Consider the following 227,854-nt stretch of genomic DNA (forward strand, 5'->3'; position numbering starts at 1 on the left):
CGTGGGCAAGCCGGTGCGGCGGGCCACCGAGGCCGAAGCCGCGGACGCCATCGCGGGGTTCACCGTGATGAATGATGTGTCGGTGCGGGACTGGCAGTTCCGCACGATCGAATGGACGCAGGGCAAGATCTGGGATTCCTCCACCCCGGTCGGCCCCTATGTCGTCACCCCGGACGAGGTCGGCGGAGTGCGGCCGGCGCTCGAGGTGGAGACGCTGGTCGACGGGCAGGTCATGCAGCACGACGACACCGGGACGCTGCTGTTCGACCCGGTGCGCCTGGTGCAGTACGTATCGACGGTGATCCGGCTGAACCCCGGCGATCTGATCGCCACCGGCACCCCGGCCGGGGTCGGCCACGCCCGGGACCCGAAGGTCTATCTGGCCGGCGGGGAAACCGTGGTGACCCGGATCGCCGGGCTGGGGGCCTGCACGAACAAGGTCGTGAAGGCCTCGTGACCGGGCGGACACACGCCGACTCGCTGAAGTGGGCCGAGCACGGGACCGGCCTGTTCGTCACGCAGGCCGCCCTGCTCGACGACGAGTCGATGTCGGCGCCGAGCAGCCTGCCCGGGTGGACGCGTAAACATCTGGTGGCGCATGTCGCGGCCAATGCCGAGGCGCTCGGGAATCTGGTGTACTGGGCCCGCACCGGCGACCGCACGCCGATGTATTCCTCGCCCGACCAGCGCAATGCCGATATCGAGTCGGGCGCCGCGCTGGCCGCGGACGAGCTGATCACCTGGTTGAACGAGGCGGTGCGCAAACTATCCGTCGCGATGGAGGCGCTGCCCGGGGACGATTGGCACAACGAGGTCGTCACCGCGCAAGGGCGGGCCGTCCCGGCCACGGAGATCCCGTGGCTGCGGGCGCGCGAGGTGTGTATCCACGCCGTCGATCTCGGCACGGGCACCACCTTCGCCGACCTGCCCGACGCGTTCCTGTCCGCGCTCGTCACCGATATCCGGGGCAAGCGCGGACTCGACGAAATCCCCGACGGCCCGCTCCCCGAGGTCACCGCCTACCTCGCCGGTCGTTCCCATTCCCTCGCCGGCGTCCCCGACCTCGGCCCCTGGTTGTAGAGGAGGCTCCTCATGAGCACCCCTGACGTCGTCATCGTCGGCGGCGGTATCGGCGGGCTGAGTACCGCTTTCGCACTGTCCCGGCTCGGCCTGCGGGTGCGGGTCCTGGAGCAGGCGAAACAGTTCGGTGAGGTCGGCGCGGGTATTCAGCTCGCGCCCAACTGCACGCGCATCCTCGACGACTACGGTCTGCTGGACGAGGTGAAGGCCCGCGGAGTCGTGCCCGACCGGATGGTGATGCGGGACGCGGTCGACGGAAGCGAACTGACCTCACTCGACCTGCGCGATCTGGAGCGCGAGTACGGCTTCCCGTACCTGGTCATCCACCGCAGCGATCTGCACGCGCTATTCCTGGCGGCCTGCCGGGACGCGGGTGTCGAACTGCGCACCGAACAGCGCGTCGTCTCCTATTCGCAGGGCGATGGGAAAGCCAGTGCGACAACGCGGGCCGGTGCGGTCCACGAGGCGAATATCGTGATCGCGGCCGACGGATTGCATTCCGTCGCGCGCACCCTGTTCACCGACGACCGGCCGGTGTCCTCCGCCTATGTCGCCTACCGCGGTACCGTGCCGATCGCGGAGGTGGACCGGCCCGTGAACCTCTCCGAAGTCGTCGTCTACGTCGGTCCGCGCTGCCATTTCGTCCACTACGGACTGCGCGGGGGCGATCTGCTCAACCAGGTGGCGGTGTTCGAATCCCCGAAAGCCGTGGCCGGGCTCGACGACTGGGGCACCCCCGACGAACTCGATACCGCCTTCGCCACGACCTGTGATTTCGTCCAGGACCGGCTGCCACATATGTGGCGGGACAAATGGTGGCGGATGTACGACCGCGACCCGATCGGCACCTGGGTCGACGGACGGATCGCGCTACTCGGCGACGCTGCCCACCCGCCGCTGCAGTACATGGCGCAGGGCGCGATCATGGCGATCGAGGACGGGTGGGTGCTCGCCGAACACGTGCGGCGTCTGCGGGACGCCGACGGGGTCGTCGACTGGGCGGGGGCGCTCGCGGCATACGAGGCCGTCCGGCCGGAACATTGTCGGCGCGTGGTGCTGACAGCCCGGGCCTGGGGTGAACTCTGGCATCTCGACGGGATCCGGCGCGCGCAACGCAATGTGCTGCTGCGGGAGCGCGCGGTCGGCGACTACTCGTTCACCGACTGGATCTACGGTCCGACGGCACTGTTCCCCGCGGACGAGCCCCCAATGTTCGAGCCGATACCGCTCGACGCGGCCGACCGGGTGGGTGCTGGGCCCGCGTAGTCGCCCGGTATCGAGGTAGCGGGCGACTACGGTTCCGGATCACCCAGCGGCGGATATCAGCTGACCTGACGGCCGCGGCCGCTCCAGTACGGTGCGCGTAGTTTGAACTTCTGTAGTTTGCCGGTCGCGGTCCGGGCCAACTCGTTGCGGAACTCGACCGAGGTCGGCGCCTTGTAGCCGGCCAGGCGCTGTTTGCACCAGGCGACCAGTTCGGCTTCGGTCGCATTGCTCGCTTCGGCGTCGGGGGTCAGCACGACCAGCGCTTTGATCGTCTCGCCCCACTTCTCGCTCGGTACCGCGATCACCGCCACCTCGGCGACGGCGGGATGAGAGAACAGGCAGTCCTCCACTTCGATCGAGGACACGTTCTCGCCCCCGGTGATGATCACGTCTTTCTTGCGGTCGGCGATGGTCAGGTAGCCGTCGTCGCCGAGGACGCCGCCGTCGCCGGTGTGGAACCATCCGCCCGCCAGCGCGGCCGCGCTCTCCTCGGGGCGGTCCCAATAGCCCTCCATCACCACATTGGACCGGGCCAGCACTTCGCCCGAGCCCTCCTCGGGTTCCTCGGCCCGCAACCGGACGCCCAGGGCCGGGACTCCGGCGCGGGTCAGCTTCGCGGCCCTGGTCTCGGGATCGAGGTCGTCCCATTCGGCCCGGGAGCGGTTGACGGTCAGCAGCGGTGAGGTCTCGGTCAGGCCGTAGATCTGGATGAACTCCCAGCCGAGTTCCGCTTCGACGCGGGCGACGGTTTTCGTCGGCGGCGGCGCGCCGGCCATGATGATCCGTACCCGGTCGCGGCCGGGGATCTCGCCCTCCCAGCTCTGCGCGGCGTCGAGCACCGCGGCGGCGACCGCGGGCGCCGCGCACAGCACAGTGACGCCGTGATCGCGCACGCGGCGCAGAATCTCGGCGCCGTCTATCTTGCGCAGGACGATGTGGCGGGCACCGACGCCGGTCATGGCGAACGGCATGCCCCAGCCGTTCGCGTGGAACATCGGCAGAGTGTGCAGATATACGTCACGGTCGCTGATCGTGGCGTGCAGGCCGAAGGTGACGGCATTGACCCAGATACTGCGATGGGTGATCTGCACTCCCTTGGGGCGGGCGGTGGTCCCGGAGGTGTAGTTGATGGTGGCGGTGGCGGATTCGTCGGGTTGCCACGCCCGCGGTACCGCCCCCGGGGCGGCGTAGAGGTCGGTGTCGGTGCCCAGCACGAACTTGTGCTCGCAGTCGACCTCGCCGAGCGAGTCCGCGAGTTCCGGGTCCACGTACAGGGCGCGAGCCCCGGAATTCTCGACGATGTAACGCACCTCGTCCGGGCGCAGGCGGAAGTTGATCGGGACCAGCACCCGCCCCCAGCCACTCACCCCGAAGAAAGAGGTCAGCAGCCGACTCGAATTATGGCCGACCAGCGCGACCCGCTCCCCGGCCTCGATACCCAGTTCGTCGAGGCGGGCGGCCTGTCTGCGGGCAAGGTCGGCGACCCGGGAATAGGTCATCGAGCCCTGGCCGGGCGCGGGCTGGGCGGGTTCGTCGACGATACCGATCCGGTCGCCGTACACGGTTTCGGCGCGATCGAGGAAATCGGAGACACTGAGCGGGACGAACATGGTCCTCCTACGGATCCTGCGTGCGCCGGGAGGCGATTCTGCGGCCCTTCCGGCGGTCCGACGATTGTCTCGCCGAACCGGCCGTGGCGGGCCGGAATTCTTACGGCGGTCCATCTGCATGGTGGCGATCGCCCCCGAGGGGGATCAGCCGTCGCGCTGCGCGAGTGCGTGACGTGCTTCCTCATGGAGTACGTCGAGCAGTTCCTGTTCCAGGGCCACGAACTCGGGCGTCGTGATCATCGACAGCTCCCGGGGCCGCGGCAGATCGACACGCACCTCGCGGCGCACGGTGGCCGGGCGCGCCGACAGCACGATCACCCGGTCCGACAGGTACACTGCTTCCCGGATGTCGTGGGTGATCATCAGCACCATCCACCGGTACCGCTGCCAGACCTCCTGGAGCCACGACTGCATCTCGGTGCGGGTCAGCGAATCCAGTGCGCCGAAGGGCTCATCCAGCAGCAGCAGCTCGCGTTCCTGGACCACGGTCCGCAACAATGCCGCCCGCTGCCGCATACCACCGGAGAGCTGGGACGGGCGGGCGTCCTCGAATCCGGACAACCCGAAGACCGGGAACAGTTCGCGGGCCCGGCGCCGGGCCTCCCGCTTCGGGACGCCGTGCACCTGTAATCCCAGGACGGTGTTGTCCAGGACGGTGCGCCACGGGAACAGCAGATCCTTCTGCGGCATATAGGCGCAATGCGGTGCCGTCGGCTCACCGTCGCTCGTGCCGAAACGGATACTGCCCGAATCGGGGGTCTCCAGACCGGCCAGCATAGTGAAGACGGTGCTCTTGCCGCAGCCGCTCGGGCCGATGACGGAGACGAACTCGCCCGGCTGCGCGGTGAACGACACACCGCCGAGGACCTGCCGGTCGGGGCGGCGTGCGCCGGGCCGCGGAAACGATTTGGTGAGCCCATCGACGACGATCCGGTGCCCGCGCGCCTCAGTCATGCCGACTCCTGTTCTCCGCGCGGGACCACGGTGCGACGAGCCGTTCGATCGCGAAGGTCAGCAGATACAGCGCGATACTGAGCAGCGCGGTCACGAATACCGCTGCCAGCACCAGATCGGTGCGGAAAGAGTTCTTCTGCAGGTTCATATAGATGCCCAGGCCCTCGCTGGCGCCCACGTATTCGGCGAAGACCGCGCCCACGACCGCATAGGTGATCCCGATCCGCAATGCGGTGAAGAATCGCGGCACCGCGGACGGCAACCGCACATAACGGAACACTTGGACCCGGGACGCCCCCATACTGCGCAGCAGTGCACCTGCCTCGCGGTCGGCCGCGGCGAATCCCTCGATCAGCCCGATCGCCATCGGGAAGAAGGTGACGAGTGCGACAACGAGCACTTTCGGGAGCAGCCCGAAACCGAACCAGATGATCATCAACGGCGCTATCGCGATGATCGGCAGCGTCTGAGAGGCGACGAAAAGCGGCACGAACGCGCGCCGCAGCCAGGGTGAGAAGTCGACCACGACGGCCAGCAGCCAGGCCAGGCTCAGCGATACCGCGAACCCGACCAGTGTCACCTGGAGGGTGGCGGCGGCGTGGACCCCGATCTCGTCGCGGTGCGCCCACCCCTGCGTCACAACCCGCGCCGGCGACGGCAACAGTTGCGGGCGGATACCGCTGGCCTCGACATAGACCTGCCAGAGCACGACGAGTAGCGCCACCGTCACGATGGACGGGAGTGCCCAGCGGAACCCGGTCGATCGCCCCGGCGCGGTCCGGGCGGCCGGATCCGGCGGGGCCTCTCGTGCGGAGTTGTCAGGCAGCGGCGAGGTAGTCATTGGTGAAGTAGCCCGACCAGTCCGGTTCCTTCGTCAGCGGGGCGCCGTCGGGACCGGTCAGCAAGCCCTTCTCGTACAGGAAACCGGAATTCGCGGCCCACCGCTCGCGGGTCTGGCCGCCCACCCGGCCGTCGGGGCCCTTCATGAACTGCTCGGCCAGCATCCGCTGACTCTCGACCACCAGGCCCTCGTCGTTGAAGGCGCCGGGGTTGGCGGCGAGCAGGTCCGCCGCGGCGGCGTCCGGGTCGTCCGCGGCGAACTGGTAACCGCGCTGCAGGGCCTGCACGAACTTCCGCGCGCGGTCGGGGTCGGCGGCCAGCCAATCCTGGTTGGCGTCGATCACTATGGCGTACGCGTCCGGGAAACCGAAGTCGGTGTAGCGGAAGTACCGCATCGGCGTGCCGTGGTGCTCGGCCTCGATTCCCTCCCAGGCGAGGTAGGAGACGGTGAAGTCGGCTCGGCCCGAGTAGACGGCCTCATAGGCCGAAGTGCCCAGGGTGACGGTGGTGAATTCCCCACGGCCACCGTCGTTGCGGATCACCTGCTGGAGGGCTTCGACCTCACCGGGGTCGCCGAAACCGGCATAGGTTTTGCCGTCCAGATCTTTCGGCCGCGTGATGTCGGCGCGGTCGGCCTTCACTCCGATCCCGGTCGCCCAGTGTTGCAGCGGTGCGAGCACGGACAACGTATGCGCTCCCGACGCCCGCGCGAAGGTCGACGAATTATGGGTGCTGATACCGAATTCGGCATTGCCGGCATCGATGACCGTATCGACCGAGGTGTTGTTGTACGGCAGGATCTGCACATCCAGACCGGCGTCGGCGAAATAGCCCCGCTGCTGGGCGACGAACAGCCCCGTGTGGTTGGTGTTCGGCGTCCAGTCCAGGGCGAAACGGATGGTTTCACCGTCGCCGGGCCCCGCGGTGCAGGCGGTGAGCGCGGACAGCGCCGCCACGGTCGCGACCACGAGCGCGAGGACGCGGCGCAGGCGGCCGCTCATGCGGTGTCGATCGAGCATGAGCGAGGGCCCTCCGTGGTCACGCTGCGCTGCCGCCTCCGGGCCTGACTCACTCATGCGGCGGGCCAGGGCTGCGGATGCAGGGCGGTATCCCAGAACATCAGCTCGTACCGGGTGGCCACGGTGAACGCTGTCACCATCGCCGCGCGCTCCCGCTCGCTCGCTACCTCGGCTGCCGCGTCGACGAATGCCCGGGCCGCGGCCGCGGACTCCTGGAACTCCGCGGCGCCGTAGGTGGAAACCCATTGGGCGTACGGGTGGCCGGGGTCGGCCGCCAGGACCGCGGCCGCACTCACGGCCAGGTCACGACCGACCTCGGCGTAGATCCAGAAACACGGCAGCGCGGCCGCCGCGCCCACCGCGTACGACTCGGTCGCGGCGGCGGCGATGAGGTAGGAGACGTATCCCAGGCAGGCCGTCGACGGTTCCGGCTCGCCCTCCCGCGCGGGGAGGCGGCTGTCGCCGAGCAGGTCGTGGTGCAGTTCCGCCTCGACGGCGACCGCCGTGGCCGCCGAACCCGCCCAGAAGCGCGCGGCCTGCGCGTCGGGAGATTTGGCCGAGAGCAAGGCCAGCACCTTCGAATAACCGGCGAGATACAGCGAATCCTGCTCCACGTAGGTACGGAACACGTCGACCGGGAGGGTGCCGTCCCCGAGCCGGCGCAGGAATTCGAGATCGTCGATGGCACCGCGCAGATCTTTCGTCCGATCCCAGAGGTGTTCGGTGAATCTGCCGGATTCGGTGGTGTACGCGCGTGAAGCCAAGACATTCCTTCGTCAGCATTACCTGGACAGGTTCTCGGGTATGTTCTCAGCCCCGCAAGCGCGGAGCACCCCGTGTCAGAACGAATCCGACCATAACAGTTGAGCGGCCGGCAGTGGGCGCCAGGTCCGTACCGGAATCGCTCCGCGGGAACGGCCGTCCACCCGGCAGAGTTGTCCGGACGTGCACGAACGGCACGGAGCTGTGACCCATGTGCGTCAGCAACCGTGACATTTCCGCGACCATTTCGTAATCTAACAGTGATCTTGTCGTCGAGCGTTACGAGTAGTCACCATTATGCCTGGTCAACACCGCAAACCGGCCCGAGTCAGGAAGATCGCTCCGCTGGCCGGAAGCGCGATCGCGGCAACGGCGGTGATCGCACTGTCCGTAACGGCACGCCCCGGCCCGGAGGCGCAGCCCACCGCGGCCACGGTCGACGCGGCCGCCGTCCCCGCCGCCGGCCTCGACAAAGCTGCGGCGCCGACGACACACGCACCGGACGCGCCGATACCCGTAGCCGGCATCGGCCGGGTCCCGGAGATACCGACGAACACGCCCCATACGCCGGCCCCCGCGGCCACCGTCGAGCCTCCACCGGAGCCGGGCCGGTACGCGAAACGGCATGCGCCGCCCCCGCCCCCTGTCATCGCGTGCTCGACCGAACTCGCCGGTGCGCGACCGAAGGTGGCGCAGGTGGGCAACCTGATCGACAAGACATTCGGCGTCGGCGATATCGGCGGCGCCAACGGCCGCTACGACGGCGATCACGGCGCGGGCCTGGCACTCGACTTCATGACGTCCGATCCGGCCCGCGGCGCCGCGATCGCCGACTTCGTGCTGGCCAACAAGGAGCGCTTCGGCGTGACCTATGTGATCTGGCAGCAGCGATACAACGACGGCAGCGGCTGGTCGTACATGGAGGGTCGCGGCGACCCCACCGCCAATCACTACGACCACGTTCACGTCTCGTTCGACTCGACGGCCGATATCCACGTCACCTGCTGACGTACTCGGGTTCGGGTTGGTGGCGGACCGGGTGGGTATCGCGCCACCGCAAGCACAGACCGTCGAGGCGAAACAAGGAGGACGACGATGGTCACAACCGACGCGGATCGAGTCCGGGCGGCACTGTCCGCCGCTGCTTTTCCGGCCGAGAAACCGGAACTGGTGCACTGCGCGACCCGAGCGCACGCCGACCCCGACACCGTGCGCGCGCTCAAAGCGATTCCACCGGAGACCTACGGCAACCTGCAGGAGGTCCTGCAGTCGGTGAACCTCGAGCCGCGGCGGTCGCCGGCGGACCGGGCCGCCCAACGGCGCACCCACCACCATCCGGGCCTGGCGGAGCAGGAGATAGAGGTTCCCCCGAACCCGATCACCGAAGAACTCGGGTACAACCGCGACAGCTGACGGGTGCCGGCGGGCTGGGCGGCATGATCCGCGGGAACCTGGGTAGCCGCCGCAGATGACCACGACGCATCCCCTCGCTCTGGTGACCGGCGCCTCGAGCGGTATCGGTCTGGAACTCGCCACCGTGTTCGCCGAACGCGGCTATGACGTGGTCATGGCCGCAGAGGACGTGGAGATCGACGTCGCGGCCGAGACCGTCCGTCGCCCCGGGATCGAGGTGTGGGCGGTCCAGGCCGATCTGCGGACGCCGGAGGGCGTGGAACAGGTGTACTCGGCGGCGACCCAGGACGAACGGCCGCTCGACGCGGTCGCGCTCAACGCCGGGGTCGGTCGCAGCGGCAACTTCGCCGAGACAGACCTCGACGACGAACTCGATCTCATCGCACTCAATGTGCGCTCGACCGTGCACCTGGCCAAGCTCACATTGGGCGATATGGTGCGACGCGACACCGGTGGACTACTGTTCACCTCCTCCGTCGCGGCGATGATGCCCGGCGCCGGTCAGGCGGTGTACCACGCGTCGAAATCGTTCATCCAGTCGTTCGCCGAGGCGTTGCGCGAGGAAGTGCGCGATACCGGGGTGACCGTGACCGCACTGATGCCGGGGCCGACCGATACGGACTTCTTCCGCCGCGCCGGCCTGCTCGAGACACCGATGGGTCGCGGGCCCAAGGAGGATCCGGCGCGGGTGGCGCGACAAGGTGTGGACGCACTACTCCAGGACAAACAGAAGGTCGTAGGTGGGTCCCTGCGCACCCGTGCGATGGCCACGGTCGCGCACGTCCTGCCCGATTCGGTGAAGGTCACCGCGAGCCGGGTCATGAATGCCGCTCTGCCCCACCGCCCCTGACCACGCGGTGTTTCAGCGACCGGAAACGCCCTGCTCCACCGCGACCGAGGCGCCGAGCCCGACGATCAGCGCCCCGCCGGCACCCCCGACCGCCTCCAGCCGCTTCGGCGACCGGGCGAACCAGTTGCGCGCCGCGGAGGCGAGCAGGGCCCAGGCGCTGTCGCAGATCAGCGCGATCACCAGGAATACCGAGCCCAGCACCAGCAGCTGGAGTGGCAGCGACCCCGCGGCCTGATCGGCGAAATGGGGTAGCACCGCGGCGAAGAACACGATCGCCTTCGGATTGGTGACACCGACGACCACGCTCTGCCGCAGCACCCGGCGCCCACTCGCCGATGCCACGGGCGCACCCAGCACCTCGCGCAGCGCCTTCCGCTCCCGAATCGCCTGGACACCGAGGTGGATCAGGTAGAGCGCACCCGCCACCTTGACGATCGCCATGGCGGTGGCCGAGGCCGCCAGCACCGCGCCCAAGCCCACCGCGACGAACAGCAGGGCGATCTGTACGCCCAGCGCATGCCCCAGAACCGAGATCAACGCCGCGCGCCGCCCGAGGGTGAGTGCGCGCCCGATGGTGAACAGCACGCCGGGCCCGGGGACCACGACGATGAGGGTGGCGGCGGCCACGAAGGCGAACAGATTGGCAGTGGGGACCATATGCGGATTTTATGCCCGAGCGGCGGGTGCGGTGGCCCGGAATCGGCCGGCGATGGGCGCGATGACACCGGGAGAGCCGTTCCGGTCACCTGTCGGAAGGGTTCTCCGGGAGTAGTGGGCCGAGTGGGCCCAGATCGATATTGAGGTCTTCGGGGGTGAGACCGAAATGCTCACGCAGCTCGTCCATCCGCTGCTCGAGCAGCATCAAGGTGGTGCCGATGCGCTCGACCTGGTCCTCGCGCAGATCGCCGGCGTCGACGCGCCGCAGGGCCTGCCGTTCCATGAGCTGACGCAACAGTTCCACCAGGGTGAGGACCAGCGTGACCAGACCACGTTCCACCGTCTCCGGATCGGAGTCGATACGCGGTGAGAGACCGTCGAATTCGGTCATCCGGGTGCCTCCTGTCCGGGGCCGTACAAGGTGCTGACAGAAGAGATCAGCGCCCGCAGCGAGATCTGGACCAGATCGACATCGGCGATGGCGAGCTTGATATCGCCGGTGACGACGACCCCACCCGCCAGCACCCGGTCCAGCAGATCGACCAGTGCGATGCGGCGCTCGCTGTCGACGCTGTTCACTGCGGCTCGCGTTCCACGCCCGCGAACGAGTACGGCGGCCACGGGCCGGTGAGTTCGAGCCGGATACCGGGGAATTCGGCGGCGAGCGCATCGACGGCCGCGGCGAAATCCTCGGCGCGTTCGTCGTCGACCAGATAGGTCCCGTTGAGCACCATCCAATCACTGCGGCCACTCAGCGCGGGATCGGTGGTCGGCTGCCGGCGACCGGCCGCGGCGCGACGGCTCAACCGGGTATGGATGACCTCCGCACGCTGTGCCGCATCGTGTTCCACGGTCTCCTGAGCGGACAGCTGCGCGCGGCGACGCGCCAGATAGGCCGCGCCCGCGCCTCTCCCGGTGTCTTCGGCGCGGGCCTCGGCCACGGCCGCGGTGAGCGCGGCACGATCCCCGTAGACTTTCACGCCCCATTCGGTGCGACCGCTGACCAGAACCAGCGCCGCCTCCAGATCCGCCTGCCGGTCCCGCAGCAGTTCCCGCACCCGCTCGTCGTCACGGAAAACGGTGGCCAGCCGCAACGGTGCCGACGGGGCCCGGCGCACCGCCGCGGACACCACCGCATCGTGTGCCCGGGCGGTGGCGGCCAACCAGTCCAGATCCTCCAGATTCCGGCTCAGCGGTTGCTCCCCGAACACGTCGAGGGGTACCGAACCGACCAGCGCGGCGAGCGGCTCGGACAGCACGACACGGACCGGTTCGCCGGCCACCCCGGTGAGTCCGTCGAATCCCGCGGTAGCGTCGGCGGCCGCCGTCACCGCGTACAGCCAGACACCGCTCCCACCCGTCACGGCCGATCTCTCTCCCGCGATTCGCGCCGCTCTTCGACGGCTTCGCGCCGATCCCGTCCGGCCTCCAGTCGCGCTATCCGGTCGCGTAGTTCGCGGTTCTCGAGTTCGAGGTCACGATCCTGGCGTTCGAGCGTGCGGGCCTTGCTGTTGAGCCACGGGTCGGTCTCCCACCAGTCGATGCCCACGGCCTTGGCGGTTTCCAGAGACGCGACCACCAGTCGCAGTTTGATGGTCAGCAATTCGATATCGAGCAGGTTCACCTGAATATCGCCCGCGATGACCAGCCCCTTGTCCAGGACCCGTTCGAGAATATCGGCGAGGTTGGTCGATTGGTGCCCGCCGCCGTAAGGCTGCGGCTCGTAGGACCCACCACCGCCGACCACCGTCATCGCCGGCCCCTTCCGCCGATCTCGGTACTACCCCGCGCATAGCGCGCGGTTCTACGGTAGGCCAGCAGATTTCCGTCGAAATCGATCTCCACTTCGTAGAGCGCGAGCATATCCGCCGACGAAGGGATGCGGTGGTCCTCGAGCACCTCGATCTCCACCAGCCGGCCGTCGTCGAGCGGCTCCATCGAGGTCACCCCTTCCACCGATTTCGACGTCAGTTCCCTCAGGTGTTCGATCGCCGCCGCCGCGGCCTCCCGGGCAGTGAGCGGGAGCTCCGGCTCCGGATCCACCTCCGCGGCGTTCTCGGTGGTCGACCTGCGGCTCATCGCGACTCTCCCCTCTCATCCGACGGCGGCAATCCTCCGGAAGGACGCCTGATCCGGGACAGGACCTCCCGCAATGCCCGGTCCCGCTCGTCCTCGGAGATCTCGCCGGCCGCGGCGGCTTCCTCGATCTCCTCGATATCGCGCCGGACAGCGGCCGGACTGCGCCACTGCTGATCGACCTGCTCCTGGATCACTTCACCCAGCCAGATCACCCCGCGGACCGGGGCCAGCGGCAACAGGACGATCGACGACAGCAGTCCCATATCCTCACCCCGCGGCTTCGCCGGCGGTGACGAAATCGTAGGGCGCCATCGGGCCGAGCAGGTTCAGCCGGATCCGTCCGTCCCATTCCTCGCCGAGTTCATTCAGCACTTGTAGCAGTTCATCCTCTCGGGACAGGTCCAGCAGCAGGGCGAGATGGACCGCCTCCTCTTCGTGCGTGGGCTGACGCTCCCGCACGGTCGGATCGAGATCGCTCAGGGCGGCGGCCACCCGGCGGGTGTCCGCGGCGCGTTTGGCCTCGATCTCGCGGTTCACGATCTCACCCAGCCGGATTCGCTCGTTCCGGGTGGCATCTTCGGGTTTGTCGCGGATCTCCGTGCGCAGTCGGGCGGCGTCGGTGTTCTCCTCCAGGATCTCCTGGAGCACCGTGTTCTCGGTGTAGCGTCCCCGGATCACGTACTGGGCGCGGCCTTCGAGGTCATCGAGCGCGCTGCGGAACTGGTCGTGGTTGGGGGCGAGCAGCTCCTTCTCCACCGCTTCGGTATCGGTCACGACACCGCCGAATTGCAGCGGCAGCACCGGAGCGACCGCGGCCGTGCCGTCCAGCAGGCGCGCGTGCGCGGTGAGATCGTCGGGCATGCCCAGGGGACGGTCGAGCGTGACCTCGCTGACCAGGGCGGCGATATCGCCATGCCGTACGACGGTGACGTCGGCGGGTGGGTCACCGATACCCTGGGCGTGCGGTTCCGGTTCCACATCGGCGGTCACGATGCCGTAGACATACACCCCGGTGCGCTGGTCACGATCGCTCTCGGTTGCGGTACTCGCGGTGGACATCATCACTCCCCTCGTTTGGAGGCCCGGGAAGTCTGGCGCTGGTCCTGCACGTCCCCGAGAAAGTCCTGCACCTTCTTTCCCGCGGCTTCGATGGCACCTTTCGTCTTGTGTTCGGCCGCGCCCTCGGTGACATCGCCCACGAGGTCGGTGAGCCCCTTGGGCTCGTTACTGGATATCTCCAGACGGTTGACGGCCTCGGCGAAACGCAGATACGTGTCGACGCTGGCGACCACCACGCGGGCGTCGATGGTCACCAGTTCGATGCCGACCAGGGAGACCCGGACGAACGCGTCGACGACCAATCCTTTGTCGAGGATGGTGTCGACGACCTCGGCCAGGCCGGATGAATTGGGACGGGCCACTGCGCCACTACCGCCGCCACCCGCGGGTTCTATGGTCATCTCGCTCCTCGCTGTGCGCGGGAACGGCGCGGGGCGGCGGCACGGCGGGCGGTACGCGGGCGGCGCGACGGCCGGGCCTCGCGGTCCTCGTCTTCCGTGCTGTCCTCGGCCTCCTCGTCGTCGGGGCCGCCTTCCTCGTCTCCGCGCTCTTCGTCCTCGTCCTCGTCTTCGGCGGCTTCTTCTTCGTCTTCCTCTTCGTCCTCGTCCGTGGGTTCCTCGCCCTCGGCGCCTTCATCTTCGGCGCCCTCGTCCTCCGCGCCTTCGCCTTCTCCCTCCGTCTCCTCGCCTTCGGCCTCCTCCTGCTCCCGGCGTCGCGCGCTCTCGTCGTCCTCGACGACCTCGCCGTCGCGGATCTCTCCGTGCCAGCCCACGATGTCGTCGGGGCTCAGTACCGCCTCGGTCATGACGTAACGCTCGAAATGCTTGAGTTCCAGGCGGCATCGACGCCCGGCCGCACGCCAGATATTGGCAGTCTTCTCGAAAAAGCCCTGCGGGTGATATTCCAGAACCACCAGCACCCGGGTGAAGCGCGGGCCCAATTCGTGGAAGGTGACCGCGCCGTCGATATAGCCCTTGGCCCCTTTGGACCGCCAGATGATCCGCTCGAACGGCACCTGTTCGAGGATTGTGGACTCCCAGATCCGCCGCGACCAGAACACGCGCCCGGTCCAGGAGAGTTTCTCATCGGCGACCTGTTCGACCTGTTCCAATTTCTTCATGAACTTGGGGAATTCCGCGAACTGTGTCCACTGGTCGTAGACGAGCTCGACCTCGGCACCGATATCGATGTGCTCGACGATATTGGCCAGTTTGAGTTTCTTCCCCTTGCCGCCTTTACCGCCCCCGCCGGTGAGCGCGTCCTTGGCCGAGGACACCTTATCTTTGACCGACTTCCCGACTTTGCTCATTCCCGCGCTCATGGCCGCTCGCATCGGGGAAGCGCCCTCGGAGAGCTTCTCGACTCCGGTCAGTGCCGCGAGCAGGTTGCCGCCACCCTGGCCCTCGGCATATTCGTTCAGCCGACCGGCCGCATTCGACACCCCGCCGGACAGACCGGATACGGCACGCTGGGCGAGGGTTCCGGCGAGATTCTGCACCGACTGACGGAGCAGATCGCCGGGGCTCCCCTGCTCCGCGGTCTTCTTGGCCGTCGAGCCGACCGATTTCGCGGCCCCGGTCGCCTGGCCGGCGGTGCCGGTGGCCGCCTTGCCGACGCCCGAGACGGTATCACGCAGTACTTTTGCCATACCTGATCACCGCCTCGTCCGCCGCACAGGCGCCTTGTCGGTATCGGCTCCGGCGCGCCGTCGACGGGGCTCCGTCGTCCCGCTCTCACCGGAGCCGGACGATCGGGTCGACGTGCGAGTACCGGACCGGGAGGTCTTGGTCGCGCTCGTCCGGCGGGCACGCGGCCGGGGCGCGGGTTCTTCGGCTTCTTCTTCATCCCAGGATTCGTCGGGCTCTTCGTCGGCCGTCTCGTCCGCCTCGCTCGGCTCCGGTTCGGCGTCCTCCTCCGTCGCGGCGGCCCGCCGACGGCCACCGCCGTCCTCGGCCTCGGCCGGCACGGGTGGCAGCAGCCGCTCGTTCAGCGCGTCGAGGCGGTTGCTCGCCGCGGTCACGGCCGCCGACCGCACCGCCCCCAGCAGTTCACCCCGCACGGTATCGGTGATCTTGGTCAGTTCCTGGGAGCCACCCAGCGTCGATGTGCCGCGTTCGAGCAGCTCGCCGGCGAGCCCCGTGGATCGTTTGGACATCGCCGCGCCCGCCAATCCCATCGCCCAGCGCATTTTGCGCGTACGACCCAGGAAATATCCGATTCCCACCCCCAACGCGATTCTTGCTCCGCCTTTCATGCTCACTCCTCGCCGTCTCGGGTACCGCTACACCTCACGACGGGAGCGGCCGAGACAAGAGACCCCAGAAATGGGACAGACCACGTTACGGTGGACGATACCCAGCGTATTCCTGGTTACCCGCATGGTCGATAGGCTTAGAGGGCAAGAAACGAACACGGCGGCCGACCGGCGAGACCGCATAGCGACCCTTTCGCCGGCGCACGCTCGAGTGGTCGCGCACGACCGCCCCCGTCCGAACCACCGCGCTCCACGCGGGAAACCCGGATTCGCGGAAAGCGCGGGGTCGCGTCCCCGCGCGCGAGTCGCGGTGCGACGTCCGCCAGAAGCGATGCCGGACGGCCGGAATCCGGCGTTTCAGTGACGTATCAAGGTGATCGGCAGACCGTCCTTGGGGAACGGCAGCGAGTGGTAGTCCATCGGTGGCATATAGCCGGGATCGACGGTCCAGTGGTATTCGCGCAGCAGCCTGTGCATTATCGCCTTCACCTCCAGACCCCCGAAATACATTCCGATGCATTTGTGTACACCGCCGCCGAACGGTTCCCACGCGAAGCGGTGCGATTTGTCCTCGCGGCGTTCGGGGCCGAACCGATCGGGATCGAAGGACAGCGGATCGGTCCAGTAGTCCTCCATGAGGTGGGTGAATTGGATACCCACGATGACGTCGGTGCCGGCGGGGATACGAACTCCCTCGACCACGGTGTCCTTGACCGCGTATCGGACCAACACCGGTACCGGAGCCCGCAGGCGCAGTGCCTCGCGCATCACCAGATCGATCGAGACCAGCCCGTCCAGTTCGGCCATCGAGGGCGCCGGCCCGAGGGCGAGGGCTTCGGCCCGGCAACGCTGCTGCCAGTCCGGATACTGTCCGAGGTACTGCAGGATGGTGGAGGTGGTGATGGTGGAGGTGTCATGAGCCGCCATCATCAGGAAGATCATGTGGTTGACCACGTCATCGTCGCTGAACCGCTCACCGTCCTCGTTCTCGACATGACAGAGCACTGAGAAGATGTCGTCGGTCTGCCGGGCGCGTTTGGCGGGCAGGTAGTGGCGGAGGAAATCCTCGAGCACCCTGCGGCCGCGATAGGCCCGGCCCCACCGGGTGAAGGGCGCGTTGAGCCGGACGATCCCGGCCGCGGCCTGCACACAGGCGATGAACGCTTTGTTGATCCGGTCCATCTCGGCCTGTCCGGTGTCCTGCACACCGCCCATGAACAGATCCGCGGCGATATCGAGGGTGAGCTGCTTGAGTTTCCAGTACGACGGGAACTCGGTGCCCGCTTCCCAGGCCGCCACGCCCTGTTCGATGGCCGGGTGCAGGCGCTGGGTGTACGCCTCGAGGCGGGATCTCGTGAATGCCTCCTGCATGATCCGCCGGTGCGCCAGGTGCTCCTCGAAATCGATGAGCATGAGGCCGCGGTGGAAGAACGGGCCGACGAGTTCGGACCAGGCCGGTTCGTTGGCGAACGCTTTGTCCTTGTTCTGAAGTGCCGCGCCGCACGCGTCGGGCCCGAGCAGCATCACCGCGTTCTTGCCGAGCGCGCGAAACGGCGCGACCGGGCCGTAGCGCTCCCAGCGGCCGCGGCACAGCGCGACCGGATCCTTGGCGTACTCCAGCACCTGCCCGAGCAGGGGTAATCCGCGGTCGTCGCGGTGCTGGACCGGGATCGGCCGCGTGATCGCCGACCCCGTCGTAGCGGTTTCCTCGCGTGGCTCCAAGGCTTCGGCCTTCATCTGCTCACCTCATGCTGGTGTGGCGGTGGTCACGTCAAGCGTGATTCAGGAAGGACATCCTGTCAACCTTGGTGCGGCGATTCCTGTGGCATGCTGAGGATGTGGCCGTGCAATCGGGGATCTACCGGGGCGTCAGCGCGGCCGAGCGCGCCGCAGAACGCCGCGCCCGGCTGCTCGAAGCGGGCCTGACCGTATGGGCGGACCCGGACACTCGAACGACGATGACCGCCGTCTGCATCGCGGCGGGATTGAGCGAACGCTACTTCTACGAGAGCTTCTCCGGGCTCGACGCCCTACTCGAAGCGGTGATGGACGGGATCGCGGCGGAGATCGAGGAGACCAGCCGGCGAGCCGCCGAGCATGCCGGTCCGGACCCGGCCGCACGCGCCCGGGCCTCGATCCGCGCCTTCGTCCAGCAGTTGCTCGACGATCCGCGCAAAGGCCGGGTCGCCATCGTGGAGTCGGTCGCGGTGCCGAAACTACGCCGCCGCCGCACCGAACTCCTGCGCCACCTCGCCCACCAGTCGGCGCTGGAGGCGCGGGAATTCTTCGGCCCCCGCGACCGCAGCGAGAACGCCGACGAAACCGCCGGCCTGCTCTTCGTCGGCGGTATGGCCGAACTCGTCACGGCCTGGCTCGACGGCACCCTGCAGGCATCCGCGGACGAAATCGTCGATGCGGCCGCACGCGCGCTGGTGGGTCTCTACCGCTGAGCCGAACGCCGATATCGCCCGGTGTCCGTGCGGCGTCGCGCGAAGGCTCGGACAGGCGGATTTCGGCGGCGAGCGAACCGGCGTCGACTACATGCTCCCGGCACGCCGCCGCGACGCGTCAGGCCGCGGTGGTTCGGCGGTCGGGCATCTCGGCAGCGCCCCGGTGCGCGCCGAGGTATGGCAGCGCGAACTGGTAGAGCCCGGAGAAGAAGAGCAAGGCGAGCGGGATCAGCGGCAGGTAGGAGACCCAGACCACAGGCTCCGGCAGCGACAGCGCGACGACGGTCGCCAGCACGGTCAGAGCGAAAACGACGGCGGACCACCGGTGCAGTCGCCGGACGCGGTACGCGGCCGGCCGGCCCGGTGCCCCCGTGTCCGCCCGCCGCGCGGTGTCCGCGGCCGCGCCACCGCGCCGGGCTGCGACGAGAGGTCGCACGAACAGATACAGGCCGGAGAAGAACAGGAAGGCCAGTGCGGGAAGCGGTAGATAAGACACCCACTCCGGACCCTGCAATGCCAGGACGACCACGGCGATCACCAGGGTCGCCGTGAAAATGGGTACCAGGACGCGGTGCGTCCGGCGGATCGGTCCGGTCCAGTTCATAACATCCTCCTCGCGTGCCCGGCGCTCTGCCGTACGAATTTCGATGCGGAAGACGTTAATGACAGCGCTGTGACCAGCGCTTCTCGATTCCTGATCACTTGGCCCGGCTGTTATCAATCCGGAACCCGACCGTCGGATGCGGTGTGTGGTCCGGTTCGGCTGGGTATCGGCGGTGGCGGGGTGCGTAGCCGCTTTCGCCTCGCGCGGATTCCAATCGTGACAGGGCGGTCTCCACGACGCCGGTATCGCGGCCGCCCGGGACCCGCGCGGACCGCTGCTAGCATCCGCTGTGCCGTCGCCGACCGATACGCACCGGTCGCCCGCGGCGGGACGGCCCGTGAGGGCAACGGCAGAGGTGGAGACTTTTCGATGACTATGCGTGCCGAGGTGTTCACTACCGCCGCCGAGCTGGCAGCGACGCTCGCGTCCGGAACCGAGGTGACACTGCTGGATGTGCGGTGGCGCCTGGACCGGCCCGACGGGCACGCCGATTATCGGGCCGGTCACCTCCCCGGCGCCGTCTACATCGACCTGGACAACGAACTGTCCGATCACACGGTGACCGGCCGCGGTCGCCATCCGCTGCCCGACGGTGCGGCACTGCAACGGAGTCTGCGGGCCCAGGGCGTCCGCGACGGGGTCCCGGTCGTGGTCTACGACGACTGGAATCGTGCCGGTTCGGCGCGGGCCTGGTGGGTGCTCACCGCCGCCGGGCTGACCGATGTCCGCATCCTCGACGGCGGCCTGACGGCATGGCGAGAGTTCGGCGGCGCCCTCGAGAGCGGCCAGGTGATCCCGGCACCCGGTGACGTCACCGTGACCCGGCCGGATCTGTACGCCGGTACGCGCGCCGTCGTGACCGCGGCGGAACTGGCCGATTTCGCCGCCCAGGGATCGCTCGTCGATGTCCGGGCCCCGGAGCGGTACCGGGGCGAGCACGAACCGGTTGATCCCGTGGCCGGCCATATCCCGGGCGCACGCAATGTTCCCGCGACGGGCCTGCTCGACGAATCCGGCTGGTTTCTTCCGGACGAGGAGATCCTCGCCCGGTATCAGGCCGTCGATCCGGCGCGGCCGCCGGCCGTCTACTGCGGTTCGGGCGTGACGGCCGCGATCGCCGTCGCGGCGCTCACCGCGGCGGGTCGGGACGCGAGCCTGTTTCCCGGTTCCTGGTCGCAGTGGAGCGCGGACCCGTCCAATCCCGTAGAGATCGGCGCCCCGTCGGTGCCGGAGGTCTGAGCCCACGGGTGCGGTGTCGCGGTCGCGGGTCCGGCGCACCGCGCCCACCCCGCTGCGCCGTGGTGGCGAGCTCGGCGCCTCGGCGAAGGCGCGTCTGCGCCCGGCCGTCGTTCTCCGGAAGTCGGCGGTGCACGTTGCTAGGGTGACGCCATGGCCCAAACGCCACTGACCAGGTTGCGCGGACTGTGCACTGCGCTCCCCGAGACCTCCGAGCGGGTCAGTCATGGCGAACCCACCTGGTTCATCCGGGGAAGGAAGACCTTCGTCACCTACGCCGATCACCATCACAACGATCGGCCGGGTTTCTGGTGCGCCGCGCCGCCCGGTGCGCAGGAGGCCATGGTGAGCGCCGAACCCGAACGATTCTTTCGACCTCCCTATGTAGGGCACCGCGGCTGGCTCGGGGTGTACCTGGATGTCCCCCTCGACTGGGCGGAGATCGGCGAGATCGTGACCGAGGCCTACCGCACCGTCGCCCCGAAGACGCTGGTGGCCCGTTTGGACGAAACCGGTCTCCGGTAGGCGGCCGAGCACCTGCGCCCGGCCGGGGCGGCACCACCGGCGCCCCGGAGCCAACGTCGCGGCCAGGCACAGTGTGGCCGTGAACGCGTACATCACGCGGGCCGCGAAACGGGTCCTGAGGGAGGAATCCGGCCGAGCCGGCCCGGGCGCCGACGGGTTGACCGTGCCGTAGCGGCAGGGTTTCGAATGACCCGTGCAGGCCGGCCCGGGCGCCGGCGACGAGACGAGCGGATGGAGACAGTTCATGGCCGCGCAGTGGGAGTACAAGGTGCTTACCCACAAACTCCGGATGAAGGGCTTCGACTATGCCCGGATCGAGCAGGACCTCAACGAACTCGGGGGCGAGGGTTGGGAAGCGTTCAGCACACTCGCCCCGAGCTTCGATTCGGGCCAGGCGATCGAGATCAGTGCCATGCTCGAGCGCCTCGGGGCCTGACCCACCGGCGCAGCACCCTTTCGGATGCGGTTCACAGGACCGGGATATCGGGCGGCAGTTGCAGCGCCACCGTGATCAGGGAGTGCACGCGGGCACTGATCACCGTCAGCAGGCCGTGGATCTCGGCCGGAGCGCTTTCGGCGGCGGCGTGCAGGAGTTTCAGGTCGTCGTCGATACGGTCCAGCACATGTCCGATATCGCCGGGGCCGGCGGCGAGTGCGGTGGCGATCTCCTCCAAGGGCAACCCCTGCGCCTCGAGCCGGCGGATGAGGTGGACCCGGGCGATATCGGCGGCATCGTAGAGCCGGTAGTTACCGGTCGTGCGTTCGGCCGGCGCCAGTAGCCCCAGGCCGGTGTAGTAGTCGATGGTGCGCGCGCTGACCTCGGCGCGGGCAGCGAACTCACCGATCCTGAGCAGCGACTCGGGCACGGGCACCTCCTTCTGCCACGGACAACCATACAGTGGTGCGTGTTAGTGTCGGATATATGTCCGCACGAGGGGCTCGGCAAATACGCAGCGTCACCGGCACCGAACGGCCGGTGGGCCGGATACCCCGCGCGTGCTGAGGCGCGAGCGCTGTCCACGCCGGACGTCCTTCGCGCATGTATCCGCGCGACCGGTCGCGCGAACACCGGGCAATACGCAACGCCTCGCCACGACCGCCCCGACGGCCGCGGCGCCGGACAATCGATGACATCTCGAGAATCAGGAGAAGTGGAATGAGTGTCAGTCTCGCCAAGGGCGGAAATGTCTCGCTGTCGAAGCAGGCGCCGAACCTGACCGCGGTGGCGGTCGGTCTCGGCTGGGATGTGCGGTCGACCACCGGCGCCGATTTCGACCTGGACGCCAGTGCCATCGCGACGGGCCCGGAGCAGAAAGTAGTGTCCGACCAGCACTTCGTGTTCTACAACAACCTGCGTTCCCCCGAAGGCTCCATCGAGCACACCGGCGACAACCTCACCGGTGAGGGTGAAGGCGACGACGAGGTGATCAATGTCGATCTGGCGGCCACCCCGCCGACGATCACCAGTATCTTCTTCCCCGTGTCCATCCACGACGCCGACGCCCGGCAGCAGTCGTTCGGCCAGGTGCGCAATGCGTTCATCCGGGTGGTGGACCGGGCCAACGGGGCGGAGCTGGCGCGCTACGACCTGTCCGAGGACGCCTCCACCGAAACCGCGATGGTGTTCGGCGAGCTGTACCGCCACGGCACGGAGTGGAAGTTCCGCGCCATCGGACAGGGTTACGCCTCCGGACTCGCCGGGATCGCCCGCGACTACGGCGTCAACGTCTGACCTCCGCCGGCCCCGATTCCACGGTTCACCCGTAACCGTTCACTGAGCAAAGAGAGTTCATGAAACGCGCATCGCGCAAGAATCGGCGCCCCGGCGCGCGCCCGGGCGAGGAGCCTCCCCGATACCGAACCGGGACGCGACAATGCCGACCGCGCTGAACATCGCCCTCGGTATCGTCGTCGTACTGCTCATCACGGCGGCGACGGGCTATTTCGTCGCCCAGGAATTCGCGTTCATGGCCGTGGACCGGTCCCGGTTGAAAGCCGGCGCCGCGGCCGGTGACCGGGCCGCCGGCCGGGCGCTGCGGGTCACCCGGCGCACATCGTTCATGCTCTCGGGCGCCCAGCTCGGGATCACGGTGACGGGGCTGCTGGTCGGCTACGTCGCCGAACCGCTGATCGGCCGGGGACTCGGCGAGCTGTTGGGCGGTGCCGGGATACCGGCCGCCGTCGGGATCGGCATCGGGGCAGTGCTGGCCATCGCGTTCTCCACCGTGGTGCAGATGCTGTTCGGGGAGCTGGTACCGAAGAACCTCGGCATCGCCCGGCCGGAGCCGGTCGCCCGCCGGCTCGCGGCCTCGACGACGCTGTACCTGAAGGTGTTCGGATGGTTGATCCGGCTTTTCGACCAGTCGTCGAACCTGCTGTTGCGCGCGCTGCGCATCGAGCCGGTGCACGATGTGGAGCATTCGGCCACCCCGCGCGACCTGGAGCACATCGTCGCGGCATCCCGCGATTCCGGAGAACTGCCCGCCGAATTGTCGACGCTGCTCGACCGTATCCTCGATTTTCCGACCAGCACCGCCGAACACGCCATGATCCCCCGCGCGCGGGTCGACACGGTGCATATCGATGACCCGGTGCGCGAGGTCCTCACCCGGATGCGCACGGGCCATACGCGCTACCCGGTCGTCGGTGACTCCAGCGACGACCTGCGCGGGGTGATCCATCTGCACGACCTCCTCGACAGCGCGCCCGGCGGTACGGCGCAGACCCGGTTGCGCCCCGCGCTCCTGGTCCCGGCATCGCTGCCGCTGCCCGAACTGGTGGACCGCCTCGGTGCCGCGCGCGAGGAGATGGCGCTCGTCGTCGACGAATACGGTGGTTTCGCCGGCATCGTCACCGTGGAGGACATCGCCGAAGAACTCGTCGGCGAAATCGCCGACGAACACGACCCCGGCACCGCCGCCGATATCGTCGCCGAAGGCGAGGGCTGGCTCCTGCGCGGGGACATCCACCTCGACGAGGTCGAACGTCTTCTCGAATCCACCCTGCCCGAGGGTGATCACGAAACCCTCGCCGGCCTGCTGATCAGCGTCTTCGGTGGCCTACCCGAGGTCGGCGATCGGGTCCGCGTCCCCTTGCCGGCTGAGCCGGCCGACTACCTCAGCGACCCGCCACGTCCGGCCCGCATCCTGGTCGCCGAGGTGCGCCGCGTCGACAAGCATGTGCCCGCCTCGGTGTTCGTCACCGTGCGGCCCGAGTCGGAGGACACCGCAGATGAGTAACCCCTGGATCGTCGCGGCAGTGACGGTGGGGTTGATCGCGGCGAGCGCGTTCTTCGTCGCGGTCGAGTTTGCGCTCATCGCCGCCCGGCGGCACCGCCTCGAGGACGCCGCGGCGAGCAGCACGGCCGCGCGGGCGGCGCTGCGCAGTTCCGCGGAGCTGTCGGTGCTGCTGGCCGGGTCGCAGCTCGGCATCACCGTATGTACCCTGGCGCTGGGCGCGATCACCAAACCCGCGGTACACCATTGGCTGACCCCGCTGTTCGAAGACCTCGGCGCGCCGCTCTGGGTCGCCGATGTCGTCGGCTTCGTCCTCGCGCTCATCGTGGTGACATTCCTGCATCTGGTGGTCGGTGAGATGGCGCCGAAATCCTGGGCGATCGCGCATCCGGAGAAATCGGCCACGATCCTGGCCATCCCGATGCGCGTCTTCATGTGGTTCACCCGCCCGCTGCTCACCGCGCTCAACAGCACCGCCAACCGGTGCTTGCGCGCCGTCGGGGTGACACCGGTGGACGAAATCGAGGCCGGACAGGATCCCGCCGCGCTGCGCCACCTCGTGGAACATTCCGCGACCGTGGGCACTCTCGACGAGCGCTACCACGGCAATCTCATCAGTGCGCTGGAGCTGGAACAGCTCACGGTCGCCGATATCGTCCGGCCCGACGCGCACCCCAGTGCGGTCGGCCCGGACGCCGGACCGGAGACCATCCAGGCGATCTCGCGCGAGTCGGGACATCTGCGCCTGCTGGTCCGCGAGGGCCCCCGGATCGACGGTGTCCTGCACGTTCGCGACAGCCTGCAGGCCGATCCGGGCACCACCGCGCGGCGGCTGATGCGTCCGGCCCTGACCCTGACCACGACGACGAAGGTGTACGAGGCGCTGCACACCATGCGGGAAACCCGCAGTCACCTGGCCGTCGTCACCGCTGCCGACGGTGCGGTCCCGGTCGGCCTGATCACCATCACCGATGTCCTGCAACGTCTGTTGCCCCGGCCGGCCACGGAAACGCCACTGACCGCACCGCCACGGCACACGGAACGCGCACCCGGATCGCACGCGGCCGCCGCCGACACGGGAGGCGAACGGCGCGGTGGAACCCGGAATCCCCACGGCCCCAACCACACCGCGGCGGACCGTATCGAACGCCACGACCGGATATGAGATCGTGGAACCCGTCCCCGGGTGGGCACCGCTCCCACACCGCCGGGGGCGGTCGCTATCGAGGAGGAACACGATGACCACCGGAGCATACGACCCCCGATTCGCCACGGCCGCGGGGATCACCCCGGGCGGCCTGGGCAAACGCGCCGCGGCCCGATTCATCGACTGGATCGTCGCGGCGATCGTCGGCGGCATCTTCTTCTGGTTGCTGAACAAAGTCGCCCATACGCCCGGCTGGGTGTCGATCCTGCCCGGGGCCGGCTTCGCCTTCCTGTACTTCCTCGGGTTCGAGGTGACCTCCGGTTCCACCCCCGGTAAGAAGCTGCTCGGCCTGCACGTCAACGGTTCCGGCGGCGCGGAGAAGCCCAGTATCAAGGAATCCGCCCTGCGTAACTCCTATATGCTGCTCAACCTGGTGCCCTGCATCGGCGGCGTGCTCTGGTTCTTCGCCGCGCTCGGTATCGCCGTCACGGTCGGTTCCAGCTCGACCAAACAGGGCTGGCATGACCGGGTGGCGGACGGGACCCAGGTGATCGAGACGTCCTAGCGTCGGCCCCTGTCCGGGACAGGACGTAGCGTCGGCCCGGTCCCGGCGGTCCCCGCCACTCCCCCGGTCCGGTGCCCCGCGGGCCACCTCATCGCCGCTCCCCGGTGATCTCGGTGATCTTGCCGCGAAGCCGCTGATGGAGCGGTGGCGGCGGTAGTTCGCGCTCGCGAGCACAGGGGATCGCCCGGCAGCAGACCGCGCCGGGCGATCCCTGTGTCGCCGTCGGTGATCCGGGTCTACGACGGCGACGAGGCGGGAACACGCGTCCGGGCTCAGGCGGTCGGGGCGATGAACTCGGGTTGGTCGAGGACGCGCAGCCAGCTGCCGTCGGGCTGGCGCCGGACGACCTGCGCGCGGGCACCGGTGCCGTCCTTCGGCGGCGTCGAGGTGAGGGCGAGGTCGCCGCTGATCAGGGTCGGCAGCGGTTCTTCCGGCTCGAAGCGGGGTCCGGCGGCCAGCACCTTCTCCCACAGCGCGCGGATCGCTGCCCGTCCGGCGGTCCGGCTACCGGGCGGGTACGCCAGGACGGCGTCCTCTTCGTAGAGTTCGGCGACTCCCGCCGCGTCACCGGCATTGGAGCGTTCGACGAACAGACGTGTGACGTCTTCGGGCCGCATCGCCTTCTCGTACTCGGGCATCGATTTCCTCCTGTGGTTTCCGAATTCGACGTGTTCCAGCCTGACCGGAGGCTATTCAGAAGTCCAACAGATGGTTCTTCTGAAAGCTAGAATCAGAAGTTATGGAACTGAGGCAGCTGGAGTACTTCGTCGCGGTCGCGGAGGAGCAGAACTTCACCCGGGCGGCGCAGCGGGTGCACATCAGCCAGTCCGGTGTCAGCGCCCAGATCCGTGCACTGGAGAAAGAGCTCGGCGCCGAACTGTTCGACCGCTCGGCACGCACCGCCACCCTGACCGTCGCGGGAAAGGCCGCCCTCGAACACGCCCGCACCGCCCTCGACGCCGCCGAGGCCGTCACCCAGTCGGTCGGTCAGGTCACCGATCTGATCCGGGGCACACTCACCGTGGGGATGGTCGTCGGCTGCACCGTCACACCGCTGTTCGACGCACTCGCCGATTTCCACCGCGCCCACCCGGGTGTCGAGATCTCCCTGCTCGAGGACAACTCGGACCGGCTCACCGAGGCCGTACGTGCCGGTGCGCTGGATATGGCTCTCATCGGTACGGCGACCCCCGAACCCGACGGGCTGGAAGCGTTCGCCCTCATCCGGGAACAGCTCGTCGCGGCGGTCCCCACCGGACATCCGCTGGCGGCGCGGCGGCGGGTCACCCTCGCCGAGCTGTGCGCCCACCCTCTCGTGTGCATGCCCCCGGGCACCGGTGTACGCACCGTGTTCGACCGCGCCTGCGCGAGCCGGAGCCTCCGCCCGGTGGTCGCGCTCCAGGCCGGCGCCGCCGATGCCATCGCCGATCTCGCCGCGCGCGGACTCGCGGTCGCCGTCCTCAGCGAGTCCATGGCCGCGGCCTATCGCGACCGGCTGGTCACCCTCGCCCTCGAAGGCGTCGAGACACCCGCGCTCCTCGCCCTGATCTGGAAGAACACCGGCCGCCCCGCGGTCCGTGAACTGCTCGCGCACAGTCGGCGAGCATTCCGTCGGGCGGGGCTCGGCGAAGGCCACGACGGCTCTCGATAGCGGTAGCACCACGGCACCCCGGCGATAGCGGCCGATGCGCCGCCCCGGGCGGGCGACCGCCGGGCCGCGTGTCGGCCCACTGCGGCCCCGGTGCGAACTCCTATCCTGGGCTCGACGCGGCGCCCACGAGGATCGGGCACGTCGCGGGCGCAGTGCCGGGCGGGAGATCGGCAACCTCGGGACGAAAGGCGGAATGCGATGCACGCGAAGTCCGCGGCGAGCTACATCGTGGTGGGTATCGACGGATCCGACACCGCGCTGGCGGCCGCCAAATGGGCCACGAGATTCGCCGAGAAGCTCACCGTGCCCCTGCGGCTGGTGCACTCGTCCCCCGACCCCGGCCCGATGCCGGAGGTCGCGCTCGACCCCGCCGAACTGGCCGAGCGCCACCGGATCTACCGCGCCGAACTCCTGGCCACGGCCGAATCCGCGCTGCGGGAGTGGGCACCCGGTGTCGAGCTGGCCTCGATCGCGGATACCGAGCCCCCTGCCGCGGGCCTGCTCAGGGCCGCCGATGACGCCGCGTTGATCGTGCTCGGCGCCACCGGGGCCGGCATGGTGGAGCGCTGGCTGCTGGGATCGACGGCGCTGCGCGTGGTCGGCAGCGCGCGCTGCCCGGTCGCCGTATGGCGCGGCGACAGCGCGCATATCGGCCCCGACGAGCGCCCGATCGTGGTGGGCGCCGACGGGAGCCCACCGTCGGCCGGGGCGACCCGGCTGGCCTTCGAATGGGCGCGGCTGTTCTCGGTCCCGGTCACCGCGGTACGGGTGTGGTCCGACAGCACTGCGGTCGGTGACTCCGTTCCCACGGCGATGCAGCTTCTGGGCCCGACGGCGATGGTGATCGACTGGGACCAGATCGCGCGTTCCGAGGCGGAGACACTGTCGACCATCATCGCGCCGTACCGGAAGGACTTCCCCGACGTGGAAGTGGAGGAGCGGTCCCGACGCGGATCGGCAGCGCGCGAACTGCTGCACGCGCTCGACGAGGCGCAAATGGCGATCGTGGGCAGTAAGGGCTGGGGGCGATTCCGCCGCGCCCTGATGGGTTCCACCAGCCAGAATCTGCTGCACCGCGCCGACCGTCCGATCGTCGTCTACCGCGACACCGACACCTGAGCACCGGGTCCGTTCCCCGCGCCGCCACCGTGTGCGCTCCCGATACCGTGCCGGGCAGCGGACGACATCACCTGGGATCGAGAGCAACTGTGCCGGAGGGTAGTTGGACGATCTACGACCCGGCACCGGAGCACCGCGGGCCGGCGCCGAAAGCGCGTGCCACAGCTACGACTGCGTGGGCATCATGCGCCGGAGCGGGTTCATACCGCTCGATGTCGTGGCCGGCTGCTGGGGTGATCCCTGCGGACGTGCTGGAATGTGCTGCAACCCCTCGTGGAGAAGTACCGTGCGGATCGCGACGCACCGGTGCTGTGGGACGACTTCCCTTGGTCGGCCCGGCGCGCGGTGGAGATCAGGCGCCCGGTAGCCGCCGGCCGCCGACGATACGGCGGCCGGCGAATTCGTGCTCCGGGTTCAGGGGACGACAACCGGTTCGGTCAGTGGCGGCGGGTCGTCGGCCCAGCGGTGACCGGTCTCGCGCGGGGTCACGTTCTGCTCCGCCCACGCCGCCAGCAGCAGGGCGACCTTGCTGTGCATGATCGTGCGGAGCCGGTCGAACGAATTCTCCGGCGTATCGTCGACCTGACCGAGCAGCAGCCACCACGCCCAGGCCACGGCTCCGGCATTCGCGACGAAGTCCGGCAGCACCGGGACACCGCGGGCGGCGAGCATCGTCTCCGCCTCCGGCGTGGTGGCCGCGTTCGCGGCCTCGATGACGATCCGGGCCCGGACATCGAAGGAATTGTCCGGTGTGATCGCGTAGGAGATCGCCGCCGGCACCAGGATGTCGACATCGGCGGCCAGGATCGTGGTCCGCGGCTGTTGTTCGACGCCCGCCGGCAACCGGGAGCGGTCGATCTCGCCGTACGCGTTGCGCAGGGCCAGCAGCGCGGGGATGTCCAACCCGTCGGCGCAGTGCAGCGTTCCGGCGGCATCGGCCACGGTGGTGACCTTCATCCCGGCCTCGTACAGGTAGTAGGCCGCCGCCCCGCCCATGGTGCCCACCCCCTGGATCGCGACCGTGGTCTCGGCGGGCACCTGACCCCACCAGACCGCGGCGGCGAGGCAGGCGTGCGCTACACCGTAGCCACCGATCACATCGCCCAGCATGAACCCGCCTTCGACCGCCGCGTTCAGGCCGCGGCGGACCCGTTCCAGGGTCGCGGCGGGATCGGGAGCCCGACGGATCGCGGCATGGTAACTCTGGCCCAGGCCGAGCCTTTCGAAGACCTCGTCGATCAGATGCTGCGGGACGCCCAGATCCTCGGCGGTCACCCAGTGCGCATCGATCCACGGGCGCATGGCCTCGCAGAACCGTTCCAATACTTCGACGGCACGCGGATCCTTGGGGTCGAAATCGATCCCGCCCTTGGCCCCGCCGATGGGCAGATCGAATGTCGCGGTCTTGTTGGCCATACCGCGGGCCAGATCCTCGACCTCGCTCACCGTACAACCGGCCCGCATCCGGGTGCCGCCGGTGGCCAGGCCACCACGCAGGGTGTGCACCACGAGGTAACCGACCGCGCCCGTCTGCGAATCCGTCCAGTGCAAGCGCATATACGGCTCGGAACGACGGACCGCGGGGGTGAGGGCCACTGCCGCCGAGACGGCCGGAACTGTCTGCGCGGTAATCTGCGCGGCGCCCCCCGCCGGGTCCTGCATCGTCGTCACGACGAACCACCTCCTCTTCGTGTTCGTGCCGGATACACCATCACCCACGGAGAAGCGCCGGGTGCGTAATCCCCTGTCCGGACCACGTCGTCCCCGGCCGATGGCTCGATTCCGGTGTCACCAGCCTGCATTCGCCGCTGCGCGTTCGTCTATTTACGGTTCGTTCACGGCGGTGTTCAGCGTTGCTGCACAACGTTTAGGCTCGAAACCATGGACCTGTCGCTGGCCCGTCTGCGAATGTTGCGTGAATTGCATCGACGCGGCACGGTGACGGCGGCCGCGACCGCACTGCACTACACCGCGTCGGCGGTATCCCAGCAGCTCGCACAGTTGGAGCGCGATGTCGGCACCCGGCTGTTCGAGCGGCGAGGGCGCCGGCTACAACTCACCGATCTCGGGGTGCTGCTGGCCGAGCACGCCGAGGAGATCCTCGCGTCGGTCGAACGGGCGACCCAGGCGCTCGAGGACGCGGGCGAGACGGTGACGGCGAAACTCACCGCCGGGGTGTGGGCGTCGGTGGCCTCCGGCCTGCTGCCCGACGCGCTGACCGAACTCGCGCGCACCCACCCCGGTATCTCGGTCCGGACGCGCGAACTCGTTCCGGAGGCCACCGCCGCCGCCGTGCGCGACGGGGCATTGGACCTGTCGTTCGTGCTCGAATACTCCAATTACCCGATGACCTGGGACAGCGGTCTGGAACGCGCCGTTATCGCGGTCGAGCGAATCTACGCCGCCGTTCCGCCCGGGGCCGTGCCGTCGGCCAGTGTGACCCTGGCCGAGCTCGTCGACCATCCGTGGATCCTCGCGCCCGCCCGGTCGCATTTCGGGCATGCGGCCCGGCTGGCGTTCCAATCCGTTGGGCTCCAACCACGGATCGATCACGAGGTCGAAGAGCAGGCGACGGCCATGGCGATGGTGGCGGCCGGGCTGGGTGTGACGCTCGTGTCGGATCTGGGCCTGGCTCTGCGCCCGCCGGGGGTGGACATCGTCGCCCTGGGCGATGTGCTCACCCGGACCGTATCGCTGGCCTATCGCACCAACACCGCCCGGCGTGCCGCACTGCTACTCGTCGTCGACGCGGTCCGCACGACCGCCGCGGAGAAGGGCTTGGCCGCCGATTCCGTCTTGCCCACCTCGGCGAATGCGGACCCCTTCCCGCCCCCGGCGGCTACGTTGCGAACGGCCGACCGGCGCCCGGAACAGAACTGAACGGCCGGGATCCGCGCGACTCGCCTGCCGCATTCCGGTGAGTCCTGTCACAGCGGCGGGGTACGCTCGCACGCGTCGGCGTGGCGGTGACACCTGGAGGTCGGCCATGGAAGTTCTGCTCGGAATCGGGACGCGCAAGGGTTTGTTCCTGGCGCGCAGTACCGACGGCCGATCGAGTTGGGAGGTGAGCCCGCCCCGTTTCCCAGTGGCGGATGTGAAAGCGCTGGCGATCGATACCCGGCGAACGACGCCGCGAGTGCTCGCCGGAGTACTGGACAGCCATTTCGGGCCGACCATGGTGACCAGCGACGATCTCGGCCGGACGTGGAGCGAGCCGGACGACGCGCCGTTGGCGTTCCCGCCGGATACCGGGGCGGCATTGCGGGGCGTATGGCAGATCGCGCCCGCGACCGCTGCCGAACCGGAGGTGGTGTACGCCGGCGCCGAACCGTCGGCGCTGTTCCGCTCGTCCGACGCCGGTCGGACGTTCGAACTGATCCGCGGCCTGTGGGAACATCCGCACCGCTCCGAGTGGATGCCGGGTGGCGGCGGGCTGGCATTACACACGATCATTCCGCATCCGGTGGACGCGGAGCGCGTCACGGTCGCCATGTCGACCGGCGGCGTCTACCAGACAGCCGACGGCGGTAGGTCCTGGAAGCCCACCAACAAGGGGGTCACGGCCGATTTCATGCCCGGAGAGCTGCCGGAGTGGGGGCAGTGCGTGCACAAGGTCGCCATGGACGCCGGCACACCGAGCACGATGTATCTGCAGAACCACGGCGGGGTCTTCCGCACCACCGATGACGGCACGAGCTGGCAGCCGATCGACGGCGGCCTACCGGCCTCGAACTTCGGCTTCCCGATCGTCGCGCACCCGCGGCGACCGGGGGTGATCTACACCTTCCCCCTGGTCGCCGATATGGAGCGGTTCCGTTTCCCCCCGAACGCCGAATGCGCCGTGTACCGCAGCGCCGACGGCGGCGAGACCTGGTCGGCGCAGACCACCGGGCTCCCGCGGGAGCCGTTCTGGGCCGCGGTCATGCGTGATGCCATGTGCGCCGACGACGCCGATCCGGCCGGAATCTATTTCGGCACCCGCAACGGCGAGGTCTACTGCAGTCCCGACGAGGGCGAGCACTTCCAGCTGGTGGCCGACAAACTGCCCGATGTCCTGTGCGTACGCGCCCGAGTGGTCGGATAACGCGGTGGCACAGGTGCGGCTGCCGTCCGCACTGCGGACCTACGTCGGCGGCGACAAGGAGCTCACCGTCGACGGCGCGACGCTGCGCACCGTGCTGGACACGCTGCGTGAGCGGTCGCCCGCGCTGGAGCGCCGGCTCCGTGACGAGAGCGGCGAACTACGCCGCTACGTGAACTTCTATGTCGACGGCGACGAATGCCGGACACTGCGGGGCCTGGACACACCGCTCGGCGCCGGCACCGAGGTCATGATCATTCCGTCGGTCGCCGGTGGTTGAGCGCCGCGGCCGGGAACGCTACTCGGCCGCGACCGCGCGCTCCGATTCCACCCGCAGCGTTCGGAATTCGGCGGCCAGCGCGTCCAGGGTGTAGTGGGCGTTGAGGCCGCTCGGGTTGGGCAGCACCCAGACCTCGGTGGCGCCGATCATTTCGTTCTGACGCCCGACGGTGGTTCGCGGCCGGCCGAACGCGGTGCGGTAGGCCCCCAGGCCCAGCACTGCGAGGATTCGCGGCCGATTCCGCCGCACCCGCTCGACGAGCGCGGCGCCACCGTCGCGCAGTTCCTGCTTGGTCAGCTCGTCGGCCTTCGCGCTCGTCCGGGAGACGACATTGGTGATGCCCAGCCCCAGCGCGGGCAGTTCGTCCTGTTCGTCGGGACGGAACAGGCGCGGTGTGAAACCCGAGCGGAACAGTGCGGGCCAGAAGCGGTTTCCCGGCCGAGCGAAATGATGGCCGGTCGCACCGGACCACAGTCCGGGATTGATTCCGCAGAACAACACTCGCAGATCCGGTGCCACTACATCGGGAATGGTCTTCGCGGCCGCGGCCGCCAGATCGGCCGGTGTCGGACGGTTTACCGCGGAACGAGGCATTCGCCCAGTCTGCCAGCGGGCGCGGTCGCGCCGAGCCCGGCGGTCGGGCCGTGGATTCGCCACCGGACACGAACGCCGACGATCGCGGCGCCACGAAGCACCAGCTACCGGTAGCCACGTTTCAGCAGGTACGCCGCTCCCGCCTCGAAACCCGCGGGGTCGAGGAGCTCGAAACCGAAGGCGTCGGCGAGCCGATCGGTGGTATCGAAGGCGGCGCAGACCGCCAATGCATCCGCGACCTGATCGCGCGAGACACCGGCGGCCAGCACCGCACGCATACCCTCGGCCCCTATCGACCCTTCACTGGTCAACGTGCCGAGCATGCGCAGCGTGGCCCGGAGTTCGTCTCCGATCGGCGCTGTTTCGAGGTCGGTGAGCACCGCGCGCACCTTCGCCGGGTCGCGGTACGCCCGGGCGGCGGTCGCGGTATGGGCGCCGATACAGAACGCCGACCCGTTCACCTGTGAGACGAAAGCCGCCATCAGTTCCCGGTCGGCGACCGACCACGTCGCGGGCCCGCGCATCGCCGCCTGGGTGAACCTCTTGGCCGCGGCACCGTAGAAGGCAGGCCGGTAGAAGGTCAGTTTCGCGGCATCGGGTGGTGAATGCCCGGAAAACATCCGGATGAATGCAAACAGCAGCTTGGTCCGCGAACAGTACCCGTGGTCGAGGATACCGAGACGCATTACCCGGCCGTATCGGCGTCGGCAGCGGCCAAGGCGGCCAGCCCGGCCTCGTAGAGCCGGGTCAACCGGCCCACCGCGGCGCATACCACCAGTTCGAAAAGCTGGTCTTCGCTGAAACCCGCCGCCTTCGCCGCGTCGAAATCCGCATCGGTGATCTGGTCGGCTCGGGTGAGGACCTTGCCGATCAGTGTGTCCAACGGCGGCGGGAGGCCGGCGCCGGCGAAGGCGTTCGCCCGCTGTTCGAGAGATGCGCTTCCGGGGCCGTTGCGGACGCTGTCCACCAGCGCGCGATGCGCTACCCGCTTCTCGTCCTCGTCGGTCACGGCGCTCTCCGGCTCCTTCCGGTTCGGCTCGCTTTCATACAACCACGTCGGAACACCGTCCGACAGCGGTCCACGCCGCGGCGGAAGAAAGCGGCGCGGTCCCGGTGGCATCGCGCGTGGAGCGAGGGTCGCCGCCGAGGTTCCCATGCCTCACATGACGAGCCGGTAGAACGCCGCAAGCGCACTGTCGATGGGATGCGGCTGCGGCCTGCCCCGCTCGTCGAGCCGGTGCCAGCGCTGCATGTTGATCGCGGCCGAGAACTGCCGGGCACCGTCGGCGCGGGTCATCGAGACCGCTCCGGCGCCCCAGACCGAGCCGTCGTGGCCCCAGAATGTACCGTGCCCGGGTACCTCCATCCGGTGCAGGCCCAGACCGTACTCGATTGTCTTGCCCTCGAAGGAGATGACCGGGACGGTCTGCTGCATCTGTGCCAGCGACGACCGGTCCACGATCGCACCGGCGAGCAGCAGGGCGAAGAACTGGTTCAGGTCGGCGACGGTCGAGATCAGCGAAGCCGCCGGCCCCACCCATGACATATCGAAATCACTGTAATCGCGGGGGGGTTCGAGCATCCCGAACCACGCCTCGTAGATCCGCGAATGCGGCCCGTCGACATGGGTGCCCTCCGGGAGTTCGGTGTCGCGCAGACCGGCCTTGTCGATGACGTTGCCGGTGATGTACTTCTCCGCGGTCGTACCGGTCACCAGTTCCAGGAGTCGGCACAGGAGCAGGTAGTTGGTGTTGGAGTAGATACCCGGGGTGCCGCCGGGTGCTCCGACCGCGGGGGCGGAGACCCCCAACTCGATGAGTTCGAGGGCGTCGAAACGGGTGTGCCGGTTGTCGTCCAGACTGTCCGGGCGGGTATCGGCCACGGCCGGGAAGGCGGCGAGGGAGGGGTAGGCGTACGGGAGGTATTCGGCCAGGCCGCTGGTGTGGTTGATCAACATCCGGACCGTCACGGCCTTCCCGCGGGCGCCAGGGACCAGCGTCGGCAGGTAATGGCCTATCGATTTGTCCAGGTCGAGCTGCCCGCTCTCCACCTGCTGTAATACCGCCGCAGCGGTAAAGGTTTTGGTGATACTGCCGACCCGGTGCCGCATCTCGGGCGTGACCGGACGACCGGTCTCGATATCGGCGACCCCGGCGGCGCCGTGCCACATTCGCTCACCGTCGCGCACCTCGGCGAATACGCCGGGCATCCCCGCGCGGTGGATATCGTCCAGGGCGGCCTGCAACTGCGCGGGTTCGAAGGGGTTCGTCACGACGGATGTCCTCTCGTAGGAATATTTCTGCGGGTCGATCCGGGAGGGCCGTCACGTGCGATACCCGGTCGGCCACTACTATCCGCCGACCGGCCCGGCCGAGTATCGGAAGAATGTTCCCCGCCGGGCCTGTCCCGAGGCGGCCACTCCCACCGACGCGGGCCGTCGAACCCGATAGCGCGGCCCGCAGGAACCGATCGCGGGCACCGATCCACCAGGATGGACCGGAGAGCCGGTCGCCCGTACTCGCCACCGACGCAATAATCGTCGACCGGAGGCGGCGGGCGCGCGCCGTCGCGCCCGGACGTGCGCAACGGCGCAGCGATTGCCCTAGCCGGGCCGATACGTCGCGGCCGGGGCGGATTCACCGCAGTCCGAGCAGCCCATGGATCGACCGGATCGGCGGCCTCCGGATTCCGCGTAGTTCAGCCGATCCCGGCCACCGGGTCGATCGCGAGCGCGAGCGTGTCCTTGACCATCGCGAACGCCCACGCCGAGCGGGCCCGACCGGCCCCCGGATACGGTGATGTCGCCGGCGTCGCCGCACCGGAACTCGACCGCCTTCTCGGGACCGGCCAGGACACCGAAGGGCGCTACCGTCCGCGGGAACTCTCGCAGGGCGACGACCACCGGGCCCCGGCGAGCGCTTCCGCGGCGCCGTCCGGGTGCGACGGGACGGCTTGCATGACGACAGCGGGCGCGGTGCCGGCCAATAACTCCTCGATCGATGTGCGGGCCGACCAGTTGCCGATCGGGGGCATAACGCCGTCGGGTATGCGGATCTGACCGTCGCGCCCGCGGATTCCTAAACCGGGCCTGCGTCCGAAATTTCTCTCCGATCTCAGTGACCGGCATACCGAGCCCGTGACCTGCGTCTCCGCTGGATCCCGCCGATGAAGCAGCGTACCGAAGACACTTTCGCCCATTGACGTCTTAGCGCTAAGCGATTACACAGGCCTTGGCGTCGAGTTATCTCTTCCGAAGATGAGCGCCCCGCCCACATCTTCACATCCTCTGAACCGAAAGCACGCCATGGCCCTCGTCCCCAATCCGAACCCGGCCCGACCGTAACGGTCGAGGCAGAGTCTCCTTCCCCACAACCGCACTCCGGGCCCACCTATCGACCACTGCCGAGGACGCCACCACTATGAGCGGACCCCCCACAGCCGTAACCCCGAGCACCGTCACCCGCCCCAATAGGGTCGTGCTCGCGCTGACCTTCGTCGCCGTCGTACTCGACGGCTACGACACCATCGCCCTGGGCCTGTCGATACCCGCGCTGTCCGAGGAATGGGGTGTCTCCGCGTCGCGTTTCACGCCGGCGCTCTCGATCACCAGCCTGGGCGTCGCGCTGGGATATATCGCGGTCGGCCAACTGGTCGCCCGTTTCGGAAGCAGGCGGGTCATTCTCGCCGCAGTGCTGGTGTTCACCGCGGGATCGCTGGTCACCGCCGCCGCGACATCCATCTGGGAGCTGACCGCCCTGCGGCTGATCACCGGACTCGGGCTCGGCGCCGTACTCCCCGCGGCCGTCGCCCACGCCACCGCCCTCAATCCCGCCCGCTTCCGCCAGTCCATCGCGGTGTTCGTCACCATGGGGATCTCCCTCGGCGCGCTGATCGCGGGCCTGCTCGGCAGCACACTCGTGAGCAGCTACGGCTGGCAGTCGGTACTCGTCGTCGGTGCGCTCGCCTCCGCGGTACTGTTCCCCCTGCTGTGGCTGGGACTACCGGACGAGGAGGAGGTCATGGGCACGATCGAACCGGCCGCCGCCAAGCGCAGCGCCTCGGTGGGCCGGCTCTTCGACCCCGAGGTCCGCACCCGCACCGCCCTGCTGTGGGGGTTCTCCTTCCTCACCTTCTCGGTCTACTACATCTTCTCCTCGTGGCTGCCGACCCTGCTCACCAGCTACGGGTTCGACAAGGGCCTGGCCCCGCTGGGGTCGGCGGCACTGGGGATCGGCAGCATCATCGGCGCCGGGGTGCTCATGCTGGGTGCGCTGCGCCTGCCGATGACCTCGGTGCTGGCGGGCACCACCGTTGCGGCCGGCGTCTTCCTGATCGTCTCCGGTTTCCTCGGCGCGGACAAGGCACTGCTGCTCATCGTGTTCGGCGGGGTCGGCCTCGGCCTGCAGGCCGGCATGATCGGCCAGGCCGCGCTCGCGGTCTCGCTGTACCCCGACCGCACCGCGGCCACGGGTGTCGGCTGGGCGTCGTCCATGGGGCGGCTCGGTTCGGTCCTCGGGCCGATCATCGGGGGCGCTCTCATCGCCCTCGGCGCGTCGACCGGCACGATCGTGCTCCTCGCCTGCGTTCCGGTAGTCGCCGCCCTGATCCTGGTCGTGGCGTTGGGCCGGATCACCACGGCACCCGCAGCGGACCGAACACTCGTCGCGCACTGACCACGGTCCCGGCCGGTGACCCCGCCGACCGGGACCTGCGCCCGGGCGAGCCGCTCACCGGTGGCCCCCGCCGCACCGGCCGGCCGAGCCCACCGGTCCGCGCCGGCCGACGGGCGCACCGGCGGTCGCTCCCGCGGAGCCGGGGTCGGGCAGGTCACGATAGTGCGGACCCGGCCGACGAGGAGCGCACCCATGGTCAGCGAAACACGTACCGGTCGGAAAGCGATCACCCGGGGCTGGCTCGGACTGGTCCCTTCGCCTTCCGGAGTTCCGCGGCACTGGCCTACGCCTTCGGGATGGCGGTCACCGCGACCATCACCATCACGACCCTGCTCTTCTTCTACGTGGCCCGCACCAAATGGCACACCCCGCTGTGGCTGGTGCTGCTCGGCGCGGTCCCGCTGCTCACCGTCGACGCGCTGTTCGTCGCGGCGAACCTGACCGAATTGGTCCATGGGGCGTGGCTGCCACTGTCGATCGGGCTCATCGCGTTCACCGTGATGATCACCTGGGCACGGGGCCGTGTCATCGTGACCGCCGCGCGGCGGCAGGCCGAGGGGCCGCTACCGCAATTCGTCGAACGATTGCGCAGCCGCCGACCGCCCCTGATCCGGATCCCCGGTACGGCTGTGTATCTCAACCGCGGCAGCAGCACCACACCGCTGGCTCTGCGCGCCACCGTCGAACACAACCGGGTACTGCACGAGCACGTCGTGATCCTCTCCCTGGACACCGTGCCCGCCCCGCGCGTGCCCGATGCCGACCGTCTCCGTATAGATCCGCTGGGCTACACCGACGACGGCATCGTCCATGTCACCGTTTACCACGGTCACATGGAAACCCCGAAGGTGCCGCAGCTGCTCCGCCGGCTCGATCCCACGCAGACCGAGGGCACGATCTCGGTGGCGGAGGCGTCCTATTTCCTGTCGAAGATCGAACTCGAGCCGGGTCCGGCGCCCACCACGGCGCCCTGGCGCAAACGCCTGTTCATCGCCGCCTCCCACCTCACCTCGGACGCCGCCGACTATTTCGGGCTGCCCCGCGACCGGACAGTGATCATGGGCTCGCAGGTCGAAGTATGAGCGGAGTCCGCGTGCCCGGTGCCCCTGCGTGTCGTCTCGGCGATGATGGTGTGGCGTTCGTGTTGCCGCCGTCATTCGGGTATCTCGCTGGTGAGCGGTGGCGGTGGTGGCACGTCGACGCCCAGGTCGAGCAGCGAGGAGCGGACCACGATGTCCCAGCTGGCGTGCTGGGGGGCAGCGAGACGGCAGCGACGTTCCGCGTCGGCGACGACCCGCCGGTGTGCCTCGAGTTCGGCGGTCATCGCGGCGAGTTGCCGCGACAGCGGCTCGACCATCTGGGCGGCGGCCTGGGTCAGTACCTGCACGGCATCGGCCCGCCGCTTACGCCTGCCCAGGATTCCGGCCGCGCACACCCCGCCGACGCCGGTGAGCAGGCCACCGAGGACAGATGCCACTTCGCTGATCATGCTGTCCTCCCAACTGCGGCAGGGTGGTCGCGTCCTTCCTCAGGCGCGTTCGTCGGCGGCGGGATCGCGGAAACCGGGGATCTTCAGGGCCGCGCCGATGACGCCCAGCGCCTCGGCGGTGGTCCGGTCACCCAGGAAATCCCAGCCCGGAAAGTTCGCCCCGCGGGCGGTCCCGGCGCCGGAGAGCTGATCCAGCGTGAGCCCCACATGTTTGTCCAGATAGTGCAGCAGGGTCCCGACGGTGACCTGCTCACCGTGATAGTTGGTGATCTTTTCTTCCAGAAACGCCATCTGCTCGCCCTTTCCGTCGAGAAGTGCCTGGACGTCCCGGCGGAAGGCGTTCATATCCATACCCGCCGGGTCGATCTTTCCCTCACTGGAGTACTCGCGGTGCGCCACGCAATCGCCCGAGCCGCGGCCGATACGCCGGAGCAGCGCCGCGCAACCGCGCTTGTAGGCGTCGAGCTGGGCCGGCGTCCAATCCCAGGGCGGTGTGCCACGCGAGACGGCTTCGATACCGATGGTGTGAAAGTTCGCGTTGTCGGTAGGCCAGCCCGGCCAGCTCCCGCGCCCGGCATGCCAGCTCACCCCGACCGCGATCACCCGGTAGGTGCCGTCCTTCTCGAGCACCAGCTGGGCGAGCGGGCCCGGCAGATCGGGGCGACCGTCCTGAACGATGCGCCAGTCGTTCGGGCCACCTCCGCCTGTGTGATGGCACAGCACACCACGGATATCGAGAAAGTCGCCGTGGCCGCGGTCGCGCCAGCCGTCGTGTTCGATCACCCGCAGACCGGCGCCGCGCAGCACATCGGCCAGCCATACCGGGTCTCCGCTCCAGGCCATGGGACTCTCCTGTCCTCGCGCCGATCGCCGTCGGCACCCCGGGAGGCCGGCCGTGTTCACCGGTGCGGACGCGACCGGCGCTGCGGGGCGTGAACTGCGGTGATAGACAACCGCTCTCCATATCGTAGGCCCATTTCGGTCTCTTTTCAACCTGTTTATGTCACTATTGGGCCCATTTCGTACACCACGTACGTCGACACTCTGCGGCGGACCTGAGACTATCGGGCACTTGATTCAGACCCTGCCCGATCCCAGAATGGTCGACATGGATGCGACGCCCGCGGAGTCGGAGGCAGCGACCACCGAGGAAGCACGACTGGACGCGGCGTTGGGCGCGGAGGTCCGCGCGATGCGGGCGCGGCGCGGCTGGAGTCAGGAAGCGCTCGCCGAGAAGGCCGGCTACAACAAGAAGACCATCATCCGGCTCGAGCGCGGCGAACGAGCGATGACGATGGCGCAGATGTACAAGATCTGCAAGGTGTTCGGCATCCGGCCGAGCGACCTAGTCCTCGCCGCGGAGAAGGAAATCGGCATCCAGTAATGGGGCCGGATCGACCCCGCGCCGGCGTGCCTCGACGACGAACGACGAAACGGTCGTCGTGGTGGGATCAGCGTTCAGATAGTCCGCCATAGCCAGGGGGCGGTCCGGAGCTTCGTTGCCCATGAGCGTTTCCAGTTCTGCCCGATCCACGCTCGCGAGGTGTTCCCGCTTCCCCCGCGGAGCCCGACAGTTCCCACTCGATTTCCTCTCCGGGGTCGGCACGGTACGGCTGGGCGAATTCGTCGTATCGGGTCCGGCAGTGCCGCCCTACGGACCGCGGAGCCACACCGGCGGGTACCCGGACCCGGTCGCTTCCGTAACCGGCCCGGTCGGGCGAACCCCGTACTCCCGGAACAAGCTCGACACCCACACCGACACCTTCCAGCTACCCGACCCCTGCACCCAGGCTCGTAGCCAGAGCCTGACGCCGAGTGTAATTATTTTCGCCCGCTCCGCCTAGGCCCGGAAAGGATCGATGAACCAACGGGTTTGACCGCCGGGACGTGAGAACATGGACAGCGGAGCTGAGACACAACGCTTTTCGCACTACACCAGCACGGTAGCAGCGGGATACGACACCTTCGGGCACAGGTGTCGCCGCCGGCTCCGGGGCCCGATCGGCCGGGCGATCGAGAACTGCTGCACGCCAGCGACGAACACCGGAGCAGCGGATCCAGGACAGCGGCGGCGGTGGGGCCGCCGGTCGGCGAGGTGCCCGCGGCGACCGGCAAACCTTCCGACGCGCTGTCCACGCGGCGGTTCGCTCCGCGCGACAAACGGTACGAACGGCGCGGCCGGCGCGGCACGGCGCCTGCACCCAGCCCGGAGGACCGATTCGGCACGCTCGGTTTCGAGCGGCTCGGTCCGGTAATCCGCACCTCGATCAGCACACCACCACGGTGGTGGCCTATGCCGTGAAAGGCTATCTGGTGAAGGCCGCACTCCCGCATATGCGCCCGGGTGCCTCGATCGTCGGCAGCTCTTCGGTGAACTCCGATTCGCCCTCGCCCACCCTGGCGCCCTACGCGGCCACCAAGGCGGGCATAGCCAATTTCTCCGCCGGCCTCGCGCAACTCCTGGGCGAGAAAGGGATTCGGGTGAACAGCCTCGCACCCGGGCCGATCTGAACCCCCTTGATCCCCTCCACAATGCCCGACGAGAAGGTCACCGCATTCGGCGACAGCACGCCGCTCGGGCGCGCCGGGCAACCCGCCGAGCTGGCTCCGGTCCATGTCCTGCTCGCCTCCGACGAGGGCAGCTACATGTCGGGCGCGCGGGTCGCGGTGACCGGGGGAAATCCGATCCTCTGAGGCGCGCGGCCCGGCACAGGCCGCCGCGCCGCGCGATCAGGGCCGCGGGCCCCGGTCCGGTCTCACCGCCGGATGCCCCGCCCTCCGCGTGGCGAACCCCGTGCCGGGCGCACGCGGCCGGCGAGGTCGGGGGGTTTCGTGCCGGCGCTCGCGGGTATCGCGCCCGCATTCATCGGGCGGGAAGCCGCGCCCCGGTGACCGAGGTGGTCCGGAAGATCGGAGGAGCAATGGCGGCCGAACCGAGTGTGCAGATACCGGTGCCCGTGCAGGACGCGTTCGCTGTTCTCGCCGACGGCTGGCTGTACGGACTGTGGGTGGTGGGCGCCACCCATATCCGCGAAGTCGACAGCGGCTGGCCACAGGTGGGCACCCGTATCCACCACAGCGTGGGTGGCTGGCCGTTGGCCCGGCACGACACCACGAAGGTCCGCGCGGTCGACGCACCACACCGGCTCGAGCTCGAGGCCCGGCTGTGGCCGGCGGGCGCGGCCTATATCCGGCTCGATCTCACCGAGCTCGGCCCCGACCGTACCGAAGTGGCAATGGCCGAACGCGTCGTCCACGGCCCCGGGAAATTCCTCCCCGGGGCGGTACAGGATCTCGCGCTGGTACCGCGCAACCGGGAATCACTCCAGCGTTTCGCCGCCCTCGCCGTCGGGCGATCCCCCCGATCTCCGAGTTGACCCGCCGACCCGAAGCCCGGGTCCGGGGACCCGGTCGTATGGCGACCGTCCGCGCGGCGGACAGCGGCGGGCGATTCCGACCGGCGCGACATCGAACGCAGCGGCGCGGTCCCCACATTGCCGCTGGCACCGGTGATCACGATCTTCATCGGACTCGCACCCCTCGGCCGACGCCGTTCACGGCCGGAAAACCGCCCGGATGCAACCGTCCCGTTTGGTCTTGAACAGCTCGTAGCCGAGCACCGCGTCCTCCAACGGCATACCGTGGGTGATCAGATGGGCGGGGTCGAGATCGCCCTGCTGGATGTAGTCGAACATCCGCGGCATGTACCGCTGCCCGTGCTGCTGCGCGGTCCGGATGGTGAGGCTCTTGTTCGTCACCACCCCCATCGGGAATTTATCGGTCAGGCCGTAGATGCCGAGCACCGAGACAACTCCACCCTTCCGGCAGGCCAGCAGCGCCTGCCGCAGCGAGGTCGCCCGGTCGGTTTCCAGGCGTAGCAGTTGTTTGGCCCGGTCGTAGAGCTGTTGCAGACCCGTTCCGTGCCCCTCCATGCCCACCGCGTCGATACACGCGTCGGGACCCCGGCCCCCGGTCATATCGAGTAGCGCTTCCTGGACGCTGTCCACCGCGGTGTAGTCGATCGTCTCCGCGTCGTATCGGTCCCGGGCGAGGGCCAGGCGTTCCGGGATCCGGTCGATCACGACGGCGCGCTCGGCGCCGAGCAGCCGGGCGGAGTGGGCCGCCATCAGGCCGACCCCGCCACCGCCCCACACCGCGACGGTGTCGCCGGGGGCGATATCGCAGAAGTCGGCGCCCATGAGGCCCGTGGGAACCGCGTCGGAGCAGAACAGCGCCTGCTCGTCGGTGATGCCCTCCGGCACGGTGAAGCAGTTGACATCCCCGAAGGGGACGCGGATGAAGTTCGCGTGCGAACCCTGATACCCGCCGAACGGGTGGGTGTACCCGTAGATACCGCCGGTCGGCTGGCCGAAGACCGGCTGCTGCAGGGCGGCGTTGGGGTTGGTGGTGTCACAGACCGAGTACAGGTCGTGTTCGCAGTACCAGCATGCCCCGCATCCGATGAACGACGGCACCACCACCCGGTCCCCCACCTTCGTCGCGGTGACCTCCGCGCCGGTCTCCACCACCTCACCCATGAACTCGTGGCCGAACACGTCGCCCGCGCGCATACCGGGTAGATAACCGTCGATGAAATGCAGATCCGAGCCGCAGGTCGTCGTCAGCGTCACCCGCACGATCACATCGTGGGGATTGACCAGACCCGGGTCCGGTACGGTTTCGACCGCGAGATCGTTGACCCCGTTCCAGCACAACGCACGCATCATGCCTCCTGTCCGGCCGTCCGGCCGCTGGGATTACGGTCGAGAGTGGGTATTTCGCCCGTCTGCATCAGCGCACGCGCGCGGTAGAGGACCGTGAAGATCGCCGCGCCGGTGAGCTGCCGCGGCAGCGGCGTCGTCGCCGATATATGCACTTCGGTGCCCCGGTTCCGGGGCGCGTCGGTGAATTCCAGCTCGATCCGCGCGCATTCGGGATCCACCGCGTCGACGAACCGCAGTCCGTCCCGCTCCGTCAGCAGTACGCTCTCCCAGTGGATCGCGTCCGCGCCGTCCGGCGCCGCTGTCCATTCGTAGCGATCCGGAGCCGTCGACCGCACGTCGGCGAAACCGCCGAACACGCGGGACAGGTTGTCCGGGTCACGCCAGAACTCTTCCACCGCGGCCCGCGGCCGCCCGATCGTCAGGGCCCGCCGACCGGTGCCGCCGGCCACCGCACCCACGGCCCGGCCGACGAGGGTGACCACTTCGTCTTTCGCCTTCTGTAGGTAATCCACGCGCTCTCCCTTCCGAGGAGTCGGACCGGCAGCGCCGACGCGGTACCCCGGGCGCTCCGGTGCAAACCCGCGGACGCCTGCCCGATTTTCTGCTTTTCGACCACGGGAACCGGGGTAGGCCGAGGCCATAGGAAAGGAGGAGTCTTGACCGAAGCGAAACGCACGGAGCAGAACGAGAACGACGAGCCCGAAGCCGGTCGGCCGGGCCCGACCGACCGGGGTCGCGATGGCGGGATGGCCACGCGCGAGATCGCGCCCGAGGTGACCGTCGCGGATGCGGAGCAGGAACCACCGGACTGAGACCACTCGGGAGCCGCAGGGCCACCGATGGCCCGGTGCACATGTGCGCTCACATTTATGCGGCCCGCCGGACGGTAAAGACAACACCGTAATCGTTCGGTACCGGCACCGGCACCGGCGGATTCCGCCGAGACCACACCCCGGATTCACCCATCGAACTCCGCAGCGGGGCGAGAAAGCGTTGCCGTTGTCCAGTGGTCGTCCGGTATTCGGCCGGTCGGCCACCCCGGCAAGGCATCTGGACACCAGCCGGCCGGCGGGCGACCGCTGCGCGACCGATACCACGCGAATATCCTCCGCCGCCGCGATATCCGCGATCTGGTCCTCAACCAGCTCGCGGCGCCGGAGAAGGTCACTGCGGAGGCCGCGCAGCCGGGCACGGTCAGGGCCCGGCGTACACCCTGCTCCGGCGCCACGGGGATCCGCCACGGCCGCGTGCCGGACCTCGCGGCGGGCATGCGGCCGATCTCCCCCGCCCCGCACCCCCAATCGACGTCACTCAGCGAGCGGTCCGGGCCGATCCAGATGTAGATAGGTGTATGCGGTGACGACGAGACATACGCCGGTCGCGGTGACGGGCATCGCCCAGCCCGCCACGAGCAGGCTCGGCAGACCACCCGCCAGCGCCCCGAAGCCCAAACGCGCATAAAGCAGGAAGTATCCGAGCCAGTCGGCGTAATCGCCGCCACTGGCATGGCGTTCGATCCCCTGACCCATCCTCGACCTGTTGAGCGAACATCTGCGCACCGCCTGAAGACCACCGTGCCCGCCCACGGACACCGCTGCGCTCGCACCACTTCCCGATCAGAGTTCCACGGTGCGTGTCACCACGATCCGCTCGCCGTCCTCTCGGATCGAGGGAACGAGATCGTCCGGCCGGGGCCGAAAACCCGGGGCGGTGGCCAGGCCGTGGGTTTCGTCGGCCGCGGTCATCCGGACACGGTCGGCACCGGGGGTGCGCACAGTGATGTCGACTCCGTCCGGCGGCAGATCCCGGAACCGTATCTCGCCCGCCCAGGTATCGGCCCGCTCCCCCGTGACGGCCAGCTCGACCGGCACCGTACCCGCGACGGTCGCGACCACCCGGTCGATCCGGCGATCGACGCGCAGTACCAGCCCGGACGCCGCACGCCGGGATGCCACGTGCACGGTGACGGTGTCGCCGTCGCGACGGACGACCTCGAGCAGCGGACCGTCGAGCGCCATCGGCTCGGCCGGTCCGGTCCATACCGTGCCCCGCGCGTAGCCGGGCGAGAGGCGCGCGATATCGGTGCCGTCCACGAAGGTCCGAGCCCACGCGGCCGGTTCGGTATCGCCGCTCACCCAGCTCGCCGCACCGGTATCCGCGTTCAGGACATAGGCCAGGTGCGCGCGGGCGGGGTGCCGGGCGTCGAAGGTGTCGACCATGGTTCCCGCGCCGATCAGGAGTACCGAGACAACCGCCGCCGTCACCGGGACCGCGACCGTGACGCGGCGGCGGACGGTGGGCCCGGGCAGCACCAACTCGATCAGCGGGAGCACCAGCACCACGAACAGTGCCGCACCGGCCGCGGCGACCCCGCCGGATGTCAGGCCGACTCCGTCGATCAGGTTCCCGCTCAGGGGTCCCAGCAGCGCGGCGGCGACCAGCGCCCCCAGCGTGAACACCAGCACCGGCCACAGGCGCCGGCGCATCGGCAGCAGCGCCGCCAGTGTGCCCAGTGCCACGAACAGGGCCGGCAGCGTGAACAGAAACGAGGCACCGGGCGCCACGACCGCGCACCCCACCCCGAGTACGGCAGGCCAGACCAGGGCGCCGATCGCCGGTGCGGCCGGCCCCCACCGGCGGCGTGCCGGTAGATACCAGCCGACCACCGCTGTCACGGCAAGCGCCACCAGGGCCCAGTGATAGACCTGTGGGCGATGCAGCAGCCCGCCCATCTGTGCGTACTCGGGCCGCGACCACTCCAGCACCGACCACATCCCCTGCCCGAGCAGTGCCGCCGCGCCCAGAGGCAATGCCACCGACGCCGCGGCCGGCAACAGCTGCCCGGTTCCCGCCGCGCCGCGCCGGCGCGCGAGCAACACCACCGCACCGACCGCCACCGCGGCGAGCAGGGCGATCGGCAGGACCCATGCGTTCGAGTAGGTGACCATGGTGCCCGCGAGGCGGAAATAGGTGGCGTCGTGGTCGGATCGCAGCTCGGCCAGATCGGTCTCGCCCAGCGCGCGGGCGAGGTGGAGCATGTTCTCGCCGTGGTGCTGCAGACTGCCCCGATCGAGGTTGTCGATGGTGTCGCCGGCCGTGTGGTAGTAGGACGAGCGCTCGATATAGGCGAAGTTGAGCCCGGTGAAACCGGCCTTCGACAGAGCCGTGAAGTCGGTCGAGTTCGGCATCGTCCGATACACCTCGACCAGCGACGAATCACCCCGTGGATGCGGTACGGCGCCGGCGAACAGCGATACCAGGGCGGCATTGTCCACCGAGGTCTCGAACATCAGTGACGGTCCGCCGACACCGCGGGCCTCCCAGTTGAGCACCACACCGCCGGCGCGTGCGAGCCGGTGCTCCCGGGCGAACGCCTCGGCACCGAGCAGACCGTCCTCTTCACCGTCGGTGAACAGCAGCACGAGATCATTGCGCTGCCCGCCGTGCCGGGCGAGCAACCGGCCGACCTCCACCATGGCCGCGACCGCGGCGCCGTCATCGGAGGCGCCCGGGCCCGTTGCGGCCGAATCATAGTGCGCGGCAAGCATAACCGTGCCGGTGGACGCACGGCCGGGCAGGGTGGCGATCACATTGTCCACCCGGCCGAAGGTCGCGAGTCCTTTCGACGCCCGCGCTCCGACACCGCGCTGGGTTTCCACCGCGAAGCCCGCCGATTCCAGCTGCGCGGTGAGATATTCCCGGGCCCGGTCGCTCGCCGGACTGCCCAGCGGCCGCGGTTCGGTCGCGAAGCGGTTCAAGTGGGTCAGGGCCCGTTCCGCGCTGAACCGGTCGGTCACCGTCGCCGGGACCGGCCGGGGGCCGTATCCGTCGGTGACGACGGTGGCCGCCACCGCGGCCATCAGCATCAGCAGGGCCACCAGCCCCGCGGCTACCCGATGTGGAGATTCGATCAGTCCGGCGCGCACGAGGTGACAGTATGTCGCCACTCCGGGCATACTGCCGCCACCGGCCGGCCCGACCCGGCTACGACCCGCAGGGCCCGATCCCCGATATCGACCCCGATCCCGACGCGCCGCAGTTCGGCCAGGGGCGCGCGTTTCCTCCATCAGGATCGCTTCGCGGCCGCGCGGCGAATGCGCGAGGTGGCCGAGGCGAAGAAACCGACCCTGCGCGAAGTGGTGATCGACCGGTTCGAACGCGGCCCGCTGGTCGGTACACCCGCCGGGCCGATACCCGACACCGCGGGAGCGGGCGGAGCGCGGTCAGGCCGTGGACTCCGCGGAGTCGGCCTGAGCCATTGTCAGGAGGGCCCGGTGCAGCGCCTTGGCCGGCTCACCCGCCCGCTTCCCGTGTAGCTCGACCTCCACGAAACCCTCGACCAGCGCCCGCCCGGGATCCAGCAGACCCGCCCCGATATCCGGCCCGCCGCTCAGGGAACCTGCCATCAGGATCCGCCAGGCTTCCTGACGCGCCCGGTAATCCCCCGCCTCGTCGAGCGCGGCCGCGAAGGCGCGGACCACCGCGGTGTACGCCGGCCGGCCGGTGGTGCCGCCTCGGCGGAAACGCCTTCTGGTCGATCCCGGCCCGGCGGCACCCGAGCTCGTCAACTCCGCACGTTCCAGAGTGATCCATACCGGAGGCGGCTCGGCCGAACCCGACTCCGCCGCTTTTTTGCGCTCCCGGCGGATCGTATCGTCGCGTTGTTCGGTGACCTCGATGCCGTACAGGGCGACGGTGTACTTCGCGAGCAGATCGTTCAGCGCCGCGGCGATCTGGTGCACCACCTCGGTTTCCATCCCGGCGGTCCCGAAGCCGCGAATCCTCAGGCCGTGTCGGCGGGCCATCTCCTCGGCGAGCCGGATCGCGTCGGCGGGGTCGCCCCCTGTTCCCGGCACCACGGTCAGCGCCTCGGGCGGCGAGAACGCCGGCTCCGCCTCGGGCGGCGACAGCGTCTCCGGCGTGGACGGGTTCCCCACCAGATGCAACGCAGGCGCCGCATCCGGCTCGGCCGGCAGGTCCGTGTGTACCGGCTCGACCGGCGACTCCCCGCGTGCCGCCTCGGCTGAGGACTCCGAGCGAACCGGCCTCCCGGCCGGCTCCGCGGGTTCCGGCCCGCCCAACGACGCCGAAGGCACCGGTCCCACCGGCGGCCCCGAGTGGACCGGCCCCGGCGTCGCCCCCGGGGCCGGCGGATCCGAGTGAACCGACATGACCGGCGACTCCGCAGGCGCAGGCTCGACCGATGACTCCTCGCACCTCGGTTCCTCCGCACACGCCGATTCGGCCGGTGGTAATCCCGTTCGTGGCGGCTCCGTGCCCACCGCCTCCGCCGATATTTCCCTGCGTACCGGTTCGTCCGGTCCGCCCGGGCACGCCGGCTCGACCGGTGGCTCCGCGCGCACCGGCCGGGCCGGTACTTCTCCGCGCACCGGTTCGTCCGGTCGCCGTGCCGTCCGGGCCCCGGCCGAACCGGTGATCCGGGCCAGTTGCAGCGATAACTCGGGGGGCAGCTCGACCGTGCGCGGCACGGGACGGGGTTCCGGGGCCGGGGGCCGCGATGTGTCGCTCGGCACGGCCATCCGCGGCTGTTCGGCGCGCCGGCCCGCGAGCTGAGTTCGTTCCGGGGGCGCCGACACCTCGGCCCGGCCGGTGGACAGGACCGGCTGGGCGTGCGGAGCCGCCGGTTCCCGCGCCGAGATCGGCAGGGCGGGGGCCGCGGGCTCGGGCGACTCCGAGCGCTCGCGGAGCACTCGCGCACCGGCGCTCGCCGCGGCCGCGCTACTGTCCACGGCGGCGGCACGGGTGTCGAGCGGCGCATCGTCCCGGCCCGGCGGCGCCGGGACACCGGATACGGCCCGCGGTGTGCCTCCGGTTCCGGAGAGTGATGGGGGGCGCCGGGTTTCGCGCGACGGCCCCACGAGGTCGACGGCCTGCACCGGACCGGGCGAGGAATCGACCGCGCGCGGCACGTGCCGTGGTGCCGGTTCGGCGACCGGGGACAACGGCGAGGCGAGTGGCGCTACCTCTGCCGCGGCCGGCACGGGGACGACCGTGGCGGGTACGGCCGTCGAAGGTACGACCGGCGACGGCCCGGGGACCGGTACCGGCCGGTCGACCGCCGGCATTCCGGGGCGGGTCGTGGTTTCCCCGGGTACTGCCGGGCGGGCCGTGGCGCCAGCAGTAGCGGCAGGCCCGGGCCGAACCACAGCGGAGGTGGCGGCCCGTTTACGGGCCCACGGGGTCGAAGCCGGCGCGCGGACGGCTGCGGACGTCCCGGTGCCGAACCGATTCGCGACCGGTACCACGGGTTCACGAGATACCGTTACCGCCGGGGAGGCAACGACCGCCGGGCCCGGCGCCGCATTCGCCTCGGCGGAGGTTATCGCGGCCCTCAGTTCCCCGGTGACGCGGGACGCCTCGGTGATCAGCTTCTCCAGCGTCGTCACCAAGGCCCGTAGTTCGTCCGTGTCCACTTTCGGAGTCTCGTTCAACGATGTCCCCGCTTGTCGTCACCGCAGCCGGGCCGGACCGTCGGTCGGTTCGGCCGGCATCCACGATATGACGCACACAGACATGGAAACAGTGTGAAACGTCGTGGTCCGCCACGCGATGGCGACGACCCTCCCGGAATGGGAAGAGTTCGTAGGCCGGACCCGGACCCGAAGTCGGTGGCGCGGCGGGAGCGGCCTCCGGTGGCGGGTTCACCGGAACGGCGGCCCGCACGGACGGTCGCCGGCGCGCGCTCGGCGGTACGCACAGCGAAGTGCGCCACGGCGACCGTCTGGACACGGACGGATAGGGGTACTTCTGCGAGGATGAGGTTGTGGTCGATGTGCTGAGCAGAAATCGTGTGGTCGTGACAGGTCGCACCGGAGCACCGGTGGTGGTCCTCGCGCACGGATTCGGCTGCGATCAGGGCCTGTGGCGGCTGGTGACGCCCCTGTTGGCGCGGGAGTTCCGCGTCGTCCTGTTCGACCACGTGGGCTCGGGCCGGTCGGATCTGTCGGCCTGGGACCCACAGCGGTACTCGACCATGGCCGGGTACGCCGAGGACATCCGGCAGGTGTGCCGGGCGATTGATCTGGGACCGGTGGTTCTGGTCGGCCATTCGGTGGCGGCCATGATGGGCGTCCTGGCCGCCGCGGCGGAACCGGAGTTGTTCCGGGGCCTGGTACTGCTGGCGCCGAGTCCCCGCTTCATCGACGATCCGGCGAGCGGTTACCGGGGCGGCTTCAGCGCCGACGATATCGACGAGCTACTCGAATCCCTGGATGCCAATTATCTGGGCTGGTCGGGGGCCATGGCGCCGGTGATCATGGGCAATCCGGAGCGTCCGGAACTCGCGCAGGAGCTGGAGACGACGTTCTGCCGTACCGATCCGGAGATCGCCCGGACCTTCGCGCGGGTGACCTTCCTGTCCGACAACCGCGACGATCTCGCGGCCGTGCGGGTACCGACCCTGGTGGCGCAGTGCTCGAACGACGCGATCGCCCCACCGGGAGTCGGCGAGTTCATGCATTCCCGTATCCCCGGCAGCCGGTTGGTGACCCTCAACGCCACCGGGCACTGTCCGCAACTGGCGGCTCCCGAGGAGACCGCCGCCGCGATCACCGGCTTCGTGCGCGACCTATCATGATGATGTGCCGCGCGGGCGGCCCAGGACCGGAACGCGCCGGGTTCGAACCCGACGATCCGGACCAACGCGCGGAGTTCAGCGCCCTGCTGGAGGACGACGTCGAAGACCTGTACGAGAACGCCCCCTGCGGCTATCTGTCCACTTTGCTCGACGGGCGGATCGCCAAGATCAACACGACGCTACTGGACTGGCTCGGTTACCGGCGCGAAGACCTGGTGGGGCGACATCATTTCAGCGATCTGCTCACCGTCGGGGGCCGCCTTTACCACGAAACCCATTTCGCGCCGCTGCTGCGGATGCAGGGCCATCTCAGCGGTATCGCGCTCGAACTCCGGGCGGCCGACGGCTCGCGATTGCCCGTCCTGGTGACCTCCACGGTGAAGACCGGAGCGGACGGGGAGCCGCTGCTGATCCGGACCACCGTGTTCGACGCCCGCGAGCGCCGCGCCTACGAAGCCGAGCTGCTGCGCGCACGCCGCGAGGCCGAACGCGACCGCGAACGCCTGCAACGGTTGAACGCCACCCTGCAGCGCACGCTGCTGCCCGCGGTGCTCGAGCCGGTTCCGGGGGCCGATATCGCCGCGCACTACCACGCCGCCTCCCCCGATGAGGTCGGCGGCGACTTCTACGACCTGTTCCCCATCTCCCCGGGGATATGGGGTTTCTTTCTCGGTGACGTCTGCGGCAAAGGCGCCGTCGCCGCCACCATCACCTCGCTGGCCCGGTACACGCTGCGCGCCGCCGCGGTCTACGACTCGGATCCGACCGCGGTCCTGCGGCATCTGAACACCACCATGGTGCGTGACCATCGCCGCGGCCACCCCCGTTTCTGTACCGTCATCTACGGTCGGCTCACCCTGACCGACGACGCCGAGGGGCCCCGCGCCACCGTCACCCTCGCCTCCGGCGGGCACCCTCCGGCCCTGTTGCTGGGTGCCGACGGTACGGCCGACTACCTGCCCACTCCCGGCGGGCAACTGGTCGGGGTATTCCCGGATGCGGCGGTCTCGGCCGTGACCTTCACGCTGGAGGCCGGCGCAACACTCTTGCTCTACACCGACGGACTCACCGAGGCGCGGACCGCCGAGGGCTTCTACGGGGAGTCGGCGCTGCTCGACTTCGCCCGCCATCTCGCTCCCGCGTCCGCCACCGGAACCGTCTCCGCGGTCACCGCACTGCTCGATTCGCTCGGCACCGGTGTCACCGACGACACCGCGCTGCTGGCCTTGCATATGCCGGGGCCGGAACCCCTCCGCGACCGGCTCGGGTGAACGTGCGAACGCACCGCGACATCATGTCCCGCTCCACCGCGCACAGAGAGGGAAGTACCAGTGATGCCGAAGATCGTTCTGTTCGGAGCCACCGGTTACACCGGTCGGCTCATCGCCGAGATCCTGGTCGGCCGGGGCGCCGCACCCGTCCTGGCCGCACGCAATGCGACCGCCCTGCAGAAACTGGCCGCGGATGTCGGCGGCGCCGACACCGCGGTGGCCGATGTGACCGACCCGGATTCGGTCCGGGCCCTGCTGGGGCCCGGTGATGTGCTGATCAGCACGGTGGGGCCGTTCCTGCGCTACGGCAGCTCCGCGCTGGCCGCGGCTGTCGAGGCCGGGGCGCATTATTTCGACTCCACCGGTGAGGGCCCGTTCATTCGGACGGTCTTCGAGCACGACGACGCGGCCCGCGGAGCGGGCGTCGGGCTGCTTACCGCGTTCGGCTACGACTATGTGCCCGGAAATCTGGCCGCCGGTCTCGCACTGGCCGAAGCGCCGACGGCGGTCCGCGCGGATATCGGCTACTTCATCACCGACCCCGGCACCAGCGGCGGTACGCGAGCATCGATGGCGGGCATGCTCTTCGAAGAGGGTTTCGCCCTGCGCGGCGGCCGGGTCGTGCCCGAGCGTACAGCCGCGCGGGTCCGCAGTTTCGGCGTCGCGGGCCGAGAGCTCACGGGCGCGTCGGTACCCGGTTCCGAACATTTCGCGCTCACCCGTTCCTACCCGCGGCTGCGTGACGCCGATGTCTACCTCGGTATGCCCGGCGGGGCGGCGCAGGGTCTGCGGGTCGCCTCGCTGCTCACCGGCGCCCTCGGCCGGATCGACCCGGTGAAACGGCTGGCCGAGAGCGCATTGACCCGGATCGTCAAGGGCTCGACCGGGGGCCCGGCGGCCAACGCGCGGGCCCGGACCCGAACGTGGGCGGTGGCCGAGGTGGCCGACGAGTCGGGCACGGTCCTCGCCTCGGTGACCCTGGCCGGCGGTGACCCCTACGACTTCACCGCGGCGATCCTCGCCTGGGGTGCGCAGACCGCGCTCGACGGCGGTCTGCGCGGCGCCGGTGCGCTGGGCCCGGTCGAAGCGTTCGGCCTCGAGGCGCTCACCGCCGGTGCGGCCGGCGCCGGGCTGACCCGGTAACCCGCGGCGCCGCGAGGCTCCCGCCGCCACGCGGGCTCGTGCCCCTATCGCCGGATCCACCGCACCCTCGCCGACGGCCGGGGCATACGCCCGGTTCTACGAATCGACCGAGCAACGCGACACAGCCCTACCCGGCCGGCGCCACTTCTACAATCACCACCGAGCCCACTCCGCCATCGGTGGTCGGCCACCGGTCCCCCCGACTGACCAACCTCCCTGGGCATCACACCTGGACGGTGGCGTTTGCGCAGCGCACAGCGCGGGTAGCCGAGGGAACCGGAGGTGTTGCCGGGGATGGATCGGCGTTATCGCGGACTGAGCGTTCGAGTGCTGCGGCGCGGCGAGGTCCGCGTTCTGGTGCGCACACTGCGGGCGGCATGGTCGGACGAGCTGTCCGACTGGGCGGCGGCACTCACGTACTACAGCATGCTGTCGCTGTTTCCGGCACTGTTGCTCACCGTCGCCGCGCTCGGCCTGGCCGGACCCGAGCCGACCGGCGCGCTCGCCGGAGCGGCGAGCCACGTCGGCCCGCAAGGCAGCCGGACCCTGCTCGCCGATTCGGTGCGCCACCTCGAACAGGTCCGGGCCTGGTCGGCGCCGATCGCGATCGCGGGACTGGTGTCGGGGCTGTGGACGGCGTCGAGCTATGTCGGCGCGTTCATTCGGGCCGCCAACGCCCTGTACTCCGTCGCGGAGAGCCGGTCCCGGCCCCGGACGGTACTCCTGCAGCTGTCGCTCAGCGTGGTCCTGATCGCCATGATGGTGTTCACCGGCCTGGGATTCGTGATCACCAACGGTATGGCCGGACGATACGGCGGCGCCCTCGCCGACCTGCCTTTCGTGCACGGGGTCTGGGCGGTCCTCAGGTGGATCGTCCTCGCGCTGGTGGCGAGTTTCGCACTGTCACTTCTGTATTGGGTAGCGCCCAATGTGACCGGGCAACCGTTCCGCTGGTTCACCGCGGGGAGCGCGCTGGCGGTCGCGGTATGGCTGGCCGGTTCGGCCGGACTGTCGTTCTATGCCGCCCATTTCGACTCGTTCGACAAGGTCTACGGTTCGCTGGCGGCGGCGGTCGTCTTCCTCGTCTGGCTGTGGGTCGCCAATTTCGCGGTGTTGCTGGGAGCGGTGGTCGACGCCCAACGGGCCCGCCGTTCCACGCCGCCCGAGGCGGAGCGCATCGACGACGACCGGGGGCACCGGCCGATCCCGGACGGCACCGAACCGGATCACGGCGCGGTCGCCCGGTGAAGACGCGCATCGCGGGTGGCACCGGTACCGGTACCACCCACACCGCCGGGCGACGGTACGTCTCAGGCCTTCCGGCCCACGGCACCGTAGAGCGACACCTTCTTGTCATGGCTCTGCGGATGTTCGATACCCGAATTACGCCAGCGATGAATCACCTCGACACCCGGATCCACCAGTTCCAGCCGGTCGAAGAACCGAGCCACCTCCACGCGGGTGCGTGGGCGCACCGGAATCCCGCGATCCACATAGACCTGCAACAGCCGGGCCATTCCGTCGGGATCGTCGGGACCGTCGTCGAACTCCGTCGTGACATGTGACATCGCCAGGTACGAGCCCGGCGCCAGCGGCTCCATCAGGGTGTTCACGATCTCGTAGACATCACCGGGCACGAAATGCAGCAGGGCCATGAGCGAAACCGCCACCGGCTGCGACAGATCCAGCGTCGCGCGTAGTTCCGGCGCGGCGAGAATGGCCTCCGGATCTCCCGCATCGGCCTGGATGTAGGCGGTGCGGCCCTTTTCGGCGCTCACCAGCAGCGCCCGCGCGTGCGCGAGAACGATCGGGTCGTTGTCGACATAGACCACACGCGATTCCGGCGCCAGACTCTGGGCGACCTGGTGCAGATTGGGCTCGGTCGGTATACCCGTACCGATATCGAGGAACTGGCGGATCCCCTGCTCGGTGAGATAGCGGGTGGCGTGGCGCATGAACTCGCGGTTGGTGCGCGCGGTCAGCCGGACCGCCGGAAAATCGCGCAGTGCCTGTTCGGCCGCGGTCCGGTCGGCATCGTAGGAATCTTTGCCGCCCAGAAAGTAGTCGTACATGCGCGCGGGATGCGCGACATCGGTACGCAGGTCGATAGAGCCGTCGGACACGGCGGATGCTCCTTGTGGCGTCGTGAGATCGGTACCCCGCAGGTATACCCCATCCGGACAAGTCGCCCAACGCATTCCGGCAAACCGATTCGTGCCGCCGCGGAGGTGGGACGGTGCCACCGACGCCCCGCGATGCGACCGGACCTGACGTATTTGACCCTGACACTGTGACAAGGTCTTGACTGAGCGCAGGAGGTGGTCCCCATCGACCCGATATTCGATTCACCCGATACGCGCCTGCTCGAGGCACTGTCCGCCGCGGACCCGTCGACCCGGCTCCAGGCGGCGCTGGCCGCGGGTACGAACCCCGCACCCGGCCTGATCGGCGCGCTGGTCGCCCGATGCGCGGTCGAACCCGACTTCTACGTCCGCGATATGCTCACCTGGGCACTGACCCGCCATCCGGCCGAGATCACCGTGCCGGTCCTGCGCACGGAACTGCGTTCCGCGGACGCGCAGGCCCGCAGCCAGGCGCTGCACACCCTGTCCAAGATCGGTGACGGATCCGTCTGGCCCGCGATCACCCGGTCGCTGCTGCACGACGTCGACGACGAGGTCGCCCGGAGCGCGTGGCGCGCCGCCGTGGTTCTCGTACCGGCCGCTGAGCAGAAGGCGCTGGCCGCGGAGCTGGCGACGCAACTCGGCCGTGGCGACCGCTCGGTCCAGCTGAGTCTCAGCCGGGCACTGGTGGCCCTCGGCGATCACGCCGAACCGGCCGTGCGGGAAAGGCTGACCAGCTCGGACCCGGTGGTGCGCGCGCATGCCCGCGCCACCGAGTGGCTGTTGCGCGACCCGGACGCCGGGTTCGATCCGGATGTCGCCGAGGCGAAACGGATCGTCGCGCTCGGTCCGGAACACGCCGGGCCGGCCGCGTGCTGATCGGTGAGGTGGCGCGCCGTTCGGGAGTGAGTACCCGGATGCTGCGGCACTACGACGCTCTCGGGCTGGTGCGGCCCACCGGCCGCACGGTCGGCGGCTACCGCGAGTACTCCCCCGCGGATATCCGGCGGATCTTCCATGTGGAAAGCCTGCGCTCCCTGGGGCTGTCGTTACGGGAGGTCGGGCGGGCCCTGCAGGATCCCGCCTTCACCCCGGCGGAGCTGGTCGGCGCGCTCATCCAGCGGACCGAGGCGCGGGTGCGGCGGGAGCAGGAGCTCCTCGACCGGCTCCGGGCCGTCGATGCCTCGACGCCGGCCGACTGGCCGGATGCCCTGCGCATCGTCGAACTCCTGCACGGACTCGAGTCGCCGAGTGCCGCACGCCGGCAGCAGACGGCGCTGGCCTCGGCCGAGGACGTGCCGGTATCCACCGAACTACTGGCCGGAGCGGTTCTCACCGAATCCGATCCGAATGTCGCCGGGGCCCTGCGCTGGGCACTCGCCAGAGCGGGCCGGGACGGACTGGCCGGCGTGATGACCGGCCTGCGCGCCGCGGACGCCGCGATCCGGCGGCGCGCGGTACTCGCGATCGCCGAGATACCCGGCGACGACGCCAGCGCGGCGCTCACCGGTGCACTCACCGATCCGGAGGCGGCGGTGCGCCGTCCCGCCGCGCTGGCCGCCGGGGCGCGCGGCGATCCGGCGGCCGTCCCGGTACTCGTCGATATGGTGGTCGAGGGCAGCAACGATGTGGATGCCGCCGAGGTCCTGGGCTCACTGGCACTGGACGCCGCGCTCGCCGACCGGATCATGGACGCCCTGACCGGGGAGTTCGCCGCGCACGCCACCGAGCCGGCGGTGCGGATACGCCTCACCCAGGCCCTCGCCGAGATGCCGTCGGACCTGGCACTGGGTGTTATGCGGGATCTGGCCGACGATCCCGATCACGCCGTGGCACTCGTCGCGGCGGCGCTCGCCGGGGTGCTCGAGCAGCGCCCTACCGACTGACTCCGGTCGAGGCGAGGTGCGCTGTCCGCATCCGCTCGGCCGGCCGTCACGCTCCCCCGCCGCACACAGCCGCTCGGTGGGCCGGGCATCCCTTCGCGCGGTGGCCGGGGTGCGCACTCCGGTGTGGCACGTCGCAGCCGCTCTCGGCGAGCACCACCGCGGTCGCCTGCCCCCCGGAGTGCCCGGGTGGCCGGATATCGGTGTAGACGCCCTGGGAGCGCCGCGCCGGCGAGTATTTTCGGATTCGGGCTGCGCTGGCCGCTCGACGGTGTCGGCGAATCGATCACGAGCACCTGAGTTCCCGGGACCGGAAACGGGCATCGAGCTGCTCAGGTTTTCCTCGGGCCCGGCCGGGCAACCGGGGACCATGACTACCGAGAATCGCACACCGGACGATCCACCGGCCACCGGGAGCGCGCCGCGGCAACCGCACACCCGGGTCACACCCGACGACCTCCGCCGACTACTCGACGCGGAGAACACACAGGCCACTCTGGCGCTGACAGGGGGCGCGGTCCGGGTCGAGACCGATCCCGACGTCGCCGCCCAAGGGCTTCCCGTCATCACCCGGGCCGCACTCGTCGACCGCATCGGCGCGGACCCCGACGACAACGCCCTGACCGTGCAGGCCGCCGAACTCGAGACCGAGATCCGGCTGCTCGGCGCCTGAACACCGCCGCGCGGCTCGCCGGCGAATGCCGACGGGCCGCGTCTTTTGCCGGAAGCGGCTGCGCGCCGCGGCACTCGTTGCTACTTCCCGAGATGCTTGGTGGTGCGCCGGAACGCCCAGAGCACGACCAGCGCGGCCAGCACCGTGAGCGGCGTACCCATCGCGATCTTGGCGACGGCCAGCCAGGTCGTCGAGTCGGCGAGGTACAACCATTCCTTGACGACGAACCGGGCGCCGAACACGGCCGCGGCGGCCAGGGTGGCGAGATCATGCGCGCGCAGCACCGCCCGATCCGCACGCCACGCGTGCCGGCCGCCGTGCAGCGAGTTCCAGATCACGCCGGTCAGCGGCCGCCGGGCCAGCACCGAGCCGAAGGTGACGACGAAGCCCGCCAGCGCCACCCAGATGCCGAGGACGAAGAAATCCTTCGCCGAACCGGTCCACGCGACGATCCCCACGGCAACCGCCAGCCCCAGCAGCCCACCGACCGCCGACGAGAAACGCTCGCCGCGCAACAGCCGGAACCCGGTGAGCGCCAAGCCGACCGCGATGGCGACTCCGATCGTCGCCGCCAGCGGCAGTACCGCGTTGGCCGCCACGAACACCACGACCGGAATGGTCGAGTACACGAACCCCATCGGCCCGCCCATCTGATCGAGCAATGTCGGCCGTGGCTCGACGGCATCGGGCTCGGTGACCGGGCCGGCAGGCGGCAGGACCGGCGGGGCCACCGGGGCGTCACTCGTCCGGTCGCAATGCTGTTCCGTCATGGTCATTCCGTCCTCCCATATCGTTCTCGCGCTCGGAACAAGGAAAAACCATGCCGCAACGGCACACTCAACCCCTGCGCCGGAATCGGCCCCGGATACGATTCCGAGGCGCACACCGGACACACTGCGCCCGGTCATCGCGGTCCCGAGGTGGCCTCCGCTTCCAGGTTCCGTGCCGCACCGCCGCGTCGGGGCGCGCTTCTCCACGTCCACCCCGGAATTACCCGCTCGGAAGACTCCGTATCGATCCGGATTGAACCCGCGGACGCGGGGTAAGCGCTCGATGTCCACCCGAACAATCGACATCGGAGGTAGATATCGTGGCCGAGAATCGCACAGGCCCCCGGGAAGGACTGGAAGGCGCCGTCGAGGGCGTCAAGGGCAAGGCCAAGGAGGTCGCGGGCACCGTGACCGGGCACAACGACCTGCGGGACGAAGGGATCGCCCAGCAGGACAAGGCCGAATCGCAACGCGAGGTCGCGCAGAAGGAAGCCGAGGCCGAGAAGGCTCGCGCCGAGGCCGACCTGGAGGAGACGCGCCAGCGTTCGCACCAGGAGGGCCGGTAACGACCCGCACACGACACCGATACCCGCTCCGCATCTCCACACAGGGTTGCGGACGGGGTGATCGGCGGACGGGGCTGCCCCGGTGACATCCCGGGGCGGCTTCCTCTCGTCCGCAGTGGTGCGACCGCCTCGGCTGCGGCCGGTGGGGGTGCTCGGCTGAGGACCGCCACCACCACCGGTGGCACATCGTTCGACTCCGGGACTCCGCGGCTCGGGGGTCGTATTCGGCTAATCTGTGCCACGTGCGCACGCCAGAGCAGGACAGTACCCAGGTCGAGGTCGTACGGGTCTTCACCGACACCGCGGGCCGGTGGGGAAACCCCCTCGGTATCGCCCGGGCCGGTGATGTGGTAGGCGTCGACCACCAGGCCCTGGCCGCCCGGCTCGGTTACAGCGAGACGGTCGTGGTCGAGCCACCGGCCCGCGAGGTCGCCCGGTTGCGTATCTACACCCCCGCCGTCGAACTCCCCTTCGCCGGCCACCCCACGGTCGGTACGGCCTGGTGGTTGGCCGATCAGGGCACGCCGGCCGAAACACTCGAGGTGCCCGCGGGCCCGGTGGCCGTCACCGCGGACGCCGGTCTGACCTGGGTGCGGGCCCGGCCGGAATGGGCGCCCGAATTCAGCTTCCACGAATTCGACGACACCGAATTCCTCGCCACCGTGGCACCCGCCGATTTCGATAGCGGCCATCACTACGTCTGGGCCTGGACCGACCGGACTCGCGGCGCGGTGCGTGCCCGCATGTTCGCGCCCGCCATGGGCATTCCCGAGGACGAGGCCACCGGCGCCGCCGCCATCGCCCTCACCGCCCGGCTGGGTCGCGACCTGACCATCACCCAGGGACAGGGCTCACAACTGTTCACCAGGTACGCCCCCGACGGCTGGGTTCATCTGGGCGGGCGCGTGGTGGCCGATCATCCGGTCACACTCTGAGCCCATACGGTCGCCTCCCGCCGGGAGGTTCCGCCCAACATCAGGCGTTCCCAGATCCGGGAACATCCGATAATCGACATGTGTCGACGTTGTCTACCTCGGTGAGAGCCGCGCATTCATGAGCCCGGACACCAAACGCCTGGGCGATCTCCACGAGCTACCGGCCTGCGCTCCGGAGGGGTTGAAAGCACTCGTCACAATAGCCGAGGGAATGATCCAGACCCAGGTCACCCTACTGGGAGAAGGTAAGCCGTCCCAAGCGCCCGATCTGCGCGAATTGCTGCGTGACAAAGGAATCAGCAAACCCGAGGACCAGTCGACAATGGTCGACAACTACAACCAGCATCAAGAGGATGTGGACGAGGTCAAATCGGGCATCCACAGCTCAGACGACGGCATCACCGTCCGAACCGCCGGAATCGGCAAGATAATAACCGACGCCTACGACGCCGTCGACAAGGAGGTGGGAGAGCTCAACGGGTTGATCGACGCCTCTTTCACCGCAGTTCAAACCCTGAAGGATGAGCAGGGCAAGGAGTACAAAAAGCTGCCGAATCACATTGTCGACGGCTTGTTCACAGCCACCTGGGAAGCTTTGAACACGACCTTCGAAGAGGTCAGCGGTGTTTCCGATCGGGCAGCCGCGCAGGCCCTCGCGATCACCGCCGACGAGCCGAACGTTCCCGTCCCCAACGGCGGCGGTGGCGGAGGTGGGGGCGGAGGCGGTCAGCCGGTGGCCTACGGCGGCTCGGGGTCGGGCGGGGGGTCCGATCCGAGCTTCTCTCAGGTGGCGTCGACGGGCAGCGCGATAATTCCCAGCGAGGACAAGCCCACCGCGATGGAAATGATGAAGTATCTCATCGATACCCACAACTTCACCCCGGCCCAGGCCGCGGGCATCGTCGCCAACGCGAAGTACGAGTCGGGCTTCCGGGTCGGAGCGGAAGGCGATACGAATCTGAAAGACCATGCTTACGGCATCTTCCAGTGGCGCGGCGGGCGGTACGAGGGGTTGAAGGAGTTCGCGAGCCGACCCGGCGAGGACATCGGCTCCTGGAAGACCCATATTAACTATATGGTCCATGAATTGACGAGCGGCACTGACTATCAGACGGCCGAGAACCGCGTTTACGGGAACACGACCAATGCGGGTCAGGTGGCAGCGGATTTCGACCGCCACTACGAAAGGAGCGACGGGCATTCCACCACCGATCGGAGCAAGTACGCGAACGGGCTGTTGAGGGAGTACAACAGGGCCAATTCGGGTACCGTCCTTGCCTGAGATCATCTCCCCGAACACACCGCGTGGCGGTGGCCCGAACCGGCATTCTCGGCCAACGGGGGCCGCGATCGCGGCTCCTCCGCCGGTCGGCCACAGCCGACGCCGCGGTGCTCGTCGCAGGGCGGTTTCGTGGCGACAGGAGAGTGCCGGCCTCCTACCGGCCTCACCACAGAGGCGGAAACGCGAGCGTACTGTCGCGTGAGACTTCGTCGTCCGCACCCGCGGTACAGGAAAACGCCGACAGCGCTGCGAACCGGTACGCGGAGGCCGTGCGGCGACCGTCGAGATGCTACACCGGACCCATGCGGTTGCTCATCATGTCCGATACGCATGTACCGAAGCGGGCCCGGGACCTGCCCACCGTGCTCTGGGACGAGGTGGACGCGGCCGACGTTGTCGTGCACGCGGGTGACTGGGTGGAACTCGCGCTACTGAACCGGCTGGAAAAACGCAGCAGACGGCTCATCGGCGTGTACGGCAACAACGACGGACCGGAATTGCGCGCTCGCCTGCCCGAGACCGCCCGGGCGGACCTCGCCGGTCTCCGGCTGGCGGTGGTGCACGAGACCGGGCCCGCGAAAGGTCGGGAACGCCGCTGCGCCGCGGCCTTCCCCGAAACCGATGTGCTGGTCTTCGGCCACAGTCACATTCCCTGGGACAACGTCACCGATACCGGTCTGCGCCTGCTCAACCCGGGTTCACCCACCGATCGCCGCCGGCAGCCCGAACACACCTATCTCACCGCGCGGATCCGGTCCGGGGCGTTGAGCGAGGTGACTCTGCACGCCGTGGTACACCGCTGAGCCCCGGTCCACCGACCGGCGGGACGCGCGCCCGGAAGACCGCATCGAGTTACGGGCCGGTCCCCTCGAGTATGTTCGCGGCGTGTCGATCGACCCGGCGGATCCGTGACACGGCCATGCTACGGCGACGCCACGGAGACAGGTCCGCCGCTGTGCCGGCGGTTGCGGACCCGCGGGCCGGTGTGCGCGGGAAGATGTTCGTAACCGTGCAGGGTGAACAGGGGCCGCCGGGTGGGTGCATCGGTCAGCCGCAGGTCGGGGAACGTCTCGAACAGGGCGCGCAATGCGTGCGCCGCTTCCGAGCGGGCCAGGCCGGCGCCCAGGCACACGTGGATACCGTTGCTGAAGGACAGGTGATTCTTCGCGTTGTGCCGGGTGATATCGAAGCGGGCCGGATCGGCGAATACCGCGGGGTCGCGGTTCGCACCCGCCAGCGACAACACCACCGTCGATCCGGTGCGCAACCGGGTACCGCCGATCTCCAGCTCCGCGCGGGTCGTACGCGCGGTGCTCTGCACCGGCGGATCGATCCGCAGGATCTCCTCCACCGCGTTGGGCCAGAGTTCCGGCTCGGCCCGCAGCCGGTCCAGCTGGTCGGGATGGCCCAGTAACCAGACGATGCCCTTCCCGATCAGGTTGACCGTGGTCTCGAAACCCGCCGCCATCAGCAGGGTCGCCGAGGCGCACAGTTCGTCGGTGGTCAGCTCCCCCGCGGTGACCAGGCTGCTGAGGATATCGTCGCCGGGTTCGGCGCGTTGCCTTTCGATGTGCTCCAGCAGATACCGGTGCACTCGCTCCGAGGATTCCATCGCGCGCTGATGCGTCCGCCAGGAGATTCCGAGATCCAGCAACGGGCTGATGTCGTCGCCCCAGCGCAAGAACATCTCCCGATCCGCGTCCGGGAAGCCGAGCATCTCGGAGATGATGGCGATCGGCACCTGGGCGGCGTAGCGCGCCACCAGATCGGTGGGCCCGTCGTCGGGCAGTGTCGCGAGCAGTTCCTCGGTGACCGTCTCGATCCGGTCGCGCAACCGGGCGACAGCACGCGGGGTGAACGCGGCGGCTACGGGCTTGCGCATCCGGGTGTGCTCGGGCTGGTCCAGCACCAGCATCGAGGGCGGGTCCACCGGATTCGGTGGCAGGGGCCGACGCGCCAGCGCACGCCGCACCGGCCGCGGCGTGCCGAACACTGTCGGGATACCGACACCGAAACGGTTGTCGCGCAGTATCTCCCGGACCATCTCGTGATCGAAGGTGGTCCACACCGGAAGCGTCCGGTGCAATCCGCCCGGTCCGCGCATCTGCTCGATCAGCGCGTACGGGTCCTCGATACCTTCCGTGCCGCAGTTCAACCGCGCGAACAGATCCCCGCGGCGTAGCCGGATCTTCTTGAACAGGACGATCAATCCGTGATTGTTGACCCAGCGATACACGTACTGCGGTTTCATCGAGCCCCTCCATCGTCGAACCGTCGCGTCCTTGTGAGACGTAACGGATATCACAGGGTCCACCGAGCACGCCGAAGCGGATCCCGGAACCTGCCCCGAGGAGAGAGCGCCGGAGCGCAGCCACCGAACACGAAAGGCGCCGAAGCAGCACCGCCGGAACGACTTCGGCCGCCACCCTGTGGAATAGAGAAGGCCACCCGTTGCCCCGATGCGAGCGACCGCTCAGGTCAGGAGGGCGTCGGTAGTGGTGGGGAGATCGCGTACGCAGCACCGTGCAGGATCCGCATCGGCCGTGGCCGCGGCACCGGCTGTGTTGGGCGCATCGAGATCGCGCAGCCGCGCCGCGGTGCCTTCGCGGCGCCGAGCGACGGTCTCGGAGTGGTGACCGTCACTGCGATCCGGCGGCCCGCGAACGTTTCACCGCCCGGGCGTGGGTATGTCCCGGCAGGGCGGTGACGCAGTGCGGCGCACCGGCTCGCAGTTCTCGTCGCGTGCTCCAGGAGGGCCTGTGTCTTCGTTCCTCTCGTTCCTTTCGCTGATGCTCGTCCTGCCGGGCCTGGCGGCCGCCGCCGCGTACGTGGCAGTGGCGGTGAGTATGTGGCTCGAAAACTGAAGAAGTTCGTCGCCAAGCTGCCCACCCTCGATCCGGCGGAGTCGTGGTCGTTCGACGAAGTCAGCGATTGCTACGCCACCCAGCCGTCGCAGACGGTGCGGACCAAGAAGGTGCCGCGTAATCACGTACTGGCCCCGGCCACCGATAAGCACCCGGCACAGGTGGAGGTGTATCACGAGGATGTCGTGGTCGGTCGCTGGACCACCACGAAGTTCTCCGGCGCGCTGCCCGCGAAGGAAGTCGGCGATATCGACGACCGGCTCGGCAAGCTGCTCGACGCGGTGCGTGTCGCCCGGGAGACGGCGAACGCGACGCCCGTGACGGATGTCGAGCCCGGCCGGGCCGTTCTCGACTACCTCTTCGGCTAGCCGGGACCACGAACTCCCCCTGCGGGGGGGATGGAGCACAATCTGAGACTGAAATTCATACTCAACCGGCGCAGGCGCTGCCAGGGTCTGCCGAAAAACTCAGCTTCTTGCTCCAAGCTCAACAATTTCATCGATTGCTCGACGGGCGGATGTGTGCGACGCACCCCCGAGATCCGGGTTCGATTCCCGGTGGCGGCTCTCCCTGCCGCTGTGGCGTAAAGGAAACGCGCGGGGTTACTCACCATGACCCACACCCGCGTATCCCGGCGATCACAGGTGGAACGAACGATAGCTCATTCGGTAGAGCATCGGACTCTCATTCCGACGGTGGTGGGTTCGAATCCCACTCGTTTATCAGGAGGGGCCGGGAAGGGTATTCCCGGCCCCTTCGCCTGTCTCAGCCGGAAACGGCTCGATGACCGCAGCGATTCCACGTAGCCGGTACCGATGTGCCACTCCCACCTATCGGCCGAGGATCGGCTTATCGAATCGGTCGAACAAGTCCGCGGAAAGGGTGCGTGATGGGACATATCCGGATTCTGGGGGCGGGCGAATGCGGGCTCCCGTTGGCGCACCGGCTGTTACGCGCGGGGCGGCCGGCGACGTTGGTGGCGGCCCGCGAAGCGGCCGCCGTACTGAACGGCACGGTCACGAGCACCCAGGTCGAATTCCCGGCGACACTGGATCTGGAAACCGCGGCCGGGCTGGGACACTGGCGGTCCCTCGCGCCCGAGATACACGGTATCCGGCTGGCCGCGGTGATGGATGGTCAACGGATCATGGGCTGGACCGGCAGATTCGCCCGGCCGGCGCAGAGCGTCGATCAGCGCACCGTGTTCGCGCGCTGGCTCACCGACTACATCGACGCCGGCGGTGAGCTGGAGATCGGCGATCCGTCTATGGCCGAAGTCGATCGCCGAGCGGCCGAGTACGACCTGACCGTGGTCACCCGCGCCTCCGGTGAGCTGGCCGCCTGCTTCCCCGCCGATCCCGGCCGGCCGGGGCCCGACCGCCCCGCCCGGCAGCTGGCCGTGCTGTATCTCGACGGTGCGACGCCGGACCCGGACGACCTCGGGATCTATGCATCCCTACCCGGTCTGGGCGAAGTGATCTCCTATCCCGGACTCACCGGTGCGCCGGGCGCGGAGCGGCGCTGCGAGATGCTGCTCATCGAGGCCCGCCCCGGCGGCCCCCTCGAAGTCTTCGATCCGCGCGACCCGGCGTCCGAGCACCTGCGCCGGGCCCGTCGCCTGCTGGAGACCCATCTGCCGGCCGATCTCGCGGATCGTTATCGTACGGCCGAATTGACCGATGCGCGTGCCGCACTGACCGGTGCGGTGAAGCCGGCGGTGCGCCGTCCGGTGGGGACACTTCCTTCCGGCCGGCCGGTGCTCGGAGGTGGTGATGTGGTGTGCCGGATGGACCCCGGTGGCGCCCAGGGCGCGAACAACGCCGCGCACTGTGCGCATGCCTACGCCACCGCGATCCTGGAACGTCCCGCTGGGCCGTTCGATCGGTCCTGGATGGAGTCGGCCGCGACGCCCTGGCTCACCGGAACGGCACACCATGCCGCGCGGTGGACGGCGGCGGTGCTCGACCCGCCGGCCGAGATGCAGCAGTTGATGCTGGCCGCGCAGCACGACCCCGCCCTGGCGAACGCCTTCGCCGACACCTTCGCCCGGCCGGCCGATATGGCCCGCTTCACCGCCGCCAGGGACTCGGGCGCCGCCCCGCTCGGGTGATCGTGCCGGCGCCGATATACCCGGCCGGGTCCGGCGCGGGTCTCACAGCGGGTTCTGTGGCGGGCACGGAGGAAATTCCACCGGCAGATCGGCCAGGGCCCGGTGGAACGGCCCGGGCCGCCGGCCGAGCGCGTCCGCCGGTACGGCCGGCCGCAGATCGGGAAGGGCGTCCAGCAGTTGATCGATAGCGCCCTGGGCGATCAGATATGCCGCCGATCTGGCCGGACAGGAATGCGGGCCCGCGCCCCACGCGAGATGGGACCGGTTGCCGATATGGTCGCCGGTGCTGATCGCGGGGTCGTTGTTGCATCCGGCCAGACTGATCACCACGGGCTGGTTCGCGGGCAGCCAGACGTCGTCGATCAGAATCGGCTGCCGCGGGTAGGTGACACTGAAATTCGCCATCGGCGGATCCTCGAACAGCACCTCGTCCAACGCGTCGCGGGTGGCCAGCGCGCCGCCGAGCAGACTGCCCGCGAACCGGTCGTCGGTGAGGATCAGCAGCAGGGTGTTGATGATGAGGTTCTGCAGCGGCTCGATCCCGGCACCGTAGAGGATGACGATCTGATGGATGAGTTCCGCTTCGTCGAGATTCGCGGGGTGGGCGAGCACCCGCGAGGTGATGTCATCGCCGGGTTCGGCCCGCTTCAATTCGACCAGTTCGAGCACCGCGGCACTGAGCATCTGGTTGCCACGTTCGGCGTCCACACCGTCGAACACCGTCTGCGTGGCTTCCGCGACCTTCCGGCCGATTTCGGGCGGGCAGCCCAGCATCGCGTTGATCGCCTCGAACGCCAGCGGGAACGCGTATTGGGTGACGAGATCGGCGGTCCCGGTCTCACAGAAGGCATTGATCAGCGGGACGGCGATCCGTCCGACGATGCCGTGCAGGCGTGCAGATCGACGCCGTCGATACCGGCGGTATTGACCCCGCGGTAGCGGGCGTGCTCGGCGCCCGCGCTGCGGATCGCACTCGGCCGCAATTCCAGTACGGGCAGCACCGGACAATCGGCGGGGATACTGCGCTGCCAGGCGCGCGGATCGGCGGGAAAGCGCTCGGGGTCGTTGAGAATGCGCAGGGCGGTGCGATATCCGACCACCAGTGTGGCGGGTACGCCGGGCGCCGGTTTCACGGGAACCAGCGACCCGTATCGGTCGCGCATCCGGCGGTAGGCGGCGTGCGGATCGTTCGCGAACTCGGCGGAGTACAGCGGTACGCGGGGTTCGTCGCGACCGGGGGGCGAAGCGTAGGGGCCGGTGGGGGCCGAGGGTATGGGCAAGTGGATGACTCCAGCGACAGGACGGTCCTCATCGGTGCAGGACTGTGCCCGCGGCCGCCGGGCGGTCGCACGGTCGTGGGCGGTCCAAGGATCGCCCAGTAGGTAGATCGAGAACATCGGCAGGGCCGCCGTGGATTCCGCCCCGCGCCGGCCGAAACGGTTTGCGCCCCCGGCGAGTAGGCCCTGGCGCCATGGGGTACCGACCGGCACAATCCGCCCACGCCCGACTGTGGCCCCGCGACCTTTCCGGCACGCACGGCCCGCCCGGGCACGACTCATCCGGCACCGAGCAGCGTCTCGCGCTGGTCGTCGATCACGGACCGGATCGCGGCGACCACCGCGGCGACTTCCGGACGACGCAGGGTCTCGGTACGGGCCACCAGCCAGTAACCGAGGGTCACGGCCACCGAATCGCCCAGTACCCGAACCAGATCCGGGTGCCGATCGGCCATGAAACAGGGCAGCAGGCCCAGCCCGGCGGACGCGCGGGTGGCCTCCACGTGCACGAAAACATTCGTGGAGGTCACCGATTCCCGCATGGTGGGGACATGACCGGCGGCCAGGTCGAGATCGTCGACCTGGAGCATGGAATCGATGAAGTACACCAGCGGATACCGGGCGAGATCATCGAGTGTCGCCGGGGCGCCGTGTTCACGTAGGTATGCGCGCGACCCGTAGAGCCCCAGTCGGTAGTCGGCCAGATGAGTCGCGGTGGCACGACGTACCCGCGGTTCGCCGACGACGACCTCCAGATCGAGCCCGGAGCGCTGTTGCGACGCCCGCCGGGTGGTCGCCACGAGCTCGACCGCGATATCCGGATACCGCCGGCGTACCGCCGCCGCGGCGGGGGCGGCGATATAGGCACTGAAGCCGTCGGTCGCCGAGAGCCGGACCACGCCCGCCAGCACCCGGCGCCGGCCCGCGTCCGCCGCGAGTGATTTCACCGCCGATTCCACCGCCTCGGCCACGGCCAGGGCTTCTCTGCCGAGGTCGGTCAGTTCCCAGCCGCCGGTCACCCGCGTGAGTACCCGCCCGCCGAGGGTCTGTTCCAGTGCGGCGATCCGGCGGGAAATGGTGGTGTGGTTGAGACCGAGCTGCTCGGCCGCGGTCACGAATCGCCCCGAACGACCGACGGCCAGCAGTACGAGGAGGTCGTCCGCACTGGGACGGCCTGGGAAGGCCGTGCTCATATCTGCATTTTCGCACATCCGCACTGCAGTAATGGTCATTGCAGGGACTTCGGTCTGCACTAATACTCTATGCAGCCGATCAATGTGGGGCCCGTCACATCATGAGACGTGATGTGGTCCCGGGCACGAAGGAGAAGTGCGATGAGGGAGCACAGCGCCGGAGCCGATCCGGCGGCAGTGAAGGACGCCGGGTCCGGTGGAACGGCCGCCGGCCTGCGGCGGGTGGTGGCCGCGTCGATGGCGGGCACGGTCGTGGAGTGGTACGAATTCTTTCTCTACGGCACCGCCGCGACGCTGGTGTTCAGCAAGGTGTTCTTCGCGGAGGGCACCAGCGACCTGGACGCGATCCTCGCCGCGTTCGTCACCTACGCGGTCGGTTTCGCGGCCCGCCCGCTGGGCGGCGTGGTCTTCGGGCACTACGGCGACAAATACGGCCGCAAGAAACTGCTGCAGTTCAGTCTCGTCCTGGTCGGCGGTGCCACCTTCCTGATGGGTTGTCTGCCGACCTTCGGCCAGATCGGTTACTGGGCACCGGCCCTGCTGGTGGCGCTGCGTTTCATCCAGGGTTTCGCGGTCGGCGGCGAATGGGGCGGCGCGGTACTACTGGTCGCCGAGCACAGTCCGAATCGCAGCCGCGGTTTCTGGGCTAGTTGGCCGCAGGCGGGCGTGCCCGCGGGCAATCTGCTGGCCACGGTCGTGCTGCTGGTGCTGACCACGACACTGTCCGACGAGGCCTTCCTCGGCTGGGGCTGGCGGGTCGCGTTCTGGCTGTCGGCGGTGGTGGTGCTGGTCGGGTACTACATCCGCACGAAGATCACCGACGCGCCCATCTTCGTCGCCGCGCAGCAGGAGGCAGAGGAGATCAAGGCCACCTCGCTGAGTGTCGTCGAGGTGCTGCGCCGCTACCCGCGCGGTGTGTTCACCGCGATGGGGCTGCGGTTCGGCGAGAACATCATGTACTACCTGGTCGTCACGTTCACCATCACCTATCTGAAGGTCGAAGTGCACGCCGACACCTCGGTGATCCTGTGGTGGCTGCTCGCCGCGCACGCGGTGCACTTCGTGGTCGTTCCGCTGGTCGGCAGCCTGTCCGACCGCATCGGCCGCCGGCCCGTCTACATGATCGGCGCGCTGACGGCGGCCACCTGGGGCTTCTTCGCCTTCCCGATGATGGACAGCGGTAACAACCTGGTCATCGTATCCGCCATCATCATCGGACTGGTCTTCCATGCCTTCATGTACGCCGGGCAGCCCGCGATCATGGCCGAGATGTTCCCCACCCGTATGCGCTATTCCGGTGTGTCCCTGGGGTATCAGGTGACCTCGATCGTGGCGGGTTCGCTCGCACCGATCATCGCGGTCCGGCTGCTCGATACCTACGGGTCCGCGGTGCCGATCGCCTGGTATCTGGCGGGCGCGGCGGCGGTCAGCGCGATCGCCGTCCTGGCCGCACGCGAGACGAAGGGGCTCGACCTGGAGAGCATCGATCGCGCCGATGCCGAAAGCCTGGCCCCGCGTACCGCCGAGGTGCCCGCGCGATGACCGACCTCGTAGGACGCAGCGCCCTGGTCACCGGCGGCGCGAGCGGTATCGGTGCGGCCTGCGCCCGGGCGCTCGCGGCGCGCGGCGCCACGGTGACGGTAGCCGATATCGACGCCGCCGGCGCCGCGGCTGTCGCCGGGGAACTCGGCGGCGAGTCGTGGGCGGTCGATCTGCTGGACGTCGCGGCGCTGGAGGCACTGGAACTGGGCACCGACATCCTGGTGAACAATGCCGGGGTACAGCACATCTCCCCCATCGAGGAGTTCGCGCCGCAACGGTTCCGCGACCTGCTCACACTGATGGTCGAGGCACCGTTCCTGCTGGTGCGCGCGGCCCTGCCGCATATGTACCGGCAGGGCTGGGGGCGGATCGTCAATATCTCCTCGGTGCACGGTCTGCGCGCCTCCCCCTACAAGGTCGCCTATGTGACGGCCAAACACGGCCTGGAGGGATTGTCGAAGGTGACCGCGCTGGAGGGCGGTCCGCACGGTGTGACGAGCAACTGCGTCAACCCCGGCTATGTGCGCACTCCCCTGGTCGACGAACAGATCGCGGACCAGGCCGCGGCACACGGCGTCCCCGAACAGGAGGTGCTGGAAAGGGTTCTGCTCACCGAGAGCGCGATCAAACGCCTCGTCGAGCCCGACGAGGTCGCCGCACTGGTGAGCTGGCTCGCCGCCCCGAAAGCCGCAATGGTCACCGGTGCGGCGTACACGATGGACGGCGGCTGGAGCGCGCGATGAGGGCGCGCTCCGGCCCGCCGGCCCGGTAGGAGAAATAGGATGCAACCACTGTGGGTGCCGACCGAACAGGACGTCGCCGAGGCCACCCTCACCGACTTCGCGCGCTTCGTCGCGGAACGCACGGGTGCGAATACCGCCGATTACCACGCGCTGTGGCGCTGGTCGGTCGAGGACCTCGAGGGGTTCTGGCACGCGCTCTGGGACTATTTCGCCCTCGGGGATATCGCGGGCGAGATACTTGCGGACACCCGGATGCCGGGCGCACGGTGGTTCCCGGGAACCCGACTCAACTATGGCGATCAGGTGATCCGTCGGGCGAGCGCCGACCGGCCCGCGATCAGGGCGGTAGGCGAGGACACGCCGGTCCGCGATATCTCCTGGCCCGAACTGCTCGACCAGACAGCCGCTTTCGCCCGTACGCTGCGCGAACTGGGTGTGCGGGCCGGTGACCGGGTGGCCGGGTATCTGCCGAATATCCCGGAGACGATCGTCGCGTTCCTGGCCACCGCGAGTATCGGCGCGGTATGGAGCGCGTGCGGACAGGACTACTCGCCGAAAGCCGCGCTGGACCGGCTCGGTCAACTCGAACCCACCGTCCTGGTCACCGCCGACGGTTATCGATTCGGCGGCCGGACCCACGACAAACGCGCCGATATCGCCGCGTTGCGCGCGGGCCTGGACTCGGTACGCGGCACGGTCGTGATCGGGCGTCTGGGGCTCGCGGTGCCGGAGGCGATCTCCTGGAACGACGCGATCGGCGGCGCCCGGACAGCATCGCGGGAGCTCATCACGGAATCCGTGGATTTCGACCATCCGCTGTGGATCGTGTTCTCGTCCGGCACGACCGGCCCGCCCAAGGGCATCGTGCACGGACACGGAGGTGTGCTGCTGGAACACCTCAAAGCCGTGGCGCTGCAATCCGATATCGGCCCCGGCGATACATTCTTCTGGTACACCAGCCCGAGCTGGATGATGTGGAATTTCCAGGTCGCGGGCCTGCTGGCCGGGGCGACCGTCGTCACGTACGAGGGCAGTCCCACCGCGCCCGAGCCGGACGCGTTGTGGCGAATCGCCGCCGATGTCGGTGCCACCGTGCTGGGTATCAGCCCGGGCTATGCGCTGGCCTGCATCAAGGCGGGCTCGGTGCCGCGGTCCGATCACGATCTGTCGGCACTGCGCACCGTCGGTGTGACAGGCTCCGCGCTACCGGCCTCCTCGGCGCGGTGGCTGAGCGAGCACGCCGGCGACCACGTCCGGGTCTCCTCGATCAGCGGCGGCACCGACGTGGTGTCGGCGTTCCTCGGCGGCGTGCGCACCGTACCGGTGTGGCCGGGCGAACTGTCGGCGCCCTTCCTCGGTGTCGCGCTGGACGCCTACGACCCGGCCGGACGATCGGTGCGCGGTGCGGTGGGTGAACTCGTGGTCACCGCGCCGATGCCGTCGATGCCGGTCCGTTTCTGGCGCGACGGGGACGGTACGCGGTATCGCGACGCGTATTTCGACACCTTCCCCGGTGTCTGGCGGCACGGCGACTGGATCACCGTCACCGAACGCCACAGCGTCATCGTGCACGGCCGCTCCGATTCCACCCTCAATCGGCACGGTATCCGAATGGGCAGTGCCGATATCTACCAGGCGGTCGAACGGTTGCCGGATATCGCCGAGGCACTGGTGGTCGGCGTCGAACAACCCGACGGGGGCTACTGGATGCCGCTGTTCGTGGTCCCGGCACCTGGCGCCGAACTCACCGGCGAGCTCGAGGCGCTCATCGCCACCACCATCCGCACCGAGGTCTCGCCCCGGCACGTCCCGGACGAGATCATTCCCGCCCCCGGCATCCCGCACACCCGCACCGGCAAGAAACTGGAGGTACCGATCAAGAAACTGTTCCAGGGCGCCGACCCGGACGGCATCGTGGACCGCACTGCGGTGGACCGTCCGGAACTACTCGACTGGTACCGCACCATCCGGCCGGGCGGTGGCCACGCCCCGAGGTGAGCTGTCGGTTTCCCGTGTCGTTCCACGGGTAAGGCGTGCACACGGGGGCCTGGACAGGCAGGAGGCAGCCTTGAGCAGGAAATCCTTCCGCACAGGCGACAAAGTCGAATGGAACAGCCACGGCAGCACCGCCGAAGGCGAGGTGGAAGAGGTCATCACCGCCGATACGGAGGCGGCCGGCCGCACGGTGCGCGCCTCCGACGAGGACCCGCAGTACCGGGTGCGCAGCGCAAAGAGTGGCCGTGACGCCGTGCACAAACCCGACGCTCTTCGCCTCCGGGGCGACTGACACCGGAGGTGGCGGTCGTGTCGGACGACAACGAGAAAACTCGCGCGCAGTTCGGCGATGCCGTCAATATGACGGCCGCGGAACTACGGCGATGGCTCGATACCGACGAGTCGAAATCGGTCGGGCAGAAGCCGTCCGGGGGCGGCGAATCGACCGGGCATTCCAGTGGGCGTCGCATCGTGGAACTGCTGGAGAAGGAGACGAAGGATCTCACCGCCGACGACTATGCCCATATGCGCAAGGTCGTCGGATACGCGCACCGTCACCTCGAACAATGCCCCGCCGGCGACACCGGGCACAGCAGGTGGCGGTATGCACTGATGAATTGGGGCCACGATCCGGAGAAGGCCGCCGGGTAAGGACCGCGGAGCCGTCGCGGTGGCGGCGTGGATATGCCCCACCGCGCTCTGCTCGCGCCCTCCGGGCCGGCGGCGGTCAGTTCGCCGCGGTGTCCTGTTTGATCGCCGAGATCTCGAATTCCAGGACGACCTTGTCGGCGACCAGCACACCGCCGGTTTCCAGCGCCGCGTTCCAGGTGATGCCGAAATCCTTGCGATTGATGGTGGCCGACCCTTCGAAACCGACCCGGACATTGCCGAACGGATCGGTGGCCTGGCCTTCGAACGTGAAGGAGACGGTGACGGACCGGGTAATGCCCTTGACGGTGAGGTCACCGGTGACGTCGAATGCGTCCGGACCGGTCGGCGTGATCGCCGTGGAGCAGAAGGTGATCTCGGGGTATTCGTCCAGGCCCAGGAAGTCGAGCCCGCGCAGATGCTTGTCCCGGTCGGCATTGCGGGTGTCGATGCTGGCCACCTGGATCGTCACCTCTCCCGAGGAGTTGGCCGGGTTCTCGCCGTCGAAGTACGCGCTGCCGGTGAATTCGTTGAACGCACCGCGCACCTTGGTGACCATCGCATGCCTGGTGACGAAACCGACCCGGGTGTGGGTCGGGTCCAGTACGTAGGTTCCGCTCAGCTCGTTCACGTTCGTCGCGGTCGTCATCCTGTGCCTCCGAGTCCTTGTTGTTGATGTGTCATACAAAGCCTGCGCCGTGATTGGTGATATGTCAACTACTCGGTTACGCTGGACATATGACCGAGACGCGATGGCTCGACGAGCGCGAGCGCCGGGCCTGGCGGGGTTACCTGACGATGCACGCCCGGCTGGTCGCCCGCCTCCACCGGCAGCTACAGCAGGACTCGGGCCTGTCGCTGGCCGATTTCGACGTCCTGGTGCAGCTCACCGACCGGCCCGAGCCGCGGATGCGGGTGGGCGAACTGGGGCAGGCCCTGCAGTGGGAGAAGAGCCGGTTGTCCCACCACCTGGGCCGGATGCAGCGTCGCGGGCTGGTGGTGCGCGAAGACTGCCCGGACGACGCCCGCGGCGCCTACATCGCGCTCACCGAGCAGGGCCGCACCGCGATCGAACAGGCCGCGCCGAGACATGTGGATACCGTGCGCGAACTGGTCTTCGACGCACTCACCGACAACCAGGTGGACGCTCTGGCGTCGATAGCCGGCCGCATTCTCGACAAACTCGACGACACGGACCAGAGCAGATGATCACTGCGGCAGCGCGCGCTCTCCCGCGGACGATCGTCCGCCGGCGAGAAACCTTCACCATCCGACACCCGGCCGATTCACCTGCTGTGGCGCAGAATTTCGGAAGGGGTCCGTCCGTAACAGCGGCAGTAGGCAGCGGCGAAGCGTCCCGGGTGGGCGAACCCCCACGCCCGAGCGATGGAGGTGACGGTCTGCCCGTCACCGGGCACCGCCGCGAGAAGTTGATCGTGCGCGCCCGCCAGCCGTAGCCGCTGCAGGTAGCGCAGCGGGGTGGTGCCGAGGTGGCGGCGGAAGGCCAGTTGCAGGGCCCGCGGAGTGACGAAGGCCGCCGCCGCGACCGCGGCGACGGTGATGTCCTCGCGCACATGCGCTTCCAGGTAGGCGACGGCGCGGCGCACCGTCTCGGGGTGGGCGTCGCGGCGGTCGGCCGCGGTCGGCGCGGTGACCGCGGTGGTGGGTACGGTCGCCAGTACGGTCGCAGCCAGGTAGTCGGTGGCGGTGGCGATCAGCAGTGGATTTCCCGCGGTGGCGGGGTCGGCGGCGAGATGCTTCAGGTGTGCGATCGCCGCGGTGAGCCGGCGGGTGGCGGCGAGGGTGCGCGGCCCGGGTGCGGCGATCCGTACCGGCGCCCCGCCCGCGCCGACGGCCAAGCGGTCCAGCAGTGCCGATTCGAACAGTGTGAGGTCGTAGCGACCGGCGCGGATGATTCCCGAGGACGGCAGCGCGTTCACGCCGAGCACCCCGATCCGACCGGCCGTGAGATCCTCGGCTCCGCCGCCGAGACCGCTGTGTTCGATCACTCCGGCGTGCACGCTCGCCAAACACAGTGCGCCCGAACGCTCGACGCCGAAGGAGACGTCGAACCCGAGCGCGATCCGGTCCAGCGTAACGGGGCCCAGCACATCGCGGCGCAGGCCCACCGAGGTGCGCTGGGGACCGGTATTACCGATCAGCACCCCGGGGTACGCGGTGCGGAGAAATGCCTCGATCTCATCGAGGTTTTCGCTGTGGAACACCGGATAGCGCACCGCCTCGAATTCTTGGGGCCCTCGACCGCCGGTCGGCGAACCGGCCGGGACACTGCGATCTCGGCCAAGGGCCCGGGTTACGGAATCGGATGGAGCGGGTGGGCGGGATCGATCGGGCACCGACTCGTCCGGTCGCCGGCCGCCCGCGCGGTACCGGACGTCCCGGGGCGTCGACACCCGAATACCGCCGCGGCTCGCCCACCAGGAACAAGTACGGGTCAGGCGACCCTGTGGGGGCGGGGCATCGAGACGCCGTCCATGATCTCGGTCCACCAGCTCTGCAGCGGGCTGGGGTCGGGCCATCGCACGTCTACATCACCCGGCACGACCCGAGCCGGTGGCGAGTCGCCGCCGGTGGCGGTACCGGTGGTCACGAAAGCGGCAGCAGTAGTGGTCATAGCAATATTCCTGGCTGACATGCGGGTGACTCCTGGACAGCGCGGGCCCGGCACATTCACCGGGCCCGGCCACCGCAGGGAGTAGGGGAGCTCGATACACGGCACGGCCGGACCTCTCGCACTCCTCGGCACGGACGCTCCGGCCGGCCGGTCAGGCGGTGAGGGCCTGGGGCTCGCCGTCGTGGCGCGCGACCTCGATCTTGCGCGGTTTGGCCTTCTCCGAGACCGGGATCACCAACCGTAGGACACCGTCGCGGTAGTCGGCCCGGATCGCGTCGGTATCGAGGTTCTCGCCGAGGAACAATTGCCGGCCGAACACGCCGCGGGTGCGTTCGGCCGCGATCATCGACCGGTTCGAGTTCAGCTCCGGCCGCGACGCGCGCACCGTCACCACATTGCGTTCGACATCCAGGTCCAGTGAATCCGGGTCGATCCCGGGCAGATCCAGTTCCACGAAGAATTCGTCACCTTCCCGCCAAGCGTCCATCGGCATCACTACCGGTCGCGCGGGGGTCCCGAACACCTGCTGGGTCAGGCGGTCCAGGTCGCGGAAGGGGTCGGTGCGCATCAACATGGTCGCCACCTCCAGTTCACTCCATTCACTGTCGAAGGGAACTAAGATTATCTGTGTCATCTGACAAAGATAATTTTTAGCACTCTCCACAGGAGAGTGCAAGTGAAGTCCGTAGAAAATATGACGTACAGAACAGTCGAAGCAGCTCCTGTCCGGCCGGAGTGTCGGTCCGGATCGGAGGGCGCACACGGCTGGACGGCCGCTGCGTCGAACGACCGGGGCGGCGGCCACTGTACGACTCCACACGATCGGGCCCGCCCGGGGACACCGCAATGCCGCGGAAGCTACGGGATGCGATACCCCCGGAAGGTCACGGATACGCGGGTTCGGAAGCCGAGCCTCTCATAGACGTCGATCGCGGTCGTATTCCCTTCCGCGACATGCAGAAAAGGACGGTCGCCGCGGGCCACGATACGGGCGATGAGCGCACGGACCAGGTGGGCCGCATGGCCCTTGCCCCGGGCTTCAGGGGCGGTACAGACGGCGCTGATCTCGGTCCACCCCGGGGGCCGGAGCCGTTCTCCCGCCATGGCCACCAGCCGGCCGCCGTCGCGGATACCGAGATAGGTGCCGAGCTCCTGGGTGCGCGGCCGGAACGGACCGGGCCGGGTGCGCGCGACGAGGTCGAGCATTTCGGACACGCTGTCCGGCCCCAGTTCGACCATCCCGCGATCGTCGGTCGGCGCGGCCGGGGCGGCTCCGAAAAAGACCATCTGCCGACCCGCGAGGGTGAAGATCTCTTCCCAGTCCGCCGGCGGCGGCGCCGCACAGCTGAACATATCGGCGAGTTCGCCCGGCCCGAGCAACCGCGCGAGATCGGCCCAAGCCCGCGGATCCGGATCCGCACCGACCGCGGCGAAGGTCGCGATGTCGGGCAGGTAGGTGAGGGCCCGGCCGCTCCGGCGGGCCAGATGCGCATGGTGCCCACGCAGTGATTCGCCCACCGGGTCGTCCAGCACAGCGGTGTCCGGGGCCACCGCGATACCGCAGATCTCGTCGTTCGCCACCTGCCGAGTATGCCGGGCGGCGCACACCACGGCCGTGCACGCACGGAGCCGGGGCGGTCCGCGGGTGGGTCCAGCGTGGAACGAGGCGCCGGCCCGGCACAGCGAAACGCCCCTTCGACGGGAGGTAGCGGTGCCCATGGTGGTTAGGGGGCTCGGATGGATCGCGCTGTATGTGGCGGTGGCGGTGGTGCGGCGGGCCCGACCGTGCGACACACCCACACCACCCGTGCCGTATGGATGATCACCGGCGTCCTGCTTGCCCGCCTGCTCCCGGTTCGCTCTCGCTCCCGGTTGAGTCCGCACCGGCCGGCCGAATCTGTTGTCCCGGTGTGCACACCGCGATAACCTCAATCGAGTTAGCAGAGGCTAACCTCTGATGGGCGAGCGGACGAGGTCGGGTAGTGGATATCAACAGGCGCCGACTGTTCCGAGCCGGTCTCGGCATGAGCGCGATACTGGTGGTCGCGGCGTGTGGAAGCGGTTCTCCCGGTTCGGGTGACGGCACCAGCGGTCCGCCCAGACGTGGCGGAACGCTGCGCGTCGGGGCGCTGGGTAAGTTGTCCAAGATCGAGCGCGACCCCCACGCCACGCTGAGCAACGACAGTGATTTCCTGATCATGTCGCTCCTCTACGATCCGCTGACCGTGCCCGGCGCCGACCCCAATGTGGCTCCGCGACTCGCGGCTCGCTGGGAGGCGGACGCGGATCAGCGGAATTGGACGTTCACGCTCGCCGAAGGCGCGAGTTTCCACGACGGCCGGCCGGTCACCTCCGCGGACGTGGTGTGGTCGCTTCGCCGGCTGCGCGAGATCGCCGGAGAAACGAAGGTTCCGGTGTCCTCGGTGGCCGATATCCGGCCCGCGGGCCCGAACGCGGTGGTGCTGACCTGCGCCGCGCCGAACAGTCAACTGCCGCTGCTGCTGCGGATGATGACCTTCGTCGTACCCGAGGGCACCACCGATTTCGCCCGCGGCGTAGGCAGCGGACCGTTCCGGCTCGAATCCTTCGACCGCGGCAATGCCCGGCTGGTGCGTAACGAGGCCTGGCACGGCGGTCCACCGCTGCTCGACGCGATCGAGGTCACCTTGTTCGAGAGCCCGGAGTCGATGTCGAACGCGATCATGTCCGGTCAGATCGATCTGGCGTCCAGTGTCGGCGCGGTGGCCGGCCGCACCGCGGAGCGCCGGGGTGATCTGAAGGTCGTCCGGCGGCCCGACGATGTCGCGGTGGCGATCGCCATGCGTACCTCTGATGGGCCGTTCGCCGATCCGCGGGTGCGGGAAGCGCTGCGCCTCACCGTCGACCGCGAGGCGATGGTGGCACAGGCCCTGTCGGGTTACGGCACGGTCGCCAACGATGTTCTCGGTACCGCGGATCCGAGCTTCGACCGCTCCCTACCGCAGCGCGCACGCGATATCGACCGGGCGAAGGCGCTGCTCGCGGAGGCGGGATTCGACACATCGAAGACCTATCGGCTGGTGACCAAACAGGAGGCCGCCGGCGAAGTCGAGTCCGCCCGCGTTTTCGCCGCCCAGGCCGGAGATGCCGGCCTGAAGATCGAGGTCGTCGTCCAGGAGGCCAACGACTTCTACGACCGGACCTGGCTGCAGGCACCGTTCTACACGGTCAACTGGGGCACCAACGACTCGGTGGTGTTCTTCGCCAGCAAGGTCATGACCTCGCAGACCGCATGGAACGAGGCCGGCTTCGCGGATTCCGCCTTCGACAAGGCCTACACTCGGGCACTCGCCGCGCCCGTCGGTACCGAGTTCGACGAGGCGAGCAGGGAAATCCAACGGATCCAGTACGACCGCGGCGGTTACCTCGTTTGGGGCATGGCCGACGGTATCGATATCGCCGCCACCTCGGTTCAGGGGCTGCCCGCCCTCGGCGGGTACGGCCGGGTGCAGCTCGAACGCGCGTGGTTGTCGAGTTGAGGAAGGTCACCGGCCTGGTGGCGCGCCGGCTCGCGCTGCTGTTCATCCTGCTCGCCCTGGTCTTCCTGGTGGTCGATCTGCTGCCGGGCAATGCCGCACGCGCCGTGCTCGGGCGGGACGCGCCGGCGGATCGAATCGCCGCCAAGGAACACGAACTGGGTCTCGACCGCCCACTACCGGAGCGTTTCTGGTCCTGGTTCACCGGTGCGCTCACGGGCGATTTCGGGACCACCGCTCATGGGCAGCCGGTGAACGCACTGCTCGCCGAGAACTTCCCCCAGACACTGCTGTTGGCCTCGATCGCCATGCTGGTCACCGTGGCGGTCTCGCTGCTGTGCGGGATGTGGTGGGCGGCACGCCCCTCCGGTCTCGCGGCCCGGGTACTGCAACCGGGCACGGCCTTCGCCACCGCGATTCCGGAGTTCGTCGTAGCGATCACCCTGGTAATGGTGTTCTCGCTGTGGCTGGGTGTCCTTCCCTCGGTGACCTTCACCGATCGATCGGGCTATCCGGCGAGCGTGGAAATGCTGGTGCTACCGGTCCTCGCGCTCGCGGTACCGCAGGCGGCCTGGAACGCGCGCGTGGTCCGGGGCGCGGTGCTCGACGCGGCGACGGCTCCCCATGTCGACAACGCCCTCCTGAACGGACTACCGGAGCGGACCGTCCTGCTCCGGCATGTGGTTCCGTTCGCTCTCCCGGCCATCGCGGCGTCCTTCGCGACCTCCGTGGGCACCCTGTTCGGCGGCGCCCTCGTCGTGGAGACGATATTCAACTACCCGGGCGTGGGTGCGCTGATCGCCGGTTCCGTCTCCGATCGCGATACCGCACTGGTCGCCGCGATCGTGGCATTGACCGGCACGGCGATCATGTGCGTACTGCTGGCCGCCGACGGCATCCGTATCTGGGCGAACCGGGGCCGGCGATGACGCCCGTGCTCACCCGCCGCGGCGTCGTGGCGGCCGTGTCCCCCGCCGTCCTGATCACCGTGGTCGCGGTGTCCGGACCCTTCCTCGCACCGCATCCGGTCGACTATCCCGTGGGCATCGCGTTCGAGAAACCCAGCGGCAGCGCCTGGCTGGGCGGCGACCGGATCGGCCAGGACGTCACGAGCCGGCTGTTGCACGGGGGCTGGGGGTTACTGGTGCTCGCCGCGATCATCGCCGGGCTGGTCACCACCTGCGCGGCCGTCCTGGGTGCGACGGCCGCGTTGCACACCCGCGCCGGCGCGTGGATCGAACGCGCCGCGGACCTGTGCATGCTGCTGCCGCCGGTACTGGCGATCCTGCTGTTCATGCTGTCCTGGCCCGAATCCGGTACCGCCGGCCTGATCGCTGTCGCGGTCGTCGCGGGAACCCCGTATTCGGCGCGTGTATTCGCCGCGGCCGCGAGTGGAGTCGCGCGAGCGGGCTTCGTCGAGGCCGCCCGGGCCCGCGGTGAGCGACTGGGCTACCTGGTATTCCGCGAATTGCTGCCGAATCTGCGTCACACACTGCTCACCCAGCTCGGTTTGCGGTTCGTGGAGGCCATCTACATCGTCAGCACCGTGTCGTTCCTACAGTTGCCGACCTCGCTGGGCGCCGCCAACTGGGCGGTGATGGTCCGGGAGAACGCGCCGGGGATCCTGCTCAATCCGGCGGCGGTGCTGGCGCCGAGCCTGGCCATCGGGCTACTGGCCGTCAGCGTCAACAGCGCGGTGACCGCGTTCGCCGGGGAACGGCCGATATGAACGGCGGCGTAGTCGTCGACGATCTATCGATCCACGCACTGTCCGGTGCCGAACTCCTGGCACCGGTATCGCTGCGGGTGCCGCCGGGGACGGTGGCGGCGTTGACCGGGCCGTCCGGTACCGGCAAGACCACGCTCATGCGGGCTCTGCTCGGGCATCTGTCCCCGGGCGCCCACCGCACGCACGGCACCGTGCACGTCGCCGGCCAGGATGTCTTCGCCCTGAGCCCGGCTGCGCGGCAGGATTTCCGGCGACGCAATATCGCGTTCGTCGATCAGGATCCCGGCGCCGCACTCAACCCCGCACTGCGCGTACGCACCCTGCTCGAAGAAGCAGCGGTTCACCCGAGCGACAGCACGCTCCGCGCCGCCCTCGCCCGGGTGGACCTGCCCGAATCCTTCCTGCGCCGACGCCCCGGCGAATTGTCCGGCGGCGAACAGCGGCGGGTTGCGCTCGCCGTCGCCCTCGTGCGCGAGGTGGGCGTCCTGGTCGCCGACGAACCACTCGCCGGTCTGCACGGAAACCTGCGCAATACGATCGTCGACCTCCTGCGCTCGCTGGCCACCGAGGACAAGATCGCGTTGGTGATCTCCGGTCACCACACCGAGATCCTGCACCGCCTCGCCGACGAGGTCGTCGAACTGGGCGAATCACGGACCACCTTGGCCCGGCTCGCCGCACGCGCCGCGGAACCACCGCGCTCCGGGCCGCCCGCGCTGGAAGCAGCCGCGATCTCCGCGGTGGCCGGGCGCACCGGCCTGCTCCGCTCCGTGGATCTCACGGTCCCGGCCGGCGGGTCGGTGGCCCTGGCCGGGCCGTCCGGGGCCGGGAAAACCACGCTGGCGCGGGTACTCACCGGAATACACACCGAGGCCACCGGCACCCTCGTGGTCGACGGCCGTCCGCTGGCCGTCGGCCGGGCCCGCCGAGCCCGGCGCGACCGGCGCCGCGTCCAATTGATCCCGCAGAACCCGCTGTCCACGCTGAACCCGAAACACACGGTCCTGCAGTCCCTGTCACGACCGTTACGCCTGGCCGGGAACACCGCCCGGTCCGAGATCGCCGAACGCGCGGCCGACCTGCTGCGCAGTGTCGACCTCGCGCCCGATCTACTACACCGCTATCCCGGCGCACTGTCCGGTGGCCAGCGCCAGCGCGTCGCCATCGCGCGCGCACTCGGCGCCGAGCCCGACATCCTCATCTGCGACGAGATAACCTCGGCGCTCGACGACCGGACCGCGCGCTCGATCATGGACCTGATCGAGCACACCCGGCACACCCGTGGCATCGGCACACTCGTCATCAGCCACGATATGGCAGTGATCGCCGCCTACTGCCGGCAGATCGTGGTCCTCGGCGACGGCGCCGTCGTCGAACAGGGCTCCACCGCGGAGGTACTGGCCGCCCCGCACGCATTGGAGACCAAGGCCTTGCTGGCCTGACCGGTGGCTCGCGGCCGGATCAGAACGGGTACCGCTGGATCTCGGATTGCACAGTGATCCACTGGGTTTCGGTGAACGTATCGAGGTTGGCGGTCGGCCCGCCGAACCGGCCGCCGGCTCCGGAGGCCTTCAGACCGCCGAACGGAATCGGCGCCTCGTCGTCCACGGTCTGATCGTTGATGTGCACGGCACCCGAGACGATCCGGTCGGCGAGTTCGTAGGCCTTGAACGCGTCGCCGGTGAGGATACCCACGGACAGACCGTATTCGGAGGCATTGATGATATCCACGGCCTCCTCGACGGTGTCGTAGACCAGGACCGGCGCCACCGGGCCGAAGATCTCCTCGGTCCAGGCGGGATTGTCCGGGGTGAGACCGGTGAGAACGGTCGGTCGGTAGAACAGATCCGTGAACTGCCCGCCCGCGGCCACCGTAGCGCCCGCATCGACGGCCGCGGTGACCAGTCCGTGGACCCGGTCGCGCTGGCCGGCATCGATGATCGGACCCAGCATGTTGCCCGGGTCGGTGGGATCGCCCACCGGAATGTCCTGCGCCTTGTCCACCAGGGCTGCCACGTACTCCTCGGCGACGGACCGGTGCACGAGATGCCGGCCGGTGGTCATGCAGATCTGCCCCTGGTGCAGGAACGAACCCCAGGCACCCGCCGACGCGGCCGCCTGCACGTCCGCATCGGGTAGCACCAGCAGCGCATTGTTACCGCCCAGCTCGAGGTGCAGCTTCTTGAGCAGCGGCCCGGCCGCCGCGGCGATCCGGCGACCGGCGGCCGTGGAACCGGTGAACGACAGGCACGGGATCCGCGGGTGTTCGACCATCGCCGCACCCAGGTCGCCGCCGCCGGGCAGTACGTGCAGCACTCCAACAGGTAATCCCGCGTCCCGCAGCACTTCGGCCAGGGCCAGCCCGCCCGAGATCGGGGTACGCGGATCCGGTTTGAGGATTACCGCGTTACCCAGGGCGAGCGCCGGTGCCACCGAGCGCATCGACAGGATGGCGGGGAAGTTGAACGGCGAGATCACGCCCACGATTCCCACCGGAATCCGGCGGGCCATCGACAGGCGCGGTTTCCCGGACCGCAGCATCTCCCCGTACGGATGCGCGGCCAGGGCCGCGGACTCCTGGAGTTCGCTCGTCACCAGACCGACCTCGAAGGCCGCCTTACCCTGCCCCGACCCCGCTTCGGCCACCAGCCAGGAGCCGAGCCGGTCCGGATTCTCGCCCAGCAGCTGCGCGGCGCGCAGCAGGACGGCCACTCGTTCGTCATAGGTGCGCGCCGCCCAGTCCTGTTGCGCCGCCGTGGCCGAGCGCACCGCTGTCTCCAGTTCGGCGGTCCCGGCTTCGCCCACGGTGTCGAGCACCGCCCCGGTGGCCGGGGAGACCACGGGCAGGGTGCGGGAGGTCGGACGGAAGCTGCCGTCGAACAGCGCGGCGCGCCAAGCGGTGGCGGCCGAATCGGCGGTGGTGGTCATAGCGAACTCCTGAAATGCGGTGTCGTGCGTAGCAGAGGTGGCCGCGAGGACGAGTATCCTCGCCGCACCCGTCCGCTGTGTCGATCGCCCGTATCCGATGGCGCGGACCGGGCACCGGCCCTGCGCTCACGCGTAGATCCGGCAGCGGGCGACCGCAATCAGGCCGCCTGCTGCCACCCGGTATAGGCCTCCGCCAGATAGGCGGCGCCGTGCCGGGAACCGGTGACCATCGCCAGTTCGCCGCGCTGCCGGGCGATATCGAACGGAGACGCCCCCTCCACGGAGTGGAGCATGGTGGTCATCCAGTACGAGAAGTGCTGGGCCTTCCATACCCGGTCGAGAGCACGGTCGGTGTAGCGGTCCAGGGCCTCGTCTCCGGCGCCGGCCAGGAAATCGGTGATCGCCTCGTGCAGTACGCGGACATCGGCGAGCGCCAGGTTGAGCCCTTTGGCTCCGGTCGGCGGTACGGTGTGCGCGGCATCGCCGGCGAGCAACAACCGCCCGTGGCGCATCGGGGCGGTGACGAAGGAGCGGAACGGCAGCACCATCTTCGCGCTGATCGGCCCCTCCTGGATCTCGAAACCGTTCCCGTTCACCCGGCGGCGCATCTCCGCCCAGATCCGGTCGTCGTCCCAGTCCTCGGGCCGCTCGCCGGGCGAGCACTGGAAATACATCCGCTGCATCGTGGGCGTGCGCTGGCTCACCAGCGCGAAGCCGTGCTCGGACTGCGCGTAGATCAGTTCCGGATGCGAGGGCGGTGCCTCGGCGAGGAACCCGAACCAGGCGAACGGGTATTCGCGGAACCATTCACCGCGGGTCCCGGCCGGGAAGGCTTTGCGGCAGATCGACCGGGAGCCGTCGGAACCGACCACCAGCTCCGCCTCGATCCGGCCGCGGCGACCGTCGGCATCGATGAAGGACACCACTGGCCGTGCGCCGGAGGTGTCGACCACGGTATCGGCGACGCCGTAGCGCACATCGCCCCCGTCGATCTCGCGGCGGGCCGCCAGATCGATGAAGACATCGTTCTGGGGGTACAGCCAGACGGATTCACCGACCAGCTCCTGGAAGTCGATGCGGTGGTTCTCGCCACCGAACCGGAACACCACACCGTCGTGGCGGTCACCGTCGGTGATCACCCGATCGGACACCCCGGAGTCGACCAGGGTGCGCACCGACCCCGCTTCGAGGATTCCGGCGCGGATGGTGGTGGCGATATCGTGCCGGCTGCGGATATCGATGACCACCGAGTCGATTCCGGAGCGGTGCAGGAGATGGGAGAGCAGCAGCCCGGCCGGGCCCGCCCCGACAATCGCTACCTGGGTCCGAGTGGTGGTCACAGTGCGTACTCCTTCGTATCGTCGCGTCCGGTGCCGAGTGCCGAGGCCGTGGGTTCCGAGTGCCGGGCGGCCAGGCGGGGAACCGTCGCCAGCGCGAGCAACCCGATCGCGGCGACCACCGCGAAGAAGTAGAAACCCCACGGATGGGCGGAACCGGCCACGATGAGCGCCCCGGTGATACTCGGCCCGAAGATGGCGCCGAGGCGGCCGACCGCGGAAGCGAGACCGAGCGCGGTCGCGCGGACCTCGGCCGGGTAGGCCTGCGTGATATAGGCGTAGACCAACACCTGGGCCGAGAAGACGAAAATACCGGTCACCAGCACCAGGGCATTGAGCAGGAACGTGTTCGGCACTTTGATGCTCAGCAGGGCGAGCAGCACCGCGGCCGCACCGAACCAGATCAGGATGGTCGGTTTGGTGCCGCGCCGGTCGGCCAGGGTCCCCGCGACGATCAGGCCGATGATGGCGCCGATATTCAGCACCAGCAGCAGGGTCAGCGACGTGGACATGTTGTATCCGGCGTCGCGCATCAATTTCGGCAGCCAGGTGTTGAGTCCGTAGACCAGCAGCAGACCCATGAACGACCCGACCCACACGCCGAGGGTGGTGCGCAGGTATTTCGGCTGCAGGACCACAGTGGGGCCGACGCGTTCGGTCTTGCTCTGGGCCGCCAGATAGGCATCGGATTCGGGCAACTTCCACCACATGAGGGGCAGCAGCAGGAATCCGGCGATACCGCCGGCATAGAACAGGATCTCCCAGTTCGGTACGAGCCAGAGCGCGAACAGTGAGGCCAGGACCGCACCGAAGTGGTAGCCGGTCATGGTGAAGGTACTGGCGAAGGCCCGGCGCGAGGCGGGCATGTGTTCGGCCATGAAGGTGAGGGCGGTCGGCATACAGGCGCCGAGACCGAGCCCGGCGAGCAACCGGAAGGCGCCGAACACGGCTACCGATCCGGCCCACGGCACCGCGACGGTGAACACCGAGAACAGGGCGATCGAGGCCAGCAGTACCGAGCGCCGGCCGTAGCGATCGGCGAGCGGACCGACTCCGGCGGCACCGATGGCCACGCCGACCAGGGAGATGGTCGCCGCGAAGGTCGCGCCCGAGGCCGTGAACCCGGCGTGGTTCTCGTCGATCAGTGTCGGAATGACCGCACCGAGGACGACGAGGTCATACCCGTCGAGCAGCACGGTGAGCCAGCACAGCGCGGCAGGCCACGACAGCAGTTTGTTCATGATGGGGTTCTCTTCTGATCTTCGGGTCGCCACGATGCGACCCGGCTTGTGACGGCACTCACGCTAAGCTCCGCTTCCTCAGAAATCCAATAGATGATTTTCTGAAGTGGAATAGAGGAGATCTATGGCATTCGAGGTGGACCTCAACCTGGTCCGGACATTCGTCCTGCTCTACGAGACGCGCAGCGTCACAGCCGCGGCCGATCTGCTGGGCGTCACTCAGCCGACTGTCAGCTACGGCCTGGGCAAATTGCGTAGGCGGCTCGACGACGAACTGTTCGTCCGCGGGCCCGGCGGCCTGGTGCCGACCTCGGAATCCGAACGGCTGTACCCGCCACTGCGCGCCGCACTGGCGGAGGTCACCGAAACACTCGGCGCGACCACGGACTTCGATCCGGGCCGGCCCACCCGCTTCACCCTGGGACTCTCGGATCTGGGGGAGGTGACGGTACTGCCGCTGGTCCTGGCCGAACTGGCAGCCCAGGCGCCACAGGCGGGTCTGCAGGTCCAGGCCTTCGACCTCGACACCGCGACCGATCGGCTGGCCCGCGGCGAGATGGACGCCATCGTGGCCAGCCCGGTCCTCGATTCGCCCCGGCTGCGCCGGACACCCCTGTTCACCGAGGGGTACGCGGGTATGGTCGCCGCCGATCATCCCCGGCTGGGCACCGGCACACCGACGCACGGCGAGCTCGAGCGGGAGCGACACGTGGTGGTGGACGGCGGCAGCGGCCATCTGGGTCCGCGCCGGGCACTGGTCGAACACCGGCTGGAGAGCCGCATCGCGGTCCGGGTCACCCGGTTCGCGACACTCCCGTACGTGGTGCAGGACAGCGAACTGGTCGCGATCGTCCCGGAGCGAGTCGCCCGCGCGCTGGCCCGGACCCATTCGGTGCGGATCTTCGCGCTGCCCTGGCCCATCGAACCGGTCGAGGTGGCCGCCTACACCCGGCACGCACCCGGACGCAGCGCCGCCCAGCGCTTCTTCCTGGAGGTGATCCGGACGGCCATGGGCAAGCTGCCGGCCCTGTGAACCGGCCGAAATCACGACATCGCTCTCAACCGACCCGCTCGACCAGCGCGTCGTCGACCTCGACGGCCGCGCCGGTGGCCGCGCGGACGTCGGCGACGGTCACCCCGGGCGCGGTTTCCACCAGCACCAGTCCACGCTCGGTCACGTCGAGCACGGCCATATCGGTGATGATCCGGTCCACACAGCCCAGACCGGTCAGCGGCAGGGTGCATTCTTCGACGATCTTGGGCTCCCCCGACCGCGAGACATGATCCATCATCACGATCACCCGCCGGGCGCCGTGCACCAGATCCATGGCGCCGCCCATCCCCTTGACCATCTTCCCCGGAATCATCCAGTTGGCCAGATCGCCGCGCGCGCTGACCTGCATGGCGCCCAGCACCGCTACATCGACCTGACCGCCGCGGATCATGCCGAAGGACTGCGCGGAATCGAAGAACGAGGCGCCGGGCAATACGGTGATGGTTTCCTTGCCGGCATTGATCAGTTCGGGATCGAGTTCGTCCTCGATCGGGTACGGGCCCACCCCGAGGACACCGTTCTCCGAATGCAGCACGACGGTGATATCGCCGGGCAGATAGTTGGGCACCAGCGTCGGCATCCCGATGCCGAGGTTGACGTACTGGCCGTCTTCGAGTTCGGCGGCGACGCGGGCCGCCATCTGTTCGCGGGTCAGCGTCATGCGCGCACCGTCCTGTTCTCGATTCCTACTTCGACCTTGCCGACGGGTACGACCCGCTGGACCTGGATCCCCGGGGTGTGCACCTGGTCGGGGTCCAGTTCGCCCGGTTCCACCAAATGCTCGACCTGGGCGATGGTGATCCGGCCCGCCGCGGCCGCGGGCGGGTTGAAGTTGCGGGCGCTGGCGCGATAGACGAGGTTGCCGTGCCGGTCGCCCTTCCAGGCGTGAACCAGCGCGTAGTCGGTGACGATGCCCCGCTCGAGCACATAGGTGACCCCGTCGAATACCCGGGTCTCCTTCGGCGGTGAGGCCACCGCGATGCCCCCCGCGCCGTCGTAGCGCAGCGGCAATCCACCCTCGGCGACCTGGGTGCCGACACCGGCCGGGGTGAAGAAGGCCGGAATTCCGGCGCCCCCGGCCCGCATCCGCTCGGCGAGGGTGCCCTGCGGGGTGAGCTCGACCTCGAGTTCGCCGGACAGGTACTGGCGGGCGAACTCCTCGTTGGCGCCGACATAGGAGCTGATGGTCCGGCGGATCCGGTGCGCCGCGAGCAGCACCCCGAGACCGAAGCCGTTGGTGCCGCAGTTGTTGCTGACGACCTCCAGATCGGTGGCGCCCTGGTCGAGCAGCGCGTTGATCAGTATTTCCGGGATCCCGACCAGCCCGAATCCGCCGACGGCCAGGGAAGAGCCGTCGGGGATATCGGCGACCGCTTCGGCGGCTGTGGCAATGACTTTGTCCATCACGCGCTCCACAGTAACCAGAATTGTGCGGAATGTGAACTCATGTGCGTATAGTGAACCTCGCGCACGGTCATTGATCCGGTCCGAGCCGGGTCCTATGCTGTTCGCATCCCGTAGCAATGTCCACATCCCGAACGTGAGGTCGCGCATGCTCCAATTGCCCCCGCGGTACCGCGGTATCGACAAGGACGAGGAAGCACCGCTCGACTTCGCCGATTACCGCACCACCGCCCTCCGCCACCCGAAACAGCCGCTGATCCTGCTCCCCCAGCGACTCGGCGAACTCACCGGTCCGGTGCTCGGCGAAGGCCGGATCACCGAGGCGGACGCCGATCTGACACTGGCCCGTGGTGGCGAGGCGGCCGGGCAGCGTATCGTCGTCCACGGCCGCGTCCTCGACAGCGACCGCAAACCGGTACCGAACACATTGGTCGAGGTCTGGCAGGCCAATGCCGCCGGGCGCTACCGGCACCAGGGCGACCAGTGGCCGGCCCCGCTGGACCCGCATTTCGACGGCGTCGGCCGGGCACTCACCGACCGCGACGGTCACTACTCGTTCACCACGATCAAGCCGGGCATCTATCCGTGGCGCAACCACCACAATGCGTGGCGCCCCGCCCATATCCATTTCTCGCTGTTCGGGCGCGCCTTCACCCAGCGCCTGGTGACCCAGATGTACTTTCCGGACGACCCGATGTTCTTCCAGGACCCGATCTACAACTCGGTCCCCGACGGCGCCCGCCAGCGCATGGTGAGCACATTCGACTACGAGGCCACCACCGACAACTGGGCGGTGGGCTACCGGTTCGACATCGTGCTACGCGGCCGCGACGCGACCCCGTTCGAGGAGGACGACGACCACGATGAATGACACCGATTTCGCCCCCCGCTATCCGGTGACCACCGGCGATTTCACCACGGTGGAGTTCGGCCCCACCCCGTCACAGACCGTGGGCCCCTTCCTCCATATCGGACTCCCCTGGCCGGACGGCCCCGATGTGGTCGCCCCCGGCACGGACGGCGCCATCACCGTCACAGTGACGGTGAGCGACGGGGCCCGGACCCCGGTCGCGGACGCGCTCGTGGAGGTCTGGCAGGCCAATCGCGACGGCGTATTCGAGCATCCGGACGACCCGCGCCCGCAGACCGACCCCGCTTTCCGCGGTTTCGGCCGCTGCCCCGCCGACGCGACCGGTACCGTCCGGTTCACCACGGTGAAACCCGGAGCCCTCACCGGCGGCGACGGGGAAACCGAAGCGCCGCATCTGAACGTGTCGATTTTCGCGCGCGGCATGCTCAACCGGCTGGTCACCCGGCTCTACTTCGCCGACGAAGAGTCCGCCAATGCCGCCGATCCTGTTCTGGCTGCGCTGCCCGCGCCCCAGCGGAACAAGCTGATCGCCCGCGCCACCGCCGAGGGCTACCACCTCGACATCGTCGTACAGGACGCCGATCCGGACGGCGCCGAGACGCCGTTCTTCCACTTCTAGGAGGATCCGAGTGCCGCGTGGAGAGCTGTTCGATCCGCTTTTCGGGGCGGCCGAACTCGGCGCCGCCCTGTCCGACCGCGCCTGGATCACCGCACTGATCCAGGTCGAGTGCGCGCTGGCCCGCGCCCAGGCCGCCACCGGGGTGCTCGACGAGGAATACGCGAACGCCATCGACGCGGCGGGACCGGAGTTGGCCGGACGACTGGACCCGGAGCAGCTCGGCGGTGCCGCGGTGACCGGCGGTAACCCGGTCATTCCGCTCGTCGGCGAACTGCGCCGGGCCTGCGCGGCGGCGCACGTGCCCCCGGCGGCCGTCCACAAGGGCGCCACCAGCCAGGACATCCTCGACAACGCCCTGGCACTGCTGGCCCAGCAGGCCGGGACGCTGATCGTGGACGACCTGCGCGCCGCGGCGGACTCCGCCGCGACCCTGGCCCGCGGCCACCGGGACACCCCGATGGCCGCGCGCACCCTCGGTCAACAGGCACTGCCCACCACCTTCGGTGCGCTGGCGGCCGGCTGGTGCGTCGCACTCGACCGGGCGGCGGGCTCGGTCACCGCCGCGCTGGCCGACCTGCCGGTCCAGTTCGGCGGTGCCGCGGGGACCCTCGCCGCGCTGTACCCGCACGGTCCGGCGGTGGCCGACGCGCTCGCGGCGGAATTGGGGCTGGCGCCGCAGCGGGTGCCGTGGCACACCGACCGCACACCCCTCGCCGAACTCGCCACCGCCTTGGGCGTGGCCGCCGGTGCGGTGAGCAAGGTCGCCACCGATATCGTGACGCTGTCCGCTACCGAAATCAATGAGGTGAGCGAGGATTTGCCCGGTGGTTCGTCGGCGATGCCCCATAAGCGGAACTCGGTGGCCGCGATCACCGCACGCGCCGCGGCCCGGCGCGTCCCCGGGCTGGTCGCGACCGCGCTCGGCGCGATGGACCACGAAATGCAGCGTGCCGCCGGAGCCTGGCACGCCGAATGGGAAACCGTCACCGACTTGCTCCGCCTGACCGGCGGCGCCGCCCACCGGCTGGCCCAGAGCCTGGCCGGGCTGCGGGTCGATCCCACGGCGATGTCGCGCAATCTCGCCGTCACCGGCGGATTGCTGCTGGCCGAACGAGTGACCGCGGCGCTCTCCGAGCACACCGAACGGGCGCGCGAGATCGTCACCGCCGCGGCCACCGCCGACCCACCGGCATTGGACAGCGATCCCGAGATCGTCGAATTCCTGGGTGCCGACCGGGTCCGGGAACTGCTGGACCCCGCCGGATATCTGGGCCACGCAGCCGATTTCGTCACGCGGGTACTCGACGAACGCGGTGACGAGACCGGCGGGCCGGACACCGACCAAGCCACCGGGCCACAGTGACCCGCGACCGAGAACGAACCGAACGGAAAAGGTGATATGGCGTCGACCGCAGCGAAACCGACCACGAGCGTCGAACTCTCCTACCAGGCCTTCGGCCCCACCGGGGACGCGCCGACCGTCGTCCTGCTGGGCTCGCTCGGTTCGAACCGGTCGATGTGGGACCCGCAGATCGCCGCGCTGGCCGCCGGCCACGAGGTACTCGCCGTCGAGCTGCGCGGGCACGGCGAATCCCCGGTTCCGGCAGGTGATTACACCATCGCCGAACTCGCCGGTGATGTCCTCGCGCTGCTGGACCGGGTGGGCCGCGACGCGGTGCACCTGATCGGGTTATCGCTCGGCGGTGCGGTCGCCCAGCGGATCGCCGCCTACCATCCCACCCGGGTCCGCACCTTGACCCTGCTCTGCACAGCCGCGAAATTCGGCACCCCGCAGGACTGGCTCGACCGGGCGGCCGCAGTACGCGCCGCGGGCACCGGATCTCTCGCCGAGGCCGTGGTGGGCCGCTGGTTCACCACCGGTCTCACCACCCGTGACCCCGAGCTCGTCGCCCGCAGCCGGGCGATGGTCGCCGCGACACCGGACGCGGGCTATGCCGCCTGTTGTGCCGCCCTCGCGCACTGGGACGGGCGCCCCGATCTCGCCCGGATCACCGCACCCACCCTGGTGATCGCGGGCGCCCAGGACCCGGCCACCACCCCCGGCGATATGCGGAGCCTCGCCGACGGAATCGCGAATTCCGTACTGCACGTGCTCGATCCCGCCGCTCACCTGGCCAATGTCGAACAGGCCGGACAGGTCTCGGCGCTGATCACCGCGCATATCGCCGACCGGCGCGAACGTGCCGCGGCATTCGAGCAGGGGATGCGGGTGCGGCGCGCGGTGCTCGGCGACGCCCATGTCGACCGCGCCGTCGCCGGAACCACCGAATTCACCGAGCCGTTCCAGGATTTCATCACCCGCACCGCCTGGGGCGATGTCTGGAGCCGACCCGGCCTGGATCAGCACACCCGGCGGCTGCTCACCCTCGCCGTGCTCACCGCCGTGGGCAACACCCATGAGCTCGATATGCATATCCGCGCGGCACTGCGGGCCGGCATCGAGCCGGCCGAGCTCGCCGAGGTATTCCTGCACACCGCGGTCTACGCGGGTGTGCCGAACAGTAACCTCGCCTTCGGACTCGGCAAGGCGGCGCTGGCCGACGGTGTCGGGTCCCGCCCGGCCGACGACACCGCGGCCGGACCCGCCGACGAGGAAATACACCGACCATGACCGAACCCTCACCGGACTACGTGCAGTCGCTGGGCCGCGGCCTCGCCGTGATCCGCTCCTTCGACGCCGGCCATCCCCGGCGCACACTCAGCGAGGTCGCCAAGGCCACCGACCTGACCCGGGCGACCGCGCGCCGCTTCCTGCTGACCCTGGTGGAACTGGGCTATGTGCGCACCGACAGCTCGCTGTTCTGGCTCACCCCCCGCGTACTGGAACTCGGCTACAGCTATCTGTCGAGTCTGAGCCTGCCCGAGGTCGCGGGACCTCATCTGGAAAGCCTGGCCAACCAGGTGCACGAATCGACCTCGGTCTCCATCCTCGACGGCGAGGACATCGTGTATGTGGCCCGGGTACCGGTCAGTCGCATCATGACCGTCTCGATCACCATCGGCACCCGCTTCCCCGCCTACAGCACCTCGATGGGCCGGGTACTGCTGGCCGGACTCTCCGCGGCGGCGTTCGAGGAATATCTGGCGAAAGTCACCCTCACCCCGCTCACCGACCGCACCGTCCTCACCGCCGACGAACTGCGTGAACAGGTACGCCGCACCCGAGAATCCGGCTACTGCCTGGTCGACCAGGAACTCGAGCAGGGGTTGCGCTCGATGGCCGCCCCCATCCGCGACCACACCGGCACGGTGTGTGCCGCGCTGAACATCTCCACCCACGCCGCCCGCTACACCGCCGAGCGCGTACGGACCGACCTGCTGCCCCCGCTGCTCGCCACGGCCGCGGCCATCAGCACCGATCTCGCGCAGGTCCAGAACCGCGCCTGAGCACCACGAAGGAATGCCATGATCGACGCCGTCATCTGCGAACCCCTGCGCACCCCGGTGGGCCGGTTCGGTGGGGTGTTCAAGGATGTCGCCCCGGAAACCCTGGCCGCCGGCCTGATCACCGAACTCCTCCAGCGCACCGGCCTGTCCGCGGACCAGATCGACGACGTCGTCCTCGGCCAGGCCTCCCCCAACGGCGAGGCGCCCGCGATCGGCCGGGTCGCGGCACTCGACGCCGGGCTCGGGGTCGAGGTGCCCGGCCTGCAGGTGGACCGACGCTGCGGGTCTGGACTGCAGGCCGTGTTGCAGGCGTGTATGCAGGTCGCCACCGGCGGCAGCGATCTGGTGCTGGCCGGCGGTACGGAATCCATGAGCCGGGCGGAGTTCTACGCCACCGATATGCGCTGGGGCGTCAGGGGCGAGGGTATCGCCCTGAACGACCGGCTGGCCCGGGCCCGGGTCAGCGCGGGCGGCAGCAATTTCCCGGTCCCCGGCGGCATGATCGAAACCGCGGAGAATCTGCGCGCCGAATACTCCATCGGCCGCGCGGATCAGGACGCGCTGGCGGTGCAGTCACACCAGCGGGCCGTCGCGGCCCAGCGGGCCGGCCGGTTCGCCGACGAGATCGTCGGGGTGGCGGTGCCGCAGCGGAGATCGGACCCGATACTCATCGACACCGACGAACATCCCCGGGCCGACACCACTGTGGAAGCCCTGGCGAAATTGCGCCCGATCCGCGGCGGTGTCGATCCCGACGCGACCGTGACCGCCGGTAACGCCAGCGGTCAGAACGACGGGGCCGCGCTGTGTATCGTCACCACCGCCGCGCGCGCCCGCACCCTGGGCCTGCGGCCACTCGCCCGTCTCGCTTCCTGGGCCGTCGCCGGAGTACCACCACGCACCATGGGCATCGGACCGGTTCCCGCGACCGAAAAGGCATTGGCGAGAATGGATCTCTCGCTCGACGACATGTCGGTCATCGAACTCAACGAAGCCTTCGCCGCGCAGACCCTCGCGGTTCTGCGCAACTGGAAGATCGAACCCGACGACGAACGCCTCAACCCCAACGGCTCGGGTATCTCACTGGGCCACCCGGTGGGCGCTACCGGGGCCCGCATCCTCGCCACCCTGCTGCGCGAACTGGACCGCCGCGAGGGCCGCTACGCCTTGGAAACCATGTGTATCGGCGGTGGACAAGGGCTCGCAGCCGTTTTCGAACGCATCGTCTAGGCCCGGGTCGTTCAGGACGATAGCTGTCCTGAATCCACGAAACACTCGAACCATGAGCGAAACCGACTCGATCACGGGACAGCCGGAGCAGGCCGACATCACCGACTACAACGATCCGAACGCGCCGTGGAACCAGGCCTGGGACCAGGAGGGCGGTATCGCCGACTGGAACGATGATGTGATCAAGGAGTTCCGGGAGAACTCGGGCAGGGTGGGCGGCGCCTACGCGGGCGGGGACCTCATCCTGCTCACCACCACGGGAGCCAGGAGTGGCAAGCAGCACACGACTCCGCTGGGGCCCCTGTACCGGGACGACACCATGTACGTGAGCTCGTTCATCGAGGACAAGTACCCGGCCTGGTGGTACAACATCAGAGTGAATCCGCGGGTCACCATCGAGCTCCGGGACAAGACCTACCAGGCGACCGGCACGGTGCTCGAAGGGGCGGACTACGACGAGTTCGCGGCCTGGGTACTGGCCAACAACCCCCTGCTGGCAGACTTCCAGTCCAAGATCGACCGGCCCATACCGCTGGTCGTGCTGTCCCTCGACAGCGACGGCTGAGCGCTTCCAGGCACTGACCGCCGCTCCGAGCCGACACCGGGGATTTCTTGAAGGTCGAGTACGAGCCGGGGCGAATTCGAACGGCCTACACAGACCATCCTCGTCTTGCCGGCCACCCGCTCTTTTTCGCGGAGAACGGCGGGCGCGGTTATCGCCGTCGCGGGACGACTCATGGTGGTACGGCCGTACCGCGAGCCGGTACGGCAACACTCGCGGTACGGGTCACTCGTTGAGAACCACTGCGCGCAATGCCTCTTTCAAACTGTTCACGACACCGGCGGGCAGCCCGCCGAAGAGTCGTTCGTGCACTTCGTCGGCCCTGCGGTGCGCCTGTTCCAGCAGCTCACGGCCGGCGTCGGTGGCCACGATCAGTTTATTGCGCCGGTCCGCGGCGTCGGCGACCCGCTCGACGAGGCCGCGTCGTTCGAGATCGTCGATCAGCGCAACGATCTGGCTGGGGTCCAGGCCCAACGTCGCCGCGACACTTCGCTGATTGACCCCCTCGGCCTGTTCACAGGCGAGGATGAGGACCGAGTAGGGACGCACCTTGAGGTCGACGGGGGCGAGCGCTCGGTTCACCTGTCCGGCTACCAATCCGCCGGCCCGGGACAGCAGAAAACCGAGGTCTTCGGCCAGTTGCACCTGCCGTGATCGAGACATCTGCCCTCCTGTTCGCACCCTGCCCGGGAACACAGTAGCAGAAATAAATGATTGACTTTCTCAATGATGGATGTTTACTTGTGATGAGCAACTCTCTCGAAGGAGCCGAAGTGGATTTGAGCAACAAGGTGGCGGTCGTCACCGGCAGCGGACGTGGCCTCGGCCTCGCCTACGCGAAGGATCTCGCGCGCCACGGCGCTGCCGTCGTGATCAATGACGTCGACAAAGAAACCGCCGACAAGGCGGTCGCCGAGATCCGCGCACTCGGTGGCCGTACGGTCGCGGTGGTCGCCCCGGTCGGGCCCACCGAGACGGCGCAGCAATTGGTGGCGACAGCGGTCGAGGAATTCGGCCGACTCGACATCATGGTCACCAATGCCGGCATCCTCCGCGACGCCGTGGTGTGGAAGACGAGCGACGAGGCGTTCGACGCGGTGAACACCGTGCATCTGCGTGGCACCTTCACCTGTGTTCGCGAGGCGGTGCTGCGCTTCCGTGCGCAGGGCGCGGGCGGCCGCATCATCTGCATCGGCTCTCCCGCCGGCCAACGGGGCAACTTCGGCCAGACGAGCTACTCCGGCGCCAAGGCCGCCATCGTCGGTATGGTCCGCACCTGGTCGATGGAACTGCAGCGCGCCGGCATCACCGCGAACGCGGTCTGCCCGGTCGCGGCGACCGCGATGACCGAGACCATGCCGATCTTCCGACCCCATATCGAGTCGGCGAAAAAGACGGGCACGCTGCCCGCCCTGCTGCGGCGCGACATCGGCCTGGGCACCGCCGACGACGCTGCCGGGATCATCACCTTCCTGGCGAGCGACGAAGCCGCCGATATCACCGGTCAAGCCTTCGCCATCGGCGGTGACCGCGTCGCCCTCTGGACCCACCCCCAGCTCAGCGGTATCAGCTACCACGACAACGGCTGGTCCGCCGAGGACCTCGCCGCCGAATGGCCGAACCTGTCCGAACACCGCGAATCGGTCGGCGAGGAATTCCCCGCCGAACTGACCGGTGGCGGAAAGTGATGCGGCGATGACGACGCGCTACGAGTACGCCATCGACTTCGACCGTATCGAAGCGATCGATATCCACACCCATGTCGAGGTCGACGGATGTGGGCACCGTTCCCTCGACGACGAGCTCATGGCGGCATCGGAGAAATACTTCAAGTCCGGCGAGGACCGCACGCCCACCATCGACTCGATCGCCGAGCACTACCGGCGGCGGAACATGGCCGCCGTGGTGTTCACCGTCGACGCGCAGTCCGGCAGTGGGCACTCGCCCAACTCGGTCGAGGAGATCGCCGAGAAGGCCGCTGCCCACAATGACGTCCTGATCCCGTTCGGGTCCGTCGACCCGTGGCAGGGCCGGGCGGCGGTGCGCCGCGCACGCCGCCTCGTCGACGAATTCGGGGTGAAGGGGTTCAAGTTCCACCCCAGCATGCAGGCATTCGAACCCAACGATCGGGCCTTCTATCCCCTGTACGAGGCACTGACAGAGGCCGGTGTGCCCGTCCTCTTCCACACCGGCCAGACCGGTATCGGCGCCGGTCTGCCGGGCGGGCACGGCATCAAGCTGCGGTACTCCGACCCGATGCTGCTCGACGACGTGGCCGCCGACTTTCCTGACCTCACGCTGATCATGGCGCACCCCGCGGTGCCATGGGTGGATTCCCAGATCGCGATCGCCACGCACAAGGCCAATGTCTATATCGACCTGTCCGGCTGGTCACCGAAATATTTTCCGCCGCAACTCGTGCGGGCCGCGAATTCGATGCTGAAATCGAAAGTGCTCTTCGGCTCCGATTTCCCCGTGATCCAGGTGGACCGCTGGATGACCGACTTCGCGAAACTCGAGATCAAGCCGGAGGTCCGGCCGCTGATCTTCAAGGAGAACGCGCTGCGCGCACTCCATATCGAACGCTGATTCTTCCCGAACCCACAGGAGACACCATGACCACCACCCGCGTCGCCACACTGGCCGAACTCGCGGCACTCGAGGGGCAGTCGCTCGGCACGAGCTCCTGGATCGAGATCCCGCAGCAACGCATCGATACATTCGCCGACGCTACCGACGACCACCAGTGGATTCACGTCGATCCCGAGCGCGCGGAGGCGGAAAGCCCCTTCGGCGGGCCGATCGCCCACGGCTACCTGACGCTCTCGCTGATCATCCCGATGTGGGACGAGGTCTTGAAGGTCGACAGTGTCACCATGGCAGTCAATTACGGCCTGAACAAGGTGCGCTTCACCAACCCGGTACCCGCGAACGGTCGCGTGCGGCTGCAGGCCACTTTGAAGAAGGCCGAGGAGCTACCGAAAAATGGTCTGCAGGTGACCGTCGACGCCCTGATCGAACTCGAGGGCGCCGAGCGCCCGGCCGTGGTCGTCGAGGCCGTGTACCGCTTCTTCGAGTAGCCCCGCCCGCTCCCGCACACCGGAGGCGCGGGCCGCCCTGCGCCTCCGGCTTTCCATCGAAGGAGTTCCATGCGCAACGAGGGCATCGGTTCCTGGCCGCTGCGGCGCGCCCGCCTGTCCCCCGACCAGGTCGCACTCACCTTCGGCGGCCGGACCACGACCTACCGTGAACTCGACGACCGTGTCACGCGGTTGGCCCACGGCCTGCGCGGCCTGGGTGTCGGTTCGGGCAACCGGGTGGCGCTGCTCAGCGCGAACCACCCGGCCTATCTCGAAGCGCTGTTCGCCGCGGGACTGCTGGGCGCCACCTTCGTTCCGCTCAACGCCAGGCTGACCGCCGCCGAAATCGAGTACGCGCTGCGGGATTGCGGCGCGTCGGTACTGATCCACTCCACCGCGACGGCCGATATCGCGACGGGCCCGGCGCGGGCCGTCGATCTGGGCGGGCGCGTGGTCCTCGACGGGCCGGACGACCACGGCGCACCTGGTTACGAAGAACTGCTCGCCGCATCCGACGCGAGCCGCATCGACGAACCGGTCGGCCACGAAGACCCCTGCTTCATCATGTACACCTCCGGCACCACCGGGCGACCGAAGGGTGTCGTGCTCACCCACGGCAATATCGTCTTCGCGGTGATGAACGCGGTTATCGATCTGGACCTGCACAGCGACGAGATCGCCCTCGTCTGCGCCCCACTGTTCCATACCGCCGCCCTGGACATGGTCGCCCTGCCGACCCTGCTCAAGGGCGGGAACGTGCTCATCGAACCGGGCTTCGACGCCGGCCGGGTGCTCGAGGTGCTCGAACACGACCGCATCACCTACGCATTCGCCGTACCGACCATGCTCGATCAGATGACCGCACACGACCGCTGGGCAGGCACCGATCTGTCGGGGGTCCGCCGAATCCTCGTCGGTGCAGCCCCGGTACCGCCCCGGACCCTGCGCACCTACACCGAACGCGGCGTGAAGATGTGCCAGGGCTACGGGCTCACCGAGGCCGGCCCCGGAACCCTCGTGCTCATCCCCGACAATGCCGAACGCAAACTCGGCACCGCCGGAGTTCCGCACTTCTTCACCGACGTCCGGATTGTCGACGCGGACGGCCGAAACGTGGCCCCCGGCGAGCGCGGCGAAATCCAGATCTCGGGACCGAATGTCATGCGCGACTACTGGAACAACCCGCAGGCCACTACCGACGCGTTCGCCGACGGCCGATGGTTCCGCTCCGGTGATGTGGGCACGGCCGATTCGGACGGTTTCGTATCGATCGTGGACCGTCTGAAGGACATGATCATCTCCGGCGGCGAGAACATCTACCCCGCCGAGGTCGAGGCCGCGATACTCGAGATGCCCGGCGTGACGGGCTGCGCCGTGTTCGGCGTGCCCGACCGGAAATGGGGCGAGACCGGCTGCGCGGCCATCACTCTCACTCCCGGAACCGATATCGACCACGAGCGACTGGTCGAGTTCCTCACACCTCGCCTGGCCAAGTACAAGATCCCGAAGTCGACCCTGGTGCTCGACGAGATCCCCCGCAATGCGACCGGGAAGATCCGCAAGGACATCCTGCGTTCCCACTACCCACAAGGCGATGCCCGATCGCCGGCGGACGGGGCCGACGACTGAACGCACCCCGGCGACGGACAGGTCACCGACCGTGCCCACACCGTGTACGAACAGATCGAGGGAGTATCTCTCGGAGATCTGTGCGGCCCCGGGGTTTCCGTTCGACTGTTCGATCCAGGGCGACCGTGTGCTGCTGACCGGATGAACAGCTAACGGTGGCGACCTGCCGGGGGCCGAACGGCCGGATCTCGATATGAGGGAAGATCCGGCCGTTCGCATTGCCGGGGCAGCGATTCTTGGTCCGCACTGTCCAGGTGGGCCGGGTGCACAGGCCGCAGGACTCGCCCAGGGCTTCCACACCGCCACATGAGGTGCCCATCATGCCGATCTTGCCGCTATCGGCCTTACCGCCGAGCTGGGCACCACCGGTATCGGAGTCGGTGGTCGAGTCGATCGCTTCGGTCGGCCGGGCCGGGCGCGCGAGAGTGTCGTCGGGAGACAGTGTGAGATCCGCGGACCGGAACACGGCGTGCCCGTCCAGGCCCGTGGTCGGCTCGCGGACGGTGGGGTGATAGTCGTCTCGGGCATCGACGGCCGATGCGCGGGCGGGCGTCCTCTGCTCGGGTTCCGCAGGCGGTCGCAAGCCCACCGGCCATAGCGAATGCGCGCAATAGTGCGGCGCTCCGGGAGAATCTCACGGTCGATCTCCTTGGGATGGACGGGGGTGATGATCAGGGGTTCACGACAGGCAGCTGCACCAGCGACGGTTGCGCCGGGTCGGTCACGACCTCGATCGTCGACCCGTGGGCATCGGGCAGCGGGATGCTCTCCCGGTGGTCGTAGCCGGTGACCGTGAGCTGCATCCGATGTCCTTCGCGGAACACATACGACAGGGGAAGGATGTCGAACCGCAGGCGCGCGGCCACCCCGGGAGTGAGCAAACGGGCGTCCTCCCGGTAGGAGCGGTGATACGGAACCCCGGGGGGTAGCGCGTACGGCGCTTCGCTTTCCGCACGCAACGAGGCGGCGAGCCGGCCCTCAGTGACCACTGACACCGTGCCGTCCGGCGCCACATCCTCGACGTAGGCGAAGGTATGGGCGTCGGGACGGTCGACCCGGACGGTCAGATCCGCGAGCGGGGTACCGGTCACCTCGGTATCCCGGGTGAGAGGCGGACTCGTGTACGACGTTCCCTCACCACCGGTGTGACACGGCTGGATGGTCGCTCCCGAGCCGGCCTCGGGACATTCGACCGCGGTGTTCACGGTGAACGTCCGGCTGCCGGTGGCCTGCGAGCCGAGTACCCCGTCGGCGCCGAGGGAGAAATCGGTGCGGCCGGACTCGGTGGGCGGCCAGGCCTGTGTCTCCCGCCAGTCGATCGCGCCGGTGGGATTGCCGATATCGGAGACCGTGGCGTAGCGGATGGGCGGAGCTTCGTCGAGTCCCGTATCGATGCCTTTCAGATGTTCGTCGAAGAAACGGTGCGCCTCCTGGACGAGGGCGAGGCCGGGGTTCTCACAGTGCAGCCACGGTCCGATCAGCAGTTTCGATCCGGAGGTGTTGAGTGCGGTGATGATTCCCTGGTCCCGGAACTCGTCGCGCCAGCCGCCCACGATATAGAGCGGGATCTGCGATTCGCGGATCTGGGCCGCGTAGGTGCTCAGGCTGCCTTCCGCCCAGAACCGGGAGGCGACCAGCGGGGAGAAGTCGTCGCGATACGGCATCCCGGCCCACATCTTCGCCAGCGGGGTCGATTTCTGATGTTCTTCGGCGGCCTGGCGCAGCAGCGTCTTGTCCTCATCGCCGGCCACGGGCGTGACCTGCATATCATCGGCCACCGTCCGAGTGGGCCCGTAACCCCATTGGGCCGCGATCCCGCCCCGCCGCATCGCGTCGAACTTGTTCCAGGAGAAGCAGCCGGCGAAGGCCGCCTTCAGATGCGGGGGCCGCATCGAGACCGCGTGCATGGCCGCATCGCCGGTGTTCGAGCAACCGTAGATGCCGACCTGCCCGTTCGACCAGGGTTGGGTGGCCAGCCATTCGGTGACGTCGTAGGCGTCCTGTGCCTCGACGCGGTCGTGGTAACCGCGCCGGACACCGAACGATTGACCGTTACCGCGCCGCGCGACCTGGGCGATCACATAGCCGTGTTCGGTCAAGGCGGTGAGGTTCGAATAGCCGGCCTCCCGCGGTCCCACACCGTCTTTGGGGCTGGGGTAGATATCGAGCTTGTGATGCCAGATCGCCGGGAAGCGGCCTTCGGCCGCCCGCCCGTCGGTGGCGGGCCGCGACAGCAGCATCGCCAGGCGCGTGCCATCGGCCATCGGTAGATAGAAGGTTTCGGTGATCGCCTCGGTGTACTGCGTACCAGGCGTGTAATCGGCGAAACCGGCCTGCGCGGTGTCGGCTTCCTCCGTGCGGCTGACCACTGCGAACAGCGCGCCCGCGACGACCAGGAGGCCGACGAGCCCCGCGATCGCCCAGCGATATCTGGACATACTCATCTCCTTGAATTGTCATGACGACACCAGTTCTCGCCTCGAGGCGGCGGCTAGCGAAGAAGCGGAGTGTGTTCGTACGCGGCCTGCGGCTTCCGGTCGCCACCTCGCGCCAGCACGGCACCGCAGAAGAGACAGGCGACCGTCCCGACGAGCAGGGCCACCCGCGCCGACGTACTGTCGATGATCGAGCCGGCGATCAAGGCTCCGACGGGGGCGACACCGACACTGCTCATGGTGAGCAGCCCGGCGGACCGCCCGAGCAGCCCGGGAGGACTCAGCAGTTGCACCGTGCTGTTCAGCGAACTCTGGAACGCACCCAGGCCGAGGCCGATGAGCGGCGATACCAGCAGGAACACTGTCACGTCCGGTGCGAGGGCAGCCGAACCCAGCGAGATACCGAGCACCGCCGTGGCCGTCGCCACCACCCGGGTTCCCTGGTGCGCGACCGCCGAGACGATCAGTCCACCGATTACCGCGCCCACCGCGTTAAGTGTGTGCGCGGCACCCAGCTGTGCCGGATCACCGGCCAGTGTGATGGTGACCATGGCGGTGACCACGACCATGAAATTCATCGCCAGCACCGTGACGGCGATATTGGTGCCGAACAGCCTGCACAGGACCGGGTCACCCAGCAGCGTCCGCACCGACCCCTTGTCCCCGTCGCGGGAGCGAGGCCGCTTCTCCGCGAACGCTTTCGGGTCCATGACGCAGAGCGCGAGCAGTACGCCGGAGTAGGTGAGCGCATTGACCGTGAAACAGATCGGCGCGCCAGCCACGACGTAGGTCAGGCCGGCCAGTCCGGGCCCCAATGAACGGGCTGCGGACAGCGCGACGGTGTTCAACGATACCGCCGGGCCCAGTTCCCGGGCGCCCACGAGTTCGTAGAGGAACGCCTGCCCCGCGGTGCGGTCGAAGGCCTGCACGATCCCGCTCAGCGCCACGAGCCCCAGCAACGTGACGAGTTCGTCGTGGCCCGTGGCGGCGGCGCCGGCCAGCGCCGCGGCGCACAGCGCCATGAGCGGTGTGGTGACGAAGAGTATCGTGCGTGGCCGGAAGCGGTCGGCCACCACACCGGCCGGCGCCGAGAGCACCAGCATCGGGGTGAACTGGCATACGGCGACCAGCGACAGCGCCAGCGCGCTTTCGGTGGTTTGCACGATCCACAGGCTCAACGCCAGATTCTGGAACCACACACCGGTGTTGGCGAAGATCTGGCCGCCGAAGTACAGCACGAAGTTCCGCCGACGCAGCGGTGGCGGCAGGAAGCGGGGCATGAGCTCAGTCGAGTACGCGCTGCTGCAGGAAGTCGCCGATGGCGGTTTCCAGTGCCGCTGCGGCGGCGCCCCGGGAATCGGCGTTGTTGGTGCGGATCTCCAGGACGGGAATACCGGCGTGCTCCAGCGCCTCGGTGGTGAATGACGATCCTGGTACATCGTCGGCCACCAGGTGCACCACTGCGTCGACGCCGTGGTTCCGAGCTTCTTTCACGTACCACTGCGACGACCACGGTGGCGTGTACAGCTGATCGGTGAAACCTGTGAAACGGGCCGCCAGAGCGCGCATCGGATCGCCCCCGTAACGAGCGTAGCCGTCGGCCGCGATCGCGAGGTACATCGACCAGACGAACACCGCGCCGTACTTTTCCTGGAAGCGCTGATACAGGCCGAGGTCGAACCAGAGACCGCGGCCGATCCACATCAACCGCACCCGCTCCCCCGGGCATACCGCGTGACCGTCGCGCACCGCTGCCTCCACCTCGTGGTACAGCTCGCGAGCCGCGTTCCGGGCCCATTCACTCCCGCGATGCCACTGCGGGATCATCACCGCGGGAATACTGTCGTTGATGGAGACCGGGGTGGGCCGGGTGGCGGCGATCAGGTCCCGGGTCCGCTTGTTCCATTCCGCCTGTTCGTTGACCAGCGCCATCACCTCGGCGAGCCGGTCGATATCGAACTTTCGCCCAGTGCGCTCGGTGAGGAATTCGACGAGCTGCCAGTTCTCGCTGGTCATCAGATCGAGACGGTCACTGGCGTAAACCTGTTCCCAGTCGTGGCCGACGAGCTCCCACCAATTGTCCGGCGTCGTGGTGGCCGACGAGCGCTCGAAGGGGAAGAATCCGGTGTCCGGATGTTCGGCCCACAGGTCGAAAACCTTGCGGGTGGCATCGCCGCTGCATTCGGCGATGACAAAGCGAGGCCGCGGTAGGCCACCCCACGGTGCGTCCTCGGCGGACAGGTCCATGGACCCGAGACCGATCGCGTCGTATTGCAGGGAATCGTCCGGATAGCCCCGCACGGCGATATTGTGCAGGGCCGTCGGACCGAGCCGCTTGGCCGAAACCACCGAGGCCCACCACTGGTTCACCACATACGGAATCCCCATGGCACGCAATATCTCCTGTGGCGCATCGGCGTTCACCAATGCCAGCGGGGCGCCCGCAGCGACCTCCGCGCGCATCCGGGCGAACCACTGCTTCTGATACGCCGTCGCGGCCGTCGCCGCGGCCAATCGGTCCGGCAATGCGGAATGCGGTGCGTTCATCGTGCCGTAGCCTCGCAATCTTCACGGGTGAGCAACTCGACGGCGGTCTCGAGTTCGTGCGCCGACCAGGTGTGTGCGGCGACCGGCAGTGGCACCACGCGGGCGTGCGAACCCAGTTCCCGGATCAGTCCCGGCCGGTCCCACCCGGGCGCCGGATCGTGGTGGCGGCCGACCGACAGCACCACCGAGGCGCCGCAGCGGCGGACGCGGTCCGCGCTGTAGCGTGCGCGCTCGGCCAGGCCCGAGGTCTGGGCCATGGGTCCGGCGTGTAGGCGGTGGCCGGCGATCTCGGCGTAGGCGGTGTGCAGATCGGTGGCCTCGGCGGGCGTATCCCAGAGATCGGCCACCGGGTCACCCCAGTTGTGGTCCTCACCGGCTACGAACAGTCCGGCGGCTTCCAGGCTGTCGTACACCGAAACCTGGTCGACCGTGCTTCCGGTGAGGAAGACCCGGCGCCGCCTCTCGGTCATCCACCCGTGCGCGGGATCCGAATCCGGCTGTGACCGGGCCTCGTCGAGTACCGCGCTCACTGCCGTCAGGCAGTCGGCAGGTGCTCGGGTCTGAGCGAGTGTGTACACGCGCAGCGCGGTCGCACCGGTCACGACGCCCGCGGCCCGGCGGTCGCGCACCCTTCGCAGCACCGCCGCGAGTTCGGCACGGAGCTTCCGTGCGGTGTACAGGTTCTCCGGCGTGAGGCCGGTACCGGTCCAGTCGGCGACGGTATCGGCCAGTTTCGCGAGCTGACCGGTGTTGTAGTCGCGCGTCGATGCCCGCGGTAGGTGCAGCAGGTCGACGAGGTGTACCTCCGGCACCGCGCGGCCCTGCTGGGCGAGCATCCGAAGCACGTAGAACAGGCGCAGTGCGGCCTGTGAATCCCGGGAGACGAGCAATCCGCGCAGGGAGCCCGCTTCGCCGGTGAGGATATCGTCGAGAATCGAATGGGCGACGGAATCCACTGCGACGCCGAGTAATCGGACGGCCTCGGCGCCGGCCGGCCGGTCGCCGCCGGACAGCCGGTAGGCCTGCCCGCCGGCCGCCTCGATGATCTCGGGCGGCACGTCACCGCCGACTACACCGATCACCGGCCGATCGGAATCGGTGGCGCCGGCTACCCGCGAACCCAGGGCACCGGCAGCGCGTTGCTCAGGATTCGCCGGCCCCGGCGGTTCCGGGCTCATAGAACCTTGCCTTCCGACAAGGCGGCGATACGCGCGGAGTCGTACCCGAGCAGTCCGGCGAGTACCTCGTGATTGTGCGCACCCAGGGCGGGCGCGGGCCGGTCGAGGCCGGTATCGCTGTCGGACATGGTGATCGGCAGACCGCTGCCCCAGAGCTCGACGATATCGTCGTAGCTGGGATGGCGCAGCGGCACCACCTCGCCGCGCTGTCGCACGAGCGGATCGCGGACCGCGGCGTGCGGTGCCCGGACCTCCGCGCAGGGTGCGCCGTGCTGCTCGAGTTCCGCGATAACCTTCGCCACCGGTTGGTCCGCCGCCCACTGTGCGATCATCGCGTGCAGTTCGTCGGCGTGGTGCACCCGGCCGTCCCGCTTCTCGAACCGCGGGTCGGTGATCAGATCGGCGCGGCCGATCGCGGTGAGCACCCCGTGCGCGAACGGGTCGGTGGGCCCGCAGATCGCGAAATGCCCGTCCGCGGCGGCGAAGATACCGAACGGCGCCAGCCGCGGCACCATATCGCCGGTGCGGGTGGGGAGCCCGATCATTTCGAAGGCGTCGAAGGGTTCGGCGGCGACCAGTGAGGTGAGCGCGCCCAGCATGGAGACGTCGACGTGCTGGCCGCGTCCGGTCTGCCCTACCTGGATCACCGCCGACAGGGTGCCGATCACCGCGAACAGTGGGGCGAGCAGATCACCGATCGGCAGACCGAACCGGACGGGAGGATCGCCGGGGCCTCCGGCTGTCATCATGACCCCGCTGAGGGCCTGGATGATCGTATCCATCGCCTTGCCGGTGCCCGGACCACCTTGGCTGCCGAACCCGCTGATGGAGGTATAGACCACCGCCGGGTTCACCGCGGCGACGGCAGCGTGGTCGATACCCAGGCGCGTGGTGACACCGGCGCTGTAGTTCTCGACGACGATATCTGCGTGCGCGACCAGATCGAAGAACACCTCCCGGCCGGCCGGGTTCTTCAGGTCGAGGGTGATCGACTCCTTGTTGCGGCCGCGGGCGAGCATCGAGACCGACATGTCCTCATCGGAGGTGCGCCGCACCGAGAGTCCGTCGCGGGTGACATACGGGGAGTTGTTGCGCGCGGCGTCCCCGCCCCGCTCCGGGTTCTCGATTTTGATCACCCGGGCGCCGAGTCCGGCGAGCAGTAGCGTCGCGTACGGGCCCGCCAGCGCCGTCGTCAGGTCGAGCACGATCTTTCCTTCGAGAGGCCGCTGAGCATCAGGGTGTCCTTTGCTGTACGTCGGGCTCGGCCACGGTCACCAGATCGCCGCCGCGCTGGAACTCGGTGTCGAAACCTGCTGCCCGGGTGATGTTTTCGATGTAGTCGACGACCTCTGCGCCGCGCGGATCGTCCGGTGTCAACGGGATCGGGCGGGCGTCGTCATCGATCCAGCAGGGCAGGAATCCCGCGCTGACCATGCCTCGCGGGCCGAAGGTGCATGACGCGATCGCGGTATTGCGACTTTCCGGGTGGAACGGGTAAGAGGGCATATCCGGGTCCGGCGCGAACCCGAACATCTGCTGTCGGCGGGCCGCCCACGCACGACGCTCCGCGGAATCACCGCCGACGGGGGTCAACGCGTGCGTCACAGTGACGAAGTTGCCGAGACCATGGAAGATCGGCTTACCGCGGTACATTTCGATCCCGCGCATGATGTGCGCGTGATGCCCGATCACCATATCGGCACCGGCGTCGACCGCGGCCTGCGCGAGCGGTGATTCGTAATCGGCCAGCACCGCGGGGGTATGACCGATCCCCTTGTGCAGAGCGACGACCACGACGTCCACGTCCGCCCGCAACGCCCGGATATCGGACTTCATCTGCGCGAGACTGTCCGGCGCCACGAATGTGTAGACCGTCGGCGGCCCGCCGGGGGTCGCCAATTCGAGTTCGTAGTGGGTGAGCACCTTGACGTATGCCGCGCCCGCCTTCTGCGACGCCGCCCACGAATCCCGCGGACCCACACAGTTGAAACTGAGCACCCCGATCCGCAGCCCGCCCGCCTCGTGGACGGCGGGCTCGCGGGCAGCGGCGAGGTTCGCTCCCCGGACAGCTGCTCGGTCTCGGCTGTTTTCTCGTCGATCGACGTACATCCGGCGAGTGCCAGGGCGAGCAGCGCGACGATGGCGACGAACGCCTGTGTTCGGGTCGGTCTCATCGAGTCCCTCACGTGATGAGTGTCCAGTGGGTCTGTGCACGCTTCGGGCCTGTGACGAGAACCGCCATGAGCAACCGATGTGACCTGGCATACATTAGCCGTATTCACTACTACCGTCAACAAAATGACTAAGTTCATTCCAGGACAGATGGTTCCAGTGAACGCAGTTCCAGCCGATGCGCGGCCTCCGCCCGGGCGACCGTGTCCAGCCGGTCGTGCAGAGCGTGGAATGCGCGCTGCGCCGCAGCCGCGGGCCAGTCCGCGGGCAGGTGCTCGACGGGCAACCGGGGATCCTGGCGGATGACGTCCAGCCACTCCGTCACCAGCAGAAGCTGTACCGCCAGCGCGTCGTGCGCCCGAGAGCGGTCGGTGGCCCCCCAACGCCCGAGGAAATCGCAGTACAGCGCCGCGATACCCGCCACGTCCCAGGCATCGCGCAGCATGGCGGGGATATCGGTCTCGGCATCGGCACGACTGCGGAAAACACGGATCCGGTCGGCGCCCTCGACACCCTCGAGGATCTCCCGGACATTCGTCGTCGATGGTGCGATCCACAGGCCACCCTGCAACGACCCGAAGCCCGCCCACTGCAGCCGCGCCCGCAGATCGTGCCGCTGCCGCTGCCAGGATTCCGGGAAACTGAAGGTCAACATGGTCCACGAACCGTCCCAATTCGCCTCGACCGCGCCGGTACGCCAGATCCGCACATGACCATCCCGCAGGATCTCGGTCAACCGGGCGGTCAACACCATGTAGGCCTGGCGACCTACGCGGTGCCGATCCAGTAGACCGCGTTTGACCATACGGTTGAGCGTGGAGCGGGTAGCGTGCTCGCCGATACCGACGGAGGCGAGCACATCGATCAGGCTGGTCGTACTCACCATCGCGTGGCGATCGAGTACATAGCGCCCCAAAACGGTCAGCAGAACGCTCTGCGGTTTCACCGACGACGCGATATCATCAGTTAAAATCTCTGCATTCGTCACAAATATGACGATATACATGTCCCGCCGTCGGCGGTAGCCCGCCGCATGCACCGGCGCGGCACAGCAGCGATCCGCTCATTTGGCCGGGCCGCCGAGAACAGAGGCAGGAGTAGCCGCCGGAAGCGGACATGCCCAGGGCTGCGCTGTGGTTCGCCGCGACCTTCCGTCACGGGCGCCCGGTGGACACTAGCGGTGAGGTCGAGCCTCGTTCCCGTGGCGGTGCCCGGTCACCGGTCGGGGCTTTGCCGTTGCGCGAACTGGACCGCCGTGAGGGCCGCTACGGCCTGGAGACCCTATGCATCGGCGGTGGGCAGGGATCGCCAGCGGTTTTCGAACGCATCGTGTAGGGGATCCGCACTCGGAATCGAATCCCGCGTGTCTGCCCGGCCCCCGCGCGAGCACGCCGTAGTCTGCGCCCGACCCGGCTTTATCCGGCTGAATCGAGCGGGAGGTAGGCATGGCGGGCGAATTCCGATGCGGCCGGGACAGGGCCGTGGCACTCCGGTGCCGCCCGAGCGCGCTCGCGGCCGTGGTCGCCTACCCCGGCACCGGCCGCTGAGCCCCGCGGGCCGGGCGGCGGTCCCGGCGCCGATGCTCGCCACCCCGGGCCGTCCACCGGACACTCCGGACTGGGCGGTGGAGATGAAATGGGACGGGGTCCGTGCCATCGTGATCTGCTCGGGTGCGGACTGCCGCCTCTACAGCCGCAACCGCCGCGAGATCACCGGCTCCTATCCCGATCTGGTCACCGCCCTGACCGGCCGCCTCGGCGGCCGGGACGTGATGCTCGACGGCGAGATCATCGCGCAGACCCCCGCCGGTGCGCCGTCGTTCCGCCTGCTACAGCGCCGTATGCACGTCGTGCGGCCGAGCCGGGCGCTGATCGGTGCGGTCCCGGTGCAGTTGTTCCTGTTCGACATCCTCACCGATGCAGCTGCGGATGTGACCGGCCTGCCCTACCTCGATCGTCGCGAACGCCTGCAGGCACTGGCGCTGGACAGCGCACCGCTGCAAACCCCGCCGTACTGGGTGGGTGCGCCCGCCGACCGGTTACTCGACGCGGCACGGGACAACGGGCTGGAAGGCATCATCTCCAAACGCCTCGACTCGACCTACCATCCCGGCCGCCGCTCCCCGGCCTGGATCAAGACCCCCATCCGCAAGACCACCGAGGCCGTCGTAGCCGGCTGGACCGCCGGCACCGGTTCGGCGAGCGCGACATTCGGCTCGCTGATCCTCGCCGCCCACGACGCCGACGGGCGGCTCGTGCACATCGGCAATGTGGGTACCGGTTTCACATCGGCCGCCCGCCGGGCGCTGCGGACCCGGCTGGACGAGATCGCCCGCTCGGAGGCGCTGTTCCCCTTGACCCCGGCGCGCTTCGGCCGCCCCGGGGCCCCGCATTGGGTGGATCCGGTGCTCGTCGGCGATATCGAATACCGCGAGTACACCGGGGAGGGTCTGCGACATCCGAGCTGGCGGGGACTGCGCAACGACAAGACCCCGGACGAGGTGGGGATGCCCGAGTAATGCCGGGTCCCGCGTTTCGTGATCTACTCGGACCGCCGCCGCGGTATCCGGAAATTCCGGCAGCACGGCGTCCCCCGGTACATCCTCCAGGTATGAGTACGCAGCCGCCCGCCGATCCCGAAACCTCCGCCGCGCCCGAATATTTCGCTACCCGTGACGAGCACCCGAGCCCCCGTCTGCTCTACGCGGTCCGGCACGGTCAGAGCACCGTCAATGCCGGTATCCGCCCCGCGACCCCCGCCGAAGCCGACGATATGGTCATCGAGCTGACCGATCTCGGAAAACGCCAGGCCGCCGCCCTGGGGCGATGGGCTGCCGCGCTGCCGCCCGAGCAACTCCCGGAAATCGTCCTGTGCTCGCCGTATCGACGGGCGGTGCAGACCTGGCAGCTCGCGGAAACCGAACTCCGGGCGGCCGGCATCGCGCTGCCCGGCCGGGTGACCGACCCGCGCCTGTACGACCGGTTCCGCGGCACACTCGCACATACCCCCGTCTCGGAGGTCCGGGAACGCTACCCCGAGCAGTACGCGGCCGAGCAGGCCGATCCGCTCGGCTACCGGCCGCCCGGCGGCGAATCCTTCCACGATGTCTCCGCCCGGGTGACGGGGGTGCTCGACCGCATCGCCGCCGATACCCGGCACCGCCGGGTACTCATCGTCGCGCACGATGCGGTGATCCTGCTGCTGCGCCGCCTGCTCGAGCACCTCGACGACGCCGGGACACTCGCCGTCGCCGCCCAGGGCCTGGCCGGAAACGCCTCTGTCACCGCGTGGGCGGAGGAGGCCGGCGACTACCGCCTGCTGTACTACGACCACCGCGCGCATCTCCCTCGAGCATGACCGTCCGGGCCGGGCGGACGGCCGCCGGGTTGTCCTGGGGTCGCGGCATTGTTACTGTCCGTTTCGTACACGTTCTCAGGGCGGGGTGGAATTCCCCACCGGCGGTCATGGCATCCGGTCCGATCCGGTGCACGAGCCCGCGAGCGCCACCGTGTCCTCGGACGCGGTGGGTCGAGCAGATTCCGGTGTGATCCCGGAGCCGACGGTCACAGTCCGGATGAAAGAGAACGCGGCACCGGAGTGCCCGCGCGCGGGTGGCTCCTGTTCGCGTCGTCATGCCCTGGGTGACACAGCGAGCAGGAGGAACAGAATGTCACCCACACCGAACCGCATCGCCCTCGTCGCCGCCCGGTGGCACGCCGATATCGTCGACCGGGCCGTCGCGGCCTGCCGAGCCGAGCTCACCGAGCGCGGCGTCGTCGATATCGATATCTTCGAAGTCCCCGGCGCCTTCGAGATACCGCTACGCATCAAGCAATTGGCCACCACCGGCCAATACGCGGGTATCGCGGGCTGTGCCCTGGTAGTGGACGGCGGTATCTACCGGCACGATTTCGTGGCGGCGACCGTGGTGGACGCGTTGATGCGGATACAGCTCGACACCGGGGTACCGGTCTTCTCGGCGGTCCTGACCCCGCATCACTTCCACGAACACACCGAACATCTGGAGTACTTCACTCGGCACTTCGAGATCAAGGGCGCGGAACTGGCCGCCGCCATTGCGGCCACGCTGGCCTCGGCCCCGATCCCCGTCTGATCGAAGACCGGACGCCACCGGGTGAACTGTTTCCCGGCGGCTTTCCGGTCATCCGGATCGGTACTCTCAGAGCTGCGAACCGCCGCCGTCTACGACGAGTTCGCGCCGGTTGTGCAGGTGGCGTCCAACGCGAGGAACAGTACCGCCCGAGCGACCTCGGCCCAGGTGTTCCCATGCGGGACGTCGGGTGGTACGCGGCCACCTCGGGCTTCGTCCCCTCGAGCGCATTACCGGCGTGCCTGACCACCTGCTGGCCACGGAAATTCCAGTTGATCCACCGGGTCTCCAAGCGTCCCTCGCTGAACCGGAGCTCATCGGGCGCACGGTCATCGTCCTGTACCGCCTCGACCTGTCACCGACTACGAAGGAATACCGCACGTTCTCAGAAGTGGCACGCACGCTCGGCACCGAGAATCGGTTCGAACCCTACTTCGAGGAGCACCATGCGAAGCCATACCTGGGGCCGGCTCCTACTCGGCGCGGCCGCCGTCCTGAACCTCCTTCCCGCTATCGCTGTGCTCTCCGTGGAACGGGCGAGTGCGGCCTACGGGATCGATCCGGTAGGCGCCGACCTGCGCCTGCTGCTCCGCCATCGCGGACTGTTGTTCGCGATCTTGGGAGTGGCCCTCATCGTCGCGGTGTTCCGGCCCCGGCTGCGGCCCGCCGCCATTGTGGCCAATGCGGTGAGTATGGCGGGATTCGTGGCGTTGCTCCCGGCCGAGGGACCGGTGGGCCCGGAACTGCTGCGCGTCGCGGCCGTGGATGCCGGCGGCCTGGTACTTCTCGCCGGGGCCGCGGCCCTTCTCCTCCGGAACCAACGCATTGGAGGCGGCCTGATCAGCCGACCGGCAGCCCACTGAGGATCGGGAGAAAACCCCAGTCCATGATGCGTGCGGCGTCGGTCGCCGCGGCGGCCAGGTCGTCGGGTGAACTGTTGAGGACCACACCGATCAGCCGCTGCGCACCCCGGGAGGCTTCGAACAGCAGGCAGGTCCCGGCAGCGTCCGTGGACCCGGTCTTGATTCCGGTGGTGCCCGGATAATCGCGGAGCAGATCGTTGGTGGTCTCCCAGACGTGGGCCCGGTTCGCGGGACCGGCGGGCAGGTGGTGGACCTGCGTTCCGGCGATCTCCCGGAAGACCGGATCGGCCATTGCGTGCCGACCGAGCCGCACCAGCTCCGCCGGGGTGGAGTACGTAGCGTAATCGTCGGGGGCGGGCAGGCCACTGGGATCGCTGAAGTATGTGTTCGGCATTCCCAGCCGCTGCGCGGTGGCGTTCATCCTGGCGAGGAAGGCGTCCTGGCCCGGTCCGAACGCCTCCGCCAGGGCATAGGCGGCGTCGCAGCCCGAGGGCAGCATCATCGCGTACAACAACTCACGTGCGGTGAGCACCTCGCCGGGAGCCAGTCCGGCGGTACTTCCGCCGTAGGCGGCCGCATAGTCGACGGCCGCTCGCGGCACCGTGACCGGACGCTCGAGGTCGCCCGATTCGAGCACGACCACCGCCGTCATCACCTTGGTGATACTGGCGATCGGGACGCGGGCATCCGGCTGCCGCGACCACACGAGCAATCCGGTACCGGCTTCCGCCAGCGCCGCCGCCGGCGCCCGCACTCCCTCCGGTTGCAGTGTCAGCGGAAACGGCAGCTGAGCCGAGCCGCCGGAAACCGGGACGGCCGCGGCGGTGGGCGCGAAGACGACGAGTATTCCGGCGACGGTCGCCGTCAGTACACGGACATAGGTTCGCATCGCCACATTGTGGCGGCCGACCTCGTCGAACAGCGGGATTTCCGATCGGAGTCGCGGCTGCTCACCCGGTCGACCGGGACCGGCCCCGGCAGCCGCCTCTCCGCGCGGCGCGCGCAGCCGTCAGGCGTCCTGCCTGATCTCCGCGAAACTCGCCCACTGGACCTCGGCGATATCGTTCGCCTCGTCGTTGAAGGTCGTATCGATCCACTCCAGGATCTGGTCCTCCGCTTTCCGCAATACGGATTCCGGCGCATCGACCGGGGAGGTCATCTCGAGAGAGAAGTAGGTGCGCTCGCCCGGGTCCTGACCGGGATGCTCTTCGGCCCAGGCCAGGTGCATGCGGCGCTCACCTTCGGCCTTAGGCGCCAGTTCTGTTCTCGCCTCGGCGAATTCGGGGAACTTCGCCAGTTCACCGGCCGCGGCCGAACGCACGGAATCGGCTTGCGCGGGTGTGCAGTACAGCTGGACAACCAGATAGCTACTCACGCTACCGGCCACATCCTCTCGGTTGATCGCATGGCAGTGCCGCTCGTTCCACGCAAACCGGTGAACTCGCGGTCGTGGCAGCATATCTCGGCATCCGGCGACTGTCGGCGTCGGCTTCGGCGACCGTGCTGCCCGAGGCAGATCCGGTCGGCAACAGTGTGTGAGTCGACCGGTATCCCAGGCGAGCAGGTACCAGCGCAGCTGCTGATGGATCCGGCGGTAGGGATGGGCCCGCCGGGAACTCGTCGCTCCGTGACCGACCACCGGTCACGCGACACCCACCTCGCGGGCACTCGACGCGCCGGCGCGGTAACCGGCGGGCGCAGCGATACGAGCCCGGGCCGGCGACCGCGGCACCGCTCCGGGGTACGGCGGCTCGCCGGTTCCGCCCGGCCGGCCCGGCGTGGTCTAGACGACGTTCGCGTTGATCAGCAGGTTCCAGATCTTTCCCTGATCGGCCACTTCCACATCGAGTTTCGCCGCCTTGGCCAGCTTGCTCTCACCGACCCCGGCACCGGTGACGAGCAGGTCGGTGTTCGCCGACACCGAGGACGCCACTGTGGCGCCCGCCTTCTCACACAAGCGTTGGAACGTCGGGCGGGCGACCTTCTCTCCCGAACGCGGATCGCTGATCGCGCCGGTGACCACCACCGTTTTACCGGCCAGCGGCGCACCCGCCGCGACGACCGGTGGTAGATCCTCCTCGAGCACATCCAGACTCACGCCCGCGGCGCGCAACCGCTCCAGTTCCGGACGCAGGCGGGTGAGGTGTTCGACCAGGGACGCCGCGACCTTCGGGCCGATGTCCTCCACGGCCACGAGGCGTTCCTCGCCCGCGGCGGCGACCTCCTCCAGGGAACGGAATCCCGCCCGGGCCAGGCGCGCGGCGGTGCCCTCGGAGGCCATCGGAATAGCAAGGCCGATCAGTGCGCGGCGCAGACCCACCCGGCGGGACGCATCGACCGAGTCGATCATGCGCGCGGCGGAGGTTTCGCCGATACGGTCGAATTCGAGCAGGCGCTCGGTGGTCAGCGTGTAGAAATCCGAGGGGCGCTCCAGGATGCCCGCCTCGGCCAGACGCTCGATCCACACCTGGCCGAAGGCCTCGATATCGGCCGCCGGCCGCGACGCCCAGTGGATGAGCCTGCGTACCGTCTGCGCGGGACAGGCGACATTGGTGCAGAACAGTTCCCGGCTGTTGCCCTGCTCGGTCACCGGCTGCGCGCAGGACGGACAATCGGTGGGCGGCACGATCTCACGCTCGTCGCCGGTGCGTTTCGAGGCGTCGAGCACGCCGGCCACGAACGGGATCACATCGCCCGCACGGCGTACCAGCACGGTGTCCCCGACCTTGATATCGCGGGCCCGGATCACCTGCTGATTGGCCAGCGTCGCCTTCGTGACCGTGGTACCGCCCACGAACACCGGCTCCAGCCAGGCGACCGGGACGATCTTGCCGGTCTTGCCGACGTCCCAGACCACCTCGTTGAGCAGTGTGGTCTTCTCCTCGGCGGCGAACTTGAACGCCAGTGCGCCCCGCGGGCTGTTGGACCGGGTGCCGGCCGCGGCGTAGGCCCCGCGGTCGGCCAGCCGCAGCACCGCGCCGTCGATATCGTAGTCCAGGTCGTTGCGGCCCTGTTCGATCACGGTGATCGCCGCCTGCGCCTGCTCGGCATCGGCGCACATCCACATCTGTGCCCCCGCGATCCCGAGCACCCGCAGCCCTTCTGCCAGATCGGCCGCGGCGCCGCCGGCGGAGGTGTCGAGATCGAAGCCGAAGAACCGCAGCCGCCGCTCGGCGACCGTGGCCGGGTCCTTCGCCCGAAGTGTGCCCGCCGCGGCATTACGCGGGTTGATCAGCGGCTTGTCCGGGTGCGCGGTGTTGTAGTCGAGGAAGGTCGACCGCAGCATCACCGCCTCCCCGCGCACCTCCACTCGCCCCGGAACATCGATCCGGTCGGGCACCCCGTCGACCAACGCGCGGACCAGCACCGTCACGTCGTCACCGGTGGTGCCGTCACCGCGGGTCACCGCCCGCAACAGCCGCCCGTCCTCGAAAACAAGCGCCAGGGACAAGCCGTCGAGCTTCGGCATCACCACGACCGGCTGCCCGGGAAACCGGTCGAAGAACGCCGCGACCTGATCCGGGGTGGTCGCTTTCTCGAGCGACAGCATCGGCCGCGAATGCCGGATCGGCGCGTGCAGCACGGCGGGCGCCCCGACCTGCTCCAAGGGGTTTGGGTCGGGTGCGAGATCGGGGTGCGCCTCGAGCAGGCCCCGTAACTCGTCCTCGATCGCGTCGTACTCCGCGTCCGCGACCAGTGGCGAGCCCCGGTAATAGGCGTCCCGCAGCGCTACCACACGGTCCGCGAGCTCTTGGATACGTTCACCGGTTTCCACAGCCCAAGACGCTACCCAGGCTCACCGACATGAAGCCCGCCGGGACTTCACGGAGGTAGCGCGTCACGGGGTACAGCGGGAATCAGTTCCCCGAGTCGGAGGTGGCCGACCCGGTACCATCCCGCAGCAGCGACGACGCTGCGGGATGGTACAGCTACCCGGGCAAACGGTCCGAGGCATCTTCCTATCGAGTTCGTCTCGACAGCACCGCCCGGGGCGTACGAGTTCATCCGCGAGCCGACCGGGTTCAGCTCAGGCCGTCGGGACACGGCCGCGCAAAGCGATATTCCGCGCGAGCTGAGACCTCACCTGTGTCGCGGACTCACACGCCAGCGCACGTGCGGCTGCCGCGCGACAGGCCTGGATATCCAGTTCCCGTACCGCGGCTTTCGTCAGCGGCAGCGCGGGCGGCGCGACACTGAGCTCGGAGACTCCCAGCCCGAGAAGCAGCGGCACCGCCGCCGGGTCCGCGGCGGCTTCACCGCAGACCGCGACCCGCGTATCACCCGCGCCGCGGCACACCTTGTCGATGAGATGCAGGACACCGGGGTCCAGCGGATCCGCCAGTCCCGCAACGGATTCGTTTCCTCGTTCCACGGCAAGGGTGTACTGGGTCAGGTCGTTGGTGCCGATGCTGAAGAAGTCGACGAAACCCGCGAATACCGCGGCTCGGGCGGCAACAGCAGGCACTTCGACCATGATGCCGACTTCTATATCGAGGTCCGGCGGAGCTATCGTGCCCAGCATTCGCCGCGCGGTACGTACCTCTTCCACAGTGGTGATCATCGGGAACATCACACTCACCGGATAGTCGGCGGCTACCCGGACGATCGCCTGTAACTGGTCCCGCAGCAGTTCCGGGTGGGCCAGGCCCAGCCGGGTCCCACGCAATCCGAGAAAGGGATTGGCCTCGCGAGGCTGCGAAATATACGGCAGCGGCTTGTCGCCACCGACGTCAAGAGTGCGCAGTACGACTCGCCGGCCGTCGAAAGACTTTGCTATGTCTCGGTATACCTGTTCCTGTTCCTCCACGGAGGGTGCCTGCTCACGTCCGAGAAAGAGGAATTCGGTGCGGACCAGCCCGGCGAGGTCGGCGCCGGCGCGCACGGCGTGATCGGCTTCCGCGGCACTGCCGACGTTGGCTGCGACATGCACCATGACCCCATCACGCGACACAGCCACGTCACGGGCTGCGGACTGCGCGGATTGTCGCCGATTGTGTTGTTCGGCGGCAGTTGCGCGAAACTCGGCGAGGCATTCGGGTTGGGGATCGATGGCCAGTTCCCCTGTCGCTCCGTCGAGTGCGATTGTCGTCCCGGTGGGAATCCGCAGGACGCTGTCCCCGGCGGCACTCACGGCGGGGATCCCCTTCGCTCGGGCCAGTATCGCCGCGTGCGAGGTGGGGCTTCCATGGGCCAGCACGATCCCGGTGACGACGGTCTCGTCGAGTCCAGCGACTTGGGCGGGCGTCAGGTCGGCTGCCACGAGTATTCCCGGCCTGCTGGCGACACGGGTGTCCTGGCCGAGCAATTCGCCCAGGACCTGGTCGCGCACCGCTCGTATATCGGCGGCACGAGCCCGCAGATAGGGGTCGGGAAGCACTTCCAGCTGTTGTGCTGCGGTGTCGAGCGCGGTTGCCCAGGCGCCGGCGGCGGCCGCGCCGCCGGCGATCTGCTGCCGTGCGCCGGTGATGAGTTCGTCGTCGTCCAGCAGTAGCAGATGCGCTTGGAAGACCTCCGATTGTGGCGATGTGTACCGTGGTTCCCGTCCGGGATGCAGCTGTATTTCGCTGCGGAGCCGTTCTTTTGCCCGGGCGATTGCGTCGTCGAGAAGCCGGCGTTCGGTGGCCGGCGGTCCGGCGGGGTGGTCGGGTAACACGAAATGTGTCGTCTCGGGCTGCCAGGCCGGGCCGATCGCGATGCCGGTCGAAGTGGGCAGCGGGCCGGTGGAGGTGGTGGGAGCGGGATGGTCGGCGACCAGCGCGGGAATCTCTTCGCCGAAGCGTTGCCGGGCGAGCATCAGCAGCCGGTTCATTCCGTGCTCGGCGGCCGGTCCCGATGCGGTGATTTCGATTTCGTGGCCGGTGAGTGCGCCCAATGCGGCGATGCGGCTGAGGCTTCGGCCCGAGGCCGGGCCGGTGCCGGTTGTCAGATTGCGTAGCTCGATCCGGCAGTCGAGGTCGCGGAGTTCGGCGATGAGCCGCGCCGCCGGCCGGGCGTGTAGTCCGTGTTCGTTGGCAACGATGAACGAGCCGCGCATGGTTGTCTCGTTCTGCGGCACGGCCTCGGGGAGCGCCTCCGGGGTGGTGTCGATGCCGAGTTGGGTTCGTTTGCCGATCAAGGCGTTGTCGGCCTCGTCTGCGGTCTCGGCCAGGGCCGCGCCGTTCGCTGCGGCGACGGCTGCGGCGACGAGACCCTCGACCAGCGGCGCTGCGCACAATCGTATCCGGTGTTGGGTCGGGAGTAGCTCGAGCGCGAGTTCCGCGGAAAGGATCGCGCTACCCAGGTCCATGAGGATGAGAACGCCGGACCCGGAATCGGCAGCGATGATGGCGTCGGCCACCGCTGTCGCGTCGGTACCGAGGGTTTCCTCGTCGAGGCCGGCCGCTACCTCGATGCGCAGGTCGCGGTCGTGCACCATTTGAGTGGCCAAGTCGACTGCCGCGTCGGCGAGCCGGCGACTGTGGGAGACGACTACGAGCCCGATCATCGCAGCGCCTGCCGGGCCGCGCGGACGAGCAGTACTGCGCTGGTCGCGCCGGGGTCTTGATGCCCGACACTGCGTTCTCCCAGGTATGAGGCGCGCCCTTTCCGCGCCTGCATCCGGATTGTCGCGTCGCGACCGGTTTCGGCGGCGACGAGTGCCGCCTCCATGGACGGTGTGAAACCGGCGCCCGCGGCGTGGTAGCGGTCGAAGGCATCGGTGGCAGGGCCGAGCGCGTCGTACATGGTTTTGTCTCCTGCTTCGGCTCTACCCCGGGTGACGATGCCGTTCACGCCCGCGCGGAATGCCGTGGCGAAGGTTGCCGCGTCGATATGGCCGGGTCCGACCGTGCCGGCGAAGCGGAGGAAGAAGGTGCCGTACAGTGGTCCGCTCGCTCCGCCTACAGCACGGATGAGCACCATGCCGACCTGTTGGAGTGTGTCTGCGGGTGTTGTGGTGGGTGGGGTCCGGGCGAGCGCTTCGGTGACGGCGGTGGCACCGCGGCGGATATTGCCGCCGTGGTCGGCGTCTCCTATCGCGGCATCGAGTTCGGTCAGGTGGTCGGCGTTCTCCCGGACGAGGGTGGCGAACTGGTACACCCAGCGAATCGGATCGAGAAGGGTCATTTCATACTCCCCAGCGCAGTGCCGCTGTGTGTACCGGCGATTTCCAGAGGTTGAGCAGTTCGTCGTCGACTCGGGTGAGGGTGACCGAGCAGCCCGCCATTTCGAGTGCGGTCATGTATGGACCGACCAGGGATCCCGCTATTTCGATGCCCTGTGCGCGCAGGATCCGTGCGACCTCTCCGTACATCAGGTACAGCTCGATCAGTGGGGTACCGCCCATCCCGTTGAGGAAGCAGATGACTTTGTCTCGCCGGTCGAAGGGCAGATCGGTGAGAATGGGTTCGGTGAGTTTCGCGGCTATGTCGCGGGCCGAGGCGAGCTGGGTGCGTTTGCGGCCGGGTTCACCGTGGATACCCACCCCGATCTCCATTTCGTCGGGACCGATTTCGAAGGTTGCTTTTCCGGCCGCGGGGACTGTGCAGGAGGTCAGCGCGACTCCCATACTCCGGGAGTTGGCGGTCACCGCGTATGCGATGTCGGCTACGTCCGCGAGGGAACGGCCTTCCTCCGCGGCGGCGCCTGCGATCTTCTCCACGATAAGTGTCGCGCCGACTCCGCGTCTGCCGGCGGTGTGCAGGCTGTCTTCTACTGCGACGTCGTCGCCGACCAGCACCGAACGGATCTCGACATCGGCTTCCGCGGTCGCGAGTTCGGCGGCCATCTCGAAATTGAGCACGTCACCGGTGTAGTTCTTCACGATGTGCAATACACCCGCACCCGCGGAGACCGAGGTGGTGGCGTAGGCGATCTGGTCGGGAACCGGTGAGGTGAACACTTCGCCCACGCAGGCCGCGTCGAGCATTCCGCGTCCGACGAAGCCGGAATGCATCGGTTCGTGTCCGGAGCCGCCGCCGGATACCACGCCGACTTTGCCGGGTACGGGGCCGTCGGCGCGGAAGACGACCCGGTGAGTGTTGTCGACCCGGACTTCCGGATGCGCGGCCGCCAGCCCCGCTAATTGCTCCCCCACCACGTCGGCGGGGTCGTTGAGGATCTTTTTCACTGCTTGCTCCTTACGCGACTGGCTCTGTCGTGGCCGGGCGGACTGCTGCCGCCGCTACCGGGCGCCGCTTCGGCCCGCCCGAGTCCGGTACCGCTGGGAATCTCGCATGAGGAACCCGGGCGCACCAGGCCGGATGAGGGGACTAGTTTTCGATAATGCAGATTGTCATTCGACATTATCGAATAAATGCTAGTACATGGTACGTCGGCGTAGCGCAGGCCACAAGTCCGGATCGAATGCGAAATCAGCTGCCCGGAGGGCGTTCTCCCCGGGTGCCGCTTCCGTGCGAGCCGCATTCCGACGGCAAGCGGCCCACTGCCGGTATCCCCAGAGCGCGGACGTGTCGCTCGATCCGCCGCAACCTCTCGTCGAAACACCTCGGCGGCCGGGGACAGCCGCTCCCGCGGCACGGCGGGCCGAGCGGATCGGCGGCCCGGGACTGTCGTCGACCTGTCGCCGGTCGGCGCGAGGCGCGTAGGCGCCGGGGTCACCGTGGAGCACGCCTGCTCAACCATGGTCACGCCCCCCAGTTCAGCGCGGGGGTACGTACAGGGGCATCCCACAGGTGAAGTATCTCCGCGTCGGCGCGGGTCAACGTCAGCGAACACCCGGCCATGTCGAGGGCAGTGACATACGGGCCTACCAGCGATCGGGCCACCGCGATCCCACGACTCTCGAGTGCGCGCACGATCCCGTGGAACAGTGCGTACAGCTCGATCAACGGCGTGCCGCCCATGCTGTTGACGAAACAGATCACGGAATCACCGGGGATGAACGGCAGGTCCACCAGGACCGGCATCACCAGCGTCTCGGCGAGTTTCCAGGCCTCCGCGAGCCGCACCCGCCCCCGCCCCGGCTCGCCGTGAATCCCGATCCCGATCTCGATCTCGTGGTCGGGCAGCTCAAAGGTCGGCCTGCCCGCGGCAGGGACGGTGCACGAAGTCAGCCCGATGCCGAAACTGCGCGAGTTGGCGTTCACGGCGCAGCCCAGTTCTATCAGCTCCGGCAGCGACCAGCCTCGCTCGGCCGCGGCGCCGACGATTTTCTCCACCACCAGCGTTGCTCCGACACCCCGGCGCCCGGCGGTGTGCAGACTGTCCATGACCGCGACATCGTCGTCGATCAGGACCGAGGCGACCTCACAGCCGGTTACGGCCTCGGCCAGTTCCGCCGCCATCTCGAAATTCATCACATCGCCGGTGTAGTTCTTCACGATGTACAGGACGCCGGCACCTGTATTCACCGCGGCGGTCGCGGCGAGGATCTGCTGCGGAGTCGGGGAGGTGAAAACCTCGCCGACGCATGCTGCGTCGAGCATCCCGCGCCCGACGAAGCCGGCGTGCAGAGGTTCGTGTCCCGCACCCCCGCCCGATACCAGTCCAACCTTGCCGCGCATGGGCGCCACCGCACGCAGCACCACCCGGTTCGATTCGTCGAGGAGCACAGTGGGGTGCGCTTGCGCCATCGCGGTCAACGCTTCGATGACCAGATCATCCGGATCGTTGATCAGCTTCTTCATCGCCGCGCCACCGCCGCGTCGGATCTTCCGGAGCCGGAGGCCCGAGACGTCCTCACCACAGTCGGGATCGGCGCGGTCACATGGACGGAGAAGTCGCCGCGAGTGGACCGCCCGCCCGGTACCGGCACCGGCGGGTCGGCGGGGTCGATGTGATTTCCTGGCAGATACCCCCGGACACCGACCGTGGCAGCCACGACCGCACCGAAGGACAGCGAGATGACACCCGCATCGGCCATTGCGCGCCGCGCGGACCCCGTCGCAGGGACGGCGCGGACCCCGAGGACGACAAGGCATGCTGTGGCGCGGATACGGGCGGTGAGTCGTTGTGATATTCGCAGATCATTCATAAGCTTCCCCGTAAGTGTCGAACCAGATTCGATAATGTCGAATGAAGTGGGGATGATACGACGGTGTTGTCCAGGTCACAAGAGCCGATCGAAGGAGGTCGCGTGATCCAGTCCGTGGACCGAGCTGTCCGCATTTTGTTCGCGCTGCAAGGCGCGCGCCGGATGACGCTGACCGAACTGGCCGCCGAATTGGGTCTCGCCGCACCCACCGTGCACGGCATCATCCGCACACTGGCCGCGCACGGCATTGTCGTCCAAGAGCACGGGGGACGGCGCTATCAGCTCGGACCGGCGGTGCTGCGAATGGGCAACGTGTACCTCGACACGCTCGAACTCCGGTCGCGGTCACTGACCTGGGCGCACGAACTGGCGCACCGGACCCGGCGCTCGGTGCGCGTGGGAGTGCTGTCCGGCGACAATATCGTGATCATCCACCATGAGCCCAGCCCCGAGGGAAGCCGGCAAATGCTCGAACTGGGCATCGAGATCCCCGCACACGCGAGCGCTCTGGGCAAGGCCATGCTGGCATTCCTTCCACCCGTCGAGCAGCGGGAGCTGCGCAGCATGACCGGAGAAACGATCACCTCGCCCGAGGAACTCGCCGAACAACTACAACCGACCGCGGCCTCGGGCCTCGCCTACGAAAACGACGAGGCGGTCCTCGGCGAATCCGCGGTGGCCGCGGCGATCTTCGACCGAACCGGGATGGTGGTCGGAGCAATCGGCGTGGTACTGCCGACCTCCGACTGGCCCGCACCCACGTCCGCCATCGACGCCGTCCGGACCACCGCACAAACCATCTCACGCGAGTTGGGTTCACACCGCTGGCCGGCGCCACCACCATAAACCATCTCGCCGGGACAGCACGGCCCGCTCGGGCCGCGTCCCGACCAACCCGAGCGGGCGGAATGCGGACAGACCCGGCAGCCCCACCCTTGAGCGCACGTATCCCGACCTGCCCCGAGACGGGGCGGTGGCCGCAGGTGGCGCCCCCGAACAGTTCGCCCGCACCAGGGCGGTAATCACGGACACCTGGTCCGCGATGGGGTTCAGCCATTCCTCATGCCCGGGAGGAACGTGATGTCAGAACCGCGACTCGTGCGGAATCCATTGGTAGCCAAGGACACTGTGCGTCCGCTCGTCGACGGGAGCCGCGCTTTCCATCGGTCGATGCCGGACTACCACCCCACTCCGCTCACCGCGCTTCCCGCGGCCGCCGCCCGGCTCGGCGTCGGCTCGGTACATGCGAAAGACGAATCCGCCCGGATGGGTATGCCGTCGTTCAAGATCCTCGGCGCCTCCTGGGCCACCTACCGAACCGTGCTCGCGCACCTCGGCCACCCCGCGGACAGTGAGATCGGGCTCGCCGAGCTGAAAACCGAGCTCGGTACCGCGGCGCCGGCTCTCCGCCTGGTCTCGGCCACCGACGGCAACCACGGACGCGCCGTCGCCAGGATGGCGGCGCTGCTCGGACTCTCGGCCCATATCCTGGTGCCGGAGGATATGGTGCAGGCGCGGATCGACGCCATCGCCACCGAAGGCGCGCAGGTGGAAGTGGTGCCCGGTGGTTACGATGATGCCATCCGCCGCAGTGCCGCACTCGCCGATACGGATTCGCTCGTCGTCTCCGACACCTCCTGGGACGGGTACGTCGACCCGCCGTCCTGGGTGATCGACGGATACTCCACGATGATCGGCGAAATTCTGGACGAGATCGCCGCCGGTGGAGTCCCGCGGCCGAGCGTGGTGGTCGCGCAGATCGGGGTGGGCGCCTTCGCCGCCGCGGTCGCACGCGGATTCCGCACCGGCGCGGGCACCCGGCTGCTCGGCGTGGAACCCGTCGACGCCGACTGTGTCACCGCCAGTATCGAGGCCGGCGGTATCACCACCATCCCCGGTCCCCAGCGGTCGATCATGGCCGGACTCAATTGCGGTACACCGTCGGTGATCGCCTGGCCGGATGTCTCCGGTGGCTACGACGTTTTCGCGACGGTCACCGATTCCGCCGCGGAGGACGCGATGCGGCTGATGTTCGCCGACGGGGTCGTCTCGGGGGAAAGCGGGGCCGCCGGTCTGGCCGGTTTACTCACCCACGCCGGCGAGTTGGAGCTGGATCGCGACGATCATGTCCTGATCTTCTCCACCGAAGGCGCCACCGATACCGCCAACTTCAACCGTGTCACCGGCGCCGCGCTCGCCGGCGCGTGAGTGGAGGAATACATGACTACATCCGATGTCCGGATCGACGCCGAACGGCTGTGGCGCTCTCTCGGCGAACTGGGCGACGTAGGAGCATATTCCGACGAGGACACCGGTCTACGTGGCGTGCGCCGACTGGCCTTGACCGACGCCGACGTGGCCGGACGGGAACTGGTCACGGGATGGATGCGGGCGGCCGGGCTCACCGTGACGACCGATCGCATCGGCAATATCTACGCCCGCCGCGACGGCCGCGACAACACCCTCGCGCCGGTGATGGTCGGATCGCATATCGACACGGTCGCCACCGCGGGCCGGTTCGACGGATGTCTCGGTGTCCTCGGCGGGCTCGAGGTGGTCCGCACCCTGAACGCTCACGGAATCGCCACCGAACGCCCGCTCGAGATCGCCGTGTTCACCGAGGAAGAAGGGGTGCGGTTCGGCACCGATATGCTCGGCAGCGCCGTGGCGGCCGGGCGGATCGGCCTGGACGACGCACGGCAGCGCACCGATCCCGACGGCGTGACCGTCGGCACCGAACTCGACCGGCACGGGCTGGCCGGTGACGTCGCCGTACCGATCCGGGCGCCGTTCGCCTATCTGGAATGCCACATCGAACAGGGCCCGATCCTGGCGGCGGAGGACACCCGGATCGGAGTCGTGCAGGGTGTGCAGGCCATCACCTGGCTCGAACTCCAGATCACCGGGCGGGCCGCGCACGCCGGCGCCACCCCGCACCGGCTGCGCCGCAACGCCGGCCTCGCCGCCGCGCTGATCACGGTGCGACTCGACGAGATGGTGGAATCCGGCGAGTACGGCGCCATGCTGGCCACGGTCGGGCGGCAGGTCAACTATCCGAACCTGATCAATATCGTGCCCGAGAAATCGCTGATCACGGTAGACCTGCGCAATCCCGACGGCGCGGCCATGGAACGCGTGGAGGCCGACCTCGCGGCCTATCTCGCCGAAGTGGAGAAGCGCGCGGGGGTCACGATCACCGCCCGCACCACCGCCAAGACCCCGCCGGTGGTCTTCGGCGAACAGATGCGGGACCTGGTCGAGAAGCATGCCGCGAATCTCGGGATGAGCAGCGCCCCCATCACCTCCGGCGCCGGACATGATGCGGGCGAGATAGCCGCACGGTGCCCCGCCGGCATGATATTCGTTCCGGGGCTGTATGACGGGATCAGCCACAACCCACGGGAGTACTCCACTCCGGAAGCCTGCGCGGACGGAATCGATGTGCTGCTGCACGCCGTACTGGAGCTGGCGGGAGTCGCCCCGGGCTGCGCCGCACCGGTCAGCGGCCCCGCCACCGGGTAGCGAATCATCGGCCCGCTCCACCGTGCGACCGGCCCGGATTCGCGGCCGGCATGCGTGATCTCGCGGAGAGTGAGCGCGGTCCCGAATCGGCTTCCGTGCCGTCGGCCGCCGGCGCGGCTACGCGACGAAGCCCGGGTCCGCACCAGCGCGGTGGGCATGATCGTCGGCCCCGAGCAGGCGGCGCAGGTCATCGCGCGGGAGACCGGAAGGCGGCGCTCACCGAAGTTCGCGCGGTGTGAGCACCCGGGATGCGACCGGCGCCGCCCGGCTCACCGGCGCGCGAAGGCGAGTCCGCCCGCCACCGCGAGCATGGTGACGCCGGTGCCGCGATCCAGATAGCGCCGGGTGCGCGGCGGCATATCGAACGAGTTGAGCGCTCCACCCACCCCCGCGTACACCGTGGCCGCGATGAACTCGACGACGAGGTAGCCGAGACCCGGCAAAATCAGCTGGGCGGGTACGGCCCCCACCGTGTGGTCGACGAATTGGGGCAGGAGCGCGGCGAACAGCAGCAGCGCCTTGGGATTGGTGAGCGCCACCGTGAACTCCTGCCGGGTCGGCCGGCGACGTGTCCGGCGCAGCGACGACACGTCCGGCGGCGGGCTGCCGGACATGTCCGGTGCACCGGCGGGTCGGCTGCGGTAGAGCATGGACACGCCGAGGTAGAGCAGATATGCGACGCCGCACCATTTCACGGCCGTGAACACCGGTTCGGCGGTGACCAGCAATTCACCCAGCCCCACCGCTGTGGCGAGTACCAGCAACAGGAACGCCGACAGCCGGCCGGACACGGCCACCAGCGCATCCACGGTGCCCTGCTGCACCGCGTTCCGCAGCGACAGTAGCTGGTTCGCACCCGGAGTGAACGCGATGAGCGGAGCAGCGATCAGGAACGCTGCCAGTGCGGAGTCGGCATATCCCGGGTATACAGCCGGTTGCCGAACGCGGAAACCGGGGGCACCGGGAGGATTCCACCCGGCCCCACCGGCAGCACTCGGCGATTTCCTGGTCACCCGGGACGGGCAGACAGCGCTGTCTACCGGCTATGCCTCCGCCCTGCCCGATATCGAGGTGCCGTGGCACGAGCCCGGGACATCCCCGTCCCCGATACCGCCGCCCTCACCCCGGACGCCGTCACCCGTTACCAGCAGAAGTGGCAGGGAATGTTCCAGCGCTGATCGCGCCGGATGAACCGGGGGGCGGACCGGCGCCTCATCCGGCAGCCGGATGCCGGTGATCCGCCGCTGGGGTGAGTTCGTCGACCACCACCAGATTCCCGCCGGACTGTTTGGCCCGGTACATGGCGGCGTCGGCGCATTGCAGCAGCCGGTCCGGGGTCGGGCGCGGGCACCGGGGGCAGATCGTCGTGTCGAAGACCGCGACACCCACGCTCGCGGTGACCTCCACCGCGGTCTCCGGGGGGTCGGCGACCGCGCGCCGCAGCCGTTCGGCCTCGGTGCGCGCGGCCGCCGCATCCATCGGCGCGGCCACCACGAATTCCTCCCCACCCGTGCGCGCCACCACCGCCCTGTCCCCCACCGCGGCGCGCAACCGCCGGGCGGTCCGTACCAGGACGGTGTCTCCGACGCGGTGCCCCCAGGTGTCGTTCACACTTTTGAACCGGTCGAGATCCACGCTCATGACGCAGATCGCGGGAAACCTGTCGACCAACTGCGGGAGCCGGATCTCCAGGCCCCGACGGTTCAGCAGTTCGGTCAGCGGGTCCGACAGCGATTCGGTGCGCAACAGCCAGTAGAGGATCTGCAATGCGGGCAGCGCGCTGACCACCGAGACGAACAACAGCAGCCCGACCGCGCAAGCCAACCGGATACCGCCGCCCCCGGTGACTATCCGCACCGAGAACACGATCACCGACAGCAACGACCACACCGAATGCGCTGCCAGAGCCCGCGCGCTGTGGAAGAAGCCGAGGTAACTGCCGGTGACCACGAGCAGCACCGCGCCCATCGCCGCGAACAGCCGATCCGGCACCTGGAGGAACTCCATCGTGAACAGCACATCCGCGCCGCCGATCAGCACCAGCGACTCGGTTCTGCCCGGCCAGGCCAGCAACCACCAGCGCAGCGCCCACAGCGTCCCGCACAGCACTCCGATCGTCGAGGCGATGCCGGGATCGCCTGCCGGGCCCACCGGCGTGCCCGCGATGACCGCGCCCATCACCGCGATCGCCGCGCCCGCGACGCCGATCAACACTTTCAGTGGACCCAGCGCCGATCGCGCCGCCAGCGTGCGCACCAGCCAGCGGTAGTCGACCGGTTCCACCAGGCCCGCAGTGTTTTGCTGTCATTCATCGACTCACCCTTGGTCCCGACCGCGTTGCCCACCGTAGCCCGCACCGAAGGCGAGAATGCCACAATCACCGGCTGTTCCGGGGCAGTCCAGACCGGCCATTATTCCTCGGGCCGGACCAACGGGAGCGGGCAGACCGAGGTGTGCCACCCGAGATGGGGCCGACCGGCCTGCCGGCAGCCGGTGGTTCCGCCCGCTACCCGGGGGCCGGCTCCGGCCCGAGAGATCCGGCACGGTGCGCGCTCACCGCATATCCGGCGGCCGAGGTTCGGGTACCGGTGGACGGTACGGAGTCCGGTCCGGAGGGTCGGCCGCCGCCACATCGCAACCGGCCCGCTCGGCGAGTTCCCGCACAGCACCACGGATTCCTGTCGCGAGCACGTCGATATCGGGAGTGGAGTCGTAGTCGCCGGTGATGCCGAACACCAGGTGATCGTGATAGCTGAGGATCGCGATCGCGGTCCGTAGACGCATGGCGATCGGCACCGCGGGCAACAGTTCCAGCACCGGCCGACCCTGGAGAGTGAGCGGGTGCCGGGGACCGGGCACATTGGTCGCCAGGCCCGCGACCGCATGCTGGGGGAACCGGGCCACGAGCCGCAACGTCCACGCGACGGCGGCGAACGGCAGCCCACGCGCCAGCCCCAGCACGAGGTGTTCGGCACCCGGCGCGCCACCCGACTTGTGGGCTTTCATGGTCATATGGACTGCGCGGAGCCGGTCGACCGGATCGGTACGGTCGACCGGCAGGTCGGGCAGCAGCGCCGAGACACGGTTGTCCATGACATATTTCGCGTGATCGGCACGCATGGAGACCGGTATCAGTATCCGCAGCGGATGCGCCGCCGGGTCCTCGCCGCGCCCGCGCAGCAGTTCCCGGTATCCCGCGGTGATGGCGGCCAGTACGACATCGTTGACGGTCACGTGGTAGGCGGCGCCGATAGCGGATACCACGGGCAGCGACAGGCGCACCGCGGTGAACCGGCGCCGGTGCCCGATCGGACCGTTCAGCGACGACACGGGCCCCTGCTCGAGGGCCGCGGCGCCCACCGGAACGAGGCTGCGCACGGCACCGAACACTGCTGCGGGTAACGCCGCGGCGAGCTTCGCCCATCCCGCGTTTTCCGGCTGTTGCCGCATCCGGCCGCTGCGGGCCGGCCGCTCCTCCGGTAGCGGATCGCAGAGGGTCTCGAACACGGCCAGCCCCGATACCCCGTCCACCAGACTGTGATGAGCCTTCAGGATCACCGCCCAGCGCTCGTCGGCCAAACCCTCCACCGCCACGCACTCCCACAGGGGACGGTCCCGGTCGAGTCGCTCCTCGAGCTCGGCCGCCACCAGCTCCCACAGCGCCGCGTCCCGTCCCGGCCGCGGGAGTGCCACCCACCGCAGGTGATGACCCAGGTCGAAGGCCGGGTCGTTTTCCCATTCCGGTGCGGCCAGGTCGAGCACGGTGCGGCGCACCCGCTGCCGCATCCGGGGCATTCCGGCAATTCGCGTATTCAGCACGGCCGCGAACTCCTCGTGCCGCGGCGGCGGGCCGGCCAGCACCGCTATCACCGCGACGCCGAGACTGATCCGACGGTCGGCGTCCTCCAGCTCGATGAACCCGGTATCGAGCGGCCGTAACTCGTTCACGAGGTGCCCGACCGCTCGCCGGATCGTGCCACCATCCCGTCGCGACGCAGATCCCGGTGCGGGGCGAACGCAGCCACCTTACGGAAGCCGGAGGCCAGGCATTCGGTGAACTCCGGTAGATCGGGCACCGCCGCGGTGTCGGCATTGATCCCCACCGAGCACGTTCCCATATGGGAGATGAGCGTCGCGTTGAACGCGGTGCCGATGGTCGGCCCGAAGGCGTGCATCCGCTCGACCTCCGCGCCCGCCAGATACAGCGGAACCGGAGATCCCGCCACATCCGAGGCCACGAAATCGACGTGTCTGAGCATCTGCGCGATGGCACCGGCGGGAAGCCGGTTGAACACCGCCGCCACCGCATTGGACCAGGGGATCGCCGGTTCCCGGCGCCACCGCTCCACGAGGTCGCGCACCACCCACATCAGTTCCCCGACATCGTCGGTGTCGGCGGGCACGGCGAACCGGGCCAGGGTGATGCGGTTACCGCCGGGCGGGTCGTCGGCGGTCCGGGTACTGATCGGCACCGTCACCCGGACCTGGCCGAGCGAGACGTGGTAACGCCGGTGGTAGGACCGCAATCCGAGCAACAGGGCGGTGAGAAAGGCGTCGTTGACGGTGCATCCCGCCCGGACCGCGGGCTCCTCCAGCTGGGTGAGTGGCACTTCCAGCACGGTCAGCTGCCGGCCGAGTCCACGTCCGATCATCACCGGCGACATGGTCTCGGTGACCGGACGGGCCAGGCGGGCCAGCGAGGAAACCATCGCCACACCGTCACGTACTGCGCCCACCGGATCGACCGCGGCACGTATCGATGCGGCGGCGACCCCGGCGGCGCCACCCCGCACCAACCCCCATCCAGCCGACCAGTTCCACGCGAGTACATCGGCGACCGGCGCCGCCCGACGCGGTTCCCGTTCGCGCACCGGTCCGCGTTCGGTGCCCTCCCGGGTGAAGTCCAGTACTTCCGTGGCGATCTGCATACCGCCGACACCGTCGGTGAGGCTGTGATGAACTTTCAGCACGGCCGCGCTTCCGCCGCCGGGCCGGCCCGACAGCAGCGTGAAGGTCCACAGCGGTCGCACCGGATCGAACGCTGTCATCACCTCGTTGCGGGCGAATTCCAGCACGGCCGCCTGATCCGCCGGTGGCGGTAGCGCGATACGCCGGAGATGCCAGAAGAGATCGAAATTCGGATCGTATTGCCAGCGCGGCGGGGTGAGCCCGAGCGGCGCCGCGGCGAGTACATGGCGGAAACCGGGCGCGACCCGTGTTCCCCGATCGAAGACGCGGACCAGCCGGTCCCACTCCGGTTCCGAGTCGAGGATCAGGACCGAGACGATCGTCGACCGCAGCGCGGGATCCTGTTCCATGCTCCAGGTGAACAGGTCCGACTGGGTCATATGGGACTCGCGAGTGCCCATGCGCAGCCGCTTTCATCGTCGGAGTCGATCCCTGCGGAGTCGACCTCCCTACTGTCGTCCCGTCGCCGTGCGGCCGGCAGAGGCGAAGGTCACCGATTGGGCCGAGCGAATGACGAGCACCGCGCGGACCGGCCGGGGCCCGCGGTCGTCCGGAGGACTTACGGCCCCGGCACCTCGGACATCGGGCTCTTGCCCGCGGTTCCGCGTCGGCGGAACGCTGGTTCCACCGCTGCACCGGATCGGGGCAGCCGGGATACGCGAGGCCATGCGTTCGGAGGATGTCATGCGAATACCGGGCAATCACGAGTCGTGTCGAGCACCGGCGAATCCGTAGCCATGGACGAACGCTCGGGGGGTGACCGCATACCTCCGGTGGTCCTCGGTACCGACGGCTCGTCCGTGTCGTTGAACGCGGCGCGCTGGGCCGCATATATAGCCGGAGCCTTGCACGCCCCGCTGCTGGTGGTACACGTCCTTCCGATTCCCGGACACCGGCATGCCGCAGGTACGCGACCGTGGTTCCACGGGCCGCGCCTCGCGGACCCGGACGCGGCGGTCGCCGTCCGCCGGACCGCATTGATCATCGGCACCTGCGCCGCACCCGCTGTCGCGGAGCCGGACATCGAAATCGCCATCGGGTCGGCCACGGCGGTCCTCGTGGAGCGCAGCCGCCGAGCCCGGATGCTGGTGGTGGGTGCCCAGACGGCGTTCGGGGAGAGGCGAACAGGCCCGACGACGACGGGCGTGGTCGCGCGGGCATACTCTTCGGTGGCCGTGTGGCGGGGTATGCCGGGCCATCCGATCCCACGGGAGCGGCCGGTGGTCGCCGTATTCGACGGCAGCGAGTCGACACTGCCGGCGCTGGTCCAGGGGTTCGAGTTGGCGGAAGCCCTCGGCGCGGGCCTCGAGGTGGTACGTCCTCGGTGCGGTATGCCGACCGGCCGGTACGGCGCCGCGGCGGTGGTACCGCCGTCCCGGACCGCCGGCTCGACGGCGGGGATGGCCCGCGAACATCCCGCGGTCAGGTCGAGCGAGACCACGGTCTCCGGTTCGCTCCCGCATGTCCTGGCACGCAGATCGGCAACGTCCCAACTTCTGGTCGTCGCCGGCCGGCGCGCGACCGGCGCGTCGGCGGCACCCGGGCCGACCGTCATGTTCCTGCTCCGTCATTCGAGGTGCCCGGTGCTCGTCTGCCGTCCCCGGTGAGCGCACCCGACGCCGGGCTCAGCCCGATCCGGTCAGGAAATCGACACACGACCGGATCGTGGCCAACCTCGGATAATCGCTTTCCTCGATACGTCGGGAGCCGGCGGAGAGGCGTTCGACGAAGGTCAGGAAATCTATCGAGTCCAGTTCCAGCGTGCTGCGCAGTTCCTCGTCGGCACCGAGTTCGGCGATCTGCTCGTCGGTGTCGAAGCCGCGCAGCGACGTACGCACCAGACGTTCGGCCTGCTCGGCGGTCAGGATCTCGGCTTCCATGGTCACAACTCCTCCGGATGCTGTAACAGATCGCGCACAGTGGTGAGAAAACGCGCACCCAGCGCGCCGTCGCTGGCCCGATGGTCCGCCGACAGGGTGATCGTGACCTGCGGCCGGACAGCGACCGGTCCACCGACCGCGCACGGGCGATCGGTGACGGTGCCGAATCCCACGATCGCGACCTGCGGCGCCGGAATCACGCCGAAGATCGTGCGCACCCCGGCTTCGCCGATATTGGTCACGGAAATACTGGCCTCCACCGTGTCCGAGGAGCGCAGCCGGGCCGTACGAGCCCGACCGACCACACCGCGGAGCGCGGTCATCATCCGCGCGGGCGACAATTCGTCGGCATCGGGAACGGTGGGCACGAGGATGCCGCCCCGGCGCAGCGATACGACCACCCCGAGATGAACACGCGGCGACGGGCGGAACTCGTCATCGATCCAATGGCCGTTCAAATCGCCCACCCTGGCAGCGGCCCGGGCGGTCGCGCACAGCAGCAGGGCGGACGGGACGATTCGCTCCGGGACGGGCGCGCTCCGATTCACTTCCCGCAACCAGCGAACGGCGATGTCCACATCGATCACGTCGGACAAATAATAGTGCGGCACGGTTCGTTTGGACCGGGTCATCGCCGCCGCGATCTGTCGCCGGATCGCGGCCTGATCCCGGCCGCCCCCCGCGGGACCGGTCGGTTCCGCGACGACACCGGATGCGCTTCCTGTCGCGGCCGGCACAGGGGCAGCGGGCATGGTGTGCACATCGCGGGCCCGGATCGCTCCGCCGGGTCCGCTCCCGGTCAGCGATACCAGGTCGGTACCGAGCGCCGCGGCCAGTCGGCGCGCGTACCCGGAGGCGCGCGGGGACGGAGCCCGCACGGCCCGAACAGGTCCCTGTCCGTCGGTGGAACCGGAAGCGACCCCGGCGACTTCGGTCCGCTCGGTGGATGCGACCGGTGCGCCGGTGGAGACAGCCGCCTCGATATCGGCCCGCACTATCCGTCCGGCCGGACCCGACCCTCGTACCGCCGCCAGGTCGATGCCCGCCTCGGCGGCCAGCTTGCGGATCAGTGGCGTCGCCCGGAAATCGGGTACGGCCGGCTTTTCCGCTTCCCGCGCACCGCCCTCGCGGAGCTCACGACCGGCCGCTGTGGTCGAAGCGGGGACGGATCCGATTGCCCGCTGTCCGGTATCACCGTGCGGCGCGGGTCCGGCGGCCTCGGTTGTCGGCTGTTCGACGCGCTCGATGGTCGCCAGCACCGTGCCGACGGGCACCTTTCGGCCTTCCGGAACCAAGATATCGCCGACGATCCCGTCGTCGAAACATTCGACCTCGATGGCGGCCTTGGTGGTGTCGACCTCCGCCACCACATCGCCGGTGTGGACGGCGTCTCCCGGGTGCACCAGCCAGTGCAGCAGCGTGCCCTCGATCATATCCGCACCGAGCGAGGGCATCCGGAATTCGGGCATCTCAGCTCACCGCCCGGACGACCGCGTCGACGACGCGCCCCGGCTGGGGCAGCGCGGCCTCCTCGAGTTGCCGCGCGTACGGAATCGGTACCTCGGCGGTACACACCCGGCCCACCGGGGCGTCCAGGTCGTAATAGGCGTGCTCGGCCGCGCGCGCGGCGATTTCCGCGGCGATACCCACGCTGCGCCAGCCCTCGTCCACGACCACCAGCCGGTGGGTGTGCGCGAGGGATTCCGCTACCGTGTCCTCGTCCAGCGGCCGCAGGCTGCGCAGGTCGATCAGTTCCGCGTCGATTCCCTGTGCGGCCAGCCGCTCCGCGGCGGTGGCGGCGATCGGCACGCTCGCTCCGTAGGCGACCACGGTCACATCCGCGCCCGGGCGGCGGATGATCGCCCGCTCGATATCGACCGCCCCCGCGTCCTCGGGCAGATCCCCCTCGAGGTTGTAGAGCGCGATCGGCTCGAAGATCACCACCGGGTCCGGGTCCTGTAACGCGGTCCAGAGCATGCCGCGGGCGTCGGTCACCGTCGCCGGGGAAACCACTCGCAATCCCGGGATATGCGCGTAGTAGGCCTCCAGGCTGTGCGAGTGCTGGGCCGCGAGCTGGCGGCCTGCCCCGGTGGCCATCCGGATCACCAGCGGAACGCCGAACTGTCCGCCCGACATATGCCGCAGTGTCGCCGCGTTGTCGAGGATCTGGTCCAGCGCCAAGAGGCTGAAGTTCCCGGTCATGATCTCGACCACGGGTCGCAGCCCGCCGAGCGCGGCACCGATACCCGCCCCGACGAACGCCGATTCGCTCAACGGCGCGTCCCGGATTCGCCGCGGGCCGTACTCGTCGAGCAGGCCACGGCTGACTCCGAAACAACCGCCGTAGGCACCGACGTCCTCCCCTATCAGGAAAACGCGGTCATCGCGGTGCAACGCCTCCCGCAGGCCTTCGCGCAACGCTTCCCGATAGGTGGTCATGGCCGCTCCGCGTACACGTGGCGGGTCAGGTCGGCGACCGGTTCCCGGGGCGCCTCTTCGGCGGCCGCGACCGCCTCGTCCAGTTCCGCCGCGACGGCGTCCTCCAGTGCGGTGAGTCCCGCTTCGTCCAGGTCACCGGACGCGCGGAGTTCGGCCGACAGGCGCGGAATCGGATCTCGCGCCTTCCACCGCTCGATCTCGGCCTTATCGCGGTAACGATCGGCGTCGTAGAGCGAATGGGCGCGAAAACGGTAGGTTCGCAGTTCCAGGAAACAGGGCCCGCCCCCACCGCGGATCGAGGCCACCGCGCGCCGCGTGGCCGCCCCCACCGCCTCGACATCCATACCGTCGACCGGCCAGGAGACCATCCCGTAACTCGCGGCACGCAGCGCGAGGTCGGTGACCGCGTGTTCCCGACGCAGCGCGGTGCCCATGGCGTACTGGTTGTTCTCGCAGGCGAAGAGGACCGGCAGGTGCCACAGGGCCGCCAGGTTCAGGCATTCGTGGAACTCTCCCTCGGCAACGGCACCGCCCCCGAATAGGCAGACGGTGACGATCGGCTCCGCGCGCATCGCGTCGGCCAGCGCGAGACCGACCGCCAGTGGCAGGCCCCCGGCGACGATCGCATTACCGCCGTAGAAACGACGATCGGCGTCGAACAGGTGCATGGAACCGCCACGGCCGCCGCTGCACCCGGTCGCCCGCCCGAACATCTCGGCCATCAGATCCGGCATCGGTATCCCACGAGCCAGCGCGTGGCCGTGTTCCCGATAGGTCGAGACGACCGCGTCGGCCGGGTCGATCTCCCGGAGCAATCCGGCTGCCACCGCCTCTTCACCGATGTACAAATGCAGGAAACCACGAATCTTCTCGGCGCTGTAGAGACGCACACAGCGTTCCTCGAAGCGCCGGATCCGGATCATCTGCCGCAACAACTCGATCCGCTGCGCCGGCGGAGGCGGCGGGTCGACGCCCACCCGGGTGTCCGGCTCGGTCGCGGTCACCGGAGGTTCTCCAGCGTCGACACGTCCCCCTCGGGCAACCCCAGTTCCCGGGCCTTCAGCAACCGGCGCATCACCTTACCGCTGCGCGTATGAGGTAAGGCTTCGGTGAAAACGATCTGCTTGGGGGCCACCGCCCCCAGCGCGCGCCGGCCGAACGCCAGTAACTCGGTGCGCAACCCATCGGAAGCAGGATATCCGGGGCGCGGTAATACAAAGGCTTTCACCAGTTCGCCCACCACGGGATCGGGAACGCCGATAGCGCCCACCTCCGCGACCGCCGGATGCGCCATCAGCGCGCTCTCCACCTCGAACGGCCCGATCAAATGACCGGCGGACTCGATCACATCGTCGGCCCGCCCGACGAACCAGTAGTAGCCGTCGTCGTCGCGGCGGGCCAGATCACCGGACAGATACCAGCCGCCGGCGAAAGCGCGCGCGTATCTGCCGGGATCACCTCGGTAATCACGGAACATCGACGGCCAGCCCGCCCGTAACGCCAGCTCACCGACCTCGCCGCAGGCTGCCTGCTCGACGGCGCCGTCCGCCACGGCGGCACGCCCGTCCCGGCCGCTGCGCAGGATCGTGGCGTCGACTCCGGGAAGCGGGCGTCCCATCGAACCCGGCCGGACCTGTTCGGCGGCCAGGTTCGCGATCATGATGGCTCCGGTCTCGGTCTGCCACCAGTTGTCGTGGACCGGATGTCCCAGCACCCGATGCCCCCATTCGACCGCTTCCGGATTCAACGGTTCACCGACACTGGCCACGAAACGCAGTGCCGACAGATCGGTGCCCGCGGGCAGCTCGTCGCCACGGCGCATCAGCATCCGCAATGCGGTCGGGGCGGTGTACCACACCGACACCTGTTCCTCGGTGAGGATCCGGTACCAGCGTTCGGTATCGAAATCGGCCTCGTCGCTGACGACCGATGTGCCCAGGCTCAACGGCGCGATCACCCCATAGGACATACCGGTGACCCAGCCGGGGTCGGCGGTGCACCAGTAGCTGTCACCGGGACGTAGGTCGAGTGCGCTGCGAGCGGTGATCCGATGGGCGAGAACGGCTTCGTGCACATGGACCGCCCCCTTCGGTTTGCCGGTGGTTCCGCTGGTGAAATGCAGCAGCGCCGGGTCGTCGGCTCGGGTGCGCACCGAGGGGAACCGCTCCTCCGCGGCGGCGACGGCCACCGGCATGCTGATGGCGTCGTCGGCCGGTTCGCTCTGCGGGGGTTCATCAGCGATGAGCACATGCCGCAGGCACGGCAGCACGCTGCGCACCGGAGCGACTCGGCGCCGGTACAGCGACGCCGTGGTGACCAGGGTGGTCGCGCCGCAGATCTCCAGCCGTTGCCGCACCGGCTCCGGCCCGAACGCCGAGAACAGGGGTACCACTACGCAACCGGCCTTCCAGGCCCCGAGCGCCGCCACGTACAACTCCGGTGTGCGTCCCAGCAGCAGTGCCACATGCTCCCCCGGGCAAGTTCCCAGAGCCCGCACCGCATTGGCGAAACGATTGCTGAGCAGCGCCAACTCCGTGTACGTCAGCTGTATGCGCGTGCCTGCCGCGGAGCGCCAGCGCAGCGCTACCCCGTCCCGAGCGGTGTGCCGAGATGGCGATCGACTGCCTCGACGGCGATGTTCACACCGCCTCCGGGCGTACCCACCAGTTCCGCCCGCGCTGTACGCCAGTCGAATGCCCGGCGTGCGTGGTCGTAATCGGTCAGGTTCGCCGCCGACCGTTCGGCCGGAGTCTTCTCGATCGGCGCCCAGTGCACGGACGCAGCGGCGGGATGCCGGCTGGTAGAAGTCATATCGTCCTCCGTGCGAACCACTGTTCCCGGGACGGGACGATGACGATCGAGGTCCCGGTCAAGGCCACTTCGGGGCCGGAGCCGACCGGCAGTGTCCACGATTTGATCAATTGCAGACCGCAGCCCCGCAGAACCGCCTCGTCCGCGGCCCCGGCGGCCGCGCGGTACGAACTGGGCGATCCATCCACCGCCGCGAGCACCACCGGGGCGGCGTGCGGCGGACCGGAGGCGATATACGCCATACGTTTCCTCCTTCGCGGCCCGTCCCCGCTGCCCGGACGTCACTTCGTCGATCCCGTGAACCCCTTTTCCGAGTCCACGGGTCAGTACCGAGCATCCCGCCGCGGAACAGTGTCCGGGCAGAGAAGAAGGTCCTCGAGTCGATGGGCGCAATGCCCGCCCGGTTCTACGCGAGGGCCTCGTGGCCGGCCGCCGGGCAGTCGGGGATGCTCAGGTTCGGCCGATGCCCGCTCACCGATGCACGATGAGCAACGGGCATTCGGCCGCGTACAGCAGCGCGACGGTGACCGCCCCCAATACGGTTCCCGCGGCGCCGCCGCGACCGTGTCGTCCCACTACGAGTAGCTGGGCCCATTCGGATTCGGCGACCAGTGACCGTGCCGGTGCGTCCGTGCGGACGATCCGGTGCACCGGCACCGCCGGATACCGGTCGGAATGAGCCGCCAGCTGCTCGTCGAGCAGTGTTTGGTCCGGCGGGCCCGAGCGTCCGGGGAGCCGGATGCCACTGGTATCGCTCCAGCAGTGCACCGCCACCAATCCCACGTCGCGCCGGGCGGCCTCGGCGAACGCGGTATCGAGCGCCGCGACGCTGTGTGCGCTGCCGTCCACCCCCACTGCCACCGGACGGCTGCGCGATACCGGGTCGGTCCCCGATTGCCCGGACACCACCGCGACCGGGCAGTCGGCGTGGGCCGCCACAGCGGAACTGAGCGAGCCGATCACAGTACGGCTGACGCCGCCGCGGCCGCGCCGGCCGACCACCAGCAGCGGGATCCGCGGAGACCTCTCGAGCAGCACCGGGGCGATGGCATCGAAGGTCACCTCGGTGGTGACCGCTACCGTGACACCGCCCGTAGTGGCGCGGGTGATCCGCACGGCTTCGTCCAACACCCACTCCGCGTCGGCACGCAACCACTCGGCTTCGGGCTCGTCCACCTCCGGGCTGGGAGCCGAACGCGGCGGAAGAGCACACGAGACGATCAGGTGCACGCCCCGTCCACACAGGCTTGCCTCCAGCCCGGCCCACGCCGCGGCACGAAACGACGACGCGGAACCATCGACCGCTGTCGTGATCGGCGGCGTGGGTGGCCGGACGGTCGTCTCGCTCATAGATCGCTCCGTGCTCGAGCCGGTCGGCCCGGGTCACCCCCGGCCGCCGACGAAAGGTGTTACCGCAGCCGGCCGACGACTTCCGCGAGCGGGCGGCGGGGCGAGACGGGCACCGCGCCGGCGGCGACTTCCGCCCAGCCGACGCGAATGATCAGTTGCGGGAACCCGATACCGTCGAGTACCTCGCCCTGTACCGCCGCCCGGGTATCCGGCAGTTCCAGGGCCTCGCTCATGGGGCACGTCGCCATGCCGAGCACGGTCGCCGCGAGCAGTACAGCGCTCCCGGCTTCACCTGCCCGCAGGCGGGACAGACGATCGTCGGCAGGAGTGTGGATCAGGAGGAGACTGCCGCCCTGGGTCATCTCCTGCATCCCGGATTCGCTGAGGGTGGCTTCCGCGAATTCCCGGGTGAACGGGTCGTCGTCCGAGACCGGTACCGCATTGCGCGCGGGTACGCCGTCGGCCGACGCGTGCCGCCCGCTCCACATCGACAGCTCCGCCCGGTACGACGGGTCGCGGCGATGCTGTCCGGCCGCCCGGGTGAACGCCGACATCAGGGTGGAGCGCCCCGGGCCGGCGGTGATCTCCCGCACCTCGGCGCCCTCCTCGGTACCCGCGGCCAGTAGCGTGGCCAGATCGGCGGGCGGAGTCTCCCACGCCGAAACCCGTCGGCGATCGGTATGCCTGCGGTTGATCGCACGGGCCAGTTCCTCGTCCTCCGCGGTCGGCGTCACGCGGGCGAATTCGATCGCGGCCAGATGCGCCGGCTCCGCGGGGTTCGGGATGCGGTGCACGATAGTCCGCCACCCCAGAGATCTCGCTGCGACCCGGAAATGGTGCAGTGCGGCCCCGCAACTGAGGATCTCGTCACGCCCGTCCGGATCCGCGCAGGCCAACCGTCGGCTCTCGTCGGCATACAAGTGCACTGTCCGGTCACCCACCCGCCACTGCCAGGGTTGCGTATTGTGCACCGACGGCGCGCGGACGGCCAGCGCGAGGGCGGCGCGAACGGCCTCGGCGTCGGGGTGGATCCCGGTCATAACAGGTCCTCGCTCTCGAATCGGGTCCGCGCCGTCGTGCCCGGAGAAAGCCGCGCCTGCACGCCTCGGCCCCCAGGGTGATTGCGGGCAGATGTTCGCCTCTCAGCTTCGCGGCCACCCGGGCGCGCCGAGACAGGCGAAAGTCACCTGTCGAAGTGTCCTCCGGCAGTACCTCCGCAGGCTCGTGCCGAAGGCCCGGCGCCGGCCCGCCGCCCCCGCTCGGGTCCATGGTCCCGGCGGCGGGGGTATCAGGACCCTCCTCCCGTACCGCGACTCGTTGGACCCTGAGAACATGACATCGAAGCGCCCGCGTATCGCAGTCCTCTATGCCACCGAAGAGGGGTCCACCCGTGATATCGCCGAGTACATCGCGGCCGATCTCGAGGAGCGCAGCGCCGAAGTCGAACTGCACGATATCGACCATGCGCCCGACCCGTCCCGGTTCGATACCGTGATCCTGGGCAGCGCGATCCACGACATGGACTTCCTGCCGGCGGCCGCCGACTATCTACGTCACCACCGCGACCAGCTCGCCACCACAGATCTCCGGCTGTTCGGAGTGGGCCTCGGCCCGGCCCTGCGCGGCCCCCTCGGCCGTCGACTGGGCCGGATGACCCCGCCGAAGATCACCACGCTGTGTAAGGAGGTCGCCGCCCGGGACTACCGTGCGTTCGCCGGGCACTACGAACGCACGGGTGTGTCGTTCAAGGCACGTGTCCTCTACCGGCTCATGGGAGGCGGACGCTACGGCGATCTGCGCGACTGGCCCGCGATCATCGCCTGGTCCACGGCCCTCGGCGACTCGCTCGGCCTGCCCCGCGCCGACGTGACCGTGATTCATCCCTGAGACATCGCTGCGCACCTCCGGAGGAGCAACAATGGGCCGATATGTCGCACCATTCGATCAGCTCGGCATCGGCGATGTAGCGGAGGCGGGCGGCAAGGGCGCCAATCTCGGCGAACTCGTGGCGGCGCGGCTTCCGGTTCCGCCCGGTTTCGTCATCCTGCGGGCCTGCTATGAACATGTGATCACCCACGGCCACCACGGCGCCGAACTGGACCGCCTGCACTCCGCAGCGCTCGACGCGGTCACCGACGGGCCCGAACTGGCGACACGGTGCCGCGCAATGCGCGAGCTGATCCACGACACCGTTCTCGAGCCCTCGGTACGCGAGGTCATCGGCTCGGAGTATCGGGCACTCGGCACGGATATCCCGGTCGCGGTGCGTTCTTCCGCGGTCGGGGAGGACAGTGCGACCGCTTCCTTCGCGGGGATGAACGCGACCCTGACCAATGTGCGCGGTGAACAGAAGCTGCTGGACGCGGTGATCGAATGCTGGGCCTCCCTTTTCACCCCGCGCGTGCTGGCCTACCGGGCGCGGCGCGGGATCACCGACCGTCCGCAAATGGCTGTGGTGGTGCAGGAAATGGTGACCGCGCGGGTATCCGGAGTCGCGTTCACCGCCGACCCGGCCACCGGACGCGAGGACCGCGTCGTGGTGGAGGCCGCCCGCGGCCAAGGGGAAGTGGTGGTATCCGGCGCGACCGAACCCGATACCTACCTGCTCGACGCCGCCGGGCCGACGCTGCTGAGTACTCGCGGGGGTCACCAGGAGTACGCCGTGGTGGCCGGCGCCGACGGTGACCGGCGGGTCGCGCTGTCCGCGGCCGACACCGCCGCACCGGTCCTGCGCGAATCCGAGGCCGTGGCTGTCGCACGAATGGCTCTGGCCGTGCAGGAGCATCACCACGGCACACCACAGGATGTGGAGTGGGTTTTCGACACCGAGCGGTTGTGGCTGGTGCAGGCCCGGCCGATCACGACCCTGCCCGGGCGGCGCTCCGGCGGTACCGCCGATACACGGGAGGATTCCGGAATCCTCGTCCGTGGGCTCGCGGCGGCTCCCGGCTCGGCCACCGGAGCGGTCCGGGTCCTCGATTCTCCCGCCCGGGGCGATACCCTGCGCGACGGCGAGATTCTGGTCGCCCCGATGACGAACCCGGATTGGCTGCCCACCTTGAGCCGAGCCGCCGCGGTGGTCACCGACAGCGGCGGTATGACCTGCCACGCCGCCATTGTCGCGCGGGAACTCGGCATACCCTGTGTCGTCGGCGCGCGCACCGCCACCACCACGCTCACCGATCACGCGGTGGTCACGGTCGACGGTGCCTCCGGCGAGATCCGTGCCGGAGCCGCGCGTGGCGGCGCGCGAACCACGGACCGCGCCCCGGACGGCGCGGCGACCGGGGCAGCGGAGCCGACCGCCACCCGGGTGTATGTCAACCTCGCCCTGCCCGAAACCACCGAACACATCGCCGCGACCGATGTCGACGGCGTCGGACTACTACGCGCGGAGACGCTGCTGACCCGGGCCCTGGACAACCGGCACCCACGTGATCTGATCGCCCACGGCGAGCAGGAGCGGTTCGTGGCCCGTATGTCGGAATCACTGCACCGCATAGCGACCGCTTTCCGGCCCCGGCCGGTGGTGTACCGGGCCAGCGATTTCCGCACAAACGAGTTCCGCGGGCTGGCCGGGGGCGACCGCTACGAACCCACCGAGAACAATCCGATGATCGGCTACCGCGGCTGCTACCGCTATGTCCGCGATCCCGAGGTGTTCCGGCTCGAGCTGTCCGCGCTGGCGCGGGTGCGCGAGCAGTCGCCGAACCTGCACCTGATGATCCCGTTCGTCCGGACCCGCTGGGAACTCGAATCCTGCCTGGAACTCATCGATTCGAGTCCGCTCGGGAGCCAGCGCCACCTGCATCGCTGGGTGATGGCCGAAGTGCCGTCGGTGATGTACTGGCTGTCGGAATACGCCGGACTGGGTATCGACGGTGTCTCCATCGGCAGCAACGATCTGACGCAGCTCATGCTGGGCGTCGACCGGGACTCCGAACAGTGCAGCGAGCTGTTCGACGAATCCGATCCGGCCGTACTCGACGCCATCGCGCAGATCGTCACGACCGCCCGCGGCGCGGGCATCACCTCGTCGCTGTGCGGCCAGGCGCCGTCGAATCGTCCCGAGTTCACCGAGCACCTGGTGCGGATGGGGATCACCTCGGTCTCGGTGACACCCGACGCCGTTGCGGCGGCCCGCCGCGCGGTAGCCGCCGCCGAACGCCGTCTGCTGCTCGACCACGCCCGGTCCGCGGCGGCGCCCCGATGACCCTCTCACCGCCCGATTCCGCCGAGCCGGTCCCGCCGGTGACCCGCACCGAGGCGGCCGTGCTACGGGAAACGCACACCGGTGTGGTCGTCCTGTTCGGCGACCGCGCGTACAAGGTGAAGAAGCCGATCACCACCGATTTCCTGGACTTCGCCACGCCGCAGGACCGGGAACGGGCATGCCGGCGCGAGCTCGAACTCAACCGGCGGCTCGCGCCGGATGTCTACCTCGGTCTCGCATATCTCACCGATCCGATCGGCGGCGCGGACGAACCGGTGCTGGTCATGCGCCGTATGCCCGAGAGCCGCCGGTTGTCCACTCTGCTCGCCGATCCCGGCCGTCCGGTGCACGATCTGCGCGCGCTGGTCGCCACTCTCGTGGATTTCCACGAGGGTGCCCGGCGGGGCCCGGATATCGATCGTGCCGGGACGGGCGCGGCGTTGCGCGATCGCTGGCGAAGCGTCCTCGACCCACTGCACGAACAGTCCCCCGCGGTCATCGATCCCGCCCGCCTCGCCGCGATCGAGGAACGCGCACTGGACTACGTTCGCGGCCGGGATCGACTGTTCGCCCAGCGGATCGCGGGCGGATGGCTGGTGGACGGGCACGGCGACCTGCTCGCCGAGGACATCTTCGACCTGCCCGACGGGTTCCGGATCCTGGACTGCCTGGATTTCGACGATGAACTCCGCCATATCGACCGCCTGGACGATATCGCCTTTCTGGCGATGGATCTCGAATTTCTCGGCCACCCCGGGGATGCGGCCCGTCTGCTCACCGACTACCGGCACCTCGGCGGCGACCGGGCGCCGTCATCGCTGGACCATCACTATCGGGCCTATCGCGCGGCGGTGCGGGCGAAGGTCGATGTGATCCGCTACGGCCAGGGCGACAGCACCGCACGGGACCGTGCCGGGGGACACCTGACGCTGGTCGAACAGCACCTGGAGTACGGCGCGATCCGGCTCGCAGTGGTCGGCGGGCTCCCCGGCACGGGCAAGACCACCGTCGCCGGACAGCTCGCGAAAGCCACCGGTTCACAGCTGCTCTCGAGCGATTCGATCCGCCGGGAACTGATGCGCGCGGGTGAGATAGCCGGTGCGACCGGTGCCTACGACGCCGGCGCGTACGCACCGGAGAGCAGACACCGGGTGTACACCGAATTGCTGGCGCGCGCCCGCCCGCTGTTGCAGACGGGAGTACCGGTCGTATTGGACGCCGGCTGGCCCGCCGCCGACGAGCGCCGCAGTGCACGCGAACTCGCCATCGCGCTCGGCGCCGAGCCGGTGCAGCTACGGTGTGAATGTCCCCGTAACATCGCCGACCACCGGCTGCGGGCCCGGCCCCGTGGCGAATCCGACGCCACCCCACCGATAGCGCACGCTATTTCGGCGACCGCCGCACCCTGGCCCGAGGCCGTGGTGCTCGACACCCGGCGACCGCCGGCACTCGTTGCGGCCGAGGCGTTGCATCGGTGGCATGACAGCGGGCACCACCGGAGCCGGCCGTGAGCCGCGCACCGGACGGAGCGGTACGGGTCCTCACGGTGACGCTGAACCCGACCGTCGATATCTGCCTGGAAGTGGACGAGCTGATCGCGGAGGGCAAGAACCGGGCGCGGTTCCGCTCTGTCCGCGCGGGCGGCGGCGGTATCAATGTGGCGCGCTGTATCCGGCGGCTCGGGGGTACGGCCACCGCCCTGTACCTTTCCGGCGGCGATACCGGGCTGCGGCTGGACCATCTGCTCGCGGACGAGGGTATGGACAGGCTTCGGGTACCGGTCGGAGGTGGAACACGGGAAGCCTTCGTCGTCACGGAGAACGGGACCGGGCGCAGCTACCACATCGTTGCGCCGGGTGCGACGATCACGGAGCAGGAAACGGCCGGGGTGCTCGCGGCGATCCGGGCCGGCCTACCCGGCAGCGCCGCGCTCGTCGTCACCGGCAGTGTCCCACCGGGGATCCCCGACGATTTCACGGCGACCGTGGTCCGCCAGGCCCGCCCGGGCCGGATCCCGGTCCTCATCGATGTGACGGGCGGGCAGCTGCGCCGGTTACCCGGCGAGGACGTATTCCTCATCCGGCTGGACCGCAAGGAGGCCGCCGGGCTGATCGGCTCGCCCATCCTCTCCTTCGACGACGCCCGGCGGGCGAACCACCGGCTGCTCGAATCCGGCGCGACGCGGCACGCCGTGACCACCGTGGGCGCGCTCGGGGCCGTGTATTCCGAACCCGGCGTCGATCACGAGATCTCCGCGCCACCGCTGCCCGGCCGGGCACGCAGCGACGCCTGCGCCGGCGACAGTCTCGTGGCCGCCCTCACCTATCGCACCCTGCGCGGCGATGGTTGCCTGCGCGCCTGTGAGTTCGGTGTCGCGGCGGCGGCCGCCACGGTGTCGCTGCCGGGCACCGATGTTTTCGAACCCACAACCGTCGACGAACTGGTCCGGCGGGTCCGGGTCCGCAGTGTCGCGGCCGGGACGGATCCGGCGGGCGCGGATCGACCCGGCGCGGATGTGTGGGATGTGGGAGCCGGTCTCGACAAGTAGGCCCGCGACCGCTCCGATCACGACCCCTCACGTTCGGCGGAGGACCTAATGCCCCTCGGTCGATGACGATCGGGCCTCCCGGCCATTCCGTGCCGGGCGGAAGCTGAAAGCGGTTCGGTAGGTCGACAGCGGCCCGGCGGGTCACCCGCAGCGGCCGGTCCGTCGGCGCAGCCGTATCACCGATCGGATCCAGCGCGAGGAGGTCGTCGATTCATGCGGGCCGCACCCGGGGATTGGCTGATCGTGGAAGGACACGCGGTCGGGAGGACGGTGCGGCGCGGTCTGATCGAGGAGATACACGGCGCCGACGGCGGCCCACCCTATCTGGTGCACTGGACAGACACCGGCAATCGCGCCCTGACCTTCCCGGGACCGGACTCGCGAGTGGTCACCAGCGCGGAACTGCGTGCGCAAGAGGACGTCGTGGCACATCACTTCTCGTCGAGGCACTACCCGGCGCCGGGCTCCTGAGGACGGGCTGACGCCGAACCGTGTCCGGGCTCCGGATACGGCACCCCGGTGGGCGGACGATCGATCAGCCGGACCGTCTCCCCGGGCTCGAGCCACACCGGCCGATCACGGCAGACCACCTCGATCGGCGGCGCGTTCCCCGGCTCCGACCCGATCTCGACGCGGCGGCCATCGACGCGCACGATCAGCCGGTGGCCCCGATACATCATCGGAAAAGACAGAGTGCCCATGGTTTTCGGCCAGTACGGACAGAAGATGAGCTGGTCGCGCCGTATCTCCAGACCCGTGAAACAGCGCTGCAGCAAATCGACGCTGCCCGCCATCGCGGCCAGATGGATACCTTCGCCGGTGGTCCCGCCCTGGATATCGGCAACATCCGAGCGGACCACCTGCTCGAAGAACTCCATGGCACGGTCGCGGTGGGCCCGGGCGAGAACCCACGAATGCACCAGGGCGCTCAATGTGGAACCGTGCGAGGTCCGCGCCGTGTAGTAGTCGATCGTCCGCGGGATCATCTCCCCCGGCAGCTCGTAGCCCGCGCGCGTGAACAGTTCGCGGAGTTCGTCGGCGGAGAACAGGTAGAAGAGCATGAGCACATCGGCCTGTTTGCCCGCGCGATAGCGGCCGATATCGTCGCCCTCGGCCTCCAGTATCCGGTCCAGCCGCTGGATATTGCCGTAGCGGCGCCGATAGTGCTCCCAGTCCAGTTCCCGCAGCCGCTCGTAGCCGTCGAACTGGCTGATCACGCCGTCGTGGAACGGCACGTACATCCGATGGGCGACCTCACGCCACCGGGCCGGCTCCGCCGCACCGACCCCGAGCCGCTCCAGTAGTTCGGCGCGGGCCCGCGGGGCGAGCGTATCGAGCGCTTCGAGCGCACAGGTGATGGTCCAGGCGGCCATGACGTTGGTGTAGGCGTTGTTGTCGACGCCCGCCAGCGGAGCGTGCGGATAGCCTGTGTGGAATTCGTCGGGACCGATGACACCGCAGAGCACATACCGCCCCCGCCGGGGATCGTAATCGGCCAGCCCGGACCAGAACCGGGCGATCTCGACGAGCAACTCGGCGCCGTGGTCGGCGAGGAATTCGAGATCGCCGGTGGCCTGGTAGTACTGCCACACCGTGTAGGCGACGGCGGCTCCGACATGGTGCGCCCGTCGGCTCGGATCCGGATTCCATCGGCCCGAGAGCGGGTTCAGGTGCAGTTGCTGGCTCTCCTCACGTCCGTCGCCACCCGACTGCCAGGGGAACATCGCACCCGGCACGCCGGCCGCCGCGGCCGCGCGGCGGGCCTCGGGCAGCCGCCGGTGGCGGTAACGCAGCAGCGAGCGCGTCAGCGCCGGGATACGCGGGTTCAGCACCGGAAAAACGAACAGTTCGTCCCAGAAGACGTGACCACGGTAGGCCTCACCGTGCAGCCCCCGGGCCGGCACGCCCACATCCAGTTCCACGGTATTCGGCGACAGGGTCTGGATCAAATGCAGCAGGTGCAGCCGCAGCACGCGCACCGACCCCGCGTCGCCGTCGAGATCTATTCGCATCCTGCCCCAGATCCGCTCCCAGGCCCGGGTGTGTCCGGCGAAGAGTGCCGCGTAATCCGGCGCCGCCGCCAGCAACCGTCCGGCCTGGTCCGCAGGACCGGACGAGGCGCGGTCCCGGCCCGTGCACACCGCTGCCGTCTTCTCGAGCGTTACCGAGTCGCCTTCTCCGATCTCGACGCCGAACTCGTGACCTATACGGCTGCTTTCCCGCACTTCCACGGCGCGCGCGGTCCCCCCACGCAGCAGGTCGCGGATCGCCACGGCCAGCGGGATCTCCGAGTCGCCGGTGCGTGCCGCGAGAAGTACGGCCGCCTCGGACAACCGGGCGGTCTGCACCTCGTCCAGATGTACTCCAGACAGGGCCCGGTAGCGTTCGACCAGGCTGTTGCTCACCGCCCCGTCGATCATCGACCGCAGCTGGAGCGTGCCCGACCAGTTCTCGGCCGTCACAGTCGTGACGAGGGCTCCCAGATGCGGACGGTGCATCGCCGCGAATCGCCGCTGCTCGACCCTGGTGATCCGGCCCGCGCCGTCCCGGAACCGGAACCACCGGATCAGTTCGGCGCGCCGCAGGTCCAGACGCTGCCGATAGTCCAGCAGTTCGGCGGTGTCGAGATCGAACCAGTCACCGTCGGCGACCCGGAATGTCACCGGTAGCCAGTTCGGCAGGTTGACCATGCTTTCGTTGTCGACGGTCCGGTCGTTCACCCGGTCCCAGAGCCGGTTGTAGATCCCGGCCACGTAGGTGCCGGGGTAGTGACACGGTCCCGCCCGGCTCTCCGGTGCGGCTCCGCGCACAGCGAAATAGCCGTTGCCGACGGTGCAGAGCGCCTCGCGGAGCTTTTCCTGTTCCGGGTCGTAGCCGTCATAGGCGAACGACCACGTCTCCGCTTCCGCCGCGGCCGGGCCGGTGCCGAGCAACCGCACGCACCGGGCGAGCAGATCCGCGACCCGGCGGGGGCCGTCCACCGAGAAGTGGGCGGCGGTGTATCGGCCGGTGTTCTCCGCGGCCCGCACCACGACGGCGACCCCGTCCGGCCCGACGACGTCGAAGGCGTCCTCATCGGTCATATCGTCACCGAGGTACAGCGGGACCACCGGTCCGTCGATCCGGTCCAGGATCCAGCGCAGTGCGTCACCTTTGTCCCAGTCCACATCCGGCCGCAACTCGATCACCTTGCGTCCGGAGGTCACCCGCAGACCGCGCGCGCGCCCGGTCGCGCCGACGAGGGTGATCACCTCGGCCACGTCCGCGTCCGTCGCCGCCCGGAAGTGCACGGCCACGGCGAACCGTTTGTGCTCGACAGTGATCCCGGCGATATCGCCGAGTCGCACCCGCAGATCCGCGGCGGCACCGGCGAGGTCGGCCTCCGCGCCCGGTAGTGCGCCGGGCAGATGGCCGCTGCCGTCCGGCGCCATCAGTTCGACACCGTGGCTGCCCGCGAGCCAGATGCCAGGGACCGGCATCCGCGCCCGCAGATCGTCGAGCCCACGACCGCTGAGCACCGCAACCGGGCACCGCGCGGCCAGATCCGCGAGGGTCGCGGCCACGCCCTCCACCATCTCGGCGGCGGCCGGGTCGGTGACGATCTCGGACAGGGTCCCGTCGAAATCCAGTAGCACAGCGGGCTTCTCGGTCTCCAGCAGATCCGCGAACCGCGGCCAGTACTCGAAAGCATCGGGGACCTCACCGACCCGCCGGAACCCGCCGCGCACACCGATCCGGGCGGCGTCGTCGACCACAGTATCGGCGCCCGCGGCCAGCAGCCTGTCCCCGTCACCTGCCCGGTCGATACCCACCACCAGTCCGAAACCCCCGTTGCGGCCCGCCGCCACCCCGGCTTCGGCGTCCTCCACCACGACGACCCGGCTCGGCGCACAGTGCAGACGCGCCGCGGTTTCGCGCAGCACGGCCGGATCCGGCTTCCCCGGCAGGCCGAGTTCTTCCGCGTCCACCCCGTCGACCCGGACCTCGAAGAGGTGGGCGAGACCGGCCGCGGCGAGCACCTGCTCGCAATTGCGACTGGCGGTGAACACGGCGGTCCGGATGCCTTCGGAGCGGAGGCGGCGAACCAGCGCCACGGTGGAATGGAACGCCACGACACCGTCGCGTGCGACACGCTCGCGGAACAGCTGGTCCTTGCGGTTACCGACACCGCATACGGTCTCGGCCGATTCGGGATCGGCCGGACCACCCCAGGGCAGCCGGATATCGCGGGAGGCGAGGAAATCGGCCACACCGCGATAGCGAGGCTTACCGTCCACGTACTTGAGATAGTCGACCTCGGTGAACGGTGACCGGTCCTGTCCGGGGGCGGCCGGCCGTGCGGCGAGGAAGGCGTCGAACAGCTCGGTCCACACCGCGGCGTGTATCGAGGCGCTGTCGGTCACCACCCCGTCCATATCGAAGATCACCGCGTCGTGACGGCGCGTATCGATCCGCGGCGCGGCCGCACTGTGAGCCACGAATCCAGTGTGACCGGCCCGGCGCCCGGCCCGACAGGGACGAAAGTCCGCTTCTTCGGCCGACAGAAACTCTCGGCCCCGGATGCCGCCTCTCACCGGCCCTGCCCGGCCGCGACCGCGAGCGTCGTGACGGCTCACCCCGCCGCGGAGATATCGACGACCTCGAGGACCTCGTCGGTAGCACGCCGCGGGGTACGCGGCGGTGGCGGCGCCAGCGCGCGTCCCAACCGGACGAGCAACTGCGGGAACCGTGGCCCGGCCAGTTCGGTGACCCTCTCGCGGGCCGAGGCGAGCTCGGTGATATGGGTGAGAACGCACGTCGACAGGTTCTCGACGGTGCACTCCAGCAGTACCGCCGACAGCGCCTCCCCGCACCACAGCAGCGACTCGACCGTATCGTCGCGGCTGGACAGTACGACGATCATCGCGTCGTCCGGGGGGACGTCCTCGTCGGCCGCGCCCAGTGCACCCACCGGGAAACTGCGGTTGACCGGCACCTGGGCCGCCAGGTCCGGCGCGGGCAGCCGACCGGCCGGGATCCCGGCACCGCCGTGGGTGCCGGCCCCGGCCCACCACAGCAGTTCCGATTGGTATCGGGGATCGTGCCGGCGCAATTTCGCGGTGGTCCGGGAGAGACCGTCCAGCTCGGCTCGCAGACGCGGGTCCACCACGTGCAGTGCGGTATCGCGGTGCCGGCACAAACTCTGCAGCGCCGGCTCGAGTTCGGTCCAGCCGCCGGGGGCGGCCATGGGCGCTCGGTCGGTGTATCGGCTCTCGATCGCCGCGGCGGACAGCACATCGATCTCGAACGGCTCGCGCCGCCCCGCGAACGACAGCGCGGCCAGATTCGCCCGTACCGGAGGTTCCGGGAACCGGGCGACGCGCGCATTCCAGCCGGCGGCCGCCCATGCGACGAGGATATGGTCGAGCAGCGCACCACAGGCGAGGATGCCCTGACGGTTCAAGGGGTCGGTACCGGGCAGTAGCCGTTCGGCGTCGACGAAGAGCTCCAGTGTGCTGCCGTCCCATCGCCACCGCCAGGGTTGACTGTTGTGCAGAGACGGCGCGCGACAGGCGCGCTCCAGCACCGCACGCACAGTGTTCTCATCGGGCTTCTGCTCGCGCATGCCGACACCTCCGCTGCCCCGCACATATCACCGGGTCGCCGCGACCCCATTCCTGCATACTGACCGACCCCGGCAGGCTCGCGAGAGTGCCGAAGGTCCCCCGTCCCGGAGGATCAGGGCCCGGGTCGGCCGGATCGGCGCCGAATATCGCGGCCGGGAATCGACTTTGGTCTCTTCCGACCGGGACCAACGCCCCCATCGTCGGCGTGGTCCGCGCTTTAATCTCGCTGTATCCGGAGGAACCGGAGCGGCGGAGAACCGTGGCCGGTAGGCGGGCCCGGATTCCGATGCCGATGAGCGAAAGGGTGAGCCCACCGTGAGCACACATACCCGAGAGCCCGTGGTCGTCGGTGTCGACGGCTCGGCCGCGTCGTTCGCCGCCGTCCAGTGGGCGACCCGGACAGCGGCCGCACACGGCGACCCGCTGCACCTGGTGTACGCCGTCGGGGCGCCACTGGATTTCGGGCCCGGGCTCGGGGTCGTCGCCTTCGACAATCAAGCGCTGCGGGCCGACGGCGAGGCCGTATGCGCCTCCGCCGCGAAGATCGCCCGCGAAATCGCCGGGGAATTGGAGATCACCACGCTCGTGGTCGATCCCGACCCGGCGCCCACGCTGATCGAGAGATCCCGGACCGCCCGCCTGGTCGTGGTGGGCACCTACGGCCGTAGCGCGATCGGGCGGGGGCTGCTCGGCTCGGTGAGCACCTCCCTGGCGCGGCATGCGCACTGCCCGGTCGCCGTGGTCCCGCAGAGTTACGCCGAACACGGCGAACGCCCCGGCACGCCGGTGGTGGTCGGCGTGGACGGGTCACCGCGCAGCGCCGAGGCCGTCGATATCGCCTTCGCCGAGGCCTCCCGGCGCGGCACCGGTCTGGTCGCGGTCACCACCTGGTCGGAGTTCTTCCGGTACCGGTCGCGTGCCGAGATGCAGGAGCAGGCGCGCACGCTACAGGCCGAGAGCCTGGCCGGGCACACCGAGCAGTACCCGGATGTCCCGGTGACCCGTGTCGTCGTCGAGGACCGGCCCGCACGGAGATTGCTGCACGAAGCCGAGGGCGCGCAACTGGTTGTCGTCGGCAGTCACGGTGGCGGCGGTTTCGCCGGGATGAGCCTGGGCTCGACGAGCCAGGCGGTGCTGCACGGGGTTTCCGTACCGTTGATCATCGCCCGGCCCCGCGCCTGAGCGGATCCGTATCGACGCGGCGGCGCGGTCGGGAACACCCGGCCGGCCTCGCGTCGAGCGCCGCCTTCGCACCGGGCGCCGGCGGACCGGAACTCTTCGCCCGATATCAGGGCAGTAGCACGGCGGCACCGTCGAAGCGGCCGTGCGCGAGATCGGCGAGGGCCTGGTCGGCCCGCTCCAGTGGGTAGGGATGGGTCGTCACCCGCAGCCGGTGGCGCGCCGCGAAGGCGAGAAAATCGCGGGCGTCGGTGCGCGTATTGGACGTGACGCTGCGAACCTGCCGCTCACGGAACAGATGGCGCCGATAGTCGAGCGGGGGAATACCGGTGAGATGGATACCCGCCACCGCCAGGGTCCCGCCCGGCCCGAGGGCTTCCAGCGCCGGCGGTACCAGCTCGCCCACCGGGGCGAACAGAATGGCCGAATCCAAGCGCTCCGGGGGTGGATCCGCGGCGTGCTGTACCGACGTCACACCGAGACCGAGCGCGAGTTGCCGGGATGCGGCGCCGCGGGTCATGACATGGACGCGGGCGCCCCGGGCGAGGGCGACCTGAGCCGTCAGATGGGCGCTGCCGCCGAATCCGTAGATTCCCAGTACTCCGCCTTCGGGTACGAGGGCGCGGGTGAGGGCCCGGTAGCCGATGATGCCCGCGCACAACAGGGGCGCCAACTCCCGGTCCGCGTATCCGACCGGCAAGGCCAATGCGAACTCCGCGGGGACCGTGACATACTCGGCGTACCCGCCGTCGGCGTCCCATCCGGTGTACCGCGACTCCGGGCACAGGTTCTCCGCACCTTTCCGGCAGAATTCGCACACACCGCAGGTGTGCCGCAGCCACGGGATCCCGACGCGATCCCCCGGCGTGAAATCCCCCCGTTCCGCGGTGGCGACGACCTCCGCGACGACCTCGTGGCCCGGTACGACATGCGGGCGGTGCACGGACAGGTCGCCCTCCACCACATGCAGATCCGTCCGGCACACACCGCACGCGAGGACGCGGGCGAGCAGTTCACCCGGGCCCGGTCGTGGCAGCGGCTCCCGTCGCGCGATGATCGGTTTGCGGTCGATACTTCTGGGCGCGTCCACCCGCCACGCCCGCATGGTCACCGGGTTCACACCGCGACCTCCGCGATCAACCGCGTCCCGGTGACCAGGGTGGGTTCGATACCGATGACGACGCCGCTGTCCGGATCGTCCCAGGGGCCGAGCCGCCGCGCGTACTCCGCGGCGAGTTCCTCGGCGGTGATCAGCCGTGCCGGTCCGGTGACCAGCACCGACCATCCGATCCGGCGCACCGGGTCGATCTCGTCGGCGTGATAGGCGACGATGGCGGGACGGCCGAGCGCCGTCCCGGACAGCCCGGCGAACGGCTGGGTCCGCACGATCACCTCCCCGTCGTCGCCGATGAGGTGATTCACCGGCCGCACCGCGGGCAGCGCGTCGGCGGTGAACACGAGGCGCCCGAAGGGGGCGGTGGCGAGCAGGCGCAGGGCTTCGGCGCGCTCCAGCGGCACGGTTCGCCGCGGAACTCCGCCGTGGCCCGGGGCCAGTTCGGGACCGATCACCTCGTTTCCCCGCTTCCTCTGTCGGCGCCTCTCCCCAGATCACCACCACGGCAAGGAAAGAGACAGGGTCGAATGCCCTCTGCCGCCGCTCACCAAGTACCTTCCCGGCTCGCCGCGGCCGCGGGCACACCGGCGGATCCGAACACCACTTCTCCGCCTCCGCGTCACGGAAACCCCATGCCCTCGACCGGGGCCCAATGTCCCCGGCACGGGAGCCGAGCGACCCTGGGGACACCCGGCCGGCCCCGTTTATCGTCGACGCATCGTCGCGTGCAGCGAGACGGAGAAGCGAGTACCGCGCCGGCCGGGACGGCGAGTTCGGTCATGCGTGCGCGCACCCGATCGAACGGCGACGCTCGCCGCCGCGGCGGCCGACGGCGGCGAAAGGATCGGCGCGTCATGGCATATCGGGTAAATCTTCACGAATCGGCTCCGCACACCGTTCTCACCATCCGCCGGACGGTACGGAGCGACCGGGCGGGTGACGATATCCGGGACGGCATGACCGACCTCTATCGCCTCGTCCGAACCCTGGGCCTGCTGCCGGTCGGTCCGCCCGCCACCACCTACCACGGTGATTTCCGGTCCGGCTCGGCCACCGAGGTCGACTTGGTCCTACCGGTCGAAGCCGCCGGCACCGCGGACGGCGAATTCACTCTCCGCCGCACCGAACCCCGGTGCTACGCGCGTACCTGCCACTACGGCGACTATGCGAATATCGGCGCCGCCTACCGCGCGCTCGACGACTGGCTCCGGTACTCCGGTCTCCAGGCCACCGGGCCACCCACCGAGATCTATCGGATCGCGCCGGACCAGGCCGTCACCCCTGCCGACCTGCTCACCGAGATACGCGTCCCGGTTACCTCCACCTGGCTGAGCGTGCGGATTCCCAGGTCCGTCGCAGTGGTGGCGCGAGCGGTCCGCGAAGCACTGCGGGACTGCGACTTCGAGATCTTGTACGAACTGCAGGTTCCCGCCGAAACGAGTCCGCGGGCCCGCGCCGACACCGCCGAGCACCTGCTCGTCGGGGCCTTCGACCCGACCCTCGCCACCTCCGCGGTCCGGGCCAACGGCCGGATCATCCCACTGCTGCCCTGCGATATCACCGTGCGGCAGGCGGATTCGAGCACTGTCGTCGAAACGGCCGACCCGAGGTCGCTCGTGGAATGCAGCGGGCAACCGGCGCTGGGGCCGGCGGCCGAGCAACTCAGGGAACGGCTCATCGCCGTACTGACAGCGGTGGCACACGCGCACGACTAGTGCGCCTGCACAGAACGACCGGCCGGTCAAGAGCCGTTCGTCGTCGAATGCGAGGCCCATGCCGCCGCCGCGGGGTCTCGTCACTCCGTACGCTGAGAACAACTCATACCCGAGAGAGGCGAGACCATGGTCAGGGTGTTCCTGGTCGACGACCACGAGATAGTACGGCGCGGGGTCGCCGACCTGATCGAGGCGGAAACGGACCTGGAGGTCGTCGGTGAGGCGGCCGGCGTCTCCCAGGCGCTGGCCCGGATCCCGGCGCTACGGCCCGATGTCGCCGTCCTCGACGTCCGTCTACCGGACGGCAACGGCATCGAATTGTGCCGGGAACTGCTCTCGGCGAATACGGAGCTCCGGTGTCTGATGCTCACCTCCTTCACCGACGACCAGGCCATGCTCGACGCCATTCTGGCCGGCGCCAGCGGCTACGTCGTCAAGGACATCACCAGCCTGGAGCTCGTACGCGCCATTCGTGAGGTGGCGGCCGGCAGATCCCTGCTGGACAACCGGGCGGCGGCCGCGCTGATGGCGAAATTCCGGGCCGAGGCCGAAACCGCCACGGGTCCGCTCGCCGGACTGACCGAACAGGAACGCACCCTGCTCGCGCTGCTCGGCGAAGGGCTCACCAACCGGCAGATCGCCGGGCGCATGTTCCTGGCCGAGAAAACCGTCAAGAACTACGTTTCGCGGTTGCTCACCAAACTGGGCGTCGAACGCCGGACCCAGGCCGCGGTGCTCGCGACCAAGATCATCCCGCCCGACCGCAGGTGACCCGTGAACAGACCGTGACCAGGTCGGACGGTAGCGGCGGAAGCCGGGCCAGTGGAAGAATACTGCGTATGGAACGCCAGGTGCCCGCGACGAGTGACCGGCCCCCGGTGACCGAAACGCTGTCCCAGCTGCGGCTGCACGAACTACTGGACGAGGTGCAGGAACGCATCGCCCAGATCGTCGATGTGCGTGACCGGATGGATCGGCTGATGGAGGCGATGCTATCCATCACCGCGGGCCTCGATCTGGACGAGACGCTGCGGTCGATCGTGCACACCGCCATCGAGCTGGTCGATGCCGGATACGGCGCGCTCGGCGTCCGCGGCACCGATTCGGCCAGTGACCAGTTGGCCGAATTCGTCTACGAGGGTATCGACGATGCCACCCGCCACCGGATCGGCGATCTGCCCCGCGGCCACGGGGTACTGGGGGTGCTCATCCAGCATCCCGAACCCATCCGCCTCACCAATATCTCCGAGCATCCGGCGTCGGTCGGCTTCCCGGCGCACCACCCGCCCATGCACAGCTTTCTCGGCGTACCGGTCAAAGTGCGCAACGAGGTGTTCGGCAATCTCTACCTCACCGAGAAGATCGGGGCCAAGGAATTCACCGAGGACGACGAAGTCGTGGTGCAGGCCCTGGCGGCGGCGGCCGGTATCGCCATCGAGAACGCCCGCCTCTACGAGCAGTCCCGGCGGCGCCAGCACTGGCTGGAGGCCACCCGGGATGTGGCCACCGAACTGCTCGCGGGCGGCGAACCGCAGGACATCCTCGATCTGGTCACCGAGCGGGCACGCACCCTCACCGGCGCCGCGTGCACCTTCGTGGCGCTGCCCGATGATCCCGACCTCCCCGGCCATGAGGTCCGGGAACTGACCATCGCCGCGGTATCCGGTGAGCAGACCCACGCATTACGCGGACGACGGCTGCCACTGCACGGTTCGCAATCGGGTAAGGCCTTCCGGCACGGGCAGACGATCGCTGTGGATCAGCTGGCCACCGACGTGTCACCGGGAATTTCCGGGGATTTCGGCCCGGCCCTCGTGCTCCCGCTGCGCGCCGAGGACACCATCATCGGGGTTCTAGCCACCGTCCAACCACCCGACGGCAATACCTTCGATCCCGCCGTCCGGGCCATGATGACGGTGATCGCCAACCAGGCGGCCCTGGCCCTGCGGCTGGCGGAGACACAGCGCCGGATGCGGGAACTGGATGTGGTCGCCGACCGCGACCGGATCGCCCGCGACCTGCACGACCACGTCATCCAGCGCCTTTTCGCCCTGGGCCTCGGCCTCCAGGGCACCCTGCAGCGCGCCCGCAGCGACGAAGTGCGGGCACGACTGGGCGAAACCATCGACGACCTGCAATCGATCATGCAGGAGATCCGGCACTCGATCTTCGATCTGCACAGCACCACGACCACCGAATCGGCCGGCTACCGCCGGCACCTGCACGGCATCGTCACCGAACTGACCGCCGAGACCGACCTGCGCACCACGATCCGGCTCAGCGGGCCCGTCACCGTCCTCGCTCCGCCCCTGTCCGACGATATCGAGGCGGTCCTGCGTGAGGCGGTCAGCAATGTGGTGCGGCACGCCCGCGCCACCACCCTGTCGGTCGAATTGCGGGTGGGCGACGAGGTGACTCTCGAGGTGGCGGACGACGGTATCGGGCTGTCGCCCGAAATCCGGCGGCGTAGCGGGCTGGCCAACCTGCGGGTCCGCGCGGAGCGGGCCGGCGGACACTGCACGGTGGGCCGCAAACCGACCGCCGGCACCGTCCTGTGCTGGAGCGCGCCGCTGCCCTGACCCGGCGGGTCCACCGAACCCGTCCCGCGGCCATCCGGCCTGGTGAGGACACGCCGGCCTTCCGTTTGCGCGCACACCCGACCCGAAGGCCACCACAGAACTCGGACGGGTCACGATATCGTCGGCGCCCACGCTCATCACGCCGTCGGCCACGGAGCTCGTTAATTCCGTACCGAGACCGATCACGTCGTCGGCCACCGGTCCGGGCATTCGGAACCGGAGCCGGGGCAACCGCCGACAGGGTCCGATGTCGTGAAACCGGAGGGCCCGCGGGCCCCGGATTGTGTGTCCTACGTACTGTCGACCGGCCCTGCCCGGCACCGGGATACACCTCCACACTGGCGATATGACCGACAACGACGTCCCCGGCGCCACCTACGCACCCGACCGCGCCACCCTGTTCGCGGCCATGCGCGTAGCGGCACGCGCGCCGTCGGTGCACAATACGCAGCCCTGGCGGTGGGTGTACCGCGACGGCCGGTTGCGCCTCTACCGCGACGACGAACGGCTGCTGACCTCGGCCGACCCCAGTGGCCGCCAACTCGTGATCAGCTGCGGCACCATGCTGCACCATGTCCGCGCCGCTTTCGCGTCCGCCGGGTGGCGGACCGGAGTCGAGCGCATGCCCGACCCCGGCGACCCCGGTCTCCTGGCCGTCCTCACCTTCGCACCGTGGCCGGACGCACCGGCCGCGCTGCGCACCCTCCCCGCGGTCATCGAGCGCCGCCGCACCGACCGCCTCTCCCTCTTGGATCCGGGCGACCTGTCCGGCCGGGCCGAGGCGGCCCGGCTTTCGGCCCACAAGTACGGGGTCGAGCTGGACGTCCTCGACGCGGAGGCGGCCGCCCGGCTGAGCCGTGCCTCGGAACACTCGGCCGCACTCCGGCACTACGACATGCCCTACCACAGTGAACTCCAGTGGTGGGCCGGTCACGAGAACCTTCCCGAAGGAGTACCGGCCACGGCCCTGGTCTCGGAGGTGGAAGCCGCCCGGGTACCGGTCGGGCGCAAGTTCCCGACTCCGGCGCGCGCCGCACACGGCGGCGAACAGGAGGACCGGGCACAGCTCTGGGTGCTCGCCACCGCCGGCGAGTCCGGTCTCGCGTGGCTGCGGACCGGCGAGGCGCTGTCGGAGATTCTGCTCGAATGCACCGCGGCCGGCCTGGCGACCTGCACGCTGACCCATATCACCGAACTCCCCACCACCCGGCGCATCGCATCGACCCTGATCGGTGGGCACGGCACGGCGCAGGTGGTGCTTCGCGTCGGGCTCGCGCCCCACCGCTCGGATCAGGAGCCCACCCCACGCAGACCCGTGACCGATTTCCTGACCGTCCACCCCGACGCCTTCGCCACCGGCGACGCGGGCGTCGGCTAGTGCTCAGCGGCCGTCTCGCCGGCTCATGGCACGTCGGTGCACGCGGAAGCGGCGCACCCTGCCGCGCGCCCGGAGCCCCCGGCCACGACCCGGGCCGCCCCCACCCGCCGGTGACTTTCTGCTCTGTCAGCAGCTGTTCCGGAGCGCGAGACTTGCGAATACAGCGTCCGCGACGAATTTCCGCAACCCGGAGAGCGGATCGAGGAGACGCCGCGGTAACCCGACCGTAAGCGAGGACCTCCGATGTCTCATCCCCATGATCCCGTGGCCGCGGCCGCGGGCACAGCGCACGAGTGGATACGCGCGGTAGCGGCCTCCCTCGGGACCGACGAACCCCGCGCGTATCGAGTTCTGCGGGCCTGGTTACACACGGTTCGTGATCAGCTCGGGGTCGCCGGATCGGCACATCTGGCCGCCCAGCTACCCGAACTGCTCCGCGGCACCTACTACAGCGGCTGGGTGCCGAGCCGGGTACCGCTACCGCACAACGCGGAGGATTTCGCGGCCCGGTTCGCCGGCGAGGCCGGGGTCGAGCGCGGCGAGGTCGGTTACATCGCCGGCGCGGTGACCGGAGTGCTCGCCGGAAGGTTCTCGCCAGGGCAGCTCGGCCGGGTCTTCGGGGTTCTGCCCGAACCGCTGTGCCGGTTGCTGTCGGGCGCGGCGTCCACGTCCGCCGACGGGTCCGGGCGCCGGAAGCAGGACCGGGCCCACGCGCATGCCACCGACCTGAGCGCATCGGTCCGCGCGCTGGGCGAAGCCGTCGGTGTACTCGCCCGCGGTCTCGAACGCTCTCCGGTCGAGCCGGACGAGGCCGACGACGCCCGGATGCGCGCCGCCGCCCAGCAGGCCCATCGCATCCTGCTGGCCGCGGGGGTGACGGCACCACCGGAGCTACAGCCGCACCACGACCGGATCACGATCGCCTCCGCGGGCCGCACGCCCGGAGACGGGCAATGAACCGGACGGCAGCAACGCAGCGGCAACCGGAACCCGTGGACGATATCGCGTCCACGCGACCCGGACAGATCGTGGTCGGCGTCGACGGTTCCGCGGCATCCGAGCCGGCGGTGCGGTGGGCGAGCGAGACAGCCGCCCAACGCCACCGGGCGCTGCGCATCGTGCACGGCTACAACCTGCACGCGGCTCGGGCCGTCCGGAGAGTCCACGATGCCGTGAAACCACCCGTGGTCGACACCATCCGCCGCCGCGGTGCCGAAATCCTCGCGGCCGCACGCGAGCAGGCTCTCGGCATCGACCCGTCGCTGCCGGTGGAGACCGAACTGTCCGAGGAAGGTGCGGCCCGGCGGCTCATCGACCTCTCGGCGACCGCCGACCTCACCGTCCTCGGCGCCTCCGGCCACGGATCGACCCTCACCCATCTCGGTTCCACCCTGCTCGCCGTGGTCGCGCACGGCCACGGCCGCGTAGTCGTCGCATGCTGCGCCACGCCCGGCCGGCCCGCGCACCGGCACGGGCCGATAGTCGTCGGGCTCGACGGTTCCCGGTGCAGCGAGGCTGCCGCGGCGGCCGCCTTCGCCGAGGCGGACGCGCGCGGTGCGCCCCTGATCGCGATCCACACCTGGCACGATCTGCGTGCCCACTGGTTCGCCGGCATGCCGGACATGATCGAGGACCCGCCGATCGCGGAGGCGGCCGACGCCCGGCTCCGCACCTGGCTGGCCGACTGGACGGAGAAATATCCCGGTGTCCGGGTGACCCGCCGGACCTATCTGGCCGGACCGGATCTGCACCTGATCCAGTGGTCGGAGTCCGCGCAGCTGATCGTTGTCGGAAGTCGCGGACGCGGTGGTTTCCGCGGACTGCTGCTGGGCTCCAAGAGCAATATCGTGGTCCAGCGCGCCCACTGCCCGGTCCTCGTCGCCCACGCGACCTGAGCACGTCGGCGTGCCCTTCGTTGCCGAATCCGCACATCCGCCCGAGCAGGTGCGCTCCGAGGCGGTGGTCGACCCGCGCGAACCTGTCTCGGCTCTGATGCGGGACCTGCGGACGAGCCCCGAGGGACTCACTTCCCGGGAGGCCGCGCGCAGGCTCGAACTTTACGGCCCCAACGAGCTCCCGCGGCGGCGCGGGCAGCCCTGGTGGGTGGCGCTGGGCCGCCAGTTCAGTCACCCGCTCGCCCTGTTGCTGTGGGTGGCGGCGGCACTCGCCCTCGGCAGCGGGGCGGTCGCGCTCGGTATCGCGATCCTGGTGGTCATCGTGCTCAACGCGGTTCTCGCCTTCTGGCAGGAGAGCCAGGCCGAACACGCGGTCCGGGCACTGGGCCGGTTCCTGCCCGCACAGGTGTGGGCGGTACGCGACGGAAACCGGATCCAGGTGCCGGCCGGACAGCTGGTACGCGGCGATGTCCTGCTCCTCGAAGAGGGCGAACGGATCCCCGCCGACGCACGGATGATCGACGGCCGTGTCGAGGTCGACATGTCAGCGCTCACCGGCGAATCCGAGGTCCTGGACCGTCGCGCCGGCGCCCTCGACAATGCCGATCGATCACTGGATTCACCCGTACTCGTCTTCACCGGCACCGCCTGTGTGGGTGGATCGGGCCGTGCGCTCGTGCACGGCACCGGTGTGCACACCGAACTCGGCCGAATCGCTGCCCTGTCCCAGCACGTCCGGCCCGAGGAGAGCCCGCTCGAGCATCAGGTCCGCCGGGTCGCCTGGCTGATCGCCGCGGTCGCGGTGGGCGCGGGCGCGGCCTTCCTGCCGCTCGGACTGCTGGCCGGGTTGTCGCTGGGATCAGCTTTCCTGTTCGCCATCGGCCTGCTGGTCGCCAATGTCCCGGAAGGCCTGTTGCCCACCATCACGCTCGCGCTGGCCGCCGGCGTCCGATCCATGGCACGGCGCGGTGCCGTGGTCAAACGCCTGTCCGCGGTCGAAACCCTCGGCTCCACCACGGTGGTGTGCACCGACAAGACCGGCACCCTCACCATGAACTCGATGCGGGTCGCGGAGGTCACCGGCGCACCGGGCGAGACCGCCGAAATCGTGGCCAGGTGCGCTACCGCGGAACTGGGCGACCACCCCGGCGGTGACCCCATGGAACTCGCACTCCTGCAATACGCGGCAGACGGCGGCCACCTCCTGTCCCCGGCACAACGGGACGCCGAGCGCTCGGTGCTCAACGCGTTCGACCCGGAGCGGAAGATGATGTCGACGGTGGACTCCGTCGACGGAACACCCCGTGTGCACGTCAAAGGCGCGCCCGAAGAGGTGCTCCCCCGCTGCACCCGGTGGCCGGCGGATACGACGCCGCAGCGGGTCCGCGCGCAGATCGACGAACTGGCCGGCCGGGGGCTACGGGTGCTCGCGGTGGCCACGCGCCGCTGGGATCCCGGCACGCCCACCGACCCCGGGCACGTCGAGCGCGACCTGAGGTTCGTGGGTCTGGTCGGTCTGCTCGACCCCCCGCGGCCGGAGGTCCCCGCCGCCGTACGAGCCGTCCACGCCGCCGGTATCACGGTGCACGTCATCACCGGCGACAACGGGCGGACCGCGGCCGAGATCGCGCGGCGGGTGGGGCTCGGGGCCGACCGCGTCATCGACGGCACGGCGGTGGACGCGATGTCGGACGACCGGTTGGACACTGTCCTCGCCGAATCCGGGGAGATCGTCTTCGCCCGGGCCACCCCGGAGATGAAGCTGCGCATCGCGGACGCGCTCCGCCACAACGGCGAAGTGGTGGCCATGACAGGAGACGGGGTGAACGACGCTCCGGCCCTGCGGCGCGCGGATATCGGTGTCGCGATGGGACGTGGCGGTACGGATGTCGCGCGCGAAGCCGCGACCCTGATCCTCACCGACGACAATTTCGCCACCATCGTCACCGGTATCGAGGAAGGGCGCCGGGTTTTCGACAATGTCCGGAAATTCGTGCTGTACATCTTCGCGCACGCGGTGCCCGAGGTCGTGCCCTTCCTGCTGTTCGCATTGTCCGGCGGTCTGATCCCGCTACCACTGACGGTTTTGCAGATCCTCGCGATCGACCTCGGCACCGAAACACTGCCGGCGCTCGCGCTCGGCCGGGAACCGGCCGAACCGGGTCTGATGGACCGCCCGCCGCGCCCGCGGCGCGAGGGTGTGATCACCGGATGGCTGCTGGTGCGGGCATGGGCCCTGCTCGGCGTGGTCTCGGCGCTCCTGGTGACCACCGGTTTCTTCATCGTCCTGGGTGCCGCCGGCTGGCGCCCCGGCGAGCCCGTGGGACCGGGCGCGCCGCTGCACCATGCCTATGTCCAGGCCACCACCGTGACCTTCGCCGGTATCGTCGCCTGTCAGCTGGGCGCCGCGTTCGCGGCCCGTACCGAGTGGGCGTCGCTGTTCTCGGTCGGTCTCACGAGCAATCGGCTGCTGCTGGCGGGCTGTGCGTTCGAGATCGTGTTCGCCGCCGCGCTCATCTACGCGCCACCGCTGCAGCAGATCTTCGGCACCATCGGGCTGGATCCGTGGATGGTGGGGCTGATACTTCCCTTTCCCGTCGTGGTCTGGGCCGCCGACGAGGCGCTGCGATGGCGCCGCCGACGACCGGCCGGCCGCACTACGCCGGATCGGCGACTCCCGCGTGGTGGCTTCGAGGCCGGGACTTCGGTCCCCGGATAAAGGTATTCATGCACTGGTGCTCTCGGGCACCGGGCAGCGAGTCTGAATTGGAGAAGCGATCCGCGGCGGCTCCCACCTGCCGCTACACCGCGGTCGCATTCCTGATCGTCCCGGAAAGCAGGTGAGGTCGTTACGATGCGCGCACGCGATATTCTCAGCCGCCCGGTGGTCACCGTCCACCCGGACACGCCCCTACCCGAAGCGGTCGCCCTGCTGACCGGTCACGGTTTCGCGGCGCTGCCGGTGGTGGACGAAGAGGACCGTGTGGTGGGAATACTGTCCGAATCCGACGCCATGAGCGCCGAAACGAGCACCGCCGCAGTGGAAACCGCCATGACCGTACCGGTCGAGGTGGTCGGGCCCACCACGGATGCGGCCGCCGTGGCCGCCTCCGCGCTGGAACACCACGTGCGGTCGCTCCCGGTGGTCGAGGCCGGGATACTCGTGGGCATGGTCTCCCGCCGCGACCTGTTGCGGGCACTGGTCTCCGACGAAGCCGCGATAGCGGCCAAGGTGCGAGCCCTGCTCGACGACTACGCCGGTAGCCATCGCCAATGGGATATCGATGTCGGCCACGGTGTCGTGACGATCCAGGGGATCTTCGCCGACGAGTCGGAACAGCGGGTCGTGGCCGCGATGGCCCGCACGGTCGCCGGCGTCGGCGAAGTCCATATCGTGGACACCGCCGCCGGCCGATGACCGGCCGTACGGTCCGCCGGTCTCGGGGCGTTCACTCCGCTCTACCTGTCCGTGGACGCCGACTGCACCCGCGCGACCCGGACCTCGACGACGAGTCGGCCGCCCGCCGCCTTGGCCGAGGCAGGCCTCGACCGTGCTCTCGTCGACGTACTCGACGATCCCCGGCTACGACGCCGAGGTAGCCGGGGCACACCGCGCGAGCCAGACGGCGCTCGGTGGGCTCGATGGCAGTCCATCAGCACTGTCGACGGTCACGGATTCGCCGGTCCGGTGCTCACCGTTCCACCGGACCCGGACCGGGCCACCCAACTACTGGACACGTTGGTCACCGTCGCGACCGCTCCGAATTCGCCACCCTGCAGCGTCCTTACGAGGGACCACCCAAACTCGGATAGGACCGGGCCGTACGGCGCCGACCGCGCGTGTACTGCTCGAGTTCGCCGCATATCGCCGCGGTCAGCCGTGGTACCGCGGCCGCCACCGGCGCGGACAGACCGATTCCGAGATCGTGTCGTTCGACGTCGACGGCGAAGATCACCAGACGGCCCGGCAGCCGGCCGAGTACTTCGCCCAGTCGTACGGCCTCGGCCACGCCGAGCGCATGCGAACTCGTCACAGCGGAGGAGCCGCGCAGGCACTGCCCGTCCACCCGCCGGACCCGCCCCGGCCGCGACGGAGTGCCGATCACCGCGTCCACCACGACCGCCAGGTCCGATCCGGTCCACAGATCCAGCAGGCCGGTGCATTCTCCGTCCGATATCGCCACCCGCACGCCCGGAATCCGCAGGACGGCGATCCGCGACGCGACCTCCGGGCCGACGCCGTCGTCACGGCGACAGCCGGTTCCGATCCCGATGACCACGGCGCGCGTAGCGGTCATCGACCCGTCACATCGAGGGTCAGGAAATGCGCCGAACAGGAGATACACGGATCGTAGTTTCGGATCGTTCGTTCACAGAGCTCCGTCAGCGCCGGGTCCGGCAGGTCGAGGTGCGCCCCCACCATCCGGCGTAGGTTCTCCTCCATCACCGCCTGGTTCTGCGAGGTCGGCGGCACGATGGTGGCGGACCGTACGAGGGCGTCGGCACCGATGTCGTACCGGTGGTACAGCAGTCCCCGGGGCGCCTCGCTCACGCCGTAGCCGGTTCCGGCGCGTGGGTGTACGGGAACCGAGGGGCGTGGCGGGCGCCGGTAGCGCCCGATGAGTTCGAGCGCCTCCTCCATCGCGTAGGCGACCTCCACCAGCCGGACCAGAATGCTGCGGAACGGATTCCGGCAGACGCTGCCGAGCCCGACCTCCGCCGCGAGCCGGCGGGCGACCGGCGACAGCCGAGCGGAGTTCAGCGCGTACCGGGCCAGCGGACCGGTGAGGTAGCGGCGGCCGTCGAAGGTGGCGTACAGGGCCGTGGAGTGCCGCACCTGATGCTCGACCAGGTGAGCGGCGAAGTCGTCGGCGGGGAAGAGCAGACCGCCGCTGGTCCGGACCTCGCCGGTTTCGATGGGATAGTGCGCCGCATCCGTCGCCGATACGAAGTCACAGTCCAGTTCGGCCTCGGGGAAGTCGAAATCGGCCACTCGCCGGGTAGTACTCACCGCACTGTCCAATCCCCGGCGCAACTGTTCGGCCACCGCGGCGAATTCTCGTGGCTCGGGCGTCGAATAGAAGCCGCCGAGGCGGACGTTCACGGGATGGATGGCGCGGCCGCCGATGAGCTCGAGCAGCATATTGCCCGCTTTCTTCATCGCCAGCCCCTGCTCGACCAGCTCACGCTCCACCCGGGCCAGCGCCACCGCGTCGGGAAAACCGAGGAAATCGGGGATGTGCAGCAGGAAGATGTGCAGGCAGTGGCTGGCGATCCACTCTCCGCAGTAGAGCAACCGGCGCAACTCGCGCAGTGGTGGATCCAGTTGCGCCTCGCAGAGCTGTTCCAGGGCGTTACAGGCGCTCACCTGGTAGGCCACCGGGCAGATCCCGCAAATCCGGGAGGTGATGTCGGGCGGCTCGGTGTAGGCCCGGCCGCGCAGCAGTGCCTCGAAGAACCGCGGCGGCTCGTAGATCCGGAGTTGGGCGGACTCGACGGCACCGTCGTGGACGACGATATGCAGCGCCCCTTCGCCTTCCACCCGCGCCAGCGAATCGACGGTCAGTGTTCTACGCCGGGTCGTCACGACGGTGCTCCGCGAATTCGGGTGCGCCGCACGCGTAGGTCCGGAAAGCACGATCGACCTCGTCGACCGACATGCCGTTGATCCGGAGAATCGGTAGCAGCGCGTGGATATTGGGCCGGGCCATCGGGCCGAAGCAGCCGAAACAGCCCCGGTGGTAGGCCGGGCACAGCGCCCCGCATCCCGCCTGGGTCACCGGGCCCAGGCACGGAATGCCCTCGGCGACGGTCACACAGGTGGTGCCCCGGCGTTTGCACTCGGTGCAGACGCTGGTGTTCGGGATATCGGGAGCCCGCCCGGCCAGGAACGCGCACAGCGTATCGAGCAGCTGCCGGCGATCGATCGGACAGCCGCGCAGCTCGAAATCGACCGGGACGTGCTCGGAGATCGCGGTGGACGTGGCCAGGGTCGCGATGTATTCGGGCTGCGCGTAGACGACCGAAGTGAATTCCTCGATGTCGGCGAAATTACGCAGCGCCTGGATACCGCCGTGCGTCGCACAGGCTCCGATGGCCACCAGAATGCGTGACTGTTCGCGGATCTCGATGACCCGCCGGAGTTCCTCGGGGGTGCTCACCGAACCCTCGACCAGGGAGACATCGTAGGGGCCCGGCTCCACCGCACTCGACGCCTCCGTGAAATGCAGGATGCGGATCCGGCCCGCGAGCGCGAGCAATTCGTCCTCACAGTCGAGCAGGGTGAGCTGGCATCCGTCGCAGGAGGTGAATTTCCAGACCGCGAGAGTCGGTGGCGCGCTCATAGTTCCCGCACCGCCAGCAGCGGCTCGGCCACCGCGTAATCGACGATCGGACCGTCCCGGCACAGCAGCAGCGGGCCGAGCTGACAGTGCCCGCACCGGGCGACACCACATTTCATATTTCGCTCCAGCGACACCCGGATACGTTCGCCGGGCACCTTCTTGCCGAGCAGCGTCTGGGCGCAGAATCGCATCATGGGTTCCGGGCCGCACAGAAATGCCGTCGTCCGGCCCGGGTCGATAGTCAGCTGTGCCAGGGGCTCGGTGACGAAACCGATCCGGCCCGTCCAGCCCGGGCAGGGATGGTCCACGGTACGCAGCACTTCGACGGAACCGGTACGCGCCCAACGATCCTGCTCCTGCCCGAACAGCACTTCCGCGGGCGACCGCGCGCCGGTGATCACCGTGACCCGCCGGTAGTCGGCGCGGGCGGCAAGCACGGCGAGCACGAGTGGTCGCAGGGGCGCCAGCCCGAGACCGCCGCCGATGACCACGATATCGCCACCGGCGGCCGCTTCCACATCCCATCCGGTGCCGAACGGCCCGCGTACCCCGATCAGTCCGCCCACGGAGGTGTCGCTCAATGCGCGGCTCACCGCGCCCACAGTCCGGATCGTGTGCTCGAGCAGCCCGTCCTCGGCGGTGGGGTCACCGCTGAGGGAGATGGCGACCTCCCCCACTCCGAAGCTGTAGAGCATCATGAACTGTCCGGCCCGGAAAGGTGCGGTCCGACGGTGGACCGGCCGGAGCAGCACCGTGACCGTGTCCGAAGTCCGTAGGGTACGTCGTACGACCCGATACGGCAGCATCACGTCGCTCGCGGCGGACAGTTCGGACCGCACCACGCTGGTCACGATCCACCACAGCTGGGGTGCCAGGGCTTGTCGGCCGGGTTGCGGTACACATCGATCAGGCGGGCCCGCGTGGCCTGCAACCGGACGACCAGCACTTCCGTCAACGCGAGAAGCAGCGCCCGGCCGAACCGCGGATCGTCGGCCGAGAGCCGGTTCAACGCGGTGGCGTCGAATTCGACCGCCTCCACCGCCTCGGTGGCCAGCGCACCGAAGTGCCAGCGGTACGGAGGCACCAACCACGACCAGCCGAGCAGGTCACCGCGGTGCAGGGTTTGTAGAACGATCTCGGTGTACCCGCCCACCCGCGCGTCGAGCCGTACCTGCCCGCCACGGATCAGCCAGCACCGGTCCGCCGGCTGCCCCTCCTGGATCACCCGGTGACCGGCCGGAAACGCGACCTCGTGTCCCGCCCGCGCCAGGGTCCGCAGCTCCTCCCGGTCGAGGGCCGCCAGACTCGGAAACGCCGACAGATCGTCAAGAACCGGCATCCGTGGTCTCCTCGGCCGCTGCGGCGAGGCTCGCCACCTCCGCCGTCAGGTCGATACCGGCCGGGCACCAGTCGATGCACCGTCCGCATCCCACACAGCCGGAGCTGCCGAACTGCTCGTGCCAGGTGCCGAGTTTATGGCTCAGCCATTGCCGATAGCGGCTCTCTCCGCTCTGCCGCACATCGCCGCCATGCACATAGGAGAAGTCCAGTTCGAAGCACGACGCCCACCGCTCCCAGCGCTCGGCGTGGTCACCGGTGAGGTCGGTGATGTCCTCGGTGGTCGTGCAGAAACAGGTCGGGCAGACCATCGTGCAATTTCCGCAGGTGAGACAGCGTGATGCCACATCCTGCCAGTGCGGTGATTCCCGGGAATCGCGCACCAGGCGCGGGAGATCGACATCCGGCATCGTCCGGCCCATCTTCCCGGCCGCTGCCGAGACCGCGTCACGGGCCCGCGCGACCTCCGCGTCCTCGGCTTCTCGCACGGCTCCGAGTTCGGCGAGGACCTCCGCGCCGGCCTCGGAGCCCACGTCGACCACGAATCGGTGCTCGGGCCCGGTCTGCTCGGTGAGTGCGAGGTCGTACCCGGCTGTCACTCCGGGTCCGGTGCCCATGGACGCGCAGAAGCACACACCACCCGGTTCCGTGCAATTCGCGGCGACCACGAACAGATCGCCGGTGCGCGCGGTGAACCCGGCATCCGGCTGGGCGCCACCGCCGAGAACCCGGCGCAGTATGCCCATCGCCGCCAGGTCGCAACCGCGGACACCGAGAAAGGCCGAGCGGGCGGGCACCGTCTCCACCGGTTCGGGTTCGAGATCGGGGCCCATGGCGGAAATCCTGCGCCGAGGCGGATGCAGGAACTGTTTCCAGGAGCCCGGGCCCGCGGAATGCGCGAAAACGGCGTGGTCGGCGCGACGCCGGAGGCGGTAGTACCCCGGGGCGGTCTCCACACCCCATCCATCGGGCAGTTCCGACCCCGATTCGAGTTCGTCGAGCACCACCGCACCGTCGCGGACGCGCGGTCCTATCACCCGATATCCGCGCGCACGCAACACCTCCACCAGCTCATCCAGGCCCGCACGGTCGATCACGGCCGTCCCACCCGGCATCGTCACCACCTCCGATCCGTCCGAACACCTCGCCCGCTTCCGAGTCTGGACCGGTCGGACAGCCCCTGCGAGAGAAGAAGGTCACCGATCGGCACCGCCGGGCGCGTCGGGGTCGCCCCGGTGCGCCGGTACGGACGCCAAGCGCGCGAGGAACCAATCGCGGGCCAGTTCGGCGACCCGCTCCAAAGCTCCCGGCTCGGCGAACAGATGCGTGGCGCCGGGCACCACGACCAACTCGGTGTCGCCGGGCATCTGCTGTGCCGCCGACCTGTTGAGCTCGAGCACTTGCTGATCATCGCCCCCTACGATCAACAATGTGGGCACGCGCACCGCCCCCAGCGCCGGCCCGGCCAGATCCGGCCGACCACCGCGCGAGACCACCGTGGTGATCGTGACACCGGGATCGGTCGCGGCGCGCAGTGCGGCGGCCGCTCCGGTACTGGCGCCGAAGTAGGCCAATCGCAGCGCCGCGAGATCCGCACGTGCCGTCGCCCAATGGGTGACTTCGAGCAGTCGCCGCGCGAGCAGCTCGATATCGAAAACACGCGCTCGTGCCTTCTCCTCGTCCACGGTGAGCAGATCGACGAGCAAGGTGGCCAACCCGGCACGGCCGAGCGCGTCGGCCACGAATCGGTTGCGTGGACTGTGCCGGCTACTGCCGCTGCCGTGCGCGAAAACGACCAGCCCGAGCGGACCTTCCGGTACTGCGAGATTCCCGGCCAGCTGCCCGCCCCGAACCTGGACGACAACCTGCTCGTCGCGCCGTGCCCGGTGGGCAGCCGATCGCCGCGCGGGGCCGTCCCGGAATGTCATCCGGCGGACCGAACGTGCGCGGTATCCACCACTCGGGCCGACTCGACACCGGCGACCGTCCGGATCATGGCCGTCAGGACGCGCCGCTCGGCCTCGTCGGCACAGCAACCGTGGACGGTGACCGTCCCGTCGGCTACCTCGACTTCCCATCCGCGTTGGCTGCCCGAGTAGTCGTCGAGTAGAGAGCACACCCGCGCTTCGATCACACCCTGGTTCAACGCGAAGGCACGGAGCAGATCGCTGCGCGATATGACGCCGACGAGCACCCCGGCCGCGACGACCGGAAGCGACCGGCGATGGTGATCGAGCGCGGCCTTCACCACATCCGATACCTCGGTGGTGGGCTCGACCACCTCCACCGGGCTCGACATCGCCACCCCCACCACCGCCGAGGCGTTCCGGGATTCGAGCGCGGCCATGGCGTCGGACTCGGACAGGAGGCCGACCACCCGCTCCCGGTCATCGACCACCGGTAGCGCCGCGAAACCATGTGTGGTCAGGAGCCCGACCGCTTCCGAGAGCGGTGTCTCCCGGCGGACCGTGACGACGGGGCGGCTCATTATGTCACGTGCACGCACGGTGATCAGCTCCCTCCGGCGGACCTGTTCCCACAGCAGCCCCTGGTGCCGAAGCGGCGGAACATACTGTTGCTCACCACACTCGTCATCGGCGATCACGGCCGATAGTGCGGAAGGTGCACCGGGACGAGGACCAATGTCATCGGCTGCGGTCTGTCCGAGCCGCGCCGACAGCGCCATCGCCGTGCCTCCCCCACAAGCCATCCGTCGCACCGGCGGGTACTCGTCCGGCATCGACAGGACCGAGGTCACCTTTCCGGTGACCGGGGTACCTCACCCGCCCGGCCCGGCGCGCGAGAAGATTATGTTCCGACCGGTCTCAGCACGGCAGGCCGACGAGGAAAGACGAGGTCATGGCCCGTCCTGAGATCACCATGCGGTTCGGTTGGCGCACTGTCGCCTGGATCGCGGTGACCGTTGTGGCCACCTTTATCCTGTTACCGCAGGTCACTCGGCTCGGGCGGTCCGGCGCGGCCCTGGGGGAAGCGCGCTGGCCGTGGCCGGCGGCAGCGCTGATCATGTCGGTGGCGACCTACGCGGCCGCCGCGCTGGCTCTGATGGGTGCCTGCCCTCGCCGGCTGGTCTTCGTTCGCACAATGGAAGTGCAGCTGGCGACGTCCTTCGCGAATCTGCTACTGCCCTATGGGCTCGGCGCGACAGCGGTGAACGAACGATATCTGGAGCGGTCCGGCGTACCACCGGCCACGGCCGTCGCGACGGTTGCGGTCACAGTGAGCACCGGTATGGTCCTGCACATCGCGGAATTGGCCGCGGTGGGCCTCTGGCTCGGTGGGACCGGGCAGCTGTTCTCGGCCACCCTGCCCGGCGGCCGGACCGTGCTGATCGGTGCCGGTATCGCGTTGGCTATCTCCGGGTTGATCATCGTGATCGCGGTGCGGCGGCCGGAGCTGGTCCGCGACGCGCGCGACACCCTGCGTTCGATGATCCGCCTGCTCCGGCAACCCCACCGGGCGGCGCTGCTGTTCGGCGGTCAGTTGAGCGTGAACCTCGCGTATATCACCGCACTGGGGTTCGCGCTGCATGCTTTCGGGCAGTACGTGTCCCCGGGCCGGCTGGCAGCCGCATACCTGGCCGGGTCGGCGCTCGGCGCCGCCGGCCCGACACCGGCCGGGTTGGGTGTGGTCGAGGCTTCCCTGGTCGCGGGTCTGGCGGTGGTCGGCGTGCCGCCGGGCCCCGCGGTGGCCGGAGTTCTCACTTTCCGGCTGGCGACCTTCTGGTTGCCGGCGGCGCTCGGCTTCTTCTCGTATCGCGCACTGAAGCATCGAAACCGGCTATGAGTCGCGGTTCCGCGCCCCGAGAGTATTTCGTCCCCAGCGGCCGGTGACGAACGGCAGCAGACGCCGGCCGTCGCCTCGGATAGCGTCCGCTGACGACACCGGGGCAACGGGTCTGCGTGGTCGCCGGAACCGGTCTCGGCCAGCCAGTCCACATCGCCGGAGCGGAGGCTCGACGAAATGCCCGCACACAGTGATCCCGCCGTTGTCGTCAAAATCGACGGATCATCCGCGTCTTTCGGGGCGCTGACCTGGGCAGCTCTGGAAGCGGAACAGCGGCGGGCGCCGCTGCGGCTCGTCTATACCATCGGCGCACCCGTGGACAGCGGCCCGGCCGTCAGTGCCGTCTTCGACAGGGCCGCGATGCGCGCGGAAGGGGAAGCCATACTGCGCACCGCCGAGAAAACGGTACGGGCGACGGTCGGGCGGCCGGACGATCTCGATGTCGAGACCACGGTCGCCGATCCGCCACCGGCGCTCGTACTGGTCGACCACTCCGAAGGCGCCCGCATGATCGTCGTGGGCACCACCGGCTGTGACGCGACAGGGCGCACTCTGCTCGGCTCGGTGAGCGATTTCCTGGCCCATCACGCACACTGCCCGGTGGCAGTCGTCCCCCAATCGACCGGTTTCGATCCGGGGCGCCCACCCGGTCCCGTCGTGGTGGGGGTCGATGGGTCGCCCGACTGCGTCCGGGCAATCGATACGGCCTTCGACGAAGCCGCCCGCCGCCGGACGAGCATCGTCTCCGTCACCGTATGGTCCGAGCGCTTCCGATACAGCTCCCACGACGAGATCGCGGCACGGGCACAGGCCGTGCAGTCGGAATGCCTGGCAGGCCACTGCGAACAGTATCCGGATATCGAGGTCGTCCGAGTCGTCGAGGAAGATCTCGCCGCTCGACGCCTGCTGGAGGAAGCGGACAGAGGCCGGCTACTGGTGGTGGGTGCCCGCGGGAACGGAGGATTCGCCGGAACGACACTCGGCTCGGTCGTACGAGCGGTTCTGCACGGCGCCACTACCCCGGTGATCGTCGCCCGCCCCCGCGCCTGATTCCCACCGGTTGCGGCCTCGGCGACAGACGGACGGTACTCGGCTATTCGACTATCGCCCCGGATAGGGATTCCCAGAACACTCCGCTGGCACGCCCGCGTCACATCCGTCGCGGTGACGACGGCCAGCAGACTCTGGCGTCCATCGAGCGCGGTGATCAGGCCCGTATCCGGTCGAAGGAGAACTGGGAGCACACGTCGGCCGGCGGCTCGTCCGGGTGCGTGCGAGCCGCCTCGGGCAGGGGCGGGCGATTCGCCCCACGATCGTCGTCTCCCGGTCGGCGGACAGCACGCCGGTCAGCGGCGGCCAGGTGAGGATACCTACCGGACGTGCCTCTCCGTCGACGACGGGGAACACACCGTGCCGTATGCGACGCAGGATATCGGAGCGCACCAGCTCATCGATCGTCCAGACATCGCGAACCGCGGTCGGCTGCGTGGTCATCACATCATGTATGCGAAGATTACCGAGCTGGAGCCGTCTAGCCGCAGCGGCGAGTTCCGCACCGCCGATACTTCTGTTCGCCGTGGGTGTCGCCCGCTTGTTCTGTCGTGCCCGTGCGCCGGATCCTCATACACTCGGCGCATAACGATAATGCTGGCGACGCCCCGCCGGACGAATGTATTCGTACCCATACTGGAACCGGTACGGCCGCTCGCTACCCATGCAGACGCCGGCAGCGCGGGGGTACCGCGGCACGGCCGCGAGAGCGGCTGCCCATGCACAACACCGCGCGTCCGTCCTCGGTCGAAGCCGCACAAGGCACACCTTCGGCCGGTGGCTGCTCGGCGTCGACCCGTCGCTACGCGATGGGCGCGTCGCTTCGGATGTGCCTTCCACACTAATTCGACCGAGGAGTTTCATGAACTCGACCTTCGGAGAATCCAAGCGACCACAGGCATTGGTCGCAGGGGTCCGCCCGGTGCTCGAATCACGGCAGCACGCCACGAGCACAGTGAGTAGCTTCGCGCCGTTGGATCGTCCATTCCGGTCGGAGCATCATCCGCTGCCGAGCTTGCGGAGAAAAGAACTGGGCGACGTCCGCCCGGAGCCGATCCGCCTACCGCCGATCTGGTGCCCGCTGCCTTTGCGAGCACGGTCCGGCGACCGAGCTGTTCAGCAGCAATCCGAGAAATTCTTCGCTGCACACGGTTTCGGTGATCGCGCGATGAGCTCGGCCAAAGCGATGGGAACCGGTCGGCTGGCGTGTATGTGGGCCCCCGAGGGAACCGCAGAGGGCGTGCAGCTGTTGAGTGATTGGCTCATGTGGGCGCTGCTGTTCGATGATCGGTATTGCGATGCGGGTGAGGTGTCGCGCGATCCCACCGCCTTCGGGCATGTCGCATCGCGCATGTTCGAAGCCGCGCTGGCGGTCGAGCGGGAAGGGATCGGTGACGGCGATTTCGACGGATTCGCCGCGGCTCTCGGTGACATCTTCGCCCGCATCGCCCGGATAGGTGGTGCGGAGCAGGCTCTGCTCTGCAGTCGTTCACAGTTCCAGTGGGCGCTCGGCGCCGCGTGTGGCGTCGGTGACCGCAATGGCAACTACCTGCGCGGTCTGGAGGAGCATCTCATCGCTCGGCCGATGGATGGGGCCGATTCGGTCTCGATTCATCTCATCGAGATCGCCGAGGGCACGTGGCTGGACAGCGCGACTCGGCTGAGCGGCCCGGTCCGCGCGATCACCGCGGCAGCGGGATTGCTACTCACCGTTCCCACCGACCTCGCCTCCTATGGACACGAGAGCCGGCAAGCGGCACTGGAGTCCAATATTGTGGCGATTCTGGCGGCCGACAACGATTGTTCGGTCCAGACCGCCGTCGAGATGGCGGGCGCATTGCTGGAAGAGGTTATGCAGCTGTTCGTCGATCTCCGGGAGCGGCTGGCGGCCGACGCCGGTCCCGCGCTGCGCCACTACCTGAGCAACCTGTCCAATATGGTCCGGGGAACGCTGGAGTGGCAACGAGTTCTGCCACGATACGCCTGCGCGCCGGAACAGTATGCCGATCTGGCCTCAGGAGACGTTGCGGCTGAGCCCTTGCACGAAATCGCGGCCGAACGGCACTTCACTCGAGTCGAGCCGCCCGCGGCGATCCGTTGGTGGTGGGGCTACGTCTGAGTGCGCGTTCGAAAACTCCCGCGGTGGCCGGTCCGTGGCGCTCGAGATCTGAGTGAACTCCTGGTACTGAAGTGAGTGCTGAAGTCACGAAGTACCAGGAGCCCGTGGTCATCATCGCTCATCGCCGTGTGTTCGTCCGGCCTGGCAGCCGATCACCTGTGCCGGGTGTATCCGTCCTCGTCCATGACCGACGCCCAATGGGCGATACCCGAGCAGCTGCTGCCCGCTCCGGGAAGCACAGCAGGGCGTGGCGGTAGAAGCGAAAAATGCCGTCGTTTGGTATTGGATGCCATCTTCCACCTGTGCCGTGGTGGTATCGCTTATCTGTGACGCCATCTGTCGGTGAATGTCGTCGTCGGTGTGGATCGGGAGATGTTTGCATCGACGTCGCGACCCTTATGGGTTTACCTCGAGTGAGCTCGAGGTTGAATACTGTGTCGCATGAGTCCGAGTAACAGCGCAAAGCCCACCGCGACCGAGGGCACGCCGCCCCTTTCGATCGACGACGAGCGCGCCATTCGTGACCTGGTAGCTCTCGCCGACCGTTCCCAGACCAACGCCGCCGTACTCCCCGCCCTGCACACTGACACCACAGCGATCGTCAACTTCTACGGCCGCCGACTCCTCGGCCGCGACACCTTCGAGGCGGCGATGAGCGCGGCCCTGGGCGGCGGGCTCGGGGCTGTCCGCACCAGCGTCGAGGTAATCGACATCCGACCACTCACTGCCGACGCAGCCCTCGTCAGCTGCATCAAGACGGTGTACGACGAGCGTCCAGATGCTGGGCAGATCCCGCCGACCACCGGCGCCCTGACATACGTGACCGTACGGACCGCTTCCGGGTGGAAGATCGGTCTGGCACAGACAACACCCATTGCCTCGGACTGACAGGCGGCGCCTGCTGCCCCGCAGCCGAGTCTGCCGCGCAGCTCCCACCGGGCCCGGTGGAGCGCCCTCCGTGGTGACGTCATTTCCGCCCTCCCAACGGAGCCCTCGGCCTCCGCAGCCGGCTCCGGACTTCACCGATGATGGATGTCGGAATTCAATGACACACCAGGCTGGCTGGGGTGACGCTGGAATTGGCGACCACGAAGATGCGGCGGTGGCGAGATTCGCGACCAAATGATCTCTGGAATCGCGATCAGAACCATCCAAGACCGCGACCGCGCGCGCACCGGCTGTTGACCGCGCTGCGGTCGGCGTGCTCGCCCCTCACTCTCGTCTCCGCCGACGGCGATTACACCGGATATCTCGTAGTGGGTGCGAAAGATGTTCTCGCACTGACATTTCAGATCGTCAAACGCAGCGATACCAGCACGTGGTTCCAGGTGATACCCGTCAACGGGTTGTCGAACGAGCTACGGATGGATCGTCAAACACCGCCGCTGCGTACGTGACCACGAAACCCGCACCGGCCATCACGAGGCGATGGTCTACATCGCAATGACCTCCACGCTATCGCGGCGGCTCACCCGGTAGTGGACCTGAGTTCCCAGACGCACACTCAGCGGACGACGGCTCCCGCGACGTGCCGCGGTGTTCCGACGATGCGGTGTCCGGTCCCGGGCCCAAGATCCCGCCCGCCGGTGACCTGGGCATCTCATCGGTCGGGCCCGAGCGCGCGAGGATGGGAACTTCAAGAGGGTATCCACCACAGGCAGTACAGTTCGCAACTGCTGCCGGAACAGGTTCGCGATGACCGAACTGGGCCCGCTGGACACGGGCTTTCTGGAGATGGAGGACACCGACCGCCGGGTGAGCCTCGGCATCGGCACCGTGGCGATCCTCGAAGGACCGCCCCCGACCCGGGCCGAGCTGTACGGCTGGCTGGACCGTGGACTACGACAGCAGCCCCGGCTGCGTCAGCGGGTTCGGTGCCGGGCCTTCGACCTGCGGGCCCCGGTCTGGGAAGTCGACGCGGGTTTCGATCTGAATCGACACGTGCGGTGGTCGGCATTGCCCGCGCCGGGCGGCGACACGGAGTTGGAGCAGCTGATCGCCACCGAGCTGACCGAACGGCTGGACCGCGACCACCCGCTGTGGGAGGTCGTCGTGGTCGACCGGCTGGCGGAGGACCGCTGGGCCTTGATCGTGCGCGCCCATCACACCATGCTCGACGGCATCTCGGAGATCACACTGCTGGAGAACTTCTGCGACCCGGTCACCGGCGGAAGCCGACTACCGGAACCGAGGCACAGCCGTACGGGTAGCGATATTGTGCGGCAATTGAAGGAGGTCACACGACTACCGGTAGCGTTCCCCCGATCGGTGGTACGGACTGTTCGTGTTCTCGCCCCGATCCTGTACGCGGTGATCGCCCCCGCGAGCGATTCGTCGCTCAACGGCCCGCTCGGGCGCCGGCGGCGTTACACGGTGGCGCGCACGTCCCTGCCGAGGGTACGAGAGATCGCCGAGGTCTTCGGCGTCACCGTCAACGATGTCGCGGTGGCCGCGATCGCCGCCGCGTACCGGCGTCTACTGCTCAGCCGCGGCGAACAGCCCACGCCGACCGACCTGCGCATCCTCATACCGATCTCGACCCGCGAGCGGGACTCCGAACAGGTACTCGACAATCAGGTATCCGCGATGATCGCGCATCTGCCGGTGGAGATCGAGCACCCGGTCGAACGACTGGTCGCCGTCCACGAGCAGGTACGGCAACACCGCGCCCGCGGGGAAGCCGATACCGAGAAGGCGCTGCTCGGCTGGTCGCGATGGCTACCTTTCGGATTCGTGGCCGAAGTGTTCCGGCTGGCGGTGTCGTTCCCGCAGCGCGGGGTGGTGACTTTCGCCACCGACATTCCCGGCCCCGGGCGCCGCTTGACCCTGGGCGGCCGAAAGGTACTCGAGCTGTGGCCCTGCATCCCCATTGCGCTGCGGGTCCGCACTACCGTCGCGATCCTGAGCTATCGCGACCGGCTGACTTTCGGGATCACCGGAGATTACGACACCACACCCGATATCCGGACGATCGCCTCGGGTATCGCGACGGAGATAGCGGTTTTGGTGGCGCACGCGCGCGACCGGCGGCCCCCCACGGTTCACAGACCCGTGGGGTAGCTCTCCGGCACGGTGCCCGGACTCCAGCGGCCACCCGGTTCGAGCGGCTGAAGAGCTGTGGTGGATTCGATGTGGACGAGCGCATCGAACTGCCGTGCCGTGCGGGTATGGAAATAGTGGCTGCGACGTTCGGTCCCGGGGCTGTAGACGACGCCGATCGCCCGCTGGATACGCGGCATATCCAATAGTTCTGTCGTCGCGGACGGATGGTCGAGCCGAAGCAGGAACGCGGGCTTCCCGGTAGCGCTCAGACGGCTCTCGAGGCTTCCGTCGAGTGGCGGACGCACGGTTTCGCGTAGAGCTGGACCGCCCCACTCCTGGGCAGCGGTGACCGTCCCCGAGGCGGTGCTGAAACCGAGAAGGCAGCAGTGGCGTCCGTGACGCTCTCTGACGAGCTGGCCGACGGTGACCTGACCGTCGGCACCCATTTCGGTGGCCCGGGCGTCGCCCACATGAGAATTGTGCGCCCACACCACGATCCGAGGTTCACGTGAGCTGCCACCGCATCCCCCCTGCCGTACCAGATGCGCGGCCAGCGCGTCCAGGGTCCGGGCCATATGCCGGTCGCGCAGATTCCACGAGTGCACGCGTCCGGAGAACATCGCGCGGTAGTAGGCCTCGGCGTCGCGAACCGACCAGGCATTGCGAAGCACGTCGAACTGTTCCTCTGCCGTCCGGCCGTGTGCCAATGTCGCGGCCAACAGGTCCCGCTGCATTTCGACGAGCTGTTCGACCGCCTGGTTCTCGCAGGACCGGCCGGCGCCGAATGCCGCCGCGAACCCGTACGCCTCGCCGTCGTCGCCCGACACCTGATCGAAGCATGCGTAGCGTGCTGCCGCGCGCCGCGCGGCACGCGGGTCCGCGTCCTCGAGATAACGAATCACTTCGCGCATCGAACGATGCAGACTGTACAGATCGAGTCCGTAGAATCCGGTCTCCGGGGCTCCGGCGGTACGGCAGCGGAGGTTGTGGGTGTGCAGCCAGGTGACGAAATCACGAACCACGGTATTGCGCCACATCCACGCCGGAAACCGCTCGAATCCGGCCAATGCCTCGGACGCGTCCCTATCGTCGCCGTGCCCACGAATGTAGCGGTTGACCCGATAGGCGTCGGGCCAGTCGGCCTCGGCGGCGACCGCGGTGAATCCGTGCTCCTCGACAAGCCATCGAGTGATCTCCGCGCGGGCGGTATAGAACTCGTGCGTGCCGTGCGAGCTCTCCCCGATCAACACGAACCGGGCGTCACCGATCAGATCGGCGAGATCGTCGAACGGTGGTACGCCGCCGGGCGCGTCGACGGCCGCCGCGCGCAGTATCTCCGCGTCCGACCGGTGCCGTGACGGAGCACCGCCGGTCGGTGTGGCCATCAGTTGCCGGACCTGCTCGTCGGTGACCTGGGTGAAATCCCAGTAGGATTCCCCCACCGCCCGGAACGGTGAAGGCATTGTCGCACAAACGAGTTCGTCTACCGCCACACCGAGTTCGTGGCAGGTGGACTCGGGTGCGGCGGGTACGGCCACAATGATCCGCTTCGGTTCGCCGCTCCGGATCGCTTCGATGGCGGCGACCATGCTCGCGCCGGTGGCGAGGCCATCGTCGACGAGGATCACCGTCCGGCCCGACACGTCCAGCGGCCCGCGACCGGCACGGTAGACCGCTTCACGGCGCGCCAGTTCCGCCGCCTCGTCACGCGCTATCTCCCGCACTGTGTCGGCGGACAGCCGCAGTGCTCGCACGATGTCGTCGTTCAAGACGACGCGCCCACCGGAGGCCAGGGCCCCGACCGCGAATTCGGGATGACCCGGGGCGCCCAGCTTGCGCACGATGATCGCATCCATCGGTGCCTGCAATGCGTCGGCGACCTCCCACGCGACCGGGATCCCACCGCGCGCCAGCCCCAGCACCAGCACCTCCGGGTCGCCGCGGTATTGCTCCAGCAGCCGCGCCAGCGCTCGTCCGGCGTTGCCGCGGTCCTCGAAGATCCGTGACCGGGTATCCGGCGGTTCCGGTGTTCGCACAGTCATCTCCTCCAGTATTCCGAGCCGCACGCCGGGCCCTGCTCGGCGGCGAGTACCGTGTCAGCGCCGCTCGCGCGCACGAACAATGACGATCGGAGTGTCCACGGCGTGCAGCAGCGCGCTGCTGGTGGATCCCAGCAGCATGCTCGCGAAACCACCCCTGCCGTGACTACCGACGACGACCAGCTGGGCATCCGTCGACGCGTCGAGCAGCGAACGCACCGGGCGATCCGCCGTGACACGGCGTTCGACCGGGACATCCGGATACTTCTCCGCATATCCGGCGAGATTCTCGGCGAGCAACGCCTTGGCCGACTCCCGCGCGCCGTCCCAATGCCGGAGCGGGATCTCGTATCCGCTGGTATCGCTCCAGGCGTGCACGGCCACCAATCCGACTCTTCGGCGCGCCGCCTCGTCGAATGCCAGTTCGACGGCGGGGACGCTGTTGCCGCTGCCGTCGACGCCCACCAGCACCGGCCGGGTCGCCGCGGCCACGTCCAGCGGCGCGTCCGCGTGGATCACCGCGACCGGGCATCGAGCGTGCTGGGTCACGGCGGTGCTCACCGAGCCGATCAGCCCGCGCTGGAAGGCTCCGAGTCCCCGGCTCCCGACAACCAGCATCCGGGCCGAATCCGACCGCTCGACCAAAGCGGGCACAACAAGCTTGTCGAGCGCCTCGGTGGTGATCACGAGGCCGGGGTCCGGCGCCGCGGTCCGGGCGATATGCTCGGCCCCGGCCAGTAGCCGGCCGGCCTCGTCGTGCAACGCCCGCAGGTCGTGCTCGGTCATGGTGGCTTCGGGACCGAACCCGACCGGCAGTATCCACGAGTTGAGCAGATGTAGACCGCACCCGTGGATGTTCGCTTCGACGGCGGCCCAGGCCACCGCTCGATTCGAACTGGGTGAACCGTCCACCGCCGCGACGACGGGCGGGGCGGCGTGTTCTTCGGAGCGGGAAACCGAGTCGGTCATGGGCTACCTTCCTGTGTGTCTCCGTGCGGGCTGTTCTCCGCCGCGCGGACGAACGAACGCCAGCGCCGGTCCCAATAGCGGTCCCGGCGGCGGGCGGCGAGGCGCGTACTGCCGAACACCAGACACCATGCGCTCAGCCAGCCCACGCCGACGATCCCGAGACCCGTACAGATACCGGCCACCGCTGTCGCACCGTTCGCATAGACCACCGTGCCGACGGTCCCGGCGACCGGAACCGCGAGCAGTGCGCTCGACGCGGCCACCATCAGCACGATCGACTCGATCCGGTCGACCGGGCGCAGCAGCGCACTCGGGTTTGTCGGCCGCCGGGCCCACAGACGCCGGAAAATCAGCTGATATCGCAACGACTGCGCTGCCGCCTGCTCGGTCATCCTTATCACCCTTTCCGGGCCGGCCCCTTTCTCGATGTTCCCGCCCGCGCGCGCCGAGGATCAGAGAAGAATGTCACCGAGTTCATGTGCCCAATGCCCGGATCCACCGGCCGGACTCGGCGAGCCGGCGTGAGGGCACTGCCGGGTCGGCGGGGTGTTCGGACGCGTAGGCGAACGTCGCAGTGGCCTCGAGGTCATCCGATTCGCGATGGACGACCATCGATGCGCCGCCGGTCGCGAGTGTTCCGCATCGTAGTGAGCGGTCGCCGTCCCGGAATATGGCGAATTCACCTGTCCGACTATCTTTTTCACTACTACGGTCATTGCTGTAGCGAAGGTGTGGCGGGGTCGGATGATGAGGCGTCGTCGTCGGCGAGGGTGAAGTAATTCTCTTCTTCCTGCAGGAAATGCAGTCGCAGCACGGTGTGCAGGCCGTAGAGACAGGCGAGCAGATCGTCGATCTGGTCGGTGGCGATATGGCCGGTGGCCCGGGCCAGTCGGAGATGAGTGCCGATACGGGTGACCAATCGCTGGATCTCGGCATGGGTCCGGCTCATGGTGGCGGTGGCCTCACTGCTCCCGAGAGGTCCGGCCAACGCCGGATACAGCTGGGTTTCCTCGGCCGTTTCGTGTGGGAGTAGGCGATCGACGAGGAACCGGTACGCGTCTTCCACTGCGGACAGCGCCGACCGGTCGGGGCGGCGGGCAAGCTGGTCGGCGGCGGTACGGACGAGGCCGAGCATGTCACGCAGTTCGTCGTGTTCGCCCGCGAAGCGGTACAGCAGCCGTCCGGTTTCGGCAGGCAGCGCTACGCGGGCAGCGGGGCTGCCGCGTAGCGCGCGCAGAGCGTTGAGGATGACCGCGACGTCTATGGCCTCTTGCAGCAGTGCGCCCGCGGCCGGCGGCAACAGGCCCAGCGCCGCGATGATCATCGCTATCAGAGACAAGCTCATACCTGCTACCGCGCTCTGGATCGCGATGTGGCGCGACCAGCGCGCGGTGTCCATCGCGTCGGCGAGACGGTCCAGGCGATCGGTGGCCAGCACGATATCGGCGGCTTCGGAAGAGGCAGTCGAGCCGCGTGCCCCCATGGCGACTCCGACCGTGGCCGCGGCGAGCGCCGGTGCGTCGTTGACTCCGTCGCCCACCATCACCGTGACCGCGGCCTCACGTTCGCGCCGCACCGCGTGAACTTTGTCGGCGGGGCTCTGTCCGGCGTACACCTCGTCCAGGCCCAGGACGGTGGCGACCTCGCGGGCAGGTTCGGGCCGGTCACCAGTGAGCATGACCAGCCGGTCGAGCCCGGCTCGGCGTAGGCGACGCACCGTACGCGGGGCGTGGCGGCGGAGCGGGTCGCGGAGCAGTATGGCGGCGGTGAGCCGGTCGTCGACGACGATCCACGCGATAGCCGCCGAATCCAGGGCCGCCCTGTTCAGCGCCGCCCGCGCCCACTGGTCGCCGGTCGCTGTATCCGGCAGCTTCCCGACCTCGACGCGATGCCCGTTTACGACACCCCGCACTCCTCGCCCGGGCTGCTCGGTCACATCCGACGGCAGCGAGAGCACCAGATCACGGGCCAGCGCTTCGGTGACGATCGCCTCGGCCAGCACATGCGGCGACAGTTGGTCGAGTGAGGCCGCCAGCCGAAGCGCGTCGGCCGGGTCGTCGCCGGGTGCTGCGACCACCTCGGTGACGGCCGGTCGACCAGCGGTGAGTGTGCCGGTCTTGTCCATGACCAAAGTCGTCGCGTGGCCGAGATTCTCCAGTGCCCCGCCGCTACGGATGATCACCCCCTGCCGGGAGGCGCGAGACAGCCCCGACACGATCGCCACCGGTGCGGCCAGCAGCAGCGGACACGGTGTCGCCACCACCAGGACCGCCACCGCACGCACCAGCGAGCCGCTGAACACCCACGCGCCCGTCGCGACCAGCAGGGTCAGTGGCAGGAACCACGTCGCATACCGGTCGGCCAAGCGCACTACCGGTGCGTTCTCGGCACCGGCCTGCTGTGCCAGTCGCACGATGCCGGCGTAGGTGCTGTCCTGCGCGGTTGCGGTGGCGCGGATCTCGAAAGCCGCACCGGCGTTTACGACGCCGGAGCGCACCGGCTCCCCGATATCGCGTTCGACCTGCAGCGGCTCACCGGTCAGGACGGACTCGTCCAAGACCGCGGGCGGTCCGATGATCCGTCCGTCGACCGGGACCACTTCGCCGGCCGCGACCACCACGATATCGCCGACGGCTATGTCGTCGAGCGCGACCGTGGTCACCTCGCCGCCGCTGCGGCGCCGCGCGGATCGCGGGATATGCTCGAGCAGCGCTCGCAGATCGTGCGCGGCCCGCCGCTGCGCCGCGGCGTCCAGCGTGCGACCGGTCGCCAGCATGACAGCGATCAACGCACCGGCCAGATACTCCCCTACCACCAGAGTGCCGACCAGGGAAAGGACCGCGATCAGATCGACCCCCGCGCGGCCTTTCGAGATGGTGACCACCATCCACCACACGGCAGGCAACAACGCCACCACGGTCGCCGCGATCCAGAAGCCGTCGGCAACACCCGGGGAGCCGACTGCCCAGGCGAGCAGACCAGCGACCAACGCCGAGGCCACCGACACCAGCAGTCCGGGTTCGATCCACCGCCGGACTCCACGCGCCCACCTGCCGAGCACCGAACGCGCAGTCACCATCGGCGGCACCTTTCCCGAGCGGGTGGGCTCCGGACGCCTCGCCTCCCGCTGTTCAGACATCGGAGTGCGAATCGAGCACTTTCATACGCCGCACGTACTCGTCATCGGTGATCTCGCCCCGGGCGTACCGCTCGGCGAGCACCTGTCGCGGACTCGCCCACGCCCTGGGCGGCGGTGACTCGGACGAGGCCATATACCGCACCAGCAGAACCGATCCCGAGATCACCAGCGCCCAGAACAGGATTGTGCCGACGACCATCAGCCCGATCCCCCACCCACTCATCCCGGGCCCGTACCACATCACCACGACCATCCCCCGCCGTCGCCGAGCCCTCGGCACGCGACCGGATTCCGCGTTCTCATGACAACCTCCTCCGCCGCACCGGACCGCTGCTTCCCACCCTCGCGGCTCGAACCGGAGTCGCGGCAGAGGACGAGGACCCCGGCAGCGGGTACAACGTCACCGGAATCGGCCCGGATATACGCTCAATTTCACCGGCGCCGGCGATGCCGGGAAACTGCCGCCCGCATCAGCGCTGGTTCGGCCGACACGGTCACGAATCCGAATTACATCGCCGGCGGCATCATCCGGACGCGGACGCGCGAAGCCTCCGACTCCGCCTGCCCGTACTATCAGGGTTTATGGGCACGACCGGTTTCGTGTCGAGTCGGGCAACGCTGGTGCGAATTCGCTCGGCGGCGCTGCTGCTCGGGCCCGCCTTCGTGGCGGCCATCGCGTATGTCGACCCCGGTAATGTCGCCGCCAATATCAGCGCGGGCGCGCGGTTCGGATACCTGCTCGTATGGGTCATCATCGCGGCCAACGCAGTGGCGGGTCTGGTGCAGTACCTGTCCGCGAAACTCGGGTTGGCCACGGGCCGGACGCTGCCCGAGCTGGTGCGCGGACACACAGGCCGCCCGGTACGGCTGGCGTACTGGGTACAGGCGGAAACAGTCGCCATGGCCACGGACATCGCCGAAGTGGTGGGCGGGGCCATCGCGCTGAACATCTTGTTCGGCCTTCCGCCCGTCGTAGGCGGTGCCGTCACCGGGCTCGCATCAATGATCTTGCTGGCGGTACAGAACCGGTTCGGGCAACAACCCTTCGAACGGGCCGCGTTAGGCCTGCTCACCATTATCGCCCTGGGGTTTCTAGCCGGCGCGGTCCTGGCACGCCCCTCGATTTCCGGCGCGATAGGCGGCGCCGTGCCGCGTTTCGACGGGACCGAGAGCATGATGCTCGCCGGCGCCATAATCGGCGCCACCGTAATGCCACACGCGGTGTATCTGCATTCCGGGCTGGTCCGGGATCGGCACGGCCATCCGAGGACACGTTCGGAACTCGCTCGACTGCTACGGGCGACCCGCAGCGACGTCGGTATGGCCATGCTGCTGGCCGGCACGGTCAATCTGGCGATGCTGCTGGTGGCCGCCGGTACCCTGCACGGCCGCACCGAAGCCACCTCGCTGGACGCGGCATTCGCCGGAATCGGCGACGCGCTGGGGCCGGCAGCCGGAGCACTGCTCGCGACCGGCCTCCTCGCCTCGGGCGTGGCGTCGACCTCGGTCGGCGCCTACGCCGGCGCCATGATCATGCAAGGCCTTCTCCACCGGCACGTAGCACTGGTCGTACGTCGGCTGATCACACTGATCCCCGCATTCGTGGTCCTGGCCGCCGGAGTCGACCCCACCCGGGCACTCATCATCTCGCAGGTGATCCTCTCCTTCGGCATACCGTTCGCATTGATCCCGCTCGTTCGCTTCACCAGCGATCGAACCCTCATGGGCCACGACGCGAATCACCGGTTCACCACGGTGGCGGCCTGGTCGGTGGCCGCCCTCGTCACCGCGCTCAATGTGGTGCTGCTTTCACTCGCGGCGACCAAGATCTGACCCGGCGTCCGGATGCGGGTTGTTCTCGCGCCACCGGGCGTGGCACGGCCGGTGCACAGCGGGATTCTTCGCCGGCCGTTCTTCGATGTGGACCTCGACGCTGTCCGTGCGGCGCTGCGCGACCCGGAGGTGCGCCGGCTCCCGGGTAGCGTTCACGACGAGGCCGGAGAGTTCGCGCCCGAGGATCCGGCCGAGGTCGCGAAGAAGTCGATCGGCATCCGCGTGCGTCCGGGCGGGCCCCGGCGTACGGTCGAACCTGTGAGCAGCGGCGCCGTACCGGCGACAGCGGTGAATGGCTCGAGCCCGTGGGCACGAGTGTTCGCGACGCTGTACGATCCCCTGCTCTGGCTGGGTGAGAAGTCGGGTATGGCCGATCGCCGGCGGGATCTGCTCGGCCGCGCACAGGGCCGCACCGTCGAACTCGGCAGTGGTACCGGCCTCAACCTGAAGTATTACCCCCGCGACCTCGACGAGCTGACCCTGACCGAACCGGAAGCCGCGATGCGTATCCGGTTGACTCGGCGGCTGGGCCGCGAGCGAGAGCGGGCACGCGTCGTCGACGCCTCGGCGGAACAGCTGCCGTTCGCGGACGGCACCGTGGACACCGTCGTCTCGACGCTCGTGTTGTGCACTGTGACGGACCCGGACGCGGCACTACAGGAGATCGAGCGCGTACTGCATCCCCGTGGCCGGCTGCTGTTCATCGAACATGTGCGATCCGAATCGCCGCGACTCGCCCGCTGGCAGGACCGCCTGGCCGGCCCGTGGCGCCGATTCGCCGAGGGCTGCCACTGCAATCGCGCGACCCTCGAGCTGATCCGGGCGCGCGGTCTCGACCTCGACGATGTACAGGAAACATCATGGCGGCGCATGCCCCCGATCGTCCGGCCGCTGATCATGGGCGTGGCCAGCAAAGCGGCACCCGGCCGGGATTGACGCTCACTCCACACACCGTAGATCGGACCGATCACGAATCCGGCTGCCGCGCATTATTATTGATCACATTCCTTGTTCGGACCCCGCGCCGAGCCGCCTATGATTCAGGCGGCCGGAGTGCCTCCGGCCCGTGAACCACACCCTCGCCTGTTCCGAGGGTCGGAGAGGTGAGCTGAAATGATGGGAAACAGCCTGGTCAAGGCAACAGGTATGGTCGCGTTCGGCGCACTGCCCATGGCCGCGACCATAGTTCTCGCGGGGCCGTCCGCCGCCGAAGCCGCAACCGACCGAGCCGCCCCCGTGGCCGGCATTCCCCTGCAGAAGAGCGAGGACATCGCTACCAACCCGCACGCGCTGATCCCCGATCCGGTAGTGAACGGCTCGTCCGCGGGAGGCTCGGTCGGTTCCGCCGTGGGGTCGGCCACCGGATCCGGCGCCGGCTCACTTCTCGGCGCCGTGGTCGGTGCCCTGGTCGGCTATCTTCGTCCGGACGTGATCCCGCAGGTTTTACCCTGACCGCGATCCGGTAGACCGGTCGGCGGGCGGAGCTCCGGGATCTTCGGCCCCTTACGCCGGCGACATGGGCCTCTGGAGTAGATGACTGCCGCCCCTACCGCGACGGCCCGCCGGAGCGTGCAATCGAGACTGTCATCCGACAGCCCAACGATCAGGAGGAACAATGAGTCTTCTCCCTGCGCACCGCCAGCAGCATTCGTTACTGCCCGACTTCGCCGAGGTCTGGAACTCGTTGGCCCCGGCCACCGGCCTCGCCGCGATGTTCGGCACTCATATGCTTCGGGTAGAGGATTCTGTCGACGACGGCCGATATTTGCTCAGGGCCGAGATGCCCGGCGTGGATCCGGACAAGGACGTCGATATTTCCGTGCGGGACGGGCAGTTGACCATCAGGGCCGAACGCTCGGAGAAGCACGAAGAGCGAGGCCGCTCGGAATTCAGCTACGGCTCGTTCGTCCGGACCGTCGCGTTACCGCGTGGCGCCGACGAAGACGGCATCGAAGCCAGCTACGCCAAGGGAATTCTGACGGTCTCGGTCCCCATCACCGAGCCGACGGCAGCGGCGAAGAAGGTGGAGGTGAAACCAGCCGAATGACCCGGCGCCGGATCGCTGCGTGAACGCTGGACCGTGCTGATCCGGCGGTGCGTGGCAATACGAAGTGGCCGGACCCGCAGCCGGAAATCGGGAGTCCGCTTCGCCCGGACGGCCCCGGTGGAGACGATCAGGACACGATGCGGAGGCGCGGTGACGATCGAGCTCACAGGACTCGGCAAATCCTACCGGAGCACGGTGGCGCTGGACGCGGTGACGCTGCGGATCGCGGCCGGGGTGATCTTCGGATATGTCGGGCCCAACGGCGCCGGAAAAACCACCACGATCCGTATCCTCGCCGGTCTGATGCGTCCGACGCGTGGTTCGGCTCGTATCTGCGGCGCGGACACGGTACGCGAAAGGAAACAAGCGCAACGCAACCTCGGGTATCTGCCCGGACAGTTCGTCGCCTACCCGGATCTGACCGCCGAGCAGTACCTCGACTATTTCGCGCATCTGCACGGCGGCGTCGACCCGAAAGTGCGTCGTAGCATGACCGACCGCCTCGATCTGGACGTCGCGACCCGCATCGGTGCGATGTCCCACGGCAACCGGCAGAAGGTCGGCATCGTGGCGGCGTTCATGACCGAGCGGCCCGTAGTGATCCTCGACGAGCCCACGAGCGGTCTCGATCCGCTGGTACAGCGGGAATTTCTCGCCATGGCACGGGAGGTACGCGACAGCGGGCGCACGGTCTTCCTGTCCTCCCATGTGTTATCGGAGGTGGAAGCGGTCGCCGACACCGTCGGAATGCTGCGGAATGGCCGTCTCATCGAGGTTCGATCCGTGGCCGAGTTCACCGGACGGACAGTGCGCCGCCTCGACCTGACATTCGCCGGCCCGGCGCCGGCCCCGGCCGTGTTCCGCGCCCTCCCCGGAGTACGGCACGTGCACCGGGGCCCTGATCGACACCGAGTGGAGGTCGAGATGGATGGTTCCACGGCCGAGCTGGTGAAAGCGATCGCGCCTTATGACGTCATCGATCTCGTCAGCCGTGAACCGGACCTCGAGGAGATCTTCCTCGGCTACTACGGACAGGACTGAAACGTCGTGCTCCGCAATGTCTACCTGAAGTGTTTACGTGATCAGCGACGCGGCCTGGCGGGTTGGAGCGTCGGAATAGTCGCGCTGGTACTTCTGGAAAGCGCACTGTGGCCATCGATCTCGAATACGGCAGGTATGCGGGACTTCGTGAAAAACTATCCCGAACCCTTGCGCGAGCTGTTCGACCTGGACGAATTCGGCACCGGCACCGGGTTTCTCAATGTCGAGCTGTTCAGTATGCTGCTGCCCACCCTGTTCCTCGTTTTCGCGATCGGGCGAGGCGCCAGGGCGATAGCCGGCGAAGAAGAAGCGGGAACCCTGGAGGTTCTGCTGATGACCAGGGTGACACCGATTCGACTGGTGATCGAGCAGGCCGCGGTGCTCGCCACGGCGGCTGCGGCGCTGGGAACGGTGCTTTTCGTCGCGGTCACCGTGTTCTCCACGGTATTCGGTCTCGGCGTCGCGGTGGCTGCGGCACTGACCGGTGCCGTGGCCATGGTGCTCATCGCTGTCGAGTTCGGCTGGCTCGCCTTGGCGATCGGCGCGGCGACCGGCCACCGCGTTCTCGCCATAGCGCTCACCTCGGCATTCGCGGTAGCGGCGTATGTCCTGTATGTGGCGAGCAAACTGGTGGATGCGGTGCGGCCCTGGGGCCCGCTGTCACCTTTTCATCAGGCCATCGAAGGTGGGCCGCTGGGCGCCGGACTTCCCGCCGTCTACGGGTGGCTACTGCTGGCGGGAGCCGTCGCACTATTGGCCGGGCTCCCTGTATTCCATCGTCGTGATATCGCCGGAGTGTGAGCATGCCCGGGGGCCCGTGCCGTCTCCGCGCATTCGGCCCGGACATCTGTTCAAATGGCTTGATGATGTATCGCATGTCGAAAGGAACCAGAACATCGACCGAATGGCGCGCCGCCGGCGTGGCGGGGGCCGCGGCAGTAGCCCTGGCAGCGGTGACGATTCCGGCCACGACCAGCGCCGCCGCGCCTGCCCCGTGTGCCGCGGAGGTGCTCGACCTGAGCACCCGCGAGCGCCCGTCGGACTCGCCCGGTCAGGGCCGGCTCGAAGTCGTGCTGACCAATACCTCCGCCCAGAGCTGCGCGGTGCAGGGATTCCCGGGCGTGGACCTGGCGGGCCCGGATGATCCGACCTTCGGCCCCACCTATCGGCTACCCCGCCAGGCCGCGGAGCCCGCACCGCTGACGGTGGAACCGGGCGCCGCGGTGAGCAGCCTGCTCACCTACCTGTCGGACGGCCCGGAGGGCTGGGTCCCGGTGACGCTCGTCGTCACCCCGCCGGACACCACCACCCAGCTCCAGGCGCCGTGGCCCGCGGGCGTGAGCGTGCAACGCCAGGACGCCGCCACCCACCCGGGCACCTATATCGGCCCGCTGCAACCCGCCTGATCCCCCGCTTCGACCGCCGCGCCGGCACCCGTCGGCGCGGCGGTTCTCGTTGCGGGGAGCGGCAGACTTCGCTCTCCGACCACTCGCGAGCCGGACGTTTCGACCGGCGACAGCCGAGAGAGCTCGGCTACCGACCCACCCCGCATATCCGGCTACGATCCGGCAACCACCGCGTAGGGTCGGGTCATGGCGACTGTCGCTCAGCACATGATCACTGCATTGCAGGTCAGCGGCGTCAGCCGGGTCTACGGGTTGCCCGGTGACAGTTTGAACGGGTTCACCGACGCGATACGGCGATCCGACGGCATCACCTGGGAGCATGTGCGGCACGAGGAGGCCGCCGCGTTCGCGGCGACCGCGGAGGCGGCACTGACGGGCCGGCTCGCCGTATGCGCCGGGAGTTGCGGGCCGGGCAACCTGCATCTGATCAACGGACTGTACGACGCCCAGCGCACGCGGGTTCCGGTGCTGGCCGTCGCCGCGCACATCCCGATCGGCGAGATCGGCTCCGGATACTTCCAGGAAACCCACCCCGAGGAGTTGTTCCGCGAGTGCAGTGTGTACTGCGAACTCATCAGCAGTCCGCGATCGGCGCCGCGGGTCCTGGAGATGGCGATGCGGGCGGCGGTCGAGGAGAACGGTGTCGCCGTCGTGGTCATACCCGGCGAGGTCTTCCAGAGCCGCCTGTCCGGTGAACGGTGGAGCAGCCGTCCGGTATTGCCGTCCCGGTCGGTGGTCCGGCCGGACGACCCCACCCTGCGCCGCGCCGCGGACATCCTGAATGCCGGATCACGGGTGACGATTCTCGGCGGGGCCGGTACCGCCGGTGCGCACGCCCAGGTCATGGCGCTGGCCGGGACGCTGCACGCGCCGATCGTGCACGCGTTCCGCGGCAAGGAACACCTGGAATACGACAACCCGTTCGATGTGGGGATGACCGGGTTGCTCGGGTACGCCTCGGGATACAAGGCGATCAAAGAATCCGATGTGCTGCTGATGCTGGGCACCGACTTCCCGTACACACAGTTCTATCCCGAGGACGCCGCGATCATCCAGGTCGACATCCGCGGCAGCCGTCTCGGCCGCCGCACCCCGGTCGACCTGGGCATGGTCGGCAGCGTGCGGGACACGATCGACGCGCTGTCGCCCCTGCTGGAGCAGAAAACCGATCGAACGCATCTGGACAGGTCGCTGCGGCATTACCGGCGCACCCGGCAATCGCTGGACGCGCTGGCGGTCAATGACCGCGACCGCACGCCCATCCGTCCGGAATACGTCGCCGGAGTGGTGAATCGACTGGCCGCCGACGACGCGGTGTTCACCTTCGACGTCGGATCGCCGACGATCTGGGCGGCCCGCTATCTGACCATGAATGGCCGGCGACGGCTGACCGGCTCGTTCACCCACGGCACGATGGCCTGCGCCCTGCCGCACGCCATCGGTGCGCAGACGGCCCACCGGGGACGCCAGGTGGTCGCCCTCGCCGGCGACGGCGGATTGACGATGCTGTTCGGTGAGCTGATCACCCTGTCGCAGAACGATCTACCCGTCAAGGTGATCGTGTTCAACAATTCGTCGCTGAACTTCGTGGAATTGGAGATGAAAGCGGCCGGGGTGGTGAACTTCGGCACCGAACTGTCGAATCCCGACTTCGGCGCCGCCGCCCGGGCCATGGGGATCTGGGGGCGCCGGGTAGAAGCCCCCGGCGACCTGGAGCCGGCCGTCGCGGAGGCACTCGCGTACGAGGGGCCCGCGCTCGTCGACGTCGTCGTGGCACGGCAGGAACTGACGATTCCGCCGGCCATTTCGGCAGAGCAGGCCAAGGGCTTCACCATCTACGCCATCCGCACCGTCCTCGCCGGCCGCGCCGACGAACTGCTCGACCTGGTCACCACCAATGTCGCCCGGCGCATTCTGGACTAACCACGCCGCCTGGGCCTCCCGACCGACGGCCGATCCGCCACTCGACATCCTCGGCGAGACCGGGCCTACTTCGCGTCCCCATAGCACTCCACCACCGCCGTGGTGAAGGGAAACCGCACCGGAGTCGGCCCGAAAGCCAGCCGGCCCGCGGTATCGGCCGCGGCGGCGATCAGTTCGGCGACCCGCGGCGCTTCCTCCGACGGACAGTGCACGATCACCTCGTCGTGCTGGAAGAACACCAGTTCGGCCCGGAGCCCGGCACGAGATATCGCATGACGCAGACCCGCCAGGACCAGCAGGGCCCAGTCGGCGCCACTGCCCTGCACCACGAAGTTACGCGTGAAGCGGCCGCGGGCGCGCGCCGTCGAGGTACTGCGGTACTCGCCGGCATCCCCCCGGGACGGTTCCTCCTGATCCGGTGCCACAACCGATACCGGCGGGCAGGTCCGTCCCAGCCAGGTACGGACGAGTCGACCCTCCTCACCGGCCCGGGCCGCGTCGTCGACATAGGCCACCGCGGCCGGATATCGCCGGCGCAGACCCGCCAGGTGGGTCAGGGCATCGCCGGAGGTCTGGCCGTAGATGGCGCCCAGCAGGGCGAGTTTGGCTTGCGCGCGGTCCCCGCCGAAGCCGCGGGCCGCGAGATCCGCGTACAGATCCGCATCCCGGCCGGCCACTTCCATCAACCCCGGATCACGCGAGACGGCGGCGAGTATGCGCGGCTCCATCTGATCGGCGTCGGCCACCACCAGCGACCAGCCCGGGTCGGCACGGATCGCCCGGCGGATCACCTTCGGGATCTGCAGCGCGCCACCACCGTTGGTGGTCCAGCGGCCGGTCACCGTGCCACCGGGCAGATATTCGGGGCGGAACCGGCCGCCGTGTACCCACTGTTCGAGCCAGGACCAGCCGTGAGCGGTATACAGGCGGTACAGCGATTTATAGGCCAGCAGTGGCGCCACCGCGGGGTGGTCGATGCGCTGAAGTTCCCATTTGCGGGTGGAGGACAACAGGATCCCGGCGCGGGAGAATGCTCTGACGATGTCGTTGGGCAGATCCGGACGGACCCGCACCCCGAACGCCCGCGACACCTCCTCGGCCAACTCGGCCAGCCGACGTGGTTCCGCCCCACCCGGATACCGCTCCCCCAGCATAGTGTCCAGCAACTCGCGGTGTACGTCCGCGCGCCACGGGATCCCCGACCGCGACATCTCCGCGGCGATCAGCATGCCCGCCGATTCGGCGGCGAGCAGCAACCGCATGCGTTCCGGATGCTCGGTGGCCGCGGTCCGGGCGAGCTGACCCGCGTAGACCTCCAGCAGGGCGGTGAATTCGTCGGTGCCCGACGGCAGCGGTACCGGGCCCGACTCGAACAGCGACGGCTGACTCTCGGCCGCGCGCGCCGGGGTATCCGGCGGAACGGGCAGGTCGTGCAGCCGAGCCCAGGCGGCCGCCAGTGAACGGGGCCGACCCGACTGTCCCTCCTCGTAACCGATCAGCAGCGCCTCCGCGGCCTCCACGTCGTAGCACCGCTCGACCCGCACCCCGGCTGCCAGCAGGGATCGGTAGATCTCGGCGGTGGACCGCCACACCCACCGCTCGACCTCCGGGCGTGACCGCACCGCCTCGGCGAGCGACGGCTCGTGAAGCACCGCCGCGGCGGGGCGGCCGGCCGGATCGAGAGGACACAGATACGCGCCCCCGTCATCCGACTCCGCCACCGCCCACCGCACGCCCACGAGTCTGGCACCAGGGTCCGACATCCACGGCAACGGATCGTCGCGTCGTTCGATGTTCCGGTGGCGAGCCGGCCGGAGCGGCCGGCCCGCGTTTCGGTACCACGACACATCACCCGGACCCCACCGGGCCGGCATCCTACGAAGGCCGGATCGGCGCCGCTGTCCGGAATCCTCCCCATCCCACCGGGAGTTCGGCGTGACCGGCCCGGATATCGGCGACCAGATGGGCGTAACCTTCGCGAGCCTGTCCGAGGTGAAACCACGCCGTGCGACGGAGACGCCGATTCACGGAGTGGCATACGGACCACCGAGCGTCGGCGTACCGGGCCGCGACCTGATCCATGGTCTGGCCGAGCGAGTGGGTATGGGTGCGCGCCCCGGTACGGTGCGGCAGGTGCCGCACGCGCCAGGTGTCGATACCTTCCACCACCGTGGTGATCCGGCGCCGGAGGTCCATTTCGTCGGGCCGCGCCGACGCCCGGACGGAATCCAGGCCGGTGGCCAGTAATGCCACCCGCAGCTCACCCAGTTCCCGGGCCAGGCCCACCAAGACCGGACCGCTACCGGTATCGAGATGACCCGAGATCGCCGCGAGCAATCGCTCGGGCGACAACAATGCGGCGGAGCCATCACCCGGAGTGCTGTTCATGGCGCCGCGGACTGCCGGATCGAGTTCTTGTCCGGTCTCCTCATGACATACCTCCTTTATCGCTACGCTACACGTATCGTAGCGTGCACGGTTGGCATGATGGACCAGTTGTGAGGTACCGAACCCGAAGCAAGGGAGAGCCGATGGTCGAGGCGCCCGCACCGCGTGACGAACGCATCACCGCCGCGACGTTGGAACTGCTGCGCGCCAAAGGGCCGAAAGCAGTCACCGTCGAGGCGGTCGCCGCGCTGTCGGGGGTGGCGAAGACGACCATCTACCGCCGGTACAGCAATCGCGGCGATATGCTCACCGCTTCACTGAGTTCGATCGCCGAGCCGGAGTTGCCCCCGGATACCGCGGCCTTGCCGACAGTGCTGCGATGGGTCGTCGAACAATCCCTGCACGTCGTGGACGCGAGTATCGGCCCGGGAGGCGTGGCCGCACTGCTCACCGACGATGATCCGGAATTCACCACCCTGATCCGCGCACTGCTCGTCCAGCATCGCCATCGGCTGGCCGAGGGGCTGAGCCGGGCGCTCGCGGCGCAGGCGCCGCGAGCGGACCTCGATGTCGAAACCTTCCTGGACATGATCGTGGGCGCCTATCTCGCGGAGATCGCACGCAGCGGCAGCGTCCGGGACGACTGGAGTGAGCGGGTACTGTCCGTGGTCACCACCGGCGCTGTTCCGCTGGACTGAATTCCTGTGGCGTCCGCCACAGGCGGGTTCCTAGCCTCGACACATCCGAGGAAGGGATCCGGAAATTGCAGCCGCTCGTCTGTCACACCTGCGCCGCTCGAGTGTCCGTCGCGAAGTACAGCCCCGCTCACACGAGTATTCAATGGACCGCCGAGGCCGCGCGTACCTGCCGGGAAATGGCCGCCCTGACAGGCACCGGCCACGGCGGCTACTTGCTGCGCTGCGAATCCCTCGACCGCTCGATCGACGCCGCGGTGGCCCGCGGTGAGATCGCGGCGACCACGCGCACCGAGCCGGCCGTCGCGCCCCTCGCCGCCGAGCAGGGCCATCGCCCGCTCCGGTGACCACAGCCCCCATCCAGCCAGTTCGATCTACCTACACAGCACTGGAGCACCCATGACCGTCGAGCAAGAGCGGATCGAGATCCGCACCATCGATACCGGGACGAACCCGGCGCGTTTCGCGCGCGGCTGGCATTGCCTCGGCCGGGCGAAGGATTTCCGGGACGGCAAACCCCACCAGATCGCGGTCTTCGGTACCGAAGTCGTGGTGTTCGCCGACTCCACCGGCGAGATCCATGTACTCGACGCCTACTGCAGGCATATGGGCGGCAACCTCGCGCGCGGTGAGATCAAGGGCGATACCATCGCCTGCCCGTTCCACGACTGGCGCTGGAACGGCAAGGGCCGGTGCGAGTCGGTCCCCTATGCTCGCCGCACGCCCAAGGTCGCCCGTACGCGCACCTGGACCACCATGGAGCGCAACGGCATTCTGCTGGTCTGGCATTGCCCGCAAGGCTCCGAACCGCCCGCCGAACAGGCGATCCCGGAGATCGAGGGATACGAGGACGGGCAATGGAGCGACTGGACCTGGACGACGATCCGGGTCGACGGGTCACACTGCCGCGAGATCGTCGACAATGTGGTCGATATGGCGCATTTCTTCTACGTGCATTACCAGATGCCGGAGTACTTCAAGAACGTCTTCGACGGCCACATCGCCGGACAGCACATGCGCTCCTACGGTCGTGACGACATCAAAACGGGTGTGCAGATGGATCTTCCCGAAGCGCAGACCATTTCGGACGCGTTCTACTACGGTCCCTCCTTCATGCTCGACACGATCTACACCGTCGCCGAGGGCACCACCGTCGAGTCCAAGCTCATCAACTGCCACTACCCGGTCAGTTCGAACTCGTTCGTCCTCCAGTTCGGCACGATCGTCAAGAAGATCGACGGGATGACCGAGGAGCAGACCGCGGAGATGGCCACACTGTTCACCGAGGGGCTCGAGGAGCAGTTCAAGCAGGACATCGAAATCTGGAAACACAAGACACGCATCGAGAACCCACTCCTCACCGAGGAGGACGGCCCGGTCTACCAGCTCCGCCGGTGGTACAGCCAGTTCTATGTCGATCTCGAAGATGTCACCCCGGAGATGACGCAACGCTTCGAGTTCGAGGTCGACACGGGCCGCGCGCTCGAATCGTGGCACCGGGAAGTGGCGGAGAACCTGTCAGTTTCCGGCGAGTGACGTGGCGGCCCGCTCCACCTCGGTCGGGGTGGAGCGGGGGCGCATCCCGTCGACGAACACCGAGATCACGGTGCGGGCGAGGCCGGCCGTGGAATGCTGCGAATCGGGCCGGAACCAGCGTGAGGCGTGCCAGACCGCATCGTAGAGGAGTTCCCGGAACGCCTCGGGATCGATATCGCCGCGGAGTTCGCCGGCCGCGATTCCTTCTCCGATGGCCTTACGCCAGGCGACCTGCATGATGTCGGCGGTCGCCGCCATATCGGCCTCCACCACACGGTCCCGCATGTATTCGCCTTCGCGGCGCCAGATCGATGTGGCGCCGTGGTACTGCTCGCTGGTCGCCAGCGCGACCTCGGTGAGCGCCTCGAGACGTTCGATCGGCGGCAGTTCCCGCGCGAGCACGGCCTCACAGCGCGCGGCCAGGTCCTCGATGTACTCGCGGATCAATTCGGTGACGATCGCTTCCTTGGACGGGAAGTAGTGGTAGAGCGCGCCCGAATGCACCCCCACCGCATCGCCGATCTCGCGGATGGTCGTCGCGGAAATCCCCTTGCGGGCGAATATCTCGGCCGAGCGGTCGAGAATCAGCTTCCTGCGTTCCTGCGGGTCCACGGACATCCCCTGTCGGATTCGAGCGCGACTTGACTGTGCGGGCGATTGTGCCACACCCCATTGATCAAACGGTCAATGACCCCCGGCCCTCTCCAGGAGTATGAATGGACACTCTTCCGAACGACCACCCGACACCGGCGGCCGCCCTGGCCGGCCACTCGGCTGTTGTCACCGGGGCGGGCCAGGGCATAGGGCGCGGTATCGCGCTCGCCTTGGCGGCCGCAGGGGCACAGGTCGCCGTGGTCGGCCGCACAGCGGCCACCCTCGGCGCCGTCACCGAGGAGATCACCGCCCGCGGTGGCCGGGCCGCGTCGTTCGTCTGCGACGTGACCGACGGCCGGGCGATCGACGCGCTGGCCCCCGCCGTCGCCGCCGAGTTCGGCGGGATCACCCTCCTGGTGAACAACGCGCAGACCCCCGCCCCGGGAACACTCCTGGAGATCGACGAGCACACCTATCACGCGGGCATGGCCTCGGGCCCCACCGCGACGTGGCGGACGATGCGGGCGTGCCATCGGTACCTGAAGAGCGGCGGAGCGACCGTCAATGTGGGTTCGGCGGCGGGTATCCGCTGGAATCCGGCCGGTACCGGCGCCTACGCGGCGGCCAAGGAAGCGGTGCGAGTACTGACGCGTACCGCGGCCTGCGAATGGGCAGCCGACGGGATCCGCGTCAACGCGATTCTGCCGCTGGCCGAGTCCCGGGCCATGGAGCAGTGGGCGCAGCGCGAACCGGAAGCCGCCGCGGAGTATCTGGCCACGGTGCCACTAGGGAGGCTGGGCGACCCCGAGGCCGATATCGGCCCCGCGGTGGTCTTCCTGTGCAGCGATGCCGCCCGCTATATCACCGGTCATACGCTGGCGGTGGACGGCGGGCAGGCCCTCGTTCGCTGAGTACCGATCACCCCGCTCGCTGTGCGGGGCTGTACTCCTCATGGTCGCGCCAGATCGCATGCGCCGCCGACCGGACCGACCTCGCCAGAGGTACGAAATCCACACTGCCGACCGGGCCGGTCACCGAGACGGCTCCCACACAGGTCCGACTGTTACCGATCGGGGCGGCGACACAGGCGATACCCGCGACGCATTCCTCACGTTCGTAGGCCACCCGCTGCTGACGAATACGGGCGATCTCCTGGCGCGGTAGTGCCGCTGTCCCCCACGAAGCCGGAGCTGCCGCGGTCGCGTACGCGGCGGCACGACCTACACCGGCGTGGGCGATGAGCACCTTGCCCAGCGCGGTGCGCGAGGCCGGCTGCCGCCCGCCGACGCGCGAGGGAAGCGCAAGCCGCCCGTAGCCGACCTTGTCGAGGTAGCGCACATCGTTACCCTCGAGAACGGCCAGATGAACGATCAGCCCGGTCGTCGCGTGGAGTTCGTGCAGGATCGGATGCGCGGCCCGGTGCAGGCGGTCGTGCTGCTGCGCGAGGGCTCCCCACTCGAACATCCCGCGACTCAGCCCATACACCCGGCCGCGCCTGCCGACCCACCCCAACTCGACGAGCCGGGAGAGCATCCGGTGCGTGGAGGAACGAGGCAGACCGGTCCGGCCGGACAATTCGGACAAGGTGAGTTCGGCGCCGCCACGGAACTCGTCGAGCAGAGTAGCGACGCGGTCGATGACAGCCGGAGAGAAGTCGCCGCCGTTCTTCATTGAAACCTCCATCGGGGAGCAGGCCGCGCCGCGGCCGGAAACCATCGAGCGATAGATCAAGCGATCAATCAATGGCAGAGGTGACGATAGCAGCACTGTGTCGTAGGCCGTCACCATTCCGCATCCCCAGGCCCTGTGCCCGCGATCACAGCAGTGGCGACGGCCCGGGCCACGTCAGCTGGAGAGCTGCGATATCACCACGTCGGCGGCCGAAACGAGATCGTGCGCGACACCCTCCGGAGTCCGCCCTGCCGGACCGGCCAGCGAGAGCGCGGCCACCTCCTGCCGCCCCGCCTCGAACGCGAGCGCCACGCAGTGCACCCGCTCCCCCGCGCGACCGCGCACTACCAGGTCCCGGATCGCGGACCCACACCCGTCACGCAGGGCCAGTAGAGCGACACCCTCGGCGGTTTCCCGCGCCGGCAGCCGCTGCCCGACGCGGGCGCGCAGCGCCGAAGCCGCCCAGCGGCCACCGATTATTTCGAGGTACAGCAGGTCGTCACCGTCGAGAACGGTCAGTTGAGCGGCCATCTCGGTGCCTTTGTGTAGCCGATACATCGCCGGGGCGGCGGCCCGGTAGATGCGGTCGTGCCGGCGCGCCTCGGCGCCGAGCTCCACCAGCTTCGGCCCGAGGTGATAGGCGGTGCCGTTCCGCCGCAGCCAGCCGACCTCCACGAGCTGCGCCAGCAACCGATGGGCCGACGACCGGGGAAAACCGGCGCGATCGGCCAGTTCGGTGAGCGTCAGAGCCTCGCGGTCGCGGAAAGGTTCGAGCAATAGGAGAACGCGCCCCATCACGGTCTGGGATCGGTCGTCTACAGCGGTCACGGGCAACTCCGGCACGAGGTGGCTACGCATATTGATTGATCAGACAATCAATATGAATGCTACCTGCGCGCCCGTGGGCCCTCCAGAGGCCGTTCATCCCAGCGGGACAAGGACACAGAAGAGCACCGCGACCAGGGTCGCGGTGCTCTTCACGGGCCGGGGCCGTGCGCGATTCAGCCGACCGTCGGGATGAACGCTTTCAACGGCTCGGCGCCCGACTGATCATGGCCCCAGTACGCATCCGCGGTGATCTCCTCGGACGTGTAGTAGCGCTCGTCCACGAGCATGCCCTCGGTGCCGAACTCGAGATCCCAGCCGCCGGGAGCGCGGACATAGAACGAGATCATCTTGTCGTTCGTATGCCTGCCCAGGGTGGAGGAGATCGAGAACTTCTGCCGGTTCACCCGATCCAGTGCCCGGCCGACCGCATCGAGAGTGTCCACCTCGGTCATCAGGTGTACCAGCCCCGGCTCGGCCGTGGGCGGGGCCGGGCACAGCGCGAGGCTGTGGTGGCGGCGGTTGATGCCGAGGAACCGCACCCGGCTCAGCCCCTCGTCGTCCAACCGGATCGAGCCTCGGGGCAGAAAGCCCAGTACCCGGGTGTAGAAGTCATACGATTCGGCGAACTTCGCCGAGGGCAGCACCACATGGCCCAGGCCGTGCGCCCCGGTCACCCACCGTCCGGCGAACGGGGTCACCAGTGGGCTGTGATCGAGAACCGGGCCGAAGAACACCTCGAGGCGTGTCCCGGCCGGATCATCGAACGCGATGGCCTCCTCCACATCCAGATACGCGCATTGCTGTCGCGACAGCACCTCGACGGCGTGCCCGGATTCCGCCACGGCTTCGCGCACCCGCTGGAGCGCGAACTCGTCACGCACTTCCCAGCCGACGGCCAATGCCTTATCGGAATCGCCGGGCAGGATGGCGATGCGCGCGCGGCGTTCGTCGATGCGGGCGTACAGCCCATCCCGGTCGGGACCGGAGCCGACGGCCATGCCGAGGCCGTCGACGAGCAGCTCACGCCAGCGCGCGATATCCCGGGTCTGGACCCGGAGATACCCGAGACCGCGGAGTTCTGTCCTGGGGAGTTCGGTCATTGTTTCGTCCTCGAAAGTGGAAGGGATATCAGATCATTGCGCGGTACGGGCCCTGCGGGTCACCGCCCAGCTGCGCGAGCGCCGCCGCGTGGTAGGTCGGGCCGGGGACATGAATGGCGTGCGTCAGGCCGACATGGGCATCGCGCCAGAACCGCTGCATCGGTGTCTTCAGATGCACCGCCGCACCACCCGCCCGGGCGAAGACCTCGTCCATCGCCCGCACCGCGCGCCACGCCGCGGAGATCTGGGTGCGCCGGCCGATCGCGCGTTCCTCGAAACCGATCTCCTCGCCGCGCTCGGTCTTGTCCCAGAACCGGTCGACCGTCTCGAGCAGGGCGAGCCGGGCCGCGGCGATCTCCGCCGCCGCCTCGCTGACGGCGAACAGGACGTAGGGATCTTCTTTGATGGGTACGCCGGTGACCTGCACGCGCTCCCGCTGCGCCGCGATATAGCAGGCGAGCGCGCCCTCGGTCATCCCGATCAGCGACGAGGTGATGCCCAGCGGGAATATGCACGAGAACGGGAAGCGATACAGCGTCTCGTCGCGGCCCGCGTGCCGCCAGCCGTTACCGCTGAGCACGATATCGGCGTCGATCGTGCGATGTTCCGGAAGGAAGGCGTTCTCGACGATCAAATCCTTCGAACCGGTGCCACGCAGGCCGAGCACGTTCCAGCTGTCGTGGTCGATCCGATAGTCCGAACGTGGCAGCACCACATGGAGCACGGCGCCGGTACGGTTACCGTCCTTGTCGCCGACGGCGGCGCCGATCATGATCCAGCCACAGTGATCGGTGCCCGAGGAGAATGACCAGCGGCCGTTGAGGATGTATCCGCCCTCGACCGGAACCGCGATGCCCATCGGCGCGTACGGCGAGGCCATCCACATATCGTTATCCGCACCCCAGATCTCCTCCTGCGCCCGGGGATCGAAGAAGGCCAGTTCCCACGGATGTACGCCGACGATGCCCGCCACCCACCCCGCGGCGCCGTCGAGGGCACCGAGAGCCATGACGGTTTCGGCGGCCTCGCGGGGATGACCTTCCGCACCGCCGTACTCCTTCGGCTGGAACATGCGCACGATGCCGGAGTCGCGCAGATGTTTCGCGGTCGCGTCGGGCAGCCGCATCAGCACCTCGCCTTCGGCGGCTCCGGCGCGGATCTCCTCCGCGTGCGCCATGATGCTGTCCAATACCTGGCCCATATGAATCTCCTGGAATGCGCCCTGCCGAGGACCGGGAAACCTGTGTTCCTCGGCGAGACCGGTGGGAAACGAATTGTCGGCCCGCGCGGAACGCGGGATGCGATTCGACAAACATGGCAGCAACGAGGTGGCGGCACACCCGGGTTTCCGTTGAGCGGAAGGCTCGAGGTTCCCCGCCGGCGATATCGGTAGAACAGGAGACCGGGCCGCCCGCACGGGTGCCCGGAGGCTTCGGAGAGGATCGATATGACCGACACCGCGGACCTGGTGGCCACCTTGCTCGACCGGGTGCGGGCTCTCGAGGACAGAGCCGCTGTCCACGACGTGCTCACCGCCTACGGACCCGCCGTGGACGCCGGTGACGCCGACGCCGTCGGCCGGTTGTGGGCCGAGGACGCCGTGTACGACATCGATATCCGGGTGATGGAAGGACGCGACGCGATCACCGAGATGGTACGCACCGCACCACATCAGGACTACATCCACGAAGGCTGCGGGCACCTGCTCGATCCCGTACACATCCGGATCGATGGCGACACCGCGGTGGCGACCTGTCATTCGCTGCTGCTGCGCCGCGACGCCAGTGCGGATTCGTTCCGGGTGTGGCGGGTCACCGCCAACCGCTTCGAACTCGTCCGCACCGAGGGCACGTGGCTGATCCGGCGCCGCACCGCGCGCCTGCTGGACGGTAGTGCGGCTGCCCGGGACCTGCTCGGCCGCGCGGGCCGTTGAACGGCCGCCGGGCTGCTGTTCCGGCGGGCCGGCGCCGGTGGTTCGCCGGCCGAGCGCCGGACCCGCTACCTCCGGGTCAGTACAGGCTGCCTTCGTGGACAGCGCGATCGAACGGTGTCAGCGGCGCTCCGGTACGCAGCGTCGTCGCCAGCGCCGGGTCGGCGAGATGCATGCGTCCGATCGCGATCAGGTCGAACTCACCGGTGGTGATGCGGCGTTCCACCTCGCCGATATTGTCGACCACACCTGCGGCACCCTCGATCCGGCTGTCGCGCAGCGGCTTTCCGAGGCCCACACTGCCCACCGCCATCGCATGCGCGCCCGTGAGTTTTTTGGCCCATCCGGCCAGCGACAGGTCACTGCCCTCGAACGCCGGCAGATCGAAGCGCCGGATGCTGGCGTCGAAAACATCCACTCCCGCCTCGGCCAGCGACCCCAGGATCACCTGTAGCTCGTCGGGGGTCTCGGCGATGCGGGCGGTGTAGTCCTGCTGTTTGTGCTGGGAGAAGCGGAAGAAGATGGGTAGCTCGACGCCGACGGCCTCGCGGACGGCCGCCACCACCCGGGCGGGAAACCGACTGCGCGCCAATGGATCACCGCCCCACCGGTCGTCCCGGGTGTTGGTGTCGTGCCAGAGGAACGAATCCAGCAGGTAGCCGTGACCACCGTGCAGCGCGATACCGTCGAAGCCGATCTCGGCCGCGCTGACCGCGGCGCGCGCAAAGGCCGCGACAACGTCGGCGATGTCGTCGTCGGTCATCGGCCGCGTGAGCGGGGCGGCCCGCGCGACATAGTCGTCGGGATAGGATGTGGTGCCCGCGGTACCCCAGCGCCCGGACGGCCGCATCGGTGTGATCGCCGGGTCGACCGCGCTCATCGCACCCCAGAGCGGTCCGACGTGCCAGAGCTGCGGAACGATCCGGCCGCCCGCCGCGTGCACCTCGTCGACCACAGTCCGCCACCCGGCCAGCGCGTCGGCGCCGTACATGCGGGGCACCCGCGGGTTGTCGACCGCGGCAGGGTGATCGATGGCGACGCCCTCGGTGACGATCAGGCCGGTCCCGCCCGCGGCACGGCGCCGGTAGTACCGGGCGACCTCGGGGCCCGGAACACCGGCGGGTGACGCCGACCGGGTCATGGCGGACATGACGATCCGGTTCGGCAGTTCCAGGGAACGGATGGTCAGCGGCCGGAACAAGGCCGCGTGATGCTCGGTCATCACGGGTCACAGGGCTTTCGTGAAACGGAAGAAATCCGGCGGGGCATCGACCCGCAGGCGGGTGAGTTTGCGGTAGCCGATCAGCCACCGCCCGGCCACCTTGCGGTATTCCTCGTGATAGTGGCCGTAGCCGTGCAGGTGCAACTCCTCGTCGCCCTCGGACCACCAGAGCAGGTCTTCCATCGCCCAGACACCGCGGGCGGTGGTGGCAGAGGTGAACTCGATCTCCGGGGTGTGCCCGTGATGCACCGTGGTCACCGGCACCGGACCGTCGAGCAGGGCGCGGATCGTATCGGCCAGGACCTGGTTGCCGACCACGCGGTTCGCGGTGCCGCCACTGCGGGGTTGTTTGTCGTCGGGTATCCCGCCCCAGGTCTCGCTGATCACATCCTCGGTGTGCAGTCCGGCGTACCTGTGCCACTGCTTGGTGTCCATATATCGCAGCCGGGCCGCGAAGACGCGCTTGATCTCTTCGGTGGCCAGCGCGGCGTCGGCAGCGGAGAGGCCGGGTGGAAGTCGATTCGACGTAGGTTCCGACATGGCTGAGCACACCTTCCTAGGCGCTGAGCAGATCCGCGCGCGGATCGATTCCGAATTTGCCCCGGAAGAAGATCATCGGAGCTTTCCGGGCGACGGTTTCCAACTCCAGTACCCGGCCGATCACCACATCGTGATCTCCGGCCCGGTGCACCTCGGACACCTCGGCGTGCACCCGCATGAGCACACCGGGCAGTGAGGGAGTCGACCACTTCGAGGTTTCGCAGTCGAGTCCGTCGAACTTGCGCCCGTCGCGCGAACCGAACCGCGCGCACAGGTCGGCCTGGTCCTCGGTGAGCACATTGACGGTGAACAGTCCGGACGCGCGGATCCGCGGCCAGGAGCGACCCCGATGGTCGGCGCAGAAGAGAATGAGCGGCGGGTCGAGCGAGACCGACGCGAACGACTGGCAGGCGAACCCGACCGGGCCCTGTGCGTCCCGCCCCGTCACCACGGTCACCCCGCTGGCGAAATGGCTCAATGCACTGCGCATCGCGGCCGGCGACACCGACTCCATGGTCAAGACCTACCTCCGGTTCCGTCGTGCGGTCGAGGGCTCCGACTGCGTCGACGCTGTGAGCGTATGGCCGGCCGGTGGCGGTTCCCACCGTCCTCTCGCTCAGTGGAAGCCTCCGCCGGACGAGGAGTCCGCTTTCTCGCTCAACGGAAGCGGCACTGTCGTGCCCGCGATCGCCTGGCACCCTCTTCCTCATGAACACCGACCCGGGCGATGAGCGCGGCCGCGGAGCACTCCGGCGGCACGTCGTTCGCGGCCACGCCCTCGCCGACGCCCCCTACCGGGCGCGGATCGCCGTCGAAGTGGTCGAGAACGGCACCCCGGGCATCCCGGCCGGGAAGGCCGTATTCGCCGGAGTGGAAAGGCAACAGCCGCGATGACCGCAATCGAGACGCCGAAAACCGCCGAATCGCCGCGGAGCTCACGGTCGGTCCTGCTGACCGTGGCGGCGGTGGTGGAGGAAACCGACGACGCGCGGTCGCTGGTATTCGATGTCCCCGCAGACCACCGAGACCGGTTCGGCTACCGACCGGGTCAGTTCCTGACTTTGCGCATCCCGAGCGACCGGACCGGTTCGGTGGCCCGGTGCTACTCGCTGGCGAGTTCACCGTACGCCGGGGAACCACCAAAGGTGACCATCAAGCGCACCCGGGACGGCTACGCCTCCCACTGGCTGTGCGACAACGTGGTCGCGGGGGATACGATCGAAGTCCTTCCGCCCGCGGGCCTGTTCACGCCCGCGGACCTGGACGATGATCTGCTCCTGTTCGCCGCGGGTAGCGGTATCACTCCGGTGATCTCGATTCTGAAATCGGCGCTGACACAGGGATCGGGCCGGGTGACGCTCGTCTACGCCAACCGGGACGAGAAAGGGGTCATCTTCGCGCGCGAACTCCGTGAACTGGCCGCCCGACACAGCGACCGGCTCTCGGTCACGCACTGGCTCGAGAGTGTGCAGGGCCTGCCCACCGCCGTGCACCTGGCCGCCCTGATCGCGGCACATCGGGATCACTCGATCTACCTGTGTGGCCCGAAACCGTTCATGGACGCCGTCCACGAGGCGGCGGCCCGCGCGGGTGTTCCCCGCAACCGGGTACACGCCGAAACCTTCACCTCACTGTCGGGCGACCCGTTCGCCGAGGTCGCGCTCGCCGAGTCCGCCGAGGATTCCGCCGGCGCGGCGACCGTCTCGGTCGCTCTCGACGGAGTGGAGCACGAGCTCCGCTGGCCGCGCACGGCGACGCTGGTCGATGTGCTGCTGTCCGAGGGATTGAATGTGCCCTTCTCATGCCGCGAGGGCGAATGCGGCTCGTGCGCCTGCACGGTGCGAGCGGGCGAGGTCGAGATGGGTAACGCATCGGTCCTCGACGAGGAGGACATTGCCGACGGCTATATTCTCGCCTGCCAGGCCCGGCCGATCAGCGAGACGCTGCGCATCGAGTTCTGATCACCTCCGAGCGCGACCACCGAATCCCGGAGACGCGACCCGAGCGATAGCCACGGCCGGCGAAACAGTTGCAGGTGGCACTCTCGGCGCCGTAGCCGAGTCTCTCCGGCGCGGAGGAGCTACGGAATGGACCGTTCGGCACGCCGGCCACCTCGGACAACGCGGGACTGCGCAGGCCCTCACCGTCGACATGGTCTTCGACGCCCTCGCCGTCCGTCTCGATGGCCCCGCGGCCTGGGATCGGCGGATGATCGTGGATTGGCGGATCAGCGACGAACAGCGCACGCACCGGATGGAACTGCGCAACGGCGTGCTCGTTCATTACGATCTGCCCGCCGGGCACCGCGGGCCCGCGCCCGACGCCTCGTTCGCGCTCACCCGGGCGACGCTGCTCGGGGTGCTGCTGGCGGGCCGGGATGTCGGCGAGGCGGTCCGGGCCGGGAGTATCGGTGTCACCGGGAACCCCGGGATACTGGCGCAGTTGAAGGAATTGCTCGACACCCCCGACCGGAACTTCGCCATCGTCACACCCTGACCCGGTCGTGGCCGAGTATGTACACGTCGAATGATCGGCGGGGCACCCGGCAAGCCGGAAGCCGGTGCCGGCATCACCGCCCCCTGGTGCTCGCGAACGGGTCGACGCTGCGGGACAGCGGCCGGTTGCCGAGCGGTGGTTATCCGACGGCGAGGGTGGTACACGGCCGACGTGAACGGGCTGTCGGGCACCTCACCGCATGTATTGCGGGAGTACGCGCTACTCGCCGATGGGCAACGCGGCGCGCTCGTGGGGCCCCGGGGGGGATATCTCCTGGATGTGTGCCCCCGACTGGGACAGTGACGCGGTCTTCGCCTCGCTGCTGGGCGGGCACGGGGTGTACACGGTGGCCCCGACCGGGCCGTTCGTCTGGGGCGGCTACTACGAGCCGGGCTCGTTGATCTGGCGTTCGCGCTGGGTCGCCGGTTCCTCGGTGATCGAGAGCCGTGAAGCGCTGGCTTTCCCCGGGTGGTCGAGGCAGGCGGTACTGCTGCGGCGGATCGTCGCTGTGCACGGCGATGCCGAAGTCGAGGTGGTGCTCGCCCCGGCCGCCGGGTTCGGCGCGGACCCACCGCGTGAACCCACCCGCGACCACGACGGTGTCTGGACCGCTCGCCTCGGGCCACTACGGCTGCGCTGGTCCGGCGCGGGCGGGGCGGCGCCGGACGACGGACCCGGCGGTCCGTTCTGGACCGGTCGGATCACCGTGCCCGCCGGCGGCCACCACGATCTGGTTCTGGAACTGACCGCGGGCCGGCTGGCCCCACAGCCACCGGATCCGGAGTTCCTCTGGGACGAGACCGAAGAGGGGTGGCGGCGGCATACACCGGATCCGCCGCCCACGGTGGCCGACCGCGACGCCGGCCACGCGTACGCGGTACTACGCGGCATGACCGCCGACAGCGGCGGGATGGTCGCCGCCGCCACCACGAGCCTGCCCGAACGCGCCGATCAGGGCGAGAACTACGACTACCGGTACGTGTGGATCCGGGACCAGTGCCTCGCCGGACAAGCCGTCGCCGCCGCGGGAGGCACCCGGTTGCTCGACAATATGGTCGATTTCGTCACCGAACGCCTGCGCGCCGAGGGCGCCCGGCTGGCACCCGCCTACACCGTGAGCGGGGCCCCGGTGCCGACACCGCACCCGCTGGACATGCCGGGCTATCCCGGCGCCGAGCCGCTGACCGGCAACCGGGTGTGCGACCAGTTCCAGTTGGACACCTTCGGGGAGATCCTGCTGCTGCTGGCCGCGGCGGGCCGCGGTGACCGGCTGACCGAGGAGCATCGGCGCACCGTGCAGGTGGCGGTATCGGTGATCGCCGAACAGCACGACCGGCCCGATGCCGGGATCTGGGAACTCGACAACCGGCACTGGACCCATTCGCGGCTGACCTGCGCGGCCGGTTTGCGTGCGGTGGCGGCCTGTGCCGCGACCGGAGCGGACGCACCGGTGTGCAGTGCGCTCGCGGATACCCTGATCGCCTCCGCGGCGCGCGACGGATTGCATCCGAGCGGTCGCTGGCAGCGTGCGCCGGATCTCCCGGGTGTGGACGCCGCACTCCTGCTGCCGATGATCCGCGGCGCGCTACCCGTCGACGACCCGCGCTACCCGGCCACCTTCGACGCCGTGTCGGCGCAGTTGTGCGATGACTTCTACGTGTACCGCTTCCGGCACGACGAGCGGGCGCTGGAGGCCACCGAGGGCGCGTTCCTCTTCTGTGGGTTCACCATGGCGATGGCCGCGGCCCAGCTCGGACGCCCGGTGACCGCGATGCGGTTCTTCGAGCGCAACCGCGCCGCCTGCGGTACACCCGGGCTCTTCGCCGAGGAGTTCGATATCCGCCAGCGCCAGTTGCGCGGCAACCTACCGCAGGCATTCGTCCACGCGATGCTGCTGGAATCGGCGATTCGGCTGGCTCCGCCCGAGAAATGACGCGAACCGACCGCGACCGGCGATCGCGACGCGGAGGAAAGGAGACGAGATGGCCGGTTCACATGTGGTGGTCACCGGCGCCAGTGGTGGCATCGGCCGCGCGACCGTGCGCCGGTTCGCCGCCGACGGCGCCTCGATCACATTGCTCGCGCGCGGAGTCACCGGGTTGACCGCCGCCGCGGAAGAGGTCCGCGCGGCCGGTGGACGGGCATTGCCGATCAGTACCGATGTCGCCGATTTCGGGGCGGTGGCGGCGGCCGCGGACCGGGGCGAAGCCGAATTCGGGCCGATCGACGTATGGGTGAACTCGGCATTCGCCACGGTGTTCGCGCCGCTTACGCAGATCACGCCGGACGATTTCCGGCGGGTCACCGAGGTCACCTACCTGGGGTCGGTGCACGGGGTGATGGTGGCGCTGTCCCGGATGCGCCGGCGCGACCGGGGCGCGATCGTCCAGGTGGGCTCGGCACTGGGCAAACGGTCGATTCCGCTGCAATCGGCGTACTGCGGCGCCAAACACGGCGTCGATGGATTCGTCGAGGCGGTCCGGGTGGAACTGCTGCACGAACACAGCGGTATCCACCTCACGATCGTGCAGGCGCCGGCGGTGAACACCCCGCAGTTCTCCTGGGTGCGCTCGCGGCTGCCGAACCGTCCGCAGCCGGTCCCACCGATCTATCAGCCCGAAGTCGTCGCGGACGCGATCGTGTTCGCCGCGGCCCACCCGCGGCGTAAACAGTACTGGGTGGGGGCCAGTACGGTCGGCACCGTGCTCGGTCAGCGATTGGCACCCGCGGTGCTCGACCGGTACCTGGCGCGGACGGGTTACTCGGCGCAGCAGACCGAGGCCCGCGACACCGCCCGGGCCGGCAACCTGTGGGAGCCCCTCGACGACGCCGCGGGCGCCGACTTCGGCGCGCACGGGCGTTTCGATACCCGGGCGCACTGGCGGTCTCCGCAGACGTGGCTGGCCCGGGGCGCCGAATCGCTGGCCGCCCGGCTACGCCGGCACTGAGAGCCGGAACGGGGCGGCGGTCGCGGCGACGGTCATCCCGTGGCCCGGCCGCTCCCCCGGCGCCGGGAGCAGGCCGCCACTCACCTCAGGGGCGCCGTCGACCAGGAGCGGTTCCAGGCGGGCGTGGTCGATGAACCACTCCAGGTGACGAAGATGGGGCACGGCCGCGGTGACCGGTGCGTGCAGGGCGGGCGCGCAGTGTGCCGAAACCGGCGTGCCGTGGGCAGTGGCGAGCGCGGCGCATTCGAGGAAGCCGCTGTAGCCGCCGCAGCGAGTGAGATCCAATTGCAGGCAGTCGACGACGCCGACGAGCCGCACCGCGTCGTAGGAGGTGTAGATGTACTCACCGGCCGCCACATCCGCGCGCACCGACGCGCGGATCAGGGCCAATCCGTCCGGATCGTCGCTGGTGACCGGTTCCTCGAACCAGATGACGCCGAGCCGGTCCAATTCACCGCCGACCCGGCGCGCCGAGCCCGTCGAGTAACCGCCGTTGGCGTCGACCATGAGCCGAGCGCGTCCGTCGAGCAGCTCGCCGGCCTGCTCGACGCGGTACAGATCGCGGTCGACAGCGGTTCCCCGGTCCTGTCCGATCTTGATCTTGATATTGCGGCAGCCGGCCGCCAGCCAGCCGGTGATCTGGTCGGCCAGCGCGGTATCGGAGAGATCGGTGAAACCGCCGGACCCGTAGACGGGGGTCGCGGTCCGGACGGCGCCGAACAGCGCCGACAGCGGCACGTCCAGGACCCGTGCCTTCAGATCCCACAGCGCGATATCCACCGCACTCAACGCGTGCGCCACCAGCGCCGCTGTGCCGGTATTGCGGCAGGCGCGCCGCAGGTCGGCGCGAATACCGGGTATGTCGAACGGGTGGCGGCCGCGCAGTATCGGGGCCAGTTCATGGGTGATGACGGCGGCCGCGGCCGGGCCGGTGTAGCTCCAGCCCAGGCCGCGCACCTCGCCCGCGCCGAGTTCGACGGTGGCCGCGGTGGTGGCGTCCCAGGTCAAGGTGCCGTCGGATTCGGGTCCGGGGGTCGGGAAACGGTAGACCCCGACCTCCACGGACTCGTCGATACGGAAGTCGCGGGTCATCGGCGGCCCGGGTCGGCGAAGGCTGCGGCGAGCAGTTCGGCCAGATGGCGCGGACGGACGTCGGGGGCGAGCTGGCGGATCTGGGTGCGGCAGCTGAAACCGTCCGCCAGTACCTCGGTACCCGGGGCCCGGCCGCCGAGCGCCGGCAGCAGCGCATCCTCCGCGCACGCGACGGAGACCTCGTAATGGCCGCGCTCGAACCCGAAATTACCGGCCAGACCGCAGCATCCGGCATCGAGCACCTCCACCCGGGTCCCCGTGTACCCGAGCAGCTCACGGTCACGGTCGAGTCCCAGAACGGCGTGCTGATGGCAATGCGGCTGCACCATGGTCGTGGCGCCCACGGCGGGCGGCATCCACTCCGGCGCGTGCCGGGTCAGTATTTCGGCGAGGGTGTGGGTCTGGGCGGCGAGGCGGTGTGCGTCCTCGTCACCGTCGAGCAGTTCGGGCAGGTCGGCCCGGAAAACCGCGGCGCAGCTAGGTTCCAGTGCGACGATGGGCGTACCCGCGCGCAGTTGCGGCTCCAGGATGCGCAGGGTGCGGGCCAGGACCCGTTCGGCGGTGGCCAGCTGGCCGGTGGAGATCCAGGTGAGTCCACAGCACGCCGTCCGCGGCGGCACTTCGACCCGGAAACCCGCCGCGTCCAGGACCTGCACCGCCGCCCAGGCGATATCCGGTTCGAAGTTGTTGGTGAAGGTGTCCGGCCACAGCAGCACGGTGGGCCGGTTATCGGCGGCCGTGGCCGAGCCGCGGAAGGTTTCGGTGAATCGGGCGGAGGCGAAGCGGGGCAGTTCCCGCCGGGGGTCGAGTCCGCCGGCCCGGGCGACGAGCCGCCGCAGCCCGCGGGCGTGGGTGAGCGCGTTGGCCACGGGCGCGGCACCGGTGGCCAGCCGGGCCCACAGCGGGATCCAGCCCATCGAATAGTGGGCCATCGGCCGCGGCCGCCACCGGTAGTGGTGGGCGAGGAACTCGGCTTTGTAGGTCGCCATATCGACATCGACGGGGCAATCGCTGCGGCACCCCTTGCACGCCAGACACAGATCGAGGGCGTCGCGGACCTCGGTGGACCGCCAGCCGGCGGTGATCACCTCACCGTTGAGCATTTCGAACAGCACCCGGGCCCGCCCACGGGTCGAATGCTCCTCTTCACGGGTCGCCCGGTAGCTGGGGCACATCACGCCGCCACTGTCGCCACGGCATTTCCCGACGCCCACACAGCGCGCGGCGGCCACGCTGAACCGATGGTCGTCGTCCGGAAAGGCGAAATGGGTGGCCGGCTCCCACGGCCGATACGCACTGCCCTGCCGCAGATCCTGATCGAGGCGGTGCGGATCGACCACTTTGCCCGGGTTCATCCGGTTGCGGGGATCGAAGACCGATTTCACCTGCCGGAATGCCTCGACCAGCCGCTCCCCGAACATGATCGGCAGCAGCTCGCCGCGGGATTGTCCGTCCCCGTGCTCACCGGACAACGAGCCGCCGTAGGAGACCACCAGCCGTGCGCTGTCCTCGGCGAACGCGCGGTAGTTCGCGATTCCCGCGGCGGTGCGCAGATCGAACGGAATACGGGTGTGCACACAGCCGTGCCCGAAATGCCCGTACAGCGAGGACGATTCGTACCCGAAGCGGGTCAACAACCGATCGAAATCACGCAGATACCCGCCGAGCCGCTCCGGCGGCACCGCGGCGTCCTCCCACCCCTCGTGGGTTTCGGCCCCGCGCGGCGGATAGGCGGTCGCGCCGAGTCCGGCTTCGCGGGCCGCCCACAGTTCGGCTTCGCGTTGTGGATCGTCCAGCATGGTCGAACGGGCGCTGGTGCGGCGGCCGAGCTCCTCGGCCATCGCGCATGCCCGGCGGTCGGCCTCGTCCCGGTCGTCGGCGTCGAACTGCACCATCAGGTACGCGGACCCGTCCGGCAGTTGCCGTAGCGCGGGTTCGGCGAGATGGCGGGTGTGCTCGAGCTGGATCAAGCGGTGATCGAGACCTTCGAGGGCGGCCGGCCGGTGCGCCAGGATCATCGGCACCGCGTCCGCGGCGCGGTAGATATCCGCGAAGCCGAGCACGGTCAGTGCCGTCGCCGGCGGGCGCGGTACCAGCGCGATCTCCGCACGCAGCACGCTTACCAGTGTGCTCTCGCTCCCGACCAAGAGTTTGGCCAGGTCGAAGCCGTATTCCGGGAGAAGCGAATCCAGGTTGTACCCCGAGACCCGGCGCGGGATCCGGGGATACTTCGCGCGGATATCGGCGGCGTAGTCCGCGGCGATGGTGTGCAGCCGCGCCACCAGGTCACCGGCTCGCGGATCATCGGTTTCCACGGCGTCGCCGGGGCCGACCCAGGCGCGGAAGCCGTCGTAGGTGCGAATTTCAAGACGCCGTACGGCATCGACGGTTTTGCCGTAGGCCTGCGCGGTGGAGCCGCAGGAGTTGTTGCCGATCATGCCGCCGAGGGTGCAGCTGACATGGGTCGAGGGTTTCGGCCCGACCATCAGGCCGGTCTCCGCGAGTTGGGTGTTGAGCCGGTCCAGCGCGATACCCGGTTCGATCACGACCGTGCCGGCGTCCCGGTCCATCGACACCACCCGGGTGCAGTACTTGCTCCAGTCGATGACCACGGCGGTATTACAACTCTGGCCGGCCAGGCTGGTGCCACCACCGCGCGAGACCACCGGCACATCGCGGGCACTGCAGACACCGATCGCGAGGGCGGCATCCTCGGGCGTGCGTGGCACCACCACACCGATCGGGACCGCACGATAGTTGGAGGCGTCGGTGGAGTAGGCCGCGCGACTACCGGAGTCGAACCGCACCTCCCCGGCCACCCGCTCGGTGAGCTCGGTGCGCAACGCGTCCAGCGGCCACTCGGTACGTACACGCGGTTGCCGGTCAGTGGTGTCCGAACCTGTCATATCGAGTGACGTCCTCCCTGCGAGGGCCGACTCGGAAGTGCGGCGACAGCTCGCGTGTACCCACCGCGGCACCGGCTATTCACATCGCTGCGGAGTGCGGCGCGTGCGGATGACAGGTTCGCGAGTGGCCGGACCGGTCACCCTCCGGTGGTTCGATCCGTATGCCACGACGTCGCCGCCGGGGTCCAGGCCGGTGTCAGCCGGACCTCCGGCGCCGGCCCGCCCGCCGGCCGCCAGTCCGCACACACCCGTTCGAATCGCTTCCTGAGCTGGGGCAGAATGGGCCCGGTCGGCGTCGCGCGGACGACTTCGCTGGTGAGGGCGACCAGTTCACGTTCGAGTGGTGTGGGCAGAGCGCCCAACATATCGCGATGGCGCTGGGCGCGGTCGCGCTCACCGGGTTCGGTGCCGCGGCCGCGGCCGCCGAGAACCCGGGCGCGGATATGGGCCACGGCCAACTGGGTCGGATGCGTGGCTTGCTCTATGGGTCCGGTCATGGTGGTTCCTCGCCGGGTCGTCAGATTCCGGGCGTGTTGCCGTAATAGAGCTGATCTTCACGGTAGCCGCCCTGGCCCATACCGATCTCGGTGATGTCGTCGACGAATTCGATCGCCTCGATCCACTTCACCATCTTGTAGCCGAGCTGGTTCTCCAGGCGCAGCCGGAGGGGCGCGCCGTGTTCGATCGGCAGCGGCGCGCCGTTCATTTCCATCGCCAGCAGCGCTTGCGGGGCGCGGACGATGGACATGGGGACGGCTTCGTAGAAATAGCCGTAGCGACCGCGGCCTTCGGTGAGTGCCTTGTCGTCCATGGCGTAGAACACCATATGGGTCACCGACGCGGCGGGCCGGACACGATCGATGAGTGCGGTCACCGGTACACCGCCCCATTCGGCGATACCGTTCCAGCCCTGGATGCAGTTGTGGTTGGTGATCTGGTGGGTGAACCCGAGCCCCGCCAGCTCCGGTAAGGACAGGGTCACCGGGCGGGCGACCAGCCCCCCGACCGGCAGACGGTAGCTGCGGAACCCGTCGGCGGCCAGCCCCTGGTAATTGTCGTCGGTGGGTGGGTAGCCGTTGACGCGGTGGTATTCGGAGATATCGCTGCGGCGGTATTGTTGCCGGGAGCCGCCCAGCCGCGACAGCAGATACTCGAACCGGTGCACCACGACACCCAGTACCCGCTGCGCCTGCCGCGGCCGCGTGCGGGAAAAGACCGTGGCCCCGATGTGTACGAGCACCACCGTGACGAGCACCAGGCTGCCGACCACGGTCGCCACCACCGGATCGGCCCCGGCGGAGCCGAGGAAGATCTTCGCGAACTCACTGGGAACACCGTGCACGGCGACCATGACGACGTGCACCACGATGAATACGGAGAACGCGCACATCCCGAGGAAATGGATGCTGCGCGCCCCTTGCTTGCCGCCGAACAACCGTCCGTATCGGGGAAATCGCGCGAGCACGGCCGGTGACATCCCGGCGCCCGAGGCGATCTGCAACGGTGCGAGCAGGAACACCACCGCGAAATAGGTCAGCTTCTGAACGGCATCGAACGGCTGGCCGGGAAGCTGCTCCGGAAGCTGGAAGTGCAGGTATGTGCCGACGTTGCGGATCGCCTCCGGAACGATGCTCCACTGCGTGGGCACCAGATTGCGCCAGTACCCGGAGACGAACATCATCACGATGTACACCGCTCCGGTGACGACCCAGAATTGCACCGTGAGGAAATGCCAGTGCCGGCCCAGGCCCAGGTTGGCGCGGCCGGGCAGCGCGATCACCGGATGCCAGTGGCGTTCCTCGTCCAGGGATACCCACGGGCGCCGGTCGGCGGCTCCGTAGTTGTCCCGCGACAGCCGCAACCATTCCCGTCCCGGTGGGCAGCCGTCGCTCCAGTACAGCTTCGGCATCGAGGAGAGTACTTCGATACCGGAGCGGATCAGCAGCGTCACGAACAGGATGTTGAGCGCGTGCGTGACCACTACGAAGAGCGGGAACTCCGTCACTGCATCCATTCTGGGCTCCTCGTCACTATCGCCGGAACGCCACCCGGGAAGTCGGACAATTGCTACCGACTTCGCATTTCGGATGCGCTGTACCGTGAACCGCCGCGCAGTGGCCGTATTCCATTATCGCGCACGGCGGCCGTGATTCCATGCCTGCCGAGTGCCGTACCCACACTCCGGACGAAGGCGTTCATGCAGTGCCGTCCCGGCGCGGCCGGTGAAGAAACAATAATGTGCCGCGCGATCAGTACACCCGAGGGTTATCCCGGCAACCGGCCCGGCGCCCCGTTACGAAAAATCGTGCTCTAATTCACGATTACCGGTTCTCGGCACCGAAAGTGTTCACAAGGTGCAATGAATCCCATCGATGGTGTTTATCGCAGAGTGACGGAGTTCGATATTTTACGGGGACCTCGACATGGTCGATACCGTAAGGACTGGATCCGGTTACGGCATTCGCCGCCGATTCCGGGGCTCGGACAAAGAATCGTGGACGGTAAGCGAAATTTCGGTCTGTACTCGGGCAAAAACCTCTGCTTACACTGAGGGCGGCCGCTTATGGAGGAGAGCTATGGACCGCTCGGACCCCAATTTCGAGCCAGGATCGGGCGGAAACGGGACGGCCCGGTCCGGGACTACGGTCGGGAATCCCGTTCCCCTGTCCGCCGGGCAGCGGGGATTGTGGCTCGCGCAGCAGCTGCGCCCGGATGTCCCGATATCCGAAGCGCAGTACATAGAACTACACGGCGACCTCGATATCGAGCTACTGCGCCGCAGTCTGCTTCGAGCCGGACACGAATTCCAATCCGGGTATATGCGCCTGGTCGAGAACGACGGCGAACCGCAGCAGCTGTACGACCCATATCTGGAGTCGACGGGACCGGTCCTCGATATGCGGGGCGAACCGGATCCGATGGCGGCGGGTCTGCAGTGGATGCGCCGCGAATACACTGCACCACTCGATATCGTCCGGGACCGCTTGTTCGCCGGAGCACTGTTACAGGTCGGCGACAGGCATTACCTGTGGTACAACCGGGTTCACCATGTCGCGCTGGACGGCTACGGCGCGATGACCATGGTGAACCGGGTCGCGGCACTGTACACCGCGGCCGTGCGGGATGGGACCGCGGACCATGGCACGCCGGCGGAGCCGTGCCGGGCGGCGGACCTGCGCACGCTGTACGAAGCGGACCGCAGCTACCGGGAGTCGAAGCGGTTCACCGATGACCGCGCGTATTGGCTGGAGCGGCTCGCCGGTGCCGTGGAGGGATCGAGTCTCGCGACCGGTTCCGCGCCCGCGTGCGCGGAAAGTGTGGCCGTGCTCGGCGAACTGGCGCCGGCCACGGTGGCCCGGATAGACCGGTCCGCGACAGCGCTGGCCGCGAGCCCGGCCGCCGTGGTGATCGCCGCCTTCGGGTGCTACCTGGCCCGGATGACCGGCCGGGACGACGTGCTGGTCGATATCCCGGTATCGGGGCGCACCACCGCCGTACTGCGGCGCTCCGGGGGCGTGTTCGTCAATGTCGCACCGTTCCCGATCGAGCTCGGCGACGGGGAAACGGTGGCGACCCTGGTGCGGCACGTGCAGTCCGACCTGATCGGCGCCCTGCGGCACCAGCGCTGCGGCCTCTACGATATCCGCGCCGCCGCCGGAAGCGACGGCCAGCGCCTTTTCGCCGGCCCGATGGTGAACGTCATGTTCTTCCCCCAGAAGATACGGTTCGGGCCGGTCACCGGGGAATTCCATATCCTCAGTTCCGGCCCGGTCGACGATCTGCTGGTCGATCTCTACCAGACCGGCGATCCACCGCGGACGATCCTGCACTTCATGGCCAACCCCGACCTCTATACCGAAGCCGAACTGGCGGCACACCGGACCGGATTCGCGCGGTTCCTGGATGCCTTCGCGGCCGCCGGGCCGGACACCGGCCTCGGGCAGGTCCACCCCGACAGCGCCCGCAGCGGCGCCCGGATCCGGCGCCGGCGCGAAACCCTCGCGTTCTGGCAGGCCACGCTCGCCGACCTAGCGGAGGAGTTGCCGCTACCGTTCGATCGGCCACGGCCGGCAGTGGCGTCGGACCGGCGCGGGACCCGCCGGTCCGCAGTGGACACGGGCCTGGCCGACGCGCTCGAAGGACTCGCACGGGACCGTGGTACATCGTTGTCCACGGTGGTCCGTGCCGCGACGGCGGTGCTGCTCGCCCGGTTGAGCGGTTCCGGTGATATCGCGATCGGCGCCCCGGTGGCCCGGCGCGGTGCCGTCACACCGAACGGTGCGGACCGGGAGTTCGCCGATGCGGTGGTATTGCGGACCGAGATAGATCCCGGTGAATCGTTCACCGGGCTCGTCGACCGCGTTTCGCGGGTCGAGGCCACCGCCTTCGACCACGCCGAAATCCCCTTCGAGCGGCTGGTCGAGGAGCTGCACCCACCACGCTCACCGGCCCGGCATCCGCTGTTCCAGGTGATGGTGGCGTGCGGGCGCCCACCGCACGTGGGGCCGGACGCGAGCGACCCGGATACCGGGGTGACGGGTCTTCCCGATGCACCCGGGCCGGATCTGCGGGTCGCGGTATCCGCCACCGGCCCGGCCGGATCGACCGTCACGGTCGATTACTCGGCGGACCTGTTCGATCCGAGCACGGTCGACTCCCTGATCGACCGATGGATCCGCATACTGCGAGCGGTGACCGCCGAGCCGGAAGCCGCGGTGGGATCGGTGGACATACTCGATGCCGACGAACGCGCGGAATTGCTGACCCGGTCCGGTCCCGGCGCCCCGGCTCCCCGTACCTTCGCCGAACTGCTGGCCGCGGCCGCCGCCCGGGACCCCGGCGCGCCGGCGCTCGTATTCGGCGATACCCGGCTCGACTATCGGGAGCTGGACGAGCGCTCCAACCACTGGGCGCGGGTACTCATCGAGCGGGGCGCGGGGCCGGAAAGCGTTGTCGCCGTAGCGATGCCGCGCTCCGCCGACTCCGTGCTCGCCCTGTGGGCGGTGGCGAAGTCGGGCGCCGCGTTCCTCCCGATCGATCCGTCGTATCCGGCTGCCCGGATCGCCCATATGGTCGCCGACTCCGGGACCACACTCGGTCTCACGGTCGGCGGGGTGCGCGAGAAACTACCCGGAACCGTCGACTGGCTGCTACCCGGCGCCCACGACCCGCCCGGCGACGCCCGGCCGGTCACCGACCACGACCGGACCACCGGGCTGCGGCCCGCGCATCCGGCCTACCTGATCTACACCTCCGGTTCCACCGGCACGCCGAAAGGCGTGACCGTGACCCATGCCGGGCTGTCCGCCCTCGCTGCCGAACAGCGCGAACGCAATACGGTCACCGGAGATTCGCGCACCCTGCACCTCGCCTCACCGAGCTTCGATGCCTCGGTCTGGGAATTACTTCTCGCGGTGGGCGCCGGCGCCACAATGGTCATCGCCGAAACCGGTACCTACGGCGGCGCGGAGCTCGCCGATCTGATACGCCGTGAGCGGGTGACGCATGCGGTGGCGACCCCGGCGGCACTGGCCTCGGTGGACCCGGCCGGGCTGGACTGCCTGCGCGTCGTCGTTGCCGCGGGTGACGCCTGCCCGCCGGAGCTGGTGCGGCGCTGGGCTGTCGGGGGACGCGAGTTCTTCGACGCCTACGGGCCGACCGAGGTCACGATCATGGCGAACCACAGCGCCCCGTTGGCGCCGGGCGATCCGATCACCATCGGCGGTCCGATCCGTGGTGCCACGGAATGGGTACTGGACCGGCGGCTGGAACCCGTCCCGGTGGGCGTGGCCGGTGAGTTGTACGTGGCGGGCGCGCTGCTCGCCCGCGGCTATCACCATCGACCGGGCGCGACCGCCGCGCACTTCGTCGCCTGCCCGTGGGAGCCCGGTCGGCGAATGTACCGCACCGGGGATATGGTCCGCTGGACCGCCGACGGCGCCATCCAGTATCTGGGTCGCTCGGATTTCCAGGTCGAGATCCGGGGTGTGCGGATCGAACTCGGCGAGATCGATACCGCCCTGACGGCCTGTGAGTCCGTCGCCTTCGCCGTCACCGTCGGCCACCGCACCGGCTCCGGGACCGCCGCGCTGGCCTCCTACGTCGTACCCGCACCCGATCATTCGATCGATATCGCGTTCCTGACCGAACACCTGCGCGGCCTGCTACCGACCTATATGGTCCCGCCCTCGATCACGGTGCTCGAGCATATTCCGCTCACACCGGCGGGCAAACTGGACCGCAAGGCGCTCCCGGAGCCCGTCGTCACCGGCACCGCGCCGTTCCGGCCGCCCGGGACCCCGGTCGAACGGACCATCGCACGAGTTTTCGCCGAGGTGCTCGGCCTCGGCACGGTCGGTCTCGACGATTCCTTCTTCGCGCTCGGCGGCGACAGCCTGACAGCGACGCGGGTCGCCGCCCGGCTCGGGACCGCACTGGGTGCCGAGATCCCGGTGCGATTGCTCTTCGAGGCGCCACGGGTGTCCGGGCTGGCCACCCACGTGGAAGGGCAGATGCGTGCGGGGCGGCAACGCCCGCCGCTGGTCGCCGGACCCCGGCCCGGCCTCGTGCCCCTGGCACCCGCCCAGCAGCGAATGTGGTTCTTCAACCAGTACGACACCGCTTCCGGTGCCTACAACATGCCGATCGCGGTCCGGCTGCGGGGCGAACTCGACCTCGGCGCCCTGCGCGCGGCGATGGCCGACGTCTTGGACAGACACGAATCACTGCGGACGCGTTATCCCGAAAAGGACGGAACACTGACCCAGGTGGTCGAACCGGTCGGCGCCGTCGATGCCGAGCTGAGCCCGGTACCGGTCGGGCCGGACCGGGTGGTCGCCGCGATCACCGCATTCGTCCACGAAGGCTTCGACGTAAGCGCCCGGGTACCGGTGCGTACTCGGTTGTTCCGCGTAACCGGGGGTGCGGAGACAGAGTACGTGCTGGCCGTGGTGGTGCACCATATCGCCGCGGACGGTTTCTCGATGGCGCCGCTGGCCCGCGATGTGACGATCGCGTATGCCGCCCGGACCCGTGGCCAGGCGCCGTCGTGGCCGCCGCTGCCCGTCCAGTACGCCGACTACGCCCTGTGGCAGCGCGCTGTCCTGGGCGACCCCGGCGACCCCGGATCGCTGAGCGCCCGGCAGATCCGGTACTGGACGGAAACGCTCGCCGATCTACCGGAAGAGCTGCGCCTGCCATTCGACCGACCGCGGCCGGCGGTGCGGTCCAACCGGGGTGCGAGCCACCGGTTCGGCTTGGGCACGGATCTGGTGGCGAAGCTGCGTGTGTTCGCCCGCGACCGCAGCTCGTCGTTGTTCATGGTGATCCACGCCGCGCTCGCGGCGACCCTCGCCCGGTCGAGCGGTTCCGGCGATATCGCGATCGGGACGCCGGTGGCCGGGCGGGGTGCCGCCGTCCTCGACGATGTGATCGGAATGTTCGTCAATACCGTGGTCCTGCGCACGGATGTCGATCTCGCCGAGACGTTCACCGCTTTTCTCGATCGGGTCGAGCGGATCGATCTGGCCGCGTTCGGTAACGCCGACGTTCCCTTCGAACAATTGGTGGACGAGCTCGCTCCGGAGCGTTCGCAGTCGCGGCATCCGCTGTTCCAGGTGCTGCTGGCCTTCCAGAATCTGGCCCGCGCCGAACTGCAACTACCCGGGCTGGACGTCTCGGTGCTCGATCTGCCCGAGGATGTGTCCCGGTTCGATCTGCAACTGATGCTGGCCGACGACGAGGGCGGTGGGCTGGCGGTGACCGTCACCTACTCGACGGAGCTGTTCGAGGCGCGCACGGTGGAATCCCTGGTGCGCCGATGGGTGCGGATACTGGACGCGGTGGCGGTCGATCCGGTGGTTCCTGTGGGATCGATCGAGGTACTCGGGCCCGCCGAGCAGGCCGATCTGCTCACGCGTTCCGGTCCGCCCGGTGTCGCGCACCGCACCCTGGCCGAATTGCTGGCCGCCGGCGCCGTCCGGGATCCCGCGGCGACCGCGCTCGTCTTCGACGGTGCCCACATCGATTATCGGGAACTGGGCGACCGCAGCCGCCGAACGGCCGGGATGCTCATCCGGCGGGGTGTCGGTCCGGGTGACATCGTCGCGGTGGCCATGCCACGGTCCGCGGATTTCGTTCTCGCGGTGCGCGCGGTGGCCGCGTCCGGTGCCGCGTTCCTGCCGATCGACCCGGCCTATCCGGCGGCCCGGATCACCCATATGATCACCGATTCCGGCGCCGTACTCGGTCTGACGATCGCCTCGGCACGCGACCGGCTCCCCGGCACCATCGACTGGCTGACACCGGCTGACATCCCGGTGGGGGACGGCGATGCCGGGCCGATCTCCGATGCCGACCGGGTGCGCCCACTGCGTCTGGACGATCTCGCCTATGTCATCTACACCTCCGGGTCGACCGGCGTGCCGAAAGCCGTCGCGGTGGGGCACCGCGGGCTGGCCGGCTGCGCGACCGAGCACCATGAGGGCCTGCACATCGGGCCCGGCTCGCGGGTGCTGTGCCTGTCCTCGCCGAGCTTCGATGTCTCGATACTGGAACTGTTGTCGGCCCTGGTCGCGGGCGCGACGATGGTTATCGCGCCCGATGATGTCAATGGCGGCGACGCACTCGGCGAACTTCTCGACCGCGAGCGGGTCGGCCATGTGTTCATCACCCCTTCCGCGCTGTCCACCGTCGATGCCACCCGGTGGCCGCTACCGCACCTGCGCACGCTGATGGTCGGTGGCGAGAGCTACGGGACCGACCTGGTCGAGCGCTGGAGCCACGGCCACGAGGTGTTCGACGAATACGGACCCACCGAGGTCACGGTCGCCGCGACCCGCTCTGCCCCGATGCGGGCGGGCAAGCCGGTGACGATCGGTAGGCCGATCCGCGGTGTCACGGTATGGATTCTGGATCAGCGGCTGCAACCCGTCCCCGGCGGTGTCACCGGTGAGCTGTATGTCGCGGGGCCGCTGCTCGCCCGCGGCTACCATCGCCGGCCGGGCACGACCGCCGAACGCTTCGTCGCCTGCCCGTGGAAACCCGGATGGCGGATGTACCGCACCGGGGATATGGCCCGGTGGGCCGCGGACGGGACCATCCAGTATCTGGGCCGGGCGGATTTCCAGGTCAAGATCCGCGGCCTGCGTATCGAACTCGGGGAGATCGACGCGGTCCTGGGCGCGCACGAATCCGTCGGATTCGCCATCACCGTCGGCCACCGCGGCACCGCCGGCACCATGGCACTGGCCTCCTATGTCGTGG

Annotated in this window: 209 protein-coding genes, 1 tRNA gene, 7 pseudogenes and 1 riboswitch (2 of these 218 running past the window's edge); of the genes and pseudogenes, 111 read left to right on the forward strand and 106 right to left on the reverse strand. The window is 68.9% G+C overall.

The genetic code is table 11. The annotated features are described in order from the left end of the window. The 3 genes in view from ACQPYS_RS15905 to ACQPYS_RS15915 are tightly spaced (at most 12 nt apart) and all read left to right on the forward strand, a layout consistent with a single transcriptional unit that may run on beyond the window. A protein-coding gene (locus tag ACQPYS_RS15905) for a fumarylacetoacetate hydrolase family protein (RefSeq protein WP_063034705.1) crosses the window boundary here: on the forward strand, window positions 1-457 show its 3' portion. 374 nt of this gene lie to the left of the window's left edge; only the last 457 of its 831 coding nucleotides appear in the window; its start codon lies off the left edge, out of view; it ends in the stop codon at window positions 455-457. Then, on the forward strand, window positions 454-1,080 hold the full coding sequence (locus ACQPYS_RS15910) for a maleylpyruvate isomerase family mycothiol-dependent enzyme (protein WP_063034706.1): 627 nt from the start codon (window positions 454-456) through the stop codon (window positions 1,078-1,080). Before ACQPYS_RS15905 ends, ACQPYS_RS15910 begins: the two co-directional genes overlap by 4 nt. 12 nt (window positions 1,081-1,092) lie before the next feature. Further along, window positions 1,093-2,346, forward strand: a complete 1,254-nt coding sequence (locus tag ACQPYS_RS15915; protein ID WP_433490001.1) for an FAD-dependent oxidoreductase — start codon at window positions 1,093-1,095, stop codon at window positions 2,344-2,346. A gap of 56 nt (window positions 2,347-2,402) precedes the next feature. Here ACQPYS_RS15915 and ACQPYS_RS15920 read toward each other — a convergent pair whose 3' ends face one another. The 5 genes from ACQPYS_RS15920 to ACQPYS_RS15940 form a co-directional block, all read right to left on the reverse strand. Beyond that, window positions 2,403-3,956: an AMP-binding protein gene (locus tag ACQPYS_RS15920; protein WP_431937960.1), complete on the reverse strand. Its 1,554-nt coding sequence runs from the start codon at window positions 3,954-3,956 to the stop codon at window positions 2,403-2,405. A gap of 144 nt (window positions 3,957-4,100) precedes the next feature. Next, window positions 4,101-4,910: an ABC transporter ATP-binding protein gene (locus tag ACQPYS_RS15925; protein ID WP_433490002.1), complete on the reverse strand. Its 810-nt coding sequence runs from the start codon at window positions 4,908-4,910 to the stop codon at window positions 4,101-4,103. After that, window positions 4,903-5,751 (reverse strand): ABC transporter permease, encoded by an 849-nt coding sequence (locus ACQPYS_RS15930; RefSeq protein ID WP_084480327.1) that lies wholly within the window; start codon window positions 5,749-5,751, stop codon window positions 4,903-4,905. Before ACQPYS_RS15930 ends, ACQPYS_RS15925 begins: the two co-directional genes overlap by 8 nt. Continuing rightward, a complete protein-coding gene (locus tag ACQPYS_RS15935; RefSeq protein WP_063034710.1) occupies window positions 5,729-6,751 on the reverse strand; it encodes an ABC transporter substrate-binding protein in 1,023 nt (340 codons plus the stop codon). Before ACQPYS_RS15935 ends, ACQPYS_RS15930 begins: the two co-directional genes overlap by 23 nt. A 71-nt stretch (window positions 6,752-6,822) precedes the next feature. Next, window positions 6,823-7,533, reverse strand: coding sequence for a TenA family protein (locus tag ACQPYS_RS15940; protein WP_431937958.1), 711 nt, complete (start codon window positions 7,531-7,533; stop codon window positions 6,823-6,825). A 295-nt stretch (window positions 7,534-7,828) separates the two neighbouring features. Here ACQPYS_RS15940 and ACQPYS_RS15945 point away from each other — a divergent pair, with 295 nt between their 5' ends. The 3 genes from ACQPYS_RS15945 (at window position 7,829) to ACQPYS_RS15955 (ending at window position 9,794) form a co-directional block, all read left to right on the forward strand. Next, on the forward strand, window positions 7,829-8,539 hold the full coding sequence (locus ACQPYS_RS15945; RefSeq protein WP_433490003.1) for a hypothetical protein: 711 nt from the start codon (window positions 7,829-7,831) through the stop codon (window positions 8,537-8,539). A gap of 87 nt (window positions 8,540-8,626) precedes the next feature. Then, window positions 8,627-8,944, forward strand: coding sequence for a DUF2795 domain-containing protein (locus ACQPYS_RS15950; protein WP_433490004.1), 318 nt, complete (start codon window positions 8,627-8,629; stop codon window positions 8,942-8,944). Window positions 8,945-8,999: 55 nt separating this feature from the next. Then, the gene (locus ACQPYS_RS15955) at window positions 9,000-9,794 is read left to right on the forward strand and encodes an SDR family NAD(P)-dependent oxidoreductase (RefSeq protein ID WP_433490005.1); all 795 of its coding nucleotides are present in this window, start codon (window positions 9,000-9,002) and stop codon (window positions 9,792-9,794) included. 12 nt (window positions 9,795-9,806) lie between these two features. On the opposite strand, the gene ACQPYS_RS15960 is transcribed toward ACQPYS_RS15955, so the two are convergent. The 12 genes from ACQPYS_RS15960 to ACQPYS_RS16015 all read right to left on the reverse strand — a co-directional run bounded on the left by ACQPYS_RS15960 (window position 9,807) and on the right by ACQPYS_RS16015 (window position 17,580). Beyond that, window positions 9,807-10,451: a LysE family translocator gene (locus ACQPYS_RS15960; RefSeq protein WP_063034715.1), complete on the reverse strand. Its 645-nt coding sequence runs from the start codon at window positions 10,449-10,451 to the stop codon at window positions 9,807-9,809. 85 nt (window positions 10,452-10,536) lie between these two features. Continuing rightward, window positions 10,537-10,842, reverse strand: coding sequence for a gas vesicle protein K (locus tag ACQPYS_RS15965; protein ID WP_433490006.1), 306 nt, complete (start codon window positions 10,840-10,842; stop codon window positions 10,537-10,539). Continuing rightward, complete coding sequence (locus ACQPYS_RS15970) at window positions 10,839-11,030, reverse strand: gas vesicle protein (RefSeq protein ID WP_084480328.1); 192 nt, start codon at window positions 11,028-11,030, stop codon at window positions 10,839-10,841. Before ACQPYS_RS15970 ends, ACQPYS_RS15965 begins: the two co-directional genes overlap by 4 nt. Then, window positions 11,027-11,815: a GvpL/GvpF family gas vesicle protein gene (locus ACQPYS_RS15975; protein ID WP_063034718.1), complete on the reverse strand. Its 789-nt coding sequence runs from the start codon at window positions 11,813-11,815 to the stop codon at window positions 11,027-11,029. Before ACQPYS_RS15975 ends, ACQPYS_RS15970 begins: the two co-directional genes overlap by 4 nt. Then, a complete protein-coding gene (gvpJ, locus tag ACQPYS_RS15980; RefSeq protein WP_063034719.1) occupies window positions 11,812-12,204 on the reverse strand; it encodes a gas vesicle protein GvpJ in 393 nt (130 codons plus the stop codon). Before gvpJ (ACQPYS_RS15980) ends, ACQPYS_RS15975 begins: the two co-directional genes overlap by 4 nt. Beyond that, window positions 12,201-12,530, reverse strand: coding sequence for a gas vesicle protein GvpO (gvpO, locus tag ACQPYS_RS15985; protein ID WP_063034720.1), 330 nt, complete (start codon window positions 12,528-12,530; stop codon window positions 12,201-12,203). The genes gvpJ (ACQPYS_RS15980) and gvpO overlap by 4 nt, the downstream gene beginning before the upstream one ends. Beyond that, complete coding sequence (locus ACQPYS_RS15990) at window positions 12,527-12,793, reverse strand: gas vesicle protein GvpG (RefSeq protein ID WP_063034721.1); 267 nt, start codon at window positions 12,791-12,793, stop codon at window positions 12,527-12,529. The genes gvpO and ACQPYS_RS15990 overlap by 4 nt, the downstream gene beginning before the upstream one ends. A gap of 4 nt (window positions 12,794-12,797) precedes the next feature. Next, window positions 12,798-13,589: a GvpL/GvpF family gas vesicle protein gene (locus ACQPYS_RS15995; protein WP_433490007.1), complete on the reverse strand. Its 792-nt coding sequence runs from the start codon at window positions 13,587-13,589 to the stop codon at window positions 12,798-12,800. Window positions 13,590-13,591: 2 nt separating this feature from the next. Next, window positions 13,592-13,990, reverse strand: a complete 399-nt coding sequence (gene gvpJ, locus ACQPYS_RS16000) for a gas vesicle protein GvpJ (RefSeq protein ID WP_063034723.1) — start codon at window positions 13,988-13,990, stop codon at window positions 13,592-13,594. Then, window positions 13,987-15,237, reverse strand: coding sequence for an SRPBCC family protein (locus tag ACQPYS_RS16005; protein WP_433490008.1), 1,251 nt, complete (start codon window positions 15,235-15,237; stop codon window positions 13,987-13,989). The genes gvpJ (ACQPYS_RS16000) and ACQPYS_RS16005 overlap by 4 nt, the downstream gene beginning before the upstream one ends. Window positions 15,238-15,243: 6 nt before the next feature. Continuing rightward, complete coding sequence (locus ACQPYS_RS16010) at window positions 15,244-15,843, reverse strand: hypothetical protein (RefSeq protein ID WP_433490009.1); 600 nt, start codon at window positions 15,841-15,843, stop codon at window positions 15,244-15,246. A 357-nt stretch (window positions 15,844-16,200) separates the two neighbouring features. After that, entirely contained in the window at window positions 16,201-17,580 is a 1,380-nt protein-coding gene (locus ACQPYS_RS16015; protein WP_433490010.1) for a cytochrome P450, read from the reverse strand. 101 nt (window positions 17,581-17,681) lie between these two features. On the opposite strand from ACQPYS_RS16015, the gene ACQPYS_RS16020 reads away from it, so the two are divergent. Next, window positions 17,682-18,293 carry a TetR/AcrR family transcriptional regulator gene (locus tag ACQPYS_RS16020; RefSeq protein ID WP_063034726.1) on the forward strand — a complete coding sequence of 204 codons (612 nt, stop codon included), beginning with the start codon at window positions 17,682-17,684 and terminating at the stop codon, window positions 18,291-18,293. Between the two features lie 118 nt (window positions 18,294-18,411). On the opposite strand, the gene ACQPYS_RS16025 is transcribed toward ACQPYS_RS16020, so the two are convergent. Continuing rightward, window positions 18,412-18,897 (reverse strand): hypothetical protein, encoded by a 486-nt coding sequence (locus tag ACQPYS_RS16025; RefSeq protein ID WP_431937946.1) that lies wholly within the window; start codon window positions 18,895-18,897, stop codon window positions 18,412-18,414. Between the two features lie 369 nt (window positions 18,898-19,266). Here ACQPYS_RS16025 and ACQPYS_RS16030 point away from each other — a divergent pair, with 369 nt between their 5' ends. From ACQPYS_RS16030 to ACQPYS_RS16040, 3 genes are all read left to right on the forward strand, one after another. Continuing rightward, window positions 19,267-20,136, forward strand: coding sequence for a sulfurtransferase (locus ACQPYS_RS16030; RefSeq protein ID WP_433490011.1), 870 nt, complete (start codon window positions 19,267-19,269; stop codon window positions 20,134-20,136). Window positions 20,137-20,286: 150 nt separating this feature from the next. Beyond that, window positions 20,287-20,658, forward strand: a complete 372-nt coding sequence (locus ACQPYS_RS16035; RefSeq protein WP_433490012.1) for an MmcQ/YjbR family DNA-binding protein — start codon at window positions 20,287-20,289, stop codon at window positions 20,656-20,658. A 244-nt stretch (window positions 20,659-20,902) separates the two neighbouring features. Beyond that, window positions 20,903-21,094 (forward strand): DUF4177 domain-containing protein, encoded by a 192-nt coding sequence (locus tag ACQPYS_RS16040; RefSeq protein ID WP_433490013.1) that lies wholly within the window; start codon window positions 20,903-20,905, stop codon window positions 21,092-21,094. A gap of 31 nt (window positions 21,095-21,125) precedes the next feature. Here ACQPYS_RS16040 and ACQPYS_RS16045 read toward each other — a convergent pair whose 3' ends face one another. Next, window positions 21,126-21,524, reverse strand: a complete 399-nt coding sequence (locus ACQPYS_RS16045; RefSeq protein WP_063034729.1) for a MerR family transcriptional regulator — start codon at window positions 21,522-21,524, stop codon at window positions 21,126-21,128. 290 nt (window positions 21,525-21,814) lie between these two features. Between ACQPYS_RS16045 and ACQPYS_RS16050 the strand changes: the two genes are divergently transcribed. The 4 genes from ACQPYS_RS16050 (at window position 21,815) to ACQPYS_RS16065 (ending at window position 25,606) form a co-directional block, all read left to right on the forward strand. Then, entirely contained in the window at window positions 21,815-22,390 is a 576-nt protein-coding gene (locus ACQPYS_RS16050; RefSeq protein ID WP_063034730.1) for a TerD family protein, read from the forward strand. Window positions 22,391-22,532: 142 nt separating this feature from the next. Then, entirely contained in the window at window positions 22,533-23,897 is a 1,365-nt protein-coding gene (locus ACQPYS_RS16055) for a hemolysin family protein (RefSeq protein WP_433490014.1), read from the forward strand. Continuing rightward, window positions 23,890-25,059, forward strand: a complete 1,170-nt coding sequence (locus ACQPYS_RS16060; protein WP_433490015.1) for a hemolysin family protein — start codon at window positions 23,890-23,892, stop codon at window positions 25,057-25,059. The genes ACQPYS_RS16055 and ACQPYS_RS16060 overlap by 8 nt, the downstream gene beginning before the upstream one ends. Before the next feature lie 73 nt (window positions 25,060-25,132). Further along, window positions 25,133-25,606, forward strand: a complete 474-nt coding sequence (locus ACQPYS_RS16065) for an RDD family protein (protein WP_063034732.1) — start codon at window positions 25,133-25,135, stop codon at window positions 25,604-25,606. A 272-nt stretch (window positions 25,607-25,878) separates the two neighbouring features. Here ACQPYS_RS16065 and ACQPYS_RS16070 read toward each other — a convergent pair whose 3' ends face one another. Beyond that, window positions 25,879-26,244: a YybH family protein gene (locus ACQPYS_RS16070; protein WP_433490016.1), complete on the reverse strand. Its 366-nt coding sequence runs from the start codon at window positions 26,242-26,244 to the stop codon at window positions 25,879-25,881. Window positions 26,245-26,345: 101 nt separating this feature from the next. On the opposite strand from ACQPYS_RS16070, the gene ACQPYS_RS16075 reads away from it, so the two are divergent. Beyond that, the gene (locus tag ACQPYS_RS16075) at window positions 26,346-27,257 is read left to right on the forward strand and encodes a LysR family transcriptional regulator (RefSeq protein ID WP_433490017.1); all 912 of its coding nucleotides are present in this window, start codon (window positions 26,346-26,348) and stop codon (window positions 27,255-27,257) included. Window positions 27,258-27,455: 198 nt separating this feature from the next. Then, on the forward strand, window positions 27,456-28,376 hold the full coding sequence (locus tag ACQPYS_RS16080) for a universal stress protein (protein WP_431937941.1): 921 nt from the start codon (window positions 27,456-27,458) through the stop codon (window positions 28,374-28,376). A gap of 414 nt (window positions 28,377-28,790) precedes the next feature. Here ACQPYS_RS16080 and ACQPYS_RS16085 read toward each other — a convergent pair whose 3' ends face one another. Continuing rightward, window positions 28,791-30,038, reverse strand: a complete 1,248-nt coding sequence (locus ACQPYS_RS16085; RefSeq protein WP_084480332.1) for a Glu/Leu/Phe/Val dehydrogenase dimerization domain-containing protein — start codon at window positions 30,036-30,038, stop codon at window positions 28,791-28,793. A gap of 219 nt (window positions 30,039-30,257) precedes the next feature. On the opposite strand from ACQPYS_RS16085, the gene ACQPYS_RS16090 reads away from it, so the two are divergent. The 3 genes from ACQPYS_RS16090 to ACQPYS_RS16100 all read left to right on the forward strand — a co-directional run bounded on the left by ACQPYS_RS16090 (window position 30,258) and on the right by ACQPYS_RS16100 (window position 32,737). Further along, a complete protein-coding gene (locus ACQPYS_RS16090; protein WP_063034736.1) occupies window positions 30,258-31,256 on the forward strand; it encodes a LysR family transcriptional regulator in 999 nt (332 codons plus the stop codon). A gap of 106 nt (window positions 31,257-31,362) precedes the next feature. After that, window positions 31,363-32,460, forward strand: coding sequence for a WD40/YVTN/BNR-like repeat-containing protein (locus tag ACQPYS_RS16095; RefSeq protein ID WP_433490018.1), 1,098 nt, complete (start codon window positions 31,363-31,365; stop codon window positions 32,458-32,460). 4 nt (window positions 32,461-32,464) lie between these two features. Continuing rightward, window positions 32,465-32,737 carry a ubiquitin-like small modifier protein 1 gene (locus ACQPYS_RS16100; protein WP_245664420.1) on the forward strand — a complete coding sequence of 91 codons (273 nt, stop codon included), beginning with the start codon at window positions 32,465-32,467 and terminating at the stop codon, window positions 32,735-32,737. Window positions 32,738-32,755: 18 nt separating this feature from the next. Here ACQPYS_RS16100 and mug read toward each other — a convergent pair whose 3' ends face one another. The 4 genes from mug to ACQPYS_RS16120 all read right to left on the reverse strand — a co-directional run bounded on the left by mug (window position 32,756) and on the right by ACQPYS_RS16120 (window position 35,603). Beyond that, entirely contained in the window at window positions 32,756-33,331 is a 576-nt protein-coding gene (mug, locus tag ACQPYS_RS16105; RefSeq protein ID WP_433490019.1) for a G/U mismatch-specific DNA glycosylase, read from the reverse strand. A gap of 104 nt (window positions 33,332-33,435) precedes the next feature. Then, window positions 33,436-34,017: a carboxymuconolactone decarboxylase family protein gene (locus ACQPYS_RS16110; RefSeq protein WP_431937939.1), complete on the reverse strand. Its 582-nt coding sequence runs from the start codon at window positions 34,015-34,017 to the stop codon at window positions 33,436-33,438. Continuing rightward, on the reverse strand, window positions 34,017-34,340 hold the full coding sequence (locus tag ACQPYS_RS16115) for a hypothetical protein (RefSeq protein ID WP_433490020.1): 324 nt from the start codon (window positions 34,338-34,340) through the stop codon (window positions 34,017-34,019). Before ACQPYS_RS16115 ends, ACQPYS_RS16110 begins: the two co-directional genes overlap by 1 nt. Window positions 34,341-34,490: 150 nt before the next feature. Further along, complete coding sequence (locus tag ACQPYS_RS16120; protein ID WP_433490021.1) at window positions 34,491-35,603, reverse strand: serine hydrolase domain-containing protein; 1,113 nt, start codon at window positions 35,601-35,603, stop codon at window positions 34,491-34,493. Window positions 35,604-36,074: 471 nt separating this feature from the next. Between ACQPYS_RS16120 and ACQPYS_RS16125 the strand changes: the two genes are divergently transcribed. The 3 genes and pseudogenes from ACQPYS_RS16125 to ACQPYS_RS16135 all read left to right on the forward strand — a co-directional run. Next, a complete protein-coding gene (locus ACQPYS_RS16125) occupies window positions 36,075-36,389 on the forward strand; it encodes a hypothetical protein (RefSeq protein WP_433490022.1) in 315 nt (104 codons plus the stop codon). A 361-nt stretch (window positions 36,390-36,750) separates the two neighbouring features. Beyond that, window positions 36,751-38,004, forward strand: a complete 1,254-nt coding sequence (locus tag ACQPYS_RS16130) for an MFS transporter (protein ID WP_433490023.1) — start codon at window positions 36,751-36,753, stop codon at window positions 38,002-38,004. 254 nt (window positions 38,005-38,258) lie between these two features. Further along, window positions 38,259-39,086 (forward strand): annotated as a pseudogene (locus tag ACQPYS_RS16135) (KUP/HAK/KT family potassium transporter); the annotation flags it as partial. Window positions 39,087-39,157: 71 nt separating this feature from the next. Here the strand turns inward: ACQPYS_RS16135 and ACQPYS_RS16140 are convergent. Next, complete coding sequence (locus ACQPYS_RS16140) at window positions 39,158-39,493, reverse strand: hypothetical protein (RefSeq protein WP_063034742.1); 336 nt, start codon at window positions 39,491-39,493, stop codon at window positions 39,158-39,160. A gap of 39 nt (window positions 39,494-39,532) precedes the next feature. Beyond that, complete coding sequence (locus tag ACQPYS_RS16145; RefSeq protein WP_433490024.1) at window positions 39,533-40,336, reverse strand: peptidoglycan recognition protein family protein; 804 nt, start codon at window positions 40,334-40,336, stop codon at window positions 39,533-39,535. 265 nt (window positions 40,337-40,601) lie between these two features. On the opposite strand from ACQPYS_RS16145, the gene ACQPYS_RS16150 reads away from it, so the two are divergent. The 3 genes and pseudogenes from ACQPYS_RS16150 to ACQPYS_RS16160 all read left to right on the forward strand — a co-directional run bounded on the left by ACQPYS_RS16150 (window position 40,602) and on the right by ACQPYS_RS16160 (window position 42,870). Next, window positions 40,602-40,877: a helix-turn-helix transcriptional regulator gene (locus ACQPYS_RS16150; protein WP_169811858.1), complete on the forward strand. Its 276-nt coding sequence runs from the start codon at window positions 40,602-40,604 to the stop codon at window positions 40,875-40,877. Between the two features lie 899 nt (window positions 40,878-41,776). After that, a pseudogene (locus tag ACQPYS_RS16155) lies at window positions 41,777-42,187 on the forward strand (SDR family oxidoreductase). A 227-nt stretch (window positions 42,188-42,414) separates the two neighbouring features. Continuing rightward, a complete protein-coding gene (locus ACQPYS_RS16160; RefSeq protein WP_431937934.1) occupies window positions 42,415-42,870 on the forward strand; it encodes an SRPBCC family protein in 456 nt (151 codons plus the stop codon). A gap of 177 nt (window positions 42,871-43,047) precedes the next feature. Here the strand turns inward: ACQPYS_RS16160 and ACQPYS_RS16165 are convergent, their stop codons facing one another. Both ACQPYS_RS16165 and ACQPYS_RS16170 read right to left on the reverse strand, forming a co-directional pair. Next, window positions 43,048-44,217 carry a zinc-dependent alcohol dehydrogenase gene (locus tag ACQPYS_RS16165; protein ID WP_433493060.1) on the reverse strand — a complete coding sequence of 390 codons (1,170 nt, stop codon included), beginning with the start codon at window positions 44,215-44,217 and terminating at the stop codon, window positions 43,048-43,050. Continuing rightward, entirely contained in the window at window positions 44,217-44,729 is a 513-nt protein-coding gene (locus ACQPYS_RS16170; RefSeq protein ID WP_433490025.1) for a hypothetical protein, read from the reverse strand. The genes ACQPYS_RS16165 and ACQPYS_RS16170 overlap by 1 nt, the downstream gene beginning before the upstream one ends. Before the next feature lie 144 nt (window positions 44,730-44,873). On the opposite strand from ACQPYS_RS16170, the gene ACQPYS_RS16175 reads away from it, so the two are divergent. After that, window positions 44,874-45,029 carry a hypothetical protein gene (locus tag ACQPYS_RS16175; RefSeq protein ID WP_431937932.1) on the forward strand — a complete coding sequence of 52 codons (156 nt, stop codon included), beginning with the start codon at window positions 44,874-44,876 and terminating at the stop codon, window positions 45,027-45,029. A gap of 495 nt (window positions 45,030-45,524) precedes the next feature. Here the strand turns inward: ACQPYS_RS16175 and ACQPYS_RS16180 are convergent, their stop codons facing one another. The 3 genes from ACQPYS_RS16180 to ACQPYS_RS16190 all read right to left on the reverse strand — a co-directional run bounded on the left by ACQPYS_RS16180 (window position 45,525) and on the right by ACQPYS_RS16190 (window position 49,154). Further along, window positions 45,525-45,746 (reverse strand): hypothetical protein, encoded by a 222-nt coding sequence (locus ACQPYS_RS16180; RefSeq protein ID WP_433490026.1) that lies wholly within the window; start codon window positions 45,744-45,746, stop codon window positions 45,525-45,527. Between the two features lie 87 nt (window positions 45,747-45,833). Beyond that, window positions 45,834-48,143, reverse strand: a complete 2,310-nt coding sequence (locus ACQPYS_RS16185; RefSeq protein WP_433490027.1) for a M28 family peptidase — start codon at window positions 48,141-48,143, stop codon at window positions 45,834-45,836. Window positions 48,144-48,440: 297 nt separating this feature from the next. Beyond that, window positions 48,441-49,154: a hypothetical protein gene (locus tag ACQPYS_RS16190; protein ID WP_433490028.1), complete on the reverse strand. Its 714-nt coding sequence runs from the start codon at window positions 49,152-49,154 to the stop codon at window positions 48,441-48,443. A 1,880-nt stretch (window positions 49,155-51,034) separates the two neighbouring features. On the opposite strand from ACQPYS_RS16190, the gene ACQPYS_RS16195 reads away from it, so the two are divergent. The 5 genes and pseudogenes from ACQPYS_RS16195 (at window position 51,035) to ACQPYS_RS16215 (ending at window position 55,476) form a co-directional block, all read left to right on the forward strand. Next, window positions 51,035-51,814: an alpha/beta fold hydrolase gene (locus tag ACQPYS_RS16195; protein ID WP_433490029.1), complete on the forward strand. Its 780-nt coding sequence runs from the start codon at window positions 51,035-51,037 to the stop codon at window positions 51,812-51,814. 2 nt (window positions 51,815-51,816) lie between these two features. Next, the gene (locus tag ACQPYS_RS16200; RefSeq protein ID WP_433490030.1) at window positions 51,817-53,085 is read left to right on the forward strand and encodes a PP2C family protein-serine/threonine phosphatase; all 1,269 of its coding nucleotides are present in this window, start codon (window positions 51,817-51,819) and stop codon (window positions 53,083-53,085) included. A gap of 63 nt (window positions 53,086-53,148) precedes the next feature. Continuing rightward, window positions 53,149-54,228 carry a saccharopine dehydrogenase family protein gene (locus ACQPYS_RS16205; RefSeq protein WP_433490031.1) on the forward strand — a complete coding sequence of 360 codons (1,080 nt, stop codon included), beginning with the start codon at window positions 53,149-53,151 and terminating at the stop codon, window positions 54,226-54,228. A 51-nt stretch (window positions 54,229-54,279) separates the two neighbouring features. Further along, a pseudogene (locus tag ACQPYS_RS16210) lies at window positions 54,280-54,455 on the forward strand (IS481 family transposase); the annotation flags it as partial. A 67-nt stretch (window positions 54,456-54,522) separates the two neighbouring features. Beyond that, window positions 54,523-55,476 carry a YihY/virulence factor BrkB family protein gene (locus tag ACQPYS_RS16215; protein WP_433490032.1) on the forward strand — a complete coding sequence of 318 codons (954 nt, stop codon included), beginning with the start codon at window positions 54,523-54,525 and terminating at the stop codon, window positions 55,474-55,476. 62 nt (window positions 55,477-55,538) lie between these two features. Here ACQPYS_RS16215 and ACQPYS_RS16220 read toward each other — a convergent pair whose 3' ends face one another. Beyond that, window positions 55,539-56,351: an SAM-dependent methyltransferase gene (locus ACQPYS_RS16220; protein WP_431937923.1), complete on the reverse strand. Its 813-nt coding sequence runs from the start codon at window positions 56,349-56,351 to the stop codon at window positions 55,539-55,541. 204 nt (window positions 56,352-56,555) lie between these two features. Between ACQPYS_RS16220 and ACQPYS_RS16225 the strand changes: the two genes are divergently transcribed. From ACQPYS_RS16225 to ACQPYS_RS16235, 3 genes are all read left to right on the forward strand, one after another. After that, window positions 56,556-57,230: a HEAT repeat domain-containing protein gene (locus tag ACQPYS_RS16225; RefSeq protein WP_433493061.1), complete on the forward strand. Its 675-nt coding sequence runs from the start codon at window positions 56,556-56,558 to the stop codon at window positions 57,228-57,230. Continuing rightward, entirely contained in the window at window positions 57,224-58,237 is a 1,014-nt protein-coding gene (locus ACQPYS_RS16230) for a MerR family transcriptional regulator (RefSeq protein ID WP_433490033.1), read from the forward strand. The genes ACQPYS_RS16225 and ACQPYS_RS16230 overlap by 7 nt, the downstream gene beginning before the upstream one ends. Window positions 58,238-58,604: 367 nt before the next feature. After that, a complete protein-coding gene (locus ACQPYS_RS16235; RefSeq protein WP_431937921.1) occupies window positions 58,605-58,907 on the forward strand; it encodes a hypothetical protein in 303 nt (100 codons plus the stop codon). A gap of 80 nt (window positions 58,908-58,987) precedes the next feature. On the opposite strand, the gene ACQPYS_RS16240 is transcribed toward ACQPYS_RS16235, so the two are convergent. Beyond that, the gene (locus tag ACQPYS_RS16240) at window positions 58,988-59,677 is read right to left on the reverse strand and encodes a DUF3159 domain-containing protein (protein ID WP_433490034.1); all 690 of its coding nucleotides are present in this window, start codon (window positions 59,675-59,677) and stop codon (window positions 58,988-58,990) included. A gap of 320 nt (window positions 59,678-59,997) precedes the next feature. Between ACQPYS_RS16240 and mbp1 the strand changes: the two genes are divergently transcribed. The 4 genes from mbp1 to ACQPYS_RS16260 all read left to right on the forward strand — a co-directional run bounded on the left by mbp1 (window position 59,998) and on the right by ACQPYS_RS16260 (window position 63,263). Beyond that, window positions 59,998-60,243, forward strand: a complete 246-nt coding sequence (gene mbp1 / locus ACQPYS_RS16245) for a microaggregate-binding protein 1 (RefSeq protein ID WP_431937919.1) — start codon at window positions 59,998-60,000, stop codon at window positions 60,241-60,243. Between the two features lie 242 nt (window positions 60,244-60,485). Next, window positions 60,486-61,178 carry a PhzF family phenazine biosynthesis protein gene (locus ACQPYS_RS16250; RefSeq protein ID WP_433490035.1) on the forward strand — a complete coding sequence of 231 codons (693 nt, stop codon included), beginning with the start codon at window positions 60,486-60,488 and terminating at the stop codon, window positions 61,176-61,178. Between the two features lie 118 nt (window positions 61,179-61,296). Continuing rightward, a complete protein-coding gene (locus ACQPYS_RS16255; protein WP_433490036.1) occupies window positions 61,297-62,460 on the forward strand; it encodes a phage tail tip lysozyme in 1,164 nt (387 codons plus the stop codon). 302 nt (window positions 62,461-62,762) lie between these two features. Continuing rightward, the gene (locus ACQPYS_RS16260) at window positions 62,763-63,263 is read left to right on the forward strand and encodes a metallophosphoesterase family protein (RefSeq protein ID WP_433490037.1); all 501 of its coding nucleotides are present in this window, start codon (window positions 62,763-62,765) and stop codon (window positions 63,261-63,263) included. Window positions 63,264-63,382: 119 nt separating this feature from the next. On the opposite strand, the gene ACQPYS_RS16265 is transcribed toward ACQPYS_RS16260, so the two are convergent. Then, window positions 63,383-64,711, reverse strand: coding sequence for a cytochrome P450 (locus ACQPYS_RS16265; protein WP_433490038.1), 1,329 nt, complete (start codon window positions 64,709-64,711; stop codon window positions 63,383-63,385). 597 nt (window positions 64,712-65,308) lie between these two features. On the opposite strand from ACQPYS_RS16265, the gene ACQPYS_RS16270 reads away from it, so the two are divergent. The 3 genes from ACQPYS_RS16270 to ACQPYS_RS16280 all read left to right on the forward strand — a co-directional run bounded on the left by ACQPYS_RS16270 (window position 65,309) and on the right by ACQPYS_RS16280 (window position 67,434). Then, window positions 65,309-65,692 carry a hypothetical protein gene (locus tag ACQPYS_RS16270; protein WP_433490039.1) on the forward strand — a complete coding sequence of 128 codons (384 nt, stop codon included), beginning with the start codon at window positions 65,309-65,311 and terminating at the stop codon, window positions 65,690-65,692. Window positions 65,693-65,974: 282 nt separating this feature from the next. Next, window positions 65,975-66,047, forward strand: a tRNA-Glu gene (locus ACQPYS_RS16275). A gap of 166 nt (window positions 66,048-66,213) precedes the next feature. Then, on the forward strand, window positions 66,214-67,434 hold the full coding sequence (locus ACQPYS_RS16280) for a styrene monooxygenase/indole monooxygenase family protein (RefSeq protein WP_433490040.1): 1,221 nt from the start codon (window positions 66,214-66,216) through the stop codon (window positions 67,432-67,434). A gap of 42 nt (window positions 67,435-67,476) precedes the next feature. Here ACQPYS_RS16280 and ACQPYS_RS16285 read toward each other — a convergent pair. Together ACQPYS_RS16285 and ACQPYS_RS16290 are read right to left on the reverse strand one after the other, a co-directional pair. Beyond that, window positions 67,477-68,720 (reverse strand): annotated as a pseudogene (locus ACQPYS_RS16285) (cytochrome P450). 269 nt (window positions 68,721-68,989) lie between these two features. Further along, complete coding sequence (locus ACQPYS_RS16290) at window positions 68,990-69,904, reverse strand: LysR family transcriptional regulator (RefSeq protein WP_433490041.1); 915 nt, start codon at window positions 69,902-69,904, stop codon at window positions 68,990-68,992. A gap of 141 nt (window positions 69,905-70,045) precedes the next feature. Here ACQPYS_RS16290 and ACQPYS_RS16295 point away from each other — a divergent pair, with 141 nt between their 5' ends. The 5 genes from ACQPYS_RS16295 to ACQPYS_RS16315 all read left to right on the forward strand — a co-directional run bounded on the left by ACQPYS_RS16295 (window position 70,046) and on the right by ACQPYS_RS16315 (window position 74,835). After that, a complete protein-coding gene (locus ACQPYS_RS16295) occupies window positions 70,046-71,446 on the forward strand; it encodes an MFS transporter (RefSeq protein WP_431937909.1) in 1,401 nt (466 codons plus the stop codon). Then, a complete protein-coding gene (locus tag ACQPYS_RS16300; RefSeq protein ID WP_433490042.1) occupies window positions 71,443-72,189 on the forward strand; it encodes a 3-hydroxybutyrate dehydrogenase in 747 nt (248 codons plus the stop codon). The genes ACQPYS_RS16295 and ACQPYS_RS16300 overlap by 4 nt, the downstream gene beginning before the upstream one ends. Window positions 72,190-72,228: 39 nt before the next feature. Further along, window positions 72,229-74,187, forward strand: a complete 1,959-nt coding sequence (locus tag ACQPYS_RS16305; protein ID WP_433490043.1) for an acetoacetate--CoA ligase — start codon at window positions 72,229-72,231, stop codon at window positions 74,185-74,187. A gap of 70 nt (window positions 74,188-74,257) precedes the next feature. Continuing rightward, window positions 74,258-74,476 (forward strand): DUF2945 domain-containing protein, encoded by a 219-nt coding sequence (locus ACQPYS_RS16310; RefSeq protein WP_433490044.1) that lies wholly within the window; start codon window positions 74,258-74,260, stop codon window positions 74,474-74,476. Window positions 74,477-74,493: 17 nt separating this feature from the next. Next, entirely contained in the window at window positions 74,494-74,835 is a 342-nt protein-coding gene (locus tag ACQPYS_RS16315; protein ID WP_433490045.1) for a DUF3140 domain-containing protein, read from the forward strand. 76 nt (window positions 74,836-74,911) lie between these two features. Here the strand turns inward: ACQPYS_RS16315 and ACQPYS_RS16320 are convergent, their stop codons facing one another. After that, window positions 74,912-75,481 (reverse strand): YceI family protein, encoded by a 570-nt coding sequence (locus tag ACQPYS_RS16320; RefSeq protein WP_433490046.1) that lies wholly within the window; start codon window positions 75,479-75,481, stop codon window positions 74,912-74,914. A gap of 89 nt (window positions 75,482-75,570) precedes the next feature. Here ACQPYS_RS16320 and ACQPYS_RS16325 point away from each other — a divergent pair, with 89 nt between their 5' ends. Continuing rightward, window positions 75,571-76,041, forward strand: a complete 471-nt coding sequence (locus ACQPYS_RS16325; protein WP_433490047.1) for a MarR family winged helix-turn-helix transcriptional regulator — start codon at window positions 75,571-75,573, stop codon at window positions 76,039-76,041. Window positions 76,042-76,118: 77 nt separating this feature from the next. Here the strand turns inward: ACQPYS_RS16325 and ACQPYS_RS16330 are convergent, their stop codons facing one another. The 4 genes from ACQPYS_RS16330 to ACQPYS_RS16345 form a co-directional block, all read right to left on the reverse strand. Further along, window positions 76,119-77,069 (reverse strand): helix-turn-helix domain-containing protein, encoded by a 951-nt coding sequence (locus ACQPYS_RS16330; RefSeq protein ID WP_433490048.1) that lies wholly within the window; start codon window positions 77,067-77,069, stop codon window positions 76,119-76,121. A 218-nt stretch (window positions 77,070-77,287) separates the two neighbouring features. Further along, window positions 77,288-77,467, reverse strand: coding sequence for a hypothetical protein (locus tag ACQPYS_RS16335; RefSeq protein ID WP_157107104.1), 180 nt, complete (start codon window positions 77,465-77,467; stop codon window positions 77,288-77,290). A 151-nt stretch (window positions 77,468-77,618) separates the two neighbouring features. Next, complete coding sequence (locus ACQPYS_RS16340; protein ID WP_063034771.1) at window positions 77,619-78,041, reverse strand: Hsp20/alpha crystallin family protein; 423 nt, start codon at window positions 78,039-78,041, stop codon at window positions 77,619-77,621. A gap of 284 nt (window positions 78,042-78,325) precedes the next feature. Next, a complete protein-coding gene (locus ACQPYS_RS16345; RefSeq protein WP_433490049.1) occupies window positions 78,326-79,048 on the reverse strand; it encodes a GNAT family N-acetyltransferase in 723 nt (240 codons plus the stop codon). Between the two features lie 401 nt (window positions 79,049-79,449). Between ACQPYS_RS16345 and ACQPYS_RS16350 the strand changes: the two genes are divergently transcribed. The 4 genes from ACQPYS_RS16350 to ACQPYS_RS16365 are packed head-to-tail and all read left to right on the forward strand — an operon-like array spanning window position 79,450 to window position 84,153. After that, on the forward strand, window positions 79,450-80,985 hold the full coding sequence (locus ACQPYS_RS16350) for an ABC transporter substrate-binding protein (RefSeq protein WP_433490050.1): 1,536 nt from the start codon (window positions 79,450-79,452) through the stop codon (window positions 80,983-80,985). Then, complete coding sequence (locus ACQPYS_RS16355) at window positions 80,982-81,911, forward strand: ABC transporter permease (protein ID WP_063034773.1); 930 nt, start codon at window positions 80,982-80,984, stop codon at window positions 81,909-81,911. The genes ACQPYS_RS16350 and ACQPYS_RS16355 overlap by 4 nt, the downstream gene beginning before the upstream one ends. Then, window positions 81,908-82,711 carry an ABC transporter permease gene (locus ACQPYS_RS16360; protein ID WP_063034774.1) on the forward strand — a complete coding sequence of 268 codons (804 nt, stop codon included), beginning with the start codon at window positions 81,908-81,910 and terminating at the stop codon, window positions 82,709-82,711. Before ACQPYS_RS16355 ends, ACQPYS_RS16360 begins: the two co-directional genes overlap by 4 nt. Then, entirely contained in the window at window positions 82,708-84,153 is a 1,446-nt protein-coding gene (locus ACQPYS_RS16365) for an ABC transporter ATP-binding protein (protein ID WP_433490051.1), read from the forward strand. The genes ACQPYS_RS16360 and ACQPYS_RS16365 overlap by 4 nt, the downstream gene beginning before the upstream one ends. Window positions 84,154-84,172: 19 nt before the next feature. Here ACQPYS_RS16365 and ACQPYS_RS16370 read toward each other — a convergent pair whose 3' ends face one another. The 3 genes from ACQPYS_RS16370 to ACQPYS_RS16380 all read right to left on the reverse strand — a co-directional run bounded on the left by ACQPYS_RS16370 (window position 84,173) and on the right by ACQPYS_RS16380 (window position 88,217). Beyond that, on the reverse strand, window positions 84,173-85,639 hold the full coding sequence (locus tag ACQPYS_RS16370; protein ID WP_433490052.1) for an aldehyde dehydrogenase family protein: 1,467 nt from the start codon (window positions 85,637-85,639) through the stop codon (window positions 84,173-84,175). Window positions 85,640-85,797: 158 nt separating this feature from the next. After that, window positions 85,798-86,979, reverse strand: a complete 1,182-nt coding sequence (locus ACQPYS_RS16375) for a 4-hydroxybenzoate 3-monooxygenase (protein ID WP_433490053.1) — start codon at window positions 86,977-86,979, stop codon at window positions 85,798-85,800. Beyond that, the gene (locus ACQPYS_RS16380) at window positions 86,976-88,217 is read right to left on the reverse strand and encodes an MFS transporter (protein WP_431937894.1); all 1,242 of its coding nucleotides are present in this window, start codon (window positions 88,215-88,217) and stop codon (window positions 86,976-86,978) included. Before ACQPYS_RS16380 ends, ACQPYS_RS16375 begins: the two co-directional genes overlap by 4 nt. Before the next feature lie 124 nt (window positions 88,218-88,341). Between ACQPYS_RS16380 and ACQPYS_RS16385 the strand changes: the two genes are divergently transcribed. Then, entirely contained in the window at window positions 88,342-89,250 is a 909-nt protein-coding gene (locus ACQPYS_RS16385) for a LysR family transcriptional regulator (RefSeq protein WP_433490054.1), read from the forward strand. 25 nt (window positions 89,251-89,275) lie between these two features. Here ACQPYS_RS16385 and ACQPYS_RS16390 read toward each other — a convergent pair whose 3' ends face one another. Next, window positions 89,276-89,932: a CoA transferase subunit B gene (locus ACQPYS_RS16390; protein ID WP_433490055.1), complete on the reverse strand. Its 657-nt coding sequence runs from the start codon at window positions 89,930-89,932 to the stop codon at window positions 89,276-89,278. Then, entirely contained in the window at window positions 89,929-90,675 is a 747-nt protein-coding gene (locus tag ACQPYS_RS16395; protein ID WP_063034781.1) for a CoA transferase subunit A, read from the reverse strand. Before ACQPYS_RS16395 ends, ACQPYS_RS16390 begins: the two co-directional genes overlap by 4 nt. 148 nt (window positions 90,676-90,823) lie before the next feature. Between ACQPYS_RS16395 and pcaH the strand changes: the two genes are divergently transcribed. Genes pcaH through ACQPYS_RS16430 form a run of 7 tightly spaced genes read left to right on the forward strand, consistent with a single transcriptional unit; the run spans window position 90,824 to window position 97,368 of the window. Beyond that, entirely contained in the window at window positions 90,824-91,546 is a 723-nt protein-coding gene (pcaH, locus tag ACQPYS_RS16400; protein ID WP_433490056.1) for a protocatechuate 3,4-dioxygenase subunit beta, read from the forward strand. Further along, a complete protein-coding gene (pcaG, locus tag ACQPYS_RS16405; RefSeq protein WP_433490057.1) occupies window positions 91,539-92,165 on the forward strand; it encodes a protocatechuate 3,4-dioxygenase subunit alpha in 627 nt (208 codons plus the stop codon). The genes pcaH and pcaG overlap by 8 nt, the downstream gene beginning before the upstream one ends. 4 nt (window positions 92,166-92,169) lie before the next feature. Further along, a complete protein-coding gene (locus tag ACQPYS_RS16410; protein WP_433493062.1) occupies window positions 92,170-93,528 on the forward strand; it encodes a lyase family protein in 1,359 nt (452 codons plus the stop codon). Window positions 93,529-93,564: 36 nt separating this feature from the next. Continuing rightward, on the forward strand, window positions 93,565-94,797 hold the full coding sequence (pcaD, locus tag ACQPYS_RS16415) for a 3-oxoadipate enol-lactonase (RefSeq protein WP_433490058.1): 1,233 nt from the start codon (window positions 93,565-93,567) through the stop codon (window positions 94,795-94,797). Continuing rightward, window positions 94,794-95,573, forward strand: a complete 780-nt coding sequence (locus tag ACQPYS_RS16420) for an IclR family transcriptional regulator (RefSeq protein WP_433490059.1) — start codon at window positions 94,794-94,796, stop codon at window positions 95,571-95,573. Before pcaD ends, ACQPYS_RS16420 begins: the two co-directional genes overlap by 4 nt. A gap of 18 nt (window positions 95,574-95,591) precedes the next feature. After that, window positions 95,592-96,803, forward strand: a complete 1,212-nt coding sequence (locus tag ACQPYS_RS16425) for an acetyl-CoA C-acetyltransferase (protein WP_433490060.1) — start codon at window positions 95,592-95,594, stop codon at window positions 96,801-96,803. A gap of 52 nt (window positions 96,804-96,855) precedes the next feature. Next, a complete protein-coding gene (locus ACQPYS_RS16430; protein WP_433490061.1) occupies window positions 96,856-97,368 on the forward strand; it encodes a nitroreductase/quinone reductase family protein in 513 nt (170 codons plus the stop codon). Between the two features lie 222 nt (window positions 97,369-97,590). Here the strand turns inward: ACQPYS_RS16430 and ACQPYS_RS16435 are convergent, their stop codons facing one another. Next, complete coding sequence (locus ACQPYS_RS16435; RefSeq protein ID WP_063034789.1) at window positions 97,591-98,028, reverse strand: MarR family winged helix-turn-helix transcriptional regulator; 438 nt, start codon at window positions 98,026-98,028, stop codon at window positions 97,591-97,593. Window positions 98,029-98,138: 110 nt separating this feature from the next. Here ACQPYS_RS16435 and ACQPYS_RS16440 point away from each other — a divergent pair, with 110 nt between their 5' ends. From ACQPYS_RS16440 to ACQPYS_RS16455, 4 genes are all read left to right on the forward strand, one after another. Next, window positions 98,139-99,053, forward strand: coding sequence for an SDR family NAD(P)-dependent oxidoreductase (locus tag ACQPYS_RS16440; protein WP_063034790.1), 915 nt, complete (start codon window positions 98,139-98,141; stop codon window positions 99,051-99,053). Window positions 99,054-99,060: 7 nt separating this feature from the next. Beyond that, window positions 99,061-99,954 (forward strand): 4-hydroxyphenyl-beta-ketoacyl-CoA hydrolase, encoded by an 894-nt coding sequence (couO, locus tag ACQPYS_RS16445; protein WP_431937886.1) that lies wholly within the window; start codon window positions 99,061-99,063, stop codon window positions 99,952-99,954. Window positions 99,955-99,980: 26 nt separating this feature from the next. Beyond that, window positions 99,981-100,445, forward strand: a complete 465-nt coding sequence (couM, locus tag ACQPYS_RS16450) for a p-hydroxycinnamoyl-CoA hydratase (RefSeq protein ID WP_433490062.1) — start codon at window positions 99,981-99,983, stop codon at window positions 100,443-100,445. Between the two features lie 69 nt (window positions 100,446-100,514). Then, window positions 100,515-102,074, forward strand: coding sequence for an acyl-CoA synthetase (locus ACQPYS_RS16455; protein ID WP_433490063.1), 1,560 nt, complete (start codon window positions 100,515-100,517; stop codon window positions 102,072-102,074). Window positions 102,075-102,745: 671 nt separating this feature from the next. Here ACQPYS_RS16455 and ACQPYS_RS16460 read toward each other — a convergent pair. From ACQPYS_RS16460 to ACQPYS_RS16490, 7 genes are all read right to left on the reverse strand, one after another. Next, entirely contained in the window at window positions 102,746-104,512 is a 1,767-nt protein-coding gene (locus ACQPYS_RS16460) for a CocE/NonD family hydrolase (RefSeq protein WP_433490064.1), read from the reverse strand. Window positions 104,513-104,565: 53 nt separating this feature from the next. Next, window positions 104,566-105,789 carry an MFS transporter gene (locus ACQPYS_RS16465; protein WP_433490065.1) on the reverse strand — a complete coding sequence of 408 codons (1,224 nt, stop codon included), beginning with the start codon at window positions 105,787-105,789 and terminating at the stop codon, window positions 104,566-104,568. Window positions 105,790-105,793: 4 nt separating this feature from the next. Next, entirely contained in the window at window positions 105,794-107,056 is a 1,263-nt protein-coding gene (locus tag ACQPYS_RS16470) for a 2-hydroxyacyl-CoA dehydratase (protein WP_433490066.1), read from the reverse strand. Next, entirely contained in the window at window positions 107,053-108,234 is a 1,182-nt protein-coding gene (locus tag ACQPYS_RS16475) for a 2-hydroxyacyl-CoA dehydratase (RefSeq protein WP_433490067.1), read from the reverse strand. The genes ACQPYS_RS16470 and ACQPYS_RS16475 overlap by 4 nt, the downstream gene beginning before the upstream one ends. Continuing rightward, window positions 108,231-109,442 (reverse strand): CaiB/BaiF CoA transferase family protein, encoded by a 1,212-nt coding sequence (locus ACQPYS_RS16480; protein ID WP_433493063.1) that lies wholly within the window; start codon window positions 109,440-109,442, stop codon window positions 108,231-108,233. Before ACQPYS_RS16480 ends, ACQPYS_RS16475 begins: the two co-directional genes overlap by 4 nt. 25 nt (window positions 109,443-109,467) lie before the next feature. Next, window positions 109,468-110,343 (reverse strand): CapA family protein, encoded by an 876-nt coding sequence (locus ACQPYS_RS16485; protein ID WP_433490068.1) that lies wholly within the window; start codon window positions 110,341-110,343, stop codon window positions 109,468-109,470. Window positions 110,344-110,542: 199 nt separating this feature from the next. Further along, window positions 110,543-111,352, reverse strand: a complete 810-nt coding sequence (locus tag ACQPYS_RS16490) for a PaaX family transcriptional regulator (RefSeq protein WP_218020712.1) — start codon at window positions 111,350-111,352, stop codon at window positions 110,543-110,545. 633 nt (window positions 111,353-111,985) lie between these two features. Here ACQPYS_RS16490 and ligD point away from each other — a divergent pair. From ligD to ACQPYS_RS16510, 4 genes are all read left to right on the forward strand, one after another. Further along, complete coding sequence (gene ligD / locus ACQPYS_RS16495; RefSeq protein ID WP_431937855.1) at window positions 111,986-112,924, forward strand: non-homologous end-joining DNA ligase; 939 nt, start codon at window positions 111,986-111,988, stop codon at window positions 112,922-112,924. 92 nt (window positions 112,925-113,016) lie between these two features. Further along, window positions 113,017-113,763, forward strand: a complete 747-nt coding sequence (locus ACQPYS_RS16500; RefSeq protein WP_433490069.1) for a histidine phosphatase family protein — start codon at window positions 113,017-113,019, stop codon at window positions 113,761-113,763. Window positions 113,764-113,830: 67 nt separating this feature from the next. Further along, window positions 113,831-113,996: riboswitch (FMN riboswitch) on the forward strand. A 77-nt stretch (window positions 113,997-114,073) separates the two neighbouring features. Further along, window positions 114,074-114,520, forward strand: a complete 447-nt coding sequence (locus ACQPYS_RS16505) for a 6,7-dimethyl-8-ribityllumazine synthase (protein ID WP_433490070.1) — start codon at window positions 114,074-114,076, stop codon at window positions 114,518-114,520. A 443-nt stretch (window positions 114,521-114,963) separates the two neighbouring features. Beyond that, on the forward strand, window positions 114,964-115,380 hold the full coding sequence (locus tag ACQPYS_RS16510; protein WP_433490071.1) for a hypothetical protein: 417 nt from the start codon (window positions 114,964-114,966) through the stop codon (window positions 115,378-115,380). On the opposite strand, the gene ACQPYS_RS16515 is transcribed toward ACQPYS_RS16510, so the two are convergent. From ACQPYS_RS16515 to dhaK (ACQPYS_RS16545), 7 genes are all read right to left on the reverse strand, one after another. Next, window positions 115,358-116,269: a D-alanyl-D-alanine carboxypeptidase family protein gene (locus tag ACQPYS_RS16515; protein ID WP_433490072.1), complete on the reverse strand. Its 912-nt coding sequence runs from the start codon at window positions 116,267-116,269 to the stop codon at window positions 115,358-115,360. The two genes, ACQPYS_RS16510 and ACQPYS_RS16515, sit on opposite strands and share 23 nt — an antisense overlap. 120 nt (window positions 116,270-116,389) lie before the next feature. After that, window positions 116,390-116,755, reverse strand: coding sequence for a hypothetical protein (locus ACQPYS_RS16520; protein WP_431937850.1), 366 nt, complete (start codon window positions 116,753-116,755; stop codon window positions 116,390-116,392). Between the two features lie 408 nt (window positions 116,756-117,163). Continuing rightward, window positions 117,164-119,155 (reverse strand): NAD-dependent DNA ligase LigA, encoded by a 1,992-nt coding sequence (gene ligA / locus ACQPYS_RS16525; protein WP_433490073.1) that lies wholly within the window; start codon window positions 119,153-119,155, stop codon window positions 117,164-117,166. A gap of 252 nt (window positions 119,156-119,407) precedes the next feature. Continuing rightward, window positions 119,408-121,864, reverse strand: coding sequence for a phosphoenolpyruvate--protein phosphotransferase (gene ptsP, locus ACQPYS_RS16530; RefSeq protein ID WP_433490074.1), 2,457 nt, complete (start codon window positions 121,862-121,864; stop codon window positions 119,408-119,410). Then, window positions 121,861-122,484 (reverse strand): dihydroxyacetone kinase subunit DhaL, encoded by a 624-nt coding sequence (dhaL, locus tag ACQPYS_RS16535; protein ID WP_433490075.1) that lies wholly within the window; start codon window positions 122,482-122,484, stop codon window positions 121,861-121,863. Before dhaL ends, ptsP begins: the two co-directional genes overlap by 4 nt. A gap of 1 nt (window position 122,485) precedes the next feature. Then, window positions 122,486-123,487 (reverse strand): dihydroxyacetone kinase subunit DhaK, encoded by a 1,002-nt coding sequence (dhaK, locus tag ACQPYS_RS16540; protein ID WP_433490076.1) that lies wholly within the window; start codon window positions 123,485-123,487, stop codon window positions 122,486-122,488. 517 nt (window positions 123,488-124,004) lie between these two features. Continuing rightward, a complete protein-coding gene (dhaK, locus tag ACQPYS_RS16545; RefSeq protein WP_433490077.1) occupies window positions 124,005-125,006 on the reverse strand; it encodes a dihydroxyacetone kinase subunit DhaK in 1,002 nt (333 codons plus the stop codon). Between the two features lie 449 nt (window positions 125,007-125,455). Here dhaK (ACQPYS_RS16545) and ACQPYS_RS16550 point away from each other — a divergent pair, with 449 nt between their 5' ends. The 3 genes from ACQPYS_RS16550 to ACQPYS_RS16560 all read left to right on the forward strand — a co-directional run bounded on the left by ACQPYS_RS16550 (window position 125,456) and on the right by ACQPYS_RS16560 (window position 128,875). Beyond that, the gene (locus ACQPYS_RS16550) at window positions 125,456-126,199 is read left to right on the forward strand and encodes an IclR family transcriptional regulator (RefSeq protein WP_433490078.1); all 744 of its coding nucleotides are present in this window, start codon (window positions 125,456-125,458) and stop codon (window positions 126,197-126,199) included. 234 nt (window positions 126,200-126,433) lie between these two features. Next, complete coding sequence (locus ACQPYS_RS16555) at window positions 126,434-127,561, forward strand: diaminopropionate ammonia-lyase (RefSeq protein WP_433490079.1); 1,128 nt, start codon at window positions 126,434-126,436, stop codon at window positions 127,559-127,561. Window positions 127,562-127,573: 12 nt separating this feature from the next. Further along, a complete protein-coding gene (locus tag ACQPYS_RS16560) occupies window positions 127,574-128,875 on the forward strand; it encodes a Zn-dependent hydrolase (RefSeq protein WP_433490080.1) in 1,302 nt (433 codons plus the stop codon). Between the two features lie 269 nt (window positions 128,876-129,144). Here ACQPYS_RS16560 and ACQPYS_RS16565 read toward each other — a convergent pair whose 3' ends face one another. The 4 genes from ACQPYS_RS16565 to ACQPYS_RS16580 all read right to left on the reverse strand — a co-directional run bounded on the left by ACQPYS_RS16565 (window position 129,145) and on the right by ACQPYS_RS16580 (window position 134,244). Then, the gene (locus tag ACQPYS_RS16565) at window positions 129,145-129,888 is read right to left on the reverse strand and encodes a LysE family translocator (RefSeq protein WP_433490081.1); all 744 of its coding nucleotides are present in this window, start codon (window positions 129,886-129,888) and stop codon (window positions 129,145-129,147) included. Window positions 129,889-130,087: 199 nt separating this feature from the next. After that, window positions 130,088-131,158, reverse strand: coding sequence for a GGDEF domain-containing protein (locus ACQPYS_RS16570; RefSeq protein ID WP_433490082.1), 1,071 nt, complete (start codon window positions 131,156-131,158; stop codon window positions 130,088-130,090). Window positions 131,159-131,428: 270 nt separating this feature from the next. Next, window positions 131,429-132,823 carry a wax ester/triacylglycerol synthase family O-acyltransferase gene (locus tag ACQPYS_RS16575; RefSeq protein WP_433490083.1) on the reverse strand — a complete coding sequence of 465 codons (1,395 nt, stop codon included), beginning with the start codon at window positions 132,821-132,823 and terminating at the stop codon, window positions 131,429-131,431. After that, window positions 132,820-134,244, reverse strand: a complete 1,425-nt coding sequence (locus ACQPYS_RS16580) for a wax ester/triacylglycerol synthase domain-containing protein (RefSeq protein ID WP_245664425.1) — start codon at window positions 134,242-134,244, stop codon at window positions 132,820-132,822. Before ACQPYS_RS16580 ends, ACQPYS_RS16575 begins: the two co-directional genes overlap by 4 nt. Window positions 134,245-134,553: 309 nt before the next feature. Here ACQPYS_RS16580 and ACQPYS_RS16585 point away from each other — a divergent pair, with 309 nt between their 5' ends. Continuing rightward, the gene (locus tag ACQPYS_RS16585; RefSeq protein ID WP_433490084.1) at window positions 134,554-135,450 is read left to right on the forward strand and encodes a universal stress protein; all 897 of its coding nucleotides are present in this window, start codon (window positions 134,554-134,556) and stop codon (window positions 135,448-135,450) included. A gap of 18 nt (window positions 135,451-135,468) precedes the next feature. Here ACQPYS_RS16585 and ACQPYS_RS16590 read toward each other — a convergent pair whose 3' ends face one another. The 8 genes and pseudogenes from ACQPYS_RS16590 to ACQPYS_RS16625 form a co-directional block, all read right to left on the reverse strand. Further along, a complete protein-coding gene (locus tag ACQPYS_RS16590) occupies window positions 135,469-135,723 on the reverse strand; it encodes a hypothetical protein (RefSeq protein WP_431937839.1) in 255 nt (84 codons plus the stop codon). A 2-nt stretch (window positions 135,724-135,725) separates the two neighbouring features. After that, a complete protein-coding gene (locus ACQPYS_RS16595; protein ID WP_433490085.1) occupies window positions 135,726-137,192 on the reverse strand; it encodes a 2-oxo acid dehydrogenase subunit E2 in 1,467 nt (488 codons plus the stop codon). A gap of 1 nt (window position 137,193) precedes the next feature. Continuing rightward, window positions 137,194-138,162, reverse strand: coding sequence for an alpha-ketoacid dehydrogenase subunit beta (locus ACQPYS_RS16600; RefSeq protein ID WP_063034826.1), 969 nt, complete (start codon window positions 138,160-138,162; stop codon window positions 137,194-137,196). Then, window positions 138,159-139,139 (reverse strand): pyruvate dehydrogenase (acetyl-transferring) E1 component subunit alpha, encoded by a 981-nt coding sequence (pdhA, locus tag ACQPYS_RS16605; RefSeq protein WP_433493064.1) that lies wholly within the window; start codon window positions 139,137-139,139, stop codon window positions 138,159-138,161. The genes ACQPYS_RS16600 and pdhA overlap by 4 nt, the downstream gene beginning before the upstream one ends. A 23-nt stretch (window positions 139,140-139,162) precedes the next feature. Further along, window positions 139,163-140,973 (reverse strand): annotated as a pseudogene (acsA, locus tag ACQPYS_RS16610) (acetate--CoA ligase). Continuing rightward, a complete protein-coding gene (locus tag ACQPYS_RS16615) occupies window positions 140,970-141,215 on the reverse strand; it encodes a hypothetical protein (protein WP_433490086.1) in 246 nt (81 codons plus the stop codon). Before ACQPYS_RS16615 ends, acsA begins: the two are co-directional and overlap by 4 nt. 229 nt (window positions 141,216-141,444) lie before the next feature. Beyond that, window positions 141,445-142,323, reverse strand: a complete 879-nt coding sequence (locus tag ACQPYS_RS16620) for a universal stress protein (protein ID WP_433490087.1) — start codon at window positions 142,321-142,323, stop codon at window positions 141,445-141,447. Between the two features lie 59 nt (window positions 142,324-142,382). Further along, complete coding sequence (locus ACQPYS_RS16625) at window positions 142,383-143,363, reverse strand: Acg family FMN-binding oxidoreductase (RefSeq protein ID WP_433490088.1); 981 nt, start codon at window positions 143,361-143,363, stop codon at window positions 142,383-142,385. Window positions 143,364-143,655: 292 nt separating this feature from the next. Here ACQPYS_RS16625 and ACQPYS_RS16630 point away from each other — a divergent pair, with 292 nt between their 5' ends. From ACQPYS_RS16630 to ACQPYS_RS16650, 5 genes are all read left to right on the forward strand, one after another. Beyond that, on the forward strand, window positions 143,656-144,210 hold the full coding sequence (locus ACQPYS_RS16630) for a flavodoxin domain-containing protein (protein WP_433490089.1): 555 nt from the start codon (window positions 143,656-143,658) through the stop codon (window positions 144,208-144,210). Between the two features lie 31 nt (window positions 144,211-144,241). Next, the gene (gene ppsA, locus ACQPYS_RS16635) at window positions 144,242-146,536 is read left to right on the forward strand and encodes a phosphoenolpyruvate synthase (protein WP_433490090.1); all 2,295 of its coding nucleotides are present in this window, start codon (window positions 144,242-144,244) and stop codon (window positions 146,534-146,536) included. Then, a complete protein-coding gene (locus ACQPYS_RS16640; protein WP_433490091.1) occupies window positions 146,533-148,047 on the forward strand; it encodes an AAA family ATPase in 1,515 nt (504 codons plus the stop codon). Before ppsA ends, ACQPYS_RS16640 begins: the two co-directional genes overlap by 4 nt. Beyond that, a complete protein-coding gene (locus ACQPYS_RS16645) occupies window positions 148,044-149,084 on the forward strand; it encodes a 1-phosphofructokinase family hexose kinase (protein ID WP_433490092.1) in 1,041 nt (346 codons plus the stop codon). The genes ACQPYS_RS16640 and ACQPYS_RS16645 overlap by 4 nt, the downstream gene beginning before the upstream one ends. 213 nt (window positions 149,085-149,297) lie before the next feature. Beyond that, window positions 149,298-149,555, forward strand: coding sequence for a DUF1918 domain-containing protein (locus ACQPYS_RS16650; protein ID WP_431937829.1), 258 nt, complete (start codon window positions 149,298-149,300; stop codon window positions 149,553-149,555). Here the strand turns inward: ACQPYS_RS16650 and otsB are convergent. After that, window positions 149,534-153,562, reverse strand: coding sequence for a trehalose-phosphatase (gene otsB / locus ACQPYS_RS16655; RefSeq protein ID WP_433490093.1), 4,029 nt, complete (start codon window positions 153,560-153,562; stop codon window positions 149,534-149,536). The two genes, ACQPYS_RS16650 and otsB, sit on opposite strands and share 22 nt — an antisense overlap. A gap of 134 nt (window positions 153,563-153,696) precedes the next feature. Further along, window positions 153,697-154,689: an Acg family FMN-binding oxidoreductase gene (locus ACQPYS_RS16660; RefSeq protein ID WP_433490094.1), complete on the reverse strand. Its 993-nt coding sequence runs from the start codon at window positions 154,687-154,689 to the stop codon at window positions 153,697-153,699. 316 nt (window positions 154,690-155,005) lie between these two features. Here ACQPYS_RS16660 and ACQPYS_RS16665 point away from each other — a divergent pair, with 316 nt between their 5' ends. Further along, window positions 155,006-155,872 (forward strand): universal stress protein, encoded by an 867-nt coding sequence (locus ACQPYS_RS16665; RefSeq protein ID WP_433490095.1) that lies wholly within the window; start codon window positions 155,006-155,008, stop codon window positions 155,870-155,872. Window positions 155,873-155,978: 106 nt separating this feature from the next. On the opposite strand, the gene ACQPYS_RS16670 is transcribed toward ACQPYS_RS16665, so the two are convergent. After that, entirely contained in the window at window positions 155,979-156,974 is a 996-nt protein-coding gene (locus ACQPYS_RS16670; protein WP_433493065.1) for a zinc-binding alcohol dehydrogenase family protein, read from the reverse strand. Between the two features lie 11 nt (window positions 156,975-156,985). Continuing rightward, window positions 156,986-157,438, reverse strand: a complete 453-nt coding sequence (locus ACQPYS_RS16675; protein ID WP_433490096.1) for a pyridoxamine 5'-phosphate oxidase family protein — start codon at window positions 157,436-157,438, stop codon at window positions 156,986-156,988. A gap of 399 nt (window positions 157,439-157,837) precedes the next feature. Between ACQPYS_RS16675 and ACQPYS_RS16680 the strand changes: the two genes are divergently transcribed. The 8 genes from ACQPYS_RS16680 to ACQPYS_RS16715 all read left to right on the forward strand — a co-directional run bounded on the left by ACQPYS_RS16680 (window position 157,838) and on the right by ACQPYS_RS16715 (window position 167,968). Then, on the forward strand, window positions 157,838-158,698 hold the full coding sequence (locus tag ACQPYS_RS16680) for a GyrI-like domain-containing protein (RefSeq protein ID WP_433490097.1): 861 nt from the start codon (window positions 157,838-157,840) through the stop codon (window positions 158,696-158,698). Window positions 158,699-158,824: 126 nt separating this feature from the next. Beyond that, complete coding sequence (locus tag ACQPYS_RS16685) at window positions 158,825-159,469, forward strand: response regulator (protein ID WP_431937824.1); 645 nt, start codon at window positions 158,825-158,827, stop codon at window positions 159,467-159,469. 68 nt (window positions 159,470-159,537) lie between these two features. Further along, window positions 159,538-161,277 carry a GAF domain-containing protein gene (locus ACQPYS_RS16690; RefSeq protein WP_431937823.1) on the forward strand — a complete coding sequence of 580 codons (1,740 nt, stop codon included), beginning with the start codon at window positions 159,538-159,540 and terminating at the stop codon, window positions 161,275-161,277. Window positions 161,278-161,623: 346 nt separating this feature from the next. Beyond that, on the forward strand, window positions 161,624-162,655 hold the full coding sequence (locus ACQPYS_RS16695) for an Acg family FMN-binding oxidoreductase (RefSeq protein ID WP_433490098.1): 1,032 nt from the start codon (window positions 161,624-161,626) through the stop codon (window positions 162,653-162,655). 243 nt (window positions 162,656-162,898) lie between these two features. Further along, the gene (locus ACQPYS_RS16700) at window positions 162,899-163,612 is read left to right on the forward strand and encodes a DUF2267 domain-containing protein (RefSeq protein WP_431937821.1); all 714 of its coding nucleotides are present in this window, start codon (window positions 162,899-162,901) and stop codon (window positions 163,610-163,612) included. After that, a complete protein-coding gene (locus ACQPYS_RS16705; protein ID WP_431937820.1) occupies window positions 163,609-164,550 on the forward strand; it encodes a universal stress protein in 942 nt (313 codons plus the stop codon). Before ACQPYS_RS16700 ends, ACQPYS_RS16705 begins: the two co-directional genes overlap by 4 nt. Window positions 164,551-164,560: 10 nt before the next feature. Further along, a complete protein-coding gene (locus tag ACQPYS_RS16710; protein ID WP_433490099.1) occupies window positions 164,561-167,269 on the forward strand; it encodes a cation-translocating P-type ATPase in 2,709 nt (902 codons plus the stop codon). Window positions 167,270-167,404: 135 nt separating this feature from the next. After that, window positions 167,405-167,968 (forward strand): CBS domain-containing protein, encoded by a 564-nt coding sequence (locus ACQPYS_RS16715; protein ID WP_063034840.1) that lies wholly within the window; start codon window positions 167,405-167,407, stop codon window positions 167,966-167,968. Between the two features lie 367 nt (window positions 167,969-168,335). On the opposite strand, the gene ACQPYS_RS16720 is transcribed toward ACQPYS_RS16715, so the two are convergent. From ACQPYS_RS16720 to ACQPYS_RS16755, 8 genes and pseudogenes are all read right to left on the reverse strand, one after another. Further along, entirely contained in the window at window positions 168,336-168,848 is a 513-nt protein-coding gene (locus ACQPYS_RS16720; RefSeq protein WP_431937817.1) for a hydrogenase maturation protease, read from the reverse strand. Next, window positions 168,845-170,137, reverse strand: coding sequence for a Ni/Fe hydrogenase subunit alpha (locus ACQPYS_RS16725; protein WP_433490100.1), 1,293 nt, complete (start codon window positions 170,135-170,137; stop codon window positions 168,845-168,847). Before ACQPYS_RS16725 ends, ACQPYS_RS16720 begins: the two co-directional genes overlap by 4 nt. After that, window positions 170,121-170,894: an oxidoreductase gene (locus tag ACQPYS_RS16730; protein ID WP_433490101.1), complete on the reverse strand. Its 774-nt coding sequence runs from the start codon at window positions 170,892-170,894 to the stop codon at window positions 170,121-170,123. Before ACQPYS_RS16730 ends, ACQPYS_RS16725 begins: the two co-directional genes overlap by 17 nt. Continuing rightward, complete coding sequence (locus ACQPYS_RS16735; RefSeq protein WP_431938451.1) at window positions 170,891-171,700, reverse strand: FAD/NAD(P)-binding protein; 810 nt, start codon at window positions 171,698-171,700, stop codon at window positions 170,891-170,893. Before ACQPYS_RS16735 ends, ACQPYS_RS16730 begins: the two co-directional genes overlap by 4 nt. Window positions 171,701-171,741: 41 nt before the next feature. Continuing rightward, entirely contained in the window at window positions 171,742-172,233 is a 492-nt protein-coding gene (locus ACQPYS_RS16740) for a cyclic nucleotide-binding domain-containing protein (protein ID WP_084480353.1), read from the reverse strand. Continuing rightward, a complete protein-coding gene (locus tag ACQPYS_RS16745; RefSeq protein ID WP_431937815.1) occupies window positions 172,220-173,347 on the reverse strand; it encodes a 4Fe-4S dicluster domain-containing protein in 1,128 nt (375 codons plus the stop codon). Before ACQPYS_RS16745 ends, ACQPYS_RS16740 begins: the two co-directional genes overlap by 14 nt. A gap of 81 nt (window positions 173,348-173,428) precedes the next feature. Further along, window positions 173,429-174,115, reverse strand: a pseudogene (locus ACQPYS_RS16750) (dienelactone hydrolase family protein); the annotation flags it as partial. A gap of 41 nt (window positions 174,116-174,156) precedes the next feature. Beyond that, window positions 174,157-174,738: a CBS domain-containing protein gene (locus ACQPYS_RS16755; protein WP_157107107.1), complete on the reverse strand. Its 582-nt coding sequence runs from the start codon at window positions 174,736-174,738 to the stop codon at window positions 174,157-174,159. Window positions 174,739-175,091: 353 nt separating this feature from the next. Here ACQPYS_RS16755 and ACQPYS_RS16760 point away from each other — a divergent pair, with 353 nt between their 5' ends. Continuing rightward, window positions 175,092-176,036 carry a lysylphosphatidylglycerol synthase transmembrane domain-containing protein gene (locus ACQPYS_RS16760; protein ID WP_431937814.1) on the forward strand — a complete coding sequence of 315 codons (945 nt, stop codon included), beginning with the start codon at window positions 175,092-175,094 and terminating at the stop codon, window positions 176,034-176,036. Between the two features lie 177 nt (window positions 176,037-176,213). Then, window positions 176,214-177,086 carry a universal stress protein gene (locus tag ACQPYS_RS16765; protein ID WP_433490102.1) on the forward strand — a complete coding sequence of 291 codons (873 nt, stop codon included), beginning with the start codon at window positions 176,214-176,216 and terminating at the stop codon, window positions 177,084-177,086. 51 nt (window positions 177,087-177,137) lie between these two features. On the opposite strand, the gene ACQPYS_RS16770 is transcribed toward ACQPYS_RS16765, so the two are convergent. Next, a complete protein-coding gene (locus ACQPYS_RS16770) occupies window positions 177,138-177,530 on the reverse strand; it encodes a CBS domain-containing protein (RefSeq protein WP_433490103.1) in 393 nt (130 codons plus the stop codon). A gap of 724 nt (window positions 177,531-178,254) precedes the next feature. Between ACQPYS_RS16770 and ACQPYS_RS16775 the strand changes: the two genes are divergently transcribed. The 5 genes from ACQPYS_RS16775 to ACQPYS_RS16795 all read left to right on the forward strand — a co-directional run bounded on the left by ACQPYS_RS16775 (window position 178,255) and on the right by ACQPYS_RS16795 (window position 182,265). After that, entirely contained in the window at window positions 178,255-179,205 is a 951-nt protein-coding gene (locus ACQPYS_RS16775) for a terpene synthase family protein (RefSeq protein ID WP_433490104.1), read from the forward strand. 183 nt (window positions 179,206-179,388) lie between these two features. After that, complete coding sequence (locus tag ACQPYS_RS16780) at window positions 179,389-179,535, forward strand: transposase (RefSeq protein ID WP_433490105.1); 147 nt, start codon at window positions 179,389-179,391, stop codon at window positions 179,533-179,535. 111 nt (window positions 179,536-179,646) lie between these two features. Then, complete coding sequence (locus ACQPYS_RS16785; protein ID WP_433490106.1) at window positions 179,647-180,093, forward strand: SgcJ/EcaC family oxidoreductase; 447 nt, start codon at window positions 179,647-179,649, stop codon at window positions 180,091-180,093. Window positions 180,094-180,272: 179 nt separating this feature from the next. After that, window positions 180,273-180,602: a hypothetical protein gene (locus ACQPYS_RS16790; RefSeq protein WP_433490107.1), complete on the forward strand. Its 330-nt coding sequence runs from the start codon at window positions 180,273-180,275 to the stop codon at window positions 180,600-180,602. Window positions 180,603-180,900: 298 nt separating this feature from the next. Further along, window positions 180,901-182,265: a wax ester/triacylglycerol synthase family O-acyltransferase gene (locus ACQPYS_RS16795; RefSeq protein ID WP_433490108.1), complete on the forward strand. Its 1,365-nt coding sequence runs from the start codon at window positions 180,901-180,903 to the stop codon at window positions 182,263-182,265. Here the strand turns inward: ACQPYS_RS16795 and ACQPYS_RS16800 are convergent. The 5 genes from ACQPYS_RS16800 to ACQPYS_RS16820 all read right to left on the reverse strand — a co-directional run bounded on the left by ACQPYS_RS16800 (window position 182,247) and on the right by ACQPYS_RS16820 (window position 188,617). Then, window positions 182,247-184,289, reverse strand: coding sequence for an erythromycin esterase family protein (locus ACQPYS_RS16800; RefSeq protein WP_433490109.1), 2,043 nt, complete (start codon window positions 184,287-184,289; stop codon window positions 182,247-182,249). The genes ACQPYS_RS16795 and ACQPYS_RS16800 overlap by 19 nt on opposite strands. 54 nt (window positions 184,290-184,343) lie before the next feature. After that, complete coding sequence (locus tag ACQPYS_RS16805; protein ID WP_063034849.1) at window positions 184,344-185,255, reverse strand: universal stress protein; 912 nt, start codon at window positions 185,253-185,255, stop codon at window positions 184,344-184,346. Next, on the reverse strand, window positions 185,252-185,647 hold the full coding sequence (locus tag ACQPYS_RS16810; protein WP_433490110.1) for a hypothetical protein: 396 nt from the start codon (window positions 185,645-185,647) through the stop codon (window positions 185,252-185,254). Before ACQPYS_RS16810 ends, ACQPYS_RS16805 begins: the two co-directional genes overlap by 4 nt. 320 nt (window positions 185,648-185,967) lie before the next feature. Next, a complete protein-coding gene (locus tag ACQPYS_RS16815) occupies window positions 185,968-188,334 on the reverse strand; it encodes a heavy metal translocating P-type ATPase (protein ID WP_433490111.1) in 2,367 nt (788 codons plus the stop codon). 52 nt (window positions 188,335-188,386) lie between these two features. Beyond that, window positions 188,387-188,617: an SHOCT domain-containing protein gene (locus tag ACQPYS_RS16820; RefSeq protein WP_431937802.1), complete on the reverse strand. Its 231-nt coding sequence runs from the start codon at window positions 188,615-188,617 to the stop codon at window positions 188,387-188,389. 359 nt (window positions 188,618-188,976) lie between these two features. Here ACQPYS_RS16820 and ACQPYS_RS16825 point away from each other — a divergent pair, with 359 nt between their 5' ends. From ACQPYS_RS16825 to poxB, 8 genes are all read left to right on the forward strand, one after another. After that, window positions 188,977-190,227, forward strand: coding sequence for an Nramp family divalent metal transporter (locus tag ACQPYS_RS16825; protein ID WP_433490112.1), 1,251 nt, complete (start codon window positions 188,977-188,979; stop codon window positions 190,225-190,227). A 12-nt stretch (window positions 190,228-190,239) separates the two neighbouring features. Next, a complete protein-coding gene (locus tag ACQPYS_RS16830) occupies window positions 190,240-191,163 on the forward strand; it encodes a class I SAM-dependent methyltransferase (RefSeq protein WP_433490113.1) in 924 nt (307 codons plus the stop codon). Between the two features lie 177 nt (window positions 191,164-191,340). Beyond that, complete coding sequence (locus ACQPYS_RS16835) at window positions 191,341-191,679, forward strand: glycine zipper domain-containing protein (RefSeq protein WP_063034853.1); 339 nt, start codon at window positions 191,341-191,343, stop codon at window positions 191,677-191,679. A gap of 163 nt (window positions 191,680-191,842) precedes the next feature. Further along, window positions 191,843-192,274 (forward strand): Hsp20/alpha crystallin family protein, encoded by a 432-nt coding sequence (locus ACQPYS_RS16840; RefSeq protein WP_433490114.1) that lies wholly within the window; start codon window positions 191,843-191,845, stop codon window positions 192,272-192,274. A 150-nt stretch (window positions 192,275-192,424) separates the two neighbouring features. Continuing rightward, the gene (locus tag ACQPYS_RS16845) at window positions 192,425-193,315 is read left to right on the forward strand and encodes an ATP-binding cassette domain-containing protein (protein ID WP_433490115.1); all 891 of its coding nucleotides are present in this window, start codon (window positions 192,425-192,427) and stop codon (window positions 193,313-193,315) included. Between the two features lie 6 nt (window positions 193,316-193,321). Beyond that, complete coding sequence (locus ACQPYS_RS16850; protein ID WP_433490116.1) at window positions 193,322-194,116, forward strand: ABC transporter permease subunit; 795 nt, start codon at window positions 193,322-193,324, stop codon at window positions 194,114-194,116. 74 nt (window positions 194,117-194,190) lie between these two features. Next, a complete protein-coding gene (locus tag ACQPYS_RS16855; protein WP_433490117.1) occupies window positions 194,191-194,721 on the forward strand; it encodes a DUF4232 domain-containing protein in 531 nt (176 codons plus the stop codon). 186 nt (window positions 194,722-194,907) lie between these two features. Further along, the gene (poxB, locus tag ACQPYS_RS16860; protein ID WP_433490118.1) at window positions 194,908-196,644 is read left to right on the forward strand and encodes a ubiquinone-dependent pyruvate dehydrogenase; all 1,737 of its coding nucleotides are present in this window, start codon (window positions 194,908-194,910) and stop codon (window positions 196,642-196,644) included. A gap of 65 nt (window positions 196,645-196,709) precedes the next feature. Here poxB and ACQPYS_RS16865 read toward each other — a convergent pair whose 3' ends face one another. Continuing rightward, window positions 196,710-198,365, reverse strand: coding sequence for a bifunctional 3'-5' exonuclease/DNA polymerase (locus ACQPYS_RS16865; protein ID WP_433490119.1), 1,656 nt, complete (start codon window positions 198,363-198,365; stop codon window positions 196,710-196,712). Between the two features lie 154 nt (window positions 198,366-198,519). Continuing rightward, the gene (locus tag ACQPYS_RS16870) at window positions 198,520-199,032 is read right to left on the reverse strand and encodes a hypothetical protein (protein ID WP_433490120.1); all 513 of its coding nucleotides are present in this window, start codon (window positions 199,030-199,032) and stop codon (window positions 198,520-198,522) included. Window positions 199,033-199,175: 143 nt separating this feature from the next. Here ACQPYS_RS16870 and ACQPYS_RS16875 point away from each other — a divergent pair, with 143 nt between their 5' ends. From ACQPYS_RS16875 to ACQPYS_RS16885, 3 genes are all read left to right on the forward strand, one after another. Beyond that, entirely contained in the window at window positions 199,176-199,730 is a 555-nt protein-coding gene (locus ACQPYS_RS16875; RefSeq protein WP_431937791.1) for a TetR/AcrR family transcriptional regulator, read from the forward strand. Window positions 199,731-199,906: 176 nt separating this feature from the next. Next, entirely contained in the window at window positions 199,907-200,074 is a 168-nt protein-coding gene (locus tag ACQPYS_RS16880; protein ID WP_431937790.1) for a hypothetical protein, read from the forward strand. Between the two features lie 52 nt (window positions 200,075-200,126). Next, complete coding sequence (locus tag ACQPYS_RS16885) at window positions 200,127-201,263, forward strand: Rieske 2Fe-2S domain-containing protein (RefSeq protein WP_431937789.1); 1,137 nt, start codon at window positions 200,127-200,129, stop codon at window positions 201,261-201,263. Here ACQPYS_RS16885 and ACQPYS_RS16890 read toward each other — a convergent pair. Beyond that, a complete protein-coding gene (locus tag ACQPYS_RS16890; protein WP_431937788.1) occupies window positions 201,246-201,875 on the reverse strand; it encodes a TetR/AcrR family transcriptional regulator in 630 nt (209 codons plus the stop codon). The two genes, ACQPYS_RS16885 and ACQPYS_RS16890, sit on opposite strands and share 18 nt — an antisense overlap. Window positions 201,876-201,979: 104 nt before the next feature. Here ACQPYS_RS16890 and ACQPYS_RS16895 point away from each other — a divergent pair, with 104 nt between their 5' ends. Next, on the forward strand, window positions 201,980-202,768 hold the full coding sequence (locus ACQPYS_RS16895) for an SDR family NAD(P)-dependent oxidoreductase (RefSeq protein WP_433490121.1): 789 nt from the start codon (window positions 201,980-201,982) through the stop codon (window positions 202,766-202,768). Window positions 202,769-202,775: 7 nt separating this feature from the next. Here the strand turns inward: ACQPYS_RS16895 and ACQPYS_RS16900 are convergent, their stop codons facing one another. The 4 genes from ACQPYS_RS16900 to ACQPYS_RS16915 all read right to left on the reverse strand — a co-directional run bounded on the left by ACQPYS_RS16900 (window position 202,776) and on the right by ACQPYS_RS16915 (window position 206,657). Next, window positions 202,776-203,528, reverse strand: coding sequence for an IclR family transcriptional regulator (locus tag ACQPYS_RS16900; protein WP_431937786.1), 753 nt, complete (start codon window positions 203,526-203,528; stop codon window positions 202,776-202,778). A 174-nt stretch (window positions 203,529-203,702) separates the two neighbouring features. Beyond that, complete coding sequence (locus tag ACQPYS_RS16905) at window positions 203,703-204,356, reverse strand: IclR family transcriptional regulator (RefSeq protein WP_433490122.1); 654 nt, start codon at window positions 204,354-204,356, stop codon at window positions 203,703-203,705. Window positions 204,357-204,529: 173 nt separating this feature from the next. After that, window positions 204,530-205,456, reverse strand: coding sequence for a biphenyl-2,3-diol 1,2-dioxygenase (gene bphC / locus ACQPYS_RS16910; protein ID WP_433490123.1), 927 nt, complete (start codon window positions 205,454-205,456; stop codon window positions 204,530-204,532). 28 nt (window positions 205,457-205,484) lie between these two features. Further along, window positions 205,485-206,657, reverse strand: coding sequence for an acyl-CoA dehydrogenase family protein (locus ACQPYS_RS16915; protein WP_063034998.1), 1,173 nt, complete (start codon window positions 206,655-206,657; stop codon window positions 205,485-205,487). Between the two features lie 246 nt (window positions 206,658-206,903). On the opposite strand from ACQPYS_RS16915, the gene ACQPYS_RS16920 reads away from it, so the two are divergent. Continuing rightward, a complete protein-coding gene (locus ACQPYS_RS16920; protein WP_433490124.1) occupies window positions 206,904-207,389 on the forward strand; it encodes a nuclear transport factor 2 family protein in 486 nt (161 codons plus the stop codon). Between the two features lie 76 nt (window positions 207,390-207,465). On the opposite strand, the gene ACQPYS_RS16925 is transcribed toward ACQPYS_RS16920, so the two are convergent. The 3 genes from ACQPYS_RS16925 to ACQPYS_RS16935 are packed head-to-tail and all read right to left on the reverse strand — an operon-like array spanning window position 207,466 to window position 209,662. Further along, the gene (locus ACQPYS_RS16925) at window positions 207,466-208,608 is read right to left on the reverse strand and encodes a 12-oxophytodienoate reductase (protein ID WP_431937783.1); all 1,143 of its coding nucleotides are present in this window, start codon (window positions 208,606-208,608) and stop codon (window positions 207,466-207,468) included. Between the two features lie 6 nt (window positions 208,609-208,614). Next, window positions 208,615-209,148, reverse strand: coding sequence for a nuclear transport factor 2 family protein (locus tag ACQPYS_RS16930; RefSeq protein WP_433490125.1), 534 nt, complete (start codon window positions 209,146-209,148; stop codon window positions 208,615-208,617). Window positions 209,149-209,164: 16 nt separating this feature from the next. After that, the gene (locus ACQPYS_RS16935; protein WP_063034868.1) at window positions 209,165-209,662 is read right to left on the reverse strand and encodes a flavin reductase family protein; all 498 of its coding nucleotides are present in this window, start codon (window positions 209,660-209,662) and stop codon (window positions 209,165-209,167) included. A 194-nt stretch (window positions 209,663-209,856) separates the two neighbouring features. On the opposite strand from ACQPYS_RS16935, the gene ACQPYS_RS16940 reads away from it, so the two are divergent. The 5 genes and pseudogenes from ACQPYS_RS16940 (at window position 209,857) to ACQPYS_RS16960 (ending at window position 214,592) form a co-directional block, all read left to right on the forward strand. After that, window positions 209,857-210,042 (forward strand): hypothetical protein, encoded by a 186-nt coding sequence (locus tag ACQPYS_RS16940; RefSeq protein WP_431937781.1) that lies wholly within the window; start codon window positions 209,857-209,859, stop codon window positions 210,040-210,042. Further along, window positions 210,039-211,109: a 2Fe-2S iron-sulfur cluster-binding protein gene (locus ACQPYS_RS16945; RefSeq protein WP_433490126.1), complete on the forward strand. Its 1,071-nt coding sequence runs from the start codon at window positions 210,039-210,041 to the stop codon at window positions 211,107-211,109. Before ACQPYS_RS16940 ends, ACQPYS_RS16945 begins: the two co-directional genes overlap by 4 nt. Continuing rightward, window positions 211,042-211,644, forward strand: a complete 603-nt coding sequence (locus ACQPYS_RS16950) for an alkyl sulfatase C-terminal domain-containing protein (RefSeq protein ID WP_433490127.1) — start codon at window positions 211,042-211,044, stop codon at window positions 211,642-211,644. The genes ACQPYS_RS16945 and ACQPYS_RS16950 overlap by 68 nt, the downstream gene beginning before the upstream one ends. Window positions 211,645-211,815: 171 nt before the next feature. Beyond that, window positions 211,816-213,577, forward strand: a pseudogene (locus ACQPYS_RS16955) (glycoside hydrolase family 15 protein). 49 nt (window positions 213,578-213,626) lie between these two features. Beyond that, window positions 213,627-214,592, forward strand: coding sequence for an SDR family oxidoreductase (locus ACQPYS_RS16960; RefSeq protein WP_433490128.1), 966 nt, complete (start codon window positions 213,627-213,629; stop codon window positions 214,590-214,592). On the opposite strand, the gene ACQPYS_RS16965 is transcribed toward ACQPYS_RS16960, so the two are convergent. From ACQPYS_RS16965 to ACQPYS_RS16980, 4 genes are all read right to left on the reverse strand, one after another. Continuing rightward, window positions 214,578-215,684, reverse strand: coding sequence for an enolase C-terminal domain-like protein (locus ACQPYS_RS16965; protein ID WP_433490129.1), 1,107 nt, complete (start codon window positions 215,682-215,684; stop codon window positions 214,578-214,580). The genes ACQPYS_RS16960 and ACQPYS_RS16965 overlap by 15 nt on opposite strands. Further along, window positions 215,681-218,590 carry an FAD-binding and (Fe-S)-binding domain-containing protein gene (locus ACQPYS_RS16970; RefSeq protein WP_433490130.1) on the reverse strand — a complete coding sequence of 970 codons (2,910 nt, stop codon included), beginning with the start codon at window positions 218,588-218,590 and terminating at the stop codon, window positions 215,681-215,683. The genes ACQPYS_RS16965 and ACQPYS_RS16970 overlap by 4 nt, the downstream gene beginning before the upstream one ends. Before the next feature lie 137 nt (window positions 218,591-218,727). Then, window positions 218,728-219,087, reverse strand: a complete 360-nt coding sequence (locus ACQPYS_RS16975; protein WP_433490131.1) for a hypothetical protein — start codon at window positions 219,085-219,087, stop codon at window positions 218,728-218,730. Between the two features lie 20 nt (window positions 219,088-219,107). Continuing rightward, window positions 219,108-220,604 carry a molybdopterin-dependent oxidoreductase gene (locus ACQPYS_RS16980; RefSeq protein ID WP_433490132.1) on the reverse strand — a complete coding sequence of 499 codons (1,497 nt, stop codon included), beginning with the start codon at window positions 220,602-220,604 and terminating at the stop codon, window positions 219,108-219,110. A 562-nt stretch (window positions 220,605-221,166) separates the two neighbouring features. Between ACQPYS_RS16980 and ACQPYS_RS16985 the strand changes: the two genes are divergently transcribed. Beyond that, window positions 221,167-227,854 carry the start of an amino acid adenylation domain-containing protein gene (locus ACQPYS_RS16985; RefSeq protein WP_433490133.1) on the forward strand. The gene runs 10,526 nt beyond the window's last position, so the window shows 6,688 of its 17,214 coding nt (coding positions 1-6,688); it begins with the start codon at window positions 221,167-221,169; the stop codon falls past the right edge of the window.

Origin of the sequence: Nocardia grenadensis, from assembly GCF_050942415.1 — a bacterium.
Taxonomy (GTDB): Bacteria; Actinomycetota; Actinomycetes; order Mycobacteriales; family Mycobacteriaceae; genus Nocardia; species Nocardia grenadensis.

Excerpts from the sequence above, each read along its gene's own strand:
- pcaG (WP_433490057.1), top strand. The coding sequence starts at position 91,539 with ATGAATGACACCGATTTCGCCCCCCGCTATCCGGTGACCACCGGCGAT.
- ACQPYS_RS16895 (WP_433490121.1), top strand. The coding sequence starts at position 201,980 with ATGGACACTCTTCCGAACGACCACCCGACACCGGCGGCCGCCCTGGCC.
- ACQPYS_RS16945 (WP_433490126.1), top strand. The coding sequence starts at position 210,039 with ATGACCGCAATCGAGACGCCGAAAACCGCCGAATCGCCGCGGAGCTCA.
- ACQPYS_RS16805 (WP_063034849.1), bottom strand. The coding sequence starts at position 185,255 with ATGACCGACTCGGTTTCCCGCTCCGAAGAACACGCCGCCCCGCCCGTC.
- ACQPYS_RS16935 (WP_063034868.1), bottom strand. The coding sequence starts at position 209,662 with ATGGAGTCGGTGTCGCCGGCCGCGATGCGCAGTGCATTGAGCCATTTC.
- ACQPYS_RS16735 (WP_431938451.1), bottom strand. The coding sequence starts at position 171,700 with ATGCTGCCGTATCGGGTCGTACGACGTACCCTACGGACTTCGGACACG.
- ACQPYS_RS16460 (WP_433490064.1), bottom strand. The coding sequence starts at position 104,512 with ATGTCCAGATATCGCTGGGCGATCGCGGGGCTCGTCGGCCTCCTGGTC.
- ACQPYS_RS16200 (WP_433490030.1), top strand. The coding sequence starts at position 51,817 with ATGTGCCGCGCGGGCGGCCCAGGACCGGAACGCGCCGGGTTCGAACCC.
- ACQPYS_RS16265 (WP_433490038.1), bottom strand. The coding sequence starts at position 64,711 with ATGAAACCGCAGTACGTGTATCGCTGGGTCAACAATCACGGATTGATC.
- mug (WP_433490019.1), bottom strand. The coding sequence starts at position 33,331 with ATGCCTCGTTCCGCGGTAAACCGTCCGACACCGGCCGATCTGGCGGCC.
- ACQPYS_RS16470 (WP_433490066.1), bottom strand. The coding sequence starts at position 107,056 with ATGAACGCACCGCATTCCGCATTGCCGGACCGATTGGCCGCGGCGACG.
- ACQPYS_RS16690 (WP_431937823.1), top strand. The coding sequence starts at position 159,538 with ATGGAACGCCAGGTGCCCGCGACGAGTGACCGGCCCCCGGTGACCGAA.
- ACQPYS_RS16475 (WP_433490067.1), bottom strand. The coding sequence starts at position 108,234 with ATGAGCCCGGAACCGCCGGGGCCGGCGAATCCTGAGCAACGCGCTGCC.
- ACQPYS_RS16965 (WP_433490129.1), bottom strand. The coding sequence starts at position 215,684 with ATGACCCGCGACTTCCGTATCGACGAGTCCGTGGAGGTCGGGGTCTAC.
- ACQPYS_RS15990 (WP_063034721.1), bottom strand. The coding sequence starts at position 12,793 with ATGGGACTGCTGTCGTCGATCGTCCTGTTGCCGCTGGCCCCGGTCCGC.
- ACQPYS_RS16715 (WP_063034840.1), top strand. The coding sequence starts at position 167,405 with ATGCGCGCACGCGATATTCTCAGCCGCCCGGTGGTCACCGTCCACCCG.
- ACQPYS_RS16165 (WP_433493060.1), bottom strand. The coding sequence starts at position 44,217 with ATGCGTGCGTTGTGCTGGAACGGGGTCAACGATCTCGCGGTCGAAACC.
- ACQPYS_RS16005 (WP_433490008.1), bottom strand. The coding sequence starts at position 15,237 with ATGGCAAAAGTACTGCGTGATACCGTCTCGGGCGTCGGCAAGGCGGCC.
- ACQPYS_RS16420 (WP_433490059.1), top strand. The coding sequence starts at position 94,794 with ATGACCGAACCCTCACCGGACTACGTGCAGTCGCTGGGCCGCGGCCTC.
- ACQPYS_RS16080 (WP_431937941.1), top strand. The coding sequence starts at position 27,456 with ATGCACGCGAAGTCCGCGGCGAGCTACATCGTGGTGGGTATCGACGGA.
- ACQPYS_RS16825 (WP_433490112.1), top strand. The coding sequence starts at position 188,977 with ATGGGCACGACCGGTTTCGTGTCGAGTCGGGCAACGCTGGTGCGAATT.
- ACQPYS_RS16510 (WP_433490071.1), top strand. The coding sequence starts at position 114,964 with ATGCGAAGCCATACCTGGGGCCGGCTCCTACTCGGCGCGGCCGCCGTC.
- ACQPYS_RS15915 (WP_433490001.1), top strand. The coding sequence starts at position 1,093 with ATGAGCACCCCTGACGTCGTCATCGTCGGCGGCGGTATCGGCGGGCTG.
- ACQPYS_RS16840 (WP_433490114.1), top strand. The coding sequence starts at position 191,843 with ATGAGTCTTCTCCCTGCGCACCGCCAGCAGCATTCGTTACTGCCCGAC.
- ACQPYS_RS16925 (WP_431937783.1), bottom strand. The coding sequence starts at position 208,608 with ATGACCGAGCATCACGCGGCCTTGTTCCGGCCGCTGACCATCCGTTCC.
- ACQPYS_RS16765 (WP_433490102.1), top strand. The coding sequence starts at position 176,214 with ATGCCCGCACACAGTGATCCCGCCGTTGTCGTCAAAATCGACGGATCA.
- ACQPYS_RS16090 (WP_063034736.1), top strand. The coding sequence starts at position 30,258 with ATGGACCTGTCGCTGGCCCGTCTGCGAATGTTGCGTGAATTGCATCGA.
- ACQPYS_RS16085 (WP_084480332.1), bottom strand. The coding sequence starts at position 30,038 with ATGCAGGACCCGGCGGGGGGCGCCGCGCAGATTACCGCGCAGACAGTT.
- ACQPYS_RS16705 (WP_431937820.1), top strand. The coding sequence starts at position 163,609 with ATGAACCGGACGGCAGCAACGCAGCGGCAACCGGAACCCGTGGACGAT.
- ACQPYS_RS16280 (WP_433490040.1), top strand. The coding sequence starts at position 66,214 with ATGGGACATATCCGGATTCTGGGGGCGGGCGAATGCGGGCTCCCGTTG.
- ACQPYS_RS16685 (WP_431937824.1), top strand. The coding sequence starts at position 158,825 with ATGGTCAGGGTGTTCCTGGTCGACGACCACGAGATAGTACGGCGCGGG.
- ACQPYS_RS16390 (WP_433490055.1), bottom strand. The coding sequence starts at position 89,932 with ATGACGCTGACCCGCGAACAGATGGCGGCCCGCGTCGCCGCCGAACTC.
- ACQPYS_RS16260 (WP_433490037.1), top strand. The coding sequence starts at position 62,763 with ATGCGGTTGCTCATCATGTCCGATACGCATGTACCGAAGCGGGCCCGG.
- ACQPYS_RS16065 (WP_063034732.1), top strand. The coding sequence starts at position 25,133 with ATGACCACCGGAGCATACGACCCCCGATTCGCCACGGCCGCGGGGATC.
- ACQPYS_RS16700 (WP_431937821.1), top strand. The coding sequence starts at position 162,899 with ATGTCTCATCCCCATGATCCCGTGGCCGCGGCCGCGGGCACAGCGCAC.
- ACQPYS_RS16395 (WP_063034781.1), bottom strand. The coding sequence starts at position 90,675 with ATGGACAAAGTCATTGCCACAGCCGCCGAAGCGGTCGCCGATATCCCC.
- ACQPYS_RS16870 (WP_433490120.1), bottom strand. The coding sequence starts at position 199,032 with ATGAACAGCACTCCGGGTGATGGCTCCGCCGCATTGTTGTCGCCCGAG.
- ACQPYS_RS16070 (WP_433490016.1), bottom strand. The coding sequence starts at position 26,244 with ATGCCCGAGTACGAGAAGGCGATGCGGCCCGAAGACGTCACACGTCTG.
- ACQPYS_RS16770 (WP_433490103.1), bottom strand. The coding sequence starts at position 177,530 with ATGACCACGCAGCCGACCGCGGTTCGCGATGTCTGGACGATCGATGAG.
- ACQPYS_RS16900 (WP_431937786.1), bottom strand. The coding sequence starts at position 203,528 with ATGAAGAACGGCGGCGACTTCTCTCCGGCTGTCATCGACCGCGTCGCT.
- ACQPYS_RS16885 (WP_431937789.1), top strand. The coding sequence starts at position 200,127 with ATGACCGTCGAGCAAGAGCGGATCGAGATCCGCACCATCGATACCGGG.
- ACQPYS_RS16360 (WP_063034774.1), top strand. The coding sequence starts at position 81,908 with ATGACGCCCGTGCTCACCCGCCGCGGCGTCGTGGCGGCCGTGTCCCCC.
- ACQPYS_RS16365 (WP_433490051.1), top strand. The coding sequence starts at position 82,708 with ATGAACGGCGGCGTAGTCGTCGACGATCTATCGATCCACGCACTGTCC.
- ACQPYS_RS16075 (WP_433490017.1), top strand. The coding sequence starts at position 26,346 with ATGGAACTGAGGCAGCTGGAGTACTTCGTCGCGGTCGCGGAGGAGCAG.
- ACQPYS_RS16255 (WP_433490036.1), top strand. The coding sequence starts at position 61,297 with ATGAGCCCGGACACCAAACGCCTGGGCGATCTCCACGAGCTACCGGCC.
- ACQPYS_RS16325 (WP_433490047.1), top strand. The coding sequence starts at position 75,571 with ATGACCGAGACGCGATGGCTCGACGAGCGCGAGCGCCGGGCCTGGCGG.
- ACQPYS_RS16980 (WP_433490132.1), bottom strand. The coding sequence starts at position 220,604 with ATGGATGCAGTGACGGAGTTCCCGCTCTTCGTAGTGGTCACGCACGCG.
- ACQPYS_RS16425 (WP_433490060.1), top strand. The coding sequence starts at position 95,592 with ATGATCGACGCCGTCATCTGCGAACCCCTGCGCACCCCGGTGGGCCGG.
- ACQPYS_RS16740 (WP_084480353.1), bottom strand. The coding sequence starts at position 172,233 with ATGCCGGTTCTTGACGATCTGTCGGCGTTTCCGAGTCTGGCGGCCCTC.
- gvpO (WP_063034720.1), bottom strand. The coding sequence starts at position 12,530 with ATGAGCCGCAGGTCGACCACCGAGAACGCCGCGGAGGTGGATCCGGAG.
- gvpJ (WP_063034723.1), bottom strand. The coding sequence starts at position 13,990 with ATGACCATAGAACCCGCGGGTGGCGGCGGTAGTGGCGCAGTGGCCCGT.
- couM (WP_433490062.1), top strand. The coding sequence starts at position 99,981 with ATGACCACCACCCGCGTCGCCACACTGGCCGAACTCGCGGCACTCGAG.
- ACQPYS_RS16880 (WP_431937790.1), top strand. The coding sequence starts at position 199,907 with ATGGCCGCCCTGACAGGCACCGGCCACGGCGGCTACTTGCTGCGCTGC.
- ACQPYS_RS16095 (WP_433490018.1), top strand. The coding sequence starts at position 31,363 with ATGGAAGTTCTGCTCGGAATCGGGACGCGCAAGGGTTTGTTCCTGGCG.
- ACQPYS_RS16595 (WP_433490085.1), bottom strand. The coding sequence starts at position 137,192 with ATGCCCGAATTCCGGATGCCCTCGCTCGGTGCGGATATGATCGAGGGC.
- ACQPYS_RS16035 (WP_433490012.1), top strand. The coding sequence starts at position 20,287 with ATGGCCCAAACGCCACTGACCAGGTTGCGCGGACTGTGCACTGCGCTC.
- ACQPYS_RS16015 (WP_433490010.1), bottom strand. The coding sequence starts at position 17,580 with ATGAAGGCCGAAGCCTTGGAGCCACGCGAGGAAACCGCTACGACGGGG.
- ACQPYS_RS16385 (WP_433490054.1), top strand. The coding sequence starts at position 88,342 with ATGGCATTCGAGGTGGACCTCAACCTGGTCCGGACATTCGTCCTGCTC.
- ACQPYS_RS16435 (WP_063034789.1), bottom strand. The coding sequence starts at position 98,028 with ATGTCTCGATCACGGCAGGTGCAACTGGCCGAAGACCTCGGTTTTCTG.
- ACQPYS_RS16025 (WP_431937946.1), bottom strand. The coding sequence starts at position 18,897 with ATGAACTGGACCGGACCGATCCGCCGGACGCACCGCGTCCTGGTACCC.
- ACQPYS_RS16010 (WP_433490009.1), bottom strand. The coding sequence starts at position 15,843 with ATGAAAGGCGGAGCAAGAATCGCGTTGGGGGTGGGAATCGGATATTTC.
- ACQPYS_RS16055 (WP_433490014.1), top strand. The coding sequence starts at position 22,533 with ATGCCGACCGCGCTGAACATCGCCCTCGGTATCGTCGTCGTACTGCTC.
- ACQPYS_RS16300 (WP_433490042.1), top strand. The coding sequence starts at position 71,443 with ATGACCGACCTCGTAGGACGCAGCGCCCTGGTCACCGGCGGCGCGAGC.
- ACQPYS_RS16455 (WP_433490063.1), top strand. The coding sequence starts at position 100,515 with ATGCGCAACGAGGGCATCGGTTCCTGGCCGCTGCGGCGCGCCCGCCTG.
- ACQPYS_RS16060 (WP_433490015.1), top strand. The coding sequence starts at position 23,890 with ATGAGTAACCCCTGGATCGTCGCGGCAGTGACGGTGGGGTTGATCGCG.
- ACQPYS_RS16730 (WP_433490101.1), bottom strand. The coding sequence starts at position 170,894 with ATGAGCGCGCCACCGACTCTCGCGGTCTGGAAATTCACCTCCTGCGAC.
- ACQPYS_RS16515 (WP_433490072.1), bottom strand. The coding sequence starts at position 116,269 with ATGCGAACCTATGTCCGTGTACTGACGGCGACCGTCGCCGGAATACTC.
- ACQPYS_RS15935 (WP_063034710.1), bottom strand. The coding sequence starts at position 6,751 with ATGAGCGGCCGCCTGCGCCGCGTCCTCGCGCTCGTGGTCGCGACCGTG.
- ACQPYS_RS16580 (WP_245664425.1), bottom strand. The coding sequence starts at position 134,244 with ATGGGCACTCGCGAGTCCCATATGACCCAGTCGGACCTGTTCACCTGG.
- dhaL (WP_433490075.1), bottom strand. The coding sequence starts at position 122,484 with ATGACCCTTCTCGATCCGATTCGCTGGGTGTACCAGTTCGCCACCCTC.
- ACQPYS_RS16130 (WP_433490023.1), top strand. The coding sequence starts at position 36,751 with ATGAGCGGACCCCCCACAGCCGTAACCCCGAGCACCGTCACCCGCCCC.
- ACQPYS_RS16775 (WP_433490104.1), top strand. The coding sequence starts at position 178,255 with ATGAGCTCGGCCAAAGCGATGGGAACCGGTCGGCTGGCGTGTATGTGG.
- ACQPYS_RS16940 (WP_431937781.1), top strand. The coding sequence starts at position 209,857 with ATGAACACCGACCCGGGCGATGAGCGCGGCCGCGGAGCACTCCGGCGG.
- gvpJ (WP_063034719.1), bottom strand. The coding sequence starts at position 12,204 with ATGACGGTGGTCGGCGGTGGTGGGTCCTACGAGCCGCAGCCTTACGGC.
- ACQPYS_RS16920 (WP_433490124.1), top strand. The coding sequence starts at position 206,904 with ATGACCGACACCGCGGACCTGGTGGCCACCTTGCTCGACCGGGTGCGG.
- ACQPYS_RS16305 (WP_433490043.1), top strand. The coding sequence starts at position 72,229 with ATGCAACCACTGTGGGTGCCGACCGAACAGGACGTCGCCGAGGCCACC.
- ACQPYS_RS16560 (WP_433490080.1), top strand. The coding sequence starts at position 127,574 with ATGACTACATCCGATGTCCGGATCGACGCCGAACGGCTGTGGCGCTCT.
- ACQPYS_RS16370 (WP_433490052.1), bottom strand. The coding sequence starts at position 85,639 with ATGACCACCACCGCCGATTCGGCCGCCACCGCTTGGCGCGCCGCGCTG.
- ACQPYS_RS16745 (WP_431937815.1), bottom strand. The coding sequence starts at position 173,347 with ATGCCGGGTGGGACGGCCGTGATCGACCGTGCGGGCCTGGATGAGCTG.
- ACQPYS_RS16235 (WP_431937921.1), top strand. The coding sequence starts at position 58,605 with ATGACTACCGAGAATCGCACACCGGACGATCCACCGGCCACCGGGAGC.
- pcaH (WP_433490056.1), top strand. The coding sequence starts at position 90,824 with ATGCTCCAATTGCCCCCGCGGTACCGCGGTATCGACAAGGACGAGGAA.
- ACQPYS_RS16505 (WP_433490070.1), top strand. The coding sequence starts at position 114,074 with ATGTCACCCACACCGAACCGCATCGCCCTCGTCGCCGCCCGGTGGCAC.
- ACQPYS_RS16050 (WP_063034730.1), top strand. The coding sequence starts at position 21,815 with ATGAGTGTCAGTCTCGCCAAGGGCGGAAATGTCTCGCTGTCGAAGCAG.
- ACQPYS_RS16500 (WP_433490069.1), top strand. The coding sequence starts at position 113,017 with ATGAGTACGCAGCCGCCCGCCGATCCCGAAACCTCCGCCGCGCCCGAA.
- poxB (WP_433490118.1), top strand. The coding sequence starts at position 194,908 with ATGGCGACTGTCGCTCAGCACATGATCACTGCATTGCAGGTCAGCGGC.
- ACQPYS_RS16600 (WP_063034826.1), bottom strand. The coding sequence starts at position 138,162 with ATGACCACCTATCGGGAAGCGTTGCGCGAAGGCCTGCGGGAGGCGTTG.
- ACQPYS_RS16660 (WP_433490094.1), bottom strand. The coding sequence starts at position 154,689 with ATGCGCGAGCAGAAGCCCGATGAGAACACTGTGCGTGCGGTGCTGGAG.
- ACQPYS_RS16855 (WP_433490117.1), top strand. The coding sequence starts at position 194,191 with ATGTCGAAAGGAACCAGAACATCGACCGAATGGCGCGCCGCCGGCGTG.
- ACQPYS_RS16335 (WP_157107104.1), bottom strand. The coding sequence starts at position 77,467 with ATGACCACTACTGCTGCCGCTTTCGTGACCACCGGTACCGCCACCGGC.
- ACQPYS_RS16785 (WP_433490106.1), top strand. The coding sequence starts at position 179,647 with ATGAGTCCGAGTAACAGCGCAAAGCCCACCGCGACCGAGGGCACGCCG.
- ACQPYS_RS16795 (WP_433490108.1), top strand. The coding sequence starts at position 180,901 with ATGACCGAACTGGGCCCGCTGGACACGGGCTTTCTGGAGATGGAGGAC.
- ACQPYS_RS16215 (WP_433490032.1), top strand. The coding sequence starts at position 54,523 with ATGGATCGGCGTTATCGCGGACTGAGCGTTCGAGTGCTGCGGCGCGGC.
- ACQPYS_RS16835 (WP_063034853.1), top strand. The coding sequence starts at position 191,341 with ATGATGGGAAACAGCCTGGTCAAGGCAACAGGTATGGTCGCGTTCGGC.
- ligD (WP_431937855.1), top strand. The coding sequence starts at position 111,986 with ATGCTCGCCACCCCGGGCCGTCCACCGGACACTCCGGACTGGGCGGTG.
- ACQPYS_RS15960 (WP_063034715.1), bottom strand. The coding sequence starts at position 10,451 with ATGGTCCCCACTGCCAATCTGTTCGCCTTCGTGGCCGCCGCCACCCTC.
- ACQPYS_RS16680 (WP_433490097.1), top strand. The coding sequence starts at position 157,838 with ATGGCATATCGGGTAAATCTTCACGAATCGGCTCCGCACACCGTTCTC.
- ACQPYS_RS16150 (WP_169811858.1), top strand. The coding sequence starts at position 40,602 with ATGGATGCGACGCCCGCGGAGTCGGAGGCAGCGACCACCGAGGAAGCA.
- ACQPYS_RS16160 (WP_431937934.1), top strand. The coding sequence starts at position 42,415 with ATGGCGGCCGAACCGAGTGTGCAGATACCGGTGCCCGTGCAGGACGCG.
- ACQPYS_RS16205 (WP_433490031.1), top strand. The coding sequence starts at position 53,149 with ATGCCGAAGATCGTTCTGTTCGGAGCCACCGGTTACACCGGTCGGCTC.
- ppsA (WP_433490090.1), top strand. The coding sequence starts at position 144,242 with ATGGGCCGATATGTCGCACCATTCGATCAGCTCGGCATCGGCGATGTA.
- ACQPYS_RS16930 (WP_433490125.1), bottom strand. The coding sequence starts at position 209,148 with ATGTCGGAACCTACGTCGAATCGACTTCCACCCGGCCTCTCCGCTGCC.
- ACQPYS_RS16290 (WP_433490041.1), bottom strand. The coding sequence starts at position 69,904 with ATGAGCACGGCCTTCCCAGGCCGTCCCAGTGCGGACGACCTCCTCGTA.
- ACQPYS_RS16030 (WP_433490011.1), top strand. The coding sequence starts at position 19,267 with ATGACTATGCGTGCCGAGGTGTTCACTACCGCCGCCGAGCTGGCAGCG.
- ACQPYS_RS16820 (WP_431937802.1), bottom strand. The coding sequence starts at position 188,617 with ATGAGTGGGTGGGGGATCGGGCTGATGGTCGTCGGCACAATCCTGTTC.
- ACQPYS_RS16240 (WP_433490034.1), bottom strand. The coding sequence starts at position 59,677 with ATGACGGAACAGCATTGCGACCGGACGAGTGACGCCCCGGTGGCCCCG.
- ACQPYS_RS16760 (WP_431937814.1), top strand. The coding sequence starts at position 175,092 with ATGGCCCGTCCTGAGATCACCATGCGGTTCGGTTGGCGCACTGTCGCC.
- ACQPYS_RS16615 (WP_433490086.1), bottom strand. The coding sequence starts at position 141,215 with ATGGCGTATATCGCCTCCGGTCCGCCGCACGCCGCCCCGGTGGTGCTC.
- ACQPYS_RS15965 (WP_433490006.1), bottom strand. The coding sequence starts at position 10,842 with ATGACCGAATTCGACGGTCTCTCACCGCGTATCGACTCCGATCCGGAG.
- ACQPYS_RS15955 (WP_433490005.1), top strand. The coding sequence starts at position 9,000 with ATGACCACGACGCATCCCCTCGCTCTGGTGACCGGCGCCTCGAGCGGT.
- ACQPYS_RS15995 (WP_433490007.1), bottom strand. The coding sequence starts at position 13,589 with ATGTCCACCGCGAGTACCGCAACCGAGAGCGATCGTGACCAGCGCACC.
- ACQPYS_RS16380 (WP_431937894.1), bottom strand. The coding sequence starts at position 88,217 with ATGAACAAACTGCTGTCGTGGCCTGCCGCGCTGTGCTGGCTCACCGTG.
- ACQPYS_RS16830 (WP_433490113.1), top strand. The coding sequence starts at position 190,240 with ATGCGGGTTGTTCTCGCGCCACCGGGCGTGGCACGGCCGGTGCACAGC.
- couO (WP_431937886.1), top strand. The coding sequence starts at position 99,061 with ATGACGACGCGCTACGAGTACGCCATCGACTTCGACCGTATCGAAGCG.
- dhaK (WP_433490077.1), bottom strand. The coding sequence starts at position 125,006 with ATGAAGAAGCTGATCAACGATCCGGATGATCTGGTCATCGAAGCGTTG.
- ACQPYS_RS16720 (WP_431937817.1), bottom strand. The coding sequence starts at position 168,848 with ATGACCGCTACGCGCGCCGTGGTCATCGGGATCGGAACCGGCTGTCGC.
- ptsP (WP_433490074.1), bottom strand. The coding sequence starts at position 121,864 with ATGATCGGGCTCGTAGTCGTCTCCCACAGTCGCCGGCTCGCCGACGCG.
- ACQPYS_RS16625 (WP_433490088.1), bottom strand. The coding sequence starts at position 143,363 with ATGACCGGGATCCACCCCGACGCCGAGGCCGTTCGCGCCGCCCTCGCG.
- ACQPYS_RS16780 (WP_433490105.1), top strand. The coding sequence starts at position 179,389 with ATGACCGACGCCCAATGGGCGATACCCGAGCAGCTGCTGCCCGCTCCG.
- ACQPYS_RS16960 (WP_433490128.1), top strand. The coding sequence starts at position 213,627 with ATGGCCGGTTCACATGTGGTGGTCACCGGCGCCAGTGGTGGCATCGGC.
- ACQPYS_RS16140 (WP_063034742.1), bottom strand. The coding sequence starts at position 39,493 with ATGATCAGCGAAGTGGCATCTGTCCTCGGTGGCCTGCTCACCGGCGTC.
- ACQPYS_RS16915 (WP_063034998.1), bottom strand. The coding sequence starts at position 206,657 with ATGGGCCAGGTATTGGACAGCATCATGGCGCACGCGGAGGAGATCCGC.
- bphC (WP_433490123.1), bottom strand. The coding sequence starts at position 205,456 with ATGACCGAACTCCCCAGGACAGAACTCCGCGGTCTCGGGTATCTCCGG.
- ACQPYS_RS16970 (WP_433490130.1), bottom strand. The coding sequence starts at position 218,590 with ATGACAGGTTCGGACACCACTGACCGGCAACCGCGTGTACGTACCGAG.
- ACQPYS_RS16640 (WP_433490091.1), top strand. The coding sequence starts at position 146,533 with ATGACCCTCTCACCGCCCGATTCCGCCGAGCCGGTCCCGCCGGTGACC.
- ACQPYS_RS16620 (WP_433490087.1), bottom strand. The coding sequence starts at position 142,323 with ATGAGCGAGACGACCGTCCGGCCACCCACGCCGCCGATCACGACAGCG.
- ACQPYS_RS16800 (WP_433490109.1), bottom strand. The coding sequence starts at position 184,289 with ATGACTGTGCGAACACCGGAACCGCCGGATACCCGGTCACGGATCTTC.
- ACQPYS_RS16670 (WP_433493065.1), bottom strand. The coding sequence starts at position 156,974 with ATGCGGGCGTGGCGGGTGGACGCGCCCAGAAGTATCGACCGCAAACCG.
- ACQPYS_RS15925 (WP_433490002.1), bottom strand. The coding sequence starts at position 4,910 with ATGACTGAGGCGCGCGGGCACCGGATCGTCGTCGATGGGCTCACCAAA.
- ACQPYS_RS15930 (WP_084480327.1), bottom strand. The coding sequence starts at position 5,751 with ATGACTACCTCGCCGCTGCCTGACAACTCCGCACGAGAGGCCCCGCCG.
- ACQPYS_RS16320 (WP_433490046.1), bottom strand. The coding sequence starts at position 75,481 with ATGACGACCGCGACGAACGTGAACGAGCTGAGCGGAACCTACGTACTG.
- ACQPYS_RS16875 (WP_431937791.1), top strand. The coding sequence starts at position 199,176 with ATGGTCGAGGCGCCCGCACCGCGTGACGAACGCATCACCGCCGCGACG.
- pcaD (WP_433490058.1), top strand. The coding sequence starts at position 93,565 with ATGGCGTCGACCGCAGCGAAACCGACCACGAGCGTCGAACTCTCCTAC.
- ACQPYS_RS16630 (WP_433490089.1), top strand. The coding sequence starts at position 143,656 with ATGACATCGAAGCGCCCGCGTATCGCAGTCCTCTATGCCACCGAAGAG.
- ACQPYS_RS16485 (WP_433490068.1), bottom strand. The coding sequence starts at position 110,343 with ATGTACGTCGATCGACGAGAAAACAGCCGAGACCGAGCAGCTGTCCGG.
- ACQPYS_RS16810 (WP_433490110.1), bottom strand. The coding sequence starts at position 185,647 with ATGACCGAGCAGGCGGCAGCGCAGTCGTTGCGATATCAGCTGATTTTC.
- ACQPYS_RS16465 (WP_433490065.1), bottom strand. The coding sequence starts at position 105,789 with ATGCCCCGCTTCCTGCCGCCACCGCTGCGTCGGCGGAACTTCGTGCTG.
- ACQPYS_RS15945 (WP_433490003.1), top strand. The coding sequence starts at position 7,829 with ATGCCTGGTCAACACCGCAAACCGGCCCGAGTCAGGAAGATCGCTCCG.
- ACQPYS_RS16110 (WP_431937939.1), bottom strand. The coding sequence starts at position 34,017 with ATGCGTCTCGGTATCCTCGACCACGGGTACTGTTCGCGGACCAAGCTG.
- ACQPYS_RS16590 (WP_431937839.1), bottom strand. The coding sequence starts at position 135,723 with ATGGAAGCCGAGATCCTGACCGCCGAGCAGGCCGAACGTCTGGTGCGT.
- ACQPYS_RS15920 (WP_431937960.1), bottom strand. The coding sequence starts at position 3,956 with ATGTTCGTCCCGCTCAGTGTCTCCGATTTCCTCGATCGCGCCGAAACC.
- ACQPYS_RS16145 (WP_433490024.1), bottom strand. The coding sequence starts at position 40,336 with ATGGCCTGGAGCGGAGACCCGGTATGGCTGGCCGATGTGCTGCGCGGC.
- ACQPYS_RS16555 (WP_433490079.1), top strand. The coding sequence starts at position 126,434 with ATGTCAGAACCGCGACTCGTGCGGAATCCATTGGTAGCCAAGGACACT.
- ACQPYS_RS16650 (WP_431937829.1), top strand. The coding sequence starts at position 149,298 with ATGCGGGCCGCACCCGGGGATTGGCTGATCGTGGAAGGACACGCGGTC.
- ACQPYS_RS16295 (WP_431937909.1), top strand. The coding sequence starts at position 70,046 with ATGAGGGAGCACAGCGCCGGAGCCGATCCGGCGGCAGTGAAGGACGCC.
- ACQPYS_RS16975 (WP_433490131.1), bottom strand. The coding sequence starts at position 219,087 with ATGACCGGACCCATAGAGCAAGCCACGCATCCGACCCAGTTGGCCGTG.
- ACQPYS_RS15950 (WP_433490004.1), top strand. The coding sequence starts at position 8,627 with ATGGTCACAACCGACGCGGATCGAGTCCGGGCGGCACTGTCCGCCGCT.
- ACQPYS_RS16815 (WP_433490111.1), bottom strand. The coding sequence starts at position 188,334 with ATGGTGACTGCGCGTTCGGTGCTCGGCAGGTGGGCGCGTGGAGTCCGG.
- ACQPYS_RS16180 (WP_433490026.1), bottom strand. The coding sequence starts at position 45,746 with ATGGGTCAGGGGATCGAACGCCATGCCAGTGGCGGCGATTACGCCGAC.
- ACQPYS_RS16430 (WP_433490061.1), top strand. The coding sequence starts at position 96,856 with ATGAGCGAAACCGACTCGATCACGGGACAGCCGGAGCAGGCCGACATC.
- ACQPYS_RS16040 (WP_433490013.1), top strand. The coding sequence starts at position 20,903 with ATGGCCGCGCAGTGGGAGTACAAGGTGCTTACCCACAAACTCCGGATG.
- ACQPYS_RS16695 (WP_433490098.1), top strand. The coding sequence starts at position 161,624 with ATGACCGACAACGACGTCCCCGGCGCCACCTACGCACCCGACCGCGCC.
- ACQPYS_RS16340 (WP_063034771.1), bottom strand. The coding sequence starts at position 78,041 with ATGTTGATGCGCACCGACCCCTTCCGCGACCTGGACCGCCTGACCCAG.